At 57.1% G+C, this 230,686-nt stretch carries 204 protein-coding genes, 5 tRNA genes and 5 pseudogenes (2 of these 214 cut by a window edge); 110 read left to right on the top strand and 104 right to left on the bottom strand.

What is annotated here, in order from left to right; all coding sequences use genetic code 11:
• The 3 genes from ASD60_RS15505 to ASD60_RS15495 all read right to left on the bottom strand — a co-directional run.
• Positions 1–304: the 5' portion of a trypsin-like serine peptidase gene (locus ASD60_RS15505; protein ID WP_056854829.1), read on the bottom strand. The gene continues 1,223 nt to the left of window position 1, outside the view; 304 of the gene's 1,527 nt are visible here — the first part of the coding sequence; it begins with the start codon at positions 302–304; its stop codon lies beyond the left edge, outside the window.
• Positions 305–423: 119 nt separating this feature from the next.
• On the bottom strand, positions 424–1,575 hold the full coding sequence (locus ASD60_RS15500; RefSeq protein WP_056854903.1) for an MFS transporter: 1,152 nt from the start codon (positions 1,573–1,575) through the stop codon (positions 424–426).
• A gap of 109 nt (positions 1,576–1,684) precedes the next feature.
• Complete coding sequence (locus tag ASD60_RS15495) at positions 1,685–3,256, bottom strand: glucan 1,4-alpha-maltotetraohydrolase domain-containing protein (RefSeq protein WP_056854828.1); 1,572 nt, start codon at positions 3,254–3,256, stop codon at positions 1,685–1,687.
• Positions 3,257–3,461: 205 nt separating this feature from the next.
• Between ASD60_RS15495 and ASD60_RS15490 the strand changes: the two genes are divergently transcribed.
• From ASD60_RS15490 to ASD60_RS15480, 3 genes are all read left to right on the top strand, one after another.
• Positions 3,462–4,454, top strand: coding sequence for a hypothetical protein (locus tag ASD60_RS15490; RefSeq protein WP_056854827.1), 993 nt, complete (start codon positions 3,462–3,464; stop codon positions 4,452–4,454).
• 203 nt (positions 4,455–4,657) lie between these two features.
• Complete coding sequence (locus ASD60_RS15485) at positions 4,658–5,146, top strand: Hcp family type VI secretion system effector (protein ID WP_056854826.1); 489 nt, start codon at positions 4,658–4,660, stop codon at positions 5,144–5,146.
• Between the two features lie 10 nt (positions 5,147–5,156).
• Positions 5,157–6,131 (top strand): hypothetical protein, encoded by a 975-nt coding sequence (locus tag ASD60_RS15480; protein ID WP_056854825.1) that lies wholly within the window; start codon positions 5,157–5,159, stop codon positions 6,129–6,131.
• Positions 6,132–6,589: 458 nt separating this feature from the next.
• On the opposite strand, the gene codA is transcribed toward ASD60_RS15480, so the two are convergent.
• From codA to ASD60_RS15455, 4 genes are all read right to left on the bottom strand, one after another.
• Positions 6,590–7,834, bottom strand: a complete 1,245-nt coding sequence (gene codA, locus ASD60_RS15470; RefSeq protein WP_056854823.1) for a cytosine deaminase — start codon at positions 7,832–7,834, stop codon at positions 6,590–6,592.
• A 37-nt stretch (positions 7,835–7,871) separates the two neighbouring features.
• The gene (locus ASD60_RS15465) at positions 7,872–8,717 is read right to left on the bottom strand and encodes an alpha/beta fold hydrolase (RefSeq protein ID WP_056854822.1); all 846 of its coding nucleotides are present in this window, start codon (positions 8,715–8,717) and stop codon (positions 7,872–7,874) included.
• Positions 8,718–8,939: 222 nt separating this feature from the next.
• Positions 8,940–9,296 carry a 6-carboxytetrahydropterin synthase QueD gene (queD, locus tag ASD60_RS15460; protein WP_056854821.1) on the bottom strand — a complete coding sequence of 119 codons (357 nt, stop codon included), beginning with the start codon at positions 9,294–9,296 and terminating at the stop codon, positions 8,940–8,942.
• A gap of 75 nt (positions 9,297–9,371) precedes the next feature.
• Positions 9,372–10,451, bottom strand: coding sequence for a hypothetical protein (locus tag ASD60_RS15455; protein ID WP_056854820.1), 1,080 nt, complete (start codon positions 10,449–10,451; stop codon positions 9,372–9,374).
• Between the two features lie 223 nt (positions 10,452–10,674).
• On the opposite strand from ASD60_RS15455, the gene ASD60_RS15450 reads away from it, so the two are divergent.
• The 4 genes from ASD60_RS15450 to ASD60_RS15435 are packed head-to-tail and all read left to right on the top strand — an operon-like array spanning position 10,675 to position 13,291.
• Positions 10,675–10,983, top strand: coding sequence for a PepSY domain-containing protein (locus ASD60_RS15450; RefSeq protein WP_056854819.1), 309 nt, complete (start codon positions 10,675–10,677; stop codon positions 10,981–10,983).
• The gene (locus ASD60_RS15445; protein ID WP_056854818.1) at positions 10,983–11,306 is read left to right on the top strand and encodes a PepSY domain-containing protein; all 324 of its coding nucleotides are present in this window, start codon (positions 10,983–10,985) and stop codon (positions 11,304–11,306) included. Before ASD60_RS15450 ends, ASD60_RS15445 begins: the two co-directional genes overlap by 1 nt.
• Before the next feature lie 3 nt (positions 11,307–11,309).
• Positions 11,310–11,978 (top strand): response regulator transcription factor, encoded by a 669-nt coding sequence (locus tag ASD60_RS15440; protein ID WP_056854817.1) that lies wholly within the window; start codon positions 11,310–11,312, stop codon positions 11,976–11,978.
• Positions 11,975–13,291 (top strand): sensor histidine kinase, encoded by a 1,317-nt coding sequence (locus tag ASD60_RS15435; protein WP_056854816.1) that lies wholly within the window; start codon positions 11,975–11,977, stop codon positions 13,289–13,291. Before ASD60_RS15440 ends, ASD60_RS15435 begins: the two co-directional genes overlap by 4 nt.
• A 106-nt stretch (positions 13,292–13,397) precedes the next feature.
• Here the strand turns inward: ASD60_RS15435 and ASD60_RS15430 are convergent, their stop codons facing one another.
• From ASD60_RS15430 to ASD60_RS29925, 3 genes and pseudogenes are all read right to left on the bottom strand, one after another.
• The gene (locus ASD60_RS15430; protein ID WP_056854815.1) at positions 13,398–15,074 is read right to left on the bottom strand and encodes an MFS transporter; all 1,677 of its coding nucleotides are present in this window, start codon (positions 15,072–15,074) and stop codon (positions 13,398–13,400) included.
• Positions 15,075–15,365: 291 nt separating this feature from the next.
• On the bottom strand, positions 15,366–16,121 hold the full coding sequence (locus ASD60_RS29930; RefSeq protein ID WP_442966009.1) for a methyl-accepting chemotaxis protein: 756 nt from the start codon (positions 16,119–16,121) through the stop codon (positions 15,366–15,368).
• 102 nt (positions 16,122–16,223) lie between these two features.
• Positions 16,224–16,370, bottom strand: a pseudogene (locus ASD60_RS29925) (HAMP domain-containing protein); the annotation flags it as partial.
• Between the two features lie 1,367 nt (positions 16,371–17,737).
• Here ASD60_RS29925 and ASD60_RS15420 point away from each other — a divergent pair.
• The 3 genes and pseudogenes from ASD60_RS15420 (at position 17,738) to ASD60_RS29915 (ending at position 20,877) form a co-directional block, all read left to right on the top strand.
• The gene (locus tag ASD60_RS15420; protein WP_056854813.1) at positions 17,738–19,054 is read left to right on the top strand and encodes a Na+/H+ antiporter family protein; all 1,317 of its coding nucleotides are present in this window, start codon (positions 17,738–17,740) and stop codon (positions 19,052–19,054) included.
• Between the two features lie 140 nt (positions 19,055–19,194).
• A pseudogene (locus tag ASD60_RS29920) lies at positions 19,195–20,019 on the top strand (cache domain-containing protein); the annotation flags it as partial.
• Positions 20,020–20,055: 36 nt separating this feature from the next.
• Entirely contained in the window at positions 20,056–20,877 is an 822-nt protein-coding gene (locus ASD60_RS29915; protein WP_442966008.1) for a methyl-accepting chemotaxis protein, read from the top strand.
• 135 nt (positions 20,878–21,012) lie between these two features.
• On the opposite strand, the gene ASD60_RS15410 is transcribed toward ASD60_RS29915, so the two are convergent.
• Entirely contained in the window at positions 21,013–21,948 is a 936-nt protein-coding gene (locus ASD60_RS15410; RefSeq protein WP_056854811.1) for a LysR family transcriptional regulator, read from the bottom strand.
• 112 nt (positions 21,949–22,060) lie between these two features.
• Here ASD60_RS15410 and ASD60_RS15405 point away from each other — a divergent pair, with 112 nt between their 5' ends.
• From ASD60_RS15405 to ASD60_RS15395, 3 genes are all read left to right on the top strand, one after another.
• A complete protein-coding gene (locus tag ASD60_RS15405; protein WP_056854810.1) occupies positions 22,061–22,552 on the top strand; it encodes a DMT family transporter in 492 nt (163 codons plus the stop codon).
• Complete coding sequence (locus ASD60_RS15400) at positions 22,552–23,013, top strand: DMT family transporter (RefSeq protein ID WP_177336587.1); 462 nt, start codon at positions 22,552–22,554, stop codon at positions 23,011–23,013. The genes ASD60_RS15405 and ASD60_RS15400 overlap by 1 nt, the downstream gene beginning before the upstream one ends.
• A 68-nt stretch (positions 23,014–23,081) precedes the next feature.
• On the top strand, positions 23,082–23,240 hold the full coding sequence (locus ASD60_RS15395) for a metallothionein (RefSeq protein WP_056854808.1): 159 nt from the start codon (positions 23,082–23,084) through the stop codon (positions 23,238–23,240).
• A 31-nt stretch (positions 23,241–23,271) separates the two neighbouring features.
• Here the strand turns inward: ASD60_RS15395 and ASD60_RS15390 are convergent, their stop codons facing one another.
• Positions 23,272–23,550 carry a hypothetical protein gene (locus ASD60_RS15390; protein ID WP_056854902.1) on the bottom strand — a complete coding sequence of 93 codons (279 nt, stop codon included), beginning with the start codon at positions 23,548–23,550 and terminating at the stop codon, positions 23,272–23,274.
• Positions 23,551–23,576: 26 nt separating this feature from the next.
• On the bottom strand, positions 23,577–23,804 hold the full coding sequence (locus tag ASD60_RS15385; RefSeq protein ID WP_008152143.1) for a DUF6555 family protein: 228 nt from the start codon (positions 23,802–23,804) through the stop codon (positions 23,577–23,579).
• A 411-nt stretch (positions 23,805–24,215) separates the two neighbouring features.
• Between ASD60_RS15385 and ASD60_RS15380 the strand changes: the two genes are divergently transcribed.
• The 3 genes from ASD60_RS15380 to mnmH all read left to right on the top strand — a co-directional run bounded on the left by ASD60_RS15380 (position 24,216) and on the right by mnmH (position 37,001).
• The gene (locus tag ASD60_RS15380; protein ID WP_056854807.1) at positions 24,216–34,754 is read left to right on the top strand and encodes an autotransporter-associated beta strand repeat-containing protein; all 10,539 of its coding nucleotides are present in this window, start codon (positions 24,216–24,218) and stop codon (positions 34,752–34,754) included.
• 109 nt (positions 34,755–34,863) lie between these two features.
• Positions 34,864–35,898 carry a selenide, water dikinase SelD gene (gene selD, locus ASD60_RS15375; RefSeq protein ID WP_056854806.1) on the top strand — a complete coding sequence of 345 codons (1,035 nt, stop codon included), beginning with the start codon at positions 34,864–34,866 and terminating at the stop codon, positions 35,896–35,898.
• A complete protein-coding gene (gene mnmH, locus ASD60_RS15370) occupies positions 35,898–37,001 on the top strand; it encodes a tRNA 2-selenouridine(34) synthase MnmH (protein WP_056854805.1) in 1,104 nt (367 codons plus the stop codon). Before selD ends, mnmH begins: the two co-directional genes overlap by 1 nt.
• 408 nt (positions 37,002–37,409) lie before the next feature.
• On the opposite strand, the gene ASD60_RS15365 is transcribed toward mnmH, so the two are convergent.
• The gene (locus ASD60_RS15365) at positions 37,410–38,084 is read right to left on the bottom strand and encodes a hypothetical protein (protein ID WP_056854804.1); all 675 of its coding nucleotides are present in this window, start codon (positions 38,082–38,084) and stop codon (positions 37,410–37,412) included.
• Between the two features lie 369 nt (positions 38,085–38,453).
• Here ASD60_RS15365 and ASD60_RS15360 point away from each other — a divergent pair, with 369 nt between their 5' ends.
• Entirely contained in the window at positions 38,454–39,164 is a 711-nt protein-coding gene (locus ASD60_RS15360) for a glutathione binding-like protein (RefSeq protein WP_056854803.1), read from the top strand.
• A 58-nt stretch (positions 39,165–39,222) separates the two neighbouring features.
• Here ASD60_RS15360 and ASD60_RS15355 read toward each other — a convergent pair whose 3' ends face one another.
• Positions 39,223–40,749: an FAD-dependent oxidoreductase gene (locus ASD60_RS15355; RefSeq protein WP_056854802.1), complete on the bottom strand. Its 1,527-nt coding sequence runs from the start codon at positions 40,747–40,749 to the stop codon at positions 39,223–39,225.
• 199 nt (positions 40,750–40,948) lie between these two features.
• On the opposite strand from ASD60_RS15355, the gene ASD60_RS15350 reads away from it, so the two are divergent.
• Positions 40,949–42,037: a DUF1615 domain-containing protein gene (locus tag ASD60_RS15350; RefSeq protein WP_056854801.1), complete on the top strand. Its 1,089-nt coding sequence runs from the start codon at positions 40,949–40,951 to the stop codon at positions 42,035–42,037.
• A gap of 80 nt (positions 42,038–42,117) precedes the next feature.
• Here the strand turns inward: ASD60_RS15350 and ASD60_RS15345 are convergent, their stop codons facing one another.
• From ASD60_RS15345 to ASD60_RS15330, 5 genes are all read right to left on the bottom strand, one after another.
• The gene (locus ASD60_RS15345) at positions 42,118–42,483 is read right to left on the bottom strand and encodes a hypothetical protein (RefSeq protein ID WP_442966006.1); all 366 of its coding nucleotides are present in this window, start codon (positions 42,481–42,483) and stop codon (positions 42,118–42,120) included.
• Positions 42,484–42,494: 11 nt separating this feature from the next.
• The gene (locus ASD60_RS29910; RefSeq protein WP_442966005.1) at positions 42,495–42,626 is read right to left on the bottom strand and encodes a hypothetical protein; all 132 of its coding nucleotides are present in this window, start codon (positions 42,624–42,626) and stop codon (positions 42,495–42,497) included.
• Positions 42,627–42,771: 145 nt separating this feature from the next.
• Entirely contained in the window at positions 42,772–43,494 is a 723-nt protein-coding gene (locus tag ASD60_RS15340; RefSeq protein WP_056854800.1) for an anti-sigma factor, read from the bottom strand.
• Complete coding sequence (locus tag ASD60_RS15335) at positions 43,491–44,018, bottom strand: sigma-70 family RNA polymerase sigma factor (RefSeq protein WP_056854799.1); 528 nt, start codon at positions 44,016–44,018, stop codon at positions 43,491–43,493. Before ASD60_RS15335 ends, ASD60_RS15340 begins: the two co-directional genes overlap by 4 nt.
• A 107-nt stretch (positions 44,019–44,125) precedes the next feature.
• Entirely contained in the window at positions 44,126–44,647 is a 522-nt protein-coding gene (locus ASD60_RS15330) for a DUF3455 domain-containing protein (protein WP_056854798.1), read from the bottom strand.
• Between the two features lie 151 nt (positions 44,648–44,798).
• Here ASD60_RS15330 and ASD60_RS15325 point away from each other — a divergent pair, with 151 nt between their 5' ends.
• Positions 44,799–45,422: a glutathione S-transferase gene (locus ASD60_RS15325; RefSeq protein WP_056854797.1), complete on the top strand. Its 624-nt coding sequence runs from the start codon at positions 44,799–44,801 to the stop codon at positions 45,420–45,422.
• A gap of 131 nt (positions 45,423–45,553) precedes the next feature.
• On the opposite strand, the gene ASD60_RS15320 is transcribed toward ASD60_RS15325, so the two are convergent.
• Entirely contained in the window at positions 45,554–45,994 is a 441-nt protein-coding gene (locus ASD60_RS15320) for a CBS domain-containing protein (RefSeq protein WP_056854796.1), read from the bottom strand.
• Between the two features lie 173 nt (positions 45,995–46,167).
• Between ASD60_RS15320 and ASD60_RS15315 the strand changes: the two genes are divergently transcribed.
• Positions 46,168–48,531: a DNA polymerase II gene (locus ASD60_RS15315; RefSeq protein ID WP_056854795.1), complete on the top strand. Its 2,364-nt coding sequence runs from the start codon at positions 46,168–46,170 to the stop codon at positions 48,529–48,531.
• Here ASD60_RS15315 and ASD60_RS15310 read toward each other — a convergent pair.
• Positions 48,496–48,966 carry a DUF1810 domain-containing protein gene (locus tag ASD60_RS15310; protein ID WP_056854794.1) on the bottom strand — a complete coding sequence of 157 codons (471 nt, stop codon included), beginning with the start codon at positions 48,964–48,966 and terminating at the stop codon, positions 48,496–48,498. The two genes, ASD60_RS15315 and ASD60_RS15310, sit on opposite strands and share 36 nt — an antisense overlap.
• 27 nt (positions 48,967–48,993) lie before the next feature.
• Positions 48,994–49,815 (bottom strand): aldo/keto reductase, encoded by an 822-nt coding sequence (locus ASD60_RS15305; RefSeq protein WP_056854793.1) that lies wholly within the window; start codon positions 49,813–49,815, stop codon positions 48,994–48,996.
• Positions 49,816–50,497: 682 nt separating this feature from the next.
• Between ASD60_RS15305 and ASD60_RS15300 the strand changes: the two genes are divergently transcribed.
• From ASD60_RS15300 to ASD60_RS28880, 3 genes are all read left to right on the top strand, one after another.
• The gene (locus ASD60_RS15300) at positions 50,498–51,235 is read left to right on the top strand and encodes a hypothetical protein (RefSeq protein WP_056854792.1); all 738 of its coding nucleotides are present in this window, start codon (positions 50,498–50,500) and stop codon (positions 51,233–51,235) included.
• 206 nt (positions 51,236–51,441) lie between these two features.
• A complete protein-coding gene (locus ASD60_RS15295) occupies positions 51,442–52,227 on the top strand; it encodes a sulfite exporter TauE/SafE family protein (RefSeq protein WP_056854791.1) in 786 nt (261 codons plus the stop codon).
• A gap of 293 nt (positions 52,228–52,520) precedes the next feature.
• Complete coding sequence (locus ASD60_RS28880) at positions 52,521–52,661, top strand: hypothetical protein (RefSeq protein ID WP_156386275.1); 141 nt, start codon at positions 52,521–52,523, stop codon at positions 52,659–52,661.
• A gap of 23 nt (positions 52,662–52,684) precedes the next feature.
• Here the strand turns inward: ASD60_RS28880 and ASD60_RS15290 are convergent, their stop codons facing one another.
• From ASD60_RS15290 to ASD60_RS15275, 4 genes are all read right to left on the bottom strand, one after another.
• Entirely contained in the window at positions 52,685–54,019 is a 1,335-nt protein-coding gene (locus ASD60_RS15290) for a CitMHS family transporter (RefSeq protein WP_056854790.1), read from the bottom strand.
• A 119-nt stretch (positions 54,020–54,138) separates the two neighbouring features.
• Complete coding sequence (gene phbB / locus ASD60_RS15285; protein ID WP_056854789.1) at positions 54,139–54,882, bottom strand: acetoacetyl-CoA reductase; 744 nt, start codon at positions 54,880–54,882, stop codon at positions 54,139–54,141.
• 133 nt (positions 54,883–55,015) lie between these two features.
• Complete coding sequence (locus ASD60_RS15280) at positions 55,016–55,804, bottom strand: hydroxypyruvate isomerase family protein (protein ID WP_056854788.1); 789 nt, start codon at positions 55,802–55,804, stop codon at positions 55,016–55,018.
• A gap of 27 nt (positions 55,805–55,831) precedes the next feature.
• Positions 55,832–56,491 carry an aspartate/glutamate racemase family protein gene (locus ASD60_RS15275; RefSeq protein WP_056854787.1) on the bottom strand — a complete coding sequence of 220 codons (660 nt, stop codon included), beginning with the start codon at positions 56,489–56,491 and terminating at the stop codon, positions 55,832–55,834.
• Positions 56,492–56,713: 222 nt separating this feature from the next.
• Between ASD60_RS15275 and ASD60_RS15270 the strand changes: the two genes are divergently transcribed.
• On the top strand, positions 56,714–57,652 hold the full coding sequence (locus ASD60_RS15270) for a GntR family transcriptional regulator (protein ID WP_007948269.1): 939 nt from the start codon (positions 56,714–56,716) through the stop codon (positions 57,650–57,652).
• Here ASD60_RS15270 and rraA read toward each other — a convergent pair.
• Positions 57,645–58,127, bottom strand: a complete 483-nt coding sequence (gene rraA / locus ASD60_RS15265; RefSeq protein ID WP_007948268.1) for a ribonuclease E activity regulator RraA — start codon at positions 58,125–58,127, stop codon at positions 57,645–57,647. The two genes, ASD60_RS15270 and rraA, sit on opposite strands and share 8 nt — an antisense overlap.
• Positions 58,128–58,389: 262 nt before the next feature.
• Here rraA and ASD60_RS15260 point away from each other — a divergent pair, with 262 nt between their 5' ends.
• The 5 genes from ASD60_RS15260 to ASD60_RS15240 all read left to right on the top strand — a co-directional run bounded on the left by ASD60_RS15260 (position 58,390) and on the right by ASD60_RS15240 (position 63,862).
• The gene (locus ASD60_RS15260) at positions 58,390–59,460 is read left to right on the top strand and encodes an isocitrate/isopropylmalate dehydrogenase family protein (protein WP_056854786.1); all 1,071 of its coding nucleotides are present in this window, start codon (positions 58,390–58,392) and stop codon (positions 59,458–59,460) included.
• Positions 59,461–59,578: 118 nt separating this feature from the next.
• Entirely contained in the window at positions 59,579–60,847 is a 1,269-nt protein-coding gene (gene otnK, locus ASD60_RS15255) for a 3-oxo-tetronate kinase (protein ID WP_056854785.1), read from the top strand.
• Entirely contained in the window at positions 60,837–61,718 is an 882-nt protein-coding gene (locus ASD60_RS15250; protein WP_056854784.1) for a LysR family transcriptional regulator, read from the top strand. Before otnK ends, ASD60_RS15250 begins: the two co-directional genes overlap by 11 nt.
• Before the next feature lie 42 nt (positions 61,719–61,760).
• Positions 61,761–62,825 (top strand): lactonase family protein, encoded by a 1,065-nt coding sequence (locus ASD60_RS15245; protein WP_056854783.1) that lies wholly within the window; start codon positions 61,761–61,763, stop codon positions 62,823–62,825.
• Positions 62,822–63,862 (top strand): AbrB family transcriptional regulator, encoded by a 1,041-nt coding sequence (locus tag ASD60_RS15240; protein ID WP_007946576.1) that lies wholly within the window; start codon positions 62,822–62,824, stop codon positions 63,860–63,862. The genes ASD60_RS15245 and ASD60_RS15240 overlap by 4 nt, the downstream gene beginning before the upstream one ends.
• 37 nt (positions 63,863–63,899) lie before the next feature.
• Here ASD60_RS15240 and ASD60_RS15235 read toward each other — a convergent pair whose 3' ends face one another.
• Complete coding sequence (locus ASD60_RS15235; RefSeq protein ID WP_056854782.1) at positions 63,900–64,640, bottom strand: ABC transporter substrate-binding protein; 741 nt, start codon at positions 64,638–64,640, stop codon at positions 63,900–63,902.
• Between the two features lie 214 nt (positions 64,641–64,854).
• On the opposite strand from ASD60_RS15235, the gene acnA reads away from it, so the two are divergent.
• The gene (gene acnA / locus ASD60_RS15230; protein ID WP_056854781.1) at positions 64,855–67,539 is read left to right on the top strand and encodes an aconitate hydratase AcnA; all 2,685 of its coding nucleotides are present in this window, start codon (positions 64,855–64,857) and stop codon (positions 67,537–67,539) included.
• A 696-nt stretch (positions 67,540–68,235) separates the two neighbouring features.
• Here the strand turns inward: acnA and ASD60_RS15225 are convergent.
• The 4 genes from ASD60_RS15225 to ASD60_RS15210 all read right to left on the bottom strand — a co-directional run bounded on the left by ASD60_RS15225 (position 68,236) and on the right by ASD60_RS15210 (position 72,911).
• Entirely contained in the window at positions 68,236–69,024 is a 789-nt protein-coding gene (locus tag ASD60_RS15225) for a nucleotidyltransferase domain-containing protein (protein WP_056854780.1), read from the bottom strand.
• Between the two features lie 519 nt (positions 69,025–69,543).
• On the bottom strand, positions 69,544–70,182 hold the full coding sequence (otnC, locus tag ASD60_RS15220) for a 3-oxo-tetronate 4-phosphate decarboxylase (protein ID WP_056854779.1): 639 nt from the start codon (positions 70,180–70,182) through the stop codon (positions 69,544–69,546).
• Positions 70,179–71,144, bottom strand: a complete 966-nt coding sequence (locus ASD60_RS15215; protein WP_056854778.1) for a GntR family transcriptional regulator — start codon at positions 71,142–71,144, stop codon at positions 70,179–70,181. The genes otnC and ASD60_RS15215 overlap by 4 nt, the downstream gene beginning before the upstream one ends.
• Before the next feature lie 144 nt (positions 71,145–71,288).
• Positions 71,289–72,911, bottom strand: coding sequence for a methyl-accepting chemotaxis protein (locus ASD60_RS15210; RefSeq protein WP_056854777.1), 1,623 nt, complete (start codon positions 72,909–72,911; stop codon positions 71,289–71,291).
• A gap of 315 nt (positions 72,912–73,226) precedes the next feature.
• Between ASD60_RS15210 and pyk the strand changes: the two genes are divergently transcribed.
• The 7 genes from pyk to ASD60_RS15180 all read left to right on the top strand — a co-directional run bounded on the left by pyk (position 73,227) and on the right by ASD60_RS15180 (position 81,068).
• The gene (pyk, locus tag ASD60_RS15205; RefSeq protein ID WP_056854901.1) at positions 73,227–74,675 is read left to right on the top strand and encodes a pyruvate kinase; all 1,449 of its coding nucleotides are present in this window, start codon (positions 73,227–73,229) and stop codon (positions 74,673–74,675) included.
• Positions 74,676–74,689: 14 nt separating this feature from the next.
• Positions 74,690–74,860 (top strand): hypothetical protein, encoded by a 171-nt coding sequence (locus ASD60_RS29180; RefSeq protein WP_162830878.1) that lies wholly within the window; start codon positions 74,690–74,692, stop codon positions 74,858–74,860.
• On the top strand, positions 74,853–76,154 hold the full coding sequence (eno, locus tag ASD60_RS15200) for a phosphopyruvate hydratase (protein ID WP_056854776.1): 1,302 nt from the start codon (positions 74,853–74,855) through the stop codon (positions 76,152–76,154). Before ASD60_RS29180 ends, eno begins: the two co-directional genes overlap by 8 nt.
• 3 nt (positions 76,155–76,157) lie before the next feature.
• Positions 76,158–76,955 (top strand): triose-phosphate isomerase, encoded by a 798-nt coding sequence (gene tpiA / locus ASD60_RS15195; RefSeq protein WP_056854775.1) that lies wholly within the window; start codon positions 76,158–76,160, stop codon positions 76,953–76,955.
• A gap of 80 nt (positions 76,956–77,035) precedes the next feature.
• The gene (locus tag ASD60_RS15190; RefSeq protein WP_056854774.1) at positions 77,036–78,661 is read left to right on the top strand and encodes an NADP-dependent glyceraldehyde-3-phosphate dehydrogenase; all 1,626 of its coding nucleotides are present in this window, start codon (positions 77,036–77,038) and stop codon (positions 78,659–78,661) included.
• 8 nt (positions 78,662–78,669) lie between these two features.
• Positions 78,670–80,193 carry a 2,3-bisphosphoglycerate-independent phosphoglycerate mutase gene (gene gpmI / locus ASD60_RS15185; RefSeq protein ID WP_056854773.1) on the top strand — a complete coding sequence of 508 codons (1,524 nt, stop codon included), beginning with the start codon at positions 78,670–78,672 and terminating at the stop codon, positions 80,191–80,193.
• 158 nt (positions 80,194–80,351) lie between these two features.
• Positions 80,352–81,068, top strand: coding sequence for a TerC family protein (locus ASD60_RS15180; protein WP_056854772.1), 717 nt, complete (start codon positions 80,352–80,354; stop codon positions 81,066–81,068).
• Between the two features lie 81 nt (positions 81,069–81,149).
• Here the strand turns inward: ASD60_RS15180 and ASD60_RS15175 are convergent, their stop codons facing one another.
• From ASD60_RS15175 to ASD60_RS15165, 3 genes are read right to left on the bottom strand one after another with little or no spacing between them, the layout of a single operon-like run.
• Positions 81,150–81,635 (bottom strand): MaoC family dehydratase, encoded by a 486-nt coding sequence (locus ASD60_RS15175; protein ID WP_056854771.1) that lies wholly within the window; start codon positions 81,633–81,635, stop codon positions 81,150–81,152.
• A 14-nt stretch (positions 81,636–81,649) separates the two neighbouring features.
• Positions 81,650–82,492 carry a 3-methyl-2-oxobutanoate hydroxymethyltransferase gene (gene panB, locus ASD60_RS15170; RefSeq protein WP_056854770.1) on the bottom strand — a complete coding sequence of 281 codons (843 nt, stop codon included), beginning with the start codon at positions 82,490–82,492 and terminating at the stop codon, positions 81,650–81,652.
• 24 nt (positions 82,493–82,516) lie between these two features.
• On the bottom strand, positions 82,517–83,134 hold the full coding sequence (locus tag ASD60_RS15165) for a LysE family translocator (protein ID WP_056854769.1): 618 nt from the start codon (positions 83,132–83,134) through the stop codon (positions 82,517–82,519).
• Positions 83,135–83,272: 138 nt separating this feature from the next.
• Between ASD60_RS15165 and ASD60_RS28385 the strand changes: the two genes are divergently transcribed.
• From ASD60_RS28385 to ASD60_RS15145, 4 genes are all read left to right on the top strand, one after another.
• Positions 83,273–83,725: an Lrp/AsnC family transcriptional regulator gene (locus ASD60_RS28385; RefSeq protein ID WP_007973385.1), complete on the top strand. Its 453-nt coding sequence runs from the start codon at positions 83,273–83,275 to the stop codon at positions 83,723–83,725.
• 140 nt (positions 83,726–83,865) lie between these two features.
• Entirely contained in the window at positions 83,866–84,618 is a 753-nt protein-coding gene (locus ASD60_RS15155; RefSeq protein WP_056854767.1) for a gluconate 2-dehydrogenase subunit 3 family protein, read from the top strand.
• A 65-nt stretch (positions 84,619–84,683) separates the two neighbouring features.
• The gene (locus ASD60_RS15150; RefSeq protein ID WP_330219573.1) at positions 84,684–86,387 is read left to right on the top strand and encodes a GMC family oxidoreductase; all 1,704 of its coding nucleotides are present in this window, start codon (positions 84,684–84,686) and stop codon (positions 86,385–86,387) included.
• Entirely contained in the window at positions 86,384–87,607 is a 1,224-nt protein-coding gene (locus ASD60_RS15145) for a c-type cytochrome (RefSeq protein ID WP_056854765.1), read from the top strand. The genes ASD60_RS15150 and ASD60_RS15145 overlap by 4 nt, the downstream gene beginning before the upstream one ends.
• 57 nt (positions 87,608–87,664) lie before the next feature.
• Here the strand turns inward: ASD60_RS15145 and ASD60_RS15140 are convergent, their stop codons facing one another.
• On the bottom strand, positions 87,665–88,912 hold the full coding sequence (locus ASD60_RS15140) for a lactonase family protein (RefSeq protein WP_056854764.1): 1,248 nt from the start codon (positions 88,910–88,912) through the stop codon (positions 87,665–87,667).
• 128 nt (positions 88,913–89,040) lie between these two features.
• Entirely contained in the window at positions 89,041–90,087 is a 1,047-nt protein-coding gene (locus tag ASD60_RS15135; protein WP_236708473.1) for an amidohydrolase family protein, read from the bottom strand.
• Between the two features lie 354 nt (positions 90,088–90,441).
• Between ASD60_RS15135 and ASD60_RS15130 the strand changes: the two genes are divergently transcribed.
• Complete coding sequence (locus tag ASD60_RS15130) at positions 90,442–90,996, top strand: DUF4174 domain-containing protein (RefSeq protein ID WP_056854763.1); 555 nt, start codon at positions 90,442–90,444, stop codon at positions 90,994–90,996.
• Between the two features lie 157 nt (positions 90,997–91,153).
• Here the strand turns inward: ASD60_RS15130 and ampC are convergent, their stop codons facing one another.
• The 3 genes from ampC to ASD60_RS15115 form a co-directional block, all read right to left on the bottom strand.
• The gene (gene ampC / locus ASD60_RS15125; protein ID WP_056854762.1) at positions 91,154–92,293 is read right to left on the bottom strand and encodes a class C beta-lactamase; all 1,140 of its coding nucleotides are present in this window, start codon (positions 92,291–92,293) and stop codon (positions 91,154–91,156) included.
• A gap of 120 nt (positions 92,294–92,413) precedes the next feature.
• Positions 92,414–93,757 (bottom strand): glucarate dehydratase, encoded by a 1,344-nt coding sequence (gene gudD, locus ASD60_RS15120; RefSeq protein ID WP_056854761.1) that lies wholly within the window; start codon positions 93,755–93,757, stop codon positions 92,414–92,416.
• Positions 93,758–93,769: 12 nt separating this feature from the next.
• Entirely contained in the window at positions 93,770–95,116 is a 1,347-nt protein-coding gene (locus ASD60_RS15115; RefSeq protein ID WP_056854760.1) for an MFS transporter, read from the bottom strand.
• Between the two features lie 279 nt (positions 95,117–95,395).
• Here ASD60_RS15115 and ASD60_RS15110 point away from each other — a divergent pair, with 279 nt between their 5' ends.
• Complete coding sequence (locus ASD60_RS15110) at positions 95,396–96,106, top strand: FadR/GntR family transcriptional regulator (protein ID WP_056854759.1); 711 nt, start codon at positions 95,396–95,398, stop codon at positions 96,104–96,106.
• Positions 96,107–96,226: 120 nt separating this feature from the next.
• On the opposite strand, the gene ASD60_RS15105 is transcribed toward ASD60_RS15110, so the two are convergent.
• A complete protein-coding gene (locus ASD60_RS15105; protein ID WP_056854758.1) occupies positions 96,227–97,126 on the bottom strand; it encodes a DMT family transporter in 900 nt (299 codons plus the stop codon).
• Positions 97,127–97,221: 95 nt separating this feature from the next.
• On the opposite strand from ASD60_RS15105, the gene ASD60_RS15100 reads away from it, so the two are divergent.
• On the top strand, positions 97,222–98,085 hold the full coding sequence (locus ASD60_RS15100; protein WP_056854757.1) for a LysR family transcriptional regulator: 864 nt from the start codon (positions 97,222–97,224) through the stop codon (positions 98,083–98,085).
• Between the two features lie 15 nt (positions 98,086–98,100).
• On the opposite strand, the gene trhP is transcribed toward ASD60_RS15100, so the two are convergent.
• Positions 98,101–99,420: a prephenate-dependent tRNA uridine(34) hydroxylase TrhP gene (gene trhP, locus ASD60_RS15095; protein ID WP_056854756.1), complete on the bottom strand. Its 1,320-nt coding sequence runs from the start codon at positions 99,418–99,420 to the stop codon at positions 98,101–98,103.
• Positions 99,421–99,582: 162 nt separating this feature from the next.
• On the opposite strand from trhP, the gene ASD60_RS15090 reads away from it, so the two are divergent.
• Positions 99,583–100,644, top strand: coding sequence for an AI-2E family transporter (locus tag ASD60_RS15090; protein ID WP_056854755.1), 1,062 nt, complete (start codon positions 99,583–99,585; stop codon positions 100,642–100,644).
• On the opposite strand, the gene ASD60_RS15085 is transcribed toward ASD60_RS15090, so the two are convergent.
• From ASD60_RS15085 to ASD60_RS15075, 3 genes are all read right to left on the bottom strand, one after another.
• A complete protein-coding gene (locus tag ASD60_RS15085; protein WP_056854899.1) occupies positions 100,641–100,832 on the bottom strand; it encodes a hypothetical protein in 192 nt (63 codons plus the stop codon). The two genes, ASD60_RS15090 and ASD60_RS15085, sit on opposite strands and share 4 nt — an antisense overlap.
• A gap of 116 nt (positions 100,833–100,948) precedes the next feature.
• The gene (locus ASD60_RS15080; RefSeq protein WP_034149937.1) at positions 100,949–101,143 is read right to left on the bottom strand and encodes a hypothetical protein; all 195 of its coding nucleotides are present in this window, start codon (positions 101,141–101,143) and stop codon (positions 100,949–100,951) included.
• Positions 101,144–101,487: 344 nt separating this feature from the next.
• The gene (locus tag ASD60_RS15075) at positions 101,488–101,859 is read right to left on the bottom strand and encodes a hypothetical protein (RefSeq protein WP_056854754.1); all 372 of its coding nucleotides are present in this window, start codon (positions 101,857–101,859) and stop codon (positions 101,488–101,490) included.
• Between the two features lie 243 nt (positions 101,860–102,102).
• Between ASD60_RS15075 and ASD60_RS15070 the strand changes: the two genes are divergently transcribed.
• Positions 102,103–102,921 (top strand): shikimate 5-dehydrogenase, encoded by an 819-nt coding sequence (locus ASD60_RS15070; protein WP_056854753.1) that lies wholly within the window; start codon positions 102,103–102,105, stop codon positions 102,919–102,921.
• Between the two features lie 139 nt (positions 102,922–103,060).
• Here ASD60_RS15070 and ASD60_RS15065 read toward each other — a convergent pair whose 3' ends face one another.
• A complete protein-coding gene (locus tag ASD60_RS15065) occupies positions 103,061–103,708 on the bottom strand; it encodes a YceH family protein (protein WP_056854752.1) in 648 nt (215 codons plus the stop codon).
• Positions 103,709–103,834: 126 nt separating this feature from the next.
• Between ASD60_RS15065 and ASD60_RS15060 the strand changes: the two genes are divergently transcribed.
• Positions 103,835–104,344: a DUF1993 domain-containing protein gene (locus ASD60_RS15060; RefSeq protein ID WP_056854751.1), complete on the top strand. Its 510-nt coding sequence runs from the start codon at positions 103,835–103,837 to the stop codon at positions 104,342–104,344.
• 87 nt (positions 104,345–104,431) lie between these two features.
• Here the strand turns inward: ASD60_RS15060 and sstT are convergent, their stop codons facing one another.
• Positions 104,432–105,664: a serine/threonine transporter SstT gene (gene sstT, locus ASD60_RS15055; protein WP_056854750.1), complete on the bottom strand. Its 1,233-nt coding sequence runs from the start codon at positions 105,662–105,664 to the stop codon at positions 104,432–104,434.
• Between the two features lie 390 nt (positions 105,665–106,054).
• Between sstT and ASD60_RS15050 the strand changes: the two genes are divergently transcribed.
• A complete protein-coding gene (locus ASD60_RS15050; protein WP_056854749.1) occupies positions 106,055–107,215 on the top strand; it encodes an MFS transporter in 1,161 nt (386 codons plus the stop codon).
• Here ASD60_RS15050 and nhaR read toward each other — a convergent pair.
• A complete protein-coding gene (gene nhaR / locus ASD60_RS15045; RefSeq protein ID WP_056854748.1) occupies positions 107,202–108,101 on the bottom strand; it encodes a transcriptional activator NhaR in 900 nt (299 codons plus the stop codon). The genes ASD60_RS15050 and nhaR overlap by 14 nt on opposite strands.
• A 136-nt stretch (positions 108,102–108,237) precedes the next feature.
• Between nhaR and ASD60_RS15040 the strand changes: the two genes are divergently transcribed.
• The gene (locus ASD60_RS15040; protein WP_056854747.1) at positions 108,238–108,477 is read left to right on the top strand and encodes a hypothetical protein; all 240 of its coding nucleotides are present in this window, start codon (positions 108,238–108,240) and stop codon (positions 108,475–108,477) included.
• Between the two features lie 29 nt (positions 108,478–108,506).
• Positions 108,507–109,256: a TerC family protein gene (locus ASD60_RS15035; RefSeq protein ID WP_056854746.1), complete on the top strand. Its 750-nt coding sequence runs from the start codon at positions 108,507–108,509 to the stop codon at positions 109,254–109,256.
• A gap of 68 nt (positions 109,257–109,324) precedes the next feature.
• Here ASD60_RS15035 and ASD60_RS28875 read toward each other — a convergent pair whose 3' ends face one another.
• Entirely contained in the window at positions 109,325–109,492 is a 168-nt protein-coding gene (locus ASD60_RS28875; protein WP_177336586.1) for a hypothetical protein, read from the bottom strand.
• 167 nt (positions 109,493–109,659) lie between these two features.
• Between ASD60_RS28875 and ASD60_RS15030 the strand changes: the two genes are divergently transcribed.
• The 3 genes from ASD60_RS15030 (at position 109,660) to ASD60_RS15020 (ending at position 110,918) form a co-directional block, all read left to right on the top strand.
• Positions 109,660–110,388 carry a peptidase C39 family protein gene (locus ASD60_RS15030; protein ID WP_056854745.1) on the top strand — a complete coding sequence of 243 codons (729 nt, stop codon included), beginning with the start codon at positions 109,660–109,662 and terminating at the stop codon, positions 110,386–110,388.
• Between the two features lie 90 nt (positions 110,389–110,478).
• Positions 110,479–110,691, top strand: coding sequence for a DUF6021 family protein (locus ASD60_RS15025; RefSeq protein WP_056854744.1), 213 nt, complete (start codon positions 110,479–110,481; stop codon positions 110,689–110,691).
• 11 nt (positions 110,692–110,702) lie between these two features.
• Entirely contained in the window at positions 110,703–110,918 is a 216-nt protein-coding gene (locus ASD60_RS15020; protein WP_056854743.1) for a hypothetical protein, read from the top strand.
• 48 nt (positions 110,919–110,966) lie between these two features.
• On the opposite strand, the gene pbpG is transcribed toward ASD60_RS15020, so the two are convergent.
• Both pbpG and folD read right to left on the bottom strand, forming a co-directional pair.
• Complete coding sequence (pbpG, locus tag ASD60_RS15015) at positions 110,967–111,905, bottom strand: D-alanyl-D-alanine endopeptidase (RefSeq protein WP_056854742.1); 939 nt, start codon at positions 111,903–111,905, stop codon at positions 110,967–110,969.
• 238 nt (positions 111,906–112,143) lie between these two features.
• Positions 112,144–112,998 carry a bifunctional methylenetetrahydrofolate dehydrogenase/methenyltetrahydrofolate cyclohydrolase FolD gene (gene folD, locus ASD60_RS15010; RefSeq protein WP_056854741.1) on the bottom strand — a complete coding sequence of 285 codons (855 nt, stop codon included), beginning with the start codon at positions 112,996–112,998 and terminating at the stop codon, positions 112,144–112,146.
• Between the two features lie 274 nt (positions 112,999–113,272).
• On the opposite strand from folD, the gene ASD60_RS15005 reads away from it, so the two are divergent.
• The 12 genes from ASD60_RS15005 (at position 113,273) to ASD60_RS14950 (ending at position 123,715) form a co-directional block, all read left to right on the top strand.
• Positions 113,273–113,349: transfer RNA gene (locus ASD60_RS15005), tRNA-Arg, on the top strand.
• Positions 113,350–113,381: 32 nt separating this feature from the next.
• Positions 113,382–113,457: transfer RNA gene (locus ASD60_RS15000), tRNA-His, on the top strand.
• A 57-nt stretch (positions 113,458–113,514) separates the two neighbouring features.
• Positions 113,515–113,599: transfer RNA gene (locus tag ASD60_RS14995), tRNA-Leu, on the top strand.
• 78 nt (positions 113,600–113,677) lie between these two features.
• Positions 113,678–113,753: transfer RNA gene (locus tag ASD60_RS14990), tRNA-His, on the top strand.
• A gap of 399 nt (positions 113,754–114,152) precedes the next feature.
• On the top strand, positions 114,153–115,463 hold the full coding sequence (gene tig, locus ASD60_RS14985) for a trigger factor (protein ID WP_056854740.1): 1,311 nt from the start codon (positions 114,153–114,155) through the stop codon (positions 115,461–115,463).
• 93 nt (positions 115,464–115,556) lie between these two features.
• On the top strand, positions 115,557–116,192 hold the full coding sequence (gene clpP / locus ASD60_RS14980; RefSeq protein ID WP_053161532.1) for an ATP-dependent Clp endopeptidase proteolytic subunit ClpP: 636 nt from the start codon (positions 115,557–115,559) through the stop codon (positions 116,190–116,192).
• 113 nt (positions 116,193–116,305) lie between these two features.
• Complete coding sequence (clpX, locus tag ASD60_RS14975; RefSeq protein ID WP_046032565.1) at positions 116,306–117,589, top strand: ATP-dependent Clp protease ATP-binding subunit ClpX; 1,284 nt, start codon at positions 116,306–116,308, stop codon at positions 117,587–117,589.
• 161 nt (positions 117,590–117,750) lie between these two features.
• Positions 117,751–120,147 (top strand): endopeptidase La, encoded by a 2,397-nt coding sequence (lon, locus tag ASD60_RS14970; RefSeq protein ID WP_056854739.1) that lies wholly within the window; start codon positions 117,751–117,753, stop codon positions 120,145–120,147.
• Between the two features lie 149 nt (positions 120,148–120,296).
• Positions 120,297–120,569, top strand: coding sequence for an HU family DNA-binding protein (locus tag ASD60_RS14965; protein WP_002552737.1), 273 nt, complete (start codon positions 120,297–120,299; stop codon positions 120,567–120,569).
• 53 nt (positions 120,570–120,622) lie between these two features.
• A tRNA-Leu gene (locus ASD60_RS14960) sits at positions 120,623–120,700 on the top strand.
• Between the two features lie 102 nt (positions 120,701–120,802).
• Positions 120,803–122,674 carry a SurA N-terminal domain-containing protein gene (locus ASD60_RS14955; protein WP_056854738.1) on the top strand — a complete coding sequence of 624 codons (1,872 nt, stop codon included), beginning with the start codon at positions 120,803–120,805 and terminating at the stop codon, positions 122,672–122,674.
• A 201-nt stretch (positions 122,675–122,875) separates the two neighbouring features.
• Positions 122,876–123,715: a DUF2242 domain-containing protein gene (locus tag ASD60_RS14950; RefSeq protein WP_056854737.1), complete on the top strand. Its 840-nt coding sequence runs from the start codon at positions 122,876–122,878 to the stop codon at positions 123,713–123,715.
• A gap of 319 nt (positions 123,716–124,034) precedes the next feature.
• Here ASD60_RS14950 and ASD60_RS14945 read toward each other — a convergent pair whose 3' ends face one another.
• From ASD60_RS14945 to ASD60_RS14930, 4 genes are all read right to left on the bottom strand, one after another.
• Positions 124,035–125,075, bottom strand: coding sequence for an AraC family transcriptional regulator (locus ASD60_RS14945; RefSeq protein WP_056854736.1), 1,041 nt, complete (start codon positions 125,073–125,075; stop codon positions 124,035–124,037).
• Between the two features lie 3 nt (positions 125,076–125,078).
• The gene (locus ASD60_RS14940) at positions 125,079–126,209 is read right to left on the bottom strand and encodes a nitrilase-related carbon-nitrogen hydrolase (RefSeq protein ID WP_056854735.1); all 1,131 of its coding nucleotides are present in this window, start codon (positions 126,207–126,209) and stop codon (positions 125,079–125,081) included.
• Positions 126,210–126,456: 247 nt separating this feature from the next.
• Complete coding sequence (uraH, locus tag ASD60_RS14935; RefSeq protein ID WP_056854734.1) at positions 126,457–126,867, bottom strand: hydroxyisourate hydrolase; 411 nt, start codon at positions 126,865–126,867, stop codon at positions 126,457–126,459.
• A gap of 10 nt (positions 126,868–126,877) precedes the next feature.
• Positions 126,878–127,339 carry a GlcG/HbpS family heme-binding protein gene (locus ASD60_RS14930; RefSeq protein ID WP_236708475.1) on the bottom strand — a complete coding sequence of 154 codons (462 nt, stop codon included), beginning with the start codon at positions 127,337–127,339 and terminating at the stop codon, positions 126,878–126,880.
• A 188-nt stretch (positions 127,340–127,527) separates the two neighbouring features.
• Here ASD60_RS14930 and ASD60_RS14925 point away from each other — a divergent pair, with 188 nt between their 5' ends.
• Both ASD60_RS14925 and ASD60_RS14920 read left to right on the top strand, forming a co-directional pair.
• Positions 127,528–128,199: a heavy metal response regulator transcription factor gene (locus tag ASD60_RS14925; RefSeq protein ID WP_056854732.1), complete on the top strand. Its 672-nt coding sequence runs from the start codon at positions 127,528–127,530 to the stop codon at positions 128,197–128,199.
• Positions 128,196–129,566: a heavy metal sensor histidine kinase gene (locus ASD60_RS14920; protein WP_056854731.1), complete on the top strand. Its 1,371-nt coding sequence runs from the start codon at positions 128,196–128,198 to the stop codon at positions 129,564–129,566. Before ASD60_RS14925 ends, ASD60_RS14920 begins: the two co-directional genes overlap by 4 nt.
• Positions 129,567–129,700: 134 nt before the next feature.
• On the opposite strand, the gene ASD60_RS14915 is transcribed toward ASD60_RS14920, so the two are convergent.
• The 17 genes and pseudogenes from ASD60_RS14915 to antA form a co-directional block, all read right to left on the bottom strand.
• Entirely contained in the window at positions 129,701–131,239 is a 1,539-nt protein-coding gene (locus ASD60_RS14915; protein ID WP_056854730.1) for a cryptochrome/photolyase family protein, read from the bottom strand.
• A 25-nt stretch (positions 131,240–131,264) separates the two neighbouring features.
• Positions 131,265–131,570: a DUF6482 family protein gene (locus ASD60_RS14910; RefSeq protein ID WP_056854729.1), complete on the bottom strand. Its 306-nt coding sequence runs from the start codon at positions 131,568–131,570 to the stop codon at positions 131,265–131,267.
• A 14-nt stretch (positions 131,571–131,584) separates the two neighbouring features.
• Positions 131,585–132,295, bottom strand: coding sequence for an SDR family oxidoreductase (locus ASD60_RS14905; protein ID WP_056854728.1), 711 nt, complete (start codon positions 132,293–132,295; stop codon positions 131,585–131,587).
• Positions 132,296–132,333: 38 nt separating this feature from the next.
• Entirely contained in the window at positions 132,334–132,924 is a 591-nt protein-coding gene (gene folE, locus ASD60_RS14900) for a GTP cyclohydrolase I FolE (protein ID WP_056854727.1), read from the bottom strand.
• 447 nt (positions 132,925–133,371) lie between these two features.
• Positions 133,372–133,962: pseudogene (locus ASD60_RS29905) on the bottom strand (methyl-accepting chemotaxis protein); the annotation flags it as partial.
• Between the two features lie 267 nt (positions 133,963–134,229).
• A pseudogene (locus tag ASD60_RS29900) lies at positions 134,230–135,267 on the bottom strand (PDC sensor domain-containing protein); the annotation flags it as partial.
• Between the two features lie 368 nt (positions 135,268–135,635).
• On the bottom strand, positions 135,636–136,946 hold the full coding sequence (locus tag ASD60_RS14890) for a hypothetical protein (RefSeq protein WP_056854725.1): 1,311 nt from the start codon (positions 136,944–136,946) through the stop codon (positions 135,636–135,638).
• Positions 136,947–137,188: 242 nt separating this feature from the next.
• Positions 137,189–138,655: an aldehyde dehydrogenase family protein gene (locus ASD60_RS14885; protein WP_156386274.1), complete on the bottom strand. Its 1,467-nt coding sequence runs from the start codon at positions 138,653–138,655 to the stop codon at positions 137,189–137,191.
• A 110-nt stretch (positions 138,656–138,765) separates the two neighbouring features.
• Positions 138,766–140,001, bottom strand: a complete 1,236-nt coding sequence (locus tag ASD60_RS14880) for a dienelactone hydrolase family protein (RefSeq protein WP_056854724.1) — start codon at positions 139,999–140,001, stop codon at positions 138,766–138,768.
• Positions 140,002–140,024: 23 nt separating this feature from the next.
• On the bottom strand, positions 140,025–140,819 hold the full coding sequence (locus ASD60_RS14875) for an SDR family oxidoreductase (protein ID WP_056854723.1): 795 nt from the start codon (positions 140,817–140,819) through the stop codon (positions 140,025–140,027).
• A complete protein-coding gene (locus ASD60_RS14870; RefSeq protein WP_056854722.1) occupies positions 140,819–141,409 on the bottom strand; it encodes an isochorismatase family cysteine hydrolase in 591 nt (196 codons plus the stop codon). The genes ASD60_RS14875 and ASD60_RS14870 overlap by 1 nt, the downstream gene beginning before the upstream one ends.
• Positions 141,409–141,942 (bottom strand): aromatic-ring-hydroxylating dioxygenase subunit beta, encoded by a 534-nt coding sequence (locus ASD60_RS14865; RefSeq protein WP_056854721.1) that lies wholly within the window; start codon positions 141,940–141,942, stop codon positions 141,409–141,411. Before ASD60_RS14865 ends, ASD60_RS14870 begins: the two co-directional genes overlap by 1 nt.
• Positions 141,932–143,263, bottom strand: a complete 1,332-nt coding sequence (locus ASD60_RS14860; RefSeq protein WP_056854720.1) for an aromatic ring-hydroxylating dioxygenase subunit alpha — start codon at positions 143,261–143,263, stop codon at positions 141,932–141,934. The genes ASD60_RS14865 and ASD60_RS14860 overlap by 11 nt, the downstream gene beginning before the upstream one ends.
• An 18-nt stretch (positions 143,264–143,281) precedes the next feature.
• On the bottom strand, positions 143,282–144,226 hold the full coding sequence (locus tag ASD60_RS14855) for a PDR/VanB family oxidoreductase (protein WP_056854897.1): 945 nt from the start codon (positions 144,224–144,226) through the stop codon (positions 143,282–143,284).
• A gap of 124 nt (positions 144,227–144,350) precedes the next feature.
• Positions 144,351–145,370: an anthranilate 1,2-dioxygenase electron transfer component AntC gene (gene antC / locus ASD60_RS14850; RefSeq protein WP_056854719.1), complete on the bottom strand. Its 1,020-nt coding sequence runs from the start codon at positions 145,368–145,370 to the stop codon at positions 144,351–144,353.
• 19 nt (positions 145,371–145,389) lie between these two features.
• Entirely contained in the window at positions 145,390–145,881 is a 492-nt protein-coding gene (gene antB / locus ASD60_RS14845) for an anthranilate 1,2-dioxygenase small subunit (RefSeq protein ID WP_056854718.1), read from the bottom strand.
• 4 nt (positions 145,882–145,885) lie between these two features.
• Positions 145,886–147,289, bottom strand: a complete 1,404-nt coding sequence (antA, locus tag ASD60_RS14840; RefSeq protein WP_056854717.1) for an anthranilate 1,2-dioxygenase large subunit — start codon at positions 147,287–147,289, stop codon at positions 145,886–145,888.
• Between the two features lie 456 nt (positions 147,290–147,745).
• On the opposite strand from antA, the gene ASD60_RS14835 reads away from it, so the two are divergent.
• The 4 genes from ASD60_RS14835 to ASD60_RS14820 all read left to right on the top strand — a co-directional run bounded on the left by ASD60_RS14835 (position 147,746) and on the right by ASD60_RS14820 (position 152,369).
• Positions 147,746–148,756, top strand: coding sequence for an AraC family transcriptional regulator (locus ASD60_RS14835; protein WP_082557596.1), 1,011 nt, complete (start codon positions 147,746–147,748; stop codon positions 148,754–148,756).
• 387 nt (positions 148,757–149,143) lie between these two features.
• The gene (locus tag ASD60_RS14830; protein ID WP_236708471.1) at positions 149,144–150,601 is read left to right on the top strand and encodes a flavin monoamine oxidase family protein; all 1,458 of its coding nucleotides are present in this window, start codon (positions 149,144–149,146) and stop codon (positions 150,599–150,601) included.
• Positions 150,602–151,004: 403 nt separating this feature from the next.
• Positions 151,005–151,763 carry a hypothetical protein gene (locus ASD60_RS14825; protein ID WP_056854714.1) on the top strand — a complete coding sequence of 253 codons (759 nt, stop codon included), beginning with the start codon at positions 151,005–151,007 and terminating at the stop codon, positions 151,761–151,763.
• A gap of 351 nt (positions 151,764–152,114) precedes the next feature.
• Positions 152,115–152,369, top strand: coding sequence for a twin-arginine translocase TatA/TatE family subunit (locus ASD60_RS14820; protein WP_056854713.1), 255 nt, complete (start codon positions 152,115–152,117; stop codon positions 152,367–152,369).
• A 128-nt stretch (positions 152,370–152,497) separates the two neighbouring features.
• Here ASD60_RS14820 and ASD60_RS14815 read toward each other — a convergent pair whose 3' ends face one another.
• From ASD60_RS14815 to ASD60_RS14800, 4 genes are all read right to left on the bottom strand, one after another.
• Positions 152,498–153,004, bottom strand: a complete 507-nt coding sequence (locus ASD60_RS14815; RefSeq protein WP_056854712.1) for a heme-degrading domain-containing protein — start codon at positions 153,002–153,004, stop codon at positions 152,498–152,500.
• A gap of 287 nt (positions 153,005–153,291) precedes the next feature.
• A complete protein-coding gene (locus ASD60_RS14810; RefSeq protein ID WP_056854711.1) occupies positions 153,292–154,833 on the bottom strand; it encodes a GMC oxidoreductase in 1,542 nt (513 codons plus the stop codon).
• A gap of 15 nt (positions 154,834–154,848) precedes the next feature.
• Entirely contained in the window at positions 154,849–155,844 is a 996-nt protein-coding gene (locus tag ASD60_RS14805; protein WP_056854710.1) for a Gfo/Idh/MocA family protein, read from the bottom strand.
• 42 nt (positions 155,845–155,886) lie between these two features.
• Complete coding sequence (locus ASD60_RS14800; protein ID WP_056854709.1) at positions 155,887–157,164, bottom strand: sugar MFS transporter; 1,278 nt, start codon at positions 157,162–157,164, stop codon at positions 155,887–155,889.
• 350 nt (positions 157,165–157,514) lie between these two features.
• Here ASD60_RS14800 and ASD60_RS14795 point away from each other — a divergent pair, with 350 nt between their 5' ends.
• Positions 157,515–158,387: a helix-turn-helix domain-containing protein gene (locus tag ASD60_RS14795; protein ID WP_056854708.1), complete on the top strand. Its 873-nt coding sequence runs from the start codon at positions 157,515–157,517 to the stop codon at positions 158,385–158,387.
• Here the strand turns inward: ASD60_RS14795 and ASD60_RS14790 are convergent.
• Complete coding sequence (locus ASD60_RS14790; protein WP_082557601.1) at positions 158,375–159,013, bottom strand: HAD family hydrolase; 639 nt, start codon at positions 159,011–159,013, stop codon at positions 158,375–158,377. The genes ASD60_RS14795 and ASD60_RS14790 overlap by 13 nt on opposite strands.
• A 33-nt stretch (positions 159,014–159,046) precedes the next feature.
• Complete coding sequence (locus tag ASD60_RS14785) at positions 159,047–160,087, bottom strand: LacI family DNA-binding transcriptional regulator (protein WP_236708469.1); 1,041 nt, start codon at positions 160,085–160,087, stop codon at positions 159,047–159,049.
• A 483-nt stretch (positions 160,088–160,570) separates the two neighbouring features.
• Here ASD60_RS14785 and ASD60_RS14780 point away from each other — a divergent pair, with 483 nt between their 5' ends.
• The 14 genes from ASD60_RS14780 to ASD60_RS14715 all read left to right on the top strand — a co-directional run bounded on the left by ASD60_RS14780 (position 160,571) and on the right by ASD60_RS14715 (position 178,145).
• Positions 160,571–162,157 carry an acyl CoA:acetate/3-ketoacid CoA transferase gene (locus ASD60_RS14780; protein WP_056854707.1) on the top strand — a complete coding sequence of 529 codons (1,587 nt, stop codon included), beginning with the start codon at positions 160,571–160,573 and terminating at the stop codon, positions 162,155–162,157.
• Complete coding sequence (locus tag ASD60_RS14775) at positions 162,154–162,939, top strand: enoyl-CoA hydratase/isomerase family protein (RefSeq protein ID WP_056854706.1); 786 nt, start codon at positions 162,154–162,156, stop codon at positions 162,937–162,939. Before ASD60_RS14780 ends, ASD60_RS14775 begins: the two co-directional genes overlap by 4 nt.
• A gap of 1 nt (position 162,940) precedes the next feature.
• Entirely contained in the window at positions 162,941–164,452 is a 1,512-nt protein-coding gene (locus ASD60_RS14770) for an aldehyde dehydrogenase family protein (RefSeq protein WP_056854705.1), read from the top strand.
• 55 nt (positions 164,453–164,507) lie between these two features.
• Complete coding sequence (locus ASD60_RS14765) at positions 164,508–165,293, top strand: 3-ketoacyl-ACP reductase (protein WP_056854704.1); 786 nt, start codon at positions 164,508–164,510, stop codon at positions 165,291–165,293.
• A gap of 8 nt (positions 165,294–165,301) precedes the next feature.
• Positions 165,302–166,939, top strand: a complete 1,638-nt coding sequence (locus tag ASD60_RS14760) for a GMC family oxidoreductase (protein WP_056854703.1) — start codon at positions 165,302–165,304, stop codon at positions 166,937–166,939.
• Positions 166,914–168,086 carry a dihydrodipicolinate synthase family protein gene (locus ASD60_RS14755; protein WP_056854702.1) on the top strand — a complete coding sequence of 391 codons (1,173 nt, stop codon included), beginning with the start codon at positions 166,914–166,916 and terminating at the stop codon, positions 168,084–168,086. The genes ASD60_RS14760 and ASD60_RS14755 overlap by 26 nt, the downstream gene beginning before the upstream one ends.
• A 78-nt stretch (positions 168,087–168,164) precedes the next feature.
• Entirely contained in the window at positions 168,165–169,487 is a 1,323-nt protein-coding gene (locus tag ASD60_RS14750) for an MFS transporter (protein ID WP_056854701.1), read from the top strand.
• Positions 169,488–169,835: 348 nt separating this feature from the next.
• Positions 169,836–171,104, top strand: coding sequence for a DUF1479 domain-containing protein (locus tag ASD60_RS14745; protein ID WP_056854700.1), 1,269 nt, complete (start codon positions 169,836–169,838; stop codon positions 171,102–171,104).
• A 99-nt stretch (positions 171,105–171,203) separates the two neighbouring features.
• A complete protein-coding gene (locus ASD60_RS14740) occupies positions 171,204–172,487 on the top strand; it encodes an ABC transporter substrate-binding protein (protein ID WP_056854699.1) in 1,284 nt (427 codons plus the stop codon).
• A gap of 272 nt (positions 172,488–172,759) precedes the next feature.
• Entirely contained in the window at positions 172,760–174,055 is a 1,296-nt protein-coding gene (locus tag ASD60_RS14735; RefSeq protein WP_056854698.1) for an MFS transporter, read from the top strand.
• A 214-nt stretch (positions 174,056–174,269) separates the two neighbouring features.
• The gene (locus ASD60_RS14730) at positions 174,270–175,202 is read left to right on the top strand and encodes an ABC transporter substrate-binding protein (RefSeq protein WP_236708466.1); all 933 of its coding nucleotides are present in this window, start codon (positions 174,270–174,272) and stop codon (positions 175,200–175,202) included.
• Positions 175,203–175,231: 29 nt separating this feature from the next.
• A complete protein-coding gene (locus ASD60_RS14725) occupies positions 175,232–176,203 on the top strand; it encodes an iron ABC transporter permease (RefSeq protein ID WP_156386273.1) in 972 nt (323 codons plus the stop codon).
• Positions 176,204–176,319: 116 nt separating this feature from the next.
• Positions 176,320–177,273: a FecCD family ABC transporter permease gene (locus ASD60_RS14720; RefSeq protein ID WP_330219572.1), complete on the top strand. Its 954-nt coding sequence runs from the start codon at positions 176,320–176,322 to the stop codon at positions 177,271–177,273.
• Positions 177,270–178,145, top strand: coding sequence for an ABC transporter ATP-binding protein (locus tag ASD60_RS14715; RefSeq protein WP_156386272.1), 876 nt, complete (start codon positions 177,270–177,272; stop codon positions 178,143–178,145). The genes ASD60_RS14720 and ASD60_RS14715 overlap by 4 nt, the downstream gene beginning before the upstream one ends.
• 366 nt (positions 178,146–178,511) lie before the next feature.
• Here the strand turns inward: ASD60_RS14715 and ASD60_RS14710 are convergent, their stop codons facing one another.
• Positions 178,512–179,060: a hypothetical protein gene (locus ASD60_RS14710; RefSeq protein WP_156386271.1), complete on the bottom strand. Its 549-nt coding sequence runs from the start codon at positions 179,058–179,060 to the stop codon at positions 178,512–178,514.
• A gap of 800 nt (positions 179,061–179,860) precedes the next feature.
• Between ASD60_RS14710 and ASD60_RS14705 the strand changes: the two genes are divergently transcribed.
• The 4 genes from ASD60_RS14705 to ASD60_RS14690 all read left to right on the top strand — a co-directional run bounded on the left by ASD60_RS14705 (position 179,861) and on the right by ASD60_RS14690 (position 185,616).
• The gene (locus ASD60_RS14705) at positions 179,861–181,198 is read left to right on the top strand and encodes an MFS transporter (protein ID WP_056854893.1); all 1,338 of its coding nucleotides are present in this window, start codon (positions 179,861–179,863) and stop codon (positions 181,196–181,198) included.
• Positions 181,199–181,223: 25 nt separating this feature from the next.
• A complete protein-coding gene (locus tag ASD60_RS14700; protein WP_056854694.1) occupies positions 181,224–182,486 on the top strand; it encodes a gallate dioxygenase in 1,263 nt (420 codons plus the stop codon).
• Positions 182,487–182,623: 137 nt separating this feature from the next.
• Positions 182,624–183,871 carry an OprD family porin gene (locus ASD60_RS14695; protein WP_056854693.1) on the top strand — a complete coding sequence of 416 codons (1,248 nt, stop codon included), beginning with the start codon at positions 182,624–182,626 and terminating at the stop codon, positions 183,869–183,871.
• A gap of 119 nt (positions 183,872–183,990) precedes the next feature.
• Complete coding sequence (locus ASD60_RS14690) at positions 183,991–185,616, top strand: methyl-accepting chemotaxis protein (RefSeq protein ID WP_056854692.1); 1,626 nt, start codon at positions 183,991–183,993, stop codon at positions 185,614–185,616.
• An 80-nt stretch (positions 185,617–185,696) separates the two neighbouring features.
• Here the strand turns inward: ASD60_RS14690 and ASD60_RS14685 are convergent, their stop codons facing one another.
• A complete protein-coding gene (locus tag ASD60_RS14685; RefSeq protein WP_056854691.1) occupies positions 185,697–186,923 on the bottom strand; it encodes a LysR family transcriptional regulator in 1,227 nt (408 codons plus the stop codon).
• A gap of 157 nt (positions 186,924–187,080) precedes the next feature.
• Here ASD60_RS14685 and galB point away from each other — a divergent pair, with 157 nt between their 5' ends.
• From galB to ASD60_RS14670, 3 genes are read left to right on the top strand one after another with little or no spacing between them, the layout of a single operon-like run.
• Positions 187,081–187,815: a 4-oxalmesaconate hydratase gene (gene galB / locus ASD60_RS14680; RefSeq protein ID WP_056854690.1), complete on the top strand. Its 735-nt coding sequence runs from the start codon at positions 187,081–187,083 to the stop codon at positions 187,813–187,815.
• Positions 187,812–188,528 carry a 4-carboxy-4-hydroxy-2-oxoadipate aldolase/oxaloacetate decarboxylase gene (locus tag ASD60_RS14675; RefSeq protein ID WP_056854689.1) on the top strand — a complete coding sequence of 239 codons (717 nt, stop codon included), beginning with the start codon at positions 187,812–187,814 and terminating at the stop codon, positions 188,526–188,528. The genes galB and ASD60_RS14675 overlap by 4 nt, the downstream gene beginning before the upstream one ends.
• A 2-nt stretch (positions 188,529–188,530) precedes the next feature.
• Positions 188,531–189,625 carry a 4-oxalomesaconate tautomerase gene (locus ASD60_RS14670; RefSeq protein WP_056854688.1) on the top strand — a complete coding sequence of 365 codons (1,095 nt, stop codon included), beginning with the start codon at positions 188,531–188,533 and terminating at the stop codon, positions 189,623–189,625.
• Between the two features lie 104 nt (positions 189,626–189,729).
• On the opposite strand, the gene ASD60_RS14665 is transcribed toward ASD60_RS14670, so the two are convergent.
• Genes ASD60_RS14665 through ASD60_RS14655 form a run of 3 tightly spaced genes read right to left on the bottom strand, consistent with a single transcriptional unit; the run spans position 189,730 to position 191,721 of the window.
• Complete coding sequence (locus ASD60_RS14665; RefSeq protein WP_056854687.1) at positions 189,730–190,215, bottom strand: MaoC family dehydratase; 486 nt, start codon at positions 190,213–190,215, stop codon at positions 189,730–189,732.
• Positions 190,215–191,078: a 3-methyl-2-oxobutanoate hydroxymethyltransferase gene (panB, locus tag ASD60_RS14660; RefSeq protein WP_056854686.1), complete on the bottom strand. Its 864-nt coding sequence runs from the start codon at positions 191,076–191,078 to the stop codon at positions 190,215–190,217. Before panB (ASD60_RS14660) ends, ASD60_RS14665 begins: the two co-directional genes overlap by 1 nt.
• 25 nt (positions 191,079–191,103) lie before the next feature.
• Positions 191,104–191,721 (bottom strand): LysE family translocator, encoded by a 618-nt coding sequence (locus ASD60_RS14655; protein WP_056854685.1) that lies wholly within the window; start codon positions 191,719–191,721, stop codon positions 191,104–191,106.
• 147 nt (positions 191,722–191,868) lie between these two features.
• Between ASD60_RS14655 and ASD60_RS14650 the strand changes: the two genes are divergently transcribed.
• The 5 genes and pseudogenes from ASD60_RS14650 (at position 191,869) to ASD60_RS14620 (ending at position 197,769) form a co-directional block, all read left to right on the top strand.
• A complete protein-coding gene (locus tag ASD60_RS14650) occupies positions 191,869–192,321 on the top strand; it encodes an Lrp/AsnC family transcriptional regulator (RefSeq protein WP_056854684.1) in 453 nt (150 codons plus the stop codon).
• A 583-nt stretch (positions 192,322–192,904) separates the two neighbouring features.
• Positions 192,905–193,602, top strand: a pseudogene (locus tag ASD60_RS14640) (transposase); the annotation flags it as partial.
• Positions 193,603–194,155: 553 nt separating this feature from the next.
• On the top strand, positions 194,156–196,195 hold the full coding sequence (locus ASD60_RS14630) for an oxidoreductase (protein WP_056854681.1): 2,040 nt from the start codon (positions 194,156–194,158) through the stop codon (positions 196,193–196,195).
• Positions 196,196–196,292: 97 nt separating this feature from the next.
• Positions 196,293–197,210, top strand: coding sequence for a 1-aminocyclopropane-1-carboxylate deaminase/D-cysteine desulfhydrase (locus ASD60_RS14625; protein ID WP_056854892.1), 918 nt, complete (start codon positions 196,293–196,295; stop codon positions 197,208–197,210).
• A gap of 190 nt (positions 197,211–197,400) precedes the next feature.
• On the top strand, positions 197,401–197,769 hold the full coding sequence (locus ASD60_RS14620; RefSeq protein ID WP_056854680.1) for a hypothetical protein: 369 nt from the start codon (positions 197,401–197,403) through the stop codon (positions 197,767–197,769).
• A 65-nt stretch (positions 197,770–197,834) separates the two neighbouring features.
• Here the strand turns inward: ASD60_RS14620 and phnX are convergent, their stop codons facing one another.
• Together phnX and ASD60_RS14610 are read right to left on the bottom strand one after the other, a co-directional pair.
• The gene (gene phnX / locus ASD60_RS14615) at positions 197,835–198,662 is read right to left on the bottom strand and encodes a phosphonoacetaldehyde hydrolase (protein WP_056854679.1); all 828 of its coding nucleotides are present in this window, start codon (positions 198,660–198,662) and stop codon (positions 197,835–197,837) included.
• A 142-nt stretch (positions 198,663–198,804) separates the two neighbouring features.
• Complete coding sequence (locus tag ASD60_RS14610; RefSeq protein ID WP_056854678.1) at positions 198,805–199,914, bottom strand: 2-aminoethylphosphonate--pyruvate transaminase; 1,110 nt, start codon at positions 199,912–199,914, stop codon at positions 198,805–198,807.
• Between the two features lie 109 nt (positions 199,915–200,023).
• On the opposite strand from ASD60_RS14610, the gene ASD60_RS14605 reads away from it, so the two are divergent.
• Entirely contained in the window at positions 200,024–200,887 is an 864-nt protein-coding gene (locus ASD60_RS14605) for a LysR substrate-binding domain-containing protein (RefSeq protein ID WP_056854677.1), read from the top strand.
• Positions 200,888–201,005: 118 nt separating this feature from the next.
• Here the strand turns inward: ASD60_RS14605 and ASD60_RS14600 are convergent, their stop codons facing one another.
• Positions 201,006–201,878, bottom strand: a complete 873-nt coding sequence (locus ASD60_RS14600) for a LysR family transcriptional regulator (RefSeq protein WP_056854676.1) — start codon at positions 201,876–201,878, stop codon at positions 201,006–201,008.
• A 265-nt stretch (positions 201,879–202,143) separates the two neighbouring features.
• Between ASD60_RS14600 and ASD60_RS14595 the strand changes: the two genes are divergently transcribed.
• A complete protein-coding gene (locus ASD60_RS14595) occupies positions 202,144–203,469 on the top strand; it encodes an MFS transporter (protein WP_056854675.1) in 1,326 nt (441 codons plus the stop codon).
• A gap of 83 nt (positions 203,470–203,552) precedes the next feature.
• Here the strand turns inward: ASD60_RS14595 and ASD60_RS14590 are convergent, their stop codons facing one another.
• Complete coding sequence (locus ASD60_RS14590; protein WP_056854674.1) at positions 203,553–204,974, bottom strand: type VI secretion system Vgr family protein; 1,422 nt, start codon at positions 204,972–204,974, stop codon at positions 203,553–203,555.
• A gap of 220 nt (positions 204,975–205,194) precedes the next feature.
• On the opposite strand from ASD60_RS14590, the gene ASD60_RS14585 reads away from it, so the two are divergent.
• Positions 205,195–205,899: a YebC/PmpR family DNA-binding transcriptional regulator gene (locus ASD60_RS14585; protein ID WP_056854673.1), complete on the top strand. Its 705-nt coding sequence runs from the start codon at positions 205,195–205,197 to the stop codon at positions 205,897–205,899.
• Between the two features lie 115 nt (positions 205,900–206,014).
• On the opposite strand, the gene ASD60_RS14580 is transcribed toward ASD60_RS14585, so the two are convergent.
• The 9 genes from ASD60_RS14580 to ASD60_RS14540 form a co-directional block, all read right to left on the bottom strand.
• Positions 206,015–207,328 (bottom strand): leucine-rich repeat-containing protein kinase family protein, encoded by a 1,314-nt coding sequence (locus tag ASD60_RS14580; RefSeq protein WP_056854672.1) that lies wholly within the window; start codon positions 207,326–207,328, stop codon positions 206,015–206,017.
• A gap of 88 nt (positions 207,329–207,416) precedes the next feature.
• Positions 207,417–208,547, bottom strand: coding sequence for a cell division protein ZapE (zapE, locus tag ASD60_RS14575; RefSeq protein ID WP_056854891.1), 1,131 nt, complete (start codon positions 208,545–208,547; stop codon positions 207,417–207,419).
• Between the two features lie 169 nt (positions 208,548–208,716).
• A complete protein-coding gene (locus tag ASD60_RS14570; RefSeq protein ID WP_056854671.1) occupies positions 208,717–209,763 on the bottom strand; it encodes an ABC transporter substrate-binding protein in 1,047 nt (348 codons plus the stop codon).
• 18 nt (positions 209,764–209,781) lie between these two features.
• Positions 209,782–210,897 (bottom strand): NAD(P)/FAD-dependent oxidoreductase, encoded by a 1,116-nt coding sequence (locus ASD60_RS14565; RefSeq protein ID WP_056854670.1) that lies wholly within the window; start codon positions 210,895–210,897, stop codon positions 209,782–209,784.
• Complete coding sequence (locus tag ASD60_RS14560; RefSeq protein WP_056854669.1) at positions 210,894–212,249, bottom strand: FAD/NAD(P)-dependent oxidoreductase; 1,356 nt, start codon at positions 212,247–212,249, stop codon at positions 210,894–210,896. The genes ASD60_RS14565 and ASD60_RS14560 overlap by 4 nt, the downstream gene beginning before the upstream one ends.
• Positions 212,246–212,536, bottom strand: coding sequence for a (2Fe-2S)-binding protein (locus ASD60_RS14555; protein WP_056854668.1), 291 nt, complete (start codon positions 212,534–212,536; stop codon positions 212,246–212,248). Before ASD60_RS14555 ends, ASD60_RS14560 begins: the two co-directional genes overlap by 4 nt.
• Positions 212,537–212,543: 7 nt before the next feature.
• Positions 212,544–213,338 carry an ABC transporter permease gene (locus tag ASD60_RS14550; protein WP_056854667.1) on the bottom strand — a complete coding sequence of 265 codons (795 nt, stop codon included), beginning with the start codon at positions 213,336–213,338 and terminating at the stop codon, positions 212,544–212,546.
• Between the two features lie 6 nt (positions 213,339–213,344).
• Positions 213,345–214,214 carry an ABC transporter permease gene (locus ASD60_RS14545; protein ID WP_056854666.1) on the bottom strand — a complete coding sequence of 290 codons (870 nt, stop codon included), beginning with the start codon at positions 214,212–214,214 and terminating at the stop codon, positions 213,345–213,347.
• A complete protein-coding gene (locus tag ASD60_RS14540) occupies positions 214,211–215,236 on the bottom strand; it encodes an ABC transporter ATP-binding protein (protein WP_056854665.1) in 1,026 nt (341 codons plus the stop codon). The genes ASD60_RS14545 and ASD60_RS14540 overlap by 4 nt, the downstream gene beginning before the upstream one ends.
• A gap of 243 nt (positions 215,237–215,479) precedes the next feature.
• Here ASD60_RS14540 and ASD60_RS14535 point away from each other — a divergent pair, with 243 nt between their 5' ends.
• The gene (locus tag ASD60_RS14535) at positions 215,480–216,316 is read left to right on the top strand and encodes an IclR family transcriptional regulator (RefSeq protein WP_056854664.1); all 837 of its coding nucleotides are present in this window, start codon (positions 215,480–215,482) and stop codon (positions 216,314–216,316) included.
• Positions 216,317–216,428: 112 nt separating this feature from the next.
• On the opposite strand, the gene ASD60_RS14530 is transcribed toward ASD60_RS14535, so the two are convergent.
• Both ASD60_RS14530 and ASD60_RS14525 read right to left on the bottom strand, forming a co-directional pair.
• Positions 216,429–217,181 (bottom strand): anti-sigma factor family protein, encoded by a 753-nt coding sequence (locus ASD60_RS14530; protein WP_056854663.1) that lies wholly within the window; start codon positions 217,179–217,181, stop codon positions 216,429–216,431.
• The gene (locus tag ASD60_RS14525) at positions 217,178–217,684 is read right to left on the bottom strand and encodes a sigma-70 family RNA polymerase sigma factor (RefSeq protein WP_056854662.1); all 507 of its coding nucleotides are present in this window, start codon (positions 217,682–217,684) and stop codon (positions 217,178–217,180) included. The genes ASD60_RS14530 and ASD60_RS14525 overlap by 4 nt, the downstream gene beginning before the upstream one ends.
• Before the next feature lie 159 nt (positions 217,685–217,843).
• Between ASD60_RS14525 and ASD60_RS14520 the strand changes: the two genes are divergently transcribed.
• Together ASD60_RS14520 and ASD60_RS14515 are read left to right on the top strand one after the other, a co-directional pair.
• Positions 217,844–218,929: a catalase family peroxidase gene (locus ASD60_RS14520; RefSeq protein WP_056854661.1), complete on the top strand. Its 1,086-nt coding sequence runs from the start codon at positions 217,844–217,846 to the stop codon at positions 218,927–218,929.
• The gene (locus ASD60_RS14515; protein ID WP_056854660.1) at positions 218,926–219,471 is read left to right on the top strand and encodes a cytochrome b; all 546 of its coding nucleotides are present in this window, start codon (positions 218,926–218,928) and stop codon (positions 219,469–219,471) included. The genes ASD60_RS14520 and ASD60_RS14515 overlap by 4 nt, the downstream gene beginning before the upstream one ends.
• Before the next feature lie 47 nt (positions 219,472–219,518).
• Here ASD60_RS14515 and ASD60_RS14510 read toward each other — a convergent pair whose 3' ends face one another.
• On the bottom strand, positions 219,519–220,664 hold the full coding sequence (locus ASD60_RS14510; protein ID WP_177336585.1) for a M14 family metallopeptidase: 1,146 nt from the start codon (positions 220,662–220,664) through the stop codon (positions 219,519–219,521).
• Positions 220,665–221,029: 365 nt separating this feature from the next.
• On the opposite strand from ASD60_RS14510, the gene ASD60_RS14505 reads away from it, so the two are divergent.
• From ASD60_RS14505 to ASD60_RS14485, 5 genes are all read left to right on the top strand, one after another.
• Positions 221,030–221,698 carry a GntR family transcriptional regulator gene (locus tag ASD60_RS14505; protein ID WP_056854658.1) on the top strand — a complete coding sequence of 223 codons (669 nt, stop codon included), beginning with the start codon at positions 221,030–221,032 and terminating at the stop codon, positions 221,696–221,698.
• A gap of 54 nt (positions 221,699–221,752) precedes the next feature.
• Positions 221,753–222,559, top strand: coding sequence for an ABC transporter substrate-binding protein (locus ASD60_RS14500; protein ID WP_056854657.1), 807 nt, complete (start codon positions 221,753–221,755; stop codon positions 222,557–222,559).
• An 11-nt stretch (positions 222,560–222,570) separates the two neighbouring features.
• Positions 222,571–223,338 carry an amino acid ABC transporter permease gene (locus tag ASD60_RS14495; protein WP_056854656.1) on the top strand — a complete coding sequence of 256 codons (768 nt, stop codon included), beginning with the start codon at positions 222,571–222,573 and terminating at the stop codon, positions 223,336–223,338.
• Position 223,339: 1 nt separating this feature from the next.
• A complete protein-coding gene (locus tag ASD60_RS14490; protein ID WP_056854655.1) occupies positions 223,340–224,119 on the top strand; it encodes an amino acid ABC transporter ATP-binding protein in 780 nt (259 codons plus the stop codon).
• A 134-nt stretch (positions 224,120–224,253) separates the two neighbouring features.
• Positions 224,254–225,864: a gamma-glutamyltransferase family protein gene (locus ASD60_RS14485; RefSeq protein WP_056854654.1), complete on the top strand. Its 1,611-nt coding sequence runs from the start codon at positions 224,254–224,256 to the stop codon at positions 225,862–225,864.
• A 421-nt stretch (positions 225,865–226,285) separates the two neighbouring features.
• Here the strand turns inward: ASD60_RS14485 and ASD60_RS14480 are convergent, their stop codons facing one another.
• The gene (locus tag ASD60_RS14480; RefSeq protein ID WP_056854653.1) at positions 226,286–226,627 is read right to left on the bottom strand and encodes a DUF6124 family protein; all 342 of its coding nucleotides are present in this window, start codon (positions 226,625–226,627) and stop codon (positions 226,286–226,288) included.
• Positions 226,628–226,756: 129 nt separating this feature from the next.
• On the opposite strand from ASD60_RS14480, the gene ASD60_RS14475 reads away from it, so the two are divergent.
• Entirely contained in the window at positions 226,757–227,395 is a 639-nt protein-coding gene (locus ASD60_RS14475) for a LexA family protein (RefSeq protein ID WP_056854652.1), read from the top strand.
• Between the two features lie 39 nt (positions 227,396–227,434).
• Here the strand turns inward: ASD60_RS14475 and ASD60_RS14470 are convergent, their stop codons facing one another.
• The 3 genes from ASD60_RS14470 to ASD60_RS14460 all read right to left on the bottom strand — a co-directional run.
• The gene (locus ASD60_RS14470; RefSeq protein ID WP_056854651.1) at positions 227,435–229,381 is read right to left on the bottom strand and encodes an acetyl/propionyl/methylcrotonyl-CoA carboxylase subunit alpha; all 1,947 of its coding nucleotides are present in this window, start codon (positions 229,379–229,381) and stop codon (positions 227,435–227,437) included.
• The gene (locus ASD60_RS14465; RefSeq protein ID WP_056854650.1) at positions 229,381–230,196 is read right to left on the bottom strand and encodes a gamma-carboxygeranoyl-CoA hydratase; all 816 of its coding nucleotides are present in this window, start codon (positions 230,194–230,196) and stop codon (positions 229,381–229,383) included. Before ASD60_RS14465 ends, ASD60_RS14470 begins: the two co-directional genes overlap by 1 nt.
• 115 nt (positions 230,197–230,311) lie before the next feature.
• Positions 230,312–230,686 carry the 3' portion of a carboxyl transferase domain-containing protein gene (locus tag ASD60_RS14460; protein ID WP_056854649.1) on the bottom strand. The gene runs 1,233 nt beyond the window's last position, so the window shows 375 of its 1,608 coding nt (coding positions 1,234–1,608); its start codon lies off the right edge, out of view; it ends in the stop codon at positions 230,312–230,314.

Below are 230,686 nucleotides of genomic sequence, written 5' to 3'. Positions count from 1 at the left end.
CGTTGGAGTCCAGGTTGGTGCAGTGTCCGGATGTCAATACATAGGCTGGACTATCCCGCTGATCGACTGTTTGGCGCGTGTCAATCAACGAACCCGTACAGGTCATACCGTTTTCCACCGTCACACGGCCAATCGACTGCCAGTGATCGTATTGACCGTTTACGTTGCCCAAGGGCTGTGCCGGCGCGAAGTCGGGTGTTCCTTCTCCCCAGTCGCGACTTATGGATTGTGGGAGCACAGAGCAGGCGCTCATGTTTATCAAGAGTACGATCGGCACTAACCAGTCAAGGAAGAGAGCTTTCATGATTCATCCATAAGTTGAGGAAACTCAACTTATGGTGTGATTTTTTTGCGGCCTCGGTCTACTGACAAAGTTGACAGTAAAGTGAGCAGAAGATTGACCACTTATCGTAAACAAGTGGCTCACACCTTCAATACCTTCCCGCCAATCGCCACCGCCACCAGCAACAACGCCATCAACCCAAAGGCAAAGCTCAAGCTGGCGGCATGGGCGACAAAGCCGATCACCGCAGGCCCGGCAAGAATCCCGGCATAACCCAGCGTGGTAATGGCCGGCACGGCGATGCTTTCCGGCATGACGGTCTGTTTGCCCACGGCGGTGTACAGCACCGGGACAATGTTCGAGCATCCTGCACCGAGCAACGCATAACCGGCCAACGCCGCTTCCCAGCTCGGGGCGAATGTCGCCAGAAACAGCCCGGCCGCCGCAGTCAGCCCTCCGAACACGATCACCCGTGTCGCGCCCAGCCGCCGCACGATTTTGTCACCGGTCAAGCGTCCAACCGTCATGGTCAGGGCAAACGCCGCATACCCCAGCCCCGCATAGGCCGTATCGATCCCGCGCTCCTGCGCCAGGAACACTGCACTCCAGTCCAGTGCCGCGCCTTCGGCGAGGAAGACGATGAAGCACATGCCGCCGATGAACAGCACGATGCCATGGGGAACGGCAAACGCCGGCCCTGAACTGTCGCTGCCATAGGGCAACATGTGTGGTACGGCCTTCAGCAGGGCGACCAACAGCAAAGCGACCACCACCAGCATCGCACCGAGCGGCGACAACCCCAGGCCGAGCAAAGCACTGACACCTGCCGCGCCGACGATTCCGCCCAGGCTGAACAAACCGTGGAACCCCGACATCATGTTCTTGCCGCTGGCACGTTCGACGATGACCGCTTGCAGGTTCACTGTCGAATCCACCGTGCCGAGGCCGGCGCCGAACATGAACAGCGCGCCGATCAGGGCCGGAATCGACGACACCGTGGCCAGCAGCGGCAGCGCTGCACAGATCAATAGCGTCCCGCCGGTCGCCACTTTGCGGCAACCGAAGCGCGTGGCCAGGATCCCAGCCATCGGCATGGCCAGAATCGAACCCACCCCCAGGCACAGCAGCAACAAACCCAACGTGCCTTCGTCCAGCCCGGCCCGCGCCTTGGCATACGGCACCAGCGGTGCCCACGCGGCGATGCCGAACCCGGCGATGAAAAAAGCGACGCGCGTGGACATTTGTTCCATGCGCCCGGGAACGAAGAGCGGTGGGGTATTGATGGCGGTCATGAAAAGTCCTTGGTAACGCAGGTGACTGACTGTGTGCAGACCGCCATCCTTGCACATCAGTTCACCTGTCGCGACCCTGAAGGCTGCTCACAACCGCTGGCCCAGCAGGCTAAAACGTTCCTCGGGTTACGCTGACTTCGCCACTGGTGAAGCTGACGTTCGGACCCGGTTGCCAACGCACGGAGTCAGGCGAATTGCTGTTGCGCATGATGCATTTCCATTCGATGACCTGATGCGCCGGCAACTCGATGACTCGCGTCCAGCGGTTCTCTTGGGGGTTGTGCGTCAAGGCGATGGCATGGCGCGGGTCCCATGCACCCAGTTCAAGAGATGAGCCCACGGCATAAACGGTTTGGTCGACGGAGGTGGGGGCGTAGTCGCAATTGAAATGAACGCCTATGGGCGGTTGCTCAGAAGGCGTACTCCAGATGCGGATTTTATCGCCGTCCGCTGCCAGCGCTGGTTGGCCCAGGTTTTGTGGCAGGTTCGTGAAATCCGAATCCAGCGCGATAACCAGGCTTTTCAGAATGCCTGTCGTGGTGGCCACCATTCCGGAATACTGCGGATGAAAACGGATCTCGGAGTCAGCCTTGATGCCAGCCTCCTTACGTAGCCTGATCAGCTGGCGAATCAAGTCGCCACGTTGCCAGTCGTACATGTCCGGCCAGTACACCGCGGGTGTACCAGGGCTGCTGAGGATATAGGCATAGGCTTGATTACGCCGCTCTTCTGGCAACGGCCAGTGATGTTGTCCTTGATTCGGACCCGGTGAGTAGCCAGTGTCATGGTTGTCGACAAAGGTTACGGCAATCTTGCGCCATGCGGGATCCGGGTTGCCATTGAGCCCGTCTCGCCATTGGGCGAGCGAACCGTTTTGCATGCGTTCCTTGAGGGCAAAGTCGAAGACCGTACAGTGCGAGCGGTCTGCCCAGTCCTTGAGTGCATCTTGCCAACTGGCCTTATGACGCCAGTCACCTTCAGGGTACTCACCTGGGCCTTTCCACATTTCACCGATGCAAAACTGTTGGTCGCCAAAGGCCCTCATCCACCGATCAACCGTTTCCGGTGCATAGCCGCGGACGAAGTCGAAGCGCAGGCCTTTGGCACCGTAATGGTCGCGCAGGTTGATGAGTTCCTTTTCGAAAGCGGTGAAAACCTCTGTGTTGGCGGTATTCAGATCGGCCGCGCCGTCCATGAAAGCATCGCCTTCGTCACATTGCGCACAGTCGTGACGCCACTCATTTCGCCCTCTGGGAAATAGTGAATAAACGTCTTTATCGTTCATGTGATTGGGCACGATGTCGTACACCACTTTCACGCCGGCCTGACTTAACGCCCCGGCAGCCTGCTGAAGTTGTGCATCGCTTCCGTAGCGGCTGCCCTTATCGAAACTGTGCCAGAAATAGCCTTCACCTCCACCTTCGGCCGAGAGGGTTTTCCACTGGGAAACATCGCTCCAGGGAGGTGGCATCCACACGGCGGTGAAGCCATCGCTACCAATCCCACCCGCCATGCGTGTCAGTACCGCGTACCACTTTTCCGTCGGGTTGCGGCTGGAGTTCCAGTGAAACCCTTGCAACAGGATTTCCTCGCCACCGCCATTGCGCACCGGCTCATCGGCGATTGTCACACCGCTTGAAATCAGGGTTATCAGAATAAAAGGCAGGGATATCCATTTCATGGTGTCACCGGGCAATAAGGGCCAGGATTCAACTTTGCGCTGGTGCGGATAGGTTGTCTGCTGTCATTAATGACAGGTGACGACAACAGTTCGCGATAAACCCCGGGCGCGTAGTAACCGCAATTCGACGGGGCAATCGATTGCTGTCGTCTTCCGTGAGGCCCTAAAGTACAGACTCTTTTTTGGCTGAACTCAGGACTGGTACATGACTCGGCTCTACGATGCACGAGGCAATATCTACATGGTTGCGGCGCCCGAGGCGCTGCGGCAAATGGGCATCGCTGTGCCCGATCAAGCCGGCCACGCCGCGCAAACCCGCCAATTGTGGGCGTCGGCAGCCGTCGAAGCATGCTGTTCCTGGGCACCGGGTGAGCAACCGACCGGCAGCAAGGCTCATCGCAGCGATGGCTTGCTGGTTGGCCCGTTCCAGTCGTCGCCACCGTTCGATCTGTTGATTGTCAACACCGACGGCACCCTCGCCGAACGCAGTGGAAACGGCCTGACGATTTTCTCCCAGGCCCTGAGTGACCAAGGGTTATTGCCCCGGGACGAGGCGTGCGTGCTCAGGGTTCATCACGACAAGGCCGATGTGATTTCACCGGGAGAAACCTCGGTGAAAGCGGCGCAGGTCGAAGGGGTGCAGGGTTTCTGGCTGGATCTGGGGCAACCGACTTTCGGCCCGCAAGCAGTCAGTGCTCAAGGCGTTGAGAGTGTAACGTTCAACGGCCGTGAGCTGAGTCATGTACAGCCGTTGGCAGCATTGAACGGCGCATGGGTCCGCAGTCAGTTTGTACGGGTCGGTAATCCGCATTGTGTGACGCTGGTGGACCACATGGATGCGCTGCCGAGCAACGAGCAAATGCGTGAACCCGCATTGGGCGAAGGGCTCACGCGAATCGCTTTCGCCATGCCCACCGGGGCAGGACAACCGTGCCCGGCGGGGATCAATCTGCAATGGGCGGCCCATGATGCCGCGCAGCGAGTGATCGCGCGAGTATTCGAACGCGGCGAAGGGCCGACGGCGTCCTCCGGCACCAGCGCCACGGCGGTGGCGTGCGCGGCCTGGCGGGTGGGCTGGGTGAGTGCCGGGGAGGTGAAAGTGACGATGCCCGGTGGTACTGCGCCGATTTTGCTGGAGGAAGAGCGGGGGAAGTTGAGTCGGGTTAGTCTGTTTGGTACGGCCCGGTTGGTTAGTTGAATCTTATGTCGCCGTTATCGAATCGCCGCCCACAGTAACCCCGGCATATGTGGACAGGTCCTACAGAAATTTGGCAGAGCGGCATAGGAAAGCTCTTTTTCGCAGTACTCAGGGGGTGTTAGTCAAACCATTGTTTAAAGAGAAAGTTGTAGCTTTGCTCATGAAGGAATTGATGAACAATTCCACTGCCAAGGAACGGTGGCATGGCATTTGACGCTTTTTTGAAAATCAGTGGAATCCCGGGTGAAGCGCTTGATGAGCAACACAGTGACTGGATCGAAATTACCGGCTACCGCTTCGGCACCCACCAAGGAACGTCGGCTACGGCCAGTTCTGCGGGGGGAGCTTCTTCGGGGCGTACGACCGTTTCCGATTTTACGTTCACCAAAACCCTGGATAAATCCAGTAGCAAACTTTTGGAGGCTAGTTGCGCGGGTGAGCACCTGAAAGAAGTTGTTTTAAGTTTGCACCGCGCAGGTGGCGAGAAACTCAAATACTTCGAGATCCAGCTTGAAGAGGTGATCATTTCCAGTTACTCGCAAATAGCAAATGACGGGATACCTACCGAAAGTATCAGTCTAGATTACGGGCGCATAAGAACGATCTACACCCAGCAAAAGCGTACAGACGGCGCAGGCGGCGGAAACGTGGCCGGTGGGTGGGATCGTATTGCTAATAAGAAATGCTCGTGAGGTTTAGCTGATGTCAAAGGCCTACATTTTTATCAATGAGCATGTGCAGCCCTATTCGTATTTAAAGTCAAAGTTGAATCTTGGGCAAAAATCCAGTATCAAGTTTGATGTGTTGAATTCTCACATTATCAATACAGTGGTGTTGCCCGGTGAAATAGTAATAGTAGGTGATGAATCAGTAGCGTCGTGTACGGCCGAAGAAGCGTTTTATATGCGCAAAGCGTTGGAAGTCCATTTGGCGATTATGACAAATGGAATGCAGAGCGATGGTTTCATAGTTGAAAATCACGAACTTTTGACAAGAATGCTTGGTTATTCATCCATAGGGATTGGCGCGGTGGGTGGTGCCTGGAGCAAACACCTTGATGGCATCAAGACAACCCTGGAAAAAATCGAAAGCGCTCATGGTGATTTATTGAGACAGGGTGGCGCTGAGAGTCGAGATGCCTTTTATACAAAGCGTAAGGCTCTATTTGAGAAGCTTGATCATCAGTTGAGAAGCTTTGCCCGATTTGGCTCCGGTTTGCGTAACCAAGGCTCGATCAAGGACATGCTGGGCATTTCCACCAAAAGTTACCTGCATACGGGGACCATAGCCGGCTATGCCGAAACCATTAATGGCGTGGCGAAAGCATCCAGCCTCATGAAAAAAGGGACCTATCTGGGGGTCGGCCTGAGTGTAACTGCAACAGGTGCCTCAATTTATGAGGCATGCACGACTGGGCGTGAAGAGCAATGCAGGAAAGCTAAGTATCTAGAAGGAGGGAAGTTGTCGGGCAGCCTGTATGGTGGATCTTTCGGCGGGTTTGTTGGAGGTTACGTAACTTCAATCGGATGCGCTGTTGCCTTCGGGGTCGCTACCGGCGGGGCCGGTGCACTAGCTTGTATGGTGGTAGGGAGTGGAGTAGGCGGTTGGGCAGGAGGAGCAATCGGTGGAAATATAGGTGGGATGGGCGGTGACATAATTTATGAGTATCTTCAATAATGAGGATTGTATTGGGTTTTACTGCAATATTTTTAATATTCTTGATGTTTTTGGTGTTGGTGTGGATATTTATATTCACCATTCGATATACGGAAATAATAGAAAGCTACTTGGATAAAAGTAAATATGTTGCAAGCAATCGTGAAGTGTTTTCTGGTTTTGGCTTGATTGGAAAGGTTCATAGGTGTGGATCAATTGCAATAATGTTTTTGATCCCTCGGCTATGCGAAAAACGGGGTCTTATAGAGAAGGATGAGTTGTTGAATTTGCCGCTAGATCTTAAGCGAAAGTTGATAGCGCCTTGGATTGCAGGTGGAGTGGTGTTTTTTTCGATGGTTGTCCTTAGGTTTTTGTTGGTTTGATTTTTTACATTAGGTTATCGCTAGTTTACGCCACGGTGTATAGCCGGTGACAAATCGACTAGCGATAACCAGGGTGTAATTGATTAAACCGGAAGATCAATCCACCCCACTGAACTCCACCACCGGCATCGTCCGCTTCATCAACACCTTGCCTCCACGCACCGAATACAACGGCAATCCCTGGCTGCGGATCACTTCGTAATCGCTTTCGGCAGAAAGAATCAGCAGGTTCGCTGGCCGGCCCGGTTCCAGTCCGTAGCGGTCACCCAGGGCCAGGGCCTTGGCGCTGTTGTCGGTCACCAGGTCCAGGGCGCTTTGCAGGTTGCGGTAACCGAGCATGTGACAGATGTGCAGGCCCGCTTCGAGTACCCGCAAGATGTTGCCGTTGCCCAGCGGATACCACGGGTCGACAATCGAATCCTGGCCGAAACACACGTTCATGCCGGCTTCGAGCAGCTCGTTGACCCGGGTCACGCCCCGGCGTTTCGGAAAGTTATCGAAGCGGCCCTGCAGGTGGATGCTTTCGGTGGGGCATGAAACGAAGCTGATGCCCGAATGCCCGAGCAGACGAAACAGTTTGGCGCAGTAGGCGTTGTCGTAGGAGCCCATGGCCGTGGTGTGGCTGGCGGTGACCCGCGAACCCATGTCGCGGCTGCGGGCCTCTTCGGCGAGCACTTCGAGGAAGCGTGAGTGCGGGTCGTCGGTTTCATCGCAATGCACGTCCACCAGACACCCGGTGCGCTCGGCCAGGTCCATCAGGAACTTCACCGAACTGACACCCTGCTCGCGGGTGTACTCGAAATGCGGAATGCCGCCGACCACGTCGGCACCCATGTGGATCGCTTCCTCCATCAAGTCCCGGCCGTTGCGATAGGACTCGATGCCTTCCTGCGGGAATGCGACGATTTGCATGTCCACCAGGTGCCGGCTTTCCTCGCGCACTTCGAGCATCGCCTTCAGGGCGGTCAACTGCGGGTCAGTGACATCGACATGCGTGCGCACGTGCTGGATGCCGTGGGCCGCCAGGTTCTGGATGGTTTTCCTGGCCCGGGTCTTGGTGTCTTCCTGGGTGATGGTGGCTTTGCGCTCGCCCCAGCACTCGATGCCTTCAAACAGCGTACCGCTCATGTTCCAGCGCGGCTCGCCCGCAGTCAGGGTCGCGTCGAGATGAATGTGCGGCTCGACGAAGGGCGGTATGACCAGGTTGCCGCCGGCATCCAGATCGTCTGGCCCCAGGGTAGGTGCTTCGGTCTGGCGGGCGATGTTGCTGATCAGGCCGTTTTCCAGGTGCAACTCATGCAGGCCTTCCTGGTTGCGCAACCTGGCATTGATGATGTGCATCAGGAGAGTCCTTTTAGAGGTTCGGTTGTCAATGTCCTTACGTTAGCTCGGTGATGGCAATCCCCGCCAGTGGCAAAAATCGCATCAACGCCGCGACAACGGCCTCAGGAGCATCTTCCTGCACCAGATGACCGGCGTTGGGAACCGCGTGAAACTGTGCGCCCGGGATCATCTGTTGCAAGGCTCGCCCGCGTTCGATGGGAATCCACTGATCGTCCTCGCCCCACAGGATCTGCACCGGGCAGCGCATCGTCGGGTAGAAGCCTTCGACTTCGCGGGTGAAGCGTTCGTCCATCTGAGCGATCTGCCGGTAAAAGGCCGCTTGCCCGGGGTCGCCCAGCCAGGGTTGCACGTACGGTGCGAGTTCGTCGTCCGGAATGTCGCGTTTGATTGCCCCGCGGATATAGGCCGGCACGATGGCTTGCTGAATGTAGTCGGGCAATCCGCTGAACGCCGCTTCATGCTGTCGCACATGTTGCACGAACGGCGAGCCCCAGGGCGTCAGCGCGACCGGGTCGATCAGCGTCAGGCTGCGGTAATCCTTGCCGTTGAGCAGGTGCGCACGCAGGGTGGTCGCGCCGCCAAAGTCATGGGCCACCACATCGGGGTTATCCAGGCCCCAGTGTTCCAACAGTTGCGCCAGTAATTCGTTCTGCACGCCCAATGAAACGTCACCCTCAACTTTCTCGGATAGCCCGTAGCCCAGCAGGTCGAAGTAGTGAATGCGGTGCGTGGTGATGAAATGCGGCGCAATCCGGTGCCATACATAAGAAGAGAAGGGTGTGCCGTGCACGAACACCAGCGGCGGGCCATCGCCGCGAACGGCATAGCGAACGGAGTGCCCTTTGAAGCGGTAGGTTTGAGCCAGTGGCCATTCAGTCATGGACGTGTCCTCTTGGCAGGTGCGAGCCAAAAAGCATAGGCATAAAAAAACAGCCGTTGAAGGCTGTTTTTTGTATCACTGACGAAACGCATACCCAATGTAGGAGCGAGCCTGCTCGCGAAAGACGTTAACGTTAACGTGGTGTATCTGGAAAAAACGCGGTGTCTTGACGTCCATCGCGAGCAGGCTCGCTCCTACAGGGTTGTGCATCCATTGGCAGGTTTACTCGCCGCGATAGATGCAACCGCTGGTGCACGTCTCGTGGATGCGGATCGCACTGAGTTCCGGCAGCAGAGGTTTCATTTCGGCCCAGATGAACTTGGCCAACACTTCACTGGTCGGGTTTTCCAGGCCGGGAATGTCGTTCAGATAGTTGTGGTCCAGACGCTCGTACAGCGGCTTGAAGATCGCCTTGATCTCGGAGAAATCGCGGATCCAGCCGGTGTGCGGATCGAGGTCGCCGCTCAGATGAATCGCCACTTTGAACGAGTGACCATGCAGGCGGCCGCACTTGTGGCCGTCCGGGACGTGGGGCAGGCGGTGGGCGGATTCGAAAGTAAACTCTTTGAAAATTTCCACAGTGTTTTCAGCTCTGTTCAGATGGCGTTCGCCGCAGCGATTCGGGCAGGCGGCGAGTTTAACAGCTTGTCCTGACTAAAGGGTCAGCAAGCGCTCGCCAAGGCGACCGTTGGCGGCCAGTTCGAGAAACTCATCGCCCAGGCGCCGACTTTCATCCATCGCCGCACGCCAGTATTTCTGTCGGCTCGGGGCGTCGCCCATGAAACGTTTGAAGTCGTTGCGGTCCGGCAGTTTGCCGTAGGGCAAACGCGCCAGGTACTCCTTCGACGGCGCCACCAGCAAGACATTTTGCAGGCGTGCCGGGCAGGCGCGGCGCCAAGGCAGCGTCTTGTCGAACCAGCCGGGAATCACCCGGTCGGTGAAATGCGGATAGAGCACGATGTCATCGCCGCTGTAGGGCAGGTCGAGGTGATAGTCGAGCAAGCCGCCGTCGCGGAACGTCCCGGCGCCGGCACCCGGCAGATCGCGCACGCCTTCCATCACCATCGGGATCGATCCGGAGGCTAGCAAGGCCTGGCGCAGATTCCCGGCATCGAGGGCGACGAAACGTGACGGGAAGTCATTCAGCGCATTGACCGGCGGCGCCAGGCGCGGATCGTGAATGATCAACCGTTCGAAGTGCCGCGACAGCCGCGCGCGGCCGCGCAGGTTATCGGCAATCACCGACGACAGGCCAAGGCCCAGACGCCCGCGATGGTCATCCGCGAGCAGGCCGTGGCTTTTGACCACCATGACGTTCAGGCGGTAATGGGGGTTGGCGAGCAGGGCGGCATCGTGACCGTCGAGCAAGTCATCGAGCATGCGCCGCGAGCTCTGGCTGATTTGCGCCATGGTCACACCCTTGGCGAAATCCTGCTCGGTGTAGAGGTGGCCAAGTCGGCGGATGCCTTCGGCCGCGTCCGGCAGGCAGGCACTGGCGAAGCGCCAGGAACCCACCGATGCGCCGATCAGCGAGCGCTCCCGGGGCGCCGTCGGCAACCATTGGCCGAATAACGCCAGGTCCAGCCCCTGAATCCCCAATGCCTTGGGGCCACCGGCAGCGCCCGGCAACGTGCCGACATCGGCAGCCTGCAACCCGTTTTCACGGATGCGCGCCAAGGCACGCGGCCCGGCCTTGAGCGTCAGGGAGGGAAACTTGATGTGGATGGCGGTCATACCGGCCTCTGTGTCTGGCAACAGTTAATTATGTAACAGCTTGCGCCAAACCCGTAGGAGCAAAGCTTGCTCGCGATGGCGATCTCCCGGGCGCCATCGCCGGCAAGCCGTGCTCCTACAGGTTTTGTGTTGCTGTGGCCAATGATGGCAATTCAGCTTCAATTAAGTTCTTATCGCTAACGTGGCCCCCGTAGGCAACACCTAAAAGAATACGGAGACACCCATGAAAACCCTGACTGCCCTGTTCACCGCGTCCATCATCAGCCTGACCGCCAGTATCGCCCACGCGCGCGATCTGGGGCCGGATGAAGCCTTGAGGCTGCGCGACGCTGGTACCATTGTGTCTTTCGAGAAACTCAATGCCACCGCGTTGACCAGGCACCCGGGTTCCACTATCACCGAAACCGAGCTGGAAGAAGAGTACGGCAAGTACATCTACCAGATTGAACTGCGCGACTCGCAGGGTATCGATTGGGATCTGGAATTAGACGCTGTCAGCGGGCAGGTTCTCAAGGATCATCAGGATTCGTAATGACGCTGCTTTCCTTTACAACACGGCGCGCCGGCAGTCGACTGGCGCTGGTGCTGCTGGCTTTCTGTTCGGTGGCCATGGCTCGTGACCTCGATCAGGACGAAGCCCTGCGCCTGCGCCAACAGGGGGTGATCCTGCCGCTCGAGCAATTGTTGCAACAGGCGCTGGACCGCTACCCCGAGGCCAAACTGTTGGAGGCTGAGCTCGAAGAGAAGCACGACATCTATATTTACGAAGTCGAGTTGCTCACTACTGAAGGCGTGGTGCGCGAGCTTGACCTTGACGCCGCCACCGGCCGATTACTGAAAGACAAGGAAGACTGACCGATGCGTTTGCTCCTGGTGGAAGACCACGTGCCCCTGGCCGACGAATTGATGGCCGGCCTCAATCGCCAAGGGTACGCCGTGGACTGGCTGGCCGATGGTCGCGACGCGCTGCATCAGGGCAGTACCGAGCCCTATGACCTGATCATCCTCGACCTCGGTTTGCCGGGCGTCCCGGGGTTGGACGTGCTGGCCCAATGGCGCGCCGCAGGTTTGGCTACGCCAGTGCTGATCCTCACCGCACGCGGTTCCTGGGCTGAACGCATCGAAGGCCTGAAGGCCGGTGCCGACGATTACCTGACCAAACCGTTCCATCCCGAAGAGCTGCATTTACGCATTCAGGCGTTGTTGCGTCGCTCCCACGGCCAGGCCAATCAACCGACGCTCAAGGCTGCCGGGTTGCATCTGGACGAGGGCCGTCAGTGTGTGACACGCGATGGCGCCGAGGTCCAGCTCACCGCAGCCGAGTTCCGCTTGCTGCGTTATTTCATGCTGCACCCCGAGCAAATCCTTTCCAAAAGCCACCTCGCCGAACACCTCTACGACGGTGAAACCGAGCGCGATTCCAACGTGCTGGAAGTTCACGTCAATCACCTGCGGCGCAAGCTCGGCAAGAGTGTGATCGAAACCCGTCGCGGCCAGGGTTACCTGTTCGGCGGGCAAGCCAGGTGAGGTCGATCCAGCGGCGCTTGAGCCTTGGCCTGATCAGCGTCATGGTGATTGTCGGCCTGATACTGGCGCAAACCAGTCTGTGGTTGTTTGAAATGGGCTTGCAGCGCTACCTCGAGGCGGGATTGCGCAACGACAGCGAGAGCCTGCTGGTGGCGCTGGTGCGTGGCCCGCAGGGCTTGCAACTGGATGAGCGGCGCTTGTCTCCAGCCTATCAACGGCCGTTTTCCGGTCATTATTTCCGTATCGATTTTGCCGACAGTCATTGGCGCTCCCGTTCATTGTGGGATCAGGAGCTGCCGCGCCTCGATCATCCCGGCCTGCACAGCAACCTGCAACTGGGGCCGGAAGGGCAGCAATTGCTGGTGTTGCGTTCCGACTATCGGCGCCTCGGCCAGTCGATTTCCATCAGTGTGGCGCAGGATTACACGCCGGTGCGCGAGAGCTTCCAGCGGATGCAGCAGGTCGGGCTCGGACTGGGGCTGGCGGGGTTGCTGCTGATCCTGCTGTTGCAACGGGTCACTGTGCGTCGCGCCTTGCGCCCGCTGGAAAAGGCCCGCGAACAGATCGCGCAACTGCAACAGGGCCAGCGTTCGCAACTTGATGAGCAGGTACCGGTGGAATTGGAGCCGCTGGTGGCGCAGATCAACCACCTGCTGGCTCACACTGAAGACAGCCTCAAGCGCTCGCGCAATGCCTTGGGCAATCTGGGTCACGCCTTGAAAACCCCATTGGCCGTGCTGTTGAGTCTTGCCTCGAGCGAACAGCTCGACGCGCATCCGCAACTGCGCAAGGTGCTCAAGGAACAACTGGAACAGGTGCAACAGCGGCTCAATCGTGAACTCAATCGCGCTCGCTTGGCCGGCGATGCACTGCCGGGCGCACTGTTTGACTGCGACGCCGAACTGCCGGGGTTGTTGGCGACATTGAACATGATTCACGGCGACCATCTGAACCTGAGCTATCGCACCCCGGCCGGGCTGCAACTGCCATGGGATCGCGAGGATCTGCTGGAACTGCTCGGCAACCTGTTGGACAACGCCTGCAAATGGTCCGATGCCGAAGTCCGATTGAGTGTGGTCGAGGCTGCAGAAAGTTTTCAGCTGATTGTCGAAGACGACGGGCCGGGCATTCCCGAAGACCGGCGCGATCAGGTGTTCAGCCGCGGCGCACGGCTGGATGAACAGGCCGATGGGCATGGCCTGGGCCTGGGCATTGTGCGCGATATCGTCGACACCTGGGGCGGGGGCATGCACTTGCAGGTGAGCGAGTGGGGCGGGTTGAAAGTGTTGATCGAACTACCAAAACGCACCTGATAACCCACCAACATCTCCCGTAGGAGCAAAGCTTGCTCGCGATGGCGATCTCCTGTCCGCCATCGCCGGCAAGCCGTGCTCCCACAGGGGTTGTGTTGTGCCGGTTTCAGGTGTGATGAATCTCCCGATCCTTGGTTTCCGGCATGAAGAAAATCCCCAGAATCGCCGTCATCACTGCGATCACGATCGGATACCACAGGCCGTAATAGATATCCCCAGTGGCTGCCACCATAGCGAAGGCCACCGTCGGCAGGAACCCGCCAAACCAGCCGTTGCCGATGTGGTACGGCAGCGACATCGAGGTATAGCGGATACGTGCCGGGAACAGTTCAACCAGCCACGCGGCGATCGGGCCGTACACCATGGTCACGTAGATGACGAGAATGGTCAGGAGCAACAACACCATCGGATAGTTGGTCTTGGCCGGGTCAGCCTTTTCGGGGTAGCCGGCCTCCTTCAGAGCGGTAGCGAGCGAGGCGGTGAAGGCATCGTTCTTGGCCTTGAAGTCGGCGGCCGGCATGCCGGTGCCCTCGAAACTCTGGATCACCTTCTCACCGATCCGCACCTGCGCCACAGTGCCCGGCTCGGCTTTTTCGTTTTTATAGGGGATCGCCCGTCTGGCCAGCACGGTCTTGGCCAAGTCACAGGAACTGGTGAATTTGGCCTTGCCCACCGGGTCGAACTGGAACGAACACTGGTCAGGATCGGCGACCACCGTGACCGGGTTTTTCTCCTGGGCGACGAACACATCGGGATTGCCGTACTGGGTCAGCGCATTGAAAATCGGGAAATACGTCAGCGCCGCGAGGATGCAGCCGGCCATTATGATCCCTTTGCGGCCGATCCGATCGGACAGGCTGCCGAAAATCACGAAGAACGGCGTGCCGATCAGCAACGAGCCGGCGATCAGCAGGTTGGCGGTCTGCGGTTCGATTTTCAATGTTTGCAACAGGAAGAACAGCGCGTAGAACTGCCCGGTGTACCAGACCACGGCTTGCCCGGCAGTGCCGCCGAGCAGGGCCATGATGACGATCTTGAGGTTGTCCCAGCGGGCGAAAGATTCGGTCAGCGGCGCCTTGGAGGATTTGCCCTCAGCCTTCATTTTCAGGAACACCGGTGACTCGTTGAGTTGCAGGCGGATGTACACCGAGATGATCAACAGCAGGATCGACAGCAGGAACGGGATCCGCCAGCCCCAGGCTTCGAAGGCTTCAGTGCCCAGCGCTGTGCGACAGGCCAGGATCACCAGCAGTGACAGAAACAGACCGAGGGTCGCGGTGGTCTGAATCCATGAGGTGAAGTAACCGCGTTTGCCTTTTGGCGCATGCTCGGCCACGTAAGTCGCCGCACCACCGTACTCGCCGCCCAGGGCCAGGCCTTGCAGCAAGCGCAGGGTGATGAGGATGATCGGCGCCGCCACCCCGATGGTCGCGTACCCCGGGAGGAAACCCACCACCGCCGTGGAAACACCCATGATCACAATGGTGATGAGGAAGGTGTGTTTGCGTCCGATCATGTCACCCAGTCGGCCGAACACAATCGCGCCGAATGGCCGCACGGCAAAACCTGCGGCGAACGCGAGCAAAGCGAAGATGAAGGACGTGGTCTCGTTGACGCCGGCGAAGAAGTGCTTGGCGATGATCGCGGCGAGGGAGCCATACAGGTAAAAGTCGTACCACTCGAACACGGTGCCCAAGGACGAGGCAAAGATGACTTTACGTTCCTCCTTGGTAATCCCGCGGTTGGGCGCACTGCCCGTGGTTGTATTGTCGATTGCCGCCATGAGTTTTCTCCGTTGTTCTTGTTTTAGGCCGGAGCACCTCTCATTTGTTGCCGTACCCGGGCCCTGGGACACAGACTGACGGCCTCGCATCGCTGCAAGGTTTCATGAAGCATAATCGGCTTCCGGAAGATATCCACTCGCCATCATTGAAGATGGAAAGTGAATGGCAAGGATGTACACGAAAACCTGTGGGAGCGAGCTTGCTCGCGATAGCGGTGTACTGGACACATTGATACTGAATGTGTCGCCGCCATCGCCAGCAAGCCGGCTCCTACAGGGGATCAGTGGTAATTAGACGCGGAACTGATCCATCAACCCCTGCTGATGATTGGCCAGGCAATTGAGCGACTGGCTCACCCGTGCTGATTCGTTGGCTTGTCCCGACAACGATTCGGTCACATCGCGAATGGTCGCGACGTTGTTATTGATCTCCTCGGCGACAGCACTTTGTTCTTCGGCTGCACTGGCGATTTGCAGGTTCATGTCGCTGATCACGGTCACCGCATCGCCGATCTGCCGCAGTGCCGTAACGGCCTGTCCAACCTGCTCGACACTGCCCTGGGCCTGGCGATGGCTGTTGCCCATCGAGCCCACCACATCCTGGGTGCCGCTTTGCAATTGCTCGATCACCACACGGGTTTCCTCGACGGACTCCTGGGTGCGTCGCGCCAGGTTGCGCACTTCATCGGCCACCACGGCAAACCCACGCCCGGCTTCACCGGCACGGGCGGCTTCGATGGCGGCGTTGAGTGCCAGCAGGTTGGTCTGTTCAGCAATGGCGCGGATCACTTCGAGTACCGACCCGATTTTTTCGCTATTGGCAGCCAGGCCTTCAACCTGGACCATGGCCGCGCTCATGTCGGCGGCGAGGTTGTCGATGCTGGTGGTGGTGCGGTCGATCACGGTCAGGCCTTGGCGAGTCGCCTGGTCGGCATCCCGCGCCGCTTGTGCGGCCTGGGCGGCACTGCGGGCGACATCCTGGGCAGTGGCGCTCATTTCGTGGGACGCGGTGGCGACCTGATCCACCTGACGATATTGCTGTTCCATGCCGGCGCTGGTCTGGGTGGCGATGGCGGACGATTGGTCAGCGGTGTTGCGGGCATCCTGCACTGAGCGTTTCACTTCGGCGATGATCGGTTGCAGTTTGTCGAGGAAGCGGTTGAACCAGCCCGCCAATTGACCCAGTTCATCCTGTTTGTCGTAGGCCAGGCGTCGAGTCAGGTCACCTTCACCGCTGGCGATGCCTTCGAGCATGTGTGCCACGCCGAGGATCGGTTTGGTCACACTGCGGGCCATCAGCCACACCAGTACCAGCCCGATCAATGCGGCGAGGACACCCAGCCCCAACTCGGTCAGTGTGCCGGCCGTGTTGCTTTCATCCAGCTGCTTTTTCAAGGCTTCGGCGGGACCGATCAGCACTTTTTCAGGGACGTCGAGCAACACACCCCAGGATTTTCCATCGGGAATCGGTTGGAAGGGCGATATGACTTTGAGCTGCTGATGGCTGTGCAGGCTGCCGGTCTGGCTGCTGCCGGCGAGCATGCGCATCAGTTCGGCACCGCTGGTCTGGTCCACGGTTTCCAGGCGCTGGCTGAGTTTGTCGGCGTCCGGGCTGTGACCGGCGAGCAGGCCGGCCGGGCTGACAATACTGACGCTGGTCTGGCCGTCGTAGAGCTTTTTGCTGGCGCCCTGACTGATCGTTTGCAAGCTGTTGAGGTTGATATCCACCGATAGCGAAGCGATGACCTTGCCGTTGACCATCAGCGGGAACACGATGCTGGTCATCAGCACTTTCTGGCCGTCGATCACATAAAAGTAGGGTTCGATCACGCAGGGCTTGAGGCGGGTGCGCGGGCAGGTGAACCAGGCATTGGCCGGTTCGCCGCTGGGGCCGCTGCTGGTGTCGGCCATGTCGCTTTCCGGCAGCGCCATGGACGTTACCTTGCCCGGCGTCGGCTGTGACCAGTACAGGGCAAAACGGCCCTTATCGTTACTGCCCAGTTCGGCTTGTCCGCTGAACAGATCGTCCTTGCCATCCAGGCCATTGGGCTCAAACACCAGGGACAAGCCGAGCAGTTCGGGGTTGGCTTGCAGGGCTGATTTGACCTGTCGTGTCAGGTCTTCGCGCAGGTCGAAGGCATCGAGGAAACGCTTCTCGGCCTGGTCTCGCAAAAACAGCACCTGACGGGAAAATCCATGCCCGTATTGATAGGCGTCCATGAACTGCTGGCGAATGACCAGTGCCTGGTTTTCACCCTGGGACTCGATCCGTGCCTGCGCCGCTTCAGTCAGCATTTCCATGCTCGAGGCTTTCACCAACTCGGAGCTGTGCTCCATGCGGTACAGCGAAAGACCTACCAGCAGGGTCACGATGCCCGCCAGGCACAGCCCGGCCAGCAGGGTGATTTTCCATTGAATGGAAAGTTGTCTGAGCGACATGGAGACGTCCTTATTCGATAAATATCTGAGACTTTGCACTGTAACGGCTGTGATTTGGCTTTCTTTATCTCGCCCCGGTGAATAAATGACCTCGAGCGCGGCTTTGACACCGGGCCGTGTCTGCGGCAAAGTGCGCGCCCTTCTAATAAGACCCATTCTTTAACCCGCTGGTGGCTCATGCAGGCGCCCGGCTGGACTCTTTTCGCTTGTCTGGAGTAGTGACAATGAATGCAGTAATTGCCGCGGTCGGCGTCATGCTGATACTCAGCCTGTCCCGCGTGCATGTGGTGATCGCGCTGATCGTAGGTGCGCTGGTGGGTGGCTTGACCGGTGGCCTGGGGATCGAGGCGACGCTCAAAGCCTTCAACAGCGGGCTCGGCGGCGGGGCGACCGTGGCGTTGTCCTACGCCTTGCTCGGTGCATTCGCGGTGGCCATTGCCAAGTCCGGCATGGCCCATGCCCTGGCCGACAAGGCCTTGGCGATGGTCGATCGCCAGCACGCCTCGGGCGGTGGCCAGGTCAAGTGGTTGTTGATCGGGTTGCTCTGGGTCGTGGCCATTGCCTCGCAGAACATCTTGCCGATACATATCGCCTTCATTCCCTTGCTGGTGCCGCCGCTTTTATACGTGCTGACCAAGTTGCAACTCGATCGCCGGTTGATCGCCTGTGTCATTACCTTCGGCCTCATCACCCCGTACATGTTTCTGCCCGTGGGCTTCGGCAACATCTTCCTCAATGAGATCCTGCTGGCCAACGTCGCCCGCAGCGGCGTGGACATCAGCGGCATCAACGTCACCCACGCTATGGGGATTCCGGCGCTGGGCATGCTGGTGGGCTTGCTGATTGCGTTCGTCAGTTACCGCAAGAAGCGTGTCTACGATCTGCAAAAGATCGAGCAAGTCGAACAGGTTGCGGTGCAATACAACCCGTTGAGCCTGATGGTCGCGGGTGCGGCGATTGCGGCGGCCTTCATTATTCAGCTGTTGCTGGACTCGATGATCATCGGTGCGCTGGCCGGTTTCCTGATTTTCTCGGTATCGGGCATCGTAAAATGGCGTGACACCGATGACCTGTTCACCGAAGGCATGAAGATGATGGCGATGATCGGCTTCATCATGATCGCCGCTTCCGGGTTTGGCGAAGTGATCAAGGCCACCGGGCAAGTGCAGACACTCGTCGAAACGTCGGCAGCGTGGATCGGCCACAGCAAAGCCATCGGCGCCTTGCTGATGCTGCTGGTGGGATTGCTGGTGACCATGGGCATCGGTTCGTCGTTTTCCACCGTGCCGATCCTGGCGGTGATTTTCGTGCCGTTGTGCGTGCAACTTGGCTTCAGTCCGATCGCCATCGTGTGCATTGTCGGTACGGCCGGTGCCCTCGGTGATGCCGGTTCGCCGGCATCGGACTCGACCCTCGGCCCGACTTCCGGCCTGAACATCGACGGCCAGCACCATCACATCTGGGACACCGTGGTCCCGACCTTCCTGCACTACAACCTGCCGTTGCTGGCGTTTGGCTGGGTGGCCGCGATGGTCCTCTGATTTCACTCATGTAGAAGCCAGGTTTGCCGGCGAAGGCGTCTTTGACATTGCTTTCGCCGGCAAGCCCGGCTCCTACAGTTTTGCCTTGGCGTGCCGTTATAGCCTTTAACCACGCCAACAAAATCAAAAGAGTGAACGTCATGCGCATGAGCCTGAAGGCCAAAGTCCTGTCCCTCGCCGTCCTCCCGGTATTGCTCTTCGCGCTGGTCATCAGCCTGACCACGTTGTTCATCCTGCAAGGCCAGGCCCGCCAAGAGGTCGAGGTCACCCGCGAGCGCCTGCTCAGCGATGCCAAGGCCACCCTGCAAAGTTACGTTGCCGTGGCAATGACCACGATCAAGCCGCTGTACGACGCTGCCGCGCAAGGCGATGACGCAGCGCGGGCGCAGGCGATCAAGTTGCTGTCGAACATCACCTACGGCAAGGACGGCTACTTCTTCGGCTATGACTCCAACACCGTGCGCCTGTTCAAGGCCAAAGATCCGGAAGGCGTAGCCAAAAGCTTCAAGGACAACCGTGACCCCAACGGGGTCTACGTCAATCGTGATCTGGTGAAAGTCGCCCAGGACGGGACGCACTATCTGCAATACAGCTCGCCGTTGCCGGGCAACAATAAGGTGCTGGTGCCCAAGCTCGGTTACACCGAATACCTGCCGAAATGGGACATGGCGGTGGGTACGTCGGTCAACCTCGACGGTATCGAGGCGCAAGTCGCCGTGGTCGAGGCCAAGGTTCAGGAGCGTATGCAAGGCGTGGTGCTGAGTATCGTCGGTGTGGCCGTGGTGGTGCTGTTGCTGATCGCGGCAGCCGGCATGCTGCTGGCCAACACCATTCTGCGGCCATTGAACCTGATGAAAGCCAACCTCGACGACATCGCCGCGGGTGAGGGGGACCTGACCCGTCGCCTGACCATCACCAGCCAGGATGAGCTGGGTCAACTGGCGGGTTCGTTCAACCGCTTCGTCGACAAGATCCATGGCCTGGTGCGCCAGATCACCGAGATGACCTCACAGTTGACCGGGCTGGTGACTCAGGTTTCCGAACAGGCCAACCGTTCCGACCAGGCCATGGAGCGCCAGCGTCACGAGACCGACCAGGTGGCCACGGCGATCAACGAAATGTCCGCCGCTGCCCAGGAAGTGGCCAAGAGTGCGCAAAACGCCGCGGTTGCTGCCCAGCAGACTGATGAAGAAGGACAAGCTGCCAAGCGAGTGGTGGCCGGCAGCATCGTCAAGATTCATGCGTTGGTGGACGACATTCGCAGCAGCGGCGTGTCCCTGGACAGCCTGCAAAAAGACGTGTCGTCGATTGTCAGCGTGCTTGGGGTGATTCGTTCGATCGCCGAGCAGACCAACCTGCTGGCACTCAACGCCGCCATCGAAGCGGCCCGCGCCGGCGAGGCCGGGCGCGGTTTTGCGGTGGTGGCCGACGAGGTACGGGCGCTGGCCAGTCGTACGCAGATCAGCACCCAGGAAATCCAGGGCATGATCGACCGCTTGCAGGCCGGCACCCAATCGGCGGTAGAAGCCATGCGACGTTCCAGCGAAGCCGGTGACGGCACGTCCGCGCAGGCCAATGAGGCGGGTGCTTCGCTCGATACGATGGCGCAGTTGATCGCCACCATCAATTCGATGAACGCACAGATCGCCAGCGCCGCCGAGGAGCAGACCGCCGTGGCGGAAGAGATCAACCGCAGCGTGCACCAGATCGCGGTGGCGGTGGACAACGTTGCCGATGAAACCCAACTCGGCGCGCAGACTTCGCGCAGTTTGGCCGACCTGGGACAGCGGTTGGGCGGTCTGGTCGGGCAGTTCCGAATCTGATCAGCGATGCTTTTTGTGGCGAGCGAGCTTGCTCGCGCTTGAGTGCGCAGCGCTCACCGCTTTTTTAAGGCTGCTACGCAGCCAAGCGGGAGCAAGCTCCCTCGCCACAGAAGCGCAACTTTTCCGCCTGAGGGGTCATGACCTGTCCCAATACGGCACTTCGCCAAAGCATTGGACGAAGTAGTCGATCACCGTCCTGACCTTCACCGACAGGCGTCGGCTGCCGGGCCAGAGTATCGCGATCTGCTGCGGCTCCAGGCTGTTGGATACCTGATAGTTGCCCAGCACCGGCACCAGCGTGCCGCTGCGCACCGCCTCGCCAATCAACCATGACGGAAACATCACCAGGCCCAAACCCTGTTCAGCGGCTTGCGTCAGGGTGTCGGCGTGGTTGCCGGTAATTGACCCTTTCACCGAATACGGTACCCACGGCTGTGTACCCTTGCGGAAAAACCAGCGTTGCAGGCCAGCCACGCCTTTGTAGGGCAGGCACTGGTGGTTGACCAGTTCGTCGGGATGCTCGGGCCTGCCGTGGCGTTCCAGGTAAGCCGGGCTCGCCGCGACCTGAAAGCGCTGCGGCGCCAGCACCCGCGCCTGCATGCTCGAGTCGTGCAGCGAACCGATGCGAAACAGCAGGTCTGCGCCTTCCTGCAACGGTGCGACATAGCTGTCGGTTTGCTGGATATCCAGTTGCAGCTTCGGATAACGCGCGCACAGTTGACCCAGCCAGGGTGACAGGTGCCGCTGACCGAAGACCACCGGCGCATTGATGCGCACCAGTCCGCTCGGTTCGGCTTGTTGTTCCTGCAACGCCTGTTCGGCTTCCTCCAATTGCACCAGCACCCGCCGCGCGTGATCGCCCAGCACTCGGCCAGCTTCGGTAGGCATGACGGCGCGGGTGTGGCGGTAGAGCAATTGCTGGCCGAGGGCCTGTTCGATCAATTGGATCTGGCGGGAAATCGAAGACGGCGCCACGCCTTCGCGGCGGGCGACTTCGGAAAAACTGCCGTGGTCGAGCACCGCGACAAACAGCCGAAGCGCCTTGAAACCCAATTCGTTGAGTCCTTGCATGGTAGATCCTGCTGTGCGAGACGCGCAAAAGTGTTGTCCGAATGCTCCCATTTATCGCACAGCTATGCCAATCGATAATGCACGCCATCATTCCTTTACACAGGTGTTTTCTATGCATGCTTCTGTTGATGATGTGGGGGGAGTACCGGCGCCGGTCGCCAACTCCGGGTTGCGTTTATTACTGCTGCCACTGGTGATACTGGCCGGTATGGGCCTTTCCGTGGAGGCCGGTCTGCTTGGCCCTTTGGGTGTCCAGGTCGGTCATTTGTGGGCGACCCTGAGCATTTTCGGGGTGGGCTCGGCGATTCTGTTTTTCCTGCTGTTGCTCAGTGGCCCGCAAAAGGGGCCGGCCCTGAGCGAACTGCCGCGCTGGCAATTGGTTGGTGGCTTTCTCGGGCCGATCTATGTGGTGGTGTTGACCCTGGCAACCCCGCATATCGGTATTGCGATGACCATGATCGCGATCCTGTCCGGGCAGGTTGGCAAGAGCGTCTTGATCGACCATTTCGGCTGGTTCGGCGCCACGCGAAAAAAAGTTAACGGTGAACGTTGGCTGGCCTTGCTGCTGATTGTTGCGGCACTCGTTCTGATTGCCCGGGGGTAATGATGAGTCTGATTATTTTGTTGGCGGTGGTGGTGGCCGCCGGTGCGGTGTTGAGTGTGCAGGCGGCGATCAATGGGCGTCTGGGCGAAACGGTCGGCGTATTGCGCAGCAGCTTGCTGACCTTTGTAGTCGGCACGGTACTGACCGGGTTGCTGATTGTGTTTTTTGAACCGGTTCATGCAGTGAGTTTGCTGGAGGTGCCGAAATGGCAACTCAGCGGGGCGCTGTTTGGGGTTGTCTACATGATGGTCATGGTGGGCGCGGTGCCGCGGGTGGGGACGGCGGTGGCGACGGTGGCGGTGATTGTCGGGCAATTGGCGATGGGGATGTTGATCGACAATTTTGGCTGGTTGGGGAATCCGGCGATTGAGTTGTCGGGGAGTCGTGTTTTGGCGATGGTGCTGTTGGGGTTGGCGTTGGTTTTCATGTATCGCAGTAGCGGGCGGCGCGGGGCTGCTTGAAAAATCCTACACTGATTAGACGGGCCGTTTCTCTAGCCCTGACGACCACTGCAAAAGGAGTCAGCTCCATGACCGACGACCGTACCTGTGACTGTCCGAAATGCAACTGCAAGCTCGGCGAGCATCCGATTGTGCGTCACGGCAAGCACTATTGCTGTGAAGCCTGCGCCAAGCATCACGAACACGGCGAGGAATGCAGTCATCAAGGCTGCAAGTGCGCTCACTGACAATCGTTAGCCGTGCGCAGGAATGTGGAGCCTAATCGGGCTCCACTTCCAGTTTCAGGCTGTTATCGTCCAACCGTTCACTGTGGCGAACGGTGCCGGTCAGGCGACGTCCCTCGACTCTCAATACCACGGTTTTTGCCTGTTCCAGGTCTTCGGGCAAGGGCGCCGTGATGCGCACGGCGAAGCGGTCCGGCGCATGTTCGACCTGTTCCAGGCCAACCCGGCATTCAGCGCTTTTGGTGACGCGACCGAACAGCGTATCCAGCCCGTAGTCCAGATGCGCCGGTTGGCTGATGGTTGTACCTGTCATGCCTATTCCCCCGTACCCGCCGAGATTCAATTCGCCGGCCGCCATTTGACGTTCTCCACCCCGAATTTCTCCGCCATCGGCTTGCTGGTCTTTTGCACTTTTTCGCGGCCGAAGCGCGGGATACGCCCGACTCCCGCGTCGCAGCTCGCCCAATGCCAGGCTTCGGCGTTATCCATCTTGTCCAGACGGATAATGAACGATTTTGGGGCGCCATGAAGGGTGTACTCGATGACGAAAAGTTTTGCGTTATTCATAAAGCCCTGGATCCTCCCTGTTGTATTAGAGGGATCGCAGGCCACTCGGAAAATTCATTCGGATTGTCGGACGGTGACGATCATGAAGAGCTCCCATCCTGAATGAGCGCTGGGCTTGTCGTACAAATTTACGGTTCTGTACAAGTGAGTTTGCTCGCTACTGCTGCCTTGCGATCAACAGGTTTTTTGCCGGATTACCAGGCGAAACTCCAACAAAACCGACGCATTCGCCACCGATAGCACCAAAGTACTAGCACTATTTGACAACTAGCCCATCAGCGAACGTCAACTAAGGTGTTTCGGGAGTGAAACAGTTTTGGGTCGTAGCAGTTCTGACAGCACGTAACGGTTTACCGTCATTGCTATCTGCCCTTCATGGATTGAAGTGGTTTGGCCACGAAAGGAGTTCCCGTGGAAGCAAGGTTTGGCGTTGCCCTGGTTTTTTCGCGTTTTTCCCCACTTTCCCTTGCTGTGCACCTAAGCGTCGCCGGATGGCTGTTCGGCGGTGTGAGCACACCTGCGTTGGCCACCTGCTCGACAGCCGGCTCCACGGTGACCTGTACCGGCGTGCCATCCCTGCCGCTGTTTCTCAACAACTTCAGCAGTGCCACCAACGGCCTGACGATCAACGTCAACGCCGGGGCGCAGATGAACGCAACCCTCGGCGGCCATGTCATGGACCTGACCGGGGTGAACATCAGCCTGAACAACTCCGGCACGATCGACCCGGCGCTGCTGGGTCTGGTTTCGGTGTTGAGTGGCGGTGCGTTCATCGGCAGTGGTGCCACCAGTACCGTCAACGTGCTCAACAATGCTTCCGGGATCATCCGAGGCACGGGAATGCTGCTGGGGCTGAACCTGACCAGCATTGACGGCCTGGCCATCGGCGTGAACAACGCCGCTGCGGGCACTACCAGCATCACCAACAACGGCACCATTACCTCGACGGGTTTGTCGATAGGCGGCATCACCCTGGCGGATACGCCGGTGATCGGCGTCTACGGCGGCTCGCAGGTCAACATGACCAACAGCAGCACCGGCGTGATCAATGGCCGGATCGCGTTCGAGACTTCGGCGGCGGGCAACACCTTTACCAACGCCGGCGCCATCACTGGCGGCGTGTCGATGGGGGCGAGCAGCACCAACACCTTCACGGCAGTGACCGGTTCTTCGGTGCAGGTGGGTGACGGCGTTCAGATTTCGGTGGGGCTTGGCGGACTGATTGGCATCAACCTGACTTTCGCCCCGACCGGCACCGTCGATGGCGGTGCCGGCGGCACCAACCGCCTGATCCTGCAAAACCCCGTGGGTGTCGGCGGTGGCACCACCGGCGCCGGCACGGCGTCCAGCGCGACCTACGTCAACTTCAACAACCTGACCATCAACAGCGGCACCTGGACTTTGCAGGGGCCGCTGGTCAGCGGCGCGACCACGCTCAATGGCGGCGTCGCTCAATTCAACAACAACGCCACGTTTGGCAGCGGCGTGCTGACCTCCAACGGCGGGATCATTCAAGCCAGCAACGCCGGCTTGAACATCAGCAACCTGATTTCGCTGGGGGCTGGTGGCATGACCTTGCAAGGTACCAACGCCACGACGTTGAGCGGCGTGATATCGGGCAGCGGTGGCCTGACCAAGATCGGCTCCGGCCAGTTGAACTTAAGCGCCGCCAACACTTATCTGGGCAACACCACGCTCAACGGCGGCACGGTGCAGGTGAGTAACAATCAGGCGTTCAGTACCGGCACCCTTAACGTGACCGGTGCGACAACCCTGAGCGCACCCGGCACGATCAACCTGAGCAATGCCATCAGCCTCGGCGGCACATTGACGGCTGGCGGCACGGGAGCACTGACCCTCGGCGGTCTGATCAGCGGCGGTAGCGGCATTACCAAAACCGGCACTGGCAGCCTGACCCTCAGCGGTGCCAACAGCGGTTACACCGGCACCACCACGCTCAGCGCCGGCAGCCTGCTGGTGACCAATGACAATTCGTTGGGCAGCGGCGCGCTGAACACCGCCGCCGGCACCAGTCTGGACAGCACCGCCAACGTCACGCTGGCCAACAACATCGCGATGACCGGCACTCTGAACGTACTCGGCAGCAATGCCCTGACCCTGGCAGGCGTGTTGTCCGGCACCGGCGGTATCAGCAAAAGTGGCAGCGCCAGCCTGACCCTGACCGGCAACAACACCAACGCCGGCAATACCGCGCTCAATGCCGGTAGCCTGTTCGTCGGCAGCAACACCGCGCTCGGCACAGGCGCGTTGAACGCGGCGGCCGGCACGACGCTGGATGCGACCACTGCAGTGACCCTGGCCAACGCCGTAGCGCTGGCGGCGGATCTGACCATTGGTGGCACTCAGGCGCTGGGTTTGGGTGGGGTAATCAGTGGCGCCGGCAACCTGATCAAGAATGGCACGGCAGACCTGACCCTCAGCGGCAACAACAGCTTCTCCGGCGGTACCGCGCTCAATGCCGGGACTTTGATCGTCGGCAGCAACACTGCGCTGGGTACCGGCGCTTTGACCGCCGCCGCAGGCACCAGGCTCGAAGCCAGCACCACGGTCGCGCTGACCAATGCGGTGTCACTGGGCGGTGACCTGGAAGTCCGGGGCAGCGCTGACCTGACCCTCGGCGGTGTGATCAGTGGCAGTGGCGGGTTGACCAAGCGCGGTTTCGCCAACCTGATTCTCAACGGCGCCAATACCTATCTCGGCGGTACCACGCTGGCCGCCGGTACCCTCACCGTGGGCAACGCGGCGGCATTGGGTAGCGGTGCGCTGAACGTCATCGATGTATCCACGCTGGACAGCAACAGCGCCGTCAATCTGAGCAACAACGTCAACCTCAACAGCAGTACCCTGACCATCGGCGGCACCAGCGGCCTGACCCTTTCCGGTGTGATCAACGGTGCCGGCCAGTTGCTCAAGAATGGCGCGGCCAACTTGACCCTCAACAATGCCAACACCTTCAGCGGCGGTACCACGCTGAACGCCGGCAGTCTGACCGTCGGCAACGCCGCGGCATTGGGCACCGGCGCCCTGACCGTGGCCGGGGCGGGGAGCCTCAACAGCAGTTCGGCAGTGACGTTGGCCAATGCGATCACCCTCAACGCCAACCTCACCGCTGGCGGCGCCAATGCGCTGACTCTCGACGGCGTGATCAGTGGCGGCAACGGCCTGATCAAAACCGGCGCCTCGAGCCTGACCCTCAACGGCGCCAACACTTACACCGGCACCACGTCGTTGAACGCCGGCTCACTGATCGTTGGCTCCAACACCGCGCTTGGCATCGGCGCGTTGAACGCGTCGAACGGCACCACGCTGGATGCCAACACCGCAGCGACCTTGGCCAACAACGTCAATCTCGGCGGCACGCTGACTCTGGGCGGCAGCAACGCGCTGACCCTCAGTGGTGTGGTGGCTGGTATCGGTGGATTGGTCAAGAACGGCGCCGCCGACCTGATCCTCAACGGCGCTAACTCCTATTTCGGCAACACCGCGCTGAACAGCGGCAAGCTGATTGTCGGCAGCAACACCGCGCTGGGCTCCGGCACTTTAAACGCGGCGGCAGGCACCACGCTGGACACCAACACCGCCGTCAGCCTGAACAATGCGGTAGCGCTCGCGGGCGCTCTGAACGTCGGCGGCACAGCTAACTTGACCCTGACCGGTCTGGTCAGCGGCGCCGGCAGCCTGGTGAAAGACGGTGCGGCGAATCTGATTCTCAACGCGGCCAACAATTACCTCGGTGGCACCACACTCAATGCCGGTACCTTGACCGTCGGCAACAGTTCAGCATTGGGTTCCGGCGCGTTGACCGTCGCTGGCGCCGCGACACTGGACAGCAACTCGCCGCTGGTCAGCTTCAACAACGCGGTGGCCCTGAATGCCGCGCTGACCGTGGCTGGAACGCAAAACCTGACCCTCGGTGGCGTAACCAGCGGTACCGGCCAATTGATCAAGAACGGCGCGGCCAACCTGACCCTCAACGGCAACAACACTTTCAGCGGCGGCACCGCCCTCAACGCCGGTACGCTGACCCTGGGCAATGCCAATGGCCTGGGCAGTGGCGCCTTGATTGTCGGCGGCGCCGCGACGCTGGATAACAGCGCATCGTTCGGCATCGGCAACGCGATCACGTTGAACGCCGGACTGACTGTTGCGGGCAACAACGACCTGAGCCTCAACGGCATCATCGACGGCGCCGGCAGCCTGACCAAAAACGGCCTGTCGGACCTGACCCTGGCCGGCAACAACACCTTCAGCGGTGCGCTGAATATCGTTTCCGGCAGCGTCACCACGCTCAACACCAATGCGCTGGGCAATACTTCCGGCGTGAACATCAGCGCCGGCGCCGGGCTGAATCTGGGCAGCGACGCCAGCCTCGGCGCGCTGACCGGCAGCGGCAGTGTGCAACTGACCGGCAGCAACACCTTGACCGTGGGCAGCGGCAACGTCACCAGCACCTTCGATGGCGATCTCAGCGGCAGCGGCGGCCTGATCAAGGTCGGCACCGGCACCTTGAACCTCACCGGCATCAACGGCATTACCGGCAACACCGCGATCAATGGCGGCGTCGTCGATCTCAGCGGTTCGCTGGCCAGTGCCCAGCTCAACGTCAACACCGGCGGTACCCTGACCGGTAACGGTTCGGCGCTCGGTACGGTCAACGTCAACAGTGGCGGCCATCTGGCGCTGTCTTCGGGCAACCAACTGTCCGCCGGTGCACTGACCCTCGCGGCCGGCAGCAACGTTGACGTGGCGCTGGGGACACCGTCGACCACGTCGCTGATGAACGTCGGCGGCAACCTCACGCTCGACGGTAACCTCAACGTCACCGATGCCGGTGGTTTCGGCGTCGGCGTGTATCGCCTGTTCAACTACACCGGTGCCCTGACCAACCTGGGTCTTGATGTGGCCAGCGTACCGGTCGGCTACGGCCTCGGCGATCTGCTGGTGCAGACCGGCGTAGCCAATCAGATCAATATTGAAGTGTCGGCGCCTAATGCAAACATCCGCTACTGGGACGGCAGTCAGACGATTGCCAACGGCGTCGTCGATGGCGGCAGCGGCGCATGGAATGCCGTCGGCACTAACTGGACCGATGCCAACGGATTGATCAACCAGCCGTGGGCCGGCGACTTCGCGGTGTTCCAGGGCACGGCCGGCACGGTGACGGTCAACGGCACGCAACTGTTCACCGGCATGCAATTTCTCACCGACGGGTACAACCTGGTGAACGGCGCGGCGGGGCAATTGACTGCGGTGAACGGCACTGGCGGTACCACGGCGGTACGGGTCGATCCGGGCGTGACCGCCACCCTCGGCGTCAACATCGATGGCAGCGGCATTCTCAACAAGCTCGACAGCGGCACCCTGGTGCTCAACGGTGCCAACACCTACAGCGGCGGCACGCAACTGGACGGCGGCAAGATAGTCGTCGGCAGCAATACGGCACTGGGCAGCGGTACGCTGATCGCCAATGCAGGTACACAACTGGACAGCAATACGGCCGTGACCCTTGGCAACGCCGCCACGCTCAACGGTAACCTCACCGTGGTCGGCAGCAACGCACTGACCCTCAATGGCGTGATTGGCGGCACCGGCGGGCTGATCAAGAACGGCGCCGCAAATCTGACCCTCGGCGGCAACAACGCTTTCCTCGGGCCGGTGGCCTTGAACGCAGGCGGACTGATTCTGGCATCCAACTCGGCGTTGGGTTCCGGCACCCTGAACGCCGCAGGTGGCACCACGCTCGATGCCGCCACCGCGGTATCGCTGAACAACGCGGTGAACCTGGCCGGCAACCTCGGCGTCGGCGGCACGGCGGACCTGACCCTTGCCGGCACGATCAACGGCGCTGGCAGTCTGAGCAAAAACGGCGTGGCCAACCTGACCCTCGGCGGCAATAACAACTTCCTAGGCGGCCTCACCCTCAACGCTGGCACCCTTATCGCAGGCAGCAATTCGGCGCTGGGCCTGGGCAACCTCACCGTGGCCGGCGCCTCGTCGCTGGACAGCAACGGTGCGATCAACCTGGGCAACAACGTGGTGCTCAACGCCAACCTGAGCAACACCGGCAGCAACAACCTGACTCTCGCCGGTGTGATCAGCGGCGCCGGTGGGCTGATCAAGAACGGCGCCTCCAGCCTGACCCTCAACGGCATCAACACCTACAGCGGCGGCACCACGTTGAATGCCGGAACGCTGACCCTTGGCACCGGCGCTTCACTGGGCTCCGGGGCGCTGACCGTGGCCGGCGCTTCGAGCCTCGACAACAATGCGCCGCTGGTGCTGGCCAACGACCTCAACGTCAACGCCAATTTGAGCATCGCCGGTAACCTTGGCCTGACGCTGGGCGGCGTGATCGCCGGCAGTGGTACGTTGACCAAGAACGGTCTGGCGGTCCTGACGCTCAGCGGCAACAACACCTTCAACGGTCTGATCGATGTGCAGGCCGGGAGCCTGAACACGCTTGGCAGCACTGCGCTGGGCGATAACGCCGCCGTCAACCTTGCGGTCGGCACCACGCTCAACATCGGTGATTCGACCAGCATCGGCAGCCTGACCGGTGACGGCACGGTTGGCATCGGTGACTTTGACACCCTGAGCATCGGAGGTAACAACCAGAGCAGCACCTTCGCAGGCGTCCTCAGGGACGGCATCGACAGGGGCGGGTTGACCAAACTGGGCATCGGCACATTGACACTGACCGGCAACAACACCCTCACCGGTGATACCAACGTCAATGCCGGCACCTTGCAGGTCAACGGTTCGCTGGCCAGCGACAATGTGCTGGTCAACAGCGGCGGCACCCTGGGCGGCAGCGGCACGCTCGGCGGGGCAGTGACGGTGGCCGATGGCGGTCACCTGGCCGGGGTTACCGGCAGCACACTGTCGGTGGGTTCGCTGGTATTCAATGGCAACTCCAACTTCGATGTCGGCCTCGGCACACCGGTGTCCGGTGGTGGTAACGCGCTGGTCAATGTCGGCGGCAACCTGACCCTGGACGGCACCCTCAATGTCAGCGACATCGGCGGCTTCGGCAGCGGCGTGTATCGCTTGATCAACTACACCGGAGGCTTGACCGACAACGGCCTGTTGATCGGCACGCTGCCGGGCAGCGTCACTCCGGGCGATCTGACCCTGCAAACCGCGCTGGCCAACCAGATCAACCTGCTGGTCAGCGCACCGGGCGTCACCGTGCAGTTCTGGGATGGCAATCAACTGGTGGCCAACGGTTCAGTGGATGGCGGCAGCGGCACCTGGGGCACCGGCACCACCAACTGGACCGACGTCAACGGCACCACCAATCAGGCCTGGACCAATAACTTCGCGGTGTTCCAGGGCGCTGCCGGCACCGTGACCGTCAACGGCGCGCAAACCATCACCGGCATGCAGTTCGTCACCGATGGCTACAGCCTGCAAAACGGCACGGCGGGCTCGCTGAATCTGGTCAACGGTTCCCTGGGCAACGCTTCGGTGCGTGTCGATCCGAACGCTACGGCAACCATCGGCGTAGCGCTCAACGGCGCCGGCACCCTCGGCAAGTACGACACCGGCACCCTGGTGCTCAACGCCGCCAACGGCTACACCGGCGGCACCGCGCTCAATGGCGGCAAGATCGTGGTCGGCAACAACGCCGCCCTCGGCACAGGCGTCTTGACCGCCGCCAACGGTACGGCGCTGGACAGCAACACCGTCGTCACCCTCGGCAATGACGTAGTGCTCAATGGTGGATTGAACGTGACTGGCTCCAACGCCTTGACACTCGCCGGCGTTGTCAGCGGCAGCGGCAACCTGATCAAGACCGGCGCTTCGAGCCTGACCCTCAACGGCAGCAACACCTACAGCGGTGGCACCCAGCTCAACGGCGGCACGCTGATCCTCGGCAACAACAGCGCCATCAGCAGCGGGGCGCTGAGTGTGCTCGGCAACGGCACCCTCGACAGCACTTCGGCACTGCAACTGGCCAACGCCATCAACCTCGGCGCGCAATTGACCCTCGCCGGCAATCAGAACACCAGCCTGATCGGTGCGATCACCGGCAGCGGCAGCCTGGTGAAAAACGGCGCGGGCGACCTGCTGCTCAGTGGCGCCAACAGCTACAGCGGCGGCACCACCCTCAACGCAGGCAGCACACGTGGCGACACCAGCAGCCTGCAAGGGGCGATCGTCAACAACGCCGCGCTGACCTTTGAGCAGAACAGCGCCGGCAGCTACACCGGCAACCTAACCGGTACGGGCACCTTGAGCAAAACCGGCAGCGATGAATTGCTCATGACCGGCAACAACACCTTCACCGGCAGCACTTCGGTGCAGGCTGGCAGGCTGCTGGTCAACGGCGTGCTCAACAGTGCCAACGTCGATGTTGCCAGCGGCGCGACCGTCGGCGGCAGCGGCCAGATCGGTGGGGCGTTGCAACTGGCCAGTGGCGCGACGCTGCTCGGTGGCGGCAGTGCGACGCCGTTGTCGGTAGGCTCGTTGGCGTTGTCCTCGGGCACGAACCTGGACTTCAGCCTTGGCTCGGCGGCCAGCTCGACGACAGTGGTCAATGTCGCCGGGGACCTGACCCTCGACGGTACGTTGAACATCAGCAATGCCGGCGGCTTCGGCACGGGCGTTTATCAACTGTTCAGCTACGGCGGCAGCCTGACCGACAACGGCCTGGTCTACGGCAGCCTGCCGATATCGGCGGCGAACCTGAGTCTGCAAACAGCCATGGCCAATCAGATCAACCTGCTGGTGCAAGGCACGCCGGGTGAAGTGCAGTTCTGGAACGGTGGCAAAACCAACCCGGACGGCAGCATCGGTGGCGGCAGCGGCGTTTGGGGACCGGGCACCAATTGGACCGATCCGACCGGTACCCAGGCATTGGGCGCCAACGGCCAGTTCGCCGTATTCGGCGGGCAGGGCGGTACCGTCACTGTGCAAGGCAACCAAAGCTTCACCGGGTTGCAGTTCCTCGGTAGCGGTTACAGTCTGGTGCCGGCTGCTGACGGCGCACTGACGCCGGTAAACGGCGCGGATGGCAGCCTTGCTCCAGTGCGGGTGAATGCGGGGGCGACTACGGAAATTGCCGTGCCGCTGGTGGGTAGTGGCGGTATCGAAAAGCTTGATTCCGGTACGCTGTTGCTCAGCGCTGCCAACACCTACGGCGGCGGTACTACCGTCAGTGGCGGTACGCTGATCGGCAACACCACCAGCCTGCAAGGCAACATCCTCAACAATGCGCAATTGGTGTTCCAGCAGAGTGCCAACGGCCAGTTCAACGGTGTGCTCAGCGGCACCGGTCGGCTGGCCAAGCGCGGTGCCGGGCGCTTGTTGCTCACCGGTAACCAACCGTTCAACGGTACTGTCTCGGTGGATCAGGGCGTGCTGCAAGTCGGTAGTCTCGCGGCACGCGCGTCGCTCGGCGGACAAATTACCGTGGCCAATGGCGCCGGCCTCAGTGGTAACGGCAGCGTTGGCGCGGTGGACAACCATGGCGTTGTTGCATCCGGCGGGGCTGATGGCACTTTGAGCGTTACCGGTAACCTGACCAACGCTGCCGATGGTTTGCTGGCGCTGACGGTCAGCTCGCCAACCGCCACGCCGCTGGTGGTGGGCGGCACCGCGGTCCTCGGTGGCGGCCTGCAAGTGACCAGCCTGGCACCGTTCACCGGCAACACCACGTATTCACTGATCAGCGCTGGCGGTGGCGTCTCGGGGACCTTCAGTACCACCGATCTGCCGCAATACGCATTCCTCGACACAGCGCTGGTGTATGACGCGAATGCGGTGAACCTGGCGGTCAGTCGCAACGGCAACTCGTTTGCCGACGTGGCCGCGACCGGCAACCAGTTCAACACCGCCACGGCGTTGTCGAACAATGGCCCGGCGGGGGCGGCGTTGCAGAACGAAATCCTCAACCTCAGTGTCGCTGACGCGCGTCGCGCCTTCGACAATCTGTCCGGGGAAATCCACGCGAGTACCGCCAGCGCGATTCTCGAGGACTCACGCTACGTACGCGACGCGGTCAACGACCGTATGCGCCAGCCGTCGTGCAGCGCAGCAAACGACCCACGCAACGCCCTCGCGCCCAGCGACAATCAGTTGAGCAGCAGCGGTTGCCACGGCGAGATGGTCGGTTGGGTCCGTGCCCTGGGGGCGTGGGGTGAGTCCGATGGCGACAGCAACACCGCCAGGCTGGATCGCAACCTCAGCGGGTTCATGCTTGGCACCGACAAGCAACTTGATGACCAGTGGCGCGCGGGGATGGCCGCCGGCTACACCCGCAGTGACCTCGATGCCCATGATCGACATTCCAGCGCGACAGTGGAGAGCTACCACCTGGCGGCGTACCTGAACTCGCAGTTCGATGCACTGGCCGTGCGCCTTGGCGCGGCTTACAGCTGGCACGACATCGAGAGCAAGCGCGACGTCAGCGTCGGTGCCTACAACGATCGACTGGAAGCCGATTACGACGCGCGCAGCGCCCAGGTGTTCGGTGAAGTCGGTTACACCGTCGAGGCGGCCGGCACAGCGCTGGAGCCGTTCGCCGGCCTCGCCTACGTCAACTACGACAGCGACAAGGCCAAGGAAAAAGGCGGGGTGGGGCGCCTGAGCGCCGATGCCGACCAGGACATCACGTTCTCCACCCTGGGCCTGCGTGCCGGCAAACGCATCACCCTGGCCAACGGCGGACAGTTCACCCCGCGTGGCGCCATTGGCTGGCGTCACGCCTTCGGTGACACCAAGCCCGACGCTGACATGACCTTCATCGACGGTGGGGCCTCGTACACCGTGCAAGGCGTGCCCATTGCCAAGGACAGTGCCGTGCTCGAAGCCGGGGTGGACTTCCAGATCAGCCCGACCGGCAAACTCGGCATCGGCTATTCGGGGCAGGTCTCTGGCGATGGCGATGATCATGCGATGACCATCAGTTTCAGCCTCGGCTTCTGATTCGCTTCTGCAATGCTTGACCGCCCGTAAGGGCGGTTTTTTTTACCTCGGCTTCACCCCTGTCGTGCTCTGCTAGAATCGGCGCCATTGACCCAACGAGGTGCCCCTGATGAGCGAGCCGATTCGCCTGACCCAGTACAGCCACGGCGCTGGCTGCGGTTGCAAGATTTCCCCACAAGTACTGGAAGTGATTCTGGCCGGCAGCGGTGCGCAGAACCTGGACCCGAAACTCTGGGTCGGCAATGCCTCGCGCGATGACGCGGCGGTCTACTCCATCGATGAAGAGCGCGGCGTGGTGTCGACCACGGATTTTTTCATGCCGATCGTCGATGACCCCTTCGATTTCGGTCGCATTGCCGCGACCAATGCCATCAGCGATATCTACGCCATGGGCGGCGATCCGTTGATGGCCATCGCGATCCTCGGCTGGCCGGTCAACGTGCTGGCACCGGAAATTGCCCGCGAAGTGATCCGCGGCGGGCGTTCGGTGTGCGATGAGGCCGGCATTCCACTGGCCGGCGGCCACTCCATCGATGCGCCGGAGCCGATCTTCGGCCTGGCGGTCACCGGGCTGGTGGAAAAACGCCACATGAAGCGTAACGATACCGCCACCGCCGGATGCTTGCTGTACCTGACCAAACCCCTGGGCATCGGCATCCTCACCACCGCCGAAAAGAAGGGCAAGTTGCGCAGCGCCGATGTCGGCCTGGCCCGTGACTGGATGTGTACGCTGAACAAGCCCGGCAGCCGCTTCGGCAAACTCGACGGCGTGACCGCGATGACCGACGTCACCGGTTTCGGCCTCCTTGGGCATCTGGTGGAAATGGCCGACGGCAGCCACCTGACCGCGCGCATCGAATACGATCGGGTACCGCGCTTGCCAGGTGTCGAGTACTACCTTGAACAGGGCTGTGTGCCAGGTGGGACCTTACGTAACTTCGACAGCTACGCCAGCAAGCTCGGACGCCTGCAAGAGTTGCACAAGCGCGTGCTGTGCGATCCGCAGACCAGCGGCGGCCTGCTGATCGCCGTCACCCCCGAAGGCAATGCCGGATTTCTCGCCGTGGCGGCCGAGCTGGGTCTGGATCTGGCGCCGATCGGTGAACTGGTCGAGCGACAGAGCTACGCGGTCGAGGTGTCTTGATGTCTGTCGACTGCACCGATTACCGCGACATATTCCTCAACGACCGGCCGATGATGGACGCCCGGGCACCGGTGGAGTTTGCCAAGGGCTCGTTCCCCGGGGTGGTCAACCTGCCACTGATGAACGATCACGAGCGGCAGCGCATCGGCACCTGTTACAAGCAACAGGGTCAGCAGGCCGCCATCGAACTGGGCCATCAACTGGTGTCCGGGGCCGTCAAGGCCGAACGTATCCAGGCCTGGGCGGCGTTCGCCCGGGCGCATCCCGATGGGCTTCTCTATTGTTTTCGTGGCGGTCTGCGTTCGCAGATCGTTCAGCAATGGCTCAAGGACGAGGCGGGTATCGATTATCCGCGGGTCGGTGGCGGCTACAAGGCCATGCGTACCTTCCTGCTGGAAACTGTCGATCAAGCCGTTGCCCAGTGTGATTTCGTATTGCTGGGTGGCATGACCGGCATCGGCAAAACCGAAGTCCTGACTCAACTGAGCAACGGCCTGGACCTTGAGGGATATGCCAATCATCGCGGTTCCAGTTTCGGCAAACGCGCCACGGGCCAGCCGTCGAATATCGACTTTGAGAACCGCCTGGCAGTGGATGTGTTGAAAAAGCGCGCCCGCGGTCATGAGCAATTCGTGCTCGAAGACGAGAGCCGCGCGGTCGGCAGTTGTGCGCTGCCATTGCCGCTGTATCAGGGGATGCAACAGTTTCCCATGGTCTGGCTCGAAGACAGTCTGTCGGGGCGGGTCGAGCGAATCCTGCGCGATTACGTGGTGGATCTGTGTGCCGAGTTCATCGCCGTACATGGCGATCAGGGCTTTACGCTGTTTTCCGAGCGTTTGCTTGAGAGCCTGAACAACGTGCAGAAGCGCCTGGGTGGCGAGCGCCATCAACGGATGCTGGTCCTGATGGAACAAGCGCTGATTGAGCAGGGGCGCAGCGGCGCGGTGGATTTGCACCGCGGTTGGATCGAAGGCTTGCTGGTCGAGTATTACGATCCGATGTACGCCTTTCAGCGCGAGAAGAAGGGCGCGCGGATCGAGTTCGCCGGGGAGCGGGGAGCGGTGATCGAGTATTTGCGTCAGCGGATGAATCAGAAGGTTTGATGGTGGGTTTACCGGCCTCATCGCTGGCAAGCCAGCTCCCACAGTGTTCTTGGTTGCTCACAACATTTGTGGTCACTGCAGCCCCCWGTGGGAGCTGGTTTGCCAGCGATGAAACCCGAACAGACACCGCACAACTCAGGTCGGACAGGTCTCCTGCCCATTATCCAGACCCTCCCACAGTGTTMTTGGTTGCTCACAACATTTGTGGTCACTGCAGCCCCCTGTGGGAGCTGGCTTGCCAGCGATGAAACCCGAACAGACACCGCACAACTCAGGTCGGACAGGTCTCCTGCCCATTATCCAGACCCTCCCACAGTGTTATTGGTTGCTCACAACATTTGTGGTCACTGCAGCCCCCCTGTGGGAGCTGGCTTGCCAGCGATGAAACCCGAACAGACACCGCACAACTCAGGTCGGACAGGTCTCCTGCCCATTATCCAGACCCTGCTTGTAGGTATGGCTTTGCAGGCTGGCCTTGCCGTTGTGCCAGGTCAGCGTCAACACATACAACGAGTCGAAGTCGCTGGATTCCCAATCCTCGGTGATCTTCTGCTTCTTGCCGACGGCTTCCCCGGCGACCTTGTTGATCAACTCCGGCAGGTAGCCGTGGGACCACGCCGTGTATATGACCGAGTTGTGATACTTGTCGTGCAGCAGTTCATCGGCCAGGTCGCTGGTGTCGTTGGCCGAGTATTTGATATTGACCGGCAAGCCGAGCTTGATCGCGCTGGGGCTGATGGTCATCAAAGGGCGAATGTAACTGTAAGAGTTGTCCAGCTCGCCTTCCTCGACATTGCGCGTCGGGTTGGCGGCAAACACGTAGTCGGCCTTGCCGAATTTTTCCGGCAGCAACGTGGCCAGGTCGATCGCACGATTCAGTCCCTGGCAATTGAGCTGGCCGAGGCCGCCCGCGGGTTTTTCCGCGTGGCGCAGGAACACCAGCGTCTGTGTGCCGTCCGCCGGCTGGGCGCGGCTTTCGCTCGACTCCAGCAACATGAACAACGCGCTGGCCGCCAGCAGGGCGGGCAGGAAAATGTAGGCGCGATGTTTGAAGCGATTAGCGAGTTTCAGAAAATTCGTCATGGAAAAAAGAGTTCTTCAGCATATTGGTTAAGGCTGACAAACCTTTACACCGCGGCTTTCCTGCGTCGGGTGTTTTCCATGTCGTGAAGCCGGTCCGTTTCAAAAGGGGCAGTGCTCAGAGTCCTCTGAAGCCCATTTGGTTCGATTCCGGCCCGAGAGCGCAGCAATGTACCGGTAACCATGAACGGGTTGCAGCGAAGGTTATCGACATGATGTTGCGGATTTATGGCCACCCTACACCGCCATGCACGCATTCACGCTGTGATCCTTATTGATCTTGACCATCAGCGTTATCGATGGCGCCGGCGGTCTCAATTCGCGAGATGTCCATTATCATCGGTGTTCTCAATTTTCTCGTGGATCCAACCCATGACCGATTTGTCTGCATTCCCCATCACTCAAAAATGGCCGGCCCAGTATCCGGAGTGGATTCAGCTGTACTCCTTGCCGACCCCCAACGGCGTCAAGGTGTCGATCATGCTTGAAGAGATCGGCCTGCCGTATGAACCGCATCGCGTCGGCTTCGATAGCAACGACCAGATGTCCCCCGAGTTCCTGTCGCTGAACCCCAACAACAAGATTCCGGCCATCCTCGACCCCCATGGTCCCGGTGGCCAGCCGCTGCCGTTGTTCGAATCCGGGGCGATCCTGATTTACCTGGCCGACAAGAGTGGGCAATTGCTGGCGCAGGAAGGGGCTGCACGCTACGAAACCATTCAGTGGTTGATGTTCCAGATGGGCGGCATCGGACCGATGTTTGGCCAGCTCGGCTTTTTCAACAAGTTCGCCGGCAAAGACTACGAAGACAAGCGTCCGCGTGACCGCTATGTCGAAGAGAGCAGACGCCTGCTCAGTGTCCTGGATAAGCACCTGCAAGGCCGGGAGTGGATCATGGGCGAACGCTATACCATCGCCGATATCGCCACGTTTCCATGGATCCGCAACCTGATCGGCTTCTATGAAGCGGGCGATCTGGTCGGCATCGAGAATTTCCCGAACGTCACCCGCGTGCTGGAAAAATTCCTCGCACGGCCGGCGGTGAAGCGCGGTCTGGAAATCCCGAAACCTGTCGCCAACTGACCGGGAACCTGTGGGAGCGGGCAAACCCGCGCCCACAGGGGACGTGTTTTCAGGAAACTCAAAAAAACGGCCGTATCCCGTGATGATCGAAATAGCGCTCGATCACCTTCGGATCGGAGCACGTCTGGGCAATCGCCACGTAGGTATCGGGCCTTAGCAGGTAAAAGCCGTTGCGTGCCAGTCCCGCTTCTTCAAACGCCGGTCGCCAATCGAACACCTGCAACGGCACATGGTGCTCGTGGCACCAGGCGATCATCTCATCGCTGGTATCGCCGTACACATGCACCTGCCAGGTCAGGCATTTCAGCGATTCGAAGTTGTCACCTTCACCGTCGTGCGCCCAGGGCAAGCGATCGCCGCCGTGCACGTGGCCGGCAACGCCCTGGCTCAGGGGCATCCCCCGATAGTTCAAAGTGATCTGCGACACCGTGCGGAACAGGAACTCGCGGGAGGTTTCGAACGAGGCCATTTTGGGAAGCAGCAATGGCGCCAGGCGAGTGCGCAACAGATCGGCCACGCGTCCTTCGGCAGTGACGAAGGTGAACACTCGGTCCGTGGTCGCCACCAGTTTGCGGGCGAAGGCGATGCGTTCGGTTTCATAGGTGTCGAGCAGTCTGGCTTCGGCACCGCCGCTCAGCACCGCTGCGAGTTTCCAGGCGAGGTTGATCGCATCGCCGATGCCGGTGTTCATGCCCTGGCCGCCGGCGGGACTGTGCACATGGGCGGCGTCGCCCAGTAAAAAAGCCCGGCCGGTGCGAAAGTGGTCCGCCACCCGGTGATGGACGCGGTAGGTCGAGAACCAGTTCAATTGTTCGACCTTGACCTGCATGTGCTCGATAGCCCGGCTGCTGACGTCTTCGAATTGCAGGGTTTCGGCCTGCTCGGCACGCTCGTCACGCACGGTGCCGATCAATCGTGCACGGCCTTGCGCGGCCAACGGGAACACGGCGAGGAAATCCGCTTCATCCAGATCCACGTGCAATTCGCCGTTGAACGTCGGCCCGCTGGCCTGCACGTCGGCCACGTAGAAAATCTGCTGATAGGTGTCACCGGGAAAGCCGGTGTCGAGGTTTTTGCGCACGATCGAGCGAGCGCCGTCGCAGCCCGCCAGGTAGCAGGCCTGACAGGTTTCCCGTTGACCGTCGGCCAGGCGCAAGGTGGCCGTAATGCCGTCACCGGATTCTTCGAAACCCAGTAGCTCGGTGTTGCGCTCGACAGTGACGCCGAAGGTTTCGAGCCGCTCGATCAGCAGCCGCTCGTGTTCATCCTGCGGGTAGATTTCGAGAAAGGCGTAGGGCGTCAGCCCTTCACCAACACGGCTCAGCGGCAGACGTGCCACAGGCTCGCCCTTGACCCAGAAATTGGCGGCAGCCACGCGATGGCCGTGTTGCACAATGGCATCGGCGAGGTCGAGCTGGCGATACAACTCCAGTGTCCGCGCCTGAACCGCCAGCGCCCGCGACGTGGTGCCGGGGGCCGAGGCCTTGTCGATGATCCGCACGCGAATTCCCAGCTTGCTCAGCCACAAGGCCAGAACCAGTCCGGTCGGGCCGGCGCCGATGATCAACACGTCGCTACGGTGCATGAGCCAGTCCTCTTCGCCATGTGATGTGAAGTATGGTCCACAGGCTGTCGCTGGGCAGGGATTTTCCATGGGAGCCGGCCTGCTCGCTCCGTCAGCATTCGTCAGATTTCGAGGAACAGCCGTGGCCTGCCAAGGTCATAGCCTGCGCCATGCCATTGGTCGTATGGTTAACCCGGTTCAACGGACTTCCTGGAGCAACATGCAAGCCCAACGATTGATCATGAGCGTCGCCGCGTTGCTGGTGCTGGCCGGTTGCAGCAGTCAACGGACCCAGGAGCCACCGGTGCGCAAACCTGCCGAGGTCAAGGCGCAGATCGTGCGGTTGCTGCCGGCCAAGACGGTCGACCGCCAGGGCTGGGCCACGGATATCTACGCCGCGTTCGCTGCGCAGAACATTCCACCGACCACGCAAAACCTGTGTGCCGTGCTGGCGGTGACCGAGCAGGAATCGACTTTTCAGGTCGACCCGTCGGTCCCGGGGCTGGGCAAGATTGCCCGCGAGGAAATCGATCGTCGTGCCACCAAGGCGCACATTCCCAACCTGCTGGTCAGCGGAGCCCTGCGGGTGAGTTCGCCCAATGGCAAAACCTACAACGACCGCCTGAATGCGGCGCGCAGTGAAAAAGAACTGAGTGCGATTTTCGATGATTTCATTGGCATGGTGCCCATGGGCAAGACCCTGTTCGCAGGCTTCAACCCGGTACACACCGGTGGGCCAATGCAGGTCAGCATCGATTTCGCCGAGCAACAGGCCAAGGGGTATCCCTACCCGGTAGATGGCTCGATTCGTCGTGAAGTCTTTACCCGCCGGGGCGGCATGTATTTCGGCATCGCCCATTTGCTGGGTTACCCGGTGAGCTACGAACAGCCGTTGTACCGTTTTGCCGATTTCAATGCCGGTTGGTACGCCAGCCGCAATGCCGCGTTCCAGAATGCCGTCAGTCGTGCCTCGGGCATTCCGCTGGCGCTGGATGGCGACCTGGTCCGCTACGGCTCGATCATGCCCGGCAGCACGGAACTGGCGGTGCGCACCCTCGGCAAGCAGTTGGACATGCGCAATCCGGCGATCAGGGATCAATTGGAGCTGGGCAACAGCCTCGAATTCGAGAACAGCAAGCTCTATCAACGGGTCTTTGCCTTGGCCGAACAGGCTGAGGGGCGACCACTGCCGCGCGCGGTATTGCCGGGGATCGTCCTGCAGAGCCCGAAAATCACTCGAAAACTCACCACAGCGTGGTTTGCCAAGCGGGTTGATGAGCGCTATCAGCGATGCATGGCGCGTAACTGAGAATCAAAAAATCCCAGGCACGAAAAAGCCCGGCTGATCAGGCCGGGCTTTTTGTCGGGTACTGCGGTGAAGCAGTTCAGTCATGCAACGGAGTTGCCTTGCAAACGATCCGAACCATCGGCGGCGACGGTGTTGCCTTGCAGGCGGTCGGAACCATCGGCGGCGACGGTGTTGCCTTGCAGGCGGTCGGAACCATCGGCGGCGACTTCGTTGCCTTTCAGGCGGTCGGAACCATCGGCGGCGACTTCGTTGCCTTTCAGGCGGTCGGAGCCATCGGCGGCGACTTCGTTGCCTTTCAGGCGGTCGGAACCGTCAGCGGCGACGGTGTTGCCTTGCAGGCGGTCGGAGCCATCGGCGGCGACTTCATTACCTTTCAAACGATCCGAACCATCAGCCGCTACAGCATTGCGTTTTTCCAGCAGGCGATCAGCGCCACCTTCAGCCACACGGCTTTCGATCAGACGATCCGAGCCGCCTTCAGCGACGACGGGTTGAACAGAAGAGCCTTCAGCGACGACGCAGAAGTCGCGGCAAATGCGTTAACTGCGAAAACCGAGAAAGCGATGCTGAGGATGGTTTGGCGTTTCATGATCGTGTGCTCCGGGGTGTTGTTGGTTGGTATGGAGCCAATGTTACGCCGCGGATTTTTTAAGAGAACTTCATTGACGTGATGGTGAACATCGACAGGATTGATGTTGCGAGCGCCATTCCTGTCGTGGGATTGATGATATCGCTCAGAGGACTTTCACCGCGCGGCCGATAAATTGAATCGGCCCGGTCGGCTTGCCGATTGGCGAGCCATTGGGGTTTTCCAGAGTCAGTTCGAACAGTTGGTTCGGTTCCAGCGGCGGCAGTTTGTCCAACGGCACCGAAAGCGTTTGCCCCGGTTTTACCAAACCGAGAGACACCGGGCCTTGCCAGCCTTCGGCCTTGGTCCAGAACTCCAGTGCCTTGTCTGCCGGCACTTCCACAACACCCAACGGGATCAGCTGGATCTCCCGGGGGTTGCTGGCCTGAATCACCCAGCCCGGCGCCTTGTCTTGCGGAGCGACCAACACCACCAGATACGTCGGTTTGACCGTGGTTTGCGTCAGCAACATAGCGCCCAGCAACAAGCTCGCGGCCAACCCGGCACCGGCCAGCCCTCGCCAGAGTGGCAGGCGATTCCACCAGGTGGCCGACGGGAGCACGCGGGATGTCGATAACGGGCGATCAAGGGCCTCCACGCTGCGCTCGATGCGCTGCCACAGTTGCGCCGATGGGGTGCGCGGCTCGGCCAGTTCGGTCAGGCCCAGCAATCGGCTCTCCCAGTTATCGACGGCGTTGCGCAGCCCGATATCGCTGTGCAGGCGTTGCTGAACCTCGGCTCGCTGCTCGGCGGAAAGTGTTCCCAGCACATACTCACTGGCCAGTTCATCGAGCGCTTGCGGGGTTTCGTCGGTCGGTTTGCTGATCATCCCAGGCACTCCCGCAACGCCGTCAGGCTCCGCTTGATCCACGCTTTGACTGTGCCCAGCGGGGTGCCGAGCTTGTGTGAAATTTGCGCGTGGGAATATCCGTCGACATAGGCATGCACAAGGCAGTCGCGCCGCAGCGGTTCCAGTTGTTCCAGGCACCGGTGGATGTGTGCCGAGTGCACCTGGGCATCACCGGTGTCCGTGCTGTCCGGAACGTCGACATCGCCTTGAAGCTCGCGATTGTGATCACGCAGGTAGTTGAGTGCCAGATGCCGGGTCACGCTGAACATCCAGCCTCGGGCCGAACCCCGCGCCGGGTCAAAACCCCCGGCGCCGGTCCAGATCTTCAAGAATGCATCGTGGACGATGTCCTCGGCCAGGGCCGAATCCCGTACCAGCCGCTTGGCTACCCCCAACAACCGCGGGCTCTCCTGCACATACAAATCGTGCAGGGCCTGACGCTCGCCGCGAGCGCAGGCCGCCAGGTGGTGTTCATAGTCGAAGACGGTTTCGGGCAAGGACACTGTTCTCGGCCGGTGGTGGTTGAGATGTCGAATGCAATCTAGCAAACAAACGGCATTCCTGTAGCCGCAAGTTTGTCCCCGCAGGCGACTAAGTCAGCTCCCGGGCCTCAACTGGCCGCCCAGAAAATGTAATCCGCCTGATACTGCACCACTTCCTGCTTGCCCTTGTTGGCCGTCGTGCATTCGCTACTTGGCGCGACACCGCCCTTGAGGGCGACGCGCTGGATGTAGCTGACGCCGCTCATGGCGCCTTTGCCTTCGGCCGGGTTGGCCTTGACCAGTTGGTAAGGCAGGTTCCCCGGGCTCGACGGTGCCACGGCGAGTTGCGTGCCGGTGATTTTCGACCCGTCGTTGGCTTGCCATGTGGCCGGCGGTCCGAAATAAGTTCCGATCTGTTTGCCGCTGCGATCATTGAGCACGGCTTTGGGGCCGACGAAGGTCCATTCGGTCTGGCCGGCCGCATTGGCTTTGTCCCGGCATTCGTAGGTGATTTCGCCGACCCCGGTGGTTTCCAGGGCGACCTTGTGCCCGTCGGGCACCTTGATGTTGTCTGGCAGACCGGTCTGGGCGTAGGTCGCAGGAACGGTGGCGAACAAACCGACAAGGCAAATCAGTTGTTTGGCGTTCATCAAAAGCTCTCCGAAAGTGGGTAGTGCATTCGGCAGCAACAGGGGCTGCTACAGGTACTACCCTTGGCAAGGCATTCTGGATGCAGTGCCTCGAAGAAATTTTTCATCGCGACAAGAGTCAGCTGCTTGAGAGCATCCCAAGGAGGTGTGTATGTATCAACTCTACGGTCATCAGAATTCGGGCGCGGCGGCGGTCGAGGCCGCGCTGGAACTGTGTGAGATTCCTTACCGCTTCATCGATGTCGAAGCCTCCCCGGAGGCCGCGCTGGCATTGGAAAAACTCAACCCGCTCAAGCAGATTCCGACACTGCAACTGCCTGACGGCAGCATCCTGACCGAGAGTGCGGCGATCCTGATCCATCTCGCACTGACGTTTCCAGCGGCAAAGCTGTTGCCCGATCACCCAGCCGACCGTGATCAGGCCATTCGCGGGCTGGTGTATATCGTCAGCAATTGTTACGCGGCAATCGGCATCATCGACTACCCCGAACGCTGGCTGGCCGAGGCCGATGAATCGTCGCGACAAAACCTGATGGCGGGTACCCGAGCGAGACTGCACTGGAGTTGGGAAGTGTTTGCCGATCAGTTTTCGGGGGAGTTGTATCTGGGTGAAGAACCGCCTGGCGCGCTTGACGTGCTGGCGGCGGTGATCACGCGATGGGGAGGAAGCCGCGAGCATTTGCGCCAGACCCGGCCGGGGTTTTTTGCCTGGCTGGAACGGATTGACCGGCATCCGACGTTGGCGCCGGTGTTTGCCCGGCATTGGCCGGGCTGAAGTGCACCACCGACCACCTGTGGGGGCTGGCCTGCTGGCGATGGCGGCCGGGCATTTGGCCTCGATATTGGCTGCCATGGCCTCATCGCGAGCAGGCTCGCACCTACAGGGGGGACTGCGGTGACCTGGGTTTATTCGCCGCGGATGTACTGTTCCAGTTGCCGAATCAATTCAGCTTGTTCAGCGATGGCTTCCTTGACCAGGTCGCCGATCGACAGCAAGCCGATCAGCCGGCCGTTTTCCACCACCGGCAAGTGACGCAGGCGTTTGTCGGACATGATGCCCAGGCAGGTATCGACGGTTTGGTGAGTGTCCACGGTGATCACCGGCGACACCATGATGTCGCGCACCGGCGTACCCACCGAAGAACGGCCATGCAGCACCAGTTTGCGCGCGTAATCCCGTTCGCTGATGATGCCCAGCACTTCATCGTTCTCCACCACCAGCAAGGCGCCGACATTTTTCTCGGCCATCTTCATCAGCGCTTCCAGCACCATGTGATCGGGTTTGATCTGGTGCACTTCCTGGTTTTTCTGATCTTTCAACTTGAGCAGTTGCGCGACGGTTTTCATGGCGGTTTCCCGGGTGTTGTCGTTGTCCTTGAAGAATCGTAGACACCGGCCCTGAGAGCAAGGGCGAAAGCGGCAGATAACGCTCAAAAAACGTCATTTGGCGGTTTTTTACAGCAACCGGCCGCCGAATCGACGCGTAGAATTGACACCCTGAATCCATTTCGAGGTTTGCAGTGGCCGATTTACCCCAGGGCTTCGTCCTGACCCGGCATTGGCGCGATACCCCGGCGGGTACGGAGGTCGAGTTCTGGCTGGCGACCGATAGCGGTCCCCGGCGCATCCGCCTGCCTTATCAGCCATCGGTGGCATTCCTGCCGGTCAGTCAGCGCGAGCAGGCCGAAGCGCTGCTGCACGACGAAAAAAACGTCGAACTCAAGCCTTTGTCTTTGCTGGATTTCGAGCACCGCCCGGTGCTCGGCTTGTATTGCCGCCAGCACGGGCAGTTGATGCGCCTGGAAACCGCGCTGCGGCGAATGGGCGTTGAAGTGTACGAAGCCGACGTGCGCCCGCCGGAACGCTACATGATGGAACGGTTCATCACCGCGCCGGTGCGTTTTGGCGGTACGCCGGGCGCTGATGACCTGCTGCGCGATGCGCAGATGAAGCCCGATCCCGACTATCGACCACACTTGAAACTGGTGTCGCTGGACATCGAAACCACGGCTCAGGGCGACTTGTACTCCATCGCCCTGGAAGGCTGCGGCGAGCGTCAGGTGTACATGTTGGGGCCGCCCAATGGCGATGACAGTGAAGTGGATTTCCAGCTTGAGTACTGCGAATCGCGCACCCTGCTGCTGAAGAAGCTCAACGAGTGGTTCGCCCGACATGACCCCGATGCAATCATCGGCTGGAACGTGGTGCAGTTCGACCTTCGGGTGCTTCACCAGCACGCCCGGCGCCTGGCCGTGCCGCTGAAGCTGGGGCGTGGCGGCGAGGAAATGCAATGGCGCGAACACGGCAACGGCAATCATTACTTCGCATCCGCTGCCGGGCGGCTGATCATCGACGGCATCGAAGCCCTGCGTTCGGCGACCTGGAGCTTCCCCTCGTTCAGCCTGGAAAACGTCGCGCAAACCCTGTTGGGCGAAGGCAAGGCCATCGACAACCCCTACCAGCGCATGGACGAAATCAACCGCATGTTCGCCGAGGACAAACCGGCGCTGGCCAAGTACAACCTCAAGGACTGCGAACTGGTCACGCGGATTTTCGCCAAGACCCAATTACTGACCTTCCTGCTGGAACGGGCCAGCGTGACGGGGTTGCCGGTGGATCGCATGGGCGGCTCGGTGGCGGCGTTCACCCACCTCTACATGCCGTTGATGCACCGCCAGGGCTTTGTTGCGCCGAACCTCGGCGCTAAACCACCACAGGCCAGCCCTGGCGGGTTTGTCATGGATTCGCAACCGGGGCTGTACGAGTCGGTGCTGGTGTTCGACTACAAAAGTCTTTATCCATCGATCATCCGCACGTTCCTCATTGATCCCGTGGGGTTGATTGAAGGGCTCAAGCATCCTGACGACAGCGACTCTGTGCCGGGCTTTCGCGGGGCGCGTTTTTCCCGCACCCGGCACTGCCTGCCGTCCATCGTCGCGCGGGTCGCCGAGGGCCGGGAAACCGCCAAGCGCGAACACAACGCGCCGCTCTCCCAGGCCCTGAAGATCATCATGAACGCGTTCTACGGCGTGCTTGGTTCCAGCGGTTGTCGCTTTTTCGACACGCGTCTGGCGTCTTCCATCACCTTGCGTGGCCACGAGATCATGCTGCGTACCCGTCAATTGATCGAAGATCAGGGGCATACGGTGATTTATGGCGACACCGACTCGACCTTCGTCTGGTTGCGCCGTGCCCATGGTCAACAGGAAGCCGCGCAGATCGGCCGCGCGCTGGTCGATCACGTCAATCAGTGGTGGGGTGAGCACGTGCGGCAGGAGTACGGCCTGGAGAGTGCGTTGGAGTTGCAGTTTGAAACTCACTACAAACGTTTCCTGATGCCGACCATTCGCGGGGCGGAGGAGGGCAGCAAGAAGCGTTACGCGGGGCTGGTCACGCGGGCCGATGGCAACGACGAGATGGTTTACAAAGGCCTGGAAACCGTGCGCACCGACTGGTCGCTGCTGGCCCGGCAGTTTCAGCAAGAGCTGTACGAGATGATCTTCCACCGCAAGCCGTATCAGGACTACGTGCGCGAGTACGTGCGCAAAACCCTGGCCGGTGAGTTCGATGATCGCTTGATCTACCGCAAACGCCTGCGCCGCACCCTCGATGACTACCAGCGCAATGTGCCGCCGCACGTGCGGGCGGCGCGTATCGCCGATGACTACAACGACCAGCAGGGTCGCCCCCGCCAATACCAGAGCGGCGGCTGGATCAGTTACGTGATCACCGTCGCCGGCCCCGAACCGCTGGAGATCCGCAGCGCGCCGATCGATTACGATCACTACATCAGCAAACAACTGCAACCGGTGGCGGACGCGATCCTGCCGTTTGTCGACGATGATTTCTCAACCCTGATTGGGGGGCAACTGGGCTTGTTTTGAGTCCATCAGCGACAACGTCCAGTCATCCAGGATGCCGTGGAAATACTGATTCAACGCCTGGTGAAACGGGCTGTCAGCGGCAGCGACCTGGGCGAACAGGGTCATCGACGAATGAAACTTCAAGTCGTCGGGATGGCCGAATATCGCCGCTACCGAGCGCTGCTGGATGTTCAGCACTTCCTGGGTGCAGATGCGCAACCTGGCACCCAACACGGGGTGTTCAAGGTAGGCCTGCGCTTCTTCGCGGGAGCGGATCGCAAAGCGTCGGGACATTTCACTGCCACCGAGCCCGGCGAACTGCGGAAAGACAAACCACATCCAGTGGCTGCGTTTGTGGCCGGCATTCAATTCGGCCTGGACCCGGTCGAATACCGGGTCTTGTGCCTGAATAAAACGTTGCAGGTTAAAGTCGTCCGGTTGATCGGTGCTTCTCATATCGAAGCCCTCTGACACCGCGTTGGCTCAGACCATGGCCAGTCGCTGCTTGCGTTTGGGCGCGTGAAACGCTTGGTCCAGCGCCTCCAGATCCCCGATTTCCAGTTGCAACTGCGCCGCTTGCGCGTTGAGTTGCACGTGTTCAGCGCGGACCGCCTTGGGGATGGCGATCACACCGTCCTGGCGCAGCAGCCATGCCAGCGACACCTGGGCGGGCGTCACACCGTGGCGGGCAGCCACTTGTCTGAGCGTGGCATTGGCGAGCATTTTTCCGCCCTGGCCGATTGGACAATAGGCCATGACCGGCATGTTGTGCTGCTGACACCAGGGTAACAAATCAAATTCTATGCCACGTTCTTCAAGGTTGTAGAGCACCTGATTGGTGGCGCAGGCCTTGGCATCGAGTTCCTGCAAGTCATCGACATCAAAATTGGACACGCCCCAGCGACCGATCTTGCCCGCCTCACGCAGGCGTTCGAAGGCCTCGACGGTTTCTTCCAATGGGTACTGGCCGCGCCAGTGCAGCAGGTATAAATCGATATGGTCGGTCTTGAGCCTGCCCAGACTGCGCTCGCAGGCTTGGGGAATGCCTTGGCGGCTGGCGTTGTGTGGATAGACCTTGCTGACCAGGAAGACTTTGTCGCGCTGGCCGGCGATGGCTTGGGCCACGACTTGCTCGGCGCCACCTTCGGCGTACATTTCGGCGGTGTCGATGAGGGTCATGCCCTGATCGATGCCCAGGCGCAGGGCGGCGATTTCTTCTTTTTGGCGGGTATGGTCTTCGCCCATTTGCCAGGTGCCTTGGCCGATCACGGGTACTTGGCGACCGGCCAGTTGCTGAGTTCGCATGCTTGGTTCCTTTTTGCTCGACACTACAGTTGGCATCAGGATAGCCGCAGGGTTCCGTCTTGGCGGGTTCTGGGCCGACCATGCTGTGGATGTTTTGGGTGATACCCGTTACTGCGGTAACGGCGACTGAGGGTTTCGCCGCAGTGGGAGCTTGCTTGTTGGTGATGGCGGTCTGCCAGCCGACCAATCTCTGCCAGTTGCACTCCATCACCTGTAGGAGCACGGCTTGCCGGCGATGGCGTCCTTGAGATCGCCATCGCGAGCAAGCTTTGCTCCTACAGAGGATCTTCAGTGGTCGAAAATCCCGATCACACCGGGATCTACAGTGGGAGCTGGCTTGCCAGCGATGGCGGCCTGACGGCCGACCAGTTTCTGCCAGTTGCACTCCATCACCTGTAGGAGCACGGCTTGCCGGCGATGGCGTCCTTGAGATCGCCATCGCGAGCAAGCTTTGCTCCTACAGAGACATCATCCAATAAAGCCGTCGGTTCGCAGCACCTGTGGGAACTGGCATGCCAGCGATGACGGCCTGTCATCCACCATTCCTTCGAAGTGCAAATGATCTTTCCCTGCCGATGATCGATTGCCCACCCCCGACACTGCACTTTTTCCAATTGACCGGCTCTATCCATAGCCGTTGCTGCGAATCCCGCCGCACAGGAATGTGTCAGTCCAATCCCTTATGGTTCGAGTGTTGCCCTTCAACCTTATCCGCGTTCGCCTGCTGGCCGGTCTGTTGCTGCTCTGCGCCAGCGGTTGCAGCCATCAGCCCGGCAATGATCTTTTCAGCCAGATACGTGATGGAAAACCCCAGGAGTTCCTGCAAACCAGCGTTGATCGCATGGCCACGCTGGCCATGCGTGACAATCTCGACAGCCTCTACCTGCTGATGAGCAAGTTGTACCTGCGCAACCCCGACGAGCTGAAAAAATCCGGCTTCCTCGACGCCCGCACTGCCGGCAAGCAAGTGCGCATGGCCATCGAACAGCAACAGCCGTTACCCACCCTGGGCGGGAAAAAAGACCTGGCGGCGTTGCGCTTTGCCATGAGTCCGGAATTTCTCGGAGACCGGGTCGGCGCGTTCATTTATGCCATCGGCAGCATGCTGGTCACCGCCCACGGTAATCGCCTGGAGTTCTACATGACCGACGCGATCAACCCGACGTTTGTCAGCAACGCCGCCCGCAACATCGAAATCGCCACCTGGATTTTGAGCCAGCGACAGAATAAGGATGGCCAGCCCATGCTGTTTTCCAACGAAATTTCGGAGGAGGGCAGTAACCTGAGTTTTGCCGTGGAGTTCGGCAAGATCGTCGCGCGCCTGGATTTGCTGACCCAGATGCTTGACGAGCGCTACCGGCGTATCGGCCTCAACTATGCACAAAGCCTGCTGTTCCTGAATTTTCTCCCGGTGCAGTGAAATCCCCACAACCCCCTGCAGGCGCCAGCCTGCTGGCGAAAACGTCAAGACACAGCGATTGATCTGAAAGGGCTCGACATCGTTGCCTCCCTCGCGAGCAGGGAACTGTATTAGGCATAAAGATAGATCGCATCGATATAACTGGTTATAAGAAATATCGCTATGCTGCGGGCCAGATTTTCCCTGCGGTCTATGTGGACGTATCAATGGATTTAGTGAACATCGGGTTGGTCGTGGCCGGACTGGTTGTCGGCTTCATCGTCGGCATGACAGGCGTAGGTGGCGGGTCGTTGATGACCCCGATCCTGCTATGGTTCGGAATCAACCCGGCAACCGCCGTCGGCACCGACCTGCTGTACGCGGCCATTACCAAATCCAGTGGCGTACTTGTTCACAAAAAGAACAACAACATCGACTGGCACATCACCGGTTGGCTGACCCTCGGCAGCGTGCCGGCAGTCATGCTGACGTTGTGGTTCCTCAGCACATTGCATTCCAGCCCTGACGCGATGAACGCGATCATCAAGCAAGCCCTGGGCTTTGTGTTGTTTGCCACGGCGCTGGCGATTCTGTTCAAGAAACGCCTGCTGGACTTCGCCCACAAGCGCGCCGGTGGCAACTACAACCCAAGCGGTCCGCGCCTCAACGTCCTGACCGTTATCACCGGGCTCGTGCTCGGCACCATGGTGGCACTGACCTCCATCGGCGCCGGTGCGTTGGGTACGGTGGCGTTGTTTATCCTTTATCCGCTGCTGCCGACCCGTCGCCTGGTCGGCACGGAAATCGCCCACGCCGTCCCGCTGACGCTGGTGGCCGGTCTGGGGCATGCGAGCATGGGCAACATGGATTGGCAGGTGCTGGGATTTCTGCTGGTCGGTTCGCTGCCGGGGATTTACCTGGGCAGCCACCTCACCGGGCGCATCTCCGATGAGCTGTTGCGTCCTTGCCTGGCGACGATGTTGGTGTTGATCGGTTACAAACTGGCGTTCTAGGGTTTACCACCTAGGAGAATCTAAAAAATATTCATCAAGCCCTGATATTCAGGGCTTTTTTATTTTTTATGGCTCGTCCTGAATAAGGTTTACACCTTCTGACTTCTTATCAGGAAGGTGCAATGGACACGGGTGCAAAGCGCAGTCAGCGCGCTTACATGCTGACTTGAGCAGGGCATATCCAGCACTAGTGCGTTCAACCAGACTATTTCGATGAACTCCCTTCGCTTCAGGGCAGGCCTTGGACAGCGCTTGTCCTTGGGCGAGAGAGTTGGCTTGCGCACGTGACTGCCATGGCTGAGGTGATGCTTGGGGGCAATGTAAAAGCACCGCGCTGGGCTAACAAACCCAATGTATTTTGCGATCTTGATCGAACGAAAAAAATCCCGAAAACATTTCTGTTTCCGGGATTTTTTATTGGTTTGCAGCGGTGATGCTAGTTGTTCCTCACCTCCCCTTAGACACCCGCTGCCAGAGGGAACAAGCCCAGTAGCAAGCAAGCGAGCAGGATCAGGAAACTGAGCGCAAACGCCCATTTCATGGTGTATTTCTGGTGGTCGCTGAACTCCACACCAGCCAGACCGCAAAGTAAGTAGGTCGAGGCCACAAGAGGACTCAGAAGGTGAACTGGTTGACCTACCAGCGAGGCCCGGCCGATTTCAGCGTGGGTAATGCCATAAACCTCGGCAGCCTTGGCGAGTACTGGAAGCACACCATAGTAGAAGGCGTCATTGGACATGAAGAACGTGCCCGGGATACTCGCCAGCGCGGTGATCGGAGCCATGTACGGGCCCCAGGTTGCAGGAAGCATTGCCAGGAAGCTGGCGGACATCGCGTTGACCATGCCCGTCCCGGAGAGGATACCCGCCAGAATGCCGGCTGCCAGGAAGATCGCAATCTGGTTCAGGGCTGTTGGAGCGTGCGCGGAAATGCGACGACGCTGATCGTTCATGTGTGGGTAGTTGATCACCAATGCGACGGAGAACGCGACCATGAACAAAATGGAAAGTGGCAATATTTCCACCACCAGGCCAGCCATCAAAGCAATCGTCAGACCCGCGTTCAACCAAAACAGTTTTGGACGACGCAGTTCGGCATTTTCGTCTGACATCGATGGCAGACCTTCGTCAGTCTCATCGTCAAAAACGGTGGCAGCAGCACCCACTGACAGACGCAGTCTTCCGAGACGTTGACGCTCGCGAATACCGATGAAGTAAGCCAGCGCCAGCACGCCGAGGAAGCCCACTACCATAACGGGAATAAGCGGGATGAACAGCTCGGACGTATCGACCTGCAAGGAAGCTGCGGCACGTGCAAGTGGGCCGCCCCATGGCAACAGGTTTGTCACGCTTGCCGCCAGAATGACTACACAGGTCAGTGACAAGGGTTCGAGTCTGAGTCGCTTGAACAGAGGCAGCATCGCCGTGACGGTGATCATGTAGGTTGTCGAACCGTCGCCGTCCAGCGACACCATGCCTGCCAGCAGGGTCGCGAAAACGACCGCCTTCATCGGGTCGCCGTTGATCAGTTTGATGAACTTGCGAATGATCGGATCGAACAGGCCTGTATCGAACATCACGCCAAAGTAGAGGATCGCGAACATCACCATGACGGCGGTTGGCGCTACCTTTTTCAGGCCATCGATCATCATGTTGCCCATGTCCGGACCGAAGCCTGCCATGAGTGCGAAAACGATCGGAACTGTTGTCATCGCTACCAACGGTGACAACCGCTTGGTCATGATCAGTGCCATGAAGGTCACGATCATGCCGTAGCCGAGTATTGAGAGCATTTGTATCACCTTGACGTAAAGTACAATTGTTTTTATGGGATCTGCGCAAAAAGCGCATCAAGGTTCCCGCTGTATTTTTGGTTTGATCCAGCGGGTCGCCGCTGAGTCTCACACGAGTATCAACTCATGTGAAGGCCGCCATTGAGCGAGAAGTCGGCACCGTTTGCGTAACCGGCTTCATCGGAGGCTAGCCAGGCGCACACCGCTGCGATCTCCTCGGGTGTTCCCAGGCGACGAGTCGGAATGTCCTGAATGATGCGATCCATCGCGTCCGCCGTGGTGACGGACTTGAGCTTGGCAGTGGCGATGTATCCAGGAGAGACGGTATTGACGGTGACCCCGCGGGAGCCGACTTCTCGTGCCAGTGCGCGAGTGAAGCCTCGAATTGCGGATTTGGCAGTGGAGTAGTTGACCTGACCTACCTGGCCCAGTTGAGCATTTACAGAGGAGATGTTGATCACTCGTCCCCAGCCTCGTTCGGCCATGCCATCGATAACCTGTTTGGTTACGTTGAATAGCGAATTGAGATTGGTGTCGATGACGGTAGCCCAGTCATTGGGCTGCATGTCATGGAATACAACATTGCGAGCGGTACCGGCATTGTTGATCAGAACGTCAACAGGGCCGACATTTTTCTTGATTTGATCGAAAGCCTTTTGGCAGGACTCCCAATCAGCAACGCTACCTTCAGAAGCGATGAAGTTGAAACCAAGCTCCTTTTGTTGGGCGAGCCAGGTGTCCTTCAGGGGAGAGTCAGGGCCGCATCCTGCGACGACGGTGAACCCGTCACGTGCCAGTCGTTGGCAAACTGCAGTCCCCAGGTTTCCCATGCCTGCAGTAACAAATGCGATCTTTTTGCTCATGCGTAAACTCCTGTTGTGTTTTTTGTTGGGAGTATTGCCTGCAACCTTCGAGGGCTACTGAGGGCTAATAAACTCCACTCGAAATTGTTTTGCAAGATTACGCAGTACAATTTCTTCAAAAAGAAACGATTTCTTACCAACGGTCATCCTCGTGAGGATGCGGCATCATGATCCTCCGGAGTTCTTCCAGCCCATCGAGAGTCGAGGTGCGAGGGCGGTACTCGCAACCCACCCAGCCCTGATAGGCCCGGTCTTCAAGCATGGAGAGCAGCTTTGGGAAGTCGATGTTGCCTGTGCCTGGCTCGTTGCGGCCGGGAAAGTCGGCGACCTGGATGTGACTTACCCGAGACCACCATTGATTGAGCTTGCGCAGGCAATCCTCGCCTAGAAGCTCGGTGTGGTACGTGTCCAGGATGAGTCCAAGGCTGGGCAGTGTCTGAAGCATCTCTTCGGCGAAGTCGTATCGGCTCATCAGGTAACCTGGGACTTCATCTGAGCTTATGACTTCAATCAAAGGCTCGATGCCTTCTCCAGACAAGAACTCTACGGCGTACTTCAAATTGCGTCGGTAAGTGCTGCTATCGGCAATGATCCCAAGTGCAGCCTGCGACACTCCTGACATCAGGTGAACCATTCGGCAGTCGAGTGCATTTGCATAGTCGACGGCTTTGATCAGATCAGATCGAAATGCTTCTTTTGAACTGCAAATGCCGGTAGTGCCTTTGGTTGGCCCCGATGGCGCGGCGAATTGCACCATCTGCAGTTCATGCTCGCAGAGAAGCTCTGCTATTTGCGGTGCTTCGTATTCGTAGGGCGAGGGGAACTCGACCGCTCGAAAACCCGCGTTGGCCGCCGCCGAGAACCGCTCCAGGAAAGGCAACTCCGTAAACTGGAAGCCGATGTGTGCGTTCAACCTGGTCATGGGGACTCCTTGAATATTCGATCTGTATCAGGCTTTGAGAAGGTCACGCAGCTTCAACACGGCGCTGTCGGGTGTTGTCAGTACGGGCAGGCCACTCGCTTGACTCACTTGTTGTGCTGCGCTGGTCATGGAGAACTGGGCAAAGCACAACAATTCGCTATTGGTTGGGGAGCGAGCTGAATCGACGATCAGCGCGTCATGGCGTTCAGCATTTCCCTTGCGCAGTTCGGCGAGTGCTTCTGGACAAACAAGGGTGTCGAGCTCGATATCGACGCCCAGTTGTCCCGCGTGGGCTAAAAATTCCTCGGTCATCGATGCAATGGCCGGCTGGAATGTCGCAAGGATGGTGATTCTTGCTGTGCGTTGAAGGGCCGCCTCGATCATGGCTTCGTTCGGTTTAAGCACCGGAATGCTCAGCGAGCGCTTGCACAAGTCGATCGCCTCACCAAATGCCGAGCACGTAAACAGGATCGCATCAGCACCGGACTCTGCGGCGTAGGTCGCGAGTTTCAAGAACCGCTGGCTCAAGTCCGGGGTCAGCTCACCGGCCTCGGCCAAATCGCTAGAGAGTGAATCCTCCAATAAATTGGCCAGCCTGGCCTCAGGCCAAAGTCGTGTGAACGCCTCAGTGATGGGGTCTATGGCTACTGGCGTTGCATGGATCAGATAGATGCGTGGTGCGGTCATGACGGTTTCCTGCGTTACTGTAGGTCAAGTGGGTGTACGGTGAAGCCCTGAATTGTCACTGGCGTGTTGATGTGCATCAGGTGTGTTATTTTTCTTTAAAGCTTGGATTCGGGTGTAATCACTCCATACCGGGCTATGCACGTCATCCTCCTCTGATTACCGGTTTCCATGAATTCAGCAGAATCGACTCTTCAACAACCCTTGGTGGGCGAACCAGCCAAAATGAAGCCCAAGATTAAGAAAGACCTTGCGGAGCAGTTGGCACCCAAGATCATCGACATGGCCAGGGCCCGGTCGATGCGCGCTGGTGATCCTTTGCGTGAGGAGTCTTTTGCCAAGGAGTTGGGAGTGTCCCGGTCTCCGATTCGACGAGGTTTTGCGTTGTTGGCCGAATTGGGTCTGGCGACCAAGGAGCCGAACCGGGGTTATTTCCTGACGGCTGACGCGCGAGGAATCGACAGTCGCAAGCTCCCTCTGGAAGTCGATCCCTTTGAAGACTTCTACTTGCGCGTTGTTGACGACGTCTTGCGTGGTGACATTCCCACGACTTTTTTTGAAGCCGAATTGATGCGCAAATATGAGGTGCCCAGAGGGCAGCTCATGAAGGTTCTGACCCGGCTGGCCAATGAGGCAATGATTGAGCGCAAGCCTGGGCAGGGGTGGGAGATCAACAGTTTTCTGCATGACTCCAAAGCCCATATTCAGAGCTACCGTTTTCGCATGGCAATCGAACCGGCCGCCGTATTGGAGCCTGGTTACGAGGTGGATAAGCCTGCGTTTGCCAAAGCGCGGGAAATCCAGCAGCAACTGCTCGATGGCGACATTTTCACCTTGTCGCGATCGCAGCTGTTCCAGATCGGTTCGCAGCTTCATGAGCTGGTGGTGCGCTGCTCGGGCAACGCTTTTTTTCTTGAGGCAATCCGCCGCCAGAACCAACTGCGTCGTTTCATGGCCTACAAGGCCAACGTGGATCGGCCTCGCCTGATCAACCAATGTAAAGAACACATCCATCTTCTTGATCTCATCGAAAGTGGACAGCGAGAGGAGGCGGCGGAATTTCTACGCAACCACCTTGATGTGGTCGGGCGGCAAAAAACTGATAAAGAGGCCAAGGATGAGCTGGAATACCAGCGCAGCCTTGAGATATCGGTCGTCAGCTAGCGCTCAGCTCGTTTAACAACACCACGCCATCATCATCGCCGAACAGCTGGTCGCCATCGGCGATGGTGTGCCCGGCGAATTCCACCGTTATGCCAATCTGCCCTTCGTTTCGTTTGACGGTCTTTCGCGGTGATGTGCCCAGTGCCTTGATGGCGATCGGCATGTCACGTAATGCCGCTTTGTCGCGGATGTAACCGTAAATCATCACACCGGCCCAGCCGTTCTTGACCAGATCTTCAGCGATCACATCGCCGAACAGCGCGTAGCGGTCACTGCCGCCTCCGTCCACCACCAACACCCGGCCGTGCCCCGGCAGACTGCTTATTTCCTTGATCCGGGAATTGTCCTCGAAACATTTGAGGGTGAAGGCGCGTCCCTCGAAATCATTTTTGCCGCCAAAGTCCTGAAAAATCGGGGCCAGTACGCGAATTGAGTCTGGGTATTGATCGCAAAGATCGGAGGTTTTGACTGTCATGCAGGATCTCCTGGGAAAGTGAATTGGGTGACCGTTGAGCGTAAAGGTTGCACAAACTGAATATTCATGCAATAAAATGCAATCTGTCGAGGGCGATAGCGCTACTGCCCCCCATATCGTCTCAGGACGAACGGGAGCAAAAGGTTAAGGACTTCGTCTCGCCAATATTGTACTTTGTATTTACGATGTACAGAAATGGGGCCGGTTCATCACGCACAGGCTTCGAAAAAATTCAGCTCAAACAATAAGTAAGGGGTATGCGATGCGTATTTTGGTTCTTCCTGGTGACGGTATTGGTCCAGAAATCGTTGAATCTTCGATGTCGGTGCTCAAGGCAGCCAACACAAAATTCGATCTGGGCTTGAGCTTCGATTACGACGATGTCGGTTTCACAAGCCTGGATAAATACGGCACCACCTTGCGTGATGAAGTGCTGGAAAAAGCCAAAGGCTACGACGGCATCATTCTCGGCACCCAGTCGCACGCCGACTATCCAGTGCCTGAAAAAGGCGGTCGCAACGTTTCTGCCGGTTTCCGTATCGGCCTGGATCTCTACGCCAACGTACGTCCTGCCCGTACCCGTCCATTCCTGACTTCCAACATGAAGGAAGGCAAGACGATGGACCTGGTGATCATGCGTGAAGCGACTGAAGGCTTTTATCCAGATCGCAACATGAGCCGCGGTTGGGGCGAAGTGATGCCGACTCCGGATATGGCTTTATCCACTCGTAAAATCACTCGTCATTGCAGCGAGCGTATCGCCCGCCGTGCATTCGAGCTGGCTATGAAGCGTGGCAAGAAAGTCACCGCCATTCACAAGGCCAACAGCTTCCACATGACCGACGGGCTGTTCCTGGAATGCGTTCGCGATGTAGCGAAGGACTTCCCGGAGGTCACTCTGGACGATCTGCTGGTCGATGCCTCCACTGCCCACCTGGTACGTAGCCCTGAGCGCTTCGACGTTCTGGTCGCGACCAACTTCTACGGCGACATCATCAGCGACCTTGCCAGTGAACTGTCGGGCAGCCTGGGTCTGGCCGGTTCCATGATGGCCAGCGACACTCATTGCTGCGCCCAGGCCCAGCATGGCTCTGCGCCGGATATCGCCGGTCAGGACAAGGCCAACCCGGTTTCGATGATTCTGTCCGTTGGCATGCTGCTGCAGTGGATGGGCGAGCACCACAACAAGGAAGCGCTGATCAAGGCCGGCCTGGAAATGGAAAAGGCAGTGGATGTTGTGCTGCAGGATCCTAAGCAGCGCACGCCTGATCTGGGCGGCTCCAGCGGTACCAAAGCGTTCGGCGAAGCGGTAGCCAAAGCCATTCTGGGCTGATTGAAACGGGCGGCATGCCAGGCATGTCGCCCGTTATCTGGAGTGTTGCGGATCTATAACAAGAAAACGCCTGTTCTCCTTTTGGATATCCAAAGGAGGAGGGCACGAGGAGACCACAGTGAGTCAATTACTACTCGGTTGCATCGCTGATGACTTCACCGGCGGTACGGATTTGGCCAGTACGCTGGTACGTGGCGGCATGCGCACGCTACAAGTGATCGGTGTGCCGCAAGGGCCACTGCCTGACGACATCGATGCTGTCGTCATTGCCCTGAAAAGCCGTACCGTCAGCCCGGAAGAAGCCGTTACCCAATCGCTCGAAGCGCTGGAATGGTTGCGTGCGGCAGGCTGCCAACAGTTTTTTTTCAAATATTGCTCGACGTTTGACTCGACCTCTCGCGGAAACATCGGCCCTGTCGCCGATGCACTTGCTGAAGCGATGAACGTCTCGTTCGCTGTGGCTTGTCCTGCATTCCCGGAGAACAAACGGACGATTTTTAACGGTCATTTGTTCGTCGGCGATGTGCTGTTGAGCGAATCCGGCATGCGTAATCATCCATTGACGCCAATGACCGATTCCAATCTGGTTCGGGTGTTGCAGCAGCAGACGCTCAAACCGGTAGGTCTTGTTGCACATTCGGTCGTAAACAAGGGCGCGCAAGCCATTTCCGCGGCTTTCAACAGCCTCACTGCCCAAGGTCGAGGTTATGCCATTGTCGATGCGATCGATGATGAAGATTTGTATGCGATAGGCACTGCCGTGGCGGACCATAAACTGGTTACCGGCGGTTCTGGCGTTGCGCTGGGGCTACCTGAAAACTTCCGTCGTGCAGGCAAGCTCGGTCAGTCCGAAACGGCATCGGTACTGCCTGTCATCGAGGGCTTGGGCGCCGTTGTTTCCGGCAGTTGTTCGGTAGCGACGAATGGTCAGGTCGAGCACTGGCAGAAAACCCGCCCGAGCTTTTCCATTGATCCGCTGCGTCTTGCCAATGGTCATGATCAGGTTGCTGAAGCACTTGAATGGGCAAAGGATCTGATTCAAAAGGGTCCCGTCCTGATCTACGCAAGCGCACATCCAGAGACGGTCAAGCTTGCTCAGCAAAAGCTCGGCGTTGAGGCTGCTGGGCAGATCGTTGAAGACGCATTGTCCGCTGTCGCTGTCGGCCTCTACGGCATGGGTGTTCGCAAGCTGGTGGTTGCCGGCGGCGAGACATCGGGTGCGGTAGTCAAGGCACTGCAAGTCAAGGCTCTGCGAATTGGTGCGACCATCGATCCTGGTGTGCCTTGGACACTCGGCTTGCGCGACGACCCGGTTGCCCTGGCGCTGAAATCCGGCAATTTCGGCACGGTAGACTTCTTCGAGAAGGCATTGGCCAATGCGCCATGATCTGCTCAGCCTGGAAATCTTCATGGCTGTGGCGGAGCAGCGAAACCTGACCAAGGCATCGCAGCTCTGCCACCTGGCGACCTCCGCAGTCAGTAAGCGGATCAGCGAGCTTGAAGAGAAGGTGGGTTCTCCCTTGTTCATTCGCTATCCGCGCGGAATGGAGCTGACCCCTGCGGGGCAGTCGCTGCGCCATTACGCGTTGCAGGTGAACGAAACTCTTCAGAAGATGGACCAGGAGTTGAGTGAGTATGGTGCTGGAATCAAGGGCCATGTTCGATTGCACGCCATTACATCGGCGTTGGCCCAACAGCTGAGTCTGGATATCGGCACGTTTATGGAAACCTACCCCGATATCAAGTTCGATATCGAGGAGCGCGTCGGTGCGGCAATCGTACGAGCGGTGTCGGACGGTCGTGCGGATGTCGGCATCATTGCCGAACAGACGCCTTCACAAGGGTTGGAATCCGTTCCCTATCGCGTGGATGAGTTGGTGATTGCGGTTCCAGAACGGCATCCGTTGGCGGCACAGACGCAAGCCAGTTTCGAGCAAGCGTTGATCTTCGAATTCATTGGTCCTCACGTGGAGAGCTCGGTGCATTTGCTGCTGAGTGAACAAGCCGAATTGTTAGGTAAGCCAATCAGGCAGCGGGTTCGCGTTTCCAGCTTTGAATGCATGTGCCGGATGGTTTCGACCAATCTGGGCATTTGCATTTTGCCTCGCGATGTTCTGCGTCCCTATCTGCGTTCCTTCCATTTGCAGGCTGTCACGTTGGCCGAGCCATGGGCCAAGCGTCAGTTGAATATTGTTGCTCGACGATTCGAAGCGCTCCCTCCTACCGCTCGCGCGTTCGTCGCACACTTGACCGCGTGACAGGTGCCATCCATGCACCTGCTCGCCTTTTGAGATGACTTCATGTTCATTTACGTAGGCTGTCGTACCACTCGTGAAAGGAATGCCCGTGGCAACGGGATCAACGTCTACAGCGTCGACTCAAAGACTGGGCGCCTGTCTCATGTGCAGTTGGTTGATGGATTGGTAAACCCTTCATTTCTTGCGATCAGTAAACAGAAGGATTTCCTGTACTGCGTCCATGGTGATACGGATCAGGCCAGCGCATTCAGCATCGGCGCCAATGGCACGCTGCGCTATCTCAATAGCCAAAGCACCCATGGCCACAATCCCGCACATTTGGCGATTTCACCGGACGGCGACTTCCTGGTGGTGAGCAACCATTACAGTGGTTCTGTTGTTGTTTTACCGATTCTCGATTCGGGGGAACTCGGCGAACTCTGCGATCAAGTGATGACGCAAGGGCCGATCGGACCCCATCGAATTGAACAAAAAGGCCCGAAACCGCATTTCAATCCATTCGACCCCAGTGGAAAGCTAGTCGTCGTACCGGATAAAGGTCTCGACCGGATCTTCACTTACCGATTCGACTCACTGTCGGGCAAGCTGCTCCCGACAGCCTGTCCATCTGTTGCCACCCGCAAAGGAGCCGGGCCGCGGCATGTGGCTTTTCATCCGGGACTACCCGTTGTCTACTCGGTCAATGAGCTCGACTCGACCGTCGCAACCTATCGCTTGAACAGCGAAAGTGGTGAGCTGCAGCCGCAGCAGGTGCTCTCTGCGCTGCCGGATTCTTTCACCGGCGACAGCACGGCCGCAGAGATCGAAGTCGATAAGGCCGGGCGCTTCCTCTACGCCTCCAACCGGGGAAGCGACAGCATTGCGCGCTTCAGCATTGATCCTCAATCGGGCTGGCTGACATTCGAATCAGCGACGCCAACGCAAGGCCTCACTCCTCGATTTTTCGCCTTGTCGCCCGACGGCGGATGCATGTATGTGGCCAACGAGGACAGCGACACCATCGTGGTTTTCAGTGTTGACCCAACGACTGGAAGCTTGACCCCAACGGGTGAGGTGATTGAGACAGGGAGTCCAGTGTGTATGGTCTTTGGTGGCGCCAACCTATGAGAGCGTTTTTCACCTCAATGGGATTGTGGTGGGCGACACCGCTGGTTGGAGTGGCCGGCGCACTGATTGCCAGTTACCTGAACTGGCCTTTGCCCTGGATCATTGGATCGATGTTGGCGGTTATTCTGGTGCGTTGCCTGGGCTGGCGGGTAGGGGAGATCCCCAATGGGCGATTGACCGGGCAATGGATGATTGCGACATCCATCGGCCTGCATTTCACACCCGCGGTGCTGGAGCAGATCCTGGGGCATTTCGCGATGATGCTGTTCGCGGCATTTCTCACCTTGTTACTTGCCTTGCTCGGCATCGAGTTCATGCGGCGTCGAGGCATGGATCTGACGACTGCCTTTTTCGCCTTCATGCCTGCGAACTTTGCAGAGATGATTCAATCGGGGATCAGGCATAAGGCCAACGTCAGTCAAATCGCTGCAGCTCACAGTGTTCGGCTCGTGCTGATTGTTCTTTGTGTTCCGCCCGCGATGTTTTTCAGCTCGAAAATCTCTCCATCGGTGGTTCATGCCCGATTGCCCAGTGATTGGTATTGGCTGCTGCCATTGTTGCTCGGCGGGGCGCTGACGGCGATTATCTGGAAACGGTACAAGTTGCCGAACCCTTGGATGTTCGGCCCGATGGCGCTGTGCGCGCTATTCACTGCCAGCTTCAATCTGCAGACGGCATTGCCCGTTGAGTTGAGCCATTACGGTCAACTCATGATCGGTTGCGCGCTCGGAGGCTACTTTGATCGCCAGTTCTTCAAGGCTTCACCGACATTCCTGATCAAGGTTTCGGTGTTCACCTTAAGCATGATTGTATGCACCTTGTTGCTGGCACTTGGAATCGGTTATCTGCTGGGTTTTCCTTTGATGACGCTGGCACTGGGCATGATGCCGGGCAGCAGTACGGAAATGTACCTGACGGCCGAAGCCTTGAACCTGGGAGTCGGCATCGTTACGGCAATGCAGATCATGCGCTTGATAGTGGTGATGCTCTGCGCTGAGCCGGTGCATAAAATCTGGTTGAAACGCCTTCGCCGCTGAGCAGGCAAGTGCGTTTCAACCCCTTATCGCAACGGCCTCAATTGACTTGAAGCGGGGCAACCGTGACGTCACTTTGGCCGCTTGCGGCAAGTGCCTTGGTAACGAAACCGTTGGCTTTCTGTTCTTCCAGGAATGCTCTGACATACGCCGCACCCGCGGCGCATCGCACGGGAACGCCCATTGCCTGGCGAATTGACGTGAAGTAACCGTCCAGGACGCGCAATTCCTTGTTGGCCTCGGCGACCTTGAGCAGCGGTTGACGCACGCCCGCCGCCGCATCCAGGTTCTCATCGAGAAACAAGTCCACCGCTCCGGCAGAGGTTGGCGCGCGAACCAGGGTTGCGTGCTGTTGAGTCCGGCTCAGGTACAGGTCATAAGCTGCACCCTTGCCCACGGCGATCCGCACGTTGGGTTGATCCAGATCTTCCATCTTGCGGAATGGGGAGCTGTCCTTGACCAGATAGGTACCTTCGATAATCACGTAAGGTTCACTGAAGGCGACTTGAGCTTCACGCACAGGTTCGATGGCCAGGAATGCAATGTTCCATTGATTTTGTGCCAAAGCCTCGAACACTTTTCCCGCAGCATCGTAGGTGATGAACTCGACAGGAACGCCCAGGTGCTTGCCCAGTTCCACCGCCAGGCTGACAGATACACCTTGAGGTTGGCCCGTTTCGGCATTGCGCTGTGCAAGCACCGGATTGCCGAAGTTGATGGCAGCTTTGAGCACGCCAGTCGGGGCAAGCTCTTCAAGGACTTTTGCGGTAGGGGCGAGCATAAATGGTCTCCATGGAAATTGTCGTCGCCCCTGAGAGTAGGGAAGTGAGCAAGACCTGACAATTTCAGACTCATCAAGGCTGCGTTCTCCGTTGGCGAACGATGACTTGCTCATTGTTCAATTTTCCCCGGCTCGGCCTTTGGTTACGCTGGGTTCAACTGAACGACCGAATAGAGTCGTTTGCGTACGCACTCAACCGGTGAACGATAAGCCCATGATTTCCACCATCGACGCACGTCATCAAAGTCATCTTCAAGTGGGCGACACCCGTTACGCCTACGTGGATCTGCGCAAGATACTCACCCCGGACGAGCTCATTGGCTTGCCCTATTCAATCCGTATTCTGCTGGAGAATGTGGCGCGGTGCTCACCAGCGTCGCTGGACAACTTCATCGCATGCATACGCCAAGGGGCGCCGGCCTGCGAAGTGCCGTTTTATCCTAACCGGCTGATGTTCCACGACACGACATGCCTGCCGGCGCTTGCTGACTTTGCCGGTATGCGCGACATGGTGGCGGAAATGGGTGGCGCACCGGAAACCATGAACCCGATGATTCCTGCGGTGCTGGTCATTGACCATTCGGTGATTGTCGAGCGCTACGCCGAAGCGGACGCGGTGGAGAAGAACCTGGACATCGACTACCGTCGCAACTCCGAACGCTACGAATTCATCAAGTGGGCGCAGAAGAGTCTGACCAATTTCAAGGTGGTCCCGCCCGGTACCGGGATCATTCACCAGGTCAACATGGAGTCGCTGGCGACCGTGGTTTGGGAAAGCCAGACCGCCGATGGCCAGCCACTGCTGCATCCTGACGATATCGTAGCAACCGACAGCCACACGCCGATGATCAACGCCATTGGCGTCCTGGGCTGGGGTGTGGGTGGGCTGGAGGGACAGGCTGCCATGCTCGGCGAGCCGGTGCCGATCAGTTTTCCTGAAGTCGTCGGCATTCGTTTGAGCAATGAATTGCGGCCCGGTGTGACGGCCACCGATCTGGCATTGCGCATCACGCAAATATTGCGTGCGAAGGGCGTGGTGGGCAAGTTCGTTGAGTTCTGCGGCCCAGGCCTGTCGAAGCTCAGTTGGGCGGCGCGAGGCACGCTCTCTAACATGGCCCCTGAGTATGGCGCCACGGTAGTGTTCTTCCCGTTCGACGACAGCACGATGGAGTACATGCACCTGACCGGTCGCAGCGAAGAAACCATTGCGCGTATTGAGACTTACCTCGAAGCACAAGGCCTGTGGCGCCACGACGCACTGCCCGAACCGCATTTCGATGACCTGATCGAGCTGGATCTCGCGGCCATCGAGCCAAGTGTTGCCGGCCCTCATCAACCGCATCAGTGGCGCAAACTGGCTGACGCCGCGCCATCCTTTCGTCAGGAAATTCTGGGTGAGCGGGAGGGCGTGATAGCGCGTTCTTCGGATGCTGAAGCGGAATACTTCGAGCCTTCGTTTGGCCAGGCCCTGACCCATGGCGCCATCTCCCTGGCGGCAATCACCAGTTGCACCAACACTGCAAACCCGAGCCAGATGATCCAGGCGGGATTGCTGGCCCGCAACGCTCAGCGTCGCGGTTTGCGCAGTAAACCCTGGGTCAAGACATCTCTGTCTCCCGGCTCACGCGTAGTCGCGGACTACCTGGAAAAGGCCGATCTGCTGAGCGACTTCTCGGCCTTGGGGTTCGATCTCGCCGGGTTTGGCTGCATGACCTGCATCGGTAACTCCGGCAGCCTCGAGGAACACATGGAGCGCTTCTCGGACCAGGGCCTCAAAACCGTGGTGGTGCTGTCGGGCAATCGCAACTTCGAGGGGCGGGTCAATCCTCGCGTCCAGGTCGGCTACCTGACTTCGCCGGCGCTGGTCGTGGCTTATGCCTTGGCAGGCACCATCAATAAGGATATCCAGACTGAGCCGTTAGGACAGGATGCGGCAGGCAACGATGTGTACCTGCATGAACTGATGCCCAGTGAAGAGCAGATTCAGGCACTGGTCAGCCAGACCGTTCGCCCGGATTTGTTCCGCCAGCGTAACGCGATGCTGTGGGATGGCACTCATCACTGGCAGGCACTGTCAGCGAGTGGCAGCGTGCAGTTTCCTTGGGCGCCGAATTCGACTTACCTGCGCCGCCCCATTTACCTGCAAAACGTCAAAGCCGAAGCTTCACCCGAGTTGTCGATTCATAGTGCAAGAACTTTGATGGTGCTGGGCGACAATGTCACCACTGACCACATTTCACCGGCCAGTGCGATTCCACTCGAAAGCCAGGCTGGACAGTGGTTGATCGAGCGCGGCGAAAACCCGAACGATCTCAATCAATACTCGACCCGCCGCAGCAACCACGAAGTGATGATGCGCGGTGCATTCGTGAATCGAGCAGTGAAGAATCGGCTATTGGAGCAACAGCCGGGAGAGGGTGGTTTTGCAACGGCTTTTGACGGTTCGATCCAGCGCGTTTACGACGCAGCTCTGAGCTACGTTGCCAAGGACGTGCCGCTGGTGATCTTCGCCGGGTTCAACTATGGAGCGGGCTCCAGTCGTGACTGGGCAGCCAAGGCGCAAGCCACCTTGGGCGTCAAGGCTGTCGTCGCGCAGAGTTTTGAGCGTATCCATCGTAGCAATCTGATCGGCATGGGCATCTTGCCCATTACGTTCGCGGCAGGCGTCGACGCGACGAACTTGCAGTTAAAAGGGGATGAGACACTGGACTTCAACGGTCTGGAGACAATGCAGGTGGGGGCAAACCCGCTCTGCCTGGTGATCAATCGCGCGGACGGAAGTCAGACCTCGCTGCCGTTGATTCTGCAGCTGGATTCACAACAGGAAATTCTCTACTTGAAGGAGGGCGGTATCCTGCCGTATGTCGTGCGCAAGGTCGTTTCGAAGGTGAGCAACTGATAGCGAGGCGGGAAGTGCATCGCAGGATGCCGCCTTCAAAGTGGCTAAAAACCAAGCGCGCAGACTGTCAGAGGGCCATGAGGACTGTAAAACCACGGCAGATATTTTCTTGCCGCCATGCATAGCCTTCGGAACAAATTTCCAGGTCGAAACTGCGAAATCTTGAGCTGCCTTCGGCCTGAAGCTTTCATCGGCTCACCATCGGTTAACTCTGCATCTGGGCTAGGTACTTTCCACTCGTCGAGACCCATGACGGGAGATTGATAAGATGGCTATATGCCGCTAAAACAAAAGAATTAGGAATAAAAAACTATAGGTGAGGAGATGGTATTGAGATTTGTTGTCGTACCAGCAACACCTAAAGAGACAGAATCTGCAAGGTGTGGTGTGCGCTTTTATTCGCGAACGGAGTCGTCTGGATTCGACATTTATGACAACAAGGAAAAGTCCCGTCTACCCCTTCATTTTCCAACGCGAGCGGAGGCAGAAGCGGCGTGTGAATTGAAGAACTCTGAGCAGCTGTTTAACTCTATGTATTGAACGCGATTAACTCCGGCGGCGGATAGTTCTGTCTTTTCCACTGGTAGCAACGGGTCAGTTTCATCTAGGTGTGATATGCAGCAAACGACCCAAAGCGGTCATCATTAATTTATGTAGGCTGACGTACCTGGCGTCTACAGAGGGGCCGGTACAACATCATCCCCAAGCGTCTTTGAGCACCGAGCGAAACAGTTCGGAAAGCAATGGTTCAACTTCTTTGCGCTCGCTACGGGTCGGTTTAATTGATTCAAGTCTAGTGAGCTCACGCTCAATGAATTGCTGGATCGGCATGATCTGAGGCGATAATCCCATCTCTGGAGATGCGCGCTTGACCGCAAGCAAATCATCAATTGCCCGCTGGAATTCAGGCTCCCTTTCGATGACACCGCGCAGCCTGTCAAATTCTATAGGCGCGGGCGTTCCAAACTGCTCTAGCCACCGGACCGATAACAACGGGCGTAGTACATAAAAGTATTTTTTCAGAGGGACATGAGGGACCTGCAAATACCCCCTATAGTTAGTTTTAGCCATGCTGCGATAGTGGTAAATGCCGCTTTCTACCGAATACACCTGCGGCAGTAACTCCTTGGCCCACATGTGAAAGGAACCAGTATGCTCATAGATGATGGGCGACTGTATCCACTCCACAAAGCCTGGATTGGACTTCCAAAATAGTCTAAGTGCCTTTCGTAGATCCCAGCCGTTGATGTCCATGTCGTCGATGATGGGATACTCGATGACGTCGCGCTGTTCCTCAAGGCCCACAGCGAGATACCACTCAGGTTTATTCACATAAATGAAGCGTGCGTCGTAGTCGCTGTTGGGAGAGGCGAATCCCCAGGCGCGACTTCCTGATTCAACTGCTAAAAGCACTTTCACATCGTGCTCGTCCTCTGCGCGGCGTAGGCGGGCTCGAACTTCTTCCTGAACAGCCATAGAAACCATGAGCGAACTCTAATTAGATGAAATTTGGCTTGCACGCTACTTGTTCAAGGGTGGACTGTCCAGTGACCGCTTTTGGCCGATTTCTGCCTATCACCAAGGACAGTAATCGACCCTTTGCAGCCGTTCGAGATGTCTACGAAACCAGAGGCGATTCATTTAGCCAATCTGTTGCATCGACCGGTTGAATCCACACTCGTTTTCCGCATTTCATGAAGCGCAGAAATCGATTGCTGCCTGGCGCATGGACTGAAAATAACTCGCAGCCGGCCGTCACTCTCCATCGGCGCACCTTACGGATCTGCCCCGAATTCGAAGAACGAGCGTAATAGCGAGGAAATTCAGTTAGATAGTGCCCGGTCAGGCTGCATGACCTAGGTTGAGGGGGAAATAGTGTCAACTATGCAAGGGGACATTCGCCTCGCTAATCACCTCTGACGCGAGATGAATGGAGATCTTGATTAACAAGGCGAGTATCAACGCATTATTCAATGGAACAACTTGTGTTGCTTCTTGGAGGCATCACCACTTGACTGAGAACACCCGGCGCAAATCCTCAATTGCCTCTTCACCTAGCGGTGCAGGCTTCGGATTGCTCATCATCCAGAGCTTCGCCGTTTCCTCAAGCTCCTCCAGGGCAAAGCTGGCTTTCGATACCGAGCTTTCCCAAACCACTGGGCCTAGCCGTTCCAGCATGACGCCACGCACATCGTTGGCCAATTGAGCAACTTGTGCCGCCACGTCAGGAGAACCGGGGCGCTGATAGGCGATCAATGGGATGTGGCCGACTTTCATGATTTGGTAAGGCGTCAGTGGAGGAAGGATGTCGTCTTTGTTCCAGACTCCGGCGAGCGTCAGAGCCACGAGCGAAGTCGAATGTGTGTGCACTACACCATTCACTTCCGGGTTGCGGTCGTATACCTGACGATGCAGCTCCAGGGTTTTCGACGGCTTGTTGCCGGATACCCAGGTGCCGTCCTTGCTGACTTTCGCGATTTCTTCCGGCTTCAATCTTCCCAGGCAGGCGTCGGTGGGGGTGATCAACCAGCCATCTTCCAGACGTGCACTGATATTGCCTGCGCTACCCACGGTATAACCGCGTTCGTACAGGCTTTTGCCGACGGTGCAGATTTCTTCGCGCAATTGTTCTTCGGTGCTCAACTTGTGCTCTCCTCGAGAAGTGATGTGAGGCCAGTGCCGATGCCTGAAAGTGAAAGGCTGGCCTCGGCGGATTCGGGTCTTAATTTCAGAATCGGCGATTTGTGAGCGAAGGATCCACTCAGGTGCTGTTTCATGAGATGCGCGGCTTCAAGGTTGTTGCCTTGCTCCACCAGTTCGATCATCCGGATGTGTTCGGCGCACTGTTTGAAAAGGCGCTTGCGGTCGATCATCGAGCGATACTCGATCAAGCGCCGCATGTTGTTCATCTGGACCAGGATCATGTGATAAAGCGGGTTGCCGGAGAGCTTGATTAGCTCTTCGTGGAAGCGGATACCATTTTTGAGCAGCACATCAGCCGGCAGGTTATCAATGCCGCCGTTGAGCATGTCCTGCTGTTCTTTTTTCAAGCGCTGGAGCTTGCTCAGGTCGTGATGGTAGGTCGGCTCCAGCAGCGCTGCCGGTTCGATCAACGAGCGCACCTTGTAGATCTGTTCGAGAGTTTCCGGTGTCTTCGCCACGTCCAGGAATCGCCAGCCATAACCCGGTTTCGGCTCGGCCCAACCGACTTTTGCCGCCCGGTTGAGAATGTCTATGACCTGGGCTTTTGTCAGGTTGTAGCGAGTGCGCAGAAACTGCTCTGTCACTTCGTTGGGGATTGCATTGTTCAGCCAGTCTTCCGAGAGTCGGTAGTATTCGTCCGGCTCTTCAAGCGGAAGTACCTCATCGTGGATTTGCGACGGATCCTGCACGAGCTCCAACACAAAGAACCCACGATTTGGCAGTTGTTCGAGAATATTTTGCTCCGATAGCAATACCAGTGCTTCACGTGCAGGAGAGCGGGAGACGTTGAATTCGTCGGCGACTTTTTGTGCGCTCAGGTGAGCTCCCAGGGCTAGCTTGCCTGTCTGGATTTTCTGCCGGATTTCAGCAGCGATGCGTAGTACGAGGGCGCTTGAGGCCATATTTTGATCACTTACAAATAGGGTGGCGACGATCACTGTCCGCGGTAGTGGAGAGTGATAGCGAATGAAGCATGGCTTGATTCGAACAGGTTTCGTCGCCGATGACTACTTTTTAACGTGGCATTATGCAAAAAATTGCACTGATTAAATCTTGAAGTGACCCACCATGCTGTTGAGTTCGACAGCCAAATGGCCGAGGGATATCGAAGCGTCAGTGGTTTGTTGTGAGCCCGTAGCCGACTGAACGGATAGATCACGGATATTGAGCAAGTTGCGGTCAACGGAACGTGCAACGTGCGCTTGTTCTTCCGTGGCTGTCGTGATCATTAGATTGCGTTGATTGATGTCGTCGTTGGCGGCGACAATTTCTGCCAGCGCGCTTTGAGTGGATTGGGCCAAAGACAACGTGAGACGGGTGTTCTCACTGCTGCTGAGCATGGTTGAAACGGCAGTATCCGTTCCGCTTTGGATGCCACTTATCATCTCTTCGATTTCCCGCGTCGACTGTGCAGTGCGGTGGGCGAGGGCGCGCACCTCATCTGCAACGACGGCAAAACCTCTACCCGCATCGCCTGCTCGAGCCGCTTCAATAGCGGCGTTGAGTGCCAACAGGTTGGTTTGTTCGGCAATCGTGCGAATAACGTCCAGTACCTTGCCAATACGCTGCGACTGTTCGGCCAGGCTTTCAATCTGCTCCGAACTGAGTTGCACATCTCGGGTGAGCGTCTCTATGGCGTCCAATGTTTCGACCATGCGTTGTTGCCCTTTCAGGGCAATGTCCCGTGACGCCACGGACAGCTCGGACGTGGATAGCGCATTGCGGGCGACTTCTTCAATGGCTGCGGTCATTTCGGTCACCGCGGTGGCTGCCTGCTCAATCTCGGCGTGTTGCTGTTGAATATCCTGACTGGAGGCTTCCGTGACCGTGTTTAGTTGGGCAGTGGCGCTGGTCAATTGACGGGACGAGCCTGAAATCTTTCCCAAGGTTTTTATCAGATTGCTTTGCATGGTCGCCAAGGACTCGAGCAGGCGAGTAGCTTCATCGTTGCCCGTTGGTTGAATGGGCTGGCTCAGATCACCTTCAGCAATTGTTTTCGCGGCTTTAACGGCCACATTCAAGGGAGCAGTGATGCTGCGAGTCAGTAGCCATGCCACCAGAACTGTCCCGATACCAACCAGGATGATGACCAGTGCCACGCCTTGGACGGCGCGTTGATAGGCATCGATCGACTCGTTACCAGCCAGCTCTGCGCCTTGGTTTGAACGGTCGATGAGGTCTTCGAAGTTTTGCGTCATCTGATCGTAGGAATCCCTGATCGTCATCAAAAATTCCCTGGCGCCCGTTTTGTCTCCCTTGCGAGAAAGCTTTAGCAATTCGAGGTGATTTTTTGCATACACGTCAAGGCTGGCATTGAACGCGCTCAACCGTCCCTTATCGTCCTCGTTCGTGAGCAACTGGGCGTAGTTCTGCATTTGCTCGCGAACCTGACGCAACCGCCCGGCGGTTTTGTCCTCGTAAGACTGCATGTCTTTCTCGCTGACCGAAAGAATGTGCTGCATCGATCCCATCCGATAGCGGTTCAGTGCAGCATTCGCCGCCCCTAGAGCACGTACCCGTTGAAGCCAATTGTCTTTTATCTGGGTCGATTGGACCTGCACTTCATCGATCTGACGTAGGGCGAAAACCCCTAGCGCAATGCTCAGTGCGGCAATGATGACGAACCCGAGAACCATTCGACTGGCGATGGAGAGGCGTCTTGGCAGCATGATCAATATCCCTTCGGCAGAGTAGTGCGATCCGGGTCGTGGCCGGATGCGTGTATTTGTGCTGACTAAAATAGCATTGCATTTTGGTGTGTCAATGTGCCAAGATTTTTTAAGCGTTTTTCGATGGCGTTTACCTGGGTGCTGGGCGTTTAGCATGAAAATACTAAGGTAAAAAGCCATTTGTCGGTCCCTGGCAGTTTTAGCAGTCAATTGGATTGCTTTGCGCTGATTGATTATTTGCACGCAAATAATCACAAGCGCCTCCAGATTTCCTTTGCGTTCAATAATAAAACCCTGTTTGAGGAAGCATCTGTCATGCAGCGCAGAACCAAGATCGTGGCCACGTTGGGGCCAGCAACAGAATCATTCGAAGCCCTCGAGGGATTGGTGAAAGCGGGCGTTGATGTCGTGCGCCTGAACTTTTCCCATGGGAAGGCTGAAGATCACATTGCTCGTGCCCGGCTGGTGCGTGAGCTGGCTGCCAAACATGGTCGTTTCGTGGCAGTACTGGCCGATCTGCAAGGTCCTAAAATTCGCATCGCACGGTTTGCGCAAGGAAAAGTTGTTCTGGAGAAGGGGCAGCAATTCATTCTCGACGCTGCGCTGGACAAAAATGCCGGGGACAATCAGCGGGTCGGAATCGACTACGAGGCCTTGATCACAGACAGCCGCCCAGACGACATTCTGTTACTCGATGACGGACGAATCGAGTTGAAGGTTCTGAAAGTCGAAGCGACGCAATTGATCTGCGAAGTCCTGATAAGCGGACCGCTGTCCAACAACAAGGGGATCAATCGCAAAGGCGGTGGACTGTCGGCATCGGCGCTGACCGAAAAAGATTTCGCCGATATCAAGACGGCTGCACACATGCAGGTGGATTACCTGGCTGTCTCGTTTCCACGCGACGCCTCGGATATGCACCTGGCTCGTCGCCTGATGCAGGAGGCAGGAGGGCAGGCCGGCCTGATTGCCAAGATTGAACGCGCAGAAACCGTCAATGACTTGCGAATTCTCGATGAGATCATCGAAGCATCTGAAGGCGTAATGGTGGCCCGGGGTGACCTGGGGGTGGAAATTGGTGACGCGGAACTCGTCGCCGTTCAAAAGCTGATTATCGAACGTGCCCGCACGCTTAATCGTGTGGTGATCACCGCCACTCAGATGATGGAGTCGATGATCACGCAATCTATGCCGACTCGTGCAGAAGTGTTCGACGTTGCCAACGCAGTGCTTGATGGCACCGACGCCGTGATGCTCTCCGCCGAAACCGCGGCGGGTGCCTATCCCATCGAAACGATCGAGGCCATGCACCGGATCATCATCGGCGCAGAAAAGCATCCTCAGTCCCATCGTTCCAAACATCGCGTCGACCAGGTGTTCCACAAGATCGACGAGTCCATCGCGATGTCCGCCATGTACGCGGCCAACCATCTGCACGGTGTCAAAGCCATCATCTGCATGACGGAAAGCGGTGATACACCTCGCTTGATGTCGCGCATTCGCTCGCACCTTCCGATCTTTGCGTTTTCTCGCAATCTGGCCACCCAAAATCGGGTCACGTTGTTTCGTGGTGTCACGACCATCCCGTTCGACAGCGATGATTTCGCCCCTGAATTGGTCAACGAGAAAGCTGTGGATGAGTTGACCCGCCGTGGTGTGGTGAAGGCAGGCGATCACGTTCTGATTACCAAAGGCGACTACGCCAACGCCCAAGGCGGGACCAATTCCCTTCGTGTTGTGCGCGTAGGCGAAGCGATCCGCTGATTGAGGATGCTCTGATGAGTGAGACGAATTCTACTGATCACAAAGTCGTTGAAGAACACGACTTTGCATCATGGCCACGGGATTTCGATTTTCGGGCGCAGTATGCCGAGCAGCAGGAATTGCTCGGTACGCAAGGCCAAGAGGCAACGGCAGTGAATCATACGAAGGGGACAAATCATGCTTAACAAGAACAGCCGTATCCAACAAATCACTGCCCGTGAAATTCTGGACTCGCGAGGAAACCCGACTGTCGAAGCGGTTGTGACGCTCAATTGTGGCGTCAGTGCCACCGCCAGTGTCCCGTCGGGTGCGTCTACCGGTTCACGTGAAGCACTCGAACTGCGCGACAACGCTTCGCGTTACATGGGCAAAGGCGTGATGCGTGCGGTCGAGAACGTGAACAACCCCATCCGTGAATGCTTGATCGGACTGGACGCGTTGAATCAGCGCGAAATCGACAACGCGATGATTGCCCTTGATGGTACCGAGAGCAAGAGCATCCTGGGTGCCAACGCGATCCTCGCTGTCTCCCTGGCTACCGCCAAGGCGGCAGCCGAGGTTCAGCGTATTCCATTGTACGAACACTTGGCGGCGCTTTACGGATCGCCAGGCAAGTTCAGCATGCCGGTTCCGATGATGAACATCATCAACGGCGGCGAGCACGCTGATAACAACATCGATATCCAGGAATTCATGATCCAGCCGGTCGGCGCCTCGTCGTTCCGTGAAGGCCTGCGCATGGGCGCCGAGGTGTTCCATTCCTTGAAGAAGGTTTTGTCCGAGCGTGGCCTGAGTACCGCGGTAGGGGATGAAGGCGGGTTTGCTCCCTCACTTGCTTCCAATGAAGAAGCGCTGATTGTTATCAAGGAAGCGGTAAGTCGAGCGGGTTACGAGCTGGGCAAGGAAATTACTCTGGCGCTTGATTGCGCCGCCTCCGAGTTTTACGAAGACGGTCAATACGTACTGTCCGGGGAAGACCAGACATTCAGTTCGCAAGGCTTTGCCGATTACCTGGCGATGCTTTGCGACAAGTACCCGATCATCTCCATAGAAGACGGGATGGATGAAAGCGACTGGGATGGCTGGGCGGGTTTGACTCAAAAACTCGGCCACGTGCAACTGGTGGGTGACGACTTGTTTGTAACCAACACCAAAATTCTGCGTGAGGGCATTCAGAAAGGGATTGGTAATTCGATTCTGATCAAGTTCAACCAGATCGGCACTCTCAGTGAAACGCTGGACGCCATTCGTATGGCGCAAGACGCAGGCTACACCGCGGTCATTTCTCACCGTTCGGGAGAAACCGAGGACACCACCATTGCTGACCTTGCCGTCGCAACCTGTGCCGGACAGATCAAGACCGGCTCACTGAGTCGTTCGGATCGGGTGGGCAAATACAACCGTTTGCTGCGTATTGAAGAGGCGTTGCAAGGGCGTGCGCCCTATGACGCTGCCGCACTTTTGAACAGGAAAGCCTGAATCATGCAGACCTCTTCTCACAAAAAGAAACTGGTTATCGGCAATTGGAAAATGAACGGCAGCAGCGCGGCCAATGCTTCGTTGCTGCGCAGCCTGCTTCCGGTGGTTTCACGCTTTGAAAGTGTTGAGACGGCAATTTGCCCACCGTTTCCCTACCTGACGACCGTAGCTGATCTGCTGGACGATTCTGATGTTTCGCTGGGAGCCCAAAATCTCAGCGCTCATTTGTCAGGTGCACATACCGGAGAAGTCAGTGCTTCCATGCTCCGGGATATCGGCTGCCGCTACGTACTCGTCGGGCATTCGGAGCGCCGTGCGCTTTATGCAGAAGACGATGAACTTGTGGCAAAGAAGTTCGCTACCGCGCTTCGCGCCGGACTTATCCCGGTGTTGTGTGTGGGTGAAACACTTGCTCAGCGACAGGGCGGTGAAACTGAGGCAATCGTCACCCAACAATTGAGTGCAGTTCTGAAGGCAGTGGGCATTCAGGACCTGGTCAAGGGGGTGATTGCCTATGAGCCCGTATGGGCCATTGGTACTGGCGAAACCGCGACGCCAGAGCAGGCGCAAGCTGTTCATCGGCACATCCGCAAGTGGCTGGCGGAGCATGATCGCGCGGCCGCCGTCGATTGCCGGATTCTGTACGGCGGGAGTGTGAAGGCCGATAACGCCAAGCAACTGTTTGATCAAGTGGACATCGATGGTGGCCTGATCGGAGGAGCTTCGCTGGATGCGATGTCCTTTGCTGCCATCTGCTGGGCGGCGCAAACGGCGCCGGCTGCCGAACTCGTTGTGATCTGAATTCTATTTGAACGTGCAAAGCACAGCGTGCCCGGTTCTTTCTCTCCCGGCACTGAACAGTGTGCACAGAGGTATGAAAAATGACGTTGAACAACCAACTTGAAACTCTCTTCCCGAGCGCAGACGAAATCCCTGCTGCGTTTCGTCCAGGACCTTCCATTGAACAGCGCGAATATCTGGTCAATGGCGAGCTGCGGTTGTGGGACGGCGCGCTCGCTCCCGTCCGCAGTCCTGTATGCCTGAAAAAAGAATCGGGTCACGAGTCCGTGATTTTGGGCAGTACCCCACTTCTGGACGCGCAAACGGCCATGACCGCACTGGATGCAGCGGTACAAGCCTATGACCGTGGCCAGGGCATCTGGCCAACCCTGCGCGTTGTCGAGCGTATTCGACACGTGGAGTCCTTCCTCAGCCGCATGCGTGAACAACGCGAAGCAGTTGTGAAGTTGTTGATGTGGGAAATCGGCAAGAATCTCAAAGACTCGGAGAAAGAGTTCGACCGCACCTGCGATTACATCGTCGATACCATCAACGCCCTCAAGGAACTGGATCGTCGTTCCAGCCGTTTCGAGCTTGAACAAGACACGCTGGGACAGATTCGTCGCGTTCCTTTGGGCGTGACGCTGTGCATGGGACCTTACAACTACCCGTTGAACGAGACGTTCACGACCCTGATTCCAGCGTTGATCATGGGCAACACCGTTGTGTTCAAACCCGCAAAATTCGGAGTGTTGCTGATTCGACCTTTGCTTGAGGCATTCCGTGACAGCTTCCCGGCCGGAGTTATCAACATCATTTACGGCAGCGGCCGGGAAACCGTCAGCGCTTTAATGGCCAGCGGCAAGATCGATGTTTTTGCGTTCATCGGGACCAACAAGGCTGCCAGCGACCTGAAAAAGCTGCACCCTAAGCCACACCGTCTGCGTGCCGCGCTGGGTCTGGACGCGAAAAATCCTGGCATCATCCTGCCCGATGTCGATTTGGATAACGCCGTTTCCGAGGCTGTTACCGGCTCGTTGTCGTTTAACGGGCAACGCTGTACTGCGCTGAAAATCCTGTTCGTTCATGAGAACGTCGTTGACGCTTTCCTCGACAAGTTCCAGGCGAAGCTGGCCCAGCTGAAACCGGGTATGCCGTGGGAGCCGGGTGTCGCTTTAACGCCTCTACCAGAACCGGGCAAAACTGATTTTCTGACCGGACTTGTGGCCGATGCTGTCAGCAAAGGTGCCAAAGTCGTCAACGCCGGCGGGGGAGAAGTCTGTGAGACGTTTTTCTACCCTGCGGTGCTGTACCCGGTGACTTCCGACATGCGTGTGTACCACGAAGAACAGTTCGGTCCGGTCGTACCGGTAGTGGTTTACCGTGATCTGGAAACAGTCATCGAATACGTCCTCGATTCCGATTTCGGCCAGCAGCTCAGTATCTTCGGCAAGGATTCCGCGCAAGTGGGTCGATTGGTCGATGCCTTCGCCAATCAGGTGGGGCGTATCAACATCAACGCGCAATGTCAGCGTGGCCCAGACAGCTTTCCATTCAACGGTCGCAAAAACTCTGCCGAAGGAACACTGTCCGTTCATGACGCCTTGCGCGTGTTCTCCATCCGCACGCTCGTCGCCACCAAGTTCCAGGAAAGTAACAAGGAACTGGTCAGCGACATCATTCGCAATCGCGAGTCGAGCTTCTTGACCACTGACTACATCTTCTAGGGGGCACGATGACTACGCGCTCTTTGATTATTCTTGATGGTGTCGGTATTCGGCAGGCTACTGAATCGAATGCTTTCGCCGCAGCGAGTAAGCCGACGTTTGATGCGCTGCTCAAGCGTTTCGCCCACAGCGAGATCGCGACGTCAGGTCTTGCTGTTGGACTGCCAGAAGGTCAGATGGGGAACTCCGAGGTTGGCCACATGAACCTCGGCGCGGGGAGGGTGGTTTACCAGAGCCTGACCCGAATTGATAAAGCACTCGCGGATGGAGAGTTCTCACACAACCCGGCACTACAGTTGTTGCTCCAAGGGGTAAAGAGTCGCGATGGTGCCGTGCACGTGATGGGCCTCCTTTCTCCGGGTGGCGTGCATAGTCATATCGATCAGATTATCGCGGCTTGTGGTTGCCTGGTTGAGCAGGGGGTCGAGAAAGTTTATGTGCATGGCTTTCTCGATGGCCGAGACACGCCGCCCAAGAGCGCTTTAGCCTCGCTTGAGGCTTTGGAAAGCGCGTTTGCGAAACTGGGCGCCGGGCGCCTTGTTTCGCTGGTCGGTCGCTATTATGCAATGGATCGCGACAATCGCTGGGGGCGCGTGGAGTCGGCCTACCGATTGATCGTCGGCGGCGAAGCCGAACATCAGGCTGAAACGGCGTCCGTAGCTTTGTCTGCCGCTTACGAACGTGGGGAGTCGGACGAATTCGTCCAGCCAACCACGATTGGACAGGCCGTCAGTGTCGGTGCGGATGACGCCATGATCTTCATGAACTTTCGCCCCGATCGGGCGCGAGAGTTGACCCAGGCGTTGATCCAACCGGATTTCACGGCGTTCGAGCGGCCGTTAGTGGTGGACAAGGATCGCTTGCTGACATTGACGCAGTATTCCGAAGAGCTGAATTGCCTGTGTGCATTCCCTCCCGAAGCTATTCACAACAGCTTGGGGGAACATTTGGCCAGACTTGGGAAAACGCAATTGCGCATTGCCGAAACCGAGAAGTACGCCCACGTGACGTTCTTTTTCAACGGCGGTAGAGAGCAGCCTTTTGAGGGTGAGGAGCGAATCCTGATTCCGTCACCTGACGTTGCTTCCTACGATCTGCAGCCTGAGATGAGCGCCCCACTGTTGACTGACAAACTGGTCAACGCTATCGCCGGCGGCACATTCGATCTGATCGTTTGCAACTATGCCAACGGCGATATGGTGGGGCATACGGGTTCATTCGATGCTGCCGTCAAGGCGGTCGAGGTGCTCGATGAATGCCTGCGTCGCGTGGTTGAAGCAACCCTCGCAGCTGGTGGTGAATGTTTGATTACCGCCGACCACGGCAACGTTGAGCAAATGCTCGATGCGACGTCTGGCCAGGCCCACACGGCGCATACCTTGAATCCGGTACCGCTGATTCTGGTCAGTGAGCAACCAGGGCGACACGGGCTGAAGAATGGCCGATTGTGCGATATCGCTCCAACCCTGTTGCAGATGCTGAGTTTGCCGATTCCGTCTGAGATGGATGGCAACTCGCTTCTCACCGTCTGATTGGCTGACAGGTGCCATCAGTGCATCGCCGCACCGACGATTGGTTTGGTCGCCCCCGTCGAGGCGATGTGGCTTACCACGACTCGCTCATTTGAGCATGCGGGCATCACCGATTTTGGTGATGCCTTTTTTTCTGGGCAATCGAGAGTTTTGACGTTATGGAATGGTTTCTCAATCCGGAAATCTGGATCGCGTTTTTTACCCTGACAGTGTTGGAAATCGTTTTGGGTATCGACAACATCATCATGATTTCGATTTTGGTCAGCCGCATGCCCAAAGCCATGCAGCCCAAAACCCGCTTCTTCGGTTTGGCACTGGCCATGGTCACGCGCATTCTTCTGCTGCTGTCCATCACGTGGATCATGCAACTGACTACCGATCTGTTTAATGTCTTCGATCAAGGGATTTCGGGGCGTGACCTGATTCTGTTCTTCGGCGGATTGTTCTTGCTGTGGAAAAGCAGCAGCGAAATCTTCCAGGAACTGGAAGGTGGCGAGGAGGGGGAGTCTGAGTTTGGTAAAAAGGGGGCGGGCTTTCTGAGCACCATCATTCAGATTGCGATCATCGATATCGTCTTCTCGCTGGACTCGGTTATCACAGCTGTCGGAATGGTTTCGCATGTACCGGTGATGGTTGCCGCTATCGTCGTCGCCGTGTTGATCATGATGCTTGCTGCCGGGGCGATCAGTGCGTTCATCGACAAGCATCCGAGCCTGAAAATGCTGGCCTTGGCGTTCCTGATTGTTGTGGGCGTCGTGCTTATTGCCGATGCGATGGGGATGCACGTACCGAAGGGTTACGTCTATTTTGCAATGGCGTTCTCACTTGCGGTCGAGGCATTGAACATTCGCTTCAGGACGCTTAAGGCTGCGTGAGTCCGTCGCAGACGGGGCAAGGACGCCCCGCTACGGCAATTTTTTTCAGATACAGACAGGACAGTCGCCAACGCGTGGCCATCACCTCGACGAAGAGGCAGCACCGTTGGTGGGGTCGCCTTCAGAAAGCATCTGTTTCATGCGTTCTCGTTCATCGACGCCGTGCAGTACCCCCGTGGTCGTGGCCTCCAGCACGATGACACCTTGTGCATTGGAAACACTGACTTCAGCTTTTGCGTGACCGCGTTCATCGATGTTCACAATAAGCCAGTGACAGATGATCTGTTCTCCTGGGTAAACCGGTCGTTTGAACTCAAAACTCATTCCTTTGGCCAGCCAACCAATTTGTCCGCCGATTTCGGTAATGAGGCTGGCTGTCAGTAGGCCATGGGCTACAGGTGTCTTGAATCCGCGAATCGATGCGTAACGCGCGTCGCAGTGAACAGGGTTGTAATCCCGAGAGATCTGCGCGAATCGGCGGATATCCTCATCGGAAAAACAACGATCGATGGTGAAGCGGTCTCCGACCTGAAGACCTTCGGCAGCGCGTTCTCTGAGGCTTTTCATAGCAGATCCTTGGGCTAGAAAGTGTGCTCGGGTCCGGGAAAAGTTCCAGCACCTACATCCATTGCAAAATCCTTCGCCGAGTTGTGAAGAGCCGAGCGAAGATCGGCGTATTGCTTGACGAAACGCGGCATGCGACCGGTGCGCAGTCCGGCCATATCCTGCCAGACGAGGACTTGGGCATCGCATTGATTTCCCGCGCCGATACCAACAGTTGGAATTGAAACCGCTTCGGTAATCGCTCGACCCACATCGCCTGGCACCATCTCGATCAAAATCGCGAACGCGCCTGCGGCTTCAAAAGCTTTGGCACTGTCGAGCAAACGCTGTGCATCTTCGCCCCGGCCCTGGACACGAAAGCCGCCCAATTGATGTTCGAACTGTGGTGTGAAACCGATGTGGGCCATGACCGGTATGCCTGAACTCGTCAGCTTCTCGACTTGAGGCAGCATCTCGATGCCACCTTCCAGTTTGACCGCGTGGGCACCGGCTTCTTTCATGAAGCGCACGGCGGTATGGAAACATTGCTCGGCCGAGGCCTGATAAGAACCGAAAGGCAGATCGGCAATCACCAGGGCTCGCTGAGTGGAGCGACTGACCGCCCGAACCAGCGGAATCAGTTCATCAACGGTTACCGATAGCGTGGACTCATTGCCGTAGACGTTGTTGGAGGCAGAGTCGCCCACCAGAAGAACCGGTATACCCGCGTCGTCGAAAATGGCAGCGCTATACATATCGTATGCAGTGAGCATCGCCCATTTCCGGCCTTCCACTTTCATTTGTTTCAGATGCGGTATGCGCACCCGGGTCGCCGCCTGCGCGTGAGTTGCGTTGCCGTAAGGTGCGGGCTGATCGCTCATGAACACTGCCTCGATAAAAAAGGATTAATCCAGTATCTGCTCGGCGAGCAGAATGACTGCGATGATGATCATTGCCGCGCCAGAGAACCGGCTGACGAACCGAGCCGCCGTGGGTCGTGCATGCAGAACGGCCTGAGAACCGAAGCCGACCAAAAGATAGATCACCCCGCAACTGATCGTGTGGACCAAACCAAGTGCAATCATCTGTAGCGGCACGGGCCAAGGGGCGGAGGCGTGGGCAAATTGCGGTAGTAACGCCAGGAACAACAGAAACACTTTCGGGTTGAGCCCGCTCACGCACAGGCCCTTGATCGCCCAGCGTGTCCAGGAGTTCGAAACCTGAACATCATCGGCATGGGGTGTCGAAGGGCGGGCAAGCATGTTGATTCCCAGCCAAAGCAGATAGGCCGCTCCGGCAATCGTTAGCACCGTCAAGGCCAAAGGGTGGTTGGCTACAAGCGTGCCGACGCCTGCGGCAACCACCATGGTTGCAATCAGGTGGCCGGACAGAAGTCCGCCCACGGCAGGTATGACGACCCTCCCTTTCAAACCTGCGGATATGGCGTAGGCCCAGTCTGCGCCCGGGGTTATGACGAATAGAATCGACACCGCCCAGAAGGCGATAAACACACTGAGATTCATGGCGCCACCCACGTGTCTTGCTGATAACTCATCGTCCTGCTCCGGAAGAATTGGATGCGAGGAAGAATAGTGAAATGTTGTTAGAATTTACTTTCAAAGATGTTCGGTATATCGCGTGAATGAGGGAGATTCTTCCAAATGGACCGAATTGATCGAAAGATTCTTTCTGAATTGCAAAAGGACGGCCGTCTTTCAGTGACTGAACTCGCCGAGCGTGTCGGATTGAGCCTTTCACCTTGCCATCGTCGAGTTCGAGCGCTGGAGGAGTCGGGAGTACTGCTCGGTTACAGAGCGCAACTGGATCCTGGCGCCTTGGGCCTCAACTTTTCCGCCATGGTGTTTGCTACCCTTCGCGAAGGTGACAGACAGGCAGTTGAGGCTTTCGAAACAGCGCTCCTCGGAATTCCCCAGATAGTCGATGCTCAACGGCTGTTTGGTGAACCGGATTACCTGCTTCACGTCATTACCCAAGATTTGCCAGCCTTTCAGCGGCTCTACGATGAGAGTCTTTCGACGTTGCCGAATGTGCAGAGGCTGACGTCGACGCTCGTTATGAAGCGGGTCGTGCAGGATCGACCTCTGCCTCTGTAAAACCAAAATCACCAGATCCTCGCAGGTAAGCACCATAAAAAATCAATCGTATGAATGAATTTTAATGTTACAAAATTGTACGTCGTTGCATTGAAGTGCAATATTATGGCGCCTCATGTTTTCAAGTTTGTGAGGTACCTATGTCTGACGATCGCTTTCAGATCAGCCGCAGGCAGCTGTTAGGCGCCGGTGCGCTGATCGCGGTCAGTTCCTCGTTTGCCAGTGCGGCAACGATCCTTGGTGGGCGTCCACTGCCTTGGGCTCCCGATGCGGCGGCCCCTCCTAAAAATATCGATCCTCAAAACTGGACGTTTTTTTCCGAGAACGAACGGGTTCAAGTCGAAGCACTTGTCGAGACTTTGATCCCGGCCGATCACTTGAGTCCAAGCGGAAAAGATGCCGGCTGCGCGGTTTACATCGACAGGCAAATGTCCGGCCCCCAAGGGCAGGGGGCACGCCTCTATCTGCAAGGACCGTTTGCAAAAGGATTGCCGACGCAAGGTACTCAGTCAGACAAGACACCGGCTGAACAAATGCGCATCGGGTTGGCTGCGCTGGAATGGCACTGTGCATCAGCGTTTGGCGGGAGACGTTTTGCCGAACTTTCAATCGATGAACGTGAGTCGGTTCTGCACGGGCTGGAGGATGGGCACATCGAATTGCCGAATGAAGTCGATGGAAAGGCTTTTTTTGAGGTGCTGCTTTCCAGAACGATGGAAGGCTTTTTTGCTGACCCGATCTACGGCGGAAACCGTGACATGGTGAGCTGGACGATGCTCGGCTATCCCGGCGCGCGTTATGACTATCTGGATTGGATCGATCGCCACAACGAAACCTATCCCCATCCGCCTGTAAGCATCTCCGGTCGTCCTGACTGGAAGGTTAAAGCCTGATCATGATCAAGAAACTACCAAAAAAAGACGTCGCTATCGTTGGGCTGGGCTGGTGCGGCTCCATCATGGCGATCGAAATGGCGGAAGCGGGACTGGACGTCATTGCGTTTGAACGTGGACCTTGGCGAGACACCGCGACCGACTTCAATGTGGGGTATGTTCAGGACGAACTGCGTTATGTGATTCAGCAGGAGTTGATGATTACGGCGGCCGAAGACACCTATACGTTTCGAAATGCAGCGCATCAGACGGCGCTGCCAATTCGTGAGTACGGTTCGTTTTTGCTCGGAACCGGTGTCGGAGGATCGGGCGCACATTGGAGTGGTTTGACCTGGCGCTATAACCCCACGGACTTTCAATTGCGCAGCCATCTGACGGAACGTTATGGCGCTCGTGCGATACCTAAAGACCTGCTCATCCGTGATTGGGGCGTGACGTACAACGAACTTGAGCCTTACTACGATAAGTTCGAAAAAATGGCAGGCATTGGCGGCAAAGCCGGCATGTTGAATGGCGCGTACCAGGAAGGTGGCAATCCTTTTGAAGGCAACCGCTCCAGTGAGTTTCCACTGCCACCGATGCCAATGACGTACGCGCCGACTTTGTTTGCAGAAGCAGCAAAAAACCTGGGCATGCGCCCATTTCCGACGCCAAGCGGCAACGCATCTGCGGTTTACACCAACCCTTATGGCGTAACCATGGGCCCCTGCACTTATTGCGGTTACTGTTCGCGCTGCGGTTGTGCGAATTACTCCAAGGCGACACCGCAAACCAACATCATCCCGGCATTGATGCGTAAACCCAATTTTACCGCTCAAGTGCAGTCCGAGGTCTTGCGGGTCCAGATGGATGCGTCAGGCACTCGCGCTACTGGCGTGATCTACGTCGACTCCACAGGGCAGCAGTACGAGCAGCCGGCCGATCTGGTTATCTTGACCGCCTTCTCGGTGCCTAATGTACGTTTGCTGTTCGCTTCCGGGATTGGCCAAGCCTACGACCCGGTTACCGAGAAAGGCCTGATCGGAAAGCACTATGCGTATCAGACCAACTCCAGCGTTCAGTTGTTTTTCGATAACAAAAACTTCAACCCCTTCATTGCAGGCGGCGGTGTAGGCCAGGCGTGCGACGAATTCAACGGCGACAACTTTGACCACTCAGGCCTCGGCTTCTTTGGCGGCGCGTGCATCATGTCGAACGTCACCAGTGGCTGGCCAATCAGCAATCGCATGACGCCTCCGGGCACGCCTCGTTGGGGCAAAAAGTGGAAGCAGGCGACTAAGGACAACTACCTCAGTACGACAGTTGTTCGCACCCAAGGCAGTTCGTATCCCACGCGTGCCAACTACCTGGGGGTTGATCCGACCTACAAGGATCGGCATGGCCGCAACATGATGCAGCTGACGTTCGACTTCCCGGAGAACGACTTGAAAATGTCAGCCTTCGTGACCGACAAGGCTGCTGAAGTGGCACGCGCCATGGGCCCGAAACAGATCGTCGCCAAGGCGCCGAAGGGACCATACAACATTGTGCCTTTCCAGAGCACACACAACACGGGCGGCGCAATCATGGGTAATAACCCGCGCGACAGTGTGGTGAACAAATACCTCCAATGCTGGGACGTACCTAACCTGTTTGTTATCGGTGGTTCAGCGTTTCCGCAGAATGCCGGCTACAACCCGACCGCCACGGTGGGGGCTTTGGCTTACTGGGCGGCGAATGCCATTCGCACCCAGTATCTGAAAAACCCTGGCCCACTGGTGCAAGCATGAATAAAGCAGCAGTAACGGCAATCTTTGGGGTGTTGATGCTTTCCCCGCTGGCAGAGGCAGCAAATGCATTCTTTCCAGATATCGAAAAAGGGCGCTATCTGACTACCGTCGGTGACTGTGCTGCATGCCATACGGTGGAGAATGGCCCGGCTATGGCGGGGGGACGAGCTATTGAGACGCCATTCGGCAAGTTGGTCGCACCTAACCTGACGCCTGATCGGGAGACCGGCATTGGTGGCTGGACTGATGATCAATTTGTAAGCGCGCTTCAGCAAGGTGTAGGTCATGAAGGCGAGTACCTATACGGCGCGTTTCCATATACGGCCTACACCAAAGTAAAGCGTGAAGATCTGTTGGCGATCCGGGCGTATCTGGCTACATTGCCGCCTGTTCACAATAAGGTCGTCGCCAATCAGTTACCGTTCCCGTTCAATATCAGAATGAGCCTGATAGGCTGGAACATGATGTTCTTCAAGCCGGGAGAGTTTCAACCTGATCCGGCCAAGTCCGAGAAGTGGAACCGTGGCGCTTATCTTGCCGAAGGCCTGGCGCATTGCGGTACTTGCCACAACTCCAAGAATTTTCTCGGAGGCGACACGTCGGATGGACACTTGAAAGGCTATACGCTGCAGGGCTGGGTAGCGCCTACGATCACGGGCGATGACTATCGTGGTATCGGTTTGTGGAGCGAAGAAGAGATCGTCGAATACTTGAAGACCGGCCGTAACCGTTATGCGGCAGCGTCCGGGCCGATGGCGGAAGTGGTCACCAACTCCACGCAGTTTATGGACGACACAGACCTGCTGGCGATCGCGAATTACCTTAAAGATCAAAAAGCAGATCTGCAACAACCGCCAAAACTGGACGCCAAAGACCCACGCATGGTCGCTGGCAAGGCGCTTTACGCCGATAACTGTTCGGCGTGTCACATGAGTAATGGTGAGGGTGTCGCAAAACTTTTCCCATCGCTCAAGAACTCGGGATCGGTATTGGCTGAAGATCCGACCACTGTGATTCGCGTGATCTTGCAGGGGGCTCAGGCTGTTGCCACTGATGCAGCTCCGACAGGTCCGTCCATGCCGTCCTTCGGCTGGCGGCTGGATAACACCCAGGTCGCGGCATTGGCATCTTATCTGAGAAACAGTTGGGGTAATGCTGCAGGGGAGGTTTCTGCGGGGACTGTCAAAGCTCAACGGGCTGATTTGGCTTCGCAACCCTAGCGCAGCAATCGATCAAGGCTGAGCGGAAATGTGCCGCGCTCAGCCTTGATCGGTTGTTTAGATATCCATCCAGAGCAGTGCTTTTTTCTCGTCGTCCATTTCATATTTGCGGACGAATTCAAGCTTGCCGTCCTGCTTGATCCTGAAAATGGCCAGGTTGGAACGGATTTTTTTCAATGAGTCGCCATCCTTGACCCATAAGGTTTTCTGATTCGCCACCACCAGCAGTTTGCCTGATGGATCAACCTTCATCGTTCGTCCTTCAATGCCTTGGGCGTCGATGATCTGGATCAGTTGTGGTTCGCCTGTCTGGCCATCGATCTTGAATACTGCCACGTTGTTCTCCCCCCCGGCGCTGACCTGTTTGCCGTCCTGTTCAACCGTGGCATCTGCCCGGTTGGTCACGTACAAGTATTTGCCGTTGGGGTTGACTTGGATGACTCCACCTCGTTGACGTGGAGTGTCGAGGTTGGCCTTGTATTGAAGGGTGTCTTTACGGAACAAAGGTTTTGTTGCCAGGGTACCGTTGCTTTCCAACGGATACATGTATAGCTTGCTGCCGCGCTCCATGGACACATAAACCCAAGGCTGGGTTGGGTGATACGCAAGATGACGAGGGCCAACACCCGGGTCGATGGAAGAGGTCACAAGTTTTGACAGATGGCCCTGGTCATCAATAGTAAAGGTGTTGATGCTGCCCGGTTGGTCCGGGACGTTGGCTACCGCGTCATTACCACGAGCCAGCGCAACCACAGACTTGTCGCCAGGCGTGAATGTCACCTGGTGAGTAAATATGCCGGCCTCGGGTACTTGATTCTGTGCAACGGCGGAGCTGACGCTTCCATCTTCCTTGAGCGTGTGAACACTCAGTGTGGCTGACTGGTTGTATGCCACCACGACAAAGCGATTTTGATGATCCAGTCCCAGATTGATCGGGCGCTCTGGTAACGCGATTGCAGCACCTAACTGTCTGAGCGCTCCTGTCTTGACGTCGATCCTGTAGCTGCTCAACACATGAGTATCACCCTTGGCACCAAGGGTGCCATTTCCAGCATTGCTAGAGACAACGTACAGAATATTGCCGGCATTGTTTTTGACGGCGAACTGCACATTGGCCGGAGCAACGGTTTCACTCAAAAAAGTTAGCGATGCGTTATCAGGGTCGATGCTGTAACCCAGTAACTTTTCTCCCAAGCTGGCATACAGCAATTTTGCATCGTCTTGTTGCGAGGTGGGTGATATCTCTGCAAAGGCTATGGCAGGGATGACAGCGGCAAGGAACAGAGCGCGAAACGTCTTCTTCATAGTGACTTCTGCGATTTGTGGTGTGGTTACGGGGAGGGAGGAACGCCGTTAGCAAAGAAAGCGGCTAACCCAACGATCTGATAGTGATGGGGCGCTTAGGCCCAATGAGCCGCGATATGCCATGGCACTCAGAATCCGTACAGGCGTGCCGGGTTCTCAACCAGGATTTTGTCCACATCATCCTTAGTCCGAGTCCAGACGCTGAGCAGGTCCATCATGCCGGCGTCATCAGGCATAGGCTGTTGTTTTGTTTGCAGGCTGGGGTGTGGCCAGTCGGTTCCCCAAATCACCCGATGTGGAGCGAGCTCGATCATGGTTTGAGCGAGAGATTTGACGTCCTCATAGGCTGGCCCACCCAGGACTGAATCCTGATACGCACCGGAAATCTTGACCCAGGCACGGTCTCGGCTCACCAAGTCTGCAATGAGTTTGTAAGCGGGATGATCGATGCCGGCTGGATGTGGGATTCGACCAAAATGGTCAAAGACAACCTGAACGGGCAGGTCGGCCAAGATATCTTTCATGCCCAGCAGTTCATCAGCACGCATGTGAATCTCCACATGCCACCCTAGATCCGCAATCCGGTTTGCCAATGGTTTGATCATCTCGGGCGTGGTCACGCTAGCCACCCCCAAATTGAATCGCAAACCACGTACCCCGGCGGCGTCCAACCTTTTCAGTTCCGCCAGCTCAACCCTGTCATCTACGACAGCAATGCCTCGCGAGGTGTGCCCCAGGAGGGAAAGAGCAGCCACCAGGCAGCTGTTATCCGTACCGTAAGAAGAGGGCTGAATTGCGACGCTGCGAGTCAACCGTAGTCGTGAGCGCAGTTTAAGATAATCCGCCACACTGGCTGTTGGCAGGTTTCGATTGTCGACGTAGGGATAGGCTCTGTCATAGATATGGTGGTGGCAGTCGCATGCCAATGGAGGCACCTTGAGCGTCGGTGATTTTGATCCCGCGCTAAAAGGATAATGCGCCTCACCATTTGCAAATGAGGTTAATGTGCCTGCAAGACCCGCACCCGCAAGTGTCGTCATGGTTTTCACAAAGCGGCGACGACTCATTTCCATACTGTTCATTTTTTTCCTTGTTATCAGTACGTTGAATACCAAAGTCGCGTGATGAAACCTGTCAATGAGATGAAGCCTCCAAATCATCTGGAAAATGCTCATGAAACAGGTATTCGCGCGTTAAAAAGCAATCAGGTCACGATTGATTCTTCACTGAATAGTCTTCTGTTATCTGAAGAATCGCATATTGAATCGACAAAATACAATATGCGATCGAGTGGAGAGTAAGCATGCTTTGCTGCGATTCCCGCGCGTTTAAACAAGCAGAGAGGAATGACGGCGCTACCGCCACGGGAGAAAATCAGCACGGGGATGTGCTGCTTTGACCCCAGCCTGTTGCGCAATGACTGCCCTGACCTAAGCTTTGGGCAAGGCGAAATACATTTGCGGAGCGTCACCCGGAACGAACGCCGCGATGCGCAATCATTAGAGCGTGGATATCAAAAGGAGATGCGCATGCTCATCAGGTCACTGACCCTGGCTACCCTGCTGGCGATCGCCAGCCCCCTGTTCGCCGCCGATGGCGACTCACCGCTGGACATGGACAAGGGCAGGGCAAGGCCACTGATCGTCATCGCTCCGAGCACGGTTGATCCGACATGGGTCAGCCTGAAAAAGTCGCTGGACGAGCCGGCCAATCGCAAGGGATTCACCGATCGCAACATGGTGCTGTACACCGTGCTCAACCTGATGGGCCAGCGCGAAGGCAAAGATCTGGGGCCTCAGGACACGGCAGCGTTGATCCGCTCGCTGAAGCTGGGGGCCGGCGCCAAGACCAAGGTGATTCTGGTCGGCAAGGACGGCGAGAAGAAATTCGAACAAGCGGACACGGTCAAGCTCGAAGAGATTTTCGCCGCCGTTGACCAATTGCCGGCAGCCGAGAAAGAAACCCCGCCGCCGACAGTGGCCACCCCAGTCGCTGAAACCGAACCCGCAGCCAAAGGCGCCAAAGCCGCGAAAAACGCCAAACCGGCGAAACCGACCAAACCGCCAGAACAGCCGGATGATTGAGCTGACTTGTAGAGCTCGACGCAGGTTTGCTGGCCGCTAGAGCGATTGTTCTCCGCGCAGGTTTAAACCCCCAACAAAAAGATCGCAGCCTTCGCCAGCCTCTAAAGGATTCGTTTTAGGGGCTGGCGAAGGCTGCGATCTTTTATTTTTTGTTCTATCAGCGACTCAGAGCGCTCAACACCTGATGCGCAATCTTTACCCGCTCTGCAATCGGATAGTTCTTGTTGGCCAGAATGACGATGCCGATGTCTTTCGCTGGCACGAACGCAACATAAGCACCGAAGCCACCGGTCGATCCGGTTTTGTTGATCAGCAAGTCCTGAGTCGGCGATTGCGGCGGGGACAGCCACTGAGCTTCATGCGCCTGCATGGCCATCGGCGTCGAGTTCCCGGCCAGCAAACGATCCAGCGTTACCGGGTAGTGATACAGCTCCCACCCCAGCCCCTGGGTCATGTCGCCAACGCTGTAGTAACCGGTGTGCGTCAGGGCAATGGCTTGCTGTAACGGCCTTTCCAGCGTTGCCGGGTGCATGTTCGCTTCGACAAAGCGGAGCAGGTCCGCCGCACTGGTTTTCACGCCATAGGCCTCGGAGTCGAGCGCCCCCGGGGTGACGCGCACAGGCTCGCCTTGCTTGTTGTAGCCCTGGGCATACAACCCCATTTGCTCCTGCGGCACCTTGAGGAAGGTGTGCTTGAGGCCGAGTTTCGGCAGCAGGGTGTTTTCCATCAGTTGGTCGAATGGCTGGCCCATGCTGTGTGCGGCCAGGTAGCCGAACAAGCCGATGCTGGGGTTGGAATACAGTCGGTGGCTACCGGGGGCGTAGGCGGGTGTCCACTGTTGGTAATAGCCGAGCATTTTGTCGGCCGAATCGAATTGCGCAGGAAATTGCAGCGGCAGGCCTCCGGCGCTGTAGGTGCCCAGTTGCAGCATGCTGATGTTGTCGAGCGCGCTGCCATGCAGGGCGGGAAGCACCTGACTGGCCTTGTCGGAAAACGACAGCTTGCCGAGAGCCTGGGCGTAGCCGGCGAGGGTTGCGGTGTAGGTCTTGCTGACCGAGCCGATCTCGAACAGGGTGTTTTCGGTGACCGGTTTGGCGGTTTCCTTCGATGCCACGCCGTAGTTGAAGAAGTGCTGCTTGCCGTTGGCGGTGACGGCCACGGCCATGCCGGCAATGCCTTGGGTTTGCATGAGCGGATTTACAGCGGCGTTTACCACCGATTCGATGGGGTCCTGTGCGACACACTGGCCTGCGGTCAGCAGCCCCAGGCAAACCACGAGTGTTTTCAAGCGATCCATGTTGATGTTGTCCGTTGTTGATTCAGGTGTGCGCCATTCTAGGGGGGAAGACCCCGTTCATTAAACCCGGGCTGCCAACAGCAGCTCGGGTTTACTGCCAATGAGCGCGCTACCGTCGACTCAACGCACCAGGCACGGCCGCTTGTTGTCGAACGTCCATCCCGGAATCAAAAACTGCATCGCCACGCTGTCATCCCGCGCGCCCAGTCCCATGCCTTTGTACAGTTCATGGGCTTTGGCAACTTGGTCCATGTCCAGTTCGACCCCCAGCCCCGGTTTCTTCGGCACCTGTACGCAACCGTCGACAATCTGCAACGGCGCCTTGGTCAGGCGCTGGCCGTCCTGCCAGATCCAGTGGGTGTCGATGGCGGTGATCTCACCCGGTGCGGCGGCCGCGACGTGGGTGAACATCGCCAGGGAGATGTCGAAGTGGTTGTTGGAGTGCGAACCCCAGGTCAGGCCCCATTCGTGGCACATCTGGGCGACGCGGACTGAACCCTGCATGGTCCAGAAATGCGGATCGGCCAGCGGAATGTCGACCGATTGCAGCTGGATCGCATGACCCATTTCCCGCCAGTCGGTGGCGATCATGTTGGTCGCGGTTTTCAGCCCCGTGGCGCGGCGGAATTCGGCCATGACTTCGCGGCCCGAGTAACCGTTTTCCGCCCCGCACGGGTCTTCGGCGTAGGCCAGAACGTCGTGCTGATCACGGCACAACCGGATCGCTTCCTTCAAGGACCAGGCGCCATTCGGATCGAGGGTGATACGTGCATCGGGAAAACGCTCAGCCAGTGCAGTGACGGCTTCGATCTCGGCGTCGCCACTGAGCACGCCGCCCTTGAGCTTGAAGTCCTTGAAGCCATATTTGGCATGGGCCGCTTCAGCCAGGCGCACCACCGCGTCGGCGCTCATGGCTTTCTCGTGACGCACGCGGAACCAGTCGTTGTCGGCCTCTGGTTCACTGCGGTAGGCGAGGTCGGTTTCATTGCGATCACCGACGTAAAACAGATAACCGAGCATCTTCACTTCATCACGCTGCTGGCCTTCACCGAGCAGCGCGGCGACTGGCACATCGAGGTGCTGGCCGAGCAAGTCGAGCAGCGCGGCTTCGAGGCCGGTGACGGCGTGAATGGTGATGCGCAGGTCGAACGTCTGCAAGCCGCGGCCACCGGCATCGCGGTCGGCGAAGGTTTGGCGCACTTGATTGAGGATCTTCTGATACGTGCCGATCGGACTGCCGACCACCAGGCTGCGGGCGTCTTCGAGGGTTTGGCGAATGCGCTCGCCGCCCGGCACTTCACCGACACCGGTGTGGCCGGCGTTGTCCTTGAGGATGACAATGTTGCGGGTGAAAAACGGGCCGTGGGCGCCGCTCAGGTTGAGCAGCATGCCGTCATGTCCGGCCACGGGAACGATCTGCATGCTGGTGATGATCGGTGCTTTGGCAGTGTTTTGCTCGCTCATTTTCTTATCCTTTCAAGCGTGACGTGGCGCGGCTTCAGCCGATGCGGTGGCGGGCGCGGATTTGGGTTTGTTGCGTGCAGCGAAGACGATGATTGCGGCGATGATCGAGGTGGCGGCCAGGCCGTACAGCCCGCCCTGGATCGAACCGGTGCGCTCTTCGAGCAGGCCAAAAGTGGTTGGCGCGACGAAGCCGCCGAGATTGCCCACCGAGTTGATCAGCGCGATGACGCCCGCAGCGATGCGCGCATCCAGATAGGCCTGGGGAATCGGCCAGAACAGCGACGACGCCGATTTGAAACCCAGCGCGGCAAAGCAGATCGCCACGAACGCGAAGATCGGCCCGCCGGTGGTGGACATGAACATGCCCGCGGCGGCGATCAGCAACGCGGTCGCGACCCAGGCTTGCTGGTGCTTCCATTTGGCTGACAACGAAGCGAAGGCGTACATGCCGATGATCGACAGCAGCCATGGAATCGAATTGAACATCCCGACCTGGAAGTCACTGAGGTCGCCCATTTTCTTGATGATGCTCGGCAGCCAGAAGGTCGCGGCATAGATGGTCAGCTGGATGAAGAAATAAATCACACAGAACAGGATGATCTGCCGGTCCTTGAGCAGTTTGCCCAGCGACGGCTTGACCGGCGTCGCGGCTTCGCGGGCCAGTTGTTCATCGTCGATGGCTTTTACCAGCGCGTCCTGTTCGTCGCGGGTCAGCCATTTGGCGTCGTGGGGTTTGGAGTCCAGCCAGAACCAGACAAAGGCGCACAAACCCACCGAGAACATGCCCTCGATGAAGTACATCCATTGCCAGCCATGCATGCCCAGGCCACTGATTTGCAGGAGCAATCCGGACAACGGGCCGGAGATCAGCGAGGCAATCGCCGAGCCGCTGAGGAAAATCGCAATTGCCTTTCCGCGTTCCACGCCGGGCAACCAGCGGGTGAAGTAGTAGATCACCCCGGGAAAGAATCCGGCTTCGGCCACGCCCAACAGAAATCGCAGTATGTAGAAGTGGGTTTCATTCTGGATGAACGCCATGCCCGCGGCGACCAGGCCCCAGGTCAACATGATGCGGGTCAGCCAGATTCGTGCGCCGACTTTTTGCAGAAGGATATTGGACGGCACTTCGAACAGTGCGTAGCCGATGAAGAACAGCCCGGCCCCAAGCCCGTAGGCGGCAGCGCCGATGCCCAGGTCGTGTTCCATGTGGGCGCGGACAAAGCCGATGTTCACTCGGTCAATGTAATTGACGATGAACATGATGACGAACAGCGGCAAAACGTGGCGTTTGACTTTGGAGATGGCGGACTTCAGCACGCAATTGGCGTCGTCGTTCATCCCGGAGATGGATGTATTCACTGTGTTTTCTCCCACTCGTTATTTTTATGCGGGGTGTGACGGTGTTGCGTTGTTGATAGACATCATACAACTACATTTTTTTGCCTTGCAACCCGTTTTGCCCAATAAAAACCGCTGCCAGTTGGATATTTGATGAAGGATTCGAGGTCAGGTTAGGCGTAATTTTGTTGGTGGATTCAGGATTTGTTGAGTGTTGTCATACAAGTTGGTGCGATTTTTCTGACGATTCCCGCAACGCTCGGTGCTACGATTCGATAGCCATGTCATTCGGACGCGCCCATGCAAGAAGATCTCGATGCACCTGCCCGCAAGCGCAGCCACAACCTGGCCCACGACCTGGTGGCCAAGCTGACCCAGAGCATCCTGCTCGGGCAAATGCTGCCCGGTGACAAGCTGCCGTCGGAGAACTCGATCGTTCAGGAGCATGGTGTCAGTCGTACGGTGGTGCGCGAGGCGATCTCGAAGTTGCAGGCTTCAGGGTTGGTGGAAACCCGTCACGGCATCGGCACGTTTGTACTGGAGCGGGCGCCGGAGCAGGGGTTGCGGCTGAACGTGGATACCGCGCTGGGAGTGCGCAGCATCCTCGAGTTGCGCATGGGCCTGGAAACCCAGGCAGCAGCGCTGGCGGCGACGCGTCGAACCGATCAGCAACTGACGCAGATGCGCGAAGCGCTCGACGATTACCAGAACCTGCTGGCCAACAATGACAGTTGCGTCGAGGCCGACCGACGCTTTCATCTACTGATTGCCGAAGCCACCGGCAACGTGTGTTTCAGTGAAATCATGCAGCACCTGGGCAGCGCGATGATCCCGCGAACCCGGGTCAACGCAGCCGAGCGTGGCGCCGTGGACTTGAGCAAACTTGGACAGTTGGCCAATCTTGAGCACGAGGCGATTCTCAACGCCATCAAGCGCCAGGACCCGGATGCGGCACGGGCGGCAATGTGGTTGCATTTGACCAACAGCCGGGACCGGTTTTCACCCAGTTGATGGTTGCTGATATTGCGTTATCGCCGTTCGCGGGCAAGCCTCGCTCCTACGGTATCGAATTGATCCGTAGGAGCGAGGCTTGCCCGCGAAGAGGCCCAATTTTTCAACCTGTCTTCATGATCAGGCGCTCGCCGCCCGAGGCATTGGGCGCCGCTCCAGGTTTAACGCCAACACACTGATCAACACCACCACCGCACCCACTCCAACCATCAGCGTCGGCCTTTCACCGAGGGTAAAAGAAGCGATCAACATCGCCATCGGCGGCACCAGATACAGGGTCATCGTTGCCCGGCTCAGATCCACGTGCGCCAGCACGTAGGCCCATGCCAGATACGCCAGCGCACTCGGAAAAATCCCCAGGGCAAACACCGCGAACTGTACCCGCAGCGGCGCATTCATCACCTGATCCGCCAGCCCCGGCAGGAACACCAACAGCAGCGCAGTACCGGACCAGACCGTGTAGCAAACCAGCGTCAGGCCGTCGTAACGCCCGGTGTGATGCTTTTGCATCGCGAAGTAGACACTCCACGACAATGCCGAGAGCAGAATCAACAAGCCATGGGCGTCGATGCTGCCGAAGCCGTGATCACCTGCCACGACAATCATCACACCGACCAATCCGAGGACGACGCACCCCCAGCGCCAGACGCTAACCCGATCCTTGAATACGAAGCGCGCCAGCAAGGTGCTGAACAGCGGCGTCGTCTGTGCCAGCACACTCGATGCGCCGGCGCTGACGCCCTGTTGGCCCAAATTGATCGCCACGTGATGCAGGCTCACCGCAAACAAACCCAGCCCGAACAGCAGTGGCAGATCTCGGAGTCTCGGCAGATGAATGCCGCGCAACAGCGCGACCGCGGCCATGAACACTGAAGCGATCAGAAAGCGCAGCAACGCCAGATGCACAGGGTCGTAGGCCAGCAATCCGATGTGGATGCCGCTCGGGGAGTATCCCCAGCAGGCGACAACGAACAGCATGGTCAGGATGATTTTCAGGGGGGAGGGGGTCAGAGGATTCATGGTCGGGCACCGGTGGAATATGCGCCGAGTATCGGAATCCTTATCGTTCATCACAACTGACTTATACTGCGCTATCTATTCACTTTGGGTGATGTATGGAGCTGGCGCAGATTCGCATGTTCAAGACCGTGGCCGAGGTTGGCAGTATTGCCCGTGCCGCCGAGCTGTTGCATTGCGTGCCGTCGAATATCACGGCGCGCATCAAGTCGCTGGAAGCGGAGTTGGGTGTGGCGCTGTTTCTGCGTGAAGGGCGTGGTTTGCGGATCAGCCCGTCTGGCCAGACCTTTCTGGCCTACGCCTCGAGGATTCTGGCCCTGACCGCTGAAGCCAAGCGTGCGGTGGACCCGATGGCTGAGCCGTCCGGGCCATTGCGCATTGGCGCCATCGAGTCTTCCGCTACCGGACGCTTGCCGCGCTTGCTGGCCAAGTTTCACAAGCGCTATCCAGCGGTAGCATTGGAATTGACCACGGGCAGTTGGGGGCAGTTGCTCGATGACACGTTGAGCCATCGACTTGACGGCGCAATCGTCGCGGTGGATGTCGAGCGCTCGCATCTCAAGCGTACGCCAATGTACCGCGAAGACCTGTTGCTGATCGCCTCGACGTCGCTTGGGCCGGTGCACGACATGGCGGATCTGCAGGACAAGACCGTGTTCATGTGGCCTCAAGGTTGTCCGTACCGAGCGGCGCTGGAGCATTGGTTGTTGCGCCAGGGCATGGCGTTGCCGATTGTCAGTCTGGCCAGTTACGGCGCAATCGTCGGCTGTGTGAGTGCCGGGGCAGGCGTGGCATTGGTGCCCAAGGGCGTGTTCGATCAATACGCCAAGGGCGCGGGTTGCGTGGGCTATGAGTTTGCTGAACTGACGGCCATTGAAAACCTGTTTTATTGGCATGAAAACGCCGGGGTGCACCCGGCGCGTGAGGCGTTTGTGGCGATGTTGCGCGAAGAGTTCGCCTGACGCTCTATAGGAGGGTTACGACAAATCCCGCATCAGCAGCCCGAAATTCAGATCCACCGCATCCGGAATCGGCAAATACACCGTGTGTCCGTCGCCCGGTGCCACTTTGATGGGCTCGCCTTGCATGTTCTGCAGCTGGTGCAGATCGAAGTGGAAGTTGCCCTTGGGCGTCATCAGTTCCATGTGGTCGCCCAAGGCAAAACGGTTTTTCACCTTTACTTGCGCCAAACGCCCCTGACGTTCGCCTGTCAGTTCGCCGACGAACTGTTGTCGCTCTGATACCGAACTGCCGTTCTGGTAGTTCTGGTATTCGTCGTGCACATGGCGCCGCAGGAAGCCCTCGGTGTAACCGCGCTGGGCGAGGGATTCCAGATCTGCCATCAGGCTGCGGTCGAACGTCCGGCCAGCCACCGCATCGTCGATTGCCCGGCGGTAAACCTGAGTGGTGCGTGCGCAATAGAAATGCGATTTGGTCCGGCCTTCGATTTTCAGTGAGTGCACCCCCATCCGCGTCAGGCGCTCGACATGCTGCACCGCGCGCAGATCCTTGGCGTTCATGATGTAGGTGCCGTGTTCATCCTCGAAGGCCGGCATCTCTTCGGCCGGACGGTTGGCTTCCTGTAACAGGAACACCTGGTCGGTGGGCGCGCCGATGCCCAGGGTCGGTTCCGGCTCGAACGTCTGGACGATCTCTCCCAGCAGGTTCTCGGTGGCCGGTTGCGCAGCGTATTTCCAGCGGCAAGCGTTGGTGCAGCTGCCTTGGTTGGCGTCGCGTTTGTTCATGTAGCCCGACAGCAGGCAGCGCCCGGAATAGGCCATACACAACGCACCATGCACAAATACCTCCAGCTCCATGGCCGGGACCTGCTGACGAATTTCCTCGATTTCTTCCAGCGACAACTCCCGCGACAAAATGATCCGGCTCAAGCCCTGTTGTTGCCAGAACTCGACACTGGCCCAATTCACGGTGTTGGCCTGCACTGAAAGGTGAATCGGCATCTGCGGATAGTGTCGGCGCACCAGCATGATCAGGCCGGGATCGGACATGATCAGCGCGTCGGGCGCCATGGCGATGATGGGCGCCAGGTCCTTGAGGAAGGTCTTTAGCTTGGCGTTGTGCGGCGCGATGTTGACCACTACATAGAAACGTTTGCCCAGCGCCTGCGCCTCGCGAATGCCGAGGGCCAGATGGGCATGATCGAATTCGTTGTTGCGCACCCGCAGACTGTAGCGCGGCTGACCGGCATACACCGCATCGGCGCCGTAGGCGAACGCATAACGCATGTTTTTCAGGGTGCCGGCGGGGGCGAGCAGTTCCGGAGCAATGAGGTTCATGGTGAGTCGATCGCAAAAGCCGAGCAGGGTAAACGCTTTGCTCCGAGGGTTTATTGATCTGGATCTATGCTTTATTCACAAACGGATGGCACTCGTGCGAGCCGTGGCGGCCTAAGGAACAGGACGTACTTTCGCGTTCAGGCAGACTGGCATGGATCGGACATGAACGAAGAAACACTTAAAGACAGGTCGTTGACGATCCTGCTGGCACTGGTAAGCGTTGCTTTCATCTGGATATTGTTGCCGTTTTACGGTGCCGTATTCTGGGCGGTGATCCTCGGGATTCTGTTCGCCCCTCTACAGCGAAGGCTGCAATTGAAATTCGGCTGGCAGCGCAACCTCACCTCCATGCTCACCTTGAGCATCTGTTTGTTGATCGCGATCCTGCCGGTGATTGTCCTGAGCATCTTTCTGGTGCAGGAAGGAACAGCGGTCTACCAGAAGATCGAGAGTGGTGAACTGGACATAGCCGGCTACGTGACGCAGTTCAAACACAGCCTGCCGGCCTACTTCCAGCATTTGCTCGACCGTTTCGGAATGGGCGAACTGAATGGGCTGCGGGAAAAAATCATCAAGAGCGCCATGTCCGGCAATGAATTCGTTGCTACCCAGGTGTTCAGTTTTGGTCAGGGCACGTTCGAGTTCATCGTCAGCTTTTTCATCATGCTGTACCTGCTGTTTTTCTTCTTGCGTGACGGTGCCGAACTTGCGCGCAAGGTGCGCATGGCCGTACCGCTGGAGGAAACCCAGAAGCGCCGTTTGCAACTCAAGTTCAACCGCGTGGTGCGGGCGACCGTGAAGGGCAATCTGGTGGTGGCGATCACGCAGGGCGCGTTGGGCGGTTTGATCTTCTGGTTTCTGGATATTCCCAGTGTCTTGATCTGGGCAGTGCTGATGGCGTTTCTGTCGCTGTTGCCGGCTGTGGGGGCCGGGATTGTCTGGGCGCCGGTGGCAGCGTTTTTCCTGTTTACCGGGGCGATCTGGCAAGGCGTGACATTGGCCTTGTTCGGTGTGTTCGTGATCGGCCTGGTCGATAACGTGCTGCGACCGATCCTGGTGGGCAAGGACACGAAGATGCCCGATTACATGATCCTGATTTCCACCTTGGGTGGCCTGGCGATCTTCGGTCTCAACGGCTTTGTCATCGGGCCGTTGATTGCCGCACTGTTCATGTCGAGCTGGGCGATTTTCATCGAGACCAAGCCGCGGGTTCAGTTGCCTTAGGCGTTGAGCTTGCCTTGCTGGCCAGCACTGATTTGCTGCGACAGCGCCTGGGCATCGGGCAGTGAGGTGAGCGGGCCGCTGATTTGTTCGCCATCCTGGACGAGATACCAGCAGGCAAGCATGCCCAGCGCTCTGAGCGGTGCAGGGACGGCGCTGCCGATAACGGACATGATCTGAACTTGAGACATCATAAGTAACCTCCATCAATCTATGGGGCTACCTTACGTGGCGCAGGTTTTTACGAACAATCACCGTTTTCGATAGTGGTCATTGATGCGAGTGAGGGCAATTGACCCGCTGTCGCTCAATCGACGACCTGGTCGAGCATGTGCACCACTTCCTGCTCATTGAGCAGGCCTTTGCGCACCAGGTTTTGCGTCAGCAGCGAAAGGAACTTGGCGCTGCGATGACCTTCCAGGTGCTTGAGTTCGGTCAGCGCGTTGTACACCTTGCTTGAAGTGCACAGGCCGACAATGCGGTGCGGATTTTGCGTTGGCATGAGGTCGTCCTTGTTGTTATCAACCTGTTCTTGACGGACAGGCCCGAGCTTGCAGACCTGACATGACATAAATATGACCGTTGGCTGCCGCGCGGCAGAAACAGTGTCGGGACACTGTTGCCCATTTATGCCCGGCCCGCTGTCCCGAGAGCGACCTCGGCGAGATTTATTCAGACCAGCCTGATGATAAGTCAGAAGGTGAAAGCGTTGTTCAGGACGAAACAACGGGCCAAAAAAGCCCCGCTATTACAGCGCAATACTGCTCACTCAAAGACGAGCTCCCTCGCCACAGGATGCTTTAAGTGAACAGCATCTAGCCGTCACTGCGGGGCTTGATGAACCAGTCAGTAGTGACCGTAACGGGGGCGATAGTAACCGCGGGGCGGGCCGTAATAGCCACGGGGTGGTCCGTAATAGACCGGCGCCGGACGGTAGTAGATCGGCTGTTGCACGTACACCGGAGCTGGTTGGTAGTAGACCGGAGGCGGTGGCGGTGCGTAATAGACCGGGGCCGGCTGGGCATAGACCGGTTGCGGCGCGACGTACACCGGTCGGTTGCTGTTGATGATGGCCGAGCCAACGATGGCCGTGCCCACGATCGCGCCAAATACCGCCGGGCCTTCCCAACCGCCGCCGCCACCGCCATGCGCCTCTGCCTGCCCGGCGATAGTCAGAGCGCCGATCAGCAAGGCCACTGTGGGGATTGTACGGATCATGATAGTTCCTCGCTTCTTCGCCCCGGCGCTTGTGTCTGCAATAGACTCAAGGTTTGTCGCGGGGATACTTCTAAGACAGCGTTTTTTTGAAAATCAGCACAGCCGCAGGGTAAATTTTGTGTAAGGTCTGTACCGGTTTTCTGACGGTTGCAGGTGCCGCCGACAGGTACGCGATTATCATTGATCAGAACACTTGGGCTGGCTAATCCCGTCCATCTGAAAGTGCGTTAGAAGGAGATCTTCATGCAGATGAACCCCAATCGAGACACTCAGTTGTGCATGTCACTTTCCGGGCGCCCCGGCAACTTTGGCCTGCGATTTCACAATCATCTGTATGAGCAGTTGGGGTTGAATTTCTATTACAAGGCGTTCAGCAGTCAGGATCTGCCGGGTGCCGTGGGCGGTATTCGTGCGCTGGGCATTCGCGGGTGTGGCGTGTCCATGCCGTTCAAGGAAGCCTGTATTGCCTTGGTCGATGAAATGGACGCTTCCGCCGCCGCCATTCAATCGATCAACACCATCGTTAACACCGACGGCCATCTCAAGGCCTACAACACTGATTACATCGCCGTGGCCCAACTGCTGCAAACCCACGAAGTGCCCAAGGACACTACGTTTGCGCTGCGCGGCAGCGGTGGCATGGCCAAGGCTGTTGCCAGTGCCCTGCGTGACGGTGGTTACAAAAATGGCTTGATCGTGGCCCGTAACGAACGCGCCGGCCGCGCTTTGGCCCAATCCCTGGGTTATGAATGGCAAGCGGACCTGGGTACCCGTCGTCCGCAGATGCTGGTCAACGTAACCCCGGTGGGCATGGATGGCGGGGCAGAAGCCGGTAAATTGGCCTTCGGCGTCGAAGTCATCAAGGCCGCGGATATCGTCTTCGATGTGGTGGCGATACCGTCGGAAACCCCACTGATCGTGCGGGCGCGTGCCGAGGGCAAGAAGGTCATTACCGGGCTGGAAGTGATTGCAATCCAGGCCTTGGAGCAGTTTGTGCTGTACACCGGCGTTCGCCCGACAGAGGAACAGTTTCAGAAAGCGGTGGCGTTTGCGCGGGGTTGATAAATCCTGGTTTTTATATGTTTGCGTCGGCCGTCATCGCCAGCAGGCTGGCTCCCACAATGGAAGCAATCCAAATGTGGGAGCCAGCCTGCTGGCGATGACGGCGGCACATCCAACATCAGGATGAGCAGCAGATCAGCTATTCCAGCCGCGCCAGCCGCTCTTCCAGCGCCGCAATCCGCGCCTCCAGCTCCTCTATCCGCTCAACCGAAACACCGCTGCCAGCGCCGCGTTCCGACGGGTTCTGCCGCGCCGCGAGAATCGCCTCGATATCCGCCGGATCGCCCAGCGCATGGGTATAACGGTCTTCGCGCTGCCCCGCCTGTCGCGGAATCAGCACCGCCAGCCCTCGCGCAATCAAGCGCTCGAGCTGATGCACCACCTGTTCGGCATCTTCAAACTCATGCATGCGACCACTGCGGGTCAGCAGTTCGTTGACTGTCTGCGGTCCGCGCAAAAACATCAGCCCGGTCAGAATCACCTGAGCCGGCACCAACTCCAACGCCTTGTCGACTTTGTGTTCCCAGCGATCTGCGCGGCTGCCCATCACCAGTTTGGTGAAACCGCGTCCTTCAAGTGCACGCAGGCTCTGCCCAACCTGGCCGGGAGTGAGGTTCATCACCGGTTCGCGGCTGGTTTTCTGGTTGCAGGCAATCACCAGGGCATTGAGGGTAAGCGGATAGGTTTCCGGGCTGGTGGCCTGTTTCTCGATCAACGAACCCAGAATGCGGATTTCCGTGCCGTTCAGGCGTGGTTCGTCAAAGGTCTGTTCTTGTTCAGTGTTCATCGCGCTTTTCCCTGTGCCATCGAAGCAGCCTAGCCTAATCCTTGCAGGATAAAAGACAAGCCGCAGGACGGTCGCGCATGGCTATAATCGGCCCCACGTTTCCTCCTGTCATCACGCGAGACTGCCATGACCATTTCCCTGTACGACGCCTCCGTTCCTGTTTTCCAGCAAATGCTCAACGCCCTGAGCGATGTACTGAAAAAAGCCGAGGCCCACGCCACCGCCAAGAACATCGACCCGAACGCCTTCCTGCAAGCCCGCCTGTACCCGGACATGTTCCCGCTGGTGCGCCAGGTGCAAATCGCCGTCGATTTCGCCAAGGGCGTTTCTTCGCGTCTGGCCGAGGTTGAAGTGCCGAAGTACGACGACACCGAAACCACTTTCGCCGAGCTGCAAGCGCTGATCGCCAAGGTTCTGGCCTACATCGGCGAGTTCACGCCTGAGCAGATCAATGGCAAGGAAGGCATCGAGATCGTCACCCGTCCTGGCACGCCGAAAGAAAAGCGTTTTTCTGGCCAGGCTTACCTGCTGACCTACGGCCTGCCGCAGTTCTTCTTCCACGTCACCACCACTTATGCACTGTTGCGCCACAACGGTGTGGAAGTGGGCAAGCGCGATTACATGGGCGCGTTCTAAACCGTCCAGATGTAAAAAAGCCCCCGGAGCCTTTGGCTGCGGGGGCTTTTTCATGGGCAAGCGATCTGCTGTGGGAGTGGCGATGTACTACGCCAGCCGTTCGGCTTTCTGCTCTTCACCCAGGCAAGCCGCCGCCGTGAACAGCACATCAGTGGAAGAATTCAGAGCGGTCTCCGCCGAATCCTGCAACACACCAATAATGAAACCTACCGCTACCACCTGCATGGCGATTTCGCTCGGAATGCCGAACAGGCTGCACGCCAGTGGAATCAGCAGCAGCGAACCACCCGCCACACCCGAAGCGCCGCAGGCGCAGATTGCCGCGACGACGCTGAGCAGGATCGCAGTCGGAATATCCACGGTGATCCCCAGTGTGTGCACGGCCGCCAACGTCAGCACGGTGATAGTGATCGCAGCACCGGCCATGTTGATGGTCGCACCCAAAGGGATCGACACCGAGTAGGTGTCTTCGTGCAGGCCCAGACGCTTGCTCAACTCCAGGTTGACCGGAATGTTCGCTGCCGAACTGCGGGTGAAGAATGCGGTGATGCCGCTCTCGCGCAAGCAGGTCAGTACCAGCGGATACGGGTTGCGGCGCAGTTTCCAGAACACGATGAGCGGGTTCATCACCAGCGCCACGAACAACATGCAACCCAGCAGCACGGCCAACAGATGCGCGTAGCCGATCAAGGCACCAAAACCCGACGTCGCCAGGGTCGAAGCCACCAGGCCGAAAATCCCCAGCGGCGCGAAGCTGATGACCAGCCGCACGATAACCGTCACGCCGTTGGACAGGTCGCCCAGCACTTCACGCGTCGTGTCGCCCGCATGGCGGATGGCGATACCCATGCCGATGGCCCAGGCCAGGATGCCGATGAAGTTGGCATTCATCAGCGCACTGATCGGGTTATCCACCACACTCAACAGCAGGCTTTGCAGCACTTCGCCAATGCCGCCCGGCGCTGTCACCGCCACGTCCTGCGTCGACAGCACAAGGCTGGACGGGAACATCATGCTGGCAATCACCGCGACCACTGCAGCGGCGAACGTCCCCAGTAGATACAGGAACAGAATCGGTCGGATATGGGTTTCCTGGCCGTGCTTGTGGTTGGCGATGGACGCCATCACCAGTATGAACACCAGAATCGGTGCGACGGCTTTCAGTGCCGAGACAAACACTTTGCCAATGAACGCCGTGGATTTCGCCGCGTCGGGGGCAAGCAGCGCCAGGGTAATACCGGCGATCAGGCCGATCACGATCTGCGTGACCAGGCTCAAGCGTTTAATGCGGTGTAATAGAGAAGGGGATGAAGCAGTCATAAAACAGCATCTCTGATTTTTATTAATGCATGGTTTCGCAGGTTTGCGGCAACAAACAGGGCAGGCCGCAGGCAGGAAACCGAGAAGGAAACACAGGGCAAATGCCAGCGTTGATTCCTGTGGCGAGGGAGCAAGCTCCCTCGCCATGGGTGTCTCGACTAACCGACCGGACATTCACCACAGGGTGTACATTTTTCAGGGCGCGGACTTTATCACAGCGTAGGTGCGATCCTTCAGACCTGTGACGAACTGCCACCCCGGCATTCAACGCGAATTGCAGGTTCGTGCAACCGCATCCGCAAGCACTCTGTTAAGATTCGCCATCCTCATTTTCATATTGCCAGTGAGCCTTCGGGCTATCGCTGGTGTTCTCGTTTTCTGGAGTTTTGCATGCTGTTGCCCATCCTTCTGTTGTCTGCCGCCGGGTTCACGGTGCTGACCACGGAGTTCGTCATCGTCGGCCTGTTGCCGGCCATCGCCCGTGATCTAGGCGTCAGCATCCCGCAAGCGGGTCTGCTGGTGACGCTGTTCGCTTTCACTGTTGCTGCCTTCGGCCCATTTCTGACGGCGTACTTCGCGCGATTCGAGCGGCGCAAGCTGTTTATTTCGGTGTTGATCATGTTTGGTCTGGCCAACACACTGGCGGCACTGGCGCCGAATATCTGGGTCATGGCGTTCGCGCGGCTGATCCCGGCGCTGGGGTTGCCGGTGTTCTGGGCCCTGGCCAGTGAAACAGCGGTCGATATTGTCGGGCCGGACTACGCGGGACGGGCCATTGCCAAGATCGGCTTCGGTATTGTCTGCGCCACGGTGTTCGGCATACCCGTGGGCACACTGATTTCCGATGCCTTCGGCTGGCGCAGTGCTTTCGCGATCCTGGCTGTCATCGCGTTTGCCAAAGCGTTGTTGCTGTTTATCTATTTGCCAAAAACCAGCCTGCATCAACATCAGGTGAGTTTCCTTTCGCAGTTCAAGATCCTGCGCAGCCCGTTGATGATCGGTCACGTGTTGTTGTCGGTGATTGTGTTCAGCGGCATGTTCACTGCTTATACCTATCTGGCGGACATCCTCGAGCGCCTGGCCGGCTTCAACGGCACCGTGGTTGGCTGGTGCCTGATGGGTTTCGGCGCGGTCGGGTTGATCGGCAATTCGCTGGGTGGTCGCGCGGTAGACCGTCATCCGCTGATGGCGTCGATGATGTTTTGCGCATTCATGATCGCCGGGCTGGTGGCGCTGGTGCCGAACATTCATTCGCCCGTGGGGCTGGCGGCGGCGATGGGCATCTGGGGCGTGACGCAGGCGGCGATGTTCCTGGTCAGCCATGTGCGTTTGATGAAGGCGGCACCGCAGGCGCCGGCGTTCGCCGCGTCGCTGAACATTGCCGGGGCCAACCTCGGTATTGGCCTGGGCGCCATGATCGGCGGCCGGGTGATCGACAGTGTAGGCCTGCAAGGCCTTGGTTTTGCCGCGGCGGCTTTTATCCTGGCATCGATCCTGTTGGCCATCGCCCTGATGACCTTCAAGCCCCGGGAAGTGGTCACAGCGCCGTAAACAACTCGCGTCGGGCACCTTCGGTAATGGCGACAATGCCGGGGTGCTTGACCTTGCGTTCCACCGAAATGGCGTAGAACGACTCGCTCACCGCGTCGGTCTGGCCAATCACTTCCACGCCGCACTGGCGTTTCACTTCATCGGCGATCACGCTCGGGCCGATGAAAATCCCGCTGCCGGATTGACCAAAGGCCTGCATCAACGCGCTGTCGTCGAACTCGCCGACAATTTGCGGCTGAATTTGCTGTTCGGCGAACCAGCGTTGCAAACGGCTGCGGACCACGGTTTCCGGTCCCGGAATCAGCAAAGGCGCGCCATGCAGGCTGCGGGGGAAATCCTGGCCATATTGTGCCGCGAGCTCAGGGGTGGCAAAAAAACTGATCCCGCATTCACCGAGTTTCTGGCTGTAGCCCTTGATATCCAGGTGCGTCGGCATCGGGCTGTCGGATATCACCAGGTCCAGGCGCTGGATCGCGAGGTCGGCAAGCAGGCGCTCCAGTTTGTCCTCGCGACAGGTAATGCGTAGCGGTTCACTCAATTCCATGGTTGGCGCAATCAGCCGATAGACGATGGATTTGGGCACTACATCGGCGACGCCGACCCGGAACAGAATCTGCTGTTCATTGGGCTGCGCACGCAGCATCAGCTCCAGCTCACCACCCAACTGAAACATTTGCTCGGCGTAGGGCAGGGTCTGCCGCCCGGCTTCGGTGAGTTCCAGTTGCCTTCCGACCCGGCGAAACAGTTCGATTCCATACGTTTGTTCGAGCAGGGAAATTTGCCCGCTGATGGTCTGTGGCGTCAGGTTCAGTTGTTCGCAGGCGCGAACGATGCTGCCGGTCTTGGCCACGACCCAGAAGTAATGTAATTGCCGATAGTTGAGCATGTCGTTTTCATAGTTCGCAAAAACCGAAGTATAGCCGGTAAAAAAACGAATTTTCCTGAAGTATTCATCTCCCTAGAATGCCTCGCTATCAACGGGCCATCGTTTCGGTCCCGTTCGTTCTATCGAGGGAAGCATCATGAAATTCAAAGCTACGGCGTTGTTGATCTCATCTTTACTGGTGTTGGCCGGTTGCGACCAGGCGGAAAAAAGCGCTCAGCAATTGATGGGCAAGGCGGCGGAAAGCGCCAAGCAGGCCATAGACGATACCCACAAAGCCGCCGAACAGGCGCTCAGTGACGCCACTGGCGGACTGATCAGCAAAAAAGAATCAGAAAAAGAATCGGAAAAAACCGAATCTTCTTCCCAGGAAATCTAAACCGTCTTACAGCGAGCCAGGACTGACCCATGGAATACCTTTTACAACTAGCCGCCAGCCCCACTGCCTGGGTTGCCCTGGCCACCCTGGTGGTGATGGAAATCGTGCTCGGCATCGATAACCTGATCTTCATCTCGATCCTGACCAACAAACTGCCCGAGCAGCATCGGCAGAAAGCGCGGCGCATCGGTATCGGCATGGCGCTGATCCTGCGCTTGGGCTTGCTCAGCACCATCGCATTCATTGTCCAGTTGACCGCGCCGGTCATTGAAATTCTCGGCCATGCGTTCTCCTGGAAAGACATGATCCTGATTGCTGGTGGCTTGTTCCTGCTGTGGAAGGCAACCACCGAGATCCATCACAGCATGGACCCGGCGCCGGAAGATCCGAAGTCGGCAACCTCGACCGTGACCCTGGGCTTTGCCGCGGCCATTGGTCAGATTCTGATGCTGGACATGGTGTTCTCTATCGACAGCATCATTACCGCCGTCGGCATGACCGAGCATTTGCCGATCATGATCATTGCGGTCGTGGTGTCGGTACTGGTGATGTTGCTGGCGGCTGATCCACTGGCCAAGTTCATCAACGACAACCCGACTGTGGTCATGCTGGCCCTGGGCTTCCTGATCATGATCGGCATGACGCTGATCGCCGAAGGTTTCGGCGCCCATGTACCGAAAGGCTACGTTTATGCCGCCATGGCATTCTCGGCTGCTATCGAAGTGCTGAACATGATGTCTCGCCGGGCGAGACAGAAGCGTGTAGCTGCTGAAGCTTAATCTTCGCTAAATGAACGGCCGCCTGAACTCAAGAGAGTCCAGGCGGCCTTTTTTTTATCCGGTAGGCGTCAGTGCGCGGTGACGTGGTGTGCGGCTGGTTCTTCGGCTTTCGGCGCGGGTGCTGAATGAGCTGAAGGATGGTGCCGGCGGGTAACGCGCAGAACGCCCCATAACATGGCGGCGGCTACGGCCAACCAGCCGCTGATCAACATCACGATTGTCATAATCAGGCTCATCGATGCCTCCTCTTTGCCCTGCAGCGGGCGGACACGCTATGCAAGTGACAGTCTAGTCGCTGTCGTGTTTCAGGCTATTGACCGAAGGTCGACAGCCATCAACCAGTTCGCTCTATGCAAACCAGCCAACTACCGGTTAAGGCTATACCGATGCTCCGTGGCGTCCTATGATCGACGGCCAAGCCGGGAAGCGGATTGCCTGGCGTTTGAACAAGAGAGTGATGATGGTGCGGGTAATTTCTCGAATGCTTTCAGTGGCGGTCATCGTGGGTTGTGTCGCCGGTCTGGCGGGCTGCGCGGGGAGCGTGGCGCCACAAATCAAGCGTCTGCCGGAACGGGTGGAGCTCAGTGGCCGCTTCTACAAGGGCGTGGCCAATCAAAGCGGGCCGCAGGTGCTGGCGAGCATGTTGTCCCAGCAAGGCATCGTGATCACTCCGGGCCTGCTGGATAAACCGCTGCGTTTGCCGGGCGCCGAGGCCCAATTGCAACAGAACATGCAAAACCTCGCCCGCGAGTACGGAATGATGGTCTATCCGCTGGACAGCGACTTGCCCGCCTTGCTGACTCAGGTGGCGGCCGGGTATCCGGTCATGGTGCGGTTTACCGAAGGTTCGGCGCTTTGGTCCGAGCCGCGTTATGCCATTCTCACGGGGTACAACCGGCAGAAGCAGACTGTATTACTGCGAGCCGGGATGGATCAGCGGCTGCTGATGAGCTTCGGTTCGTTCGAATCGGCATTCAAGGATGCGGGTGGCTGGGCGGTGTTGATTCAGGCGCCAACGCAGATTCCCGCCGACGTCGACCAGCAGCGCTGGCTGAAGGCGGCAAACGATCTCGCCCAGGCCGGCCAGGAGCAGGCGGCGGCAAAAGCCAAAAAAGCCTTGGGCGCCCATTAAGCCCGTTCGTCATCTGCCGGGCACCCCTGCGCAGCGGTATCCTCTGACTATCAAGGCCCGTACTTTTCGGGCCGCGATCAGGAGGCGCTCATGGCACATTCCAATACTCCCGCTGGCCCGCATTCGTCTGAGCATTCGTCCGGCGATGAGCTGGGCTTCGACCCCGATTCTCCTGACCTCGCCGACCCTCAGGTCGATCCCATCGGACCGGCCAAGGCGCCTAAAGACGTGAAGCCGGGCGATGACCCTAAGGCTCCCGCAAAGCCCTACGATCCACTCGGTGACCTGAAACCTCAGGTCTGATGGAGGTGTGTATGTCCACTGATTCGAGTTTCAACGATAAACGCCCGGAAACCGTTCCCACTACACCGCAAGAGGACATCGATCCCGTACTGGATCCGGATAGCCCGATGCGCGATCCGCTGGCTCGGCCGACGGTGGCGCCAACCGAGCATCCCCAGAGCTGGCGAGACCCAAGCAAAGGCGACGGCATTCCGGATGACGACCAGATGCCGCTGCCCAACGATTGAAGAAAAAAGCCCCGAATATTCGGGGCTTTTGCTTGCGGTTGTCAGTATTTACTTTGAAGCTTCGACGACACCGCTCTGACGTTGTTTCAGGTTTTTATCCGCTTTGTATTGCAGGGCAACCGAAGGCACGTCCGCGCTTTTCCCACTCTCAACCCAATTACGCATGCGCGTGGCATCGGCAAAGTGGGTGTATTTGCCATAGGCGTCGAGTATGACCAAGGCCACCGGGCGGTTGCTCATCCGCGTTACGAGCACCAGGCAGTGACCTGCTGCGTTGGTGAAACCGGTCTTTGTCAGCTGGATGTCCCAGTCCGGCTTGCGGACCAAATGGTCGGTGTTGCGAAAGCCCAGGCTGTAGACGGGTTTGCGGAACGTAACGGTTTTTTCCTTGGTCGTGCTCAACTCGGTCAGCAGCGGATACTTGTGCGCGGCGATCAGCAGTTTGCTCAAATCACGTGCGGTCGAAACGTTGCGCGGGGAGAGACCTGTTGGCTCGACGAAATGGGTATTGGTCATGCCCAGAGCCCGGGCTTTGGCATTCATCGCCGCAATAAACGCGGCGTAACCACCCGGATAATGGTGGGCGAGGCTCGCGGCGGCGCGGTTTTCCGATGACATCAGGGCAATCAGCAGCATTTCCCGGCGTGGCAACTCGCTCTTGAGTTTTACCCGGGAATACACACCCTTCATTTCTGGCGTGTCGCTGATGTTGATGTTGATGTACTCGTCCATGTTCTGCCGGGCTTCCACCACGACCAGGCCGGTCATCAATTTGCTGACGGAAGCGATGGGCACGACAACGTCGGGGTTGCTGGCGTAGATGACTTTGTTGGTCTGGATATCCAGCAGTAAAGAGCTGCCGGAAGCGAGTTTGAGTTGCGAGGTGGATCGAGGCGCTGCAGTGGTTTCGCCAGCGCTGGCGATTGGCGTGATGAAAGTCCCTGTAACTGCAAAAAATAGGCTCAGGATGGAAAGACGGATTTTCACGCTGGCAGACTCATAAAGTGTTGATATGCCGTGTTGTAACGGGCTATTTCTCGAAAAGCGCGACATTCTGGAGTATGGCTGAATAACTGTCGATGGTTGTTCAAGTACCAGGTGAAAGTCCCGGAAAACATGAAAAAAAAGTTATTTTCCGGCGGATGGTCGAAGCTGCTGCGCAGGCAAAAAAGAACCCCGCCATGGGCGGGGTTCCTTGTGTTGCCGGTCATCTATGCAGCGAGGCTCAGCTGTGCAGGGTTTCGGCTGCGTACAGGGTGTTTTCCAGCAGGCAGGCGCGGGTCATCGGACCGACGCCGCCGGGTACCGGAGTGATCCAGCCGGCGCGGGGCAGGGCGGTTTCGTAGATCACGTCGCCAACCAGCTTGCCGTCTTCCTGGCGGTTGATGCCGACGTCGATCACGATCGCGCCTTCCTTGATCCACTCACCCTTGACCAGGCCGGGCTTGCCAGCGGCAACGACGACCAGATCGGCGCGACCGACGTGGCCAGCCAGATCCTTGGTGAATCGGTGGGTGACGGTCACGGTGCAACCGGCCAGCAGCAACTCCATCGCCATCGGGCGGCCAACAATGTTGGATGCACCGACGACCACGGCATTCATTCCGTACAGATCGGCACCGGTGCTTTCCAGCAGGGTCATGATGCCTTTTGGCGTGCACGGGCGCAGCAGTGGAATGCGCTGGGCAAGGCGGCCGACGTTGTAGGGATGGAAGCCGTCGACGTCTTTGTCCGGACGAATGCGCTCCAGCAGTTTGGACGCGTCCAGGTGTTCAGGCAGAGGAAGCTGCAACAGGACGCCATCAATGGCGGGATCGTCATTCAGGCGATCGATCAGATCGGCCAGTGCTTCTTGAGTGGTTTCGGAAGGCAGGTCGTAAGCCTGGGAAAGGAAGCCGACCTCTTCACAGTCTTTACGCTTGTGCGAGACATAAACCTGAGAGGCAGGATCGCTGCCGACCAGGATCACCGCGAGGCCCGGCGTGCGCAGGCCTTGCTGGCGACGCTCGGTGACACGTTGGGCGATCTGCTGGCGCAGGCTGGCGGCGATCGATTTGCCGTCGATTAGTTGTGCAGTCATTGCGCGTGATTAACCATCGAGAGGGGAAAAAAAGAGAACGCATTCTCGCATGTCATGCGGTGAGGGCAAAGGCGCTTGGTCTGCAAATTCCTCTAACCCCTTTAATTAAATGAATTTTTTTTAAAAAGGATTTGACGACCTTTAGGGCGCTCTATACTATTCGTCGCACTTGTCGGGCACAGCCTAGCACTGGTTGAGAAGGCCGAGCGGAATCAAGGTTCTGCAAGGCTGAAAAGCACTTAGTTTGTAGTCCTTCAAGGGTACAGCTAACAAGGCGCCCGTAGCTCAGCTGGATAGAGCATCCGCCTTCTAAGCGGATGGTCGCAGGTTCGAGTCCTGCCGGGTGCGCCATTAGGCAGCTTTGGCACAAGTAGCGCAATATGGTGGGCGTAGCTCAGTTGGTAGAGCACGGGATTGTGACTCCCGTTGTCGTGGGTTCGATCCCCATCGTCCACCCCATATTTCGAAAGGCGCCAGATTAACAATCTGGCGCCTTTGCTTTAAAAGCTTCACTCCGCGGATGTGGTGGAATTGGTAGACACACTGGATTTAGGTTCCAGCGCCGCGAGGCGTAAGAGTTCGAGTCTCTTCATCCGCACCAAATAAAGCTTCGATCATGTCGATTGGCAGGATTGAAGTTCAGCAAAGAAGTTGTTTGGCTTCTTTGTTACGCAATATGGTGGGCGTAGCTCAGTTGGTAGAGCACGGGATTGTGACTCCCGTTGTCGTGGGTTCGATCCCCATCGTCCACCCCATATTCCGAAAGGCGCCAGATTAATAGTCTGGCGCCTTTTTTGTTTCAGAAGATCGAGTTTTCAGCGGCTGCAGGTACTGGGTCGCAGGGCAGGGCGTTTCGTCGTATTTATGTTACTCGATGATGCCGTGCTGCCCACCGGCCTTGCTCGCCGGGTTGGCTGTCGGGGAGATGCCTGGTACCGCTTCTATATAAGGAAGGGTTGGTGCAGAGCCCTGGCGTGATTGGTTGTATTTGCCACCGGAGCGAAGTGCATCCGTGCCTTCGCACCTATAAATTGCCTGCTGTTTTTTTACCCGTTTTCAGTGGGGTGACTTCTTGAGTTTGACCCACTAGAATGCATGCCCTTGATTCTGGGGTCGGAAACGGCCGGCTAACGTCTGTGCAACGAGGAATATCCATGCAAGTTTCTGTTGAAAATACTTCTGCTCTTGAGCGCCGCATGAGCATCACCGTGCCGGCTGAGCGCATCGAGACTCAGGTCAACAAGCGTCTGCAGCAGACTGCCCAAAAGGCCAAGATTGCTGGCTTCCGTCCAGGCAAAGTGCCAATGAGCGAAATCAAGCGTCGTTTTGGCGCCGAAGCTCGCCAGGAAGCTGTAGGCGACGTCATCCAGTCTTCCTTCTACGAGGCTGTTGTCGAGCAAAAGCTGAACCCGGCGGGTTCGCCTTCGATCGAGCCGAAATCCCTGGAAGCGGGCAAGGACCTGGAATACGTCGCAGTTTTCGAAGTGTTCCCTGAGTTCACCGTTGCCGGTTTCGAAGGTATCACCGTAGAGCGCCTGAGCGCTGACGTGGCTGATGCCGATCTGGACAAGATGCTGGACATCCTGCGCAAGCAGAACACCCGTTTCGAAGTGGCCGATCGTGCTGCCCAGAACGAAGACCAGCTGAACATCGATTTCGTTGGCAAGGTCGACGGTGAAGTGTTCGCTGGCGGTTCCGCCAAAGGTACTCAGCTGGTGCTGGGTTCCGGCCGTATGATCCCTGGCTTCGAAGACGGCCTGGTTGGCGCTAAAGCTGGCGAAGAGCGTGTTCTGAACCTGACCTTCCCTGAGGATTACCAGAACCTCGACCTGGCTGGCAAAGCCGCTGAGTTCACCGTGACCGTGAACACTGTTTCCGAGCCAAAACTGCCAGAGCTGACCGAAGAGTTCTTCGCTCAATTCGGCATCAAGGAAACCGGTCTGGAAGGCTTCCGCGCCGAAGTTCGCAAGAACATGGAGCGTGAGCTGCGTCAGGCGATCAAATCCAAGGTCAAGAATCAGGTAATGGACGGTCTGCTGGCCACCAACCCGATCGAAGTGCCGAAGGCTCTACTGTCCAACGAAGTTGACCGTCTGCGCGTGCAGGCTGTTCAGCAGTTCGGCGGCAACATCAAGCCTGACCAACTGCCTGCCGAGCTGTTCGAAGAACAAGCCAAGCGCCGTGTGGTGCTGGGTCTGATCGTGGCTGAAGTGGTCAAGCAATTCGACCTCAAGCCTGACGAAGCTCGCGTTCGCGAGATGATTCAGGAGATGGCTTCTGCTTACCAGGAGCCTGAGCAAGTTGTGTCCTGGTACTACAAGAACGACCAGCAACTGAACGAAGTTCGTTCGGTTGTGCTGGAAGAGCAAGTTGTGGATACTGTTCTGCAGAAAGCTAGCGTGACCGACAAATCGGTCTCTTACGAAGAAGCTGTCAAGCCGGTAGAAGCTCCACAAGCCGACTGATTGTTTTTGCGCTAAGAAGCACACACCATAAGCCAGCTCTCGAGCTGGCTTATGCGTATTCAAGACATAACTATTTGGGAGTGACTGCAGAGCATGTTCCGTAATTCGTATATTCAGCAGAACTCTGATATCCAGGCCGCAGGCGGTCTGGTCCCGATGGTTGTCGAGCAGTCCGCTCGTGGCGAGCGCGCCTACGACATCTACTCGCGCCTCCTCAAGGAGCGAGTGATCTTTCTGGTTGGCCCGGTAGAGGACTACATGGCCAACCTGATCTGTGCGCAACTGCTGTTCCTTGAAGCGGAAAACCCGGACAAGGACATCCATCTCTATATCAACTCCCCGGGCGGTTCGGTGACAGCGGGCATGTCGATCTACGACACCATGCAGTTCATCAAACCCAACGTATCGACCACCTGTATCGGTCAAGCGTGCAGCATGGGCGCGTTCCTGCTGACGGCCGGTGCACCAGGCAAGCGTTACTGCCTGCCGAACTCGCGTGTGATGATTCACCAGCCACTGGGCGGTTTCCAGGGCCAGGCTTCGGATATCGAAATCCATGCCAAGGAAATCCTCTTCATCCGCGAGCGTCTGAACACGCTGATGGCCAAGCATAGCGGTCGCACTCTGGAAGAAATCGAGCGCGATACCAACCGCGACAACTTCATGAGTGCAGAAGCTGCGAAGGAATATGGTTTGATCGATGAAGTGATCAACCAGCGCCCAGCTTAAAAATAAGCAGCTCAAAATAGGCTTGGTCGGCGCGTCTGATCAGCGGCGGGCTTGAAAAAGCCCGCAATAGCCTTCATCTTGTGTTGCAAGCCTATCGGATTTGGATCGAACGAATGACTGACACCCGCAACGGCGAGGACAACGGCAAGCTGCTCTATTGCTCCTTCTGTGGCAAAAGCCAGCATGAAGTGCGCAAATTGATTGCCGGCCCCTCGGTCTTTATCTGCGACGAGTGCGTCGACCTGTGCAATGACATCATCCGCGAGGAGGTGCAGGAAGCACAGGCCGAAAGCAGCGCGCATAAATTGCCTTCGCCTAAAGAAATCAGCGGCATCCTTGATCAGTATGTGATTGGTCAGGAACGTGCGAAAAAGGTTCTGGCCGTAGCGGTGTACAACCACTACAAGCGCCTGAACCAGCGTGACAAAAAGAATGACGACGTCGAACTCGGCAAAAGCAACATCTTGCTGATCGGCCCGACAGGCTCGGGTAAAACCCTGCTTGCCGAAACACTGGCCCGCTTGCTGAACGTTCCGTTCACCATCGCCGACGCAACCACCCTCACCGAGGCGGGTTACGTGGGTGAAGATGTCGAGAACATCATTCAGAAGCTGTTGCAGAAGTGCGATTACGACGTGGAAAAGGCCCAGATGGGCATTGTCTACATCGACGAAATCGACAAGATCTCGCGCAAGTCTGACAACCCGTCGATCACCCGGGACGTTTCCGGTGAAGGCGTGCAGCAGGCCCTGCTCAAGTTGATCGAAGGCACGGTCGCTTCCGTTCCGCCGCAAGGTGGTCGCAAGCATCCGCAGCAGGAATTCCTGCAGGTTGACACTCGTAACATCCTGTTCATCTGCGGTGGTGCGTTCTCCGGTCTGGAAAAGGTTATTCAAAACCGTTCCACCAAGGGCGGCATCGGTTTCAACGCCGAAGTGCGCAGCAAGGAAGAAGGCAAGAAGGTTGGTGAATCCCTGCGTGAAGTCGAGCCTGACGATCTGGTCAAGTTCGGCCTGATCCCGGAATTCGTCGGTCGTCTGCCGGTTCTCGCTACGCTGGATGAGCTGGATGAGGCTGCGTTGATGCAGATCCTCACCGAGCCGAAGAACGCTCTGACCAAGCAATACGCCAAGCTGTTCGAGATGGAAGGTGTAGACCTGGAGTTCCGTACCGACGCGCTGAAGTCTGTTGCCAAGCGCGCACTGGAACGCAAGACCGGCGCTCGTGGTTTGCGCTCGATTCTCGAAGGTGTGTTGCTCGACACTATGTACGAAATCCCCTCGCAGTCCGAGGTGAGTAAAGTAGTGATCGATGAAAGCGTTATAGAAGGCAAGTCCAAGCCACTGTATATCTATGAAAACAGTGAGCCTGCTGCCAAGGCCGCGCCAGACGCCTAAGCGTCACGCAGCCGGTACAAAGAAGGGGCCTTCGGGCCCCTTTGCTTTTTGCATGTTATTACACAGTCTTTGTGCTTGTTTTTTTTCAAGGCTGCCCCCATCTTGGTTTCAAGCTTACTTCCATCTGTTTCCGGCCTTATGGCCGCCGTAGAGGCGAAATCATGAAGACAACCATCGAATTGCCTCTCCTGCCATTGCGTGATGTCGTTGTGTATCCGCACATGGTTATCCCGCTGTTCGTGGGGCGCGAGAAATCCATCGAAGCCCTCGAGGCCGCGATGACGGGCGACAAGCAGATCCTTCTGCTGGCTCAGAGAAACCCTGCTGACGACGATCCCGGTGAAGACGCGCTTTATCGCGTGGGTACGATTGCTACCGTCCTGCAGCTGCTCAAGCTGCCTGACGGCACTGTCAAGGTTCTGGTCGAAGGCGAGCAGCGGGGCGCTGTGGAGCGCTTCAGCGAAGTGGACGGCCATTGCCGTGCCGAGGTCTCGCTGATCGACGAAGTTGACGCGCCAGAGCGCGAGTCGGAAGTGTTTGTCCGCAGCTTGCTGTCGCAGTTCGAACAATATGTGCAGTTGGGCAAGAAAGTCCCGGCTGAAGTCCTGTCGTCGCTCAACAGCATCGACGAACCCGGGCGCCTGGTCGACACCATGGCCGCGCATATGGCGCTGAAAATCGAGCAGAAGCAGGAAATTCTCGAAATCATTGATCTGTCGGCCCGGGTCGAGCACGTTCTGGCGTTGCTGGATGCCGAGATCGACCTGCTGCAAGTCGAAAAACGCATTCGTGGTCGCGTCAAAAAGCAAATGGAGCGCAGTCAGCGCGAGTACTACCTGAACGAGCAGATGAAGGCCATTCAGAAAGAACTCGGCGACAGCGACGAAGGCCACAACGAAGTCGAAGAGCTGAAAAAGCGCATCGATGCCGCCGGCTTGCCAAAGGACGCACTGGCCAAGGCCACGGCCGAACTGAACAAACTCAAGCAGATGTCGCCAATGTCCGCGGAAGCGACCGTGGTTCGTTCGTACATCGACTGGCTGGTTCAGGTGCCGTGGAAGGCGCAGAGCAAGGTTCGACTGGACCTGGCGCGTGCAGAAGACATTCTGGATGCCGACCATTACGGTCTGGAAGAGGTCAAAGAACGCATCCTCGAATACCTCGCCGTGCAAAAGCGGGTGAAGAAGATTCGGGGTCCGGTGTTGTGCCTGGTCGGCCCTCCAGGCGTGGGTAAAACCTCGCTGGCGGAGTCGATCGCACACGCCACCAACCGCAAATTCGTGCGCATGGCCCTCGGCGGTGTACGCGATGAAGCGGAAATTCGTGGTCATCGCCGGACTTACATCGGTTCGATGCCAGGAAGATTGATTCAAAAGATGACGAAAGTCGGCGTTCGCAACCCGTTGTTCCTGCTCGACGAGATCGACAAGATGGGCAGCGACATGCGTGGCGATCCGGCATCGGCGTTGCTGGAAGTGCTCGATCCGGAGCAGAACCACAACTTCAACGATCACTATCTGGAAGTCGACTACGACCTGTCCGATGTGATGTTCCTGTGCACCTCGAACTCGATGAACATTCCGCCGGCACTGCTGGACCGGATGGAGGTGATCCGTCTGCCGGGCTACACCGAAGACGAGAAAATCAACATCGCCGTCAAGTATCTTTCGCCGAAGCAGATCACTGCCAACGGTTTGAAGAAAGGCGAGCTGGAATTTGACGCCGAAGCGATCCGCGACATCATTCGTTACTACACTCGCGAAGCCGGTGTGCGTGGGCTGGAACGTCAGATTGCCAAAGTCTGCCGCAAGGCGGTCAAAGAGCATGCGCTGGAAAAACGCTTCTCGGTGAAGGTTACTGCCGACGATCTGGAGCACTTCCTCGGCGTACGGAAATTCCGTTACGGCCTGGCAGAGCAACAGGATCAGATCGGTCAAGTGACCGGGTTGGCGTGGACCCAGGTGGGTGGCGAGTTGTTAACCATCGAAGCTGCTGTCGTGCCCGGCAAAGGGCAGTTGATCAAAACCGGATCGTTGGGTGACGTAATGGTCGAATCGATCACTGCGGCCCTGACGGTCGTGCGTAGCCGTGCCAAGAGCCTGGGCATTCCCCTGGACTTCCACGAGAAGCGCGACACTCACATCCACATGCCGGAAGGGGCTACGCCTAAAGACGGTCCTAGTGCCGGCGTAGGCATGTGCACGGCGCTGGTATCGGCATTGACCGGCATTCCTGTGCGCGCGGACGTGGCCATGACCGGTGAGATCACCTTGCGCGGGCAAGTGTTGGCGATCGGTGGTTTGAAGGAAAAACTGCTCGCCGCTCACCGCGGCGGAATCAAGACAGTGATCATTCCGGAAGAGAATGTTCGCGATCTGAAGGAAATTCCTGACAATATCAAGCAGGATCTACAGATTAAACCGGTTAAATGGATTGACGAGGTCCTGCAAATTGCGCTGCAATACGCGCCGGAGCCCTTGCCGGATGTGGCTCCGGAGATTGTCGCGAAGGATGAAAAACGCGAGTCCGATTCCAAGGAAAGAATTAGCACGCATTAGTACGTATTTGCCTGGGGGGCTTCCTTGACAGCTTTTTAGAGCCCTTGTTATAAAGCGGCTCTTAAGTGTCTGTAGGCCATTCAGCACACGTTTTTGCTTTCACCAAAAAAACTTAGAATCATACTCAAATAGATATAAGGGGACTTAGAGTGAACAAGTCGGAACTGATTGATGCTATCGCTGCATCCGCTGATATCCCGAAAGCTGCTGCTGGCCGTGCGCTGGACGCTGTAATCGAATCCGTCACTGGCGCTCTCAAGGCTGGCGACTCTGTTGTTCTGGTTGGTTTCGGTACCTTCTCCGTAACTGATCGTCCAGCTCGCATTGGTCGTAACCCACAGACCGGTAAGACACTGGAAATCGCAGCAGCCAAAAAACCAGGCTTCAAAGCCGGTAAAGCACTGAAAGAAGCTGTCAACTAAGTTTGATTCAGGTTTTTGCCTATCCGGGTCGGGGTCAAGCCTGACCTGGCAGCGGAGCGGTAGTCCAGTCGGCAGGTCGCCGGTCCGAGACACCGAGGCTCGCCAGTTCGAGTCATCGGTCCGCTCCGCCAGTTACGAGAAGGCGCATCCTCGGATGCGCCTTTCTTCTATCCGGATTCTACCCACGCTCCACGGTTGCCTAATTTTGAAGTTCAACCGTTTATGGGGGACGCATGCTGCAGAATATCAGGGACAATTCACAAGGCTGGATTGCCAAGACCATTATCGGGGTCATCGTTGCACTGATGGCTTTGACCGGTTTCGACGCCATTTTTCAGGCCACGACCAACAAGAATGAAGCGGCGAAGGTCAACGGCGAAGAAATCAGCCAGAACGAGCTGAGTCAGGCGGTCGATATGCAACGCCGTCAACTCATGCAACAGCTGGGCAAGGATTTCGACGCTTCCTTGCTCGACGAAAAAATGCTGCGCGAATCGGCTCTCAAAGGCTTGATCGATCGCAAACTGCTGCTGCAAGGCGCAGAAAGCTCCAAGTTCGCTTTCTCCGAAGCGGCCCTGGATCAGGTCATCCTGCAAACCCCTGAATTCCAGGTGGATGGCAAGTTCAGTCCAGAGCGCTTCGATCAGGTCATTCGCCAACTGGGCTACAGCCGTATGCAATTCCGCCAGATGCTGGCTCAGGAAATGCTGATCGGTCAGTTGCGCGCCGGTGTGGCGGGCAGTGGTTTCGTCACGGATGCACAGGTAATGGCCTTCGCCCGTCTGGAAAAACAGACCCGCGATTTCGCTTCCCTGAACATCAAGGCCGACCCGGCAGCGGTGAAGCTGACTGACGACGAAGTCAAAGCGTATTACGACGAACACGCCAAGGAATTCATGACGCCGGATCAGGTGATCATCGATTACCTGGAGTTGAAGAAGGCTTCTTTCTTTGATCAGGTCAGCGTCAAGGACGAAGACCTGCAAGCGGCGTATCAGAAAGAAATCGCGAACCTGTCCGAGCAACGCCGGGCTGCGCACATTCTGATCGAAGTGAACGACAAGACTACCGAAGCTCAGGCCAAAACCAGGATTGACGAGATCCAGGCACGCCTGAACAAGGGTGAGAAGTTCGAAGCGCTGGCCAAGGAGTTCTCGCAGGATCCTGGTTCGGCAAATAACGGCGGTGATCTGGGTTATGCCGGTCCTGGCGTTTACGATCCTGTATTCGAAAAAGCGTTGTACTCGTTGAACAAGGACCAGGTTTCCGAGCCGGTTCGTACCGACTTCGGCTTTCACCTGATCAAGCTGCTGGGTGTGGAAGCGCCTGAAGTGCCGACGCTCGCCAGCCTGAAAGACAAGCTGACCCGTGAGCTGAAGGCCGCGCAGGTTGAGCAGCGTTTCGTCGAGGCGACCAAGCAACTGGAAGACGCTTCGTTCGAGGCTTCCGATCTGGCCCAGCCAGCGCAGGACTTGAAGTTGACCGTTCACACCTCCGCGCCGTTCGGCCGTGAAGGTGGTGAAGGCATTGCGGCCAACCGTGCCGTAGTCACGGCTGCGTTCAGCCCCGAAGTGTTGGATGAGGGTGCGAACAGCACCGCCATCGAGCTCGATCCGGAAACCGTAATCGTGCTGCGTGCCAAGGAACACCTCAAGCCTGCGCAACTGCCGCTGGAAAAAGTGTCAGCTGCCATTCGAGTGCAATTGACCAAAGAACACGCCAGTGCTGCTGCCAAGACCAAGGCTGAGGAGTTGATTGTCAGTCTGCGCGATGGCAAGACTGCGCTGGACAAGGCGATCGATGGTCAGACCTGGAAAGTGACTGAAGCGGCGACCCGCGCTCAGGAAGGGGTAGACCCTGCTGTGTTGCAAGCGCTGTTCCGCATGCCCAAGCCTGCCAGCAAGGACAAGCCGACGTTCAGCAGCGTGACCCTGCCTGATGGCAGCCTGGTGATCGTACGCCTCAATGGCGTGAATGAAGCAGCAGCACCTACCGAAGAAGAGAAGGCTCAATACCGTCGCTTCCTCGCGTCGCGTGTAGGCCAGCAAGACTTCGCGGCTTATCGCAAGCAGCTGGAAAGCCAGGCCGAGATCAAGCGTTTTTGATCCAGGTTTGAGTTGAGTCTCACAAAAACCCCGGCCCCGAAAGGTCGGGGTTTTTTGTTACATCTGCAACGACGAACGCGCGGGACGTTTGCCAAATATCGGAGTCAACACACCTGTAACTGTTTTAAGACACAATCGTTGCGCCGCTAAGCATCGATCTGTTGCACAATACGCCCCGAACCGTTTTTCTCAGGATGTTCAATGTTTAAATCATTTCCCATGCGGGTTGTCGGGCTGGCGTTGCTGCTGGCCACTGCTGCCGGTTGTTCGTCGAAGAAGACCGCCATCTATGAGCATGAGAATTTCGACGACTCCGGAACATTTTCCCGCAACTATCCGGTGACCGATTCTGCGTCCTGTGAAGCCGCTCGTCGGGCTTTGCTCAGCCAGGGTTACATCATCACCAGCAGCGATCCGAAATTGGTCAGCGGGCACAAGAGCTTCCAGCAGACCGGCGAGACCCACATGGAAATCAGTTTCAGTGTGGTCTGTGCCGAAGATGGTAGCGCCGGGCATCACGCCACGGTGTTCGCCAACGCCTTGCAAGACCAGTACGCACTGAAGAAAACCAACAACTCCGCCAGTCTTGGTGTCGGCGTGCTGGGGTCGGTGTCGATGCCGATCGGTTCGTCGGACGACTCGATGGTCAAGGTCGCGAGCGAAACCGTGACTTCCGCCAAGTTCTACGAGCGTTTCTTTGCCTTGGTCGAGCTGTTCCTGCCCAAGGAAGTAAAGGAAGCGGCGCACATTACCGAGAAACCGAAAACCGATCTGGGCGTTCCTGAGCCCAAGGCTGTACCGGCATCATTGGCCCCGGAAGCCGCCGCAGCGCCTGCACCCGCGGCCGAGGCACCCAAGGCCGCTGAAGTGGCGCCAGCCGCTTCTGAACCGGTAGCACCGCCGCCTGAGGCCGCACCGATTACCACCACCCCGGCTTCGGAACCCGCCCCTGAGGCGCAAATCATCACGCCGCCTGCCAACCCCAGCGATTTGCCTGCGCCAAGTGAGCCGATTCAGGCGATGCCGGTTACTGGCCAGTAACATTTGCAAACATTGATACAGATCAAGCCAGGCCGCCGTTCGGCGGCCTGAATTAAAAAAGCCGCTGATAAATTCCTGATGCCCTGCTACGTTTTATTCAGAGGCGACGCAGAGTTGTGCCCGCGTCATTTTTCTTTCACACGGGCACCTTACCCTCGGAGTCGCTGATCACTGGGTCAGACGCAATTTCAACAAGCTGTGGGGGATTCGAAAATGGACGATTATCAAGAAGAGCTGCTCGAGTATCAGGCGTTTGAACTGGACCCACTGGAACCTGCCGAAGACGCTACCGAGCTTTAAGCCGTCAAGGCTTGCTGCTTTAAGCCGATTGCCTGTGGCTGCGGCGAAACTCGCCGGGAGTCTGGCTGGTCCAGCGTTTGAACGCGCGTTGAAACGCTTCGGCTGAGGCAAAGCCCAGCAGGTAGGCGATTTCGCCGAACGCCAATTCGGTATCGCGAATGTAAGTCATGGCCAGGTCGCGACGGGTATCGTTGAGGATTGCACGAAATTGCGTGCCTTCTTCGGCGAGTTTGCGGCGCAAGGTCCAGGTGGGCAGCTTCAGGCGTGCCGCCACTTCTTCCAGGTCGGGTTCCCGGCCACCATTGAGCAATGGCCCCAGTAACTGAGTGATGCGTTCACGCAGGCTGCGGGTGCGTGTCAGTTGCTCCAGTTCCCGTTCACACAAGCTCAGCAAGAGGCGCCAAGTGCTCGGGCAGTGCTCCGGATTGCGTTTGGCGAGGCTGGCCAGGCTCAGGCGCAATTGATTGTGTTCGGCACCAAATTGAATTGTGCAGTCGCCCAGCGCGTCGTAGGCGGCGCTGTAGTCGGGTGCTTCGAATTCGATGTCGATGCGTTCGGCGCTCAGTGGGGCAGGGCTCACGCTGGACAACTGCTGCAACCAGCCCGCGAGGATAGAATCCACTACGAAACGGTTGTAGCTGTTGTAAGGGCTGATGGAGTAAAAGCGCAGCCAGGCTCCCTGCGGGTCTTCGTGAAAGCTTGAATGGCCGCGATAGTTGGACCCATACAAGGCTTCGAAGCGAATCAGGCAGCGCGCCGCCTCGCGTACCGTGGGTGCCTGGGCTGCCGTGATGCCCGCCAGGCCCGCTTGGCTGAGGCGGCTGAGTTGGCCCATGCGCAAGCCGAGCGCCGGGTTGCCGGTCAGCTGAATCGCACCATGTCCCAGACGCATGTAGCGCGGAATCGAAAGGCGCGCACCCGCTTCGCTGAGGCGGGCCGTGTCCAGGCCGTATTGCTCGAGCAGGGGCTGGGGGTCCGCATCGAAGCTGCGCACGGCGTCCGCCAGGCTATGAACGAAGCCCACCGATAAATCGCCGAGACGCATCGGCAATGGTTTCATGGCTTACAACCACAGGTTCAACAAACGCGCGCCGCGGGCATTGTCATCGGCAAAGTGTTGGCCGTTGCGGCTGAGAAAACTTTGCCCGGCGCTGGGCTGATCCCAGAACTGGCCGCGCAAGAACACGCTCATGCCGGCGATAGCCTGGCTGGAGGGCGCTTGAGTGGTCAGGGTCAAATGGTGCCACGCTTGGCCTTCGCTGAGCTCCCCGGGCTTGAGGCTGACAGAGCCGGGTGTCGATGAACCTTTGTAGCCGCGCCATGGTTGATCCCAGGTGCCCCGGCCGCCAACGAACGCCGGGACCGCGACGAGTTGTGCCCGTTCAGCGTCGAGCTTGCGGTAGTTGTCCGGGTACCAGCTGTCGCTGCCGATCAGCACGCCCAGACGCCCGGCCGGGGTGTCGACGACATTGAGCGCATGTTCGCCATTGGCCTTGATCGCATCCCGCTGTTCAAACACCGGATGCATCTGTCGCTGCGGCTGACCGATGGGCAAACCCTCGCGGCTGAATACCACACTGCTGTTATACAGCGCGCCGCGACCGATTTTCAGTGTGCCGTCGATGACGCTGGGCTCGGGCAACACGATGGAGCCAGCCACCAGTGTCACGTCGAATTCTTTCGCCAGCCCGCCGAACAGCGCCTGATAGTCCTTGGCCATCCCTTTGGCTTTCATCCGCAAGTGAGCATCGTCCAGACGGCTGCTACCCTCGGCGCCGATCAGTGCCCGGACGAACTTCAACGGATTGCTCACGGCCAGCCAGTTCATGGCCTCCTTGAGTGTGGTGGCCTGGTACAACTCATCCTTTTCGCCGCTGACCATCAGCCACGTGCCGATATGCTCCGGCAGCACGACAATGGTTTTCGCATTCAACAAACCTTGATCCCGAGCCTTTTGCAGGTAAGCGGCGAGCTTGCGGTGCAAGCGTTCCGGGCTTTGATAGTCGGTTGGAAACAGCTCGGGCTGGATACCCAGCAAGTTGCCCCGATCAGCGGGCTGGCCCTGATCGACAGCGAGATCGATGCGCAGGTCCGAGAGGTAATGGCCCATCGGGCGATCGGCGGCCCACATGGCGTAGGTTGTGAGGGCGGCGACCAGCGCCATGGATAAAGTCAGGTACAGAAGTTTGCGCATGGGGGAACAGTCAACGGCCGTATAAGGGCATGGTTTTTCAGTATGGATAGTATCGAAGGCTACGGCAAATCAATGGGTTGGTAAAAAAATCCAGACAATCAGGGATATTTCCCTGCCAGTTGCCCCAAGTTGTGCACTCGGTCATCGCACAGGTTTCAATGCCAAAGACAAAACGGCAACGCCGCCCCTTAGGGCGGCGTTGTGATGTATCGGTGCGCAATGAAATCGATTGAGTATCGCTTATTCATCAATTCCCACGGTAGGTGGAGAAGCCATAGGGGCTGAGCAGCAATGGGATGTGGTAGTGCGGGACGGTGCCGTCCACCTCGAAAATGACGGGTACTTCCGGAAAGAAACTGGACGTCTTATGTGCCTTGAACCACTCACCGGTCTTGAAGGTGACACGGTAAGTTCCTTTCTCCAGACCCCGACCTTGCGGATACAGCCCGGTGATGCGGCCTTGCTCATTGGTTGCCGCGCTGTTGAGCAGGTCCCAGGTTTTTCCATCCTGTTTTTCCAAAGTGACATTCACTCCAGGGGAGGGCAGGCCATCCTGCAAGTTGAGTACATGCACGCTCAATGGATTGGCTGCCGCTGCCGCCAGGGTTGAAAGGGCACTCAATACAGCGCCAACGAAGAAACTTTTCAATACAGTCATGGTGATGTCCTTAGTTTTTAACGGCAGGTAAAACTTTGTTGATAGCGACCACTGCACAACCTTCATCGTTTGCAGCGCCACCCGCACCGGCCACTCCGATGGCGCCGATGACCTCACCATCGAATTGCAATGGCACGCCTCCGCCGAGCAGCAACAGCTCATCAAGGGTGTTGAGGTTTTGTGCATCTGGATTAGCGCGAGCGCGTTCGGTTAACAACCGCGTCGGTGTCTTGGTCGACAGCGCGGTATAGGCTTTGCGTTGCGCGGCTGACGTGTTGTGCGGGCCAACATTGTCATCGCGTTGCACGGCAACCAGATTGCCGCCACGATCAACAACGGCGGCAACGGCTGTGCGCCCCTCGGCGTGGCAAGCCGTCAGCGCGGCATTAAGCAAATCGTTGGCCATTGCAAGTGACACGTCCTTGCGCTGCGCAATCTGATCCGGGGCTGCAACGGCGAACGCAGAGCTCATTGCGAGTGTGAGCAGCAATGAAGTCGATAGGCTTGTAGGCATGCGGTTTCCTTGGCTGAGTCTGTTTGAGTCATTGCCAGACATCATGACCAGTGCACCCCGTCAGAATGATTGCCTGCGGATTACCAATATGTAATGTGAGAATTCAGCGAAGCGGGCTAGCCTGTGCTCCAGTTTTGGAGGAAAAAATGCGTATCCTGGTGGTTGAAGATGAAACGAAAATGGCGGATTACCTGCGCAAAGCCCTGACTGAATCAGGCTATGCGGTAGAGATCGCTCTTGACGGGCTGGACGGCCAGCATTTGGCGCAGGAGAGTGAGTTCGACCTGATCATTCTGGATGTCATGCTGCCAGGGCTGGATGGCTGGCAATTACTGCAAATCATCCGGCGCAAATGGCAGACTCCAGTGCTGTTCCTCACCGCGCGCGACTCGGTTGATGATCGGGTCAAAGGGCTGGAGTTGGGGGCCGATGATTATCTGGTGAAACCTTTTTCCTATGCCGAGTTGTTGGCCCGCGTACGCACATTGCTACGCCGTGGTCCGCCTCGCGAAGTCGAGCATTTTGTGGCTGGCGACCTGAGCCTGGACTTGTTGCGCCGCAAGGTCATGCGCAACGGAGAGCGCCTCACCCTGACCAACAAGGAGTTCGCCCTGCTGCATCTGCTGCTCAGTCGTGAAGGGGAAGTCCTGTCGCGCTCGCTGATTGCCTCCCAGATCTGGCAGATGAACTTTGACAGTGACACCAATGTGGTCGATGTCGCCATCCGTCGACTGCGAGCCAAGGTTGACGATCCTTACGCGCTGAAGTTGATCCACACAGTGCGTGGTATCGGTTACATGCTCGAGGTGCAATCCTGAATCTGTATCCGCGCACCCTGAGCCTGCGCCTGGCGATCATGTTCGCACTGGTCAGCGGGCTGTTGCTGGGCTCCCTTGGTTTTTATCTTTATCAATCGTTACAGCGAGAAATTGCCTGGCGCGATGACCAGGCCCTGCTGGGGCGGCTGGAGCGCATGCAAGCATTGATCAGCGATAGCGACAGCATCGAGCAACTGCGAGGGCGGCCCAAGCTCTACGAAAACATGTTGGGCAATAACGACAATCTGCTATGGATCGTCGATGACACCGGCAAGGTGTTGATCGAAATCAACCCAGTGCGTATGACCTTGCCAACGCTGCCGGCTGCACCCCAGGCTCGCCTCGGTGACGGTCACGCGCCTGAATCAGTGCGGCTTGCCTGGCGGGATGTCATGCAGGGTGATCGCGGCTTGACCCTGATCGCTGGCAAGTTGTTGAGTGAGCGCGACCAGATGCTGGGTGCTTATCGACTCAAGCTCTGGTTGGCCATGTCCGTCGGTGCGCTGTTGGCTTTTGCATTCGGCTGGTGGGTGAGTCAACGAGGCTTGCACCCCGTGCGCCTGCTGGCAAAACGCGCCGCCGGAATTGACGTGCAGCATTTGCATCTGCGGCTGGATGAGTTCAATGAATTGAATGAACTCAAAGTGCTCTGTAATGCCCTCAACCAAATGCTTGCCCGCCTTGAGGATGGATTCGCCCAGCTTTCACGTTTCTCGGAAGACCTGGCCCACGAGATGCGAACCCCGCTTGGCAACCTGATGGGACATACCCAGCAAGCTCTGAGGCGCAGTCGCTCTATCGAGGACTATCAGAATCTGCTGGTTTCCAATCAGGAAGAGTATGAAAGGCTGGCGCGTATGATCGACAGCATGCTGTTTCTCGCTCGCACCGAGCAGCCAAACGCTGGCGTTAAATTCGAGCACATCAACTTGAACGATCTGGTTGAGCAGCTATGCGAGTATTTCGAAGGTGTGGCGCAAGAGCGAGATGTGCAGCTGCTAAACCTGGCCCGGGATCAGTTGCTGGGTGATCCAGACTTGATCCGTCGAGCATTGGCTAACTTGCTGGCCAATGCCTTGCGCTACGCACATCCTGCGTCTGCAGTGAAGATCAGCAGCAGGGTTTCTGAGCACAAGCTAAAAATCACGGTGAATAACCAAGGGGAGCCGATTGCCGCAGAGCATCTTCCACGATTGTTTGAGCGCTTTTATCGATGCGACCCGTCACGTAATCAGCCCGACGATTCCGGGGGACTGGGGTTGGCCATTGTTCGCTCAATCATGCAACTGCATGGCGGTTGTGTAGCCGTTGAAAGCACTGAAGCGGGTACGAGCTTTCATTTGGAATTTCCCTTGAAAAGCGCTTGAGCGGTCTTCGCTGACATTCAGCTTCGACTTGTCGACCGTACGCCGTGATGAATTCCTCCCATGTCTCGGAACCGCGCGCTCGTGCGGCGAAGCCTGGCCTCACGGACGGTCAAGCTTCATCGATCCAGGTGCACTTACAGTGATTCCCCGGCATCCAGTTTGGCGAGCAGGATCTGTCCACGTTGCCAGAGTTCTTGCTGCTTGAGGTCAGGCATGCGTCCGAGGTTTTTGTAAACCATACCCATCCGTTGGTTACCGCGCAGAAGATCGCCATGGCGCATCAAAAAATGCCAATAGAGCGCGTTGAAGGGGCAGGCGTCTTCCGTGGTGCTTTCACTCACTTTGTACGCGCAGTCTCGGCAATAGTCAGACATGCGTTTTATGTACTGGCCACTGGCGCAGTAGGGTTTTGAACCCAGGTATCCGCCATCGGCGTGCATGACCATGCCCAGCGTATTGGGGAGTTCGACCCAGTCGAAGGCGTCCATATAGATCGCCAGATACCACTCGCAAATCTGGCTCGGCGCGATACCGGCGAGCAGGGCAAAGTTGCCGGTGACCATCAGCCGTTGGATGTGATGGGCATAGGCATGTTCCAGGCTTTGGCCGATGGCTTGACGCATGCAGTTCATTTGCGTTTTGCCGGTCCAGTAGAACTGCGGCAGTGGCCTGCTATTGCCGAAGACATTGCCGTTGGCGTAGTCAGGCATCTTCAGCCAATAGACACCTCTGACATATTCCCGCCAGCCAATCAGTTGGCGGATAAAACCCTCCGCGGCATTCAACGCAATCCGCCCCGACCAATAGGCCGACTCCACATCGGTGCACAACTGGCGGACGTCCAACAGACCGATATTGAGCGCCGCGCTTATTCGGGCGTGAAACAGAAACGGTTCGCCGCTGGCCATCGCATCCTGATAATCGCCGAACCCGGCCAGGCCAAAATCCAGAAAGTATTCCCATAACACCTGGGCATCAGCGTGGGTCACCGGATAGTCGAACGCCTCCAGGGAACCGTAGTGGTTGTCGAAGCGTTGCCGCACCAGCGCAAGCACTTGCTGAGTGATTACGTCCGCGGAAAAACGTGCTGGATAGGGCGCTTTCACGCCTTTTGGCAACGCCTTGCGGTTGTCCGCATCAAAGTTCCAGGCGCCACCGACGGGGCTGCCGTCGCCATTGAGCAACACACCAGTTTTGCGACGCATCTCCCGATAAAAGAACTCCATGCGCAGCTGCTTTTTACCGTCCGCCCACGCAGAAAATTCGTCACGGCTGCAGAGAAAGCGGGTGTCGGCATGCCACTCAATTGACAGGCCGCACGCCTTGAGCGACTGCTCGAGACGCCAGTCACCGCACTCGGTCAAGTGCAGTTCAGCCGGCTCAAGCAATGCGTGCCAACGCGTCAATTCGCCCGGCACCGAGCCGGTATTGTGCGGGTCATCGAGGGTTACGTACTGCACGCGAATGCCGCGCTGCTGCAACGCTTCGGCAAAGTGGCGCATAGCGCTGAAGACAAGGGCGATTTTTTGTGGGTGATGGAGCACATGGCTGGCTTCCTCCATCACCTCGACCAGCAACACCGTATCGTGCTCGGCGTCCAGGCCTTGCAAAGAGGCGAGGTCGAACGATAACTGGTCGCCCAGAACCAGACACAGGCGGCGGGAGGTTTTCATGCGAGATGATCCAGATGCATCCACCTCAAAATGGCTCCTTGAGTGAAAAAGGAATGCGCAACGAATCTATGGGACCTTCACGTACGCCGCACATTTCATCGTGCACGCACTGCTGCACCAGTACGCAGGGAAAAGGTGGAACCAGTTGCAGCAAATCACGCAGATGACTGACGGAACGAAGGTGCAGTGGTTGCGCGGCATCGTTGAGCAGCGTGAACTGCCCATGATCCTGCGTGACGCGCGCCAGATAAATACCACCCTCCAGCGACAGCAGCTCCAGCTCCCGGATTTCGCCCTTCGAGGCTTGCTCGATCAACGTTTGCAGATTCAAGGTGTACTCCTTGCCTACCAGGGCAGGCGTTCTCCGTTGTAAGCAAAGAAATCGCCGCTGTCGGCTGGCGCCAAGCGGTCAATCAGTGACAACAATTCTCGGGCAGCAATGCTTGCGGGCCTGGCAGCAGAGGCACCCCGAAAGGGCTGTGACAGGCCTGATATGACAGTGCCAGGATGAAGGCTCAGCAAGCGGGTCTGAGGACGGGTGCGAGCCAGTTCGATTGCTGCCGTTTTGATCAGCATGTTCAACGCCGCCTTGGAGGCGCGATAGGCATACCAACCGCCCAGCCGGTTATCCCCGATGCTGCCGACCTTGGCGGAGAGCACCGCCATCGCGCCTTGTGGATCAAGCAAGGGCAGGAAGTGGCGCAATACCAGAGCAGGGCCGAGCGTGTTGACCTGGAAAACCGCCTGAAATTGTGCCGCTTCAATCGCGGCGTAACTTTTTTCAGGCTTGATTTCGTCGCGATGGAGCAGGCCAGCGGCATGCACGATCAACTGATACGGCGCTTCGGCCGCTAATTCGGCGGCGGCCCTGCCGATACTCTCGGGCGCTTCCAGATCCAGTGGCGGAACACTCTGGCGTCCCAGCTCGCGAACACTCGCACAACGTGGATCGGCGTGGAGCCATTGGCAAAAAGCCGCGCCGAGTGCTCCGCTCGCACCGATCACTAAGGCATGGTAGCCATCGCCAAGGGAGTTCATCGTGAAGGACGTGTTCATTAGCCTCTCCCACCGACAAGCGTGATTGCTTGCGCACGTTAACGACGGCGCCCGATCAGTTGCAGGAATTCCTGACGCGTCGTGGACGACTCGCGAAAGGCGCCCAGCATCACCGAGGAAGTCATTACCGAGTTTTGCTTTTCTACGCCGCGCATCATCATGCACATGTGCTGTGCTTCGATGACCACCGCCACCCCGGCGGCATCGGTGATGTGCTGGATGGCGTCGGCAATCTGCTTTGTCAGATTTTCCTGAATCTGTAAGCGACGGGCGAACATATCGACCACTCGCGCAACCTTCGAAAGGCCCAGGACACGTCCGGTGGGGATGTAAGCCACATGCGCCTTGCCGATGAAGGGCAGCATGTGGTGCTCGCACAATGAATACAGTTCGATGTCGCGCACGATGACCATTTCATCGTTTTGCGACTCGAACAGCGCGCCATTGATCACCTCTTCCAGGTTCATCGTGTAGCCATTGCACAGGTACTGCATGGCTTTGGCGGCGCGTTTGGGCGTGTCCAGCAGTCCTTCACGCTCAGGGTTCTCGCCAACGCCGACGAGAATTTCACGGTAATGCTCGGTTAGAAATGGGTCCACGTTGATGTTCTCAGCGATGCTGCATTTCATGAAAGGGACACCCCCGGCAGCAGGGGCGCGCTGGCTGAGAAATTTGATTTCCCGGGCGCAGAGCGGGCATTCACCGTCGAAGTAAAGCGTGAATGGTCACTGCTTTTAATTGTACATGATGGTTAGTGTTGTATAGGTTTTGTATAAGATAGGCCGAAAAAAAGCGGCTGACAATGGTCGCCACGCCGCACAAATCATTGGGAGACGCACGCATAGGCTGTTGGCGCTGATGCGATTTTGACCCAGGTTACTGATTTTTGATGACCCATGGGCATCCTCTGAAATCCCACGCAAGGTCATCGATTGCTGAGTATTCGAATGGGGAAATGACTTCCGGCGGCTTGGGTCAAATTCGCATCAGCGCCAACACAGAACCGATCGCTGTCTTTTGCGGACGTTTATTTTCGGACTGTACTTGGTATCTGCATCTACCAACGCTTGAAATGACTAGACCTTAAACTGACTCACTAAACTTATCTGGTGACTGGCCAACGAGTTGAGACGCGCACTCACTTTAGCTGATTCAGCGGCTTGTCCTGTCAGTGTCTCAGTCACGCTACGTATCGCCGACACGTTTCGGCTTACTTCTTCAGCTACGGAGCTTTGCTCCTCAGCAGCGCTTGCTATCTGCAAGTTCATCTCTGTGATGACACCAACTGCGTCGCTGATTTGTGTAAGGGCGTTGGACGCTCGGATAATTTGAGTAGCATTCACATTTGCCCTTTCACGACTCGAATGCATGGCAGACACAACATCCTGGGTGCTTCCTTGGATACGATCAATGACGATTCGAATCTCCTCCACCGAGTTTTGAGTACGTCTGGCGAGGTTGCGAACTTCGTCCGCCACGACCGCAAAACCACGTCCGCTCTCGCCCGCTCGTGCAGCTTCAATTGCTGCATTGAGGGCGAGGAGGTTGGTCTGTTCTGCAATGCTGCGAATGACTTCCAGCACAGTCCCGATTTCTACGCTGTGAACCGCCAGAGTTTCGATTTCACCGACCGCTCTGCTGACATCCTCAGCCAAGGCTTTAATGTCCCGAGCTGTAGTTTCGACTATTTTCATACCTTCTCGGGCGGATTCGTCAGCGCCGGTAGCTGCTGTGGCCGCATTGGCGGCGCTGGCAGCAACGTTTTGAGCGGTAGCGCTCATTTCGTGTGACGCTGTAGCTACCTGCTCGATCTCACGATACTGCTGCTGCATTCCTTCACTATTCAGATGCGCTATTTGGGACGATTTATCAGCAGTCGTGCGAGCGTCGGTGATACTGGTTTTGATGAGGGCGATGGTAGGCTGAAGCTTATCTAGAAATTTATTGAAGTTGCTCGTCAGAGCGCCCAGTTCGTCTTTACGGCTGTAATCAAGGCGCCGTGTTAGATCCCCGTCACCGCTAGCGATGTCTTCCAGCATCTGAGCGACACGATTGATAGGCTTAGACACGCCCGACGCGGTTAACCACAAAACGCCCATCCCTAAGAGTCCAGCGCCAATTGAAACAAGTAAGGTCATCCAGGTACCACTACGTTGTGAGTCGTTGAGCATTGATTGCATTTTCAATGCGTCTGCAAGCAACACGTCTCTGGGAACGTCCACTAAAACTCCCCAGGCTGGCACCCCCTCGACCGGTCTCACCGGATAAATTGCTCTGATTAGGCTTCCCCGTGCAACGACCGTGGCCGTACCCGCTTGAGTCAGTTGGAGTATTTCCTGCCCATACTCGCCAAGGCGCGTTTGAATCAAATCTCCAATACTTTTAGGGTTATCACTGTTAGCTGCAAGGATACCTTGGCTCGATACAATCAGAACATGACCTGCACCATTAAACAGCTCAGCTCCAGCCTGCTCAGCGTTTACTTGGAGCGAACTTAAGGCAAGGTCTACACCTGCAACACCTACGATCGTCCCGTTTATATTGATGGGTATGGCAACAGTCGTCATGAGTACGGTTTCGGTGCCGACCATTCCAGCGTAGGGCTCTAATAGGCACTGCTTGCCCGAGGCTAATGCGCATCTGTACCACGTATTAGCTGGTGCACCAGCTGCGTTCGCATCCTCCTTATTCAAGTCGGCTTCTGTGATAGCACTGTGGATGTCGGCCCCACCGAAACGGCTCCAATAAGAACCAAACCGGCCTTGTTCATTCGATCCGCGGCCCGTGTCATTCACAAAAGCTTGGTCGTTTCCATCAAGAGCATTAGGTTCAAAAACACCCCATACCCCTAAGACAGATTTGTTGCGTTTGAATGCCCTTTCTATAGCCCTAGTGGCTTCTTCGCGGATGGCAGCGTCGGATATGCCGAGCCGTTTCGCAGCGCTGCCTAGATTGGAAAGCTGTTCAGCCATGTCGTGCGCGAGCATGACGTCCGAAGAATAAAGCTTTTGCAGGAGAGCGGCTTTCTCAGCTGCTTGGGCGAGCAGGAGTTGTTCAGTGCTTTGTGTTAGAGCGCGTTCGCTTTCATGACTGACCAGAACATTGTTCGAACTGCTCTGGTAAATATTCATGCAAACAAGGGTAATAACTACGGCTGCGAGTGAGAGGCCAGCCAGGAGAGTAATTCTAAGCCGAATGGATAGAGAGTTGGACATACTAATGCTCGCATTTAAGTATTGGAACACGTTGCTTCGGTATGCCCACTGATGAGAATAAAACTTTCAAAGCGCGGGGCAAGTTTTTTTAAAAAATGACGGGTCGGTTAGAACCCGTCACCTCACTAGAATTTCACTTGGAGAATGAATTGTGAGTATACGTTGGTTCGGTTGTCACCCAATTGAGATCCGCCGCTTTCAATATCCTTGTCAGGTTTATAGAAGCCAACTAGGGGGATTGCTGAAATATGGTCCGTAACCTGCCACATGGCATACACATCTAGCTCTTTGCCGTCGAGATTTGAGAATGCACCAGCTGTGGAGCTTAAGGTATCAAATCGATAAGCCAATGCGCCTAATGTGAGTTTGTCCGTAGGGGTCAGCGTCAAGCCGACTTGCTGTATACGTGTATTGGTACTGAAGGGGCCTGAGTAGTTGCTAGCAACCTCTCCTTGGAACCAGGTTCCTAATGCCCTGAAGTTACCATAGAATAAAGTGTCGTACCCCTCGGAAAAACGGCTGAAACGATAGCTTACATAGGGGCGCCATGCTATATCAGAAAAAGTCCATCCTGCTTCCGTGTACCAGGCATTCTCGTCGCCAGTTGAGTTTCTATGTTGTCGCGCATACTCGCCGCTTAGAAACAAATTTGGATGTCCTAGATTGCCCTGCGCTCGCACAGATACCGTTCGGGTGCCTTTACGATCAATGAAGTCAAAGGCTTCGTCCGTATCTGTTACTTTCAAATATGTCAGCCCCACGGTCCCTAGGGCATTTACATTTTCAAGCGTTCCCGCAACTATTTCTGCTTTACCCTGAGCTGGGTTATCTGATTTGAGCCACATCAAATCGCTGCGGAGGCCTTCTTTGCCACCTATTTTTATGACGGCTGTCTCATCAAAAGCTTTTCGACCCGTAAGATAATAGGCCCCCCCTCGGTTGAATTTCCCATCTCCAAAAGACTTACCAAGGTTTAGCGCATCTCCAGCAATAAGGAAACCGTCACCAACGATGACATTTTGGCGGCCAACTGAAAGATCTAGGCCATCCTTACCAAGCAGCGAAAAAGCATTTCCTGATTTCCAGCCAAGGTAAGCGTCTTCAATCTTGGTGGTCCGTTCGGTTCCATCCGTCCAGCCTGCCGCATCGCCTTGTCCGTATGTGGCACTAGACAACCAGTTTAGCGCCCCATAAGTACTCTGCTCTGCATCACCTGTTGCAAACCAGCCGCTGAATCCATATTTTGCATAAGATTCTTGCCAGTCTTTTGATCCTGTTTTGATGTCACTGGATTGGGCATAACTTTTACGGCTATGAAATGCCCCTAAGGCCAATTCGAAATCCGCGTTCACAGCACCTTTATCTGACGAATATAACTCATAGGCTTCAGCTTTTAAGGAGGTCTGAAGTGCGGCGAGCATTATCAGAGTTCCCATTTTTTTATTATTTCTGACCACAGTTTGTACTCCGGGTAAGTTTCTACGCAATGTAGAGCGGTAAATGGAGTTAAAGCAGAACGGCAGGATTGGGATCCCTGGAATTTTAGAAAGTCCGAGACAAAGCTGATGTACTTGCTGCCTTCTGATTTTATTATTTTGAAGCAGCACCCGGCGATGCGGGCGTAGGAGTCTTATAGAAAGCCCCAGCCGATGGCGGTGGGGCTATTTATTGTTCCACTTTAGATAGGGAAGGCACGCTCGCCGAGTTGTAATGTGACCCATTTCAATTCGGTCATGTCGTGGATCGAATAACGACCATTTTCTTTGCCGTGTCCGCTCTCCTTAAATCCTCCGAAAGGTGCGTTCGGATCGTCGTCAAAAGAGTTGTCGTTGATGTGAACTGAGCCTGCTTCAATCCGAAGTGCAAAATCAAATGCTTTCTGAAGGTCATTGGTCACAATGCCGGAAGAAAGTCCGTAGGATGTGTCGTTCGCAAGCTCGACTGCGTGCTCGAAGTCTTTGGCCATATAAATGGAAACCAAGGGTCCAAAGCTTTCCTCGTTGTATACAGCCATTGATGGTTCAACATCGGTCAGGACGGCAGGCTGGAACAGATTTCCTTGATACTCTCCACCGGTTAGCAACGTCGCACCTTTGGACAGGGCATCATCGATCTGACCACGGATGAATTCGCACTGTTTGGAGTTGATCAACGGACCGACTATCGTTGAAGGATCTTTTGGATCACCGCAACGAATGGAGCGGACTTTCTCAACGAATGCAGCACAGAATTTTTCGTAGATCGCTTCTTCAACGATAATCCGAGAGTTAGCCATGCAAACCTGGCCTTGGTTGAAGAAAATGCCGAAAGCAGCGGCACTCACTGCGTAATCAAGCTTGGCGTCATTCAGGATTACGATAGGGCTCTTACCACCAAGCTCCAGAACGATTCGCTTCTGGAATTTCCCAGCAAGCTCAGACAGGTACTGGCCAACTTTCGCTGATCCCGTGAAAGTCACCATCTTGACGCGTTTGTCTGAGAAGAACTTATCACCCAGTGCTTCATTGGTGGTCGGCAGCACGTTGAAGACACCAGGTGGAACGCCTGCTTCTTCGAGAATTTCAGCAAACAGCAACCCAATCAGTGGCGTTTGCGGTGCCGGTTTCAGCAGGAATGCGTTGCCAGCGGCCAAGGCGGGGGCGAGTTTTTTCCCGTTTAACAGCAGCGGCGCGTTGAACGGGCCGACCCCTGCAATGACGCCAAGTGGCTGGCGAATGGACATTGAGATACGCCCAGCACCGTCAGCTGGCATGGTCTCTCCGCGTATGTCTCGTGCTTGTCCTGCTGCGATGCGGAATGCGCTGACCATGTAGTCGCATTCGAACATCGCTTTGCCGAACACATTGCCGCCTTCCTCGATGAGGATCTTCGCGATGTCACCGCGACGGCGCTCGATGATGTCCGCAGCACGGCAGAGAATGGCCTCTCGCTCTTTTGCAAGCGTTTTCCCCCAGGCCTTTTGCGCCTCGAATGCAGCCTCAATAGCGCTGTCGATGTCAGCCGCTGTCGCAAGCTTGACGCGAGCAATCGCTTGTTGGTTGTAGGGGTTGATCACGATCTGCTCTGGTTGGTCGTCGCTCTGCCAGGATTTACCATTGATATAAGGGTGGTAAATTTTCAGGTCTTTTATGGCTAAGTCGGTCATTGCAGCCCACCTATGATTCAAGTTTTACACGGAGAAAATGTTGCGAAACGTCGCGCCAAATTACTGGAGCCTGGTGGTCATCCGGTTACGGGGCCCCCGAGACCTTTGCGTCAGACGGGTTCGCTGTTCTTCCAGTTATCCATCAACGTGTTTGAGGGGAGCGACTCGTCCAGGAGCTTCTGTGCGGTGATCACCCCCGCAATCGGCAACCCCTCAGGGTTCAATAGGCCAATCTGGACCAGCACGCTCGCTTGGTCCCAGTAGATGTGCTCGTGGTACAGCTTGTCACCTCGGAATCTAACTACTCCCAGCATGGGAATTTCGACATATTTGCCTGTAGGGGCCACATTAGGGATCAACCAATCGATCTCCGTGGTGTGGGTAAAGCACATGATAAACTCATCGACAATCTGAAGTGCGCCCACTGTTCGCGACAGAGGAATGAGTTTCATATCCGGTGGGTTTCCGTGAACAAAGTGGTGCTGGTAGAAGCGGCTTAGCTCTTTGCTTCCGACCCCACCGGTCATCGTTGGGATGTGGTTGACGTATGGCTCAGCCACCATAGTCGCCATAGTCGCCGGAACGTCTCGCGTGTCGAACTCGTGCTTAACGTGCTCGTCCCACAAATCAGAAAGGTTGAAGTAAGGGCCTATCTCACGCTTCAATGCGGCGATAGTTCTCTCGTGCGCCATGAGTGCAGCAGGTTTGTCAAAGTGGACACTGCCAGCGCGAGCAAATGCGTGATCGACATTTGGATAGGTGTAGATTTCTGCACATTTATTACCCTTTAGCGCCGCATTAATTTTCGAGCGCGCCTCTGTGCCACAATATGCATCGTTTTCGGCAAAGTGCAGAACCAGTCGACCGGTAACTTCGCCCACTTCGTCGAGATACTCTTCGATTCCCATGCCGTAATACCCGACCGAGCAAGCTGCACGGGTACGTGTAGCTGTCAGGTAGGCTAGCTTACCGCCCATACAGAATCCCACATAGCCGAGGCCGTCGCCTTCGACTTGATCCAAGGATTCTAATTTGGCAAGGCTTGCAGCAATATCACGAACAGCCAGATCTACATCCATACGCTGGAAGAGGTCGATTGCTTTAGTGAAATCTTCTTCCGTGTAACCCAGGTCCACATCTCGCTCCAATCTCCAAAAAAGATCTGGCACTAGCGCGACATAGCCCTCTTCGGCGTAGAGGTCAGCGACTGCACGCATGTTAGCGTTGACACCGAAAATTTCTTGGCCAAGAACAACCCCAGGCCCCTTTCCGCTGGCGGGTACAGCGAGATAACCGCGAAACGATTGTTCTTTATCCAGGGTTTGGATGTCGATGAATTCGCCCATTATTTGTGCTCCTCTGAATTTAACTATTCGGAATCGGAATGACGCTGAAACCAGACGCGGGGCGATAGCCCTCTGTCCGGGCCAAGGATTGAAAATCCCCCATCGACTGGCACGTCCACACCAGTCATCCAAGAAGCTCCAGCGGTGCATAGAAACGCAACAACGTTACCGACCTCTTCACCGCGCCCTATCCGACCGAGTGGGTGGAAATCAGCACCCACGCGGTCCGCAAGCTCGACGTCGTTATTTGTCAGGCCTGCGACGGCGGGGGACCAAGTCCAGGCTGGGGATACGCTGAGAACACGGGTGCCTTTATCGGCCAAACTCACTGCGAAATTTTTTGTTAGCTGAAGCATTGCCGCTTTCGAGGCGGGGTAGAGTGCTCGGCCTGCTGCACCGAATTTCCCTCCGGTGCTCGTGATGTTCACAATGGTGCTTCCAGGTCTTAAAAGGGGAGACACTTTCTGCACAAACATTGCCGCGGAAATCACATTCACATTTAAGCTTTTGTGCCAGTCTTCGCGAGAGGACTCGATACCGTGATCGATATAAATACAAGCGTTGTTGACAAGAATGTCAATTTTCCCGAATTCATTGATCGTGTTATCGATGCACGTGTCAATGTCTTCATCGTTTTCGACATCGCACTCGGTGTAAGAAGCGCATGGCCCGAGTTGTTCGCAAAGTTCACGTCCAACGACCGCATTCCGACCCACAAGCATTACTTCGGCACCTTGTGCCAGCATGACCTTAGCAATATCTAGACCAAGTCCTTGAGTGCTCCCAGTTATGATTGCAACTTTTCCTGAAAGGCTCATTATTGCACCTCAATTAATTGACGGACGCTGGAAATTTTGGCGATCAAACTCATGCTTTTAAGTGATGCTTCATGGGTTGCGGGATCAGCAGCCGAACATGCGTCAGAGGGAACCACTACGTTGTATCCACAATCCACAGCGTGCCTTACCGTACTCTCTACAACTGAGTGAGTTGCTACACCTGCAATAATCAGCGTTCGAGCGCCAAGCATGTGCAAGAGTGCCTCCGCATGCGTACCATAAAAAGCATTGATACGCTTGTGAGTAATTACAAACTCCTTCCCATTTTCGTGCGGGCTTAGACAATCCAAGAACTCGGCACCCCATGATCCATCTATTACTGCACCTATCTTTTTTACGTTTTCCAAAATCGGGGCGTTGGCAATCAGGTCGGAATAATTACCACGATATGCAACCCGCGCGTGGATGATAGGCCAGCCGTTGTTACGAGCAACGCGTAGCAATTCGGTCGCAGCTGAAATCAGATTCGCGCGCCCCTCTCCATCAGTGTCTAGACCTACCTTGATTCGCCCATCCGCATGGAGGACGTCATTCTGGTAATGGAGAGCAATTACGACTGGCCGATCCATCAAACGAATACCTCCAGATTAGCGAATACGTCGTTGCAATTGACTAGGTCGACTCGCTTAAGCTTGATCTTCCAGCCGTCAACCTTGTTGCCGATAAGTTTGTAGGTATAACGTCCGGCGAGTTGACGCTGGTCGAGACGCCATTCGGTGGCTTGAAAAGAGGCACTTACGACAAGGAAGTCGTCTGCATCCAAGCCTTCGATGCACACGTTACCTACCAGGTGAGCCGTTTGAGTCTGTGGCTGCTGTGACCAGTTGCGAGCATTTTCCACCCGACGTATGCGAGTTTCACGCAGCATGCGGTTCTCCCAAAAGAGGGAGATGTGATCAAACGGGTTCACCTGATTGTGCTTTTGAGGTACCCAGTACATTCCGTCATCGGTGAATAGTTTATCCCACTCCCAAAACTTCCAACTGTCTAGAAGTCGAGCTTCCTTAAAGATAAACCGCTCGATCGAACGCAGGGTTTCTTCATCAACAATTGTAGCTGTCAGGTCGTCGGTTTTTACGTTGAAAGAGCGGTCAAGCAACATTATTGCTCTCCTTGGCGATGATGGTTCCAGTCATAAACTTCTTCCAGGCAGCAAACTGATTACGCATTGGAAGCTCACTTGTTCCATTGGTTGATACCGCACCATCTTCGAGAACTTTATCTGTGCCGACATAACGGTGCATGCTGATCCAGCTACCCCCTCTGGTCATGTTGCCTTCTTGGCAGCGTGCATAAACTTCAACGTCGTCTGGCATCACGTTGGAAGAAGGGGAGTTGATGACATTCGCGTAAGTAAGTGCACGGTCGAACACTACATCGGGTGCACCTTTGCAGCGGAAGGTCTGTATTTCGACCATGGTCTTATCGACCGAGACGGGACGAATAACCCGGAATTGCATGAATACGGTATGAGGCGAACCACTCCCGTAAATCACGGTGTTATGACGATTCATACCCATGATGTCACGAGCCCGATCTGCCCCGTATGCTTCACTCAGGCATTCGAAATGCGCACGCGATACTTCGTCCCGCTCAGCGGCGCCCGGATCGAAAATCGCTTCCATGTAGCCGTGGCCGTTGTGGTAAGCGCGAAGCTCCAATTTTTCCCAGAAGTCGTAGGGCTCGCCATTGCCGTCCATGATCAGGAGTTCGAACGGCATTTCGCCAATCGCCTCGGCTTCCTCACGCGCAGCATCAACGGATGACTCATGGGTTACACGAGCATGCATGGTGTCATGGAGGTTTTCGTAGAAAACTTTCCAGTTGGAGCGTTGCTGTACTCGAAAAATCCCACCGGCAACTTCAAGCTCACCGACAGGGGAGCGGTCGCACATGTTGTCAATTGACGTCACGACACCGCCGAGGAAAGTCTTAAGATCTTCGCCGTACGAAGCCTGGCTCGCGAATACAAAGCCGCGATAGCTATCAACTCGAGCCACGCTGACCATAGAGAAATCAGGGTGTTTAGGGTCATAGCAAGTTCCTTCGAATCCGCTCTTCAACGGGGCCGACAAGTGCGAGCCATCCAGCTTGAATGTCCAAGCATGGTAGGGGCAGCGGAAGAATTTGCCGACGTTGCCGTCACCGTCCGCGACTAATTTTGCCCCTTTGTGCGGGCAGCGGTTGTAGTGAACGTTCACCTGTCCATTCGGTGCACGGACCATTACAACATCTTGATCGCCAATACGAGTGGTGTGGTAATCACCTGGGTTTTTGACTTGGCTTTCGTGGCCCACATAAATCCATGCGTGGCCATAAATTCGCTCCATTTCAAGTTGAAAAAGAACAGGGTCGGTATAGACACTCTTATGCACACTATCTTCTCGAATCAAATCCGAGATTTGTTCATTCGTAGGAATCATTGTTCTCTCCGTTGCTTATTAGAGGTCAAGTACCAACTTGGAAGTTTTGGCACGAGAAACACATGTACAGAAGGCGCCGCTGGATCGCTCGCGATCAGATAGGCATATGTCACGGTGATCGGCTTCACCATCAATGATTTGACTCACACATACACCACAGTCGCCGCGTCGGCAGTCAAACATCGGATCTAAACCTGCTTCAATCATCACATCCAGCAGGTTTTGGCCCGCATTAACTGCCAGTGTCACGCCACTTGCGCGAAGTTCCACTTCAAATGCTTGATCACCTTCCTCTTCAAGGGATCCGGCGAAAAGTTCGTAGTGGACGTGTTCTTCGAGCCAGCCGAGCTCCCGAGCTATTTGGATCACAGAGGTGATCATCTCTGTTGGGCCGCATATGTATAGGTGAGTTCGTGCACCGGGGTTGGCTAAAACCGTTGATGCGGGAAAACGTTTAGTTGCATCTCCGCCGCTGATCCAACACCGACTTTTGTCGAAACACTTAACTTCGTCTAAGTAAGCCATGTCCACTGCATCACGGCCTGCGTAATGCAGGGTGAAGTCTTTTCCGGACTCCGTCAACGCACGACCCATGCTCAACATTGGTGTGATGCCAATACCTCCTGCAATGAGCAGGTATTGCTCAGCGTCCTCTATTAGAGGGAAGTGGTTACGAGGTGGGTCGACCTCAATAACTTGGCCCTCTGTGAGGCTGTGCACCCACTTTGAACCACCAGTACTTTTGTCATCGAGTTGTACCGCAATTTCATAGTGGTTATGCGCCGACAAATTCACGATTGAATATGCGCGTTTCTGCTTCCGCTCACCAGGAATATGCAGCTCTAGATGCGCGCCTGGGGTGAATTCAGGCAGCTTTTCCCCATCATTGGCTGTAAGCACAAGTCGCCGAATGCGGGGAGTAAGAGCTTCAATTTTTTCTACTTTTAATGATAATTTGGACATAGGAAACCTGCGCATATAACAAGCGATCATTAAATTTAACTGGTAGTCCGGTCCCAGTGATTATTTTTAACGATGTTTCTCAATCAGTGGAAGAATCAGCAAATAAGCCAAGGCCTAAAATAGATTAGGTATTGCTTTCGGTGAACTTTTCAAAATACATCCGGACTGACGTTAGTTTTTTATCCTGGTGCCATTTCTTTATGGACTCCACCATTGGGGGAGGGCCGCACATGTACATGTCAAATGGTGTGTCAGACGTTTCGTACGGCAGGAGATGCTCAGGAATAAACCCCTTTTTCCCCGGCCACTTCTCATCCGCATCGCTAAGAACCGGCGTGAAATCGAAGTGTCTAATTTTTTTCTTGTATGCCTCGATGCGAGGTATTTCGCACAAATCTTGTTCGGTCCGAACGCCATAGAAGAGGTGGATTGGGAAACCTGAGCCGCCTTTCTGCGCCAACTGATCGAGCATGCCCAGAAAAGCGGAAAGGCCTGTTCCGCCTGCGGCCATTATCAGCGGACGGTCAATATGCCTCAGATAAAAGGCTCCCAATGGCGCCTCCATCTTGATCGTATCGCCAACTTTGCAACGATCTCGCATATAGTCTGTCATCACGCCACTGGGCAAGAGGCGTACCAAAAACTCAAGAGTCCGACTTCCAGGTGCACAGGCGAATGAATAGGAGCGGCTGTGCTCGGTATGCGGAACTTGAATCCGCGCATACTGGCCCGGGAGATAATTCAAAGGAGCTGCATCGGACCCTATTTCGACCTTCAGTATCGCAGTGCTCTCAGATACCTGAATTACTTCAGTGACGGTAGTTGTTACTTCAGCTGTTCCTTGGCTTCCACAGAGGGTCGAGTCGAAATCAAAGTAGAATGACGCGTCAGACTGCACTCTCGTCTGGCAAGACAGGACCTTACGCTCTGCCAGATCCTGCTCCGAAAGAGCCTCCTCATCCACATAGTCTTGAGTGTAACTACCCGATTCGCAACGGCCTTGGCAGGTCGCGCAAACCCCTTCGCGGCAATCCAAGGGGATCTTGATTCCACTCTTGAGTGCAGCGTCTAACAAAATTTCGTTAGGCTGGACCGGGCAAAACAGTGTCTTGCCGTCAGCGAAGTTCAACGCAACCTTGTACATGACTTAACCTTTCTGCGACTCAAATGTGGTAGAAATCCAGCACCGAATTGATCGTGTCATTCAGTAGCACGGTATGTTTCTTTGAAATCAACCAACTATCACCATGAGGCCGAAGTGTGTAAGTGGCTCGTCCAAAAAACTGTTCGGCGGTGGACTGGCGGTAATACAAAGTTTGCCAATTCACACGTACTTCGAGATCACCACCTTCCAATGGGTGGATGCGCACGTTATTAATCTGATGCAAAGTTCTGGGCATTGGTGTCGCAGAGGCAGCTTTGCCCGTGCGAATACGGAAAACACGGTCTTCCAGGCCCCCGCGATTCGGATAGTAGATCAGCGACATTCCGCGCTTTGGGTCTGTAGTGTAAACATGTTCAGAGTCCCACTGCGGCAGATGGAATACGCTGTCCTCACTGAACAGTGCCAAATATCCATCCCAATCTTGGGCATCGCAAAGCTCTGCTTTTTTGAACAAAAATTGTTCGATCTGGTATTGGAGTTCGAAGTTCATCTGCTTATACCTCTTTCAGTTTCAGCGCTTCGGCATCGGCCGCTTTACGCGCGAGACCGTCAAGAAGAAACTTCTGCCAGTTTCCATGCTGGTTGACGTACAGGCCTTCGTGCGTGAATTCGGCACCAATCATGGCGGGTGAAATCCCGATGGTCTCAGTGTTTTTAGTCGGACCAGTTGTCCACTTGTCACGACCTCGAGAAATGTCACTCCAGCGCTCAAGGCGGGCTTGGAATCCGCGCTGGGCTTCACGAAACTCTACAAGGTCGTCCGGCGTGCCCATTCCGGAAACGTTGAAGAAGTCTTCGAATTGGCGGATGCGATTTTCGCGGTCGGCATCGGACTCTCCCACCACGCCTAGGCAAAAACTGTTGATTTCCGTCTTATCCCAAGCGATTGGACGGATGATCCGCAACTGCGAACTGATTTGATCCAGGAAAAACATGCTTGGGTAAACGTTCAGGTTCCTCAGGCGGTGCATCATCCATTCAGCTTTGTCTTGGCCATACTCCTCGACCAAACGAGGCATGATGGTGGCGTAACCCGGGCGAACTTCTGGATTTGGCATGTCGCTAAACAGGACGCTATGCCCGTTGTTGAAGGCGAACCAGCCATCGTCAGTTTCGGTATCGCCAGCTCCCAACTTGCTGTAATCAAGGGTGTCGCCGGAGTCAATGCCTTTGGACGCGTTAACCTGCTGTCGATGCTGTACGGTCGACACATAATTGTAGTGGACGGTACTTACGTGATAGCCATCGAGGCCGTTCTCGTTTTGCAACTTCCAGTTACCATCGTAGGTGTACGCCGACTTGCCAGGAAGAACCTCCAGTTCACCCGTAGGAGATTGGGCAACCATCATGTCGAAGAATACTTTTGCGTCGCCCAAGTAATCTTCAAGCGAGTCCGTACCCTGTACGTTAAGGCTAACGAATACGAAGCCCTTATAGCTTTCAATGCGTGCCTTCTTCAAGCCGCGAGTTGCTTTGTCGAAGTCTTCGCCGTATTCAGTCGGGGCTTTTACTTTTACGAGCCTCCCATCGCTTTTGTAGCACCAAGCGTGGAATGGGCAGGTAAAGGTGGACTGGTTTCCTTTCCCGACACGAGTCAAAGTAGTGCCGCGATGTTGACAGGCATTTATTAATGCATTCAACTTGCCTTCGCCATCACGGGTGATAATTAGAGGTTGGCGTCCCGCACGCATTGTAACGAAGTCATGTTTGTTTGCGATTTCGCTTTCATGGCATGCGTAAATCCAGTTATTTTCGAAGATTAATTCCATCTCCAGGTCGAAAAGTTCTGGCTCTGTAAACATATCGCGAGCGACGCGGTAGATGCCTTCTTCACTCCGGAAGTCTAAGCAACTTTCGATATATTCTTGCCACTGGCTAATATCACGCATACGGCTCATAGGTAGATCCTCAATCGTGCGGCTATGCAGGGTTCCATTAGAAGGGGGCAGCAGCGATTGGTCTATCCGGTTTGTAGATGACTTAAATCCACTAATTGTGATCGATAAAATTGGTGGTTTTATACAATCATATGCCGTCGAATTGCATAAGGATGATAATCATTATTTTTTATCGCAGTGCTACTTATTGAGTAGATTGGTGTCAATAACTAACACCTAGCCAATTTCGTTCGGTAACAAGTGGTGCAATCAATTGGCTTTTATGCTCTGAAATGGTGCACAAAGTGTTACTGCGCGAAGGATAATTGGCGTTGAGCATGGGTATTATCCATTTAGTCGGATAGGGATGTCCGGATAGGTAGATTTTCGGCATGATCAGTTCTGTGGCATACGTCTTGCTGTCCTCCAGGTACGCGCCGAAGAGCGCATGTCATCCATAATCGTGGAGCCTTGCTAATGACTGAGTCTCATGTCGTTACCCATAGTGATATCCGAATCAACAGCTATGACATGGCAGGAGCCCGAGCATGGATGGAGGAAGTATGCGGTCCCCACAGTCTTCAGAGCGCCCAGCCTGATCGGGTGTCTTTTCGGCATAGTGCGAGGGTCTTTCGGTCGTATGCGACAACGCTGGGCACCATGGAATACGGGGCTGACGTCCGAATCGGAGTCGAAGGATCCGAGCATCTGGACAGCTACAGTTTAAGTTTGCCTATTGTTGGCGAGCAGGAGCTGCTTTATCTGGGAAACCGTATCCACTCGAATAGGAGCATTGGTGTCATCGTCTCGCCCTTTCACAGCCAGGAGCTATCCATGGCAGGTGATTGCAAAAAACTCTCTGTGGTTATCCCACGCGTAACCATGAGGTTGGCTCTGGAAGAAATCCTAAAGCGTCCGGTTGAAATCCCTATCAATTTTGATCCGGTGATGGACGGACAGGCTGGTGCCAGCGCCTCTTGGTGGCGCCTGATAGGGCACTTCGTCTCGGAACAGGAGGTTGGAGGAGCTGTATTCGATCAAACGCTATTTTCCAGAGATATTGAAGCGTCTCTCGTTCGAGGGCTAATTTTGGCTCAAAAGAATAACTATACCGATGAAATCCAGGAGTGTTTGATCGGTAAGCTACCAAGTTATTTGTTGAAGGCTAAAGACTTCATTCACTCCAATGCGCAGGAAGATATTCGGCTAGAGGATATTGAACTTGCGGCAGGAGTTTCGAGGTTTAAGCTTTTCGATGGGTTTAAAAAACATATGGGCATGTCCCCTATGGCCTACCTAAAAAAGCTACGCCTATCTGAAGTGCGTAAGCAGTTGCTAAAGGGGGGCAGGGGTATAAATATTTCAACTGTGGCAACTGAGTGGGGGTTCAATCATTTGGGCCGATTCGCAAGTGAGTATAAAAAGCTTTTCAACGAAATCCCAAGTGCGACAATGCATCGAAATGATAATAGTCGTGCGCATATGTGACAGTTTCGTATTTTGATCGCGTGCCCTTAATGCGTTTTGAAATTTTTAGGATGGCCTGGCTGATTGATGATCCCAGGCCATTTTTTGTGATTGTTTTTGGTTTCTCACTGCTAAAGTATTAATTGGCACAAAAGTGCTGTAGGTGTGATCCGCATTTTTTGGCTTGGTGCAAACTTTTTGGATCATTTTGCTAAGTTTTAGGATTGCCCCGATGTGCAGTGTCATGTGGAATAGACCTGTGCGGTAGTATTAGTTGGAGGAGGGACTTCCGTGCGGCTTCCAATGTTCTATACTCTCGTGATGCGTGAAAGTATAAAAAGGCCGACGCTCACTTTCTTTGGTTAGCCGAAGCTAGGCGCGTTTTTATCTATGGGTGCGAGATTAATAATGTCTACTAACGATAAAGATCCAGAACAAAAAACACCTTTGCAACTTAGCCGGCGTAGCACTTTGTTGGGTATGGCTCTGGGTGCAACAACGTTAGCGGCTTCTTCTCTGGTGCGTGCAGCCGCATCAGACAATAGTAAAACCAGCCAACATAAAGGTGCTTATGATGTGATCATCATTGGTGCTGGAATGGCGGGCTCAACGGCCGCTCGCGAATTGGGGGCCCAAGGGAAAAAATGTTTGGTATTGGAAGCTCGCAATCGCCTCGGTGGTCGTACCTGGACGGCTGATATTTTCGGTCAGCAGTCCGAAGTTGGTGGCCAATGGGTCCATTGGTACCAGCCTCACGTTTGGGCTGAATTGAAGCGGTATGGACTCGAAATTGATGAGACGCCAGGCGCGAACCCTACCTATGGCACTGTACTCATCAACAATGAGCTGAAAAACGTCGACCCGGCTGACTCCTTTGCAATGCTGGACAAAGGCATGAAGGTTTTCTGCGGCGACCTGATCAATGCGTTCCCACGTCCCTATGATCCAAATTTCGATCTGAGCTTCTTGAAACACGACGATATCTCCATCGCTCAGCGTCTGAAGCAGATCGATCTGGATATCACTACCCATACCATCCTTGAATCCTTCTTCGCCACGGCAGTAAGTGGCAGCCTGGAAACTGCGGGAATGTTGGATCAGATTCACTGGTACGCCCGCGCAGACAATGACATGGGCAGGCTTCTGCGGGCTTGCACTCAGTACTACATCAAGTCGGGTACATCTTCGCTTATCAATAGCATGCTGGATGAGAGCAAAGCGGACGTACGTAAAAGCATGCCTGTCCGTAAAGTCGAGCAGAATGCGAGCGGAGTCACGGTAACTACTCAAAGCGGAGAGGTTTTCAAGGCCAGTGCTTGCGTAGTAGCTATGCCGATGAATTGCTGGAATGACATCGAATGGTCTCCTGCATTGCTGCCAGGCAAAGTTGCCGCGAGCAAAGAACGCCATGTAGGTGCCGGCTTTAAGCTGAAGATCAAAGTCAAAGGAAACAAGGGTGCCTACCAGAGTCTGGCCGGGGTAGGGCACCCGGTAAACATGGTGTACACCGATCATTTCTATGACGATCACACTACGCTTTTCTGCATGGGATACCCGACTCCTGGCTTTGACTACAACAACAAAGATCTCGTGCTCAAGGAGGTCGAGAAGCTGCTGCCTGACGCTGAAGTTCTGGATACGTTCGCTTATGACTGGAACAATGACCCTTACTCCAAAGGTAGCTGGTGTGACTATAAGGTAGGGATGTGGAGCAAATACGGAGCTGACATGCGGAAGACCGAGGGCCGAATCGTTTTTGCAGGTTCAGATGTTGCGGATGGATGGCGTGGTTTCATCGACGGAGCCATCGAGACAGGGCTCCGTGCTGGTCGAGTCACGTCCGAGCTACTTACTAGCAAGGCGTGATTAGATTCAGTTTTATGACAGTCGTGATCGCGCTACTTCCTTGCAGCGCGGTTGCTAGTCAGATGGAGTGTGACCCCGTGCAAGTCGAGCGGAGCTGGAGTCAGTGCTCTGTATGTCATTCGGTAGTTAAGGGAGATGACACCAAGTTCGGTCCGAACCTCCATGGAGTTTTGGGGCGGATTTCGGGAGCCTTTCCGGGATATGTTTTTTCTACAGCAATGACACAAAGCCGCCTAAAATGGGCACCTAGCACGATTGACTTGTTTTTGACTGATCCACAGTCCTTGGTTCCTGGCAATGGTATGCCCTACGGTCCGATATCGGACCCCGGTACGCGTGCTGCAATAATTTGCAAACTCGCGAATTCTAATAATTAGCCTCTGGCTGCAGAAGGGATTAAAAAATGAATCCAGCTCTCACTCATTTCACGCGAAATCGTTTTTTATTGCTGCTAAACATTTTGGCAGTATTCCTTTGTTTCAACACTGTCTACCTAGCCATCCAAGCAGGCAGTTTTGAGTACGAAGCCACGGGTAACATTGTTGGTCAACTCGATGTTGGTGTCGCCGGTTCACCGAACCTCAAGTGGATGATGCTCAGCGACATGTTTGGCTTCTATCTTTTCAGCATACCCTCAGGATTGTATCTCTGGTTTGCGCTCAGAGAAGATCGACCGTATTTGCTATCAGTCTCCACGGTCGCAGGTATCCTTTTCGGATTGGTAGGTGCCATCGGCGCGGCGATCCTTTCTGTTGTCTGGCCAGTCCTGACCATTTTGCACGCGACGTCCAACGATCCCGCTGCTCAACTGGTTACCCAGGAAATTTTCCGGATACTGACAATGGCTGTTCAGGACGGTATGTGGGGTCGATTGGAGTTTTTCTTGTCGGGCGTATGGTATCTCGGTCTTTCGATAATTTTGTGGCGGCACAAAAAAGCTTTTGCAGTCGTGGTGTTCCTCAATGCTGTTTGCGCCTTGGTTTCGAGCTTCGGAAAAGTGCTTGATATGGGCGAGTTAGCTGGTTTAGCACTAACAGGCGTAACTTATGTCACGCCGCTGTTCTACATTTGGCTTGGTGTTATAGCCTGGCGTGGGCCCGTCGCAAATGTAGCAAAGAAATCGGAAACAGTAAGTTCGAATGGCGTTGCACATGGCTCTTGATGTGTAGTCAAAAGTTTGCATCAAAGTTCGTGAGTGGAGATCAGGGAGCCTAGTTCCAGCAGGGCGCCATAACAAATGTTTTTTTGGAATGCAAGAGTCGCGTTGTAGCGACTCTTGCTAAATGGGTTTCATCTTACTCCTTTGGTGGTAGTGCCTTCAGCTATCGAAGGCACTTTTTTTGGTGCGAGTCATTATTATGTAAAAATATGAAATTAATTGTCGTTTCTTCTCCAAGAGCGGCTCTACTTTCGAAACTAATTGTTGATTGTTCTGAGTTATTTCCCTTAATTGGATGAGGCTTTGTTCTCGTCTAAACTTATTAAATAACAGTTCAGGTTAAAGGTGGATGAGATGGGTATCATGGATTGGAAGCATTGGATCGTAATATTGGTAGTTGTGGTTTTGGTCTTCGGCACGAAGAAACTTAAAGGGTTGGGTGCCGATGTTGGTGAGACGATTAAGGGTTTTCGAAAGGCGATGAATGATGATGACACTGCCCCTGATAAAACCCAGGCTCAACCATCAATCAGAGCTCAGTCACATCAGACAGCTAGTACTTCGAGCTATCAGAATGCTGAGACTTCTATCCGCGCCGCTACTGAGTGATTGGTAGTTGATTTTTACGCGTGAGATTAGAACACTGCTGTCGCACTAACAAGGATTGCAGCGGACAAATGCTCATGCCTAACCATTAACTCCCTACAAGAGGCAGGTTTCCTCTACGGTAACTCTTTCTAGGCGACGTCTTTATCTGATAAAGCAAACTCTGCTTGATCATATCCGAGCAGATTGCAAAGTACTTCAACGATGATTTGATGATCTTGACGGTCAGGCAGGCCCGAAACAGTCACGCTGCCGATAACCCCAGCTCCTTGAACAATGATTGGAAAGCCCCCACCACAACTGGCGAAATCAGTAGGGGAAATATGGTAGCGCTGCAGAATGTCCTGCTCCTCAATAGCGAGCTGGTGGGCGACTCGATAAGTGCTGCAGAGGAAGCGTTGCACGGTGTTCGTTTTTCGCCGTACCCAGTCGTGATTATCCGAAGTCGCCCCGGGCCTGGCCGCAAAAAATAATGCACGGTCGAATCGTCTTACGTCGATTACAATTGGCAATTCCTCATTTACTGCCCGTTCGTGCAGTAGCGAGCCTAGCTGCCACGCCGTGTTTTCATCGAAACCGCTGAACTGGAGCGCTTCTTCCTGTCGAACCAATAATGCGAGTTCTTCCTTCAAATTCATTGCAGTACCTCCATCGGTACAAGGGCGCTCAATGAGTTGGATCGCCTTTGGTTTCAGCGGATGTAACTCCCTCCATTAACGTCCTATGTCGCGCCTTTCAGCGAGGCCCGCCATTTACGCAAAACCAATGCTACGAGCTAAGCGACTTCTTCAGGTTTTGCCATTTCATCGATTGGAAAATCAGCGACAGCTGCCGGCTTACCATGGGAGGCAGAGAAGCTCTTTGGCGGAGGGCCTCGCAGGACACGCCGATAGCCATTGACATTCAAAGGCTATCTGGCGCTTTTTTAGGACATTAATGCTTGTGATTTGAGGTCAGTAACAGCCTTTAAGTCTACAAGTGATATGTGTTCCGCCACTCTTAGAGCCTGAGCTGCAATCGTTAGCGAGGGGTTCACTGCGGCAGAAGTCGGCATGAAGCTGGCGTCGACGACAAACAGGTTCTGGTGGTCGTATGAGCGGCAGTAGATATCCAGCGGCGCGCTGGCAGAATCATTGCCCATTCGGATGGTTCCGCACTGATGCGAAGGCGTGCGTTTATCAAACGGGCGCGTGAGAACAATAGGGAATCCCGCCTCTTTGAGAACTTTTTTGAACGTGTTGACGAGGGTTAGGTGGGCATTCCAGTTGGTACGCTCCCAGGTAAGAACAGTGCGATCGCCTTCAACGGTCACCCGGTTGGTGGGCGAGGGGAGATCCTCACTCATTGCGTAAAAGTCCACGCAGTGACGGCTGAATTTATTCAGTATCCATTCCGGGACAAGCGGCATGCTTCCTTTCAGAATCGCACCGGAAATCCTGCCTAAGAGCTGAATATTCCCCAAGGGATATCCACCATTGCTGTCGGAAAGGTAGAAATCGTCAATTCCAAATGATTTCTGATAGATCGAGCTGTTCACGAAGCTCGGGCTAAAACCGATCACAGCTGAAGCATTATGATTCATAAAATTTCGGCCGACTTGGTCAGAGCTATTTGCAAGACCTGCAGGGTGATTGCCATCCGCTGACCTCAGGAGCAAAGCAGCCGACTGAACTGCTCCGGCGCTAAGGATGACCAGTTTGGCTTTCATCTGATGAACAGCGCCATCCTTTCGAAATTCAACGGCAGTGATAGGGCCATTTTTTGTACATGTCTTCAGTGCAACGACAGCTGCCCCCGTTATAAGGCTGACGTTTTCGTACCCGAGCGCAGTATTGAGTGCAGCAGTTTCAGCATCCATTTTCCCCTCGTTGCTATGAGGGTGGGCGTCCCATGGGGTGGCCCGATTTGCTATCCAGCGATCAATGTCTACGCCGAGGGGCAACGAATAGGGGTGAAGCCCCTTGGCTGACAGCCGGCTCCGAACTTCAGAGATAGATGGCTCATCTGGTACAGCCGGATAATCATATGGGCGCGAGTGGAACGGCTCGGTTGGATTCTGGTGAAGCGCTCCCCGAACTTTGTAGAGTGATTCTGCGCGGCTATACCAGGGCTCCAACTCCTCATAACTGAACGGCCACGCAGGAGATACCCCCTCCTGATGTTCCATTTCCTCAAAGTCTTCTTTTCGGTACCTTGCTAACACGGCGCCGTAGAACTTCGAGTTACCACCCACGTTGTAGTAGTTGCCAGGACTGAATGCTTTGCCGTTCTCCTCGTACCAAACCTCTTTTGGACGGAAGAATTGCTTCTGGAAAATAGCTCGTTGGTCTATGTGCTCAGGACAGTTATTCAGGTGTTCGCCAGCCTCGAGGATTGTGATGCGGGCACCGGAGGGGGCAAGCCCGGCTGCTACTGTCGCCCCTCCTATGCCAGATCCGATGATGATGATATCAGGGCACTCTTTCATGCTGCCTCCGACGGTTCAGCCGTGAGCTACTGGAGTGGCTCGGCCAGATTGTGCGGCCTGAACGACGGCTATGCCGGTGGCCAATGACCAAATGCCGTCGTGCCCTGTCGCTGCAGGTTGCGCGCGCCCGGCTACAGCCTCACCGAATTGGCGGAACCCGGACTCATAAAGATTGACGTGCTCCAGAATCATCTTGCGTGTTCCTTGGGCGTTAACCAAAGACACTTCACCCACTGGTTTTTGAGTCATCACATTACGCGCTACCAATGTTCCTTCGGTGCCAATAATTTCCAACCCGGTGTCTGCGTGCTTAGCGGTGAATGAGTCATGAAATTGAGCGATCAAGCCAGACTTGAAGCGCATGACACCCATGACAGAATCGGGTAAACCTGTTTTGCTCAGGACGCCCGTTTGAGTAAAGGCCGTGACCTCTACAGGATCATCATTCAGGATGTAGCGTAAGGTATCCGCATCATGAACAGTGATGTCCAGGATGACCCCACCACCTTCGGCTCCTTCGGCGATCCGCCAGCCTTGCAAGTGAGGTGGAAGAGATACTGCGTGAAACACTCGTGCTGCCAGCGGTTTACCGATCAGGCCACTTTGGACGGCTTGCCGCATTGCGGTATGACTAGCTGCATTGCGCAGGTGGTGATTGGTAGCAAAAACCAATCCAGCATCTTGCGCCGCTTTAACCATCTCATGTGCGTCTTCAAGGCTTAGCGCCAATGGTTTCTCGCACATCACGTGCTTGCCTGCACGTATTGCGAGCAACGCTTGCTCTTTATGTAGGTGATTTTTTGTGGAGATATATACCGAGTCCACATCGGGATTCTCAAGCAGTGCATTAATGTCACTGCTGTATTGAACAATTTCGTTGCTTTGTGCAAATTCCTTTGCTCGCTGATCGTCAGCGCTGACGACTGCAATCACATCATCTCCGACAGCGCGGATAGCCGAAATCACCCATTCTTTGGCGATGGTGCTTGCACCGATTAGTCCCCATTTCATCGTTTATTCCTCTTGTAGTTGTTAAATGTGATCTTGAGAGATTCAGCGTACAGCTCGGCGGGTGTAACAGCCGTACAAGGCAATGGCGGTGTAGCAGATGGCAGGAACAACCAGTGAGAAGGAGAGACTGGTCATGTCGGCAGTCAAGCCTGTTAGCGGCGGCACGATGGCACCTCCAACAATGGCGCAGCAGATCAGTCCTGAACCTTCAGCGGCGCGTGAGCCCAGGCCCTCGGATGCAAGAGCGAAAATCGTGGGAAACATGACGGAGTTGAAAAGGCCGATGGCAAGGATCGCCCAACCTGCGGTAGAGCCATTGGAGTTAGCGGCGACAGTGATCAGGGCGATTACCACAGCTGCGGCGGCTGCGAGGATCTTGCCAGGGGCAAAGTGACGAAGAAGCGCGGCACCAATGAAGCGACCAACCATGGCGCCGCCCCAGTAATAAGCAACGTGTTTACCTGCTAGTTCTGCATCGAAACCGAAGGTCGATTCTTGCATCAGGAAGTTAGTGAGCAGACTTCCGATTGCAACTTCCGCACCCACATAAAAGAAAAGGCAGGCAGCTCCGAATGCGAAACGAGGTTGCTTGAGAAGGTTCAAGGCTGCAAGCGGGTTGGAATGTTGAGGGCTTGTGCTCGCCGGAATCTGCTTGCGTTGATGCCAGACAATCATCGCTACGATGAAAAGGGCAATGGCAATGCCAGCGTAAGTGCTGCTGATTACTTCTGCTTCTTTGGCCAAGAACTCAGAAAGCGCCGCTGGAGATAATGCGGAAGCGTCCACTTCGTTGAGAGTGCCCAGGATCAAGATAGCGCCCAAATATGGAGCGACTGTGGTACCCAGCGAGTTGAATGCGTGAGCAAACGTGACTCTACTGTGCGCAGTCTTCGCAGGCCCGAGCAGGCTAATAAGCGGGTTGGAGACAACCTGTACCACAGTCACGCCAATTGCCAGAATAAACAACGCACCCAGAAAGGCGCCGAAGATGCCAGCCTGGGTCGCAGGGATAAATAGCAAGCAACCTGCTGCCATCGTGAGCAACCCGACAAAAGCAGCCCGCATGTAACCAATCTTGGCTATCAGCAGTCCGGCAGGGATTGACGCAATAAAATAGGCAAGAAAGAAGGACGACTGTACGAGCATCGCCTCGGCATAACTTAGGCTAAAAAGGCTTTTCAGTTTTGGGATCAACACATCATTTAAACTGGTGATGCTTCCAAATATGAAAAATAGGCAAAAAACGAAAAAGCTAAGTCTTTGTACATTGCTATTGGAAAAAGTTTGAGACTCTTTCTTTGCTACATATACGCCTTGCATAATATCCACTCCCTATATTTTCTTGTAGTAGGAAAGGAAATTTCGGTTGTGCGTAGTCTCGAGCTCTGAACGTTCAGAGATCGTGGAGCACTTCCAATGTGAATTTTTTGTAACGATCGTACGCAGATTCTGCTTATGTAGGATCCGACAATTTGTCCGACTGGTGGGACAGATTGAACTCTTTGCATCGCGGCGGATTAACCATTTGATTACCTATTGATAGTTATTATTTTTACAAACTGGTGAGGTTCAGGATGCCTCGAATCCGATGAATTGAGGAGTGTCGTAACGGGCGTTGAGTGATACGATTGTGGCGTCTGTACCGATTGAATGGGTGGGATAGGATCGTCATGAAGCCGAGTTTTGAGAAGGTTCCCAGTGAGGCCAACGCCTCATGGACGATGCTGAACAGACGCTTGCCTGACGAGATTCCGTTTGAGTGGCATCATCATCCCGAGTACGAGTTGACCCTGACCCTTAACAGCCGAGGGCATCGCTACATCGGAAGTGATGTGCAGCTATACGACGATTGTGATCTGACCCTCGTTGGCCCAAACGTGCCACACAGCTGGTGTTCTCGCGAGCTTATCGATACCGGGAAGCCCCATGTTGCATTGGTTATCTGGTTTTCGGAGGCGTGGGCAACGTCGCTGGTTACCCTGTTTCCGGAGATGGGTCAGATTCGCACCTTGCTTTCGGCTGCCCAGTGCGCGGTGTCATTCAGTAGTGAAATAGCTCGTGAGCTACGTCCTAAAATTGAAGACATGGTCTATCAGGACGAATCGCAACGCCTGGTTTCTCTGTTGGATATCCTCATTAAATTGACTCAGGACACTGCGGCTCAACGCATCATTCCACCAGAACCCGCGTTCGTGCCTGAAATTATTTACGAGGACGCACGCATTCACCGCGTTTTAGACTATATACACGCGAATTTTGCCTCCGCGTTGATGATCCCGGATCTTGCTGAGATGGCTTGCGTTAGCGTTTCTGCTTTTCACCGTATGTTCAAGCGTCATACGCGCAGCACTGCTTTTGACTATATCGCCAAATTAAGAATCGGCCGAGCCTGCGCGCTGTTGATGGAAAGTGGGACTGTGATTTCCTTGATCTCCGAGGAAGTTGGATATCCCTCGGTCGCATTGTTCAATCGACAGTTCAAGGCTCTAAAGGGTATGACGCCGACTGAATTTCGGCGTCAGCACGGCCATCACTTCAAGTGAACCCCACATCTTGACGTAAACTCGCGTGAGGGGTTTATAAGAAGATGTGCCACATCTATGACTGACATAGAGGCGCGTCTAGCTGCTTCTATACCTTGGGGGCTGTCTTCGAATACCAAACATCGTTCAGGGGCTACTCCAAGAAATTTAGCCGCGGCAAGAAATAGATCCGGTTCGGGTTTAGGAACGCCCACATCGTCGATGGTGATGAGTTTATCGAAGTGTTTCGTGAGGTTGAGCGCATCTAGAGAACTGGTAACGATTTCACGTGATCCACCCGAAGCCACGGCCATAGGCAGCTTGCCAGCGAATCGCCTGACAATCTCGGTTACTGCTGCTATCTCCTGGAGATTGGCTGTCAGGTGATCCAGGTAGTAGCGTCTCATGGTTCCGACAACATTTACGCGATCAAGAACGACACGATGTTCATGTTCGAATTGATCCATCAGGACGTGTTCAGAAAGACCATTACGGGCTTCGTACCAGCCCACGTCCATGATTACTCCAGACAGCGCAAACCCGGCAGTCCAGGCCACTGAGTAAACGGGACAACTGTTTACCAATGTTCCGTCACAATCAAAAATCAGGGCGTCAGCCCCTGCAAGCATTTCTTCCAAGGCCGTCATCGAGATAATTTCCGTGTGCATTGCAACATCAACTCAGCGTTTAGGGAGCTTGGCTCCGCACGTGTCTCGTACAATTAGCTTTGGCTTGAGTAAAAATCTCATAGGAGGCGCATCGGGGCTCTTCAATCTGGCTAAAAGCATCTCACTCGCCACCTCGCCAAGGTGTTCAGGCTCCAGCGCCAGCGTCGTAAGGGGAGGGCTGCAATAGGCTGATGCGGCTACACCATCACTGCCGATTATCGCGATGTCCCGACCTGCACGAAGCCCGCGATTGTTCAGCTCGCTCAGCGCGCCTGTGGCAATGAGGTCGTTGTAACAAATCACTCCGGTTGGACGTCGCTGTTGATCCAGCAAGCGGCTCATTCCGTCCTTGCCCCCGGCCAAACTGATGGGTGTTTCGATCATCCAGTCGGTGTTTGGGGTAATCCCGTTCTTCTCCAGGCAATCGCTGTAGCCCTTCAATCTTTCCATGCTCACCGAATAGGTGCTGTTTCGTCCGATAAAGGCGATGTCTGTATGCCCGAGGTCGATCAGGTGCTGTGTCGCAATCTGTATGCCGAGGTAGTTATCGCAACCTACAAAGTCAGTTTCGTCACCGCCTAGCGCACGCATGACGGTCACAAAAGGCAAGCCCCATTGCCTAAGTGAGGTCACCAGCTCGATAGGTGTCTCGAACGTTGGGCAAATGATCAATCCGGCAGCTTTGTGTTCGCGCATTGATGCAAGCACTTGGCGCTGAACATTCTGATCCTCGGCTGTGTGGGCGAGGAGGGTGATGTAGTTCGATTCCAGCATTTTGCGCTCAGCGCCAATCAGTAACTCAACGAAAAATGAGTTGCTCAGGTCGTTGACCACCATACCGATAACGTTGCTGACACCCTGTCGAAGGTTTGCAGCGCTGCGATTGTAGACGTACCCCAATTGTTCGGCGGCAGCTCGCACTTTTTCTGCAGTCGCAGGACGTATCAAGGGGCTGTTATTCAGCACAAGTGACACCGTGGATTTGGATACTCCGCTCACCCTGGCGATGTCGTTTATGGTGGCCTTCTCTTCAGGCAAATGATGATCGGTCAACGTAAAAATCTCGGTTGGAGGCGGAAGTCGACCGAAGCCGGAACATTCCAAATTACCCTTTTTTGCGGTCGGTCGGCTAGCCAGAACATACTGAACCTATCGTTACGCCAAAGCATTTCGTTCGCTTGCGTGCTCTCGACGACAAATGGTGTTGACAGGATTCTATACTCAATTTACATTTTTGGAACGTTCCAAAAATACATTGGAACGATTTAATAACAAAAATTGGTGACTCATGATGAACGTTGTCTCTGTGCTTCCAGTGCTCTGCTCGCGCTTACGTACTCGGATCGATTCCTTCTTTTCCCCTTTTTCCTATTCCCAATCCGAAACGATCGCATCCCGTCAAGAAAGCTTGGATGCCTTCGCTGGTGCCTTGGGGGTGGCCGTAAGCGCAAACCTCGCTGGTTTTAGTCCTAGGCACTGATACGACAGTCGCTTCATCAGCGCTGCCATTACGTTTTCAACATGGCGAAAATATTCATGAAAAAGCTCATTACTGCTGAGCAGGCTGCGAGCCTGATCCACGACGGAGTTACCGTTACCGTCAGCTCATCCAGTGGCCTTGCATGCCCCGACGCAGTGTTAGCTGCAGTGGGGGAGCGTTATCGCAATTCTGCGCACCCTGCAGGTCTGACAATGCTGCACCCCATTGCCGCTGGTGATATGTACGGCATCAAAGGCATTGAACATCTGGCACAACCAGGTCTGATCAGTAAAGTGATGGCTGGCTCATATCCAAGTGGCCCTTCCTCGATGCCGATGCCGGAGATCTGGCGGATGATCACTGATAACGAGATCGCCGCGTACAACGTGCCAAGCGGCATCTTGTTTGATCTGCATAAGGACGCTGCGGCCAAGCGTCCTGGTGTGTTGACCAAAGTGGGGCTGGATACCTTCGCAGACCCAGCTCGTCAGGGCTGTGCGATGAATGCTTTGGCTGCCGAAATGCCTATCGTTGAGAAGGTGTTGTTTGCGGGCGAGCAGTGGCTATTTTTTCCCACCGTCATTCCAAAGGTCGCGATCATTCGTGCGACCACCGCTGACGAGCGCGGCAACCTTTCTTATGAACACGAAGGCGGTTTGCTCGGTGCTCTTGATCAGGCCTTGGCCGTTCGCAACAACGGCGGCATCGTCATAGCTCAGGTGAAACGAGTCGTGCGTGCCGGTTCGTTGAAGCCTCACGATGTACATGTCCCCTGCAACCTGGTTGACCATATCGTCGTGGCGCCTGATCAAATGCAAACAACTCAAGTTGTTTACGACCCTGCCATCAGCGGTGAAATCCAACAGCCGGAATCAGCATTTGAGTTTGCACCCTGGGGCGCTGAAAAAGTCATCGCTCGTCGCGCCGCCATGCAAGTCGAGAAGGGTATGGCTGTGAATTTGGGTTTTGGCATCTCGGCAAACGTGCCTAGGATCCTGTTGGAAGAGGGTTACCACGGCGCCGCTACCTGGGTCATCGAGCAAGGTGCTGTCGGCGGTATGCCGTTGCTGGGCTTCGCATTCGGTTGCGCCGCAAACGCCGACGCAATCATGCCGTCTTCGGCTCAGTTCACCTATTTCCAGGGCGGTGGTTTCGATATGACTTTGCTGTCTTTCCTGCAGATTGACCGGTTCGGCAACGTCAACGTATCGAAGCTGCCAGGAAAGCCTTACCTCACTGCTGGCTGCGGCGGCTTTGTCGACATCACTACCCACGCCAAGCGCATTGTGTTCTCCGGCTTCTTCACTGCTGGCGCCAAACTGTCTGTGGATGACGGGCGTCTGAATATCTTGCAGGACGGTAAATCCCGCAAGTTGGTCGAGGATGTGGATCACGTGACCTTCAGTGGTCGCATGGCATTGGAACGCGGGCAGGACGTCACCTATGTCACTGAGCGTTGCGTGATGAAACTCACCGCCAATGGCCTGATGGTGACTGAAATCGCACCCGGCCTGGACTTGGAAAAAGATGTGCTCGCCCAGGCAGAGTTCCCGCTGCTTGTAGCAGACGAAGTACGAGTAATGAGCCCTTGTCTTTTCACTGACGCCCTGATGGGGCTGCAAATGAAGGAGCACCAGGCATGAGCTCAGTAGAGGGTTTTGTATCAGTAGAAATTCAAAAAACGGTCGCGGTCGTTCGTCTTGAGCGCCCAGGCAAGCTCCATGCACTAACTCCAGAAATGATTACGCAGTTAGGTCAGATTGCGCTTGATTTGGATAAACGCACAGATCTACGGGCAGTGGTACTGACCGCCACCGGTGACCGCGCCTTCTGTGTGGGCGCCGATATTCGAGTGTGGTCAGGTCTGCAGCCTCTGGATATGTGGCGTCAGTGGGTGCGAGACGGGCATCGCGTATTCGATGCTTGGGCAAATCTGCGCCTGCCTGTCATTGCAGCGATCAACGGCCATGCATTTGGTGGTGGGCTTGAGTTGCTGGCAACCGCCGATATTCGTGTGTCAGCACCGAACGCGACTTTTGCATTGCCTGAGGCGGGTATCGCGACTTGCCCAGGTTGGTCGGGGACGCAGCGCTTGGTCAAGTTGATTGGCCCCAGTCAGGTGAAGCTGATGGCTTTAACGGGTCGACGTATCGATGCAGCTGAAGCTCAACGCGTTGGATTGGTTCAAGACATCACCGAGCCTGGCAATGTCGTGGCCCATGCCCTGGAGTTGGCACATCAAATCAGTAAGCAGGCGCCGATCTCGGTGCAACTCACGAAACAACTCATCGACGCAGGCACTGGCACCAATGTAGCTGCCGTGCTTGAGGGGATGGCTGGAGCTCTGGCCGCCACCACCAACGACGCACAAGAAGGCTTAATCAGCTTCAACGAACGTCGACCAGCCGATTACCAAGGAGTTTGAAATGAAGTTTTTGACCGTCGATAACAGCGCCGAGATTATCGGGGCTCCATACAAGGGCCGCATGCTGATCAATGGCGAACTGTGCGATGCGCAGAGTGGGGATCAGGCGGAACGCCGTAGTCCGGCTCATGACGTAGTGGTTGGTCTCTACCCTAACGCTGCGCGTGCTGATGCCGAGCGGGCCATTGATGCTGCCCGAGCAGCCTTTGATGAAGGAACTTGGCCAAACATGTCCGCACGTGAGCGGGCCGATGTGTTGCTCAAAGTGGCCGACGGTATTTCTGCCCGAGTGGAAGAGATGGCACTCATCGAATGTCTGGAAACCGGCAAACCGTTGACCCAGGCTCGTGGCGAAGTCAGTGGCTGTGTTGACCTTTGGAAATATGCGGCGTCTCTTGCACGCAACCTTCACGGTGAGAGCTACAACACTTTGGGCGAGTCGCACCTTGGGGTTGTCTTGCGTCAACCGGTCGGCGTGGTATCGATGATCACCCCGTGGAATTTTCCAATCTGGATTCTGAGTCAGAAACTGCCCTTTGCTCTGGCTGCGGGTTGCACCGCTGTGATCAAACCAAGTGAACTCACGAATGGCACTACCCTGATGCTGGGCGAAATCCTCCTTGAGGCAGGCTTGCCAAAAGGCGTCGTAAACATTGTGACTGGCCTTGGCCCTGCCGTGGGTCAGCCGTTGGTCGGCCACCCGAAAGTCGACATGGTTTCGTTCACTGGCTCCACGCGAGTAGGGCGCCTGATTGCAGCCGAAGCCGGCGCCGCACTGAAAAAAGTTTCCCTGGAACTGGGCGGCAAAAACCCGCAGATCATTTTCCCGGATTGTGATTGGGACGCTGCCGTAGATGCCGTTGTATTTGGCGTCTATTTCAACGCTGGCGAATGCTGCAACAGCGGCAGTCGCATCCTGGTGCACAAAGATATCGCTGAACGCTTTACCCAAGCCGTTATCGAGCGTACCCGCCAGGTTCCTGTGGGTGACCCATTGCATCCAGACGTGAAGGTCGGCGCAATTATCAGCGAAACGCAAATGGGCGGTATCCAGGCTGCCATTGATGAGGCCAGAGAGGCCGGCGCAACGATCAGCTTGGGTGGCGAACGTCACGGCACGGAACCTGGGCTCTACATCCAACCAACCATCGTCACCGGTGTCACCCCTGACATGACCATCGCCCGGGAAGAGGTCTTTGGGCCTGTTCTGTCGGTACTGACTTTCGAATCGGTAGATGAAGCCATCGCGCTGGCCAACGACACCTGCTACGGCCTCTCGGCTGCAGTGTGGAGCAAAGACATCGATGTCTGCCTGAAGGCTGCTCGGAAAATTGACGCTGGCACCGTATGGGTAAACACCTTCCTCGATGGTTTCGCCGAATTACCTTTCGGTGGCTTCCGTGACTCCGGATTGGGTCGGGAATTGGGCCGTCACGCAGTCGAAGACTACACCGAGCAGAAAACTGTCCAATTGCACATTGGTGAGCGTACGAACTGGTGGTTGCCGAAGTAATTTTCGCGCTCATTTGCAGAGAAATTGGAACGTTCCAAACGTTGAGAGTGAAGCCATGACAAATAACAACAAGATTACAAAACGCCCAGTTGCATTGGTCACTGGAGGACGTCGCGGTATTGGTGCCGCAATCGTCCTGCGGTTGGCTCGTGACGGTTTTGACGTTGCCTTTACCTGTCGTAATGAAGATGAAGTCGCACAGCAGTTGTGTGCGGAAATTGAAACCTTAGGTGGGCGTGGCCTGGCGGTTGCGAGCGAGCTACAAAGCCTTGAGGCACATGCAGAGTTAATTGAACGTGTGCAGGCATGGGGCGGTGTAGTTGACTGCCTGGTGAACAATGCCGGAATCGGTTCACCGGTTCGCGGCGATCTGCTGGACATGAAACCCGCAGCCTTTGACCAGGTACTGGATACCAACTTGCGTGGGACATTTTTCCTGACGCAACAGGTCGCAAAACAGATGATCCAGGCGTCTTCCGAGCAGCCGCGCAGCATCATCAACGTTTCCAGTGTCAGTGTGGAAATGGCGTCACCTGAGCGTGGCGAATACTGCATGTCGAAAGCGGGTCTCGGCATGGCGACAAAGCTTTTCGCTTTACGCCTGGCACCAGAAAACATTGGCGTGTTTGAAGTCCGTCCCGGGGTCATTCGTACCGACATGACAGCCGGCGTCGCCGACAAGTACGAGCAGCGCTTCAAGGATGGTTTGGTGCCGATGGGCCGTTGGGGTGAGACCAGTGACATCGCTTCGATAGTCAGCGCTTTGGCTTGCGGGCAATTCGGTTTCGCGACTGGCTCTGTCATTCATGCCGATGGCGGGCTCGCCATCCCACGCCTGTGAGTGCTGTCATGAGATACGACTTCATCATCATTGGTGGCGGTTCGGCGGGGTGTGTACTCGCCAATCGACTCAGCGCAAATCCTAGCAACAAGGTGCTGCTCCTGGAGGCCGGTGGCGGCGATCGCCACCCTCTGTTCAGGATGCCGGCAGGCTTCGCGAAGATGACCAAGGGCAGAGGCTCCTGGGGCTGGTCGACCGTGCCGCAGAAACACCTGAAGAACCGCGTATTGCGATACACCCAAGCCAAGGTTATTGGTGGTGGGTCTTCTATCAATGCGCAGATCTACACCCGGGGAGCAGCGGCGGACTACGACGAGTGGGCGAGCGAATGTGGCGCTGAAGGCTGGGCGTACAAGGACGTTTTGCCTTACTTCAAACGTGCTGAAAATAACCAGCGCTATGCCAATCAGTATCATGGGTATCAAGGGCCATTGGGAGTCTCAAACCCAATCAGCCCTCTGCCGATCTGTGAAGCTTTTTTCCAGGCCGGACAAGAGATGGGGATTCCTTACAACCCGGACTTTAACGGGGCTGCTCAGGACGGGTTGGGCTACTACCAACTCACCCAGTTGAATGCCAAGCGCTCATCTACTTCGGCAGCGTATCTGCGTCCAGCGATGGGGCGATCCAACCTGACGGTCATGCTGGGCGCATTTACTCGGCGCGTGATTATCAAGGACAAGCGTGCCATTGGCGTCGAAGTGGTGCCCAAAGGCGCGAGCGAATCGACGCCTTACTATGCAGACCGCGAAGTCATCGTCAGCAGCGGTGCAATCGGCTCTCCCAAGCTGCTGATGCAATCAGGTATTGGCCCGGCAGATCATTTGAGCGAAGTCGGCATTCCGCTTGAACACGCACTCCCAGGTGTCGGCTCCAACCTGCAGGATCACCTCGATCTTTTTGCTATCGCGGAATGCACTGGTAATCACACCTACGACCCCTACGGCAAACCACACATGGCGGCATGGGCGGGGCTCCAATACCTGTTGCTGAAGAAGGGGCCGGTTGCGTCCAGTCTGTTCGAGACAGGTGGCTTCTGGTACGCCGACTCGCAAGCGCGGTCGCCGGATATCCAGTTTCATCTCGGGCTTGGTTCCGGCATTGAGGCCGGCGTCGCCCAGATGAGAAACCCAGGTGTAACGTTGAACTCGGCCTTCCTGCGGCCTCGCTCTCGCGGCACGGTGCGTTTGGCGAGTGCCAACCCAGCCGATGCACCGTTGATCGACCCTAACTACTTCTCCGACCCTTACGACCGTGAGATGTCCATCAAAGGGTTGCGTCTGGCACGTCAGATTCTGGCGCAGCCGGCACTCCAGCGCTTTGTGCTGGCAGAGCGCTTGCCAGGCCTGGATATGCTCAGTGACGAGCAGCTTTTTGAATACGCCTGTGCCAACGCGAAGACCGACCACCACCCAGCTGGTACTTGCCGCATGGGTAACGGTGAAGACGCCGTAGTTTCCACCGAGCTGAAGGTGCATGGCATCGACAGGTTGCGCGTGGTTGATGCGTCGATCATGCCGCGTCTGAACAGCAGCAACACCAATGCTCCGACCATCATGATCGCCGAGAAAGCGGCAGATCTAATTCTTGGCAAAGTCCCCCAATCAGAGGAAAAGTCTCATGAATATTCTGCTGCCCACGCTTGATGGCCGTGTTGAACGCTACTCGCTGCAAAATGCGGATGCACCTTACGCAACCTTTCAAAAGCGCCCGTTGTGCCGCATTGCTTACGCCGCTGCGCATGTTGTGGTGGATCCAGCCCGTCCAGCCAATCCATGGGACGAAACAGTCGCGATTGACTGGGACAAAACCATGGGCTTTCGAGAGTATCTATGGAGCCTTGGCTTCAAGGTTGCTGAGGCTATGGACACTGCCCAGCGCGGCATGGGCTTGGGATGGAAAGATTCTGCCGAGCTGATTCGTCGTAGCGTGACTCACGCCCGTCAAATCGAAGGCGCTGATTTGAGCTGTGGCGTGGGCACAGATCAGTTGGTCGTTACGCCGTCGACAACCTTGGATGACGTTCTGGGCGCTTATCGGGAGCAGTTTGAGGTCGTCGATAGTGTCGGCGGAAGCGCAATTCTGATGGCCAGCCGCGCACTCTGTGCAGTAGCCAAGAGTGGGGAAGACTATGAAAAGGTCTATTCAACCCTGCTGGGCGAGGCACGCCAAAAGGTTGTCCTTCATTGGCTGGGCGAGATGTTTGACGCCAACCTGCGCGGTTATTGGGGCAGTACCGATGTACCCACTGCCATGAACACCGTGCTGTCGATCATTGAATCCAATGTCGACAAAGTCGACGGCATCAAGATTTCGCTGCTGGAAGCCAAGTGGGAAGTTGAATTACGCCGTCGTCTGCCTGACGGCGTGAAGTTGTATACCGGCGATGACTTTAACTTTGGTGAATTGATTGCTGGCGATGCGACCCACCATTCCCACGCGCTTCTGGGGATTTTCGACCCTATCGCTCCAGTCGCGGCTCATGCATTGGCGGCACTCACCGACGGCGATGTAGCGCGCTACCACGCACTAATGAACCCGACCGTGGCGCTCTCTCGCGAGATCTTTAAAGCCCCAACCCGTTACTACAAGGCAGGTGTGGTGTTGCTGGCTTGGCTGAACGGCCACCAGGATCACTTCAGCATGCTGGGCGGTATGCAGTCTGCACGCTCCCTGTCGCACTACAGCGAAGTCTTCCGTCTTGCGGATCAAGCAGGCGTGCTGATTCAGCCTGAGCTTGCCGTGGAGCGCATGAAGGGACTGGCTTCTGTCTGTGGCGGGATAACCGGCTAGGGATAGCGACTGCTGTTGAAGGTGAGGCTCACCTACGTGAGTCTCGCTGAGCACCACAACAAAAATAAGAGGTTCACCATGAGCACCATAGCTAGCAGTGTTCCAACGACATCCACTGCGGTGGTTGAGAAGAAAGACCTTCATCGGGTCATTATGGCAAGCGTCGCTGGTAGTGCGATGGAGTGGTACGACTTCTCCATCTACGGGACAGCATCCGCCCTGGTTTTTTCCGAGTTGTTTTTTCCAGGGATGGATAAGGCATCCGCACTTTTAGCGATCTTCGCAACCTATGCTGTTGGATTCGTCGCAAGGCCCTTTGGTGGTCTGTTCTTTGGTAGGGTTGGCGACCGAAAAGGTCGCAAGTTTGTATTGGTATCCACTGTCCTGTTGATGGGTATTTCGACGCTGCTCATCGGCTTGCTGCCGACCTATGCGGACATAGGCGTCTGGGCGACTGGCCTCTTGGTGCTATTACGACTGCTTCAAGGATTTGGTTCTGGTGCAGAGCAAGCTGGCGCCTCTTTGATCGTTGCGGAGTTCGCACCCAAAGAAACGCGAGGTTTTTATGCGTCTCTTCCATTTGCCGGGATCATCATCGGGATCCTTATGGCGGCGGGAATGTTCTGGGCCGTTCAGCAACTGCCGCAGGAAGATTTCATGTCCTGGGGTTGGCGCATTCCTTTTCTATTCAGTGTGGTCGTGATCGCAGTCGGCATCGTGATCAGGCTTCAGGTGAAGGAAAGTCCTGTGTTTGAGGAAATCAAACGCAAAAAGCTCGCAAGCAAACAGCCGGTCAAAGACCTCCTGCGCTACTCCCGCAAGAATCTGGTCGTAGCGTGCTGCCTGCGTATTGGGGAAAACGGCACGTCTTACTTGTACCAGGTGTTCGCCCTCAGCTACCTCGCAAAAGTACTAATGGTGGATAAGTCTGTCGGCACGGTTGGGCTGATTACAGCCGCAGCATTGTCAGTGTTTACCATTCCGTTCATTGGATATTTGTCCGACCGTCTGGGCCGTCGGATCATGTATCGCGTCACTTCTTTGATCGCCGCGCTCTGGGCATTTCCAGCGTTCTGGCTGTTCAACTCCATGGACTCAACGCTGATTGTGTTGAGCATGGTTGTAGCCATCAGTTTGGGCGCCTTCGGCATGTATTCCGTGCAGGCCGCTTATTTCCCGGAACTGTTTGATGCCCGATATCGCTATACCGGTATCGCGGTCAGCAAGGAGTTTGCAGCGCTCGCATCTGGCGGTATCGCTCCGTTCGTTGCGGCTGCGCTCTTGAGTTGGTCTGGCAACCATTATTGGCCCGTAGCGACCTACGTCGTGGTGCTGGCCGGTATCTCTTTTGTAGCAACGTTCTTCGCACCCGAAACACGCGGTTCAGACATAAACGTTTGATCTTGGGGGAGGCAACACCATCCAGTAAAACGAGGCGCGTATGTCCATGTCGCAGTCCACGTGATGACGATTTTGGATGGGGCGTTAGCTCAACGCGGTTACTTTTCACCGTCATTGCCTGAATCTTTTCCACGCAAATTGATTCAGGCAATGCGGTGTTTTTTTCGACAGCAAGTGGATCGTTGTGAGTGAGAAAGCCGTTGGTCGAGCACCAGCAATGGCTCGATCGTTCTGGAAACACAGATAAAAACGCCAGAATCGTATTGTTCAACGCTAGTAAAGAGACTGCCGAAAACCCTGTTGCAGTGTTTTCATTCGCGTATGAAAAAACAAGAATTCAGGTGTGTCATGAGCAAGTATCAAGCTTTCGAAAGTGCTGCCCTTCCCGAAAATTACAAAGACAATATCGTCAAAATGAAAAAGACGTTGCGCGCGCAGATAGGCGATGTGGAATCCCTTTTCGCCGAGGTCAGCGAATTCATTGCAGCCGAAATCACATCGATTAAAGAGCAGCAGGCTCTGACTGGCTCTGGGTGGCCTGTCCTTGAGTTCGACGACATTGCACAAGGGAAAGTGACGCAGGAGCAATTGGCGCAAATCAAGCGTCGAGGCTGCCTGGTCATCAAAAACCACTTCCCCAGAGAGCAAGTCCTGACGTGGGACAAGAACCTGTTGGAGTATCTCGACAGGAACGATTTTGACAGGATTTATCGAGGGCCTGTCGATCAGTTTTTTGGAAACCTTGACGCTTCGCGGCCGGAGATTTTCCCAATTTATTGGTCTAGCTCACAGATGCAACTGCGCCAGGATGAGCGTATGGGGGCGGCGCAATCATTTCTGAATCGACTATGGAAAATTCATTCTCATGGTCAGGACTGGTTCGATCCAGATGTCAACGCGCTTTACCCTGACCGCGTGCGTCGCCGTCCACCAGGCACTACTTCTAAAGGGCTCGGGCCACACACAGACTCCGGTGCGTTGGAGCGATGGCTACATCCTGCCTATTTGAAGGTGTTCGACAAAATCTACAGCAATGATTTCAAGTCTTACGACCCATGGGATGCGGCGCATCGCACGGAGGTCGATGAGTACGCTTATAAGGACACAGTGAAGTGCTCAGCGTTTAGAACCTTTCAAGGATGGACTGCATTGTCCGACATGAAAGCTGATCAAGGAGTGCTGCATACATTGCCTATCCCCAAGGCTATGGCCTACATGCTTCTGCGTCCGCTGCTTAATGACGTTCCAGAAGATGAGTTGTGTGGTGTTGCCCCAGGCAAGGTACTTCCGGTTTCGCAAAAATGGCATCCGCTTTTGGTTCAAGGGATGACACCCATTCCCGATGTGCAGGCAGGAGACTCAGTTTGGTGGCACTGCGACGTTATCCATAGTGTCGCCCCTGTCGAGAACCAAGAGGGCTGGGGCAACGTAATGTACGTGCCGGCTGCTCCGATGTGCCCAAAAAATCTCAAATATGCAAAGGATGTATGCCGAGCATTTGAGGCTGGCGAGTCGCCGGATGATTTTCCCCCAGAACACTACGAAACGGCATGGAAAGACCGATTCACGTTGGAGCAATTGAACGCCATTGGTCGTAACGGGTTAGGTATCTCCTGATAGAAACTGCTGTCTTGTTGCATTGCTCAATTGCTGGATGAACCCCTCACACGGCAAGCGCGACGCTTGCCGGTTATAACAACAAAAAAAGGTACAAAGATGAACGCGATTAATCGCCTCGCCACTGTCATTTCCTTGGCCACTCTTTTTCCTCTCGTTGTGCATGCTGCTGAAAGCAAGGGCACTGTCGAAGTCGTTCACTGGTGGACATCAGGGGGGGAGGCCAAATCTGTGAACGTGCTTAAACAGATCGTCGAAAAGGATGGTTTCACTTGGCAAGACAGCGCTGTGGCGGGGGGCGGGGGGGCTGCTGCCATGACGGTGCTTAAAACCCGCGCCATCTCCGGTAACCCTCCTTCTGCCGCGCAGATCAAAGGGCCGGATATCCAGGAGTGGGGCAAGCTGGACTTACTAACCAACGTCGATGACGTGGCTAAGGCAAACAAATGGGACAGTCTGCTGCCTCAGACTGTTGCGGACATCATGAAATACGATGGTCACTATGTAGCAGTACCAGTGAACATCCATCGCATCAACTGGTTGTGGATCAATCCGGTGGTGCTCAAGAAAGCTGGCGTCGCCAAAGCCCCGACGACCTTGGAGGAGCTCTACGCTGCTGGCGACAAACTTAAGGCCGCTGGGTTTGTTGCGATTGCTCACGGTGGTCAACCATGGCAAGACACCACGGTATTTGAAGATCTGGTTCTAAGCATCATGGGAGCAGACGGCTATAAGAAGGCCTTAATTGATAATGATGAAGAGGCGCTTACCAGTTCGAAAATGACCGAGGTATTTGCCGCTCTTCGTAAGCTGCAGTCTTACATGGATCCTGATGGAACTGGTCAGGACTGGAACATAGAAGCTGCAAAGGTCATCAGTGGCAAGGCAGGCATGCAAATCATGGGGGACTGGGTCAAGAGTGAGTGGACGGCGGCCGGTAAGAATGCTGGTACGGATTACGAGTGTGTACCTTTCCCAGGTTCGCAAGGGATCTATACCTACACGATTGACTCACTGGTCATGTTCAAATTGTCCAAGAAGAATGATACGCCCGGCAACAATGCGGCGCGGGACGACTTGGCCAAGGTTGCTCTGGAACCGGAATTCCAGTACGTCTTCAATCAGAACAAAGGCTCAATCCCGGTTATCAAGGGCCTGGACATGAGCAAGTTTGATAGCTGTGCTCAAGCTTCGGCCAAAGATTTCGCCGAAGCCGAAAAGGCTGGTACGTTGGAACCAAGTATGGCTTTCAACATGTCCACTTCCCAAGCAGTGCAGGGGGCAATCTTCGATGTGGTCAGCAATTTCATGAGCGACAAAAAAGCTGATCCGAGTAAAGCTGGCAAGCAGATGTATACGGCCATCAAAGCGGCTGCGCAGTAGCGTTTAGCTCATTGCATTGGAGACCCGCCAATGATGCGGTAGCCCCTTGGATCAAGGGGTTACCGCTTGCTAGAACGCTCCTGCGGAGATTTCGTGTCCCGACCATCTTCGGTTTGAGTTGAATGTAAACAGGGGACTGGTGATTTTTATACCGTTTTAGAGGATTCAGTCCGCATAAAAATTACTGCTTGCCGCATAAGTTTTTCGCATGTCCCCGTGCCGAAGGCCGCCGTTAACATATTTGGAGACCATAAAAACAAAGGTTTTCCGCTATGCGACTAGGTTGGTATTCAGCGCTTACGCCAAAAGAAAAACGTACCTATTGGGCTTGCTTCGGTGGGTTCACCCTGGACTCGATGGACTCCACCATCTACGCACTGATGATGCCGGTGTTGATGACCGTGCTCGCTTTGAGCAGCTCTGACGCCGGCATGCTGGGATCGGTTTCATTGATTGGCAGTGCCATTGGCGGTTGGGGCGCAGGCCTGTTGGCTGACCGTTTCGGTCGCGTAAGAGTTATGCAAGTCACTGTGTTGTGGGTTGCACTCTTTACTTGTCTGGCGGGCTTATGCAGCAGCTTCTGGCAGTTTCTGCCCGTGCGGTTTCTCCAAGGAATCGGCTACGGCGGCGAAGCGGTGGTTGGTGCAGTGCTGATCAGTGAAGCCATTTCGCCGGCCTTGCGTGGCCGAGTTGCCGCCTCAGTGCAAAGTGGCTATGCCGTCGGCTACGCGATTTCGCTGACCTTGATGCCGGTGGTATTTGCCTGGCTGCCCGAAGATATTGCCTGGCGCGCCTTCTTCGCCATTGGGCTGTTGCCAGCGTTTCTGATCTGGTTCATTCGGCGCCTTGTGCCAGAATCCGAGGCATTTACTCAAGCCAGCCGCACACCGAAGAAAATGAACCTACGGGAAATTTTCGGCAGTGAGCACCGTCGAGTAACCTTGATCAGTACGGTTCTGGCCAGCGGCATCTTTGGCGGTGCCTACATCATGATCACATGGCTCCCCACCTACATGCGCATGGTGCTCAACCTACCGGTGGCGTCGACCTCAGGATACCTGGCGGTGAACATCATCGGTTCGCTATTGGGGCCTTTCATCTATGGCCGTATCAGCGACAACATTAGTCGCGGTAAGGCCTTCATGCTGTTTTTGATCTGCCAGGCATGCGTGGTTTCGGTGTATACCTTTGCGCCGATCAATATGGCTGTAACGCTGGGATTGGGTTTATTTCTGGGAGCCTTCCAGGGTGGACTGGCATCTGGGTTACCTGTTGCCTTCGCTGAGCTATACCCCACGCGTATCCGTGCCAATGGCGCTGGGTTCTGCACCAGTTTTGGCCGCGGCTTCGGTTCGATCATGCCAGCCGCTGTTGGGTTTGCTTCAACGAGCATGGGTCTTTCCACTGCAATGGGAGTATTCGCTATCAGTTCATATCTGATCGCATTTCTCGCGGCAATGTGCCTGCCCAACGCGACTGGGGTCGATATGAACACTGAAGTCTCCCAAACACCGATGCGCGGCGACTCATCCGAAAGTCCAGTCGTTGTGCAGGGGCAGCGATCCTGACTCGTCATCACTAATCACCGTTATGCATTGAAAGTATGCTGCCGCCCCGATCTCTAGTAATGCATGTCCGGGACTGGTGGCAGCCTTGCGCACTATCGCAGATGGTTATCAATAACAAAAATCGATAGCTGCTTAAAGGTTTCCCAACGGCGGTTGAACACCTGTGGTCTTAGAATTGCGCTCATCTTCTACATGCGCTGCTTCGGACTTTTCATTGAAATTCTTGCTGGTCTCTTCACGCTTCGCGTTTGCTCGGTGCTTCATGGCCGCAGTCGTTGCTATTAGCCTGTGGTGCGATGTCGTGACAGCGGCAGAGCGGACTCTGGATACCGCCTACGGGCTGGTCAGAATCAACGGAGTGCCTAAAAGAGTCGTAACACTGGGGGAAACTGCGCTTGACGCCAGTTTGACTCTTGATGCTCATCCCCTGGGGGCGCTGGCGGCTCGAGGCGGTAGTCAAGTGCCGGAGTATCTTCAGGAAAAGGCAGGGCACATCGAATTGGTCGGCAGCGTACGCGAACCCAACCTGGAAGCAGTGTTGGCATTGCAGCCGGATCTAATCCTGGCTACCAATGACTTATCCAAGCAACTCTTTGACCAGCTCAGCCTTATTGCACCAACCGTGATTCCGAAAGTGGGCAGCCTGGATGACTGGCGAGCCTCGTTCCGCCTTTATGCGCTTGCGCTGGACAAGCAAGCCATGGCAGAAGAACGTCTGAAGGATTTCGATCATCAGGTTGAGAGCTTGCGCCAGAGCATCGCAACCGGGCAAAGCGCAACGGTGTTGCGCTGGAATCCTCAAGGGCCGATCTTGATGTCGGCCCAAGTCTTCGCCGGTCAAATACTCGCAAGCCTCGGCTTTTTACCAAATGAGCTGGCTGTCTCGCTCAAGCATCGCCCGCACAGTGACATCTTGAGTCTCGAAAACCTTACTAAGGCCGATGCCGATTGGATCTTCCTAGCAACCCTGAACGCCGATGGCGATAAAGCGCTGGATGAAGTCAGCGGGCAACCGGTTTTCGCACAACTGAAAGCGGTAAAGGACGGGCACGTAGTCAGCGTCGACGGGCAAGTATGGAGTAGTAGCGCGGGTTATATGGCGGCCGAGCGTATTCTTGCGGATATCGCGAAGGCATTGGCCCTCTGATGCCGGAGCGTTCGCGACACCTCGCACCCATGTTGTCGGTAGCTGGCGTCGGGTTGGTGCTGCTGTGCCTGATCAGCCTACTGATCGGTGCGGGTGATGTCGGCGCCTGGCGAAGTTTGGAAACCCTATTCGGGCAGGGGGATGAGCAATCCAGGTTTGTCATTTATGGCCTGCGTTGGCCGCGTACCGAACTTGCCGTCGTGGTGGGAATCGCGTTGGGCGCAGCAGGCATGCTATTGCAGTCCGTCACCCGAAACACCTTGGCCGAGCCTGGACTTCTAGGTGTCAGCGCCGGTTCATCCTTTGCAGTGGTCGTGGCGATTAGTCTAGGCGCTTCGGCCTCATCTCTCGCTTTCAGTGTTGCCGTGGTCGGCGCATTAATCGGCTGTTTGCTGGTCATGGCTGTCTGCCGGCTTCGTGGGGTAGGCAGTGATCCCGTTCGCCTGATTTTGGCTGGTGCGGCGTTTTCCGGGTTTCTCAGCGCCCTGAGTGGTCTGTTGCTGCTCCGGGATCAGCGTACTGCCGACGAAATGCGTTTTTGGGTGATTGGCTCTCTGGCTGGTCGGCCTGTCGAAACACTCTACGCAGCGCTACCGGGCCTGATTTGCGGACTGATATTGATGCTACCTTTGGTTCGCCCATTGGCGGCGCTGGCCTTGGGAGAGGCGTTGGCCAGCAGCCTTGGCCATCATCCACAGCGAGTGCGTCTGGGGGTTTTGATCGTGGTCGCGATGCTGGTCGGAACGGCCAATGCCGCAGCTGGCCCGATTGGATTTCTGGGGCTTATCGTGCCCTTCATGGCTCGCCGAATGGTGGGCAGCGACATTCGCCAGACACTTTGGTTAAGCCTGTTGCTCGGCCCTTCGGTGCTTCTGGGTGCCGATATCGTGTCACGCCTGCTGGTAAGCCCTTATGAATTGCCCATCGGGGTCGTCACCGCTTTCATTGGCGCGCCTGTACTCATAGCAACGGTGCGCGCGCAGCGTCTGCCGATCCTATGAAATCAATGGTCGTACGTCGTCCCTCACATAGGGCTCCCGCCGGTTTTTGGCTGTTGCACCTAGGCCCTTGGACTCAGCTGGTATCGCGCCGTTCGTTTGTCGCGGGAGCACTTCTTTTGCTGCTATTGGCATGCGCCTGTCTGGTCTCACTGACCTTCGGTGGCAGTCGGCCAATACCTGTCAAGGACGCGCTGCTCGTCCTGGCAGGCCAGGGAGATGCTGTCAGCCGGTTACTGATCAATACGCTTCGAATGCCGCGGATACTCGCGGCTGTGTTGACCGGCGCCGCGTTGGGCGCCGCCGGCTGCCTGATGCAAACCTTGGCGCGCAATCGACTGGCTACTCCTGGAATTGTCGGATTGGACAATGGCGCCACGGCTTTTGCGGTGGCTTCCATCGTGGCAACGTCCACTAGCCTGTTGCCCTCGATTCTGGCTCTTTCCGGAGCGGCCACTGCAGCTGTTTTGACGTTCGCTCTGGCGTCTGGGTCGGGTTCACGGGGCTATCGTTTCATCGTTACGGGTATCGGCGTCGGCGCGATGTTCAGCGCACTAACAAATCTCATGCTCTCCCAGGCCCCTATAGACGCTGCCAATCGCGCCTACCCGTGGACGGTAGGCAGCCTGAATGGGACGTCGGCCGTTGCCATTAGGGCGCTCGCGGCAGGATTGCTCTTTGGCTTGCCCTGGGCCTGTCTGCTGGGGCGCCAGTTGGCTGCGATGGGTTTTTCTGAACGGGTGTCTATCAGCCTCGGCGTGCGCCTGGGCGCTTTGCGCATGACGACGTTGGCGGCGACTGTTTGGCTTACAGCGTTAGGCGTAGCGGTGGCCGGCCCGGTAGGACTGGTGGCGCTGATCGCACCGGAAATAGCGCGTTATCTTGCCAGGCAGCGTGGTGTTCCGGTTTTGAACTCGGCCTGGAGCGGGGCGCTGCTGATGGTGGTCGCCGACTGTGCAGGTCGCAATATCCTGTCCCCCATAGAGGTGCCTGTCGGTATCGTGATGGCCATCATTGGCGGCCCTTATCTGATATGGATTGTTTTGCGCCAACCTGATCGGAGAGTCCAATGAAGCGATTCGAGTTACCGTGCATCGGCGACGCCATGGCCACTCTGGAAACGCGCGATCTGTATCTCGGGTACGGACGACGCATGGTGGTCAATGGCCTGAATTTGCACATTCCGCAAGGACAGGTGACGGTCATCGTCGGCCCCAATGGCTGTGGCAAATCCACTTTGCTCGCTGGCCTCGCGCGGCTCAATAAACCACGCAGTGGCGCCGTCTTGCTCAACGGTCTGCCAATTGGTTCATTGCCAACCCGCGACGTAGCCCGGTTATTGGCCCTGCTACCTCAGGACGCAAGTGCGCCAGAGGGGATAACCGTGAATGAGCTCATCCGGTTTGGCCGGCAACCGCATCAGGGCTTGATGCGCCAGTGGAGCTCCAAGGATCAACTGATCGTAGAAAATGCATTGCACGCCGCAGACCTTGTCGAGTTGGCAGACTGTGCGCTCGAATCCATGTCCGGTGGACAGCGACAACGCGCCTGGATTGCGATGGCAATCGCCCAGGACACGCCTTTGCTGTTGTTGGACGAGCCAACTTCAGCGCTGGATTTGGGTCACCAGATAGAAGTCTTTGAGCTCGTTCGCCAACTGACCAATGCCGGCAAGACGGTGGTCATGGTTCTGCATGATCTTTCCAGCGCGTGCCGATATGCAGACCATCTGGTGGCAATGAAGGCGGGGCGTATTGTGATTGAGGGCGCTCCAGACACAGTCGTGACTTCTGCTCTCATTGAAGAGCTTTACGGAGTGAGTTGTGTACTGTTGAAGTGCCCCCAGACAGGCACGCCTGTTATCACCGCGATTCAACCGCTACCGCATAAGCAGCAGAAGCAGCAAGGTCAGACAGAGTTCTTGGCTGAAGAGTTTCAGAGCTGATCGAGACTGCCAGTAAGAAGTCTCAAGCAAGTACCACAAGGCTCTGTTGCGCAGAGATTGAATGTTTTCTCTAGATGTAATGGGGAGCGGAATGATCGAGTGGGTAGGGAAGCGACAACGGTCGACTTCTTTCTGTAACTAATGACCTTATGGGATGTTTGCTGCCGGACTCAAGGTAATCGGGCCCGGAAGAGTAAGCCGAGAGAACCTGGCGTCGTATCAACGGCCCAAACAGATCAAGCTGTTACTTAAGGACATTTCCTTCAGGGGCGGTGAACCGGCGCAAGGCGAAAACCCGGTTCTCCGCCGCCTGAAGGTCGAACGCTTTCAAGCTACCGATAGATCAGTCTTAACGGGTGCTCCGAACTACGCGCCCGGGCACGACGCCATCAACCTCTTCACGGTTAGTGCGAGTGATACCGTGAAGAAGAAGTGCGACATGAAGCCGCCAATGATGACGACAGGGTCGTAGTAATTTGGATGATTGTCCGAAGCAATGGCGATAGCCACGTGCATCACGACCCACGCGATGATGGCGTAGAACAACGCGATGAAAGTCGCTTCATATCCACGGCGGCGGAAATACGGCCAGATGAGAGCAAACAGGACGCCCCATCCGATTGCGAAGAAAAAATGAATCGCAGTGCCGAGAAGATAGGCCCATGGGCCGAGCGCCTCTTGAACTTCCTTGCCGAACACGAGACCTGTCGCGTTACGCGGAATGCCGGCGAGCGGCATCAGATGTTGTACCCCAACCCAAATCAGGGCCTCGTAAATCCAGATGATTACCGCGCCAGTCAGGCCGCCAATCACACCGGCGCGAATTAAAGTTCTCAGATTCTGCTTATCTGAGTTCAACGTCGACCCCGTGTTGACATCGTTGTCGCTCATGCTGAAACCTGTTTCGTGACTCATGCTTTCACCTTCTTATTGTTGTAAAAAAAAACTACAGAGCTGGACTGCCTAATAGCCTAGCGCTGGGGCTGACTGTAGGCCGCAGGTCTCTGCTACACCTGTGGGAAATGCTTAAGCAGGTATCGTTTTTCTTTATCGGGTGATTTTGAGCTTTGTGTCAGCTTCTCTAGCAAACAACGTGGGTGATTGAATCTGCGACCCGTGCCGAGAATCGGGCAAGAAGAACTTGGCCTAATGCTGGCGGCGGGCCGCCAGCCAGAAACTTGGCTTATCCTGCGCCTGCAACTTCTCGCGATTGGCGCGACGGTTGGCAAAGGGATAAACACAGTGCGAGCACGCAGCACCTGCGACCATCTGCGCAAATGCGGTTTCGTCACTCCAGGGCTGTGGTGTTGTAGCGCCATTCGCGCAATTGCTCATGGGGCAGCGATAACCAAGCAGCATTAGAGCGCCTGTTTATTTCATGTGCTCATAGATTGCCTGTTGAGTTGCGATGCTGAAGTTGCCGGAAGAGTCGGTTGCCACGAAGACATCCAAAACGCTCTCCGAAGCAGGCAGCGCGGGAAACAATACGCTGGTGCCTGTGATCATGCTGGCACTGATTAGCTGTTTGCGAACCATTGCGTTGATTACGCCGTCCTTGCGTGCCCGATAAGAAAAACCGATACCTGCTTAAGGATTTCCTAGAGGCGGGGCGAGCACTTGCGGCTTTACAGTCATGCCTAGTATCCGACTGAGTGAAAAGGTCTTTTCATTCCCGAGCCTGTCGGATGGTCTACAAAAATAAGAAGGTGAAAAGCATGCGTCACGAAACGGTCGATATCAAAGCGTGGATCGACAACCGCCCGGTTGCCGGCTATCAGTGGCTCATCATGAGCCTGTGTTTCTTCATTGTGCTGTTCGATGGCTTTGACGTCGCGGTCATGGGTTTTATCGCGCCTTCGCTCATTCAAGATTGGGGCCTGTCCAAAGCGGCCTTTGGCCCAGTCATGAGTGCCGGCATGGTCGGGTTGGCCATTGGCGCCCTGACGGCTGGCCCCTATGCTGATCGCCTAGGGCGCAAAAAAATACTGCTGTTCGCCGTTACTGGTTTCAGTTTGTTGAGTCTTGCTTGTGCATTTGCCAGCAATCCTTACGAACTGGCGGCCTTGCGTTTGTTGACGGGTGTGGCTTTGGGCGCAGCGCTGCCCAATACCACAACACTGCTTTCCGAGTACCTGCCAGAGCGCAACCGGTCGTTGTTCATTACCATCATGTTTACCGGTTTCAACATGGGGTCGGGGTTGGGCGGTTTTTTGGCGGCTTGGCTAATTCCGCACCACGGCTGGCAATCGGTGCTCCTGGCTGGTGGAATCCTGCCGCTGCTGTTGTTGCCGTTCCTCTGGCTGCTGTTGCCCGAATCCGCACGTTTCCTGGCAACGCGTAATGCCCCCGCCAGCCAGATCGCCCGAGTGCTGAACAAACTGGGTGGCACCTTTTCGGCCACCACAAAATTCACCATGACCGAGCCTCAGGCTCAGCATAAGGCGCCCGTGCGCATGCTCTTCAGCGAGGGCTTCCGGTTTGGCACCGTCGCGCTATGGATGACTTATTTCATGGGCCTGTTGGTGATCTACCTGACCATGGGCTGGATGCCGACGCTTTTGCGCGAAGGTGGTCTGTCCATCGAGCGCGCGGCGACTATTACTGGCCTGTTCCAGATCGGCGGAACGGTCGGCGCAATTGTGGTCGGCTGGGCCATGGATCGGCGTAATCCAAACCGTGTGATTGCAACGGCCTACGCGATGGGCGGTGCGTTCATCCTGCTACTGGGAGCATTCAGTCTCGAGTCAAGTCTGTTGGCATTCGGCGTAGTGGCGGCTGGATTCTGTATGAGCGGTGCGCAGACCGGACTCAATGCTTTTGCTCCCGGCTACTACCCAACTGATTTTCGCGCTACGGGTGTGAGCTGGATGCTGGGGATCGGTCGCTTCGGGGCTATCTTTGGTTCTCTCATCGGTGGTGCAGTGCTCAGCCTCGGGTTAGGTCTGCCGTTGCTGTTCACCCTGCTGAGCGTGCCAGCTTTCATCGCTGCACTGGCAATCCTGGCCAACGGTCATGCTCGGCGACGGGTAAATAAGGCTTTGCTGACGCAATAATTTACTTCGAACAAAGGAACTCATCATGGCACGCATCATCGGTGGCCTCGCTGTATCGCACACACCAACCATCGGCTTTGCCGTCGATCACGAAAAACAGAATGAGGCGGCCTGGGCGCCGATCTTCGAAGGCTTCGAACCGATCAAAGTCTGGCTGAAGGAGCAACAACCGGATGTGTTGTTCTACATCTTCAACGACCATGTGACCTCGTTCTTCTTCGACCACTATGGCGGGTTCTCCTTGGGAGTCGATGAGCATTACGAGGTGGCGGATGAGGGCGGTAATCCGCGCTTGCTGCCCGCGGTTGGCGGACATGCGGCGCTGTCGCGGCACATTGGTCAAAGTCTGATGGCCGATGAATTCGACATGAGTTTCTTCCGTGACAAACCACTGGATCATGGCTTTTTTTCGCCGATGTCTGCACTTTTGCCGTGCGAACCTGAGTGGCCGGTAGAAATCGTGCCGCTACAGGTCGGCGTGTTGCAGTTCCCGATTCCCAGTGCCCTGCGCTGCTACAAGCTGGGCCAGGCCTTGCGCCGTGCCATTGAAAGCTATCCCGAAGATCTAAAGGTGGCCATTGTCGCGACCGGTGGGGTGTCCCATCAGGTGCATGGCGAGCGTTGCGGCTTCAATAACCCGCAATGGGATGAGCAATTTGTTGATCTGCTGGTCAATGACCCGGTGCGCCTGACCGAAATCACCCATGCCGAGTACGCCACCCTCGGCGGAATGGAAGGCTCTGAAGTCATCACCTGGCTGATCATGCGCGGTGCGCTGTCGGCCACGGTGAAGAACCTGCATCAGGACTACTACCTGCCGTCCATGACGGGTATCGCCACGCTGTTGTTGGAGAATCAGGACAGGGAGGTGCCCGTCGAAGTCACGACGCGTCACTTGCAGCATATGCAGCATCAGTTGGCGGGTATCGAAAAACTGGAAGGCACCTACCCGTTCACCTTGGAGCGCAGCGCCAAGGGCTATCGCCTGAACAAATTCCTGCACCGGATGATCGAGCCGCAATGGCGCCAACGATTTCTTGAGGCACCGGAGGCGCTGTACGAGGAGGGTGGCTTGAGCGAAGAGGAATGCGATCTGCTGCGACGTCGTGACTGGCGCGGTCTGATCCAGTACGGGGCGATTTTCTTTGTGCTGGAAAAACTCGCTGCTGTGCTCGGCATTCCAAATCTGCAGGTCTACGCAGCAATGCGTGGGCAGACCCTTGAGGAGTTTATGAAGACCCGCAACCAGCAGGTGCTGTACTCGGTGGCGGGCAAAACCTCTCGCTGATCCTCAGGGGCGATCGCTCCGTTAGTTCTCGGCGACCTTTTCCGGGTCGCCATCACCCATTTTTCGCTTGATCCCAGTGTGCCCGGCAAATAAGGGCGCAGGGCATTTCTTTACCCAAAAATCGGAAAACAATAACAATGAAAATCACCGTTAATCGCCGAATCGCTTGCTCGCTGGCTGTTGCTTGTACGGCACCTCTGGAAGTTCAGGCCGCAGGTTTCATCGATGACGCCAGCGCGAATCTGAACCTGCGCAACTTCTACATCAACCGCAACTTTACCAATCCGGCTTACCCGCAAGGCAAGGCCGAAGAGTGGACGCAGAGCTTTATCCTCGATGCTCGTTCGGGTTTCACCCAGGGCCCGGTGGGATTTGGCGTAGATGTGTTGGGACTCTATTCGGTCAAGCTTGATGGTGGGCAGGGCACCGGTGGTACGCAGCTATTGCCACTCGATAGCGATGGGCGTCCTGCCGATGATTTCGGCCGCTTGGCGGTCGCCGGGAAAATGAAAGTGGGCAAAACCGAACTGAAGGTCGGTGAGTGGATGCCGGTATTGCCGATCCTGCGTTCCGACGATGGCCGTTCGCTGCCGCAAACCTTCCGTGGCGGCCAGATCACCTCGCAGGATATCGATGGCCTGACCCTGTACGGCGGTCAGTTCCGGCAAAACAGCCCACGCAACGATTCAAGCATGGACGACATGTTCATGCAGGGGAAAACCGCGTTCACGTCCGATCGCTTCAACTTCGTCGGCGGTGAATACAGCTTTAACGACAAGCGCACCATGATTGGCCTGTGGAATGCCGAGCTAAAGGACATCTATCAGCAACAGTATCTGCAACTGGTACACAGTCAACCGCTCGGCGCCTGGACGCTGGGGGCAAACCTGGGTTACTTCTGGGGGCGCGAGGACGGCAGTGCCCGCGCCGGCGACCTAGACAACCGCACCGCCTCAGCGCTGCTCTCGGCCAAGTACGGTGGCAATACCTTCTACGTCGGCCTACAAAAGCTCACCGGTGACAACGCATGGATGCGGGTCAACGGCACCAGCGGCGGTACCCTGGCCAACGATAGCTTCAACAACAGTTATGACAACGCCCGAGAGAAATCCTGGCAACTGCGCCACGACTACAATTTCGTTGCCCTTGGCATCCCCGGCCTGACTTTGATGAACCGCTACATCAGCGGGGAAAACGTGCACACAGGCAGCATCACCGATGGCGAGGAGTGGGGACGTGAGTCCGAGCTGGCCTATACCGTGCAGAGCGGTACCTTCAAGAACCTCAACTTGCGCCTTCGTAATTCCAGCATTCGTCGGGACTACAGCAGTAATGAGTTTGATGAGAACCGTCTGATCATCAGCTATCCATTGAGCCTGCTCTAACGCCTTGGCAAGCAGATTCGCCCCACAGGTGACCATTGTCGTTCACGAAGTCGTGTACGGCCTCAATCCCCTGAGGGTGCGAGCCTGCTCAGCCGCAGTCACTACTTGGAGCTCGTCAAATGTTCCCTGATCTTAAAATCCGCACCGGTATGATCACGGTGCTCGTACTCTTCATCGTGGCATTGCTCTTCTTGACCCTGAGCAGTTGGCGGGCGGCAGTCACCAGCCACGACGAGATCATCGAGTTGAACAGCGCCACTATTGTCATCGACGGCGTAAACAATTCGCTGCTATTGGCTACCCGAACCAGTGCTAACGTCTCTTCGGCGTTCATAGAAAGTATGGGCGGCCAGGTTGAGGATGCACAAGCGCGTCTGTTGCGTAGCGAGGGTATCTGGGTGGAAAGTATCGCCAAGCTCAACGCTGCCGCCGACGCCATTAAAGATCCGTTGCTCAAGGGTATGGCCGACGAACTCAAGGTCTGCTTCGACAAGTTCGGGGCTGCCGTTGTCGGCCAGCGCGCAGCGGTGCGTGCTTTGTCGGCCGCAGATTACATTGAGTCAAATAATGCGGCCGTTGATGGCATGGCCAAGCTGCAGGCGGTACGCCTAAAGCTGGTTGGCGAGCTGGAAACACGAAGCAAGCAGATCATTGTGCAATCAGTTGACCGGCTGAAAATGGCGCAGACCGTGGCAGCTACACTGGGCGTTATTACATTGGCCATGGCCATCCTGTGCTGGGTCTTTATCGCTACCCGTGTATTGCGGCCCTTGCGCGATGCAGGTCAACATTTTCGACGTATCGCAGGTGGCGATCTCACTCAGCCTGTGACCGTTCCTGGCCGCAACGAAATTGGCGAACTCTTCGTCGAGCTTCATCGCATGCAAACCAGCCAGCGCGTCACCCTGGATCTGATCACCGGTTCCGCGACCCAACTGGCGTCAGCTGCACAAGAACTGAATGCGATAACAGGAGAAAGCAATCGTGGGCTTCAGCAGCAGAACCAGCAATTGGAACAGGCCGTCACGGCAGTCAACGAAATGACGAGCGCCATCGAAGAGGTGGCTCGTAACGCCGTGTCGACTTCGCAAACGGCCGCTGCCTCCGACAACCTTTCGAAAAAGAGCCGTCAGCAAGTCCACGAGAATATCGAGGGAACCCAATCGATGACAGCCGATATCCAGGGCAGCGCCGAATGCATTCAAAATCTGGCTCATGAAGTGCGAAACATTAGCAAAGTGCTGGACGTAATACGGTCGGTTTCCGAACAGACCAACCTACTGGCGCTCAATGCTGCCATTGAAGCAGCACGCGCCGGTGAAGCCGGACGTGGTTTTGCGGTGGTGGCCGACGAGGTACGGACGCTGGCATACCGGGCGCAGGAGTCGACTCGTGAAATCGAACAGATCATTGCTAGCGTGCAGAGCACAGCCGAACAGGCGGTTGGAGCTATGCATGCTAGTTCGTCTAAAGCACAGGTGGCGCTAAACATGACTCAAGCGAGCGGTGTAGTGCTGGAAGAAGTATTCGCTGCCATCGGCCAGATCAATGAGCGCAACCTGGTGATCGCGAGCGCAGCGGAAGAACAGGCGCAGGTGGCGCGTGAAGTGGACAGCAATCTCCTCACAATCCGCGACCTGTCGGCGAAATCTTCGGAAGGTGCGCAACAAACGAACACTGCCAGCAAGCAGCTGACACAGCTTGCGGAGGAGTTAAGCGGGCTGGTAGGACGCTTTCGCACGTGACTATTGGTAGTTTCCCCGTAAATGGGCAAACTCAAACTGTTTCATTGAGCCTCCTCGCGAAGCAGTGCTCCAGGCACATATTAGGTTGGTGACGGGCCTGAACCACTGCCTGCCTCAAGGATTACCCGGCGAATCGTATCCATCAGGGCTTGAGCCACCGGAGAGTGCAGGCAGCCGCTACGATAAGTCAGGCCGATGGCCCGGGTAGTTTGCCTCAGCTCCAGCGGCAGGATGCACAATTCGCCCGAGGCAATCTCATGTTCCAGCTGGTGAGTGGACACTGCGGCGAGCATGTCCGAACGCAATAACAGTCCACGAATGATAGACATATCGCCGCTTTCCACCATCGGTCGGGGCGGCGCAATCCCGAACCGGGTGAAGCACTCGTCGAGCATCTGCCGGGCGGGCGATCCGGCGCGAGGCAGTACCCACTGGGCGGCGCTAAGCTCATCTTGCAAAGCCGTTTTTAGATAGAGCGGGTGATCACGCCGCGCCACCACTACCATTTCCTCCGTGAGCAACACTTCGCCGCTCAGGTCGCTGGCGTAGGCCTGCGGCCGTAGGGCGCCAAAAATGAAGTCCACATCGCCGGCTCGCAACTCGGTCGCCAGCAGATCGAATGGGCTTTCGTTGGTGATAACTTGGGTCGCAGGGTGTTCGGCCATCAAGCGCACGATGGCCTCGGGCAAAATACGCGTACGACCCAAGGGCAGGGCACCGACATGTACCACGCCTTGCAGGTCACCGCGCATTGCGGTGATATCGGTCTCGATATGGCGCAACTCGTTCAGCGCCCGACGGATCGGAAAGAGGATTTCATGGCTGACACGCGTCGGCTGCAGTCCGCGAGGTGTACGCTCGAACAATGATTGGGCACAGCCATTTTCCATGACCTTGATGGTCGAGCTGATCGCCGGCTGGCTCAGACCAAGCAAGCTGGCAACAGTCTGCATATGGTGGGTTTCACAAAGTTTGACAAAAACTTGCAGGCGCCTGTTCTGGAACAGGTAAAGCGGTTCGACAGCACGCTTCTCCCCACTACCTAGTAAGCGTGGCACGCTTTCGAGCTCGGCCAGTACCCGACGCGCCCGAGGCAATAGCCGCGCACCGTAATCGGTCAAACGCATACCGTTGGCATGACGTTCAAACAACGGTATATCCAGCCGGGCTTCCAATTCGGAAATAGACCGGGTGACCACCGACTGCGCCCGGAACAGGGCCACAGAAGCCTTCGAAACGCTGCCATGGTCGGCGACTCTGACGAAGGCTCGCACCTGCATCAGGCTGGGAAGTTCATTGGTCTCCATGGGGAGCGTGCTCTGCATATCGATGTTTAAGTCTGACTATGCATCGCCCATTGGCTGTAGACAATAAAAAAAAAGCATACCTCGAAAACTCTAACGCATTTCTACCTCAGTGGTTCGCGGTGCGATGCTCTTTCGAAACGCAGGAGGAGAATCCGCAATGAACGAATCACCAAAAAACGCGCTGGTCGTCAGCGCACACTCTGCCGATTTCGTCTGGCGTGCCGGTGGTGCCATCGCGCTGCATGCACAGCAGGGTTACAACGTGCACATCGTCTGCTTGTCCTTCGGCGAACGCGGTGAGTCCGCCAAGCTGTGGCGCAAGGGCGAGATGAGCGAAGACAAAGTCAAAAGCGCTCGCCGCGAAGAGGCCCAGGCCGCCGCCGATATCCTGGGTGCCAGTGTCGAGTTTTTCGATATCGGCGACTACCCGATGCGTGCCGACAAGGAAACGCTGTTCCGCCTGGCCGATGTGTTCCGCCGGGTTCAGCCAGAATTCGTGTTGAGCCATTCGCTGAAAGACCCTTACAACTACGATCACCCGCTTGCCATGAACCTGACCCAAGAGGCGCGTATCATCGCCCAGGCCGAAGGCTACAAACCGGGTGAGAAAATCGTCGGCGCACCACCGGTCTACAGCTTCGAACCTCACCAGCCCGAGCAATGCGAATGGCGCCCTGACGTGTTACTGGACATCACTTCGGTCTGGGACAAAAAGTACGCCGCCATCCAGTGCATGGCCGGTCAGGAACACCTCTGGGAGTACTACACGCGCGTTGCCCTGCAGCGTGGTGTGCAAGCCAAGCGCAACGTAGGGATCACCTCCAGCCGCGACATCATTTATGGCGAGGGCTACCAAAGCATCTTCCCGCGCGTGACGGAGAATCTGGGATGAGCGAGTTGATCGGAAAAACCGGTGTTGTCGTGCGCAACATCGCCAGGGCCGACCAGGTGTTGGTCGATGAATTGCGGCGCTTCGGTGTCGCGACCGTCCACGAATCTCAGGGGCGAAAAGGCCTGCTGACATCTTCGATCACACCAATACAACGAGGTACAGTGATCAGTGGCTCGGCGGTCACGGTGCTGGTGGCGCCGGGCGATAACTGGATGTTCCATGTGGCGGTGGAGCAGTGCCGCCCCGGCGATATCCTGGTGGTCGCCCCCAGTTCGCCATGCACCGACGGTTACTTCGGCGACCTGCTCGCCACTTCGCTCAAGGCTCACGGCGTGCGCGCCCTGGTGATCGATGCCGGCGTGCGTGATACCCACACGCTGCGCGAGATGGGGTTCCCGGTATGGTCTCGTGCCATCAGTGCTCAGGGCACGATCAAGGAGACCCTTGGTTCGGTCAACTTGCCACTGGTATGCGGCGGTCAGTTGGTCAACCCTGGTGACGTGGTGGTAGCCGATGACGATGGTGTGGTTATTGTGCGTCGCGGCGAAGTGCCCCAGGTTGTCGAAGCCAGTCGAGCGCGTGCCGATCTGGAAGAGCAAAAGGCCTTGCGCTTGGCGAAGGGCGAATTGGGGCTGGACATCTACAACATGCGTGCACGCCTCGCTGAAAAAGGGTTGCGGTACGTCGACAGTCTTGACGATCTCGGAGATTGAGCATGAGCCAGACACGCATTCCTTGCCTGTTGATGCGCGGGGGGACGTCGAAAGGGGCTTATTTCCTTGCTCAAGACTTGCCAGAGGCGTCGGCACTGCGAGACCGCGTTTTGCTGGCCGTCATGGGCTCGCCTGATGCGCGCCAGATCGATGGCATCGGTGGTGGCGACTCGCTGACCAGCAAGGTGGCGATCATTAAGCCGTCCACGCGTGTCGAAGCTGATGTTGATTACCTGTTTGCCCAAGTGTTGGTGGAGGAGCCGCGAGTCGATTATGGCCAGAACTGCGGCAACATCCTCACCGGTGTCGGCCCGTTCGCCATCGAACGCGGACTGGTGGATGTGACGGGGGATGTGACTCCGGTGCGTATCTTCATGGAGAACACCGGGCAGATTGCGATTGCGCATGTGCCTACCCCCAATGGTGCCGTTTGCTATACCGGTGATGCGCGAATCGACGGAGTTCCCGGCGGTGGTGCGCCGTTGATCGTGGAGTTCGAGGATGTCGCCGGCTCCAGTTGCGGTGCTTTGTTGCCGACTGGCAATGCAGTGGATCTGTTCGACGGCGTTGAAGTCACTTGCGTGGACAATGGCATGCCAGTGGTGCTGATCCGAGCCGAAGACCTCGCTTTGAGCGGCTATGAGAGTCCGGCACAACTGGATGCCAATACTGAGTTGAAAGCCCGCCTTGAATCGATCCGCGTGCAGGCCGGCCCGCGCATGAACCTCGGCGATGTTAGTCAGCGCAACGTGCCCAAAATGTGCCTGATTGCACCGGCACAAGCCGGTGGGGCGCTTAGCACCCGTACATTCATCCCTCATCGTTGCCATACCAGCATTGGGGTGTTCGGTGCGGTCAGTGTTGCCGCTGCCTGCTTGATCGAGGGCAGTGTGGCTTCACGTCTGGCCAGGGTGAAGGATGGAGACGTAAAGCAAGTTTCGGTTGAACACTCGATGGGCGAGTTCACCGTGGAACTGCGTCTGCACAATGGCCAGTTGGTCAGTTGCGGGCTGATGCGAACGGCAAGGTTGTTGTTGGATGGAGCCGTATGTGTTCCGGCGAATTTGTGGGAGGGTCGGGGCCCATCTCGGCGATAACACTTAGCGAAATGAAAGACATGGTGCCGACGGGCTGCGCCCTGTGCAGCCGCAGTCGGTACCCAGCAGCTAAAGTCTGACACCCACCCATCGATGGCAAGCAATCACCCGACAAAGTGTTTGACTCCATTGGTTGGATCTCCATCAGCGAGCATCTGCTTCAAGCGCTGACGTTCCTCAGTCCCAGGCAGTACGCCAGTCGTCTTCGCCTCCAGCACTGTAATGCCCTCTGCGTTCAGTATTCTGACTTCTGCTTTTGCGCGACCGCGCTCATCGATATCAACGATGAGCCAGTGGCAGGTGATCTCGTCTCCCGCATACACGGGACGTTTAAACTCGAAACTCATTCCTGTAGCGAGCCAACCAATTTGCCCACCCACTTCGGTGACGAGGCTGGCCGTCAGCAAGCCATGGGCAATGGGGGCCTTGAACCCACGCAACTCTGCGTAGCGTGTGTCGCAGTGAACCGGATTGTAATCGCGAGAGATTTGCGCGAATCGGCAAATATCGTCCTCTGTAAAACAGCGGACTACCGTGAATCGGTCTCCGACCTCAAGACCTTCGGCTGCACGCTCTCTTAGACTTTTCATCACAACTCCCTGGACGGTGAGGGCAGGGCCTGAAAAGTATGTTCAGGGCCTGGAAATGTTCCAGCATTCACCTCAAGCGCAAAGTCCCTCGCTGCCGAGTGAAGTACTGATCGAAGATCTGCGTACTGTTTGACGAATCGCGGCAGACGGCCGCCGCGCAGTCCGGCCATGTCCTGCCAGACCAGCACCTGGGCATCGCAATGCTTACCCGCGCCAATCCCGACAGTCGGAATTGAAATGGCTTCCGTGATCGCTCGACCGACGTCACCAGGCACCATCTCAATCAGAACAGCAAAGGCACCAGCGGCCTCAAGCGCTTTGGCACTATCAATCAGGCGCTGCGCATCTTCGCCTCGGCCCTGGACGCGGTAACCGCCCAGCTGATGTTCCATCTGAGGGGTAAAGCCAATGTGCGCCATGACCGGCATGCCTGAGTTCACGAGCTTCTCGACCTGCGGCAGCATTTCGATCCCGCCCTCAAGTTTGACCGCATGCGCACCGCCTTCTTTCATGAAGCGCACCGCTGTATGGAAGCACTGTTCCGCAGATGCCTGATAGGAGCCGAATGGAAGATCGGCGATCACCAGTGCCCGTCGGGTCGAACGGCTGACCGCACGAATCAGAGGGATCATTTCGTCAACGGTGATCGATAGCGTGGATTCATTACCGTAGACATTGTTGGATGCAGAGTCGCCGACTAACAGGACGGGTATTCCCGCTTCCTCGAAAATGGCTGCGGTGTACATGTCATACGCAGTGAGCATCGCCCATTTCTGGCCCTCCATTTTCATTTGTTTCAGGTGCGGAATTCGCACTCGGGTCGCCGGTTGGGCGTTGCCATACGGCGAAGGCTGATCGCTCATGATGTGGTCTCGCGGAAAAATTGGATTAACTGAACATCTGCTCGCTGAGCAGAATGACTGCGATGATGATCATGGCCGCGCCGGAAAAACGACTGACGAATTGAGCTGCAGCTGGACGTGCCCGCAGTACCACCTGCGAGCCAAATCCGACCAGCAGATAGATCACGCCGCAACTGAAGGTGTGGATGAGCCCCAGCGCAATCATTTGCATCGGCACAGGCCAGGCAGCGGTGGCGTCGGTGAATTGCGGTAAAAGCGCCAGGAACAGCAGGAACACCTTCGGATTCAGCCCGCTCACGCAAAGCCCCTTGATCGCCCAGCGCGTCCAGGATCCCGATGTCTGAACTTCATCAGAGTGTGGTGTAGCGGGGTGCGCAAGCATATTCAGGCCCAGCCAAAGTAGATAGCCCGCCCCGGCAACGGTCAGTACGGTCAAGGTAGTGGGGTGGTTGGCCACCAGCGTGCCGACACCGCCGGCAACAATCATGGTTGCGATCAAATGGCCGGACAACAGCCCACCCACGGCGGGTATGACCACTCGGCCCTTTAGGCCTGCCGAAATTGCATAGGCCCAATCTGCGCCCGGGGTTATGACGAATAAAATCGACACTGCCCAAAAGGCAACGAAAACGCTCAAGGTCATGGTGCTATCCACCCCTGCTGCTGACATCCCGCGTACTGCATCGTCCCGCTCCGGTAATTATTGGTGCAAGGAAGAATAATGAATTCTTGTTAGAATTTACTTCCAAAGATAATCAGCTAGTCGCTATTAGTGGGGAGATTTTTCTAAATGGACAGGATTGATCGCAAGATTCTTTCTGAACTGCAAAAGGACGGTCGCCTTTCAGTCACCGAACTCGCCGAGCGCGTTGGGTTAAGCCTTTCCCCTTGCCATCGACGGGTACGCGCACTGGAGGAGTCGGGTGTGCTGCTTGGCTATCGAGCACAGCTTGATCCAGGCGCATTAGGCCTTAACTTTTCCGCCATGGTATTTGCCACGTTGCGTGAAGGTGACATGCAAGCGGTCGAGGCATTCGAGAGAGCACTTGTTGATATCCCTCAAGTGGTCGACGCTCAACGATTATTTGGCGAACCCGATTACCTGTTGCACGTCATCACTCAGGATCTGCCTGCGTTTCAAAGGCTCTACGATGAGAGTCTTTCGACGCTTCCCAACGTGCAACGTCTGACCTCGACGCTGGTTATGAAACGGGTCGTTCAGGACAGGCCTCTTCCTTTGTGATTGTGGGTTGAGCGTCAGGTTTGGCGGGCCGCCTCTTGAGCGAGTTTCAGTGAGAACAGAAGGAAAACAGTCAGCAGGCCAGCGATGAACAGCCCCACACCCAGCCAGTGAGCATGCTGCCAAAAGCTCCTTCCCAAGTACCCACCGGACTGGCACCTGCATAGAAGAAAATTTGATAAAGGGAAGTTGCTTGTCCTTTTGCAGTCTTCGCACATCGCCCAATCCAACTGCTGGCAATGGCATAAGAGCCAAAAAAACCGAAGGTGAAAGTCAGTTGTGCCAATGACGAAGGAGTAGAGGTTGTTCACTAGGGTGAGCACCACGCCAATCAATGTCAGGAGAATGATCTTCCAGAACACTTTTGGTCGACCGACTCGGTCTGCCAAAGAGCCAATTTTGGCCGAGCTATACAAAAGACAACAGGTTGACTGTCTGCTGGCTGAGAAAGAATGGGCCCTGGAGCAGACGCAATGCTGAATTTTTGAAATGAATAAGAAACCCTCCCACCAGATTTTTCGTGTTGATTGCACGAGGTGTAACGTGTCGGTACTCCGGCAAGTAACGCAAGAAAGGTACAGCGGAAATAGTGGCCTACAACGTGCAGACAGCGGTAGATATTCAGCACCATTTGATCGTTGCGTACGAGGTGACCAACGTCGGTTCCGACCGTGATCAACTCAGCTCGATGGCCAAGCAGGCTCGCGAGCCGATAGCGTCAGAAACGTTTTCGGTGGTGACGGACCGAGTTTATTTCAAAAGCGAACAAATTCTGGCTTGTCACGATGCAAGTATCATCGCCTATGTGCCCAAGCCGATGACCTCTGGAGCCAAGGGTGACGGGCGTTTCAATAACGATGCCTTCATCTATGACTTGGTAAAAAACGAATACATTTGTCCGGCTGGAGAGTCGCTGATCTGGCACTATTCCTACGTTGAAAAAGGCCTGAAGTTGCATCGTTATTGGAGTTCGAAATGCCATGGCTGCACGTTGAATTTCAGTGCACACCGAGCACGGAACGCCGAGTTCGACGCTGGGGGCATGAAGAAGTATTGGAGGAAATGCAGCTTCGGCTGAGCAAAGCGCCAGAGATGAAGCGAGTCCGAAATCGGACGTTTGAGCATCCCTTCGGGACGCTCAAATAATGGGTGGGTGCAACGCACCTCCTGACGCGAAAGCTGGCCGCGGTAAGCGCGGAGATGAGCTTGGATGTGCTCGCCTACAACTTGAAACGGGTCATGAAAATCATCGGCCCCCGCCACTTGATGAAGGCGCTAACGGCCTGGGCCGATTACTGCCTGTCGCAAACAGAGCGGATTTGCTTGCCCGATTTAAAAACAAATGACCTCTTTTTATTTTCTAATGACCACTGAAGGGTAGGGAGGCAGTAATTGCAAAAGGCTGTGTAAACCAAAAGTTTCTAGTAACTACTACGGAAACCTTTAGGTGTATCGAATGCGTTGTGCGCAGTACCCGGGGGGGGGGGGCGGCATCTTGCCAAAGTCGCTCAGGTCGTGCATCAGCGTAGAGTATCGCCAAGCTGGGGGTGCGCTTCGGAGCGGAGCTGTTCAGCGCCGCTCCACGGATATCTGGCTATAGCTAGCTGATTCCATTCTTAATGAAAAGAATTCCAATCGAAGTGAAAACTCATGATGGGCTCGGTGCCGAGGGTAGGGGCTTGCCGGCTCTCGCCAAGACCTGCTGCTCATTTCGATCATTAAGTTGTCAGTTTCGGTCATTGAGCGGCCGCTGGACTGCTCATAGTCTGTAACCCATGACAGAGGGGCGCCAAAGAGCGCTCACACTTTTCCGTGATCGCTCGTTGTGGAGTTACCGATGACCGCCGCTCATTACCCGCACCTGTTGGCCCCGCTGGACCTGGGTTTTACCACGTTGCGCAACCGCACCCTGATGGGTTCGATGCACACCGGCCTTGAAGAAAAACCAGGTGGTTTCGAGCGCATGGCGGCGTACTTTGCCGAACGTGCCCGGGGTGGGGTCGGCCTGATGGTCACCGGCGGTATCGGCCCGAACGATGAGGGTGGCGTTTACTCTGGCGCGGCCAAGCTGACGACCGAGGAAGAAGCGCTCAAGCACCGGATCGTTACCCGTGCGGTGCACGAGGCGGGCGGCAAGATCTGCATGCAGATTCTCCACGCCGGCCGTTACGCCTATAGCCCGAAGCAGGTCGCGCCGAGCGCCATTCAAGCGCCGATCAACCCGTTCAAGCCTAAAGAGCTGGACGAGGAAGGCATCGAGAAACAGATCCGCGATTTCGTCACCTGCTCGACCCTGGCGCAACAGGCCGAGTACGACGGCGTCGAAATCATGGGTTCGGAAGGTTATTTCATTAACCAGTTCCTCGCGGCCCACACCAACCACCGCACCGACCGCTGGGGCGGCAGCTACGAAAACCGCATGCGCCTGCCGGTGGAAATTGTCCGTCGGGTGCGTGAGGCCGTTGGCCCGAACTTCATCATCATTTTCCGTCTGTCGATGCTCGATCTGGTCGAGGGCGGCAGTACCTGGGACGAAATCGTGCTATTGGCCAAGGCCATCGAGCAGGCGGGTGCGACGATCATCAACACCGGTATCGGCTGGCACGAAGCGCGAATTCCGACCATCGCCACCAAGGTGCCGCGTGCGGCATTCAGCAAAGTCACCGCCAAGCTGCGCGGTTCGGTGAACATTCCGCTGATCACCACCAACCGCATCAATACCCCGGAAGTGGCCGAGCAGATCCTGGCCGAAGGCGATGCCGACATGGTGTCCATGGCGCGGCCGTTCCTCGCCGACCCGGACTTCGTCAACAAGGCTGCTGAAGGCCGCGCTGATGAAATCAACACGTGCATCGGTTGCAACCAGGCGTGCCTGGACCACACCTTCGGCGGCAAGTTGACCAGTTGCCTGGTCAACCCGCGTGCCTGCCACGAAACCGAACTCAACTACGTGCCGGTCCGGCAGGTCAAGAAGATCGCTGTGGTCGGTGCCGGTCCTGCGGGGCTTTCCGCCGCCACCGTGGCAGCCGAGCGCGGCCATCAGGTGACGCTGTTCGATTCGGCCAGCGAGATCGGCGGTCAGTTCAACGTGGCCAAACGTGTGCCGGGCAAGGAAGAGTTCTTCGAGACCCTGCGTTATTTCGCTCGCAAATTGCAGACCACCAACGTCGAGGTGTGCCTGAACACTCGCGTGGATGTGGCGAAGCTGGTTGAGGGCGGTTTCGACGAGATCATCCTGGCGACGGGGATCGCGCCAAGGACTCCGGCGATTCCGGGCGTCGAGAACGCCAAGGTTTTGAGCTACCTGGACGTGCTTCTGCAACGCAAGCCTGTAGGCAAGCGCGTAGCAGTGATCGGTGCCGGCGGCATCGGCTTCGACGTCTCGGAATTCCTCGTTCACCAGGGCCAGGCCACCAGTCTGAATCGCGACGAGTTCTGGAAAGAGTGGGGCATCGACACACACCTCCAAGCGCGCGGCGGTGTGGCCGGGATCAAGGCTGCACCCCATGCACCGGCCCGTGATGTATTCCTGCTGCAACGCAAGAAATCCAAGGTCGGCGACGGCTTGGGCAAGACCACCGGCTGGATTCACCGCACCGGTCTGAAGAACAAGCAGGTGCAAATGCTCAATAGCGTCGAGTACTTGAAGATCGACGATGAAGGCCTGCACATTCGCATCGGTGAAACCGGTGAGCCACAAGTATTGCCGGTGGACAACATCGTGATCTGCGCCGGGCAGGACCCGCTGCGTGAGCTGCAGGATGGTCTGCTGGCGGCGGGCCAGAACGTGCACCTGATCGGCGGCGCGGATGTCGCGGCGGAGCTGGATGCCAAGCGGGCGATCAATCAGGGTTCGCGGTTGGCGGCTGAGTTGTAATTTGCAGGTTTAGCCTACCCATGGCCATCGCGAGCCTGCTCGCGATGGCTGCCTTTGAGCGACTAGAATGCTGGCTCTTTACCCAGAACCGGCAGCGATGCATTTCTCCTTTAGCGACTGGCTCCCTGAAGCCCCTCTCCAACGCCTCCACCTCGACTGGCTGACCACAGCCGGCATCGAAGTCGCGATCCTGCGTCTGGACCAGATCGATCCGCTGATCAGTGGCAACAAATGGTTCAAGCTGATCGAACACCTCAACATTGCTGCACAGTCCGGCGCCAAAGGCATCATCAGCCTGGGTGGGGCTCACTCCAATCATTTGCATGCACTGGCGGCGGCCGGCCAACGATTTGGCTTTTGCACCGTAGGCCTGTTGCGTGGGCACCCTCAGGAAACCCCTACGGTGAGGGACTTGCAGGCATTCGGCATGCAATTGCACTGGCTGGGTTATGGCGGTTATCGGGCGCGGCATGCAGCGGATTTCTGGGTGCCATGGAAAGCCCGCTATCCCGACCTGCAACCTGTACCGGAAGGTGGCGGCGGTTTGCCTGGGGCGCGTGGCTGCATGCAGCTCAAGGCTCAGGTCTGCAAGCAATTGAGCGCTCTGGGCTGGAGCGATTACGACGGTTGGTGGCTGGCCTGCGGGACAGGAACGACCTTGGCCGGATTGGTACTGGCCGAAGCGGGGGAGCATCAGGTTTACGGTGCACTGGCGGTGCCTGACGATCATGGTGTGAGGCAGCAGGTTGAAGTGATTCTCGAGGAGGCGGGTTTCACAGAACCGGCTTATGAATTACTCGACGCCAGTCGTGGCGGTTTCGCCAAAGTCGATCCGTCGCTGCTCGAATTCATCACGCAAACAGAGCAGGCCTGCGCAATCCCGTTGGAACCGCTTTACACCGGCAAGGCATTGCTGGTGCTCAGGCAGCAGGTCGAAGCAGGCACATTCAAAAAGGGTGCACGCCTGATCTTCGTTCATACAGGCGGTTTGCAGGGACGCCGTGGATTTCAGTGAGTCAGGACGGTTAAGTCACCACACGCTGGCGAAAATGAGCGATCAGATGTAGGCCGATTCTGTTTGTGCTGTATTTTCAGTTTTATGCTTGAGTGATAAAGACCGTTGATTAATATTGGTCGGGCATGGCCGTTATTTAAAGCGAATAACAGTTTTTGGCAGTTAAAATCTTGTAATCAAAGGAATGAGCATGAACGAAATCATGAATGGAGTCCGTGGCGAAGTAACTGAGTACACGTGGGGAAGATTGTGGTCCGACGGGACTCGGGAGTTTAACAATGGCGCCCTTTTGTATGCGGACGGCTCACTCGAGTTTGATGGCCTGACGTTCTATCCTGATGGGGTTATCATTGATGCGGCGGGGCGGCAGGTCGGCCTGGCCGAGCCCATCGACGAGACGCAAGATCTTGGGCAACCAGCGATTGACGAAGAGCCAGGTTCTGTCGAACAAGAGGAAGTGGAAGATGCCGCGAGTCCAGTGGATGAACTTCAAGCACTGAATATTGAAGATTCGGATGACGTTGAGAGTTACATGTCTCTCGGTGGCGATGAACGTTAATTGATATTGCAATAGTTCAAGTTTTAAAAGAGCCGTAGCACTCTGCTGAGTACTACGGCTTTTCTTTATTGATTTTGCGGCATCTCACCGTTGGCCAGACGCTTATTGATATCGGCGATCACTTCCGGCAAGTCGGTAATGGTATCGATCATGTAGTGCGGGCGTGAGCCTTCGAACAATGCATGAATGCGCTTGCGTTCGCTGGCAAGTTTGTCGCTGGCCAGTGCGCGATAACCTTCGTAGTCCAGGCCCAGTGCATTGCCCGAGCAAATCAGTGCCACGGTCCACATGCCGGCGCGACGGCCTTCGAGAATGCCCGGTACGGTGTCGTCGATTTTTACGCAGGCTGCGACATCGTCGATGCCCAGGGCAATCACGTTGGCCAGCGCCTGAGCGGGCCATGGGCGTCCATTCGGTACCTCGTCAGTGGCGACGACATGGTCAGCGACGTAACCGTTGGTGGCGGCCAGTTCGACGACTTTATCCATGACTTGTTTTGGATAGCCGGAGCAGGAGCCGATCTTGATCCCTTGCTGGCGCAGGTTGGCAATGGTGTCCAGAGCGCCGGGAATCAGTGCCGAGTGCTCGGCGATTTTTTCGATCTGCAGCGGCATGAAACGTTGGTAGATGGCGGTCACGTCATCGTCAGTCGGTGTGCGGCCAAATACTTTGCGATAGCGCTCGGCGACTTGCGGTTGATCGCAAAGGGTGCGGATGTGATCCCACTTGCCCATGCCCATCGGGCCTCGGGCTTCTTCGATGGAGACCTGGACATCGAACTCGGCGAAGGCTTCGACGAAGATCTGCGTCGGCGCGAACGAACCGAAGTCGACGACAGTGCCGGCCCAGTCGAGGATGGCGGCTTGCAGCGTGGTTGGGTTGGTGTAGTTCATGGCAATTAAATTCCTGAGTTGGCAATACGGTTCAATGCAGGAGTGAGCCTGATCGCGATGGCGGTGTGTCAGTCGACATCAGTGGTGAATGTCAGGCCGCAATCGCGGGCAAGCCCGCTCCCACAGGGGAATGTGGTGTGACTTAAATCTCCAACACTTCCATCTCACGCAGCACTTCGCCAATCGCGGCCACGGCTTCGCGCATTTCGGCCGGCTGAACATGGCCAATACAGCCAACGCGGAAGGTTTCGACCTGAGTCAGTTTGCCCGGGTAGAGGATGTAGCCCTTGGCCTTGACCCGTTCGTAGAATTCCTTGAACTGGTAGCGTGGATCTTTCGGCGCGTGGAAGGTGGCGATGATCGGCGCCTGGATCGCCGCTGGCAGGAAACTGCGCAGCCCCAGCTTGCTCATCTCTTGCATCAATGCCTGGCAGTTGGCGGCGTAGCGCTCGTGTCGGGCCGGCAGGCCGCCTTCTTCGTTGTATTGCAGCAGGGCCTCATGCAAGGCGGCGACCACGTGAGTCGGCGGGGTGAAGCGCCATTGGCCGGTCTTGGTCATGTAGGTGTGCTGGTCATACAGGTCCATCGCCAGCGAATGCGAGTTGCCGGCGGCACTGGCCAGGGATTCTTTGCGAGCGAAGACGAAGCCCATGCCCGGCACGCCTTCCAGGCATTTGCCCGAGGCGGCGATCAGTGCATCGAACGGGATCTGTTGAGCGTCGACCGGCAAGGCGCCGAAGGAACTCATGGCGTCGATGATCAGACGTTTGCCGTGTTGCGCGATGACCTGGGCGATTTCGGGCAGCGGGTTGAGGATGCCGGTGCTGGTTTCGCAGTGGATCAGTGCAACGTGGGTGATACCGGCATCGGCCCGCAGCAGACGGTCGACGTCGGCGGCAGTGGTCGGTTCGTCTTCGGCGGTTTCGAAGGTGCTGAACGAGCGGCCGAGCACTTCGCAAATTTTCGCCAGGCGTTTGCCGTAGGCGCCGTTGATCAGCACCAGAACCTTGCCATCGCGAGGCACCAGGGTGCCGATTGCCGCTTCGACGGCAAAAGTGCCGCTGCCTTGCAGTGGCACGCAGTGGTGAGTGGCGGCGCCGTTGATGATCGCCAGCAGTTGCTCGCAGAGGCTGGCGGTCAGTTGGTTGAAGCGGTCATCCCATGAACCCCAGTCAACCATCATTGCCTGGCGGGTGCGGGCCGACGTGGTCAACGGGCCAGGGGTGAGCAGGATAGGGGCGGCAATACTCATTCTCGTGTCCTCGCATTCGATGGGATGAAGCGTTGGTGCCTAAATTGCAATTTGCCGGACTATCAATCAAATTGTTTGTTGTTATGCCAGCCATCAGTGAGAGTTATTCATGAACCTGTTCCAGCTTCGCGCCTTCGATGCCGTGGCCCGAGAGGGCAGCTTTACCAGAGCGGCAGCGCGCCTGTTCATCAGCCAGCCGGCGGTGACCGGCCATATCAAGGCGCTGGAGGAGCATTACCAGATCACGCTGCTGCGCCGTACCGCACGACGGGTGGAGCTGACCGAAGAGGGCACCAAACTGGCGGCGATTACCCGGGCGATGTTTGGCCTGGCGGACGAGGCGCAGGTGATGCTGGAGGCCAACCGGCAGTTGCTGACCGGGCGTCTGGAAGTGGCGGCGGACGGCCCGCACATGGTCATGCCGATGCTTGCCAGCCTGCGTGCGCGTTATCCGGGGATCACCGTGAATTTGCGCCTGGGCAATGCTCAGGAAACGTTGGCGGCGCTATTGTCCGAACATGCCGACGTGGCGGTGCTGACCGAGGTCGAGCCGCGCAAGGGCCTGCATCTGCAAGCCCTGAGCGAATCACGCATCTGTGCATTGGTGCCCGATGGGCACCCGTGGGCGCATCGAACCCAAGGCGTGCCGCTCAAGGAACTGGATCAAGTGATCATGGTGTTGCGTGAGCCGAGTTCGATTACCCGGCGCACGTTCGATGAGGCGTGCACCCAGGCCAGGGTCAACCCAAGGGTGCTGCTGGAGCTGGACAGTCGCGAAGCGGTGACCGAGGCGGTTGCGGCGCAGTTGGGGGTCGGCGTGGTGTCGTCGGTGGAGGTCAGCCATGATCCGCGGGTGGCGGCGGTACCGATCATTGGCGAAGGATTGGTGAACCGGCACATGATGGGGTGCATGGAGCGGCGGCGGGATTTGCGTTTGATTCAGGCGTTTTTCGAGTTGGCGCCTGGGGGGTAGACCGAGGTGCGCCCATCGCTGGCAAGCCAGCTCCCACAGGTTTTGTGTCGTCCACAAGATTAGTGGTCAACACAAATCCCTGTGGGAGCTGGCTTGCCAGCGATGAGGTCGGCCCTGCCTAAACAAGACTATCGCGCACCATTTCCAGAAAAGTCGCCACCACCCGCCGCGAACTCTGCTCGCGCAAACACACCAACGTTTCGGTCAACCGCCGCTTGCAATCGGTGATCGGCAGTGCGCAAACCCTCGAGTCCGCACCGAACTCGGCCGCCGAAACCACGCCCACACCGATCCCGACCACCACCGCCTCCCGTGCGGCTTCGCGGCCTTCGACCTGAATCGCCGGGCGGATGCGCAACCCTGCGCCGGCCATTTCTTCTTCCAGGGTCTGACGGGTGACCGAGCCGATTTCCCGCAGCACCAACGGCGTGTCGTCAAGGTCCGAGAGGGTGATGGACTCGCGGTCGGCCCATGGATGATGGCGTGATACGAACGCCACCATCGGGTCGTTGCGCAGGGGCAACGAGAGCAGGCGCTCATCGCTGACATCGCGTCCCAGCAATGCCAGATCGGCTTGATAGTTGAAGAGCCGGAAGAGTGATTCATCGGTGTTGCCGGTTTCGATCTTCACGCTGATGCCCGGGTAACGCTCGCAAAACCTGGCGATTTGCGGCAACACATGCACAGGCGCGTCCACCGCCAGAATCAGGCTGCCGGTCTGCAAGGCCTGGGAATCCTGCAACAGCTCCTGGGCCTCGGCTTCGATCACGAACAACTTTTGCGTGACGCCGAGCAAACGCTCGCCCAGATCAGTCAGGCGTACCGAGCGCTTGTTGCGATGGAACAGCAACACGCCGTAGCGTTCTTCGAGCTTGCGCACCTGGTCGGAAATCGCCGGTTGCGTGAGAAAGAGCCGCTCGGCGGCTTTGGTAAAGCTTCCGTGCACGGCCACGGCATGGAAGGCTTTGAGTTGGGCGTGGGAAACCGACATGGGAATCTCCATTAACAAGCTGAGCTTATTTTGGAAATACGATAAATCGATTTCATTTATTTATCAGTCATTGTTTTTATGTACCTCAGCCCTGGTGACTGTCAGTCGAACAGCAGTGGGGTGCCATGAGCCTGGTGGATCAACAGGACTCATCTGACCGCAATCGCCTACAGGGACAAGGTGATTTCGCAGTGCTCAACAATAAAAAAGACAGGCGTTTTCATTTAATTCTGCCGGCACACTCAACCCTGAGGTCAGAACCACAATGAACAAGCACATCGGCACCATCAAGCGTTGGCGCGTGCAGATTTTCGCGATCACCTGGCTCGCCTACGCCGCTTTCTACTTCACACGCAAAGCGTTTTCAGTCGCCAAGCTGGGGATCGGCGAAGACCCGACGTTCATGCTCGACAAAATGGCCATGGCCAACCTCGACGCCATCTACCTGACCGCTTACGCCGTTGGCCAATTCACTTGGGGCATCCTCGCAGACCGTTTCGGGCCACGGGTCGTGGTGCTCGGCGGCTTGGTCATCTCCGCCGCGGCGGCGCTGGTGATGGGCAACTTTGCAACACTGCCGATCTTCGCGACCTGCATGCTGATTCAAGGCCTGGCGCAGTCCACCGGTTGGTCGGGACTGTGCAAGAACCTCGGCAGTTTCTTCCCCTCGGAGCAACGTGGGCGTGTGCTGGGCTTATGGAGTTCGTGCTACGCCTTCGGTGGTCTGGTGGCCTCTCCGTTTGCTGGCTGGTGGGCGTACACGCTCGTCGGCAGCTGGCATGCGGCGTTCATTTCCAGTGCGGCGGTGGTTGGGCTGGTTGCCGTGCTGTTCTTTATTTTTCAACGCAACAAACCCCAAGACGTCGGCTTGCCGGCAGTTGAACCTGAGCCTGAGCTGACCGCCGAACAGGCCGACGCGCAAAGCAGAATCAGCATGTGGGTGCCGTTGAAGGAAATCCTGCGCAATCGCACGGTGCTGGTGTTGGGGCTGGCGTATTTCATGCTGAAACCGGCGCGCTACGCGATTCTGCTGTGGGGGCCGGTGATTGTTTTCGAGCAGATGCCCTCGGTGGGCAAGGTCGGGGCGGCGATCATTCCCACCGCGTTTGAGTTGGCAGGGTTGCTCGGGCCGATCCTGATTGGCCTGGCCTCGGACAAACTGTTCGGCGCCCGACGCATGCCGGCCTGCGTGATCAGTCTGTTGGCGTTGACCGTATCCCTGGCGTTTTTCATGGGTGCCCTGCACACCGGCAGCGTGGTACTGGTGGTGGCGCTGTTGTTCGTCATGGGCCTGACACTCTACGGTCCGGACTCGATGATAAGTGGCGCTGCCGCCATCGACTTCGGCACTGCAAAGGCAGGCGCGACAGCGGCCGGGTTCGTCAACGGCTGCGGTTCGGTCGGGGCGATTCTCGGTGGTTTGCTGCCGGGCTACTTTGACACCGTTACCGTTTTCATCGTCTTTGCCGGCTGTGCGATGTTCTCCGCACTGGTACTGATCCCTCACTGGAACAGCCGCCCCAATGGCATGGGTACTCCATTCGCCTGCGTACCCAATCAAGCGATAACCGTCAAACCTCTGGGTACCTGAATCCTTTCCCTCGTCGCCTGCTGCATCTGCGGCAGGCCGGCTTCCGGCGAAGCTTGCAGCCATCGTTGGCAAATCCTGACTTTTCATGGCTTGAGGTCGGTGCGATTGACCAGCCAATCGAGTAACAAGCGGGTATCGCTGCGCGGCTTTTGCTGGCGAACTGCTGGAATCGAGGGGTGTTGTCTGAAGCTCGCGCAAAAGACTGGGCGGTCGGGGTCGCTGTCGATGAAACTGACCAGCCCGTCGCTACCCGCCAGGGGCATGCCGGTCGGATTGAACCCGGTGTTCGCAGTCGACAGCACGACCGGCAACCAGAGGTCGGCAGGTGCTTCGCAGTCGCTGGTTGTCGCCGGCCACAGACGTACCTGGATTCGCCCTTGATCATCCTCAATAGCCGGCTTGCCCGCCGGACCACACACCCGGGCAGGCTGGAAACCGGTGATGCGCGGCCGGTCTTGTTCAAGCGCCGGCCGGAACACCGTTGACCAGGGAATGGCGCAAAACTGATTGTGGTAATGACGGGGCGTGCTTGGGCAAGCCTGCTCCAGAATCGAATCCTGCCGCCCTTGATGCTGTGCCTGAATGACCAGCCATTGATCGTTGAAACCCCGCAACGGATGTTCCGCCACCTGCACGATGCACCCGCTGCGCAATCGGCAGTGGTTGCTCTGCCCATGGACTTTCACCTGCTGACTTCGCAGGCGCTCCAACTGCCGTCGACCCAGTTGCTCGCGATGACGCTGTGGGTGAACAGGGCTGGACGCCGAGCGCGGCGAAGAGTGATTGACGGCGCTATCCCCGATAGCTGCTATAGCGCGATTTCGGGCATCCACCTGGAGCGGCAAAGACAATAAATCGTGGCGTTGGAACAGTTCGCTGATCACCGGTGATTGAGCGATCGTGAGCATGTCGTTTTGAAAGGGCATCAGCAGCGGTTCCTGCGGGAAACTCAGGCTGTCATCGGCAAAAATCAGAACATGGCCGGCCCGGTGATGTTCGAAGTGGTAGTGAATGCCCTCTTCCTCGCACAGCCGTTGCAGCAGCGCGAGATCGCTTTCCTCGTACTGAATGCAAAAAGGTCGCAGGGGATAGTGGCTGTCTTGGAGCTCGAAGCGGAAGCTGCTGTCGGGTAAACCATGTTCTTGCAACAGTCGACCCAGGATCATCGGCACACTGAGGTGCTGGAAAATGCGTCGTGATCTGTGCCGCTCCAGCGCCTGAAGTGCAGGCACCAGTATCAGTTTGTAGCCCACCCGCTGATGGCCGCGATGTTCGTGGCTGGCGCTGTGCAGTACGCCATGAATGTAGTGGCCATGGCCGATAACCAGAAGTGCCGGTTGTTGCAGCAGCCGCTCAAGGGGCAGGCCCGGAGCGAGGCCGATGGCATCGATATCGAATCGATAGGGTTGATTGAGAGCCTCGCGGCCACTGAACTGCACCACCTGCAAACTCAAATTGTCGTCGAGCAGTGTCAGGGTGAAGGGACTTTCCTTGTCGTTGTGCATTGATCGCGCTTCTACCGAGGAGTACGGGTGCGAAGGGTACGAAACCATGACCCTTGATAGTCATCGCGAATCGTAGTTTCAGAAATGCCCTACAAAAGCCGGTGAAGATGTCGATCCTGCCGTTGAGAATTTTTGGTCGATTGCCAACTTTAGGCCGTATAAACTTGGCGCCATGCGTCGGCCAATAGATGTCTCGGCGCCATAGACAAGAGAGTGAGTAATGGGCGCACAGTGGAAGGTTAAACACAAAGAAGCGGCAGCTAACGCCAAGGGCAAGATCTTCGGCAAACTGGTGAAAGAAATCACCATTGCTGCACGCAACGGTGCCGATACCGCCACCAACGCACACTTGCGTCTGGTGGTGGAACAGGCCAAGAAAGCATCGATGCCCAAGGAAACACTGGACCGCGCCATCAAGAAAGGTGCGGGCCTGTTGGGCGAAACCGTGCAATACCATCGCGTGACATATGAAGGGTTTGCACCGCATCAGGTGCCGTTGATCGTTGAATGCGTGACCGACAACATCAACCGCACCGTCGCTGAAATCCGCGTCGCATTCCGCAAGGGCCAGTTGGGCGCCTCCGGTTCGGTGGCCTGGGATTTCAACCACGTGGGCATGATTGAAGCCTCGCCGGACACCCCGGATGCGGATCCGGAAATGGCTGCGATCGAAGCCGGTGCCCAGGATTTTGAACCGGGTGAAGAGGGCGCGACCCTGTTCCTGACCGAGCCTACCGACCTGGATGCGGTTCAGAAAGCCTTGCCTGAGCAGGGTTTCACCGTGCTGTCGGCCAAACTGGGCTACCAGCCGAAGAACCCGGTCAGCGGCCTGAGCGACGAGCAGATGGCTGAAGTCGAAGCGTTCCTTGAAGGCCTCGATAACCACGATGACGTGCAGGACATGTTTGTCGGTTTGGCGGGTTAATTTGTTTCGCCAGTGACACCGTCATCGTCGGAACGTCGCCCGGAGCAAGCTCGCTCCCACAGGTTTTGCGCTGTCCCTGTGGAAGCGGGCTTGCCCGCGATTGACCGCATAGCGGTCACCCGCAACTCAATTGCTGCAAAATCTCGTTAAACCCCGGCCGCATCAACACATCCGGCTGACAGCAGCGCTGCTGCAACGCATCAAGCCGCAGACGATCCGCATCGCTCAATCCCGAGTCGATCCTTTCCAGCAATTCCCCCAGCAGCACCCCGAACGCTCGCACTTCCATCCGCTGCAATGCACGGCTTTCCAGGTTGTCCTGGGTGGCATGGAATGACGCTGCGCCAAAGTCTCCCAGCAGGCAATCCCCGTGTTCGTTCCACAGGATGTTGTGGCCGTAAAGGTCGCCGTGAGTGATGCCACGTCGGTGCAGATGCCCGGCTACTGAAGCGATACCACGCGCGATACGCAGGGCGACAGCGGCGCTGAAGCGGGTGTCATCGGCATAGACGTCACGGCTGCAGGACGCCAGGCTCGGCAGCCCGGCGAGGTTGCGATGGCTCGGGGCGATCAGCTGCATCACCAGCCCGTCGGTTTGTTGCGGGTGATCGACAATCCGGCCTTCTACGCGGATCAGGTTGGGGTGAATGCCAGCGGTGATGCAGGCGTTCATTTCGTGCAGCGGCGAGCCATCGCTGGTCATTTCGCCTTTGTAGAGTTTGACCGCTACCGTTGTGGCGGGCTGGCCGGGTTTCGCCCAGGAAGCGCGATGGATCACGCCGGAAGCGCCTTCGCCCAGTTGTTGTTCCAGTTGCAGTTGCGACCAGGCAATGCTCGGTGTGGCTTCGAGGGCGGTGGCATCGGCTTCGGTTTCCAGCGGGTTGCCGGCGTAGGCCAGCCAGCTCAGGCTCGGCAGGCGCAGCAGCCATTCCGGCAGCGCGGTCAGGCGGTTGGCGGCAATGCGGATCAACTCGAGTCGATGGCAGTTACGCAGACTGTCGGGTAACTGTCGCAAGCGGTTGCCCGCCAGCATGAGTTTTTGCAAGTGCGGACGTTGACCCAGTTCGCTCGGCAGTTCACTGAGGCAATTGTCGGTCAGGATCAGCCAGCGCAACAGCGGCGGCAGCGCCTCTGCCGGGACGTGTTCGATGCGGTTGGCCTTGAAGCCGACCATGGTCAGCGCCGCACATCGGCCCAGGCAAGCCGGCAGTTCGGTAAACAGATTGTCCGAGCAGAACAACACCTGCAAACGGCTCAGGCGATGCAGATCGTCCGGCAGCTGGGTCAAGGCATTGCCGCTGAGGTTGAGCACTTCCAGCGAGTCCGCCAGGTCGAAAATTTCCCGGGGGAACTGTGTCAGGTTCTCGCTGAGGTCGAGGCGAGTGATGCCTGCCAGCGTACCGGCGCGCAGTTGTGCAACGGTGTGCATGAACGGGTTCGCTATTTGATCGAAGGAATGGGCGGCATGATAGCGGGAAGAACGCGACGGTGGCGCTACCGTCGATGCAAACCCGGCCTCAAACCGGTTCCCGAACCTCTTTGAGCTGCCCCAGCCGGCTGCGCGTGCGCGCCAGATCGATGGCATCGGCGTGCAGGCTTTCGCGCAATGAGCGCTGGCCGAGCAGAATCAAATGTTTGTCCTGATCGTACAAAACGTCCACCAGATTGATGAAACGCTGCTGGGCGGCAATCGAGCAGTCGGCCAGATTCGGCAATTGATCGATGATCCAGTGATCGAAGCGTCGGCACAGTTCCAGGTAATCCATGACGGCCGTAGGCTGATCGCAAAGATCAGTGAAGTTGAAACCGACGGTGCGTCCCTCGCAGTAACGGGCGGGCAGATGACGAGTGCCGACCGGCAGGGCAATGGCCGGTGCATCCGTCGCCAGCACGTTGAGCGCATGACGCTGCGCCGATGTCGCGGGCCAGACGTACTGGCCCTGGGTGAACAGCTGTTGTGCGTGGGTCCTGGCATGACTGCGGTAGTCGTGTGGCCCGCCGACTTCCATCACCAGCATGCGCGCGTTGATCAGGTCGATCACCGGTTTGAAACGCGCGTGGTACAGCGGGTTGGGCAATAGACCTTCCGGCGGGTAGTTGGACGTGACCAGCAGCAGGATCTCGCGGCGAAACAGCGCCTTGAACAGCCGCGTGATCAGCATGGCATCACCGATGTCGTGAACGTGAAACTCGTCGAAACACAGCACGCGGCAGTCGCTCAGCATTTCATCGAGCGTGGTGGCCAGCGCATCCGCTTGCTCACGATGGCCGAACATCCCTTGGTGTAGCCGGGCGAAGAACTCATGGAAGTGCACGCGCTGCTTTTGCGCGAGCGGGATGGCTTGGAAAAAACCATCGAGCAGCCAGCTCTTGCCGCGGCCCACGGCGCCGTGCAGATACAGCCCGGGAAGGTTTTTTGATCCGCTTTCAAGCATTGAACGGGCGTGCTGCGCCATGCAGTCGATCACCCTTTGCTGGCTGTGACTGAGGGTGTAGCCCTGGGCGCAGGCCTTTTGCTGAAAGTGGTCGCGGATGACCCGTTCGCTGGCCGAGCCACTGGAAGAGGCAGTCGACGCCTTGCCGAAGAGGCGACGCAACGATGGCCAGCGTGATGCGAGTCGCGAACGGTTGGTCGGTCGAGCGGCCACTGTAGATATCACCCCGTAAACTTCTGGCAGGCCCCCGGCCTGCGGCGGCATAGTTTAACCAGTTGGGTAATTTTGCTTCCAGTTGTGCCGACGAAAACCCGAGAATCAAACCCCTGCAGGAGCAAGCAGGCTCGCTCCTGCAGGTTTGTGTTATCGGCCTCGGCAATCCCTACCGCTCAATGCTCCGATTCCAGCGGGCATTCCACGCCGGGCGCTGTTCGTTGACCTGGTCCCAATCCACCGCAATCGCGGTTTCCAGGTATTGCTTCATCGCCTCGACCTGCCCACGGGTGCGGTCGGTGGTGGGGGTGTTCGGGTTGGAGGGGATCTGATCCCCGTCTTCGAGCGCAGCAGCCTGGGCTTGTGGCGTGAGCAGGAACGCGGCGAGTTTTTGCGCGAGTTCCGGTTGTGTGTTGTTGGCGATCGCGCATTCGGCGACGTTGAGCACCACCGCGCCTTCTTTCGGCTGCGCGTACTCCACCGGCATACCCTTGAGTTTGAGCGCAGTGACCTGGGTCGGGGTCAGCGGGAACAACGCTGCTTCGTCGGTTTGCAGCATTTCGGAAATTTTCGCCGAACTCGGAATGTACTCCAGCACGTTGCGCCCGACGCTGTTTGGCCAGGCTTTGAAGCCCGGGTCGACGTTGGTTTCAGTACCACCCTGTATCCGGTTGAACATCAGGAAACCATGCAAGCCGAACGTCGACGAGGCCATCGACTGGAACACCAGCTTGTCTTTGAAACGCGGGTCGGCCATGTCCATCCACGAGGTTGGTGCAGCCCAGCCTTTCTCTTTGAACAGACGCGTGTTGTAGGCCAGCCCGGTGACGCCGAGGCTGACGGCTACCGCTTCATCCTTGATCCGTCCTTTGGCCGGAATCTGTTGCAGGGTCGGGCTGTCCTGCAGTTTGTCGCACAGGCCCATGGCGATGGCGCGGTACATGATGCCGTCGTCGAGGAACATCACATGCATCTGCGGGTTGCCTTTGCTGGCCTGGACTTTGGCCAGGATGTCGGCGGAGGTGCCGGGCACGATGACCACTTTGACGTTGTTGGCCTTCTCGAAATCTGGCAGCACTTTGTCGGCATAGAGCCGCTCCATGGTCCCACCGTTCATGCCAAGGTAAAGCGTCGGTTCGGCGTGAGCCTGGGTGACGCTGAGCAGGGCGCTCATGCAGGACAAACCGAGCAGAGCAGTGCGTTTGATGTTTTTCATTGGCGCGACCTTCCTCTATCAAGCTACGGAAATGGAGTGAAAACGGTTGATGGAAAACGCATCCAGCGACGTCTTTGGCGCGCCGCTACAGATGATCTCGCTGAGTGCCTGGCCCACCGCGGGGCCGATCTGGAAACCGGCGCCGGCAAAGCCAAACGCATGCAACAGGCCCGGCCGGGTACGACTGTGGCCGATCACCGGTTGGCGATCGGGCAGGTAACCTTCGGTGCCGCTCCAGGTACGGATCGCCTGGGCCCCTTCAAGGAACGGGTAGAGTTCGACCGCCTGGCGGAGGATTTCCAGCACCGCGCTTTGGCCGGGGCGGGCGCGGGCATCGTCCAGGGCAAACCCTTGACCACCACCCAGCACGCAATTGCCACGCGCGACCTGACGGGCATAGATACCGCCCCCCTCGACGCCGGTGCTGGCATCCATCACCAACGGCAAGGGTTCGGTGACCAGCATCGCCGGATGCCCGGAGTGCATCGGCACCGGTTCGCCGAATTGTGCAGCCAGGTTGCCGGCCCAGGCGCCTGCGCAGTTCAACAACCACGGGGCGCGCCATTCCAGTCCGCTTTGGCTGCGAACACGGAAACGCTGGCCGTCATGTTCAACGGCGCTCACCGCACACTGCTCATGCACCTGCGCACCATGCCGCCGTGCCGCCTGCGCAAACGCGGGGGACACCAGCCGCGGGTTGGCATGTCCGTCATCCGGGCAATACGAAGCGCCTACCGCCACGTCACCAACCCATGGGAAACGGACGCGTAATTGCGCACGGTCCAGTAGTTGCAGATCAAGGCCGAAACCCTGGCTGCTGGCGGCGTAGTCTTGCAGTGCGCGCAGATCATCCAGGCTGCGTGCCAGTTTCAGATGACCGCTGCGTTGATACTCACCGTCGATGCCGATCAATTGTGGCAACTGCGCCCAGAGGGCATGGGCTCGTTGCGACAATGGCAACTGTGACAGCGGACGGCCCTGGCGTCGCACGCCGCCGTAATTCACTCCGCTGGAATGCGAGCCGCAAAAATCCCGTTCCAGCAGCGCGACCCGCTGACCGCCCTTGCTCAGGAACAGCGCGGCGCAAGACCCGACAATGCCGCCACCGATGATCACCGCGTCGACTTCGATCATGCTTCGATCTCCAGGCCAAACGGCAAAGGCTTGATCGGCGCTTGTGCCCGCAGCCGGCCGATCCCGGACACTGCACGCCCGCTCTCGCAGGCAATGATTTCCGCGGCAGCGGCGCCACACATCCGGCCCTGGCAGCGGCCCATGCCGACTCGGCAGTGCGCCTTGACCCGATTGATTTCCCAATGCCCTTCACGCACGACTTCGCGAATTTCGCCGGCGCGGACTTCTTCGCAGCGGCAAACCATCACGTCATCGGCGGCATCCGCAGCCCAGTGTTCGGGAAAGGCAAAGGCGCGTTCCAGCCCCTGGCGAAAATCGCCGATGCGCGACAACGCCTGTTCCAGATGCGCGGCGCGTTGCGGCTCGATCAGGTAGCCAATGTCTTCGAGCAATGCCAACGCGGCGCGCTCGCCGGCCATTTCTGCAGCGTCGGCGCCCATGATGCCGGCGCCGTCACCGGCCAGGTACACCTGGGCAACGCTGCTGCGTCCGGCACTGTCTCGCGTTGGCAGCCAGGCGCGGTTGAGGGGGTTCCAGGCGAATTCACAGCCGAGCAGGTCAGCCAGCTGGGTTTCGCTGCGCAGGCCATGGGCAAAAGCGACAGCGTCGCAGTCCAGTCGGTGTTCCGCGTTGGAGCGGGTCCAGCTCAGTGATTGCACACGGTGTCCGCCGTCGATGCGACTCAGTGTGGCGCCCTGATGCACCGCAATCCCATGGGCGGTCAGCCAGCTGCGGTAATAGACACCTTTGGCCAGCGTGGCCGGTTGTGACAGCAAGCCGGGCAGGGCGCGCGCCTGGGCGCTGAAGGGCGAAGTGTCGAGCACCGCGACGACATTCGCGCCGGCCTTGGCGTATTGATAGGCGACGAGGTAAAGCAACGGTCCGCTACCGGCGAATACCACGCGCTCACCGATGGCGCAGCCCTGGAATTTCAAGGCGATTTGCGCAGCGCCGAGGCTGTAGACCCCAGGCAACGTCCAGCCCGGCACCGGCAGAATGCGGTCGGTGGCGCCCGTGGCGACGATCACCCGGGAAAACTCCAGACGCGCGGCGCGGCCGTCGTGCAAGGTATCGAGAGCGCCGTCTTCGGCGTTCCACACCAGTGTCTGCGGACGGTAGTCGAGCTGCTCGCGCAGTGTGTCGATAGTCCGGTGCAAAGCGCCGGCCTTGCGCGCCTCGAAGCCATAAAGCTTGACCGCAGAGCGTTTGAAATTGGCCGGTTGGCGCCGATAAATCTGCCCGCCGCCACGCGCCGCTTCGTCCAGCAGCACTGGGCGCACGCCATGGGCAACCAGGGTTTGTGCTGCTCGGATACCCGCAGGACCGGCGCCGATGATGACAACGGGTTTCATAGACAGCGTCCCGGTTCGCGATTGATCTGTTGTCCGGCTTCCAGCAGGGTCGAGCAGGCGCGTACGCGGCGGCCATCGCCCAGGCGCACCCAGCAGTCCTGGCAGGCGCCCATCAGGCAGAATCCGGCGCGGGGTTCGGCGCTGAAGTCGCTGCCGCGCAAGTGTTCGCCACAGGTCAGCAGCGCCGTCAGCAAGGTGTCGCCGAGCAGGCCGCTGGCCGGTTGGCCGTCGAGGGTAAAGTCCAGGGCCGGGCGGTCGCCTTCGGCCAGTCGTTTCAGCAGAGCCATGGCGTCCTCATTGTTTCCCTACCAGAACCCGATCCAGGCCATAGACCCGATCCAGCAAAATCATGGTCAGTGCCGTCAGCGCGATGACCAGTGCCGATACCGCCGCCATCATCGGATCGATGGATTCGGTGGCGTACACGTACATGCGCACCGGCAAGGTCTGCGTGGCCGGCGAGGTGACGAAGATCGACAGCGTGACCTCGTCAAAACTGTTGATGAATGCCAGCAGCCAGCCGCCGGCCACACCGGGCAGAATCATTGGCAATGTGATCTGCCGGAACAGCGTGAAGCGACCGGCTCCCAACGATTGCGCGGCATATTCGGCACTGCGATCCAGGCCGATGGCCGAAGCCAGGACCAGTCGCAGCACATACGGTGTGATCACCAGCACGTGGGCGAAAATCAGCCAGGCGAAGCTGCCGTTGACCCCCATCAGCGCGAACAGGCGCAGCAACGCCACCCCGAGTACCAAGTGCGGAATGATGATCGGCGAGAGGAATAGCCCGTTGAGAAAATCCCGGCCGGGAAACTCGAAACGGGTGATCGCCAGCGCGGCAGGCACGGCCACCAGCGTCGCCAGCGAGGCGGCGCTGAACGCCAGAATCAGGCTGTTGTAGAACGCATCGACAAAGTCGGCGCGTTCGAACACGGCACGGAACCAGCGCAGGGAAAACTCCGTGGTCGGCAGGCTCAGGGTGTTCTCCGGGGTGAAGGCCACCAGGCACACCACCACCAGCGGCGCCATCATGAACAGCACCACCAGGGAATGAAACAGCAGGGCGAAAGGACCGTTCCTGGACATGACGAATTATCCCAATGACTTCTTGTAGCGGCCTTCGATCATGCGGTTCCACGACAGCATGATCAGCAGGTTGATGAGCAGCAGGGCCACGGCAATTGCCGCGCCCATCGGCCAGTTGAGCTCCGACAGGTACTGGTCGTAGATCAGCGTGGCGACCATCTTCAAACGGCGTCCGCCAAGCAGGCCGGGAATCGCGAAAGAGCTGGCGGCGAGGCCGAATACGATCAGCGTTCCGGACAAAATGCCGGGCATGACCTGCGGCAGCACCACCTGGCGGATCACCGTGAAGTGACTGGCACCCAGTGAAAGCGCAGCCTGCTCAGCGGCGGGATCGAGTTTTTGCAGCGACGTCCAGACCGGAATGATCATGAACGGCAGCATCACGTGGACCAGTGCAATCACCACCGCGAACGGCGTGTAGAGCAGTTTCATCGGCGAGCCGCCGAGCGCTTGCAGGGTCTGGTTGACCAGGCCATCGGCACCGAGCAACAGGCTCCAGCCGAAGGCGCGTACCACCACCGAAATCAGCAGCGGAGTGAGGATCAGGATCAGGAAAATCGAGCGCCATGGGGTGCCCATGCGGCTGAGGATGTAAGCCTCGGGGACGCCAATCAGTACGCAGAGCAGGGTGGTCAGAGCGCTGATCCACAAGGTCCGCAGGAAGATTTCATAGAAATACGGATCGCCCAACAGGCTGCTGTAGTGCTCGACGGTGAAGGCGTTGCCGTTGATCCCCGTGCTGTAGTCGAAGACGTTGAACGACAGCACCAGCGTCAATGCCAGCGGGATCAGCAGCAGACCGAGGTACAAGGCCAGGGCCGGTGCCGACAGCAAGTAGCCTTGGCGACCCTGGCGGATGGCGGTGAACGAACTCATGCGATCACCTCGTCGACAGTCAGTACACGCAGCAGTGCGGCATCCCAATCGAGGCCAACGGCTGTGCCTTCGCTCAGCGGTGCCGAGCCATCGTTGCGGCGTACCACGCAGAGTTCACCGAGGGGCGTCGACACGCTGTAGAGCCATTGGCTGCCGAGAAAAAAACGGCTGGCAATCTTGCCCTGCAAGCGTCCATGACCGGCGTCACGCAGATCGATTTTTTCCGGGCGCAGGCTCAAGGTCAGATCACCGTCACCACGACTGCACACCTGAACCCCACCGCTGCTGTCTCGTTCACCGGGCAGCAGATTGGCCTTGCCGACGAAGCCGGAAATGAACTCGGTGCGCGGGTGTTCGTAGAGGGTGTAGGGCGCATCGATCTGGGTGATCCGGCCAGCCTGCATCACCACTACGCGATCACTGATCGACAGCGCTTCGGATTGGTCATGGGTGACCATCAGCGTGGTGATCCCGACTTCGCGCTGGATGCGGCGGATCTCGAATTGCATCTCTTCGCGCAGGTTGGCGTCGAGGTTGGACAGCGGCTCATCGAGCAGCAACACCGGCGGCTGGATGACCAGTGCCCGCGCCAGGGCGACACGCTGGCGCTGGCCACCGGACAACTCCCGAGGGTAACGCTCGGCGTGCTGATCGAGGCGAACCAGTTTCAGCACGCGGTCCACCCGCTGCCGGATTTCGGCGCTCGGCACCTTGCGCATCCGCAGGCCGAAGGCGACGTTGTCCTTGACGGTCATGTGCGGGAACAGTGCGTAACTCTGGAACACCACGCCCAGGCCACGGCTGGCGGGTTTGGCGTGGGTGATGTCGCGGCCATCGAGCACGATGCGCCCACTGGTGACTTCGACGAAGCCGGCGATCATTTGCAGGGTGGTGGTTTTGCCGCACCCGGAAGGGCCGAGCAGGGACACGAACTCGCCTTTTTCCACCGAGAGGTCGGTGGCGACCACGGCGTCGATGTCACCGTAGCGTTTGCCGAGTTTTTCAAGTTGCACAAAAGCCATGACTGCCTCCACCTGGGATTGTTATGCGTCGCCCGAAGGCGCGCTTTTTTGTATGGGCAGATACGAAAGATTGTTGCGGGGTGCGTTGGCGCTCGACTTGAGTCGGCTGCCGCTGTTGTTCGAATCGCCCCTGTCTGGACGCAGATTAGGACGAAGACTAGGATGGGCTCAATGGCCTATTTCACTGAGGCGATAACTATTTTCAGTTTTATTCGATCAGTAAATAAATTGTCGAGAAACTACATGTCAGATTCCATTGACCGGAATGAAAGCAAAAATGAAGTCGGTGTCGGCGCCGTCTCACGGTTGTTTGCGGTGCTGCGTGCGTTGGGTGACACCGTCGAAGGCGGGGAGCGTGTGACGCAATTGGCCCAACACATCGGCTTGTCGCAACCGACTACCCACCGTTTGCTGCGCAGCCTGATGGAAGAGGGCATGGTCGAGCAGGACGCGCGCAGCAAACGTTATCGCCTGAGCCTGGATTTTTTCGCCCTGGCGGCCCGCGCAGGTAACAGTGGCAACCTGCGCGAGCTGGTGCGCCCGTCACTGTTGCGGCTGTCGGCATCGTTGGGCGACTCGTTGTTTTTGCTGGCGCGCAGTGGTTTCGATGCGATTTGTCTGGACCGCAGTGAAGGGCCGTTTCCGATCCGTACGTTCACCGGTGATATCGGCGGGCGCGTGGCGCTGGGCGTGGGTCAGGGCAGCCTGGCGATCCTGGCATTCCTGCCGGAGGAGGAGCGCGACACGGTCATCCACTACAACCTGCCGCGGTTGAAGGATTTCCATTTGTACGACGAAGTGTTCCTGCGCTCGGAAGTCGAGAACGTGCGCAAGCTCGGTTACGCCGGGCGCAACACCGGCGTGTTGCAGGGCATGGCCGGGGTGGCCGTGCCGATTCTCGATCGCGAAGGGCGGGCAGTGGCGGCGTTGAGTGTGGCCACCGTGAGCGATCGATTAGGTCCGGATCGTTTGCCGACGGTGGTCGAAATGCTCAAACGTGAAGCGGCGTTGATCGGTCCGCGAATCAACCCGTTTGATCCACTATTGCGACGGCCATCGCAGGTGTTTGGGCAGGTTTGAATTCTCTACCGTCCCCTGTAGGAGTGAGCCTGCTCGCGATAGCGCTCTGTCAGTCAACATTTCAGTGACTATAAGACCGCTATCGCGAGCAGGCTCACTCCTACAGGGGGGATCAGAACCGGCTGGTTTGCCTGAGCATCTGTGCGGCTGGCGTATCGGTCGGGCTGACCATCGCATAGTTGTAGCCACCCCCCGACCAATACTCGGCCTGCAAGCCGCCGTCACTGCGACTGCCTCTGGGCAGCAGGTAGTTTTTCGGTCCCGGCGGGCGCACGTAGAAGCTGATTTTCTGCCCGCCCTGATTCTCATAGACCACCATTGCCGCCGGCCCCTGTTCGGTGCTGAGCAAGCGCCCGCTGGCCGGTTTGAAACCGGCCCCCGACAGGTCAGGCAAGCGATTGGCCTGGATAAAGTAGCGGTCAAGCCAGCCCTGCATATCGCCATCGTCGCCGGCCTTGTAGTCGGCTGGCAATATCCCTTGCTGGGCAATCAGGCGATAGGCCTGAAGTGCATCGGTCATCGGTAGTTGTGCGCTGGTGAAAGTCATCTCACGGGCTTGCCAGCCACTGTAACCGCCGACGCTGACGGCGATCAGCAACATGGCGGCGCTGGCCAGGTGGCGCCGCGATTGGCGTTTGCGGCGTAGGCGAATCATGGCGGGATCGAGTTCCGGGTTGGCCGGTTGCTGCAACGCGCCACTCAGGGCTGCGCGCAGTTGCTGGGCATCTTGCTGCCAGGCTCGCACTTGGGTGGCAACGTCCGGATGACTGGTGAGAAACGTCTCTACCAGACGTCGGTCGTCGTCGCTGAGTTGATGGTCGACGTAGGCGTGCAAGTCGCGCTCGCTTGGGGGCATGCTGATCATTTGAGTCTCCGCAGGGTGGGGCGGGTGATTTCGCCTTCACTGAGTTGGCGCAGGGCCTGGCGGGCCCGGGACAGGCGGGACATCACGGTGCCGATGGGTACGTCGAGAATCTCGGCGACCTCTTTGTAACTCAGGCCTTCCACCGATACCCAAAGCAGCAGCGCGCGCTGTTCGGTGGGCAGTCGATCGAAGGCGTCGAGGGTCGATTGGGCGATCACGGTGCGTTCCACCGAAGGCTGCGCATCGTCACGCCCGGTGAAAAATTCGAGCATTCGCGCATAACGCCGGGTGCGTCGGTGCGCATCGAGAAACTGTCGATACAGAATCGAAAACAACCAGGCGCGCAAATCGCCGTCGGCACGTTTGTCGCCCCAACTCGACAGCGCACGCTCCAGGCTGGCCTGGACCAGATCGTCGGCGCTGCTGGCGTTGCGCGTCAGCGATACGGCAAATCGGCGCAATCTGGGGATGATTTCTCGCAGTTGTTCGTCGATATCGTTCATGAAGTTCTGGCCAGTCACTACGCTGTGTGTGTCGGGAGACGACCGGGGCTTGAGGTTATTCCACGCCTGGAAAAATAAATACCGCACACTGGAATAAACCGGCGTGCGGTTCGTCTGCCTGATTCTTCTCACTTGTGGCCGATGGCCCTGGAGTCTTTCATGGTAGATCGATCATCACCGCCCAACCGGCCCCCCCTGAGCACGGCAAGCCTGATCTTGCGTCTGTCTGGCATCGCCGTGGTCGTTGCTGTCGTCGCCGGGGCATTTGCCTACGTCAACGGCACCTTTGACCCACAGCGCCTGACGCCGAAAAAGCTGATCAATGTGCTGGAGACCAACAACGGTGTGCACCCGGGATTCCGTCGCAACCATTCCAAAGGCGTGTGCGTGATCGGCCATTTCGAGAGCAGCGGCGAAGCGCGCAGTTACTCCATCGCGCAAGTATTCAACGAGCCGCGGACACCGGTGGTCGGTCGTTTTGCCTTGCCGGCCGGCAATCCCTACGCGCCGGACAGCGCCGTGCCGATCCGTAGCATGGCGTTGCGTTTCAATCAGGCCAACGGCCAACAGTGGCGCACCGGGATGAACAGCATGCCGGTGTTCCCGGTGGCCACGCCCGAAGCCTTCTATCAATTGCAACAGGCCCAGTCACCGCTGCCCGCAACTGGCAAACCGGACCCCGCGGCAGTGCCGGCGTTCTTCGGTTCGCACCCGGAAGCCGCGCCGTTCCTGGCCTGGATCAAGACCGCCAAACCGTCAGCCAGTTATGTCACCGAAACCTACAACAGCGTCAACGCGTTTTATCTGGTGAACGCTGCCGGACAACGCCAGGCCGTGCGCTGGAGCATGGTGCCGGTAGCGCAGGATGCGCCGGGTGCCACTGCGCCCGAGGGCAGCGATTTTCTCGAGAAAGACCTGGTGCAACGCATCGCCGCCGGCCCCTTGCGTTGGCAGTTGAACATCATCCTGGCCAATCCTGGCGACCCTGTGAACGACGCCAGCAAAGCCTGGCCTGAAGGACGCAAAGTGTTGAACGCGGGCACGCTGGTGCTGGAAAAAACCCAGCCGCAACTCAACGGCGAATGCCGTGACATCAACTACGACCCGCTGGTACTGCCCGCCGGTATCGAAGGTTCCGACGACCCGTTGCTGGCCGCTCGCTCGGCCGGTTACGCCAATTCCTACCTGCGTCGCACCAGCGAAGTCAGCCAGTTGCCCGCCGCCAAACAGGAGGCCCAGCAATGAGCACCCAACCCAACCACTTCGCTCCCTTGGTGCGCCTGCTGCATTGGCTGATGGCACTGATGATTGTTGCCATGTTGTTCATCGGCGCGGGCATGGTCGCCTCGGTGTCCGAGCGTCATGAATGGCTGATCAATCTGCACAAACCTTTGGGTGTCGCGATTCTGCTGTTGGTCATCGTGCGTCTGGTGGTGCGTTTTTCCACCACGCAGCCACCGCTGCCGGCGGACCTGCCAAGTTGGCAAGCGCTGGCGGCCAAAGCCTCGCATGTGTTGCTGTACGCCTTGATGCTGGTCTTGCCATTACTGGGCTGGGCGATGATTTCGGCGTCGGGCGAACCGGTGATGCTCAGCAGCTCACTGCAGTTGCCGTCGATTGTGCCGGCGAACGCGCAGGTGTTTGCGTTCTTGCGCAAGGCGCATGGGTATCTGGCTTATCTGTTGTTCCTGACCGTGCTGCTGCACCTGGCGGCGGCGTTGTTTCACGGTTGGATTCGGCGTGATGAGGTGCTGGACAGCATGTTGCGAGGGAAAGATCGCGGGTAACTGAGGGCTTGAAGGCTGCATGCCGGGCATGCAGCCATCCGGGTAGATCAACGCAACGAATCAACCATCTCCGCCACTGTCGTCAACACATCCTTGCCCAACTGCTTCGAACGCTTGCCCGACCATCCCGTCAACGGGTCCGGATGATCGTCGTGGTCCTTGAACGGCATTTCCAGCGTCAGGGACAAGCAGTCGTATTTCTGCCCGACGGCGTTGCAGGCCAAGGTCATGTTGGCCTTGCCCGGTTCGTCGCGGGTGTAGCCGTACTTGGTCTGGAAATCCTTGGTGGTGCGTTTCAAGTGGCTGCGGAAATGTTCTTCGAGTTGTTCGATCCGCGGTGTGTAACCCGGATTGCCTTCGCATGCGGCGGTGAACACGTGAGGGATTTCCTCGTCACCGTGCACGTCGATGAACATATCGACGCCATACTTCTCCATCTGCTGCTGTACGAAAAACACCTCCGGGCTGATTTCCGGGCTGGCGCTCTGCCAGGCGCGATTGAGGTCCTGGCCCATGGCGTTGGTGCGCAGGTGACCGTGGAAGGCGCCGTCCGGGTTCATGTTCGGCACCAGATACAGGTCGGCGCTGGCCAGCAGTTTGCTCAGCCCCGGGTCGTCGTGCCGTTCGAGGCGTTCGATGACACCCTCCATGAACCACTCGGCCATGTGCTCGCCGGGATGTTGCTGGGCAATGATCCACACCTTGCGCTGGCCTTCGGCGCCGGTGCCTTTGCGCAACAATTGGATATCGCGACCTTCGACACTTTTGCCGGTGGCCAGCAACTCGGTGCCAGCCTTGGCCAGTGCTTGTTCAATCAGCCAGTCGTGACGGCCACGACTGTAGGGTTCGAAGTAGGCGAACCAGGCGTGGGTCTGGGTGGCTTCGAGGCAGAAGCGCAGGCAGTCGCCTTCGAAGATGGTCGGTACGCGGAACCAGTTGACGTGGTCGTAGGAAGCGACTGCCTGATAACCGTCCCAGGCCTTGTTGTACGAAGACTGGCTGGCATTGTTCAGGCGAAACCAATGCTCCTGGCCGACATGCAGGCCACTGGCCTTGAAGTGGAACCATTGAAAATGGTGGCTTTTGCTATCAGGGCGGATCGCCAGCAGCGGCTTGAGCGGGTCACTGAGGTCGATGACTTGAATGTTGCCGCTGTCGAAGTTGGCGCTGATATCGAGGGAAGATTTGGCCACGGTCGGGTTCCTGATCAGGTTTTTATGGCGGCTACTTTACACGCAAGAGCAAGGGCTTAGGAGCTTGCAAAGATCGTTTCCACCCAGGATGCCCGCGCGCTTTACGACTCAAGGTTTGCTGCGAAGCCTGCCCATCGAAGCGTAGCGATCATCCGTGTTACCACCAGCACCATTTTGAGGCCGGCAGGTGACAGGTTGGGGCATTTCAACTCGTTACCGGTCGGCCCCTTCAGCCTTATGCAGCCCCGTTGAAGGCTGATACTTCAGTGTAATCAAACACCTGTAAACCATGCGCCAAATTTGGCATGCAATATGCTTTTTTGGCTTTGTGGATAATTGGATACAAAAATACAAAAGGTGCACCGATGAAATTCGCCCCTGCCTATACCGAGCGTCAGCCTGTCACTGCTGAGGAAGAGGCCTACAACTTTCTTCTGGAGGCTATTTGCAAAGGTCGTTACCGCACCGGCGAACGGCTGATCGCCGAGGACATCGCCGGTGAAATCGGCATGAGCCGCATGCCGGTGCGTGAGGCTTTCCGCCGTCTGGATGCTGACGGTCTGGTGACATTGCGGCCCAATCGCGGCGCCATTGTGCGCGGCCTGAACATCGAGGAAATGCGTGAGGTGTTCGAGATGCGCAGCGCCCTTGAGGGGCTCGCGATCCGGGTGGCTGTGAGCAAGATGACCGAGCGCCATTTCAGCCATCTGGAGCGTCTGCTGGACGAGATGGACGACTACCGCGAGGACGGTGCCGAGTGGGTCAGCCGTCATCGCGCGTTCCATGAGTACTTGTGCAGCCTGAGCGAACGCCCGCGGTTGATGCGGCAGATTTCGGCGCTGTATTCGGTGATCGAACCGCACATGCGCCTGTGGCTGCAACACGCCGACAAGCCACGCAGTGCCCGGGATGAGCATGCCTCGATTGTCGCCGCCCTGCGTTCCGGCGATCCGGACAAAGCCGCAGAAGTGGTGTGCGAACACATCGAAGGCACCATCCCGCGGTTGATTCAGTTTCTCGAAGCCCATCAATAGAAGAACAACCACCTCCTGCACAGGGGGGCATTTGCAGCCAACTGGAGTCATGACATGCACAAGCCTTGCGCGTTAGTTGCCCTGTTCACCTTGAGTCTGTGTTCGCAATGGGCGATGGCCGCCCCCGAATTGCCCGAGCGATTAAGCAAGAGCGAGAAGATCGTCTATTGCTCCGGCATGGATTCGCCGCCGCTGGTGTCGTTTGACCTGAAGCAACAACCGGTCGGGCTTCAGGTGGATATGGGCGAAGCGATTGCCCAGCGTTTGGGTAACAAGAAAGTCGAATGGCGCATCTCGCCCTTCGCCGGGCTGATCCCTGCATTACTCGCGCAGCAGTGCGACATGATCGTCGACCAACTGTTCGACAAACCCGAACGCCGTGAAGTGATCGACATCGTCAACTTCATGTATTCCAGCCAGTCCATCGTGGTGCCCAAGGGCAATCCGAAGTCGGTGAACACGCTGGAAGATTTGTCCGGGCTCAAGGTCGCGGTCAGTAACGGTTCGACTATCCGCGTGCTGCTGGGCAAAGAGAACGAAAAACTCGAAGCGGCCGGCAAGCCGCCGATGAAACTGGTGGTGTACAACGTCGACGCCGACGCCTTCCAGGCCTTGCGCATCAACCAGGTGGACGCTTTCGGCACCACGGTCGAATCTGCCGGCCACTACCAGCAACTGGCCCCGGATCTGTTTCAGTCGGCGGTGCCGGCATTCAACCGCATCCTCACCGGCTTCGGCGTGCGTAAAAGCGATCCGCAGTTGACCGTGGCGCTCACCGAAGTGCTGCAAGGCATGCGCGCCGACGGCAGTTACGCCGCGCTCCTCAGTAAATGGCATGTCGATAGCGACAAACTGGACTGAGGGAACACTTGATGAACTTCAATTGGGATGTGTTCTGGCAGTACCTGCTGCAACCCAGCGATGTGTACCTGACAGGGCTTTGGCTGACTTGCCTGATCAGCGTTTCGGCGATGTTGCTCGGTTGTGTGCTTGGGCTGATCGCGGCGTTGATGAAGCTGTCGAGAAACCCGCTGTTGCAGTACCCGGTGCGCTTTTATGTCTGGCTGATGCGGGGCACGCCGCTGCTGGTGCAGATCGTGTTTCTGTACACCGCGTTGGCGGCGGGCGGGATTTTCCGTTTCGAAGACCTGGACCTCGGCTGGTTCATCGTGCCGGGCAACATCCAGGCCGCGATCATCGCGCTGGGTCTCAACGAAGGCGCCTACATGGCCGAGATCATTCGTGCCGGGATCGGCGCGGTGGACAAGGGGCAGTACGAAGCCGGGCGGTCCCTGGGCATGACGTTTCCCAAGTTGATGCGCCGGATCGTGTTGCCCCAGGCGTTCCGGGTGATCGTGCCGCCGCTGGGCAACGAGTTCAACGTGATGCTCAAGAACACCACGCTGGTCAGCGTGATCGGGGTGCAGGAGTTGCTGCTCAGCACGCAAATGGTGACCTCGGCGACTTTCCGCGTGTTCGAGTTGTATCTGGTGGTGGCCATCTACTTCCTCGCGTTGACCACGCTCTGGGGCTTTTTCCAGCGTTGGCTGGAGACACGCTTCGGTCAGTCCGATCGCCCGGCGCCAGCCGCCAGCCGAATGTTTGGACGCCACACCATGAAACTGCTGAGGGGGCGTTGAGATGGCGCACATGAGTGAAGAGCTGGTCATCGAAGCGCTGGATATTCACAAGTCCTTCGGCGACCTGGAAATTCTCAAGGGCATTTCCCTGCAGGTGAAGCGCGGTGAAGTGGTGGTGCTGATCGGTGCGTCCGGCTCCGGTAAAACCACGTTTATCCGCTGCATCAATCTGCTGGAAGACATTCAGTCGGGGCAGATCCGTGTGGCGGGTCAGCCGATGGGCTATCGCACCCGGGCCGATGGCAGCCTGGTACGGGATTCGGAGCGCAACATTGCACGTCAGCGCCGCGACATCGGCATGGTGTTTCAACGCTTCAATCTGTTCCCGCACATGACGGCCCTGGAAAACATCATCGAGGCGCCCATTCAGGTGTTGGGAGTGTCGCGTGCGGCGGCGTTGGAGCAGGCGCGGGCGCTGCTCAAGCGGGTCGGGCTGGCGGAAAAGGCCGATCATTACCCGTCGATGCTGTCCGGTGGTCAGCAACAACGAGTGGCCATCGCCCGGGCGCTGGCGATGAAACCCCAGGCGATGCTGTTCGACGAACCCACCAGCGCCCTCGACCCGGAGACGGTGGGTGAAGTGCTGCAAGTCATGAAGGAGCTGGCTGAGGAGGGCATGACCATGGTCGTGGTCACCCACGAAATGGGCTTTGCCCGTGAAGTCGCCGACCGGGTGGTGGTGCTCGATCAGGGCGAACTGATCGAGCAGGGGCCGCCCGAGCAGATCTTCAGTCAACCCAGGCACGCCCGTACCCGCGCGTTTCTCAGTCGAGTGCTGTAGGAGCGAGCCTGCTCGCGATAAACGTTAAGGATAACGAGGCAAGTCAGACATCCCGCGTCGTTCTCCAGTTCATCGCCAGCAGGCTCGCTCCTACGGGGTTCTTTTACGAACATTTCTTTTGTGTGAGTCCTGCCATGTTCAAGTTTTCCGCCCATGAATATCCCTACGCCTCACAACGTCAAAGTGTCTTCGCCAAACGCGGCATGGTCGCCGCCTCGCAACCGCTGGCAGCCGAAGCCGGAATCGAAATCATGCGCCGCGGTGGCAATGCCATCGATGCGGCGATCGCCACGGCCGCAGCGCTGACGGTCGTCGAACCTACCGGTTGCGGTATTGGTGGCGACGCGTTTGCGTTGGTCTGGACGCAAAACAAGTTGCACGGTTTGAACGCCAATGGCGCTGCCCCGCAAGCCTTGAGCATCGAGGCAGTGAAAACCGCCGGCCATGAAAAAATGCCGTTGCATGGCTGGACACCGGTCACCGTTCCGGGCTGCCCGTCAGCCTGGGCGGAGTTGTCCTCGCGCTTCGGCCGGCTGCCGTTTGCCGACTTGCTGCAACCGGCGATCAGCCTGGCGCGCGATGGTTTTCCCGTGTCGCCGGTGGTTGCGCTGCAATGGCAAACCGCGCTGGAAGACTTCTCTGCTGATCGCTGTGAGGCACTTGAAAGTTGGTTCGAGACTTTTCTGATCGATGGCCGTGCGCCCCGAGCCGGTGAAGTGTTCCGCAACCCGGCCCAGGCTCGCACGCTGAGCGAGCTGGCGGCCACGGCTTGTGAAAGCTTCTATCGCGGTGCACTGGCGCAACGGCTTGACGCGCACTCGCAGGCCACGGGTGGCTATTTGCGCGCCAGCGACTTGCAGGACTACCGCGCGCAGTGGGTCGAGCCGATCAAGGTCAATTACCGCGGAGTCGATGTCTGGGAAATCCCACCGAGCGGGCAGGGGCTGGTGGCGTTGATGACATTGAAGATTCTCGAGGGCTTTGACTTCGATCACCGCGACAGTCAACAAACCTGGCACCGTCAACTGGAAGCCATGAAGCTCGCCTACAGCGATGGCTTGCACTACATCACCGATCCGCAGCACATGCGTGTGGCGGTCGATGATTTGCTGAGCGATCACTATGCAACTCATCGACGCTCACAGATCGGCGAGCGCGCCGTCGCGCCGCAACCGGGTGATCCCCATGCCAGCGGCACTGTTTACCTGGCCACCGCCGATGCCGAAGGCAACATGGTTTCATTCATCCAGAGCAACTACCACGGTTTCGGTTCCGGCGTGGTGTTGCCCGACAGTGGTATCGCCCTGCAGAACCGTGGCGAAGAATTCAGCCTCGATCCAGGTCATGCCAATTGCCTGGCTCCGGGCAAGAAGACGTTCCATACCATCATTCCCGGGTTCCTCAGCAAAGACGGCGAGGCGATGGGGCCTTTCGGCGTGATGGGCGGTTACATGCAGCCGCAAGGCCATGTGCAAATGGTGATGAACCTGGTGGATTTCGGTCTCAACCCGCAAGCGGCGCTCGATGCTCCGCGTTGGCAGTGGCTGGGCGGGCTGAAGGTCGGGATCGAACAGGACGCATCGCGGGACATGGCGGCGGCGCTGGCACGTCGTGGGCACACTGTAGAAGTTGCCTGCGACCTCACCAGTTACGGGCGGGGCCAGATCATCTTGCGCGATCCTGAATCGGGCGTGTTATGTGGGGGCACCGAGCCGCGAACGGATTCGCATATCGCCGTGTATTGAAAGGGCGTTGGGGGCATCAAGGGGGGGGGGCGTCCTCCTTGACGCCGAGGCAGCTTAGAGAGTGTGCGATTGATTCTCAAGTGCTATTTGCCATTGGTTTGCCCTAATGATCACAGGCACCGCTTGCCAACAAATATTCTTTTGATATCATCCGCGCCATCGATTTGTGACACCCAAAGACTTCATTAGCCTGAAGCCATAAGCCAGAAAACTGGCAAAAAAAAGACCCGGCAAAAAGCCGGGTCAAAAACCGTGATTAGCCTGATGAGGAGATAGTCCAGAGACCGACCTAAGGTCCGCTGGGCCATCAACTGATCTCGCGATCAGTTGATGCAATAATAATCATTCTCGTTTGCAAGTCAAACGTTTTTATCTGCGCGATTGGAAAATTCTTTCCCGTCCTCTTCTTTTCATCCTCGCTTCAAGCGTTCTGGTGACATTCCAACGATCGATCCACCATGGCTCTGGCCATGTCGATCATGTGCACCGCAGAAAACGCCAGGTCCCGGTTTGTACCCTGCAGATGGTTGGCTGTCTCGAAGGCTGTCGCGGCAGCACATCGTAAAAGATCCGACGCATGAACCAGCGCTTCTTCACTCTTGATGTTGCGGTTCACGTCGAAGAAACGCTCTTCGACCTGTTCCACTGAAACAGCTGGTTTCAAGTAATAGTCCAGTGCCCGCTGTGCAGCGGCAGAGCCTTTTGCGGAAGTGAGCGAAGTGTCGATTTGCAGGTCGGGCAGGTCGTTGGCGGGTTGGTTCATGGTGATGGCAAGCTCCGTGATAGATTCAGATCCGTGAATTCATCCTAGTACGATCTGTATTTGTGACCATCAATTAAATACTACAATTTGTGTTTTGATGGCTGGAGCCCTCCACGTATCGTGCCGCACATGGATAAATGGATTGAATTGGTCAAGGCCAAGATGAGTGAGCTCAAGGTCACTCAAGAGATACTCGCCGAGCGCCTCGGGATGTCCCAGGGTGGCGTAGGGCATTGGCTGACAAAACGCCGCCAGCCAGGCATCGAGGACATGAATCGGGTCTTGCAGGCGCTGGGCCTGGGGTTTCTGGAAGTGGCGCTGGTGATCAGGGAGCCGGGAGAGTCGCAGGACGACGAGGTTTGCCTGACGCAGAAGTACAACCCGTACTTCCGTTACCCGGTCAGTGACTGGCGCGAAACCAGTGAGGTGCGCGATGGCGAGCAGGCCAGGTATCGTTTCGAATTGTCCGACTACCACGCACAAGGTGCGGCGTTCTGGTTGACCGTGATGGGCGATGCGATGACCGCGCCCAGTGGCCTGAGCATCGCCGAGGGCATGCTGATCCTGGTGGACCCGGACGTGGAAGCGGTGCCTGGCAAACTGATTATTGCCCAGTGGCAAGGCAGTAACGAGGCGATTTTTCGCAAGTTGATCGAAGAGGGCGGGCAGCGTTACCTGGTCCCGCTCAATCCGACGTATCCGAAAGCCCTATACACCGAAGAGTGTCGAATCATCGGTGTGGTGGTTCAGGCAACCGCCAGGTTTTGATCAGATCGGTCCCGGTAAGGTGTAGGACCGATCTTCGTTTCACGCTTCTTCCAGTTCGACCAACGCACTGCCTTCGCTGACCATTTCGCCTTCCTGGCAGTACAGCGCCTTGATCACACCCGCGTGGGGTGCGCGGATGCTGTGTTCCATCTTCATCGCTTCCAGTACCACCAGTTGTGCCCCGGCTTCGACCGTTTGCCCGACCTCGACCAGCACCCGCACGATACTGCCGTTCATGGGCGCAGTCAGGCCGCCCTGATGGCTGTGACTGGCTTCAACGGCGCTGATCGGGTCATAGGTCTCGACGCGGCGCAGTTCATCGTCCCATTGCAAATACACAGCGTCACCCCGACGGATAGCCCGGTGCTGGCGGCGCACGCCGTCGCGTTCGGTGAGCAAATGCTCGCCACGCAGTTGAGCCTCGATGCTGCCCAATGTCAGCGCTTGATCCTGGCCTTCACAACTGAGGTGCAGAGTGATTTGCGCTGGCAGTCCGGCGCGCAAACCGTTGCCGCTGGCCCATGGCGAACTCGGGTCGTCAGCTCTCGCTACACGATACTGGCTCAGGGCAAACGCTTGGGCGGCGCTTTGCCAGAACTCGTCGCTGAGCGGCGTGGGTGTCGGCAACAGCTGTTCCTGATAGCGCGGAATAAACCCGGTATCCAGCTCCGCTGCGGCAAAGGCCGGGTGGCCGATGATCCGTCGCAGGAAGTTGATGTTGGTCTTGAGCCCGCCAATCGCGAACTCATCGAGCATGCTTAGCAACCGCAGGCGCGCCTGTTCGCGGTCCTCGCCCCAGGCAATCAACTTGCCCAGCATCGGATCGTAGAACGGCGAGATTTCGTCGCCTTCCTCGACGCCGCTGTCCACGCGACGGCCTGCGCCGTGCGTCGATTCGCGATACAACTCCAGGCGGCCGGTTGCCGGCAGGAAGTCATTGGCTGGGTCCTCGGCGTACAGCCGCACTTCAATCGCGTGGCCGATCAGCGGCACTTGATCCTGGGTCATCGGCAACGCTTCGCCACGCGCCACGCGGATCTGCCAAGCCACCAGGTCGAGGCCGGTAATGGCTTCGGTGACAGGATGTTCGACCTGCAGGCGTGTGTTCATCTCCATGAAGAAGAATTCGCCGCGTGCATCCAGCAAAAACTCGACGGTGCCGGCACCGACGTAGCCGATGGCCTGTGCCGACCGCACGGCCGCTTCGCCCATGGCGCGACGCAGTTCCGGGCTCAGGCCTGGCGCCGGTGCTTCTTCGACGACTTTCTGGTGCCGCCGCTGAATCGAGCAGTCCCGCTCGTTCAGATACAAGCAGTTGCCGTGCTGATCGGCGAACACCTGGATTTCCACGTGACGCGGTTTGAGCAGGTATTTCTCCACCAGCATCCGCGAATCGCCAAACGACGATTGCGCTTCACGCTGGGCCGAGGCCAGGGCTTCGGCCAGTTGGCTGACGTCCTCGACCACTTTCATGCCTTTGCCGCCGCCACCCGCCGTGGCCTTGAGCAGCACCGGATAGCCGATGCGCTCGCAGGCATCGCGGAACGTCTCGAGGTCTTGCGCCTCGCCGTGATAACCGGGCACCAGCGGCACGCCGGCGGTTTCCATCAAGGCTTTGGCCGCGGACTTGCTGCCCATCGCATCGATGGCGGAGGCCGGTGGGCCGAGAAATATCAGACCGGCGTTTTCGATGGCGCGGGCGAATCCGGCGTTTTCCGACAGAAAGCCATAGCCGGGGTGAATCGCTTGGGCGCCACTGGCCTTGGCCGCGGCGATCAGTTTGTCGATTTGCAGATAGCTGTCGGCGGCTTTGCTGCCACCCAGGTCAACGCGAATATCCGCCTCGCGGCTGTGACGAGCGTCTCGGTCGGTGGCGCTGTGCACAGCTACGGTGGTCAGGCCAAGGGCCTTGGCGGTGCGCATCACCCGGCAAGCGATTTCGCCACGGTTGGCCACCAGCAGGGACGTAATGACAGGTGCGCTCATCAACGCGACTCCTTGGTAGTGGTTTCGGCTTGCCAGCTCGGCGGACGTTTTTGCAGAAAGGCACGCAGGCCCTCCTGACCTTCGGGGCTGACCCGGATGCGGGCGATGGCGTTTTCGGTGTAGCGGCGTAGCGCCGGGTTCAGCGAACCGTCGCCGACTTCACGCAGCAAGTCCTTGCTGGCACGCATGGCGGCGGGACTGTTGAGCAACAGGTTGTCGATCCACTGATCGACCTTCTGCTCCAGATCGGCGATCGGATAACTCTCCGACAACAGGCCCAGTTCCCGTGCCCGCTGTCCGCCAAAACGTTCAGCGGTCAGGGCATAGCGCCGCGCAGCGCGTTCGCCAATGGCTTGCACCACGAACGGGCTGATCACCGCGGGTGCGAGGCCGATACGCACTTCCGACAGGCAGAACTGCGCATCGTCGGCACCGATGGCCATGTCGCAGCAACTGATCAGGCCCAACGCGCCGCCAAATGCTGCGCCTTGCACCACGGCCAGGGTCGGGATTTTCAACTTGGCCAGGTTGTACATCAATTCCGCCAGTTCCCGGGCGTCGTCGAGGTTGGTGTGGTAATCAAGTTCGGCCGATTGTTGCATCCAGGCCAGGTCGGCACCGGCGCTGAAGTGTTTACCGCGACCGCGCACGATCAGGAAACGCAGGCTGGCATCGCTCGCGACTTTGTCGAGGGCGAGGATCAGTTCGCGGATCATTTGGGCGTTGAAGGCGTTGTTCTTTTCTTCACGGCTGAGCCACAGCGTGGCAAATCCACGAGGGTCGGTCAGCAGTTCGAGGGTGTTGAAGTCGCTCATATTCATCCGTCTCCACGGTTTCTGTGGGAACTGCTTGCGGGATCTTTTTTGCGATTGCTGCGCAATCGAGCGGGAGCAAGCTCCCTCGCCACACAAGCCTCGCTCCTACAAAAATTCACATCCGGAACACGCCGAAGCGGCTCGGTTCGATGGGCGCGTTCAACGACGCGGACAAGGCCAGGGCCAGTACATCGCGGGTCTGGGCCGGGTCAATGACACCGTCATCCCACAAGCGCGCACTGGAATAGTAGGGGTGACCCTGTTCTTCGTACTGGTCGAGGATCGGTTGCTTGATCTCGGCTTCCTGCTCGTCGCTGAAGCCTTGGCCACTGCGTTCGGCCTGTTCGCGCTTGACCTGCACCAGCACGCCCGCCGCCTGTTCGGCACCCATCACGCCGATCCGCGCATTCGGCCACATCCACAGGAAACGCGGATCGTAGGCCCGACCGCACATGCCGTAGTTACCGGCACCGAAACTGCCACCGATGAT

The organism is Pseudomonas sp. Root562, assembly GCF_001427125.1.
Classification (GTDB): domain Bacteria; phylum Pseudomonadota; class Gammaproteobacteria; order Pseudomonadales; family Pseudomonadaceae; genus Aquipseudomonas.
This window is presented reverse-complemented; position numbering and strand designations above follow the sequence as displayed.

Coding starts and splice junctions, on each gene's coding strand:
- ASD60_RS15215 (WP_056854778.1), bottom strand. CDS start 71,144: ATGGCCTCAAGCGCCCTCGTACTACGCATCGCTGCTGAAATCCGGCAG.
- ASD60_RS15110 (WP_056854759.1), top strand. CDS start 95,396: ATGCAAGAAGATCTCGATGCACCTGCCCGCAAGCGCAGCCACAACCTG.
- ASD60_RS14485 (WP_056854654.1), top strand. CDS start 224,254: ATGTTCAAGTTTTCCGCCCATGAATATCCCTACGCCTCACAACGTCAA.
- ASD60_RS14530 (WP_056854663.1), bottom strand. CDS start 217,181: ATGATCAGCATGCCCCCAAGCGAGCGCGACTTGCACGCCTACGTCGAC.
- ASD60_RS15130 (WP_056854763.1), top strand. CDS start 90,442: ATGCTCATCAGGTCACTGACCCTGGCTACCCTGCTGGCGATCGCCAGC.
- ASD60_RS14580 (WP_056854672.1), bottom strand. CDS start 207,328: ATGCACACCGTTGCACAACTGCGCGCCGGTACGCTGGCAGGCATCACT.
- ASD60_RS14880 (WP_056854724.1), bottom strand. CDS start 140,001: ATGGGCGAATTCATCGACATCCAAACCCTGGATAAAGAACAATCGTTT.
- ASD60_RS15065 (WP_056854752.1), bottom strand. CDS start 103,708: ATGAACACTGAACAAGAACAGACCTTTGACGAACCACGCCTGAACGGC.
- ASD60_RS14890 (WP_056854725.1), bottom strand. CDS start 136,946: ATGGGAACTCTGATAATGCTCGCCGCACTTCAGACCTCCTTAAAAGCT.
- panB (WP_056854770.1), bottom strand. CDS start 82,492: ATGAGCGATCAGCCCGCACCTTACGGCAACGCAACTCACGCGCAGGCG.
- clpP (WP_053161532.1), top strand. CDS start 115,557: ATGTTCCGTAATTCGTATATTCAGCAGAACTCTGATATCCAGGCCGCA.
- ASD60_RS15400 (WP_177336587.1), top strand. CDS start 22,552: ATGATGAGTCTGATTATTTTGTTGGCGGTGGTGGTGGCCGCCGGTGCG.
- nhaR (WP_056854748.1), bottom strand. CDS start 108,101: ATGCTCAACTATCGGCAATTACATTACTTCTGGGTCGTGGCCAAGACC.
- ASD60_RS14815 (WP_056854712.1), bottom strand. CDS start 153,004: ATGAATTTGAAGGAAGAACTCGCATTATTGGTTCGACAGGAAGAAGCG.
- ASD60_RS15310 (WP_056854794.1), bottom strand. CDS start 48,966: ATGAGAAGCACCGATCAACCGGACGACTTTAACCTGCAACGTTTTATT.
- eno (WP_056854776.1), top strand. CDS start 74,853: ATGCTTAACAAGAACAGCCGTATCCAACAAATCACTGCCCGTGAAATT.
- mnmH (WP_056854805.1), top strand. CDS start 35,898: ATGTCTGTCGACTGCACCGATTACCGCGACATATTCCTCAACGACCGG.
- ASD60_RS15190 (WP_056854774.1), top strand. CDS start 77,036: ATGACGTTGAACAACCAACTTGAAACTCTCTTCCCGAGCGCAGACGAA.
- ASD60_RS14945 (WP_056854736.1), bottom strand. CDS start 125,075: ATGAAACCATTGCCGATGCGTCTCGGCGATTTATCGGTGGGCTTCGTT.
- pyk (WP_056854901.1), top strand. CDS start 73,227: ATGCAGCGCAGAACCAAGATCGTGGCCACGTTGGGGCCAGCAACAGAA.
- ASD60_RS15150 (WP_330219573.1), top strand. CDS start 84,684: ATGGCGATCGAAATGGCGGAAGCGGGACTGGACGTCATTGCGTTTGAA.
- ASD60_RS15090 (WP_056854755.1), top strand. CDS start 99,583: ATGAACGAAGAAACACTTAAAGACAGGTCGTTGACGATCCTGCTGGCA.
- ASD60_RS15060 (WP_056854751.1), top strand. CDS start 103,835: ATGACCATTTCCCTGTACGACGCCTCCGTTCCTGTTTTCCAGCAAATG.
- ASD60_RS14585 (WP_056854673.1), top strand. CDS start 205,195: ATGGGCGCACAGTGGAAGGTTAAACACAAAGAAGCGGCAGCTAACGCC.
- ASD60_RS14685 (WP_056854691.1), bottom strand. CDS start 186,923: ATGGAGACCAATGAACTTCCCAGCCTGATGCAGGTGCGAGCCTTCGTC.
- ASD60_RS15500 (WP_056854903.1), bottom strand. CDS start 1,575: ATGACCGCCATCAATACCCCACCGCTCTTCGTTCCCGGGCGCATGGAA.
- phbB (WP_056854789.1), bottom strand. CDS start 54,882: ATGAGCAAAAAGATCGCATTTGTTACTGCAGGCATGGGAAACCTGGGG.
- ASD60_RS15030 (WP_056854745.1), top strand. CDS start 109,660: ATGATCGACGGCCAAGCCGGGAAGCGGATTGCCTGGCGTTTGAACAAG.
- ASD60_RS14670 (WP_056854688.1), top strand. CDS start 188,531: ATGAGCCAGACACGCATTCCTTGCCTGTTGATGCGCGGGGGGACGTCG.
- ASD60_RS15175 (WP_056854771.1), bottom strand. CDS start 81,635: ATGAAAAGCCTCAGAGAACGCGCTGCCGAAGGTCTTCAGGTCGGAGAC.
- trhP (WP_056854756.1), bottom strand. CDS start 99,420: ATGAACCTCATTGCTCCGGAACTGCTCGCCCCCGCCGGCACCCTGAAA.
- ASD60_RS14565 (WP_056854670.1), bottom strand. CDS start 210,897: ATGATCGAAGTCGACGCGGTGATCATCGGTGGCGGCATTGTCGGGTCT.
- rraA (WP_007948268.1), bottom strand. CDS start 58,127: ATGACAGTCAAAACCTCCGATCTTTGCGATCAATACCCAGACTCAATT.
- ASD60_RS14915 (WP_056854730.1), bottom strand. CDS start 131,239: ATGAAAACCTCCCGCCGCCTGTGTCTGGTTCTGGGCGACCAGTTATCG.
- antA (WP_056854717.1), bottom strand. CDS start 147,289: ATGAGCCGTATGCGTGATATTAGCCAGTGGCAAGAATATATCGAAAGT.
- ASD60_RS15300 (WP_056854792.1), top strand. CDS start 50,498: ATGGTTCGAGTGTTGCCCTTCAACCTTATCCGCGTTCGCCTGCTGGCC.
- ASD60_RS15485 (WP_056854826.1), top strand. CDS start 4,658: ATGGCATTTGACGCTTTTTTGAAAATCAGTGGAATCCCGGGTGAAGCG.
- ASD60_RS14590 (WP_056854674.1), bottom strand. CDS start 204,974: ATGCACAACGACAAGGAAAGTCCCTTCACCCTGACACTGCTCGACGAC.
- folD (WP_056854741.1), bottom strand. CDS start 112,998: ATGACTGCACAACTAATCGACGGCAAATCGATCGCCGCCAGCCTGCGC.
- ASD60_RS15250 (WP_056854784.1), top strand. CDS start 60,837: ATGCGCCATGATCTGCTCAGCCTGGAAATCTTCATGGCTGTGGCGGAG.
- ASD60_RS14470 (WP_056854651.1), bottom strand. CDS start 229,381: ATGAGCGCACCTGTCATTACGTCCCTGCTGGTGGCCAACCGTGGCGAA.
- tig (WP_056854740.1), top strand. CDS start 114,153: ATGCAAGTTTCTGTTGAAAATACTTCTGCTCTTGAGCGCCGCATGAGC.
- ASD60_RS14490 (WP_056854655.1), top strand. CDS start 223,340: ATGGCGCACATGAGTGAAGAGCTGGTCATCGAAGCGCTGGATATTCAC.
- ASD60_RS14745 (WP_056854700.1), top strand. CDS start 169,836: ATGAGCAAGTATCAAGCTTTCGAAAGTGCTGCCCTTCCCGAAAATTAC.
- ASD60_RS15320 (WP_056854796.1), bottom strand. CDS start 45,994: ATGAAAACCGTCGCGCAACTGCTCAAGTTGAAAGATCAGAAAAACCAG.
- acnA (WP_056854781.1), top strand. CDS start 64,855: ATGATTTCCACCATCGACGCACGTCATCAAAGTCATCTTCAAGTGGGC.
- ASD60_RS15430 (WP_056854815.1), bottom strand. CDS start 15,074: ATGGCGGCAATCGACAATACAACCACGGGCAGTGCGCCCAACCGCGGG.
- ASD60_RS15085 (WP_056854899.1), bottom strand. CDS start 100,832: ATGTCTCAAGTTCAGATCATGTCCGTTATCGGCAGCGCCGTCCCTGCA.
- ASD60_RS14570 (WP_056854671.1), bottom strand. CDS start 209,763: ATGAAAAACATCAAACGCACTGCTCTGCTCGGTTTGTCCTGCATGAGC.
- ASD60_RS15350 (WP_056854801.1), top strand. CDS start 40,949: ATGCAAGCCCAACGATTGATCATGAGCGTCGCCGCGTTGCTGGTGCTG.
- ASD60_RS15275 (WP_056854787.1), bottom strand. CDS start 56,491: ATGACCGCACCACGCATCTATCTGATCCATGCAACGCCAGTAGCCATA.
- ASD60_RS15235 (WP_056854782.1), bottom strand. CDS start 64,640: ATGCTCGCCCCTACCGCAAAAGTCCTTGAAGAGCTTGCCCCGACTGGC.
- ASD60_RS14675 (WP_056854689.1), top strand. CDS start 187,812: ATGAGCGAGTTGATCGGAAAAACCGGTGTTGTCGTGCGCAACATCGCC.
- ASD60_RS15440 (WP_056854817.1), top strand. CDS start 11,310: ATGCGTTTGCTCCTGGTGGAAGACCACGTGCCCCTGGCCGACGAATTG.
- gpmI (WP_056854773.1), top strand. CDS start 78,670: ATGACTACGCGCTCTTTGATTATTCTTGATGGTGTCGGTATTCGGCAG.
- ASD60_RS14855 (WP_056854897.1), bottom strand. CDS start 144,226: ATGTCCAAATTATCATTAAAAGTAGAAAAAATTGAAGCTCTTACTCCC.
- ASD60_RS14550 (WP_056854667.1), bottom strand. CDS start 213,338: ATGTCCAGGAACGGTCCTTTCGCCCTGCTGTTTCATTCCCTGGTGGTG.
- ASD60_RS14795 (WP_056854708.1), top strand. CDS start 157,515: ATGAAGCCGAGTTTTGAGAAGGTTCCCAGTGAGGCCAACGCCTCATGG.
- ASD60_RS14505 (WP_056854658.1), top strand. CDS start 221,030: ATGAAATTCGCCCCTGCCTATACCGAGCGTCAGCCTGTCACTGCTGAG.
- ASD60_RS14690 (WP_056854692.1), top strand. CDS start 183,991: ATGTTCCCTGATCTTAAAATCCGCACCGGTATGATCACGGTGCTCGTA.
- ASD60_RS14930 (WP_236708475.1), bottom strand. CDS start 127,339: ATGAGCTCTGCGTTCGCCGTTGCAGCCCCGGATCAGATTGCGCAGCGC.
- ASD60_RS14705 (WP_056854893.1), top strand. CDS start 179,861: ATGCGTCACGAAACGGTCGATATCAAAGCGTGGATCGACAACCGCCCG.
- ASD60_RS14465 (WP_056854650.1), bottom strand. CDS start 230,196: ATGAGCGACTTCAACACCCTCGAACTGCTGACCGACCCTCGTGGATTT.
- ASD60_RS14800 (WP_056854709.1), bottom strand. CDS start 157,164: ATGCAAGGCGTATATGTAGCAAAGAAAGAGTCTCAAACTTTTTCCAAT.
- ASD60_RS14545 (WP_056854666.1), bottom strand. CDS start 214,214: ATGAGTTCGTTCACCGCCATCCGCCAGGGTCGCCAAGGCTACTTGCTG.
- ASD60_RS15260 (WP_056854786.1), top strand. CDS start 58,390: ATGCGTATTTTGGTTCTTCCTGGTGACGGTATTGGTCCAGAAATCGTT.
- ASD60_RS15450 (WP_056854819.1), top strand. CDS start 10,675: ATGAAAACCCTGACTGCCCTGTTCACCGCGTCCATCATCAGCCTGACC.
- ASD60_RS14625 (WP_056854892.1), top strand. CDS start 196,293: ATGCATTTCTCCTTTAGCGACTGGCTCCCTGAAGCCCCTCTCCAACGC.
- ASD60_RS15390 (WP_056854902.1), bottom strand. CDS start 23,550: ATGACAGGTACAACCATCAGCCAACCGGCGCATCTGGACTACGGGCTG.
- ASD60_RS29910 (WP_442966005.1), bottom strand. CDS start 42,626: ATGAAACGCCAAACCATCCTCAGCATCGCTTTCTCGGTTTTCGCAGTT.
- ASD60_RS14865 (WP_056854721.1), bottom strand. CDS start 141,942: ATGTTGCTTGACCGCTCTTTCAACGTAAAAACCGACGACCTGACAGCT.
- ASD60_RS15280 (WP_056854788.1), bottom strand. CDS start 55,804: ATGACCAGGTTGAACGCACACATCGGCTTCCAGTTTACGGAGTTGCCT.
- ASD60_RS15455 (WP_056854820.1), bottom strand. CDS start 10,451: ATGACCGCCATCCACATCAAGTTTCCCTCCCTGACGCTCAAGGCCGGG.
- antB (WP_056854718.1), bottom strand. CDS start 145,881: ATGAACTTCGAACTCCAATACCAGATCGAACAATTTTTGTTCAAAAAA.
- ASD60_RS15495 (WP_056854828.1), bottom strand. CDS start 3,256: ATGAAATGGATATCCCTGCCTTTTATTCTGATAACCCTGATTTCAAGC.
- ASD60_RS29180 (WP_162830878.1), top strand. CDS start 74,690: ATGAGTGAGACGAATTCTACTGATCACAAAGTCGTTGAAGAACACGAC.
- ASD60_RS15290 (WP_056854790.1), bottom strand. CDS start 54,019: ATGCTCTCAATACTCGGCTACGGCATGATCGTGACCTTCATGGCACTG.
- ASD60_RS15325 (WP_056854797.1), top strand. CDS start 44,799: ATGTATCAACTCTACGGTCATCAGAATTCGGGCGCGGCGGCGGTCGAG.
- ASD60_RS14780 (WP_056854707.1), top strand. CDS start 160,571: ATGAAAAAGCTCATTACTGCTGAGCAGGCTGCGAGCCTGATCCACGAC.
- ASD60_RS14905 (WP_056854728.1), bottom strand. CDS start 132,295: ATGAACACGTCCTTCACGATGAACTCCCTTGGCGATGGCTACCATGCC.
- ASD60_RS14560 (WP_056854669.1), bottom strand. CDS start 212,249: ATGAAACCCGTTGTCATCATCGGCGCCGGTCCTGCGGGTATCCGAGCA.
- ASD60_RS14620 (WP_056854680.1), top strand. CDS start 197,401: ATGAACGAAATCATGAATGGAGTCCGTGGCGAAGTAACTGAGTACACG.
- ASD60_RS15145 (WP_056854765.1), top strand. CDS start 86,384: ATGAATAAAGCAGCAGTAACGGCAATCTTTGGGGTGTTGATGCTTTCC.
- ASD60_RS14790 (WP_082557601.1), bottom strand. CDS start 159,013: ATGACGGCCTTGGAAGAAATGCTTGCAGGGGCTGACGCCCTGATTTTT.
- ASD60_RS29915 (WP_442966008.1), top strand. CDS start 20,056: ATGACCTCACAGTTGACCGGGCTGGTGACTCAGGTTTCCGAACAGGCC.
- ASD60_RS15155 (WP_056854767.1), top strand. CDS start 83,866: ATGTCTGACGATCGCTTTCAGATCAGCCGCAGGCAGCTGTTAGGCGCC.
- ASD60_RS14605 (WP_056854677.1), top strand. CDS start 200,024: ATGAACCTGTTCCAGCTTCGCGCCTTCGATGCCGTGGCCCGAGAGGGC.
- ASD60_RS14775 (WP_056854706.1), top strand. CDS start 162,154: ATGAGCTCAGTAGAGGGTTTTGTATCAGTAGAAATTCAAAAAACGGTC.
- ASD60_RS15025 (WP_056854744.1), top strand. CDS start 110,479: ATGGCACATTCCAATACTCCCGCTGGCCCGCATTCGTCTGAGCATTCG.
- ASD60_RS14950 (WP_056854737.1), top strand. CDS start 122,876: ATGTTTAAATCATTTCCCATGCGGGTTGTCGGGCTGGCGTTGCTGCTG.
- clpX (WP_046032565.1), top strand. CDS start 116,306: ATGACTGACACCCGCAACGGCGAGGACAACGGCAAGCTGCTCTATTGC.
- ampC (WP_056854762.1), bottom strand. CDS start 92,293: ATGGATCGCTTGAAAACACTCGTGGTTTGCCTGGGGCTGCTGACCGCA.
- ASD60_RS14940 (WP_056854735.1), bottom strand. CDS start 126,209: ATGCGCAAACTTCTGTACCTGACTTTATCCATGGCGCTGGTCGCCGCC.
- ASD60_RS15225 (WP_056854780.1), bottom strand. CDS start 69,024: ATGGTTTCTATGGCTGTTCAGGAAGAAGTTCGAGCCCGCCTACGCCGC.
- ASD60_RS14755 (WP_056854702.1), top strand. CDS start 166,914: ATGAATATTCTGCTGCCCACGCTTGATGGCCGTGTTGAACGCTACTCG.
- ASD60_RS14525 (WP_056854662.1), bottom strand. CDS start 217,684: ATGAACGATATCGACGAACAACTGCGAGAAATCATCCCCAGATTGCGC.
- ASD60_RS15080 (WP_034149937.1), bottom strand. CDS start 101,143: ATGCCAACGCAAAATCCGCACCGCATTGTCGGCCTGTGCACTTCAAGC.
- ASD60_RS14925 (WP_056854732.1), top strand. CDS start 127,528: ATGCGTATCCTGGTGGTTGAAGATGAAACGAAAATGGCGGATTACCTG.
- ASD60_RS15270 (WP_007948269.1), top strand. CDS start 56,714: ATGAAGCCCAAGATTAAGAAAGACCTTGCGGAGCAGTTGGCACCCAAG.
- ASD60_RS14655 (WP_056854685.1), bottom strand. CDS start 191,721: ATGACCTTGAGCGTTTTCGTTGCCTTTTGGGCAGTGTCGATTTTATTC.
- ASD60_RS14860 (WP_056854720.1), bottom strand. CDS start 143,263: ATGATTCCTACGAATGAACAAATCTCGGATTTGATTCGAGAAGATAGT.
- ASD60_RS14820 (WP_056854713.1), top strand. CDS start 152,115: ATGGGTATCATGGATTGGAAGCATTGGATCGTAATATTGGTAGTTGTG.
- ASD60_RS15165 (WP_056854769.1), bottom strand. CDS start 83,134: ATGAATCTCAGTGTGTTTATCGCCTTCTGGGCGGTGTCGATTCTATTC.
- uraH (WP_056854734.1), bottom strand. CDS start 126,867: ATGACTGTATTGAAAAGTTTCTTCGTTGGCGCTGTATTGAGTGCCCTT.
- ASD60_RS14630 (WP_056854681.1), top strand. CDS start 194,156: ATGACCGCCGCTCATTACCCGCACCTGTTGGCCCCGCTGGACCTGGGT.
- tpiA (WP_056854775.1), top strand. CDS start 76,158: ATGCAGACCTCTTCTCACAAAAAGAAACTGGTTATCGGCAATTGGAAA.
- ASD60_RS14700 (WP_056854694.1), top strand. CDS start 181,224: ATGGCACGCATCATCGGTGGCCTCGCTGTATCGCACACACCAACCATC.
- ASD60_RS15035 (WP_056854746.1), top strand. CDS start 108,507: ATGGAATACCTTTTACAACTAGCCGCCAGCCCCACTGCCTGGGTTGCC.
- ASD60_RS15100 (WP_056854757.1), top strand. CDS start 97,222: ATGGAGCTGGCGCAGATTCGCATGTTCAAGACCGTGGCCGAGGTTGGC.
- ASD60_RS14650 (WP_056854684.1), top strand. CDS start 191,869: ATGGACAGGATTGATCGCAAGATTCTTTCTGAACTGCAAAAGGACGGT.
- ASD60_RS14810 (WP_056854711.1), bottom strand. CDS start 154,833: ATGAAAGAGTGCCCTGATATCATCATCATCGGATCTGGCATAGGAGGG.
- ASD60_RS15210 (WP_056854777.1), bottom strand. CDS start 72,911: ATGCTGCCAAGACGCCTCTCCATCGCCAGTCGAATGGTTCTCGGGTTC.
- ASD60_RS14955 (WP_056854738.1), top strand. CDS start 120,803: ATGCTGCAGAATATCAGGGACAATTCACAAGGCTGGATTGCCAAGACC.
- ASD60_RS14480 (WP_056854653.1), bottom strand. CDS start 226,627: ATGAACCAACCCGCCAACGACCTGCCCGACCTGCAAATCGACACTTCG.
- ASD60_RS28875 (WP_177336586.1), bottom strand. CDS start 109,492: ATGAGCCTGATTATGACAATCGTGATGTTGATCAGCGGCTGGTTGGCC.
- ASD60_RS15490 (WP_056854827.1), top strand. CDS start 3,462: ATGACTCGGCTCTACGATGCACGAGGCAATATCTACATGGTTGCGGCG.
- ASD60_RS14600 (WP_056854676.1), bottom strand. CDS start 201,878: ATGTCGGTTTCCCACGCCCAACTCAAAGCCTTCCATGCCGTGGCCGTG.
- ASD60_RS14725 (WP_156386273.1), top strand. CDS start 175,232: ATGTTGTCGGTAGCTGGCGTCGGGTTGGTGCTGCTGTGCCTGATCAGC.
- ASD60_RS14695 (WP_056854693.1), top strand. CDS start 182,624: ATGAAAATCACCGTTAATCGCCGAATCGCTTGCTCGCTGGCTGTTGCT.
- ASD60_RS14475 (WP_056854652.1), top strand. CDS start 226,757: ATGGATAAATGGATTGAATTGGTCAAGGCCAAGATGAGTGAGCTCAAG.
- lon (WP_056854739.1), top strand. CDS start 117,751: ATGAAGACAACCATCGAATTGCCTCTCCTGCCATTGCGTGATGTCGTT.
- ASD60_RS28385 (WP_007973385.1), top strand. CDS start 83,273: ATGGACCGAATTGATCGAAAGATTCTTTCTGAATTGCAAAAGGACGGC.
- selD (WP_056854806.1), top strand. CDS start 34,864: ATGAGCGAGCCGATTCGCCTGACCCAGTACAGCCACGGCGCTGGCTGC.
- phnX (WP_056854679.1), bottom strand. CDS start 198,662: ATGAACTACACCAACCCAACCACGCTGCAAGCCGCCATCCTCGACTGG.
- ASD60_RS15445 (WP_056854818.1), top strand. CDS start 10,983: ATGACGCTGCTTTCCTTTACAACACGGCGCGCCGGCAGTCGACTGGCG.
- ASD60_RS14710 (WP_156386271.1), bottom strand. CDS start 179,060: ATGAGTCACGAAACAGGTTTCAGCATGAGCGACAACGATGTCAACACG.
- ASD60_RS14540 (WP_056854665.1), bottom strand. CDS start 215,236: ATGGCTTTTGTGCAACTTGAAAAACTCGGCAAACGCTACGGTGACATC.
- ASD60_RS14555 (WP_056854668.1), bottom strand. CDS start 212,536: ATGGCTCTGCTGAAACGACTGGCCGAAGGCGACCGCCCGGCCCTGGAC.
- ASD60_RS15395 (WP_056854808.1), top strand. CDS start 23,082: ATGACCGACGACCGTACCTGTGACTGTCCGAAATGCAACTGCAAGCTC.
- ASD60_RS15355 (WP_056854802.1), bottom strand. CDS start 40,749: ATGCACCGTAGCGACGTGTTGATCATCGGCGCCGGCCCGACCGGACTG.
- ASD60_RS15420 (WP_056854813.1), top strand. CDS start 17,738: ATGAATGCAGTAATTGCCGCGGTCGGCGTCATGCTGATACTCAGCCTG.
- ASD60_RS15295 (WP_056854791.1), top strand. CDS start 51,442: ATGGATTTAGTGAACATCGGGTTGGTCGTGGCCGGACTGGTTGTCGGC.
- ASD60_RS14520 (WP_056854661.1), top strand. CDS start 217,844: ATGGTAGATCGATCATCACCGCCCAACCGGCCCCCCCTGAGCACGGCA.
- ASD60_RS15360 (WP_056854803.1), top strand. CDS start 38,454: ATGACCGATTTGTCTGCATTCCCCATCACTCAAAAATGGCCGGCCCAG.
- ASD60_RS14760 (WP_056854703.1), top strand. CDS start 165,302: ATGAGATACGACTTCATCATCATTGGTGGCGGTTCGGCGGGGTGTGTA.
- ASD60_RS15240 (WP_007946576.1), top strand. CDS start 62,822: ATGAGAGCGTTTTTCACCTCAATGGGATTGTGGTGGGCGACACCGCTG.
- ASD60_RS15245 (WP_056854783.1), top strand. CDS start 61,761: ATGTTCATTTACGTAGGCTGTCGTACCACTCGTGAAAGGAATGCCCGT.
- antC (WP_056854719.1), bottom strand. CDS start 145,370: ATGTACAAGGTTGCGTTGAACTTCGCTGACGGCAAGACACTGTTTTGC.
- ASD60_RS14770 (WP_056854705.1), top strand. CDS start 162,941: ATGAAGTTTTTGACCGTCGATAACAGCGCCGAGATTATCGGGGCTCCA.
- ASD60_RS15050 (WP_056854749.1), top strand. CDS start 106,055: ATGCTGTTGCCCATCCTTCTGTTGTCTGCCGCCGGGTTCACGGTGCTG.
- ASD60_RS14765 (WP_056854704.1), top strand. CDS start 164,508: ATGACAAATAACAACAAGATTACAAAACGCCCAGTTGCATTGGTCACT.
- sstT (WP_056854750.1), bottom strand. CDS start 105,664: ATGACTGCTTCATCCCCTTCTCTATTACACCGCATTAAACGCTTGAGC.
- ASD60_RS15040 (WP_056854747.1), top strand. CDS start 108,238: ATGAAATTCAAAGCTACGGCGTTGTTGATCTCATCTTTACTGGTGTTG.
- ASD60_RS15075 (WP_056854754.1), bottom strand. CDS start 101,859: ATGATCCGTACAATCCCCACAGTGGCCTTGCTGATCGGCGCTCTGACT.
- ASD60_RS15340 (WP_056854800.1), bottom strand. CDS start 43,494: ATGATCAGCAAACCGACCGACGAAACCCCGCAAGCGCTCGATGAACTG.
- ASD60_RS14805 (WP_056854710.1), bottom strand. CDS start 155,844: ATGAAATGGGGACTAATCGGTGCAAGCACCATCGCCAAAGAATGGGTG.
- ASD60_RS14735 (WP_056854698.1), top strand. CDS start 172,760: ATGCGACTAGGTTGGTATTCAGCGCTTACGCCAAAAGAAAAACGTACC.
- ASD60_RS15405 (WP_056854810.1), top strand. CDS start 22,061: ATGCATGCTTCTGTTGATGATGTGGGGGGAGTACCGGCGCCGGTCGCC.
- ASD60_RS15480 (WP_056854825.1), top strand. CDS start 5,157: ATGTCAAAGGCCTACATTTTTATCAATGAGCATGTGCAGCCCTATTCG.
- ASD60_RS15330 (WP_056854798.1), bottom strand. CDS start 44,647: ATGAACGCCAAACAACTGATTTGCCTTGTCGGTTTGTTCGCCACCGTT.
- codA (WP_056854823.1), bottom strand. CDS start 7,834: ATGCACATCATCAATGCCAGGTTGCGCAACCAGGAAGGCCTGCATGAG.
- ASD60_RS14610 (WP_056854678.1), bottom strand. CDS start 199,914: ATGAGTATTGCCGCCCCTATCCTGCTCACCCCTGGCCCGTTGACCACG.
- ASD60_RS14885 (WP_156386274.1), bottom strand. CDS start 138,655: ATGACCGACTTAGCCATAAAAGACCTGAAAATTTACCACCCTTATATC.
- ASD60_RS14495 (WP_056854656.1), top strand. CDS start 222,571: ATGAACTTCAATTGGGATGTGTTCTGGCAGTACCTGCTGCAACCCAGC.
- ASD60_RS14750 (WP_056854701.1), top strand. CDS start 168,165: ATGAGCACCATAGCTAGCAGTGTTCCAACGACATCCACTGCGGTGGTT.
- ASD60_RS14870 (WP_056854722.1), bottom strand. CDS start 141,409: ATGGATCGGCCAGTCGTAATTGCTCTCCATTACCAGAATGACGTCCTC.
- ASD60_RS15105 (WP_056854758.1), bottom strand. CDS start 97,126: ATGAATCCTCTGACCCCCTCCCCCCTGAAAATCATCCTGACCATGCTG.
- ASD60_RS15305 (WP_056854793.1), bottom strand. CDS start 49,815: ATGCGAACTCAGCAACTGGCCGGTCGCCAAGTACCCGTGATCGGCCAA.
- ASD60_RS15180 (WP_056854772.1), top strand. CDS start 80,352: ATGGAATGGTTTCTCAATCCGGAAATCTGGATCGCGTTTTTTACCCTG.
- ASD60_RS14835 (WP_082557596.1), top strand. CDS start 147,746: ATGACTGAGTCTCATGTCGTTACCCATAGTGATATCCGAATCAACAGC.
- ASD60_RS14500 (WP_056854657.1), top strand. CDS start 221,753: ATGCACAAGCCTTGCGCGTTAGTTGCCCTGTTCACCTTGAGTCTGTGT.
- ASD60_RS14740 (WP_056854699.1), top strand. CDS start 171,204: ATGAACGCGATTAATCGCCTCGCCACTGTCATTTCCTTGGCCACTCTT.
- ASD60_RS14595 (WP_056854675.1), top strand. CDS start 202,144: ATGAACAAGCACATCGGCACCATCAAGCGTTGGCGCGTGCAGATTTTC.
- ASD60_RS14830 (WP_236708471.1), top strand. CDS start 149,144: ATGTCTACTAACGATAAAGATCCAGAACAAAAAACACCTTTGCAACTT.
- ASD60_RS14535 (WP_056854664.1), top strand. CDS start 215,480: ATGTCAGATTCCATTGACCGGAATGAAAGCAAAAATGAAGTCGGTGTC.
- ASD60_RS15385 (WP_008152143.1), bottom strand. CDS start 23,804: ATGAATAACGCAAAACTTTTCGTCATCGAGTACACCCTTCATGGCGCC.
- galB (WP_056854690.1), top strand. CDS start 187,081: ATGAACGAATCACCAAAAAACGCGCTGGTCGTCAGCGCACACTCTGCC.
- panB (WP_056854686.1), bottom strand. CDS start 191,078: ATGAGCGATCAGCCTTCGCCGTATGGCAACGCCCAACCGGCGACCCGA.
- ASD60_RS15140 (WP_056854764.1), bottom strand. CDS start 88,912: ATGAAGAAGACGTTTCGCGCTCTGTTCCTTGCCGCTGTCATCCCTGCC.
- ASD60_RS15365 (WP_056854804.1), bottom strand. CDS start 38,084: ATGACGAATTTTCTGAAACTCGCTAATCGCTTCAAACATCGCGCCTAC.
- ASD60_RS28880 (WP_156386275.1), top strand. CDS start 52,521: ATGGCTGAGGTGATGCTTGGGGGCAATGTAAAAGCACCGCGCTGGGCT.
- folE (WP_056854727.1), bottom strand. CDS start 132,924: ATGAAATGCAGCATCGCTGAGAACATCAACGTGGACCCATTTCTAACC.
- ASD60_RS15070 (WP_056854753.1), top strand. CDS start 102,103: ATGCAGATGAACCCCAATCGAGACACTCAGTTGTGCATGTCACTTTCC.
- gudD (WP_056854761.1), bottom strand. CDS start 93,757: ATGAGCGAGCAAAACACTGCCAAAGCACCGATCATCACCAGCATGCAG.
- ASD60_RS14825 (WP_056854714.1), top strand. CDS start 151,005: ATGAATCCAGCTCTCACTCATTTCACGCGAAATCGTTTTTTATTGCTG.
- ASD60_RS15465 (WP_056854822.1), bottom strand. CDS start 8,717: ATGACTGAATGGCCACTGGCTCAAACCTACCGCTTCAAAGGGCACTCC.
- ASD60_RS15410 (WP_056854811.1), bottom strand. CDS start 21,948: ATGCAAGGACTCAACGAATTGGGTTTCAAGGCGCTTCGGCTGTTTGTC.
- ASD60_RS14515 (WP_056854660.1), top strand. CDS start 218,926: ATGAGCACCCAACCCAACCACTTCGCTCCCTTGGTGCGCCTGCTGCAT.
- ASD60_RS14665 (WP_056854687.1), bottom strand. CDS start 190,215: ATGAAAAGTCTAAGAGAGCGTGCAGCCGAAGGTCTTGAGGTCGGAGAC.
- ASD60_RS29930 (WP_442966009.1), bottom strand. CDS start 16,121: ATGGAACAGCAATATCGTCAGGTGGATCAGGTCGCCACCGCGTCCCAC.
- ASD60_RS14875 (WP_056854723.1), bottom strand. CDS start 140,819: ATGAGCCTTTCAGGAAAAGTTGCAATCATAACTGGGAGCACTCAAGGA.
- ASD60_RS15135 (WP_236708473.1), bottom strand. CDS start 90,087: ATGAGCATTTTCCAGATGATTTGGAGGCTTCATCTCATTGACAGGTTT.
- ASD60_RS15020 (WP_056854743.1), top strand. CDS start 110,703: ATGTCCACTGATTCGAGTTTCAACGATAAACGCCCGGAAACCGTTCCC.
- ASD60_RS14715 (WP_156386272.1), top strand. CDS start 177,270: ATGAAGCGATTCGAGTTACCGTGCATCGGCGACGCCATGGCCACTCTG.